The organism is Gluconobacter sp. P5E10, assembly GCF_018812145.1.
GTDB classification, from domain to species: domain Bacteria; phylum Pseudomonadota; class Alphaproteobacteria; order Acetobacterales; family Acetobacteraceae; genus Gluconobacter; species Gluconobacter cerinus.
On record NZ_JACRVZ010000005.1, the window covers coordinates 55710 to 286395 of the forward strand.

Below are 230686 nucleotides of genomic sequence, written 5' to 3' on the forward strand. Positions count from 1 at the left end.
ACCGCTTCCGGATAAACACCTGGATTAGGAATTCGCTCACGCAGGACAAGATCGCCCTGACGATTAAGAACTGCGATCTCGATCTTGGTTCCACCGAGATCAATACCAAGGCGATAGTCAGCCATCTCATGCCCTGTGTTGTTTGGCGGCCGTCTGAAAAGAGAGCCTGAAAACAGATTAACGCACTGTATGCGCTCGTCTGATTGAACGTGAAAGCCTCTGTCGGCAAGTCATCCGATCACAAAAAATCAATGTTTCTGTTTTTGTAGGATCGAGTGCTGGTCAAACTCCGCCATTCATCTCTCAGCGAGACGCTGAAGACCCACAAGAATGTCCTGGGGAGACGGCGGACATCCTGGAATAGCCCGACGGACCGGCGTGAGCGCCTTCAAGCCTCCCAAAGTGGCATAATTCGGCCCGAACATCCCGCCATCAACAGCGCAGGCGCCTACAGCCACCAGACTTTTTCCAGCCGGCATCGCGTTCCAGACCCGCTCAAGCATCTGAACACAAGCCCTGCCCATCGGCCCCGTAACCAACAGCCAGTCTGCATCTGCCGGATCGGTAACGCGTGCGAAGCCATATTGCTCAAGAGCGAAAGTACTGCCGCATAAACTCTCCACTTCCATGGCGCAGCCTTCACATCCCCCGGTCTCCAATACGTACAAATTGATCGTATCGGGACGGACAGACGTGCCTTTGTCAGCAGATACTCTCCACCGCGAGACATTCAGGAAAGCGTGCAACACACTGAGTGGGCCCATAGTCTGAAACGCTGTCACATCGCCACTCCAGACGGGGCCAGAGCCAGAGACTTCAGCCCGGCGCTCAGACGCTCTGGAGCCTCTCCCTGCAAAACGCGATGCAGAACGGGTAGCAAAGAGACAGCCGGGTCTCGGGCATGGACAGACTCAATCTTCCCATTCTTCAGACGGACCCAGTACCAGACGTCACCTCTCGCCCCTTCAGCCGCGCCGATGCCTTCCTGCGTGGCTTCAGGTGCGGGCTCGTCATCATCCATGCCGATGCTCCCCAAAATCCGCTTGATTAAAGCCAGAGAATCCCGGATTTCCGTCAAACGCAGCGCATCGCGAGCTGCCGCATCGCCATCGCTAGAGCCTGTTGCCCGCAAAGCATCCAGCCGCATACCAACTTCCCTGCGACGCACATCCAGGCTTCGACCTGAAGCCCGACCGACCAGACCACCCACGGCAAACTCACGTGCCTGCGCGGGCGCCAAAACAGCCAGTCCCTTCAAACGGGGTGCAAATACGGATTGCAGTTCGCGCAGTTGCGCCATGCGGGAATACATGACCTCCAGAACAGCTTGAGCCAGCGGAACGATTTCCAAACCAGACCGCACACCCTCACACGTAATTACGTCTGTTAGTCGGCGCGGTACGCCCTGCTCTGCACAAGCGGCGGCAATAGCCTCCCGCGCATGCTCACAGTGTGTTGCCAGCAGCCCCGCATCCACGGCACGTGCTGTTCTCGCCATATCGAAGAGGTGGACGGAAATTCGCTCGATTTCCAGAAGGATCATCCAGGCATCCCGCGTCCCTGGACCCGGCTGCAACCCGCGCGCTTGGGCAACAGCCCGGGAAAACGCCATTGGGTGAGCGACAAAACCCCCAGCCGTCATGCGGGCAACCAGCGGGAGAGCCTCTTCAGGCGACAATCCAACCATGCGTTGCAACACACCGCGATGAGCCAGTCCGGCATCGACGGACAGCCCTTGCACTGCGCCGCGCACAACATCGAAAGAGAGTTCGAGCGGACCGCTCAATCCTGTTGTTTCCGCGCGCAGACGGCTACGGCCCGCAGGCAAGGGCATAGCCTGCCCTCCAGGCCCCGGCCTTGAGGACAGCGGCCATGTCGTTTCCCAGAAACCATCATCAAGGGCAGGACGACCATCTCCGCAGGCACTCATGGCCTCAACGCCCCAGAGATCATAGGCCACACGCTCCCCCCACTCCGCCGCAGGGAAACGTGAAGATGGCGCCAGATAGCGACGATCTTCCACCGGCGTACTGGCCATCAGCGGGCAATCGCCGTCCAGCAACAGCACGTAAACACGCTGCTCATCCGCCCAGCAGGACAACAGTGACAAAGCTCTGCCAGGTGCAGTCAGCATCACTTCCCATTGCTCGGGATCAAGATGGTAATGCGCCAGTGCAATTCGCTCACCACTCCGGATGATGCGTTCCATGCTTATCATGGCCGCCACCCGGGTGCTGGATGCCATGCCAGAAGCATTGGCCCACAAAGACCGACAAGCAAAAGAACAGCTTCAACGGCCGGAACAATGCCACCCTTGAGACTAAGACCGGACGGCATCAGCCCGGCCAGACGAACCTGCCTCAACCCGGGCAGAAGACAAACGATCATCAGCACCAGGAGCAGTGGCTCGAGAGAGCGACCAATCGCCAACAAAGCGCAAAAGACCGGCCATGGCGCTACACCAGCAGCAACCATTTCGTATCGACGTCCGTCATTCTGACGTTCCAGAACAGCCAATCCGACAGACGCCACCAAAAGAAGGACAATTGCACTTCCTTCACCAACCGCCGCGGCAATCGCACCCAGCGAGGACAGAATGGGCAAGAAGACACCGCGACCTCGGGACTGGCCTGCCATACGCATGATCAGTGTCCCAAACCCTGCGACCAGCACCAGAATATGAACGAGCGGGTGCCCGTCCAGGCGCAACATCAGCAGAATGGCCGCAAACCTCAGACCCGTATCAAGCAATACGGCATCAGGTTCCGGGACGGGAGACGGCCCCAGACCGGCCATCATGCACAACCCGACTGTCAGCAGAACCGGCCCCAGAGGAGACTGATCCATCGACAGCAGGGATGCCCCCAGCACTCCCAGAATAACTCCACCGAGACGTGACCTCGCCATATCCCAGACAATGGCAGCCTTCTGCGCTCCCCGGCCCTCGCGCCAGGCCCAGAGAACCGTTCCTGCGCCGCACAGCACCGTGACGGCAAAAGCTGAATGAACATTCAGGGCCATCAAAGCGCATCCAGTCACCAGAAAGGGCAGAATGCGTCCAACCCGGTCTCCCGCAGGCGGTAAAAGAAGCGGCATGACTGCAACCACGCAGGAGCACGCGGCGGCGAGCGCATCCGCACCCGGCATCAGCCAAACTGCAACAGGGGTCATGAGAGCACCAGCAATCGCAAACGTACGACTGCTGACAGCCTGTCGACCGGGAGGTGTCATGAGTAGCAGAAAAGCAGCCAGAAGCGGCCAGACTGTCACGGCGAACAGAGTTCCAACGGGAGCAAGTGGATGCATCAGTTTTCCTCCACCCGCCGCCAGGCAAGGCGTGGCAACAGCGTCATACCCAGTGCGCCCAGAACACCCCATAGCGCTACAGCCGCAGCAAAGAACGGCCACGACTGAAGAACACACGCCATGACAATCAGTCCGTCAGCAGCCATCAGCAGCCCTGTAAACTGCACAAGGGCTGGGCCGAAAGCAGCGCCACACAGGCCCACCAGAACCGCTCCCGCTCCCAACACAGGCGCCAACCCAAGACTCGCACCTGAGAGACCTAGTGCCAGCAGCAGAAGCAACGCCCCGACCACAGGCAGCACGGCACCGCGATCTGGCACATGACCAGCGAACCGCCTGAGCCATATCCAGGCACCAATATTCAGACCGATTAACGCGATTGAGGTGAGCAGCGCCAGAAGCCCTCCACAGACTGTCGCCCCTGCAAAAGCACATACCAGACCGTAAAGGGGCAGGCCTCGTCCATCTCGCCCCAGCCCGGCAAGCGCCAGCAACAGGAGCATGCCAAATCCGACAATCATGTCGCAAACCTCCCGGCGAGCGCGAGCAGAAGCGCCACTCCGGCAAATAGCGCCGTCAGTCGTTCACTGCGTTCCTGTGCGGTGAGCCTCAGTCCAATAAGCACGACCACCACAAGAGCAAGTCGACCCAACAGCCCGCCCAATCCAACAAACCAGCCCGTCACATCGCTTCCACCCAGACCAACCGTGATGGGCAGAGCGAGATCAGCCAGCAGCAGAAGCCAGGCCGCATTCAAAACTTCCGCAACATTCCGCGACATCTCACGAGCCTGACGGCGTTTTTCGCCGTCCAGACGCTGGATCATATCGTCTTCACGCAGGGGCGGGCAGGAAATTGCCAACGCCAATGCGCATGCGCCCAGCGCGCCTTCCAGCCCTGGTGCTGGCTCAATGTGCAACATGGCACATAAGCCCCCCAGACCATCCGCGCCCGGTGCCGCAAGCGCAATCAAGGCTTCCGTCAGGCAGAGCACCAGAACGGCAGGGAGAACCCGCCGCCATTCTTCCCTTTGCTGTGGAACACCTAACATGAGGCGACCGGCCAGCAGCAAAAGGCCGATCAGCAGAGGATTGGCGAGAGAAACAAATGCCCCGCCCGTCGTCACGGCAGGCAGAACAACAAAGATCAACAATGCAATGGCCAAGACAAGCGCCAGTCTCGGTGCGACAGGCTGCCTTAAGACAACGCCCCAGAAACCGATTGCCCTGCGCATCTGACGCTGAGGCCCGCAAATTGCTTCGCCATTTATCCAGCGAGGCAACTCTGCCAGCGCCCACCCCATGACAGGCGCCAGAGCCAGAAGAATAAAAAGCTGAAACAATGTCTGGGCGACAGCCCACAGACCGGTCATCATCATGCTGTCAGACCCAGAACCACCAGAACAAGCGCAAGCAGCACAAGCCAGAGCCCCACCGCCATCTGCCGCATATCTGGCATTTGACCGCTCTTAAGCGCCGCCAGTGCCTGAAGACGAATACGACCACCGACAATCAAACGACGCATGATCCAGGGCAGAGCCGGAGGTTCTTCGAAGAGTCCGGTCTCGGAACGTCCGGTCTGCGTCCCCGGAAGCAGTAAGTTCGCGATAGCCTTTTCAAGACCGCGCTCCGTGCGCCACGATTTTACAAAGAACAGCCACATCACACTGAGAATTAACATCAAAGCTGGCACCTTGAGGTGCGCGCCGTCTCCCCCACCCAAAGACCAGAACGGCCAGACCCACTCTCCCTCGACGTGATGAAGCACGGGACTGAACACACCAAACACTGCCATCGGCAGCAGCAGCGCGCCTAAAATAACCCCGCAGACCGCACCAGCTGGACCGATAGGCAAAACGCCCGTGTCGGGCCGACGCCCCACAGTCAAAACATCAAACAGTGAAATCAGGCCAATCAGAAGCGCCACAAGCACTCCAATCACGCTCCAGCCCTGCACACCGGCAGCCAGCCCCAGCGCAGCGTGAATTCCCAGCCACAACACAAGAAACCCCGGCAGGGGTGGAAACGGCAGACGCAACGTCACGAGGACTGGCATCAGTCTCAGCACCGGAACGGACAGCGCTATCAGGGTCAGATCCAGCAACAGACTTTCAAGCGCAATCCGCGCGCCTGTCCCCATGCCCTCATCCTGCGCTGCAATCAGAAGCGTTGCCAGAATGGCAGGCCGGACCAGTCCCAGATCGCCAGGGGAAATTCCCCAGAACACGCTGCGCCCTAAAACGAGCAAAACAAGAGCAGCCAGTCCCGCTGCACAGCCGATAGGGACCACGGCCCCCGCATGCCAGACAAGCGCAACGGCAAGAACAGACGACAACGCCGGAAACAGCGCACCCTCACGCGTAAAGAGCGCCGACCAGAACAGCACCGGAAAGAGAGAAAGAAGCGCCAACGTACTGTCTGGCATCAACGTCGAGCATATGAGAGCTGGCAGCGCCCACCATACCGGGCACGCTTTGCGCTCCTGCGTCATCAGCACGCCAATCGCTACAGCAACAGCCGGGGCAAACGTCAACAATACAGCCGCAAGAGCTGCCGGAAGCGCAAAGCGCCCCCGGCCAACACGGCTTTCCCGGTCTGTCTTAAGAGCAGCAGGAAAGGTCAATGCCGCAAGGCAAAGAGAGACCGGATCAGTATGAAACAGGGCAGAAAAAGTGAGCAGGGTACGGTCCGGTCCAGAGTGGGAACGGGCCGTATCAGATCATGCCCGTCAGATCATGGCGAGAGATACCTTGCGTTGCGGCGGAGGGAAAGCATGATCCAGAACTTTCAGGTCCTCTTCAGTGAGGCTGATTTCCAAACTGGCAACATTGGAGATGAGATGCTTTGGAGAGCCAGCCTTGGGAATAGCCATGACATTTTCCCGACGCATCACCCAGGCCAGTGCAATCTGAGCAGGATCAGCCGGGCCAGCAGACGTCTCATGTCTCCCTGCGATCTCGGCAAGAGCGGGGTGCTGGAGAAGTTCACCGCCCTGCCCCAAGGGAGAATAAGCCATCGTCACAGTGCCGGTCGAAAGATCATGATCCAGCAGATCAAACTCTGTTCCGCGATGCTCCAGACTGTAAAGAACCTGATTGACCTGACAGGACCCTGAAAGCGCCTCGATTTCTTCCATGTCATCAACATCGAAGTTCGAAACACCCCATCCCCGGATCAGCCCGTCTGTCTGGAGGTCTTCAAACGCCCGAATGGTCTCTTCCAGCGGCGTACCACCACGCCAGTGCAGCAGATACATGTCCAGCCAGTCCGTATCCAGGCGGTCCAGCGAGCGCCGGCAGGCCCGGCGCACGCCGTCATAAGACGCGTTGGACGGGAGAACCTTGCTGACGAGATAAACATCATCCCGCACATCCGCGATAGCTTCACCAACCAGCTTTTCAGACCTGCCGTTTCCATACATTTCCGCTGTGTCGATAACCCGTAAACCGGCTTCGAGGCCCGTGCGCAAACTCTTGATTTCCAAAGGGCGGCGATCTGCACTGTCTCCGACATTCCATGTCCCCATTCCCAATGCAGGAACGGTGGTGCCGTTGCGGAGCGTAACGGTTTTCATAAGGCGTCTCCCGGGAAGAACTCTGTCACACAACGACATACCCCCCGAAGATGTTCCGCCTGAACCTCAGCCGGACTTCTTCCAGCCCCGCTCCTGCTGCTGCCAGTACACAAGAGTATGGCCCGCCGCTTTCAAGGCTACCCATCTTTGACGGGCCTTCTGGACGCTCGCGGGGTCACGCCCATCGAACAGGTCAAAAATTCTTGTGAACGGAGAAAAATCGTCTTCTCCAGCGCCATCAATCCGGAACAGGAACTTTGCGCCATTCGGCACATCAGTCCCTTCTGTCAGCCAGATTGGCTGCCAGGACGCATGACCCATTTTCGCAGTGCCATGCGGAAGCCACACAGGATCGCGGGACGCCCAGAGTGCGGCATCCAGAGCCGTAACGGACGCTGCATCGGGGCAACGGACCAAGGCCCGCTCCCCAACATCCAGCGTCTTACCCAAAAGCGCAGGCAACGCCTCTTCCAGAGGCGTCCGCGTCAGATGATAAAATCCGACATCCACTCTTAGGCACGGGCCTCATGAGACTGTACGAACTGGTTCAGAAGACGAACCCCAAACCCAGTTGCACCCTTCGGAGCCGTCGGGGACGCCGTCGTCTTCCATGTCGTGCCCGCAATATCCAGATGCGCCCAGACAGTCTCACCAACGAAGCGCTTCAGGAACTCAGCCGCCAGAATGGCACTCCCCGGACGGCCACCAATGTTCTTCATATCAGCGATGTCAGAGTCGATCTGGCGGTTGTAGGCCTCGCCCATCGGCATCCGCCACAGACCTTCGCCAACCTGTTTTCCAGCCTCGAACAAACCGGAAGCCAGCGTGTCGTCATTGCTGAACAAACCTGCGTTTTCCGTTCCAAGACTCACCACGATCGCACCAGTCAATGTGGCCAGATCGACCATCAGCTTCGGCTTGAAACGATCCTTTGTGTAGGCAAGAACATCCGCCAGAACCAGACGGCCTTCGGCATCCGTGTTCAGCACTTCAATGGTCTGGCCGCTATAACTCGTCACAATATCGCCCGGACGCTGGGCCCGGTCGGACACCATGTTTTCCACCAGTCCGACAACACCGATCGCATTTACGGGAGCCTTGCGGCGCGCCAGTGCGCTCATGAGGCCGATCACCGTGGCGGCACCGCCCATATCGGTCTTCATTTCGTCCATGCCGGCAGCAGGCTTGATCGAAATTCCGCCGCTATCAAACGTTACGCCCTTACCGATGAAGGCTAAAGGGGCCTCATCACCACCGCCATTATGACGGACGATCACCGTGCGGGGCTTGTTCGCACTTCCCTGTGCCACACCCAGAAGGGCACCAAAGCCCAATTCCTGCATGGCGGCTTCATCGAGAACCTCCACTTCAAGACCCGTCTCACGGAGCGCTTCGATCCGCGCTGTGAACGTTTCCGGAGACAGAATGTTGGCGGGTTCGCTGATAAGGTCACGGGTCAGAAACACACCGCGAGATACGGCATCCAGAGCCGTCCAGCGCGCTTCAGCGGCGGCAACATCCGAAGCCACGACCGTCAAAGCCTTCAGAACCGGCCTCTCGGAAGACTTCTTCGTGCGATACAGAGCAAAGTCGTAACGAGCCAGACGCGCACCCAACGCAGCTTCCGGTGCAAATTCTGCAATATCTGCCGTCAGGGCGAGAGCAGCATCAGCCACGCCATCGAGCGCTTTAGCCGCAGAGCCACCAGCATTTTCAACAGCAACCGATCCGACAGCCGAGCCATCCTTAGCCGCACATCCCACCAGAACAACCTGAGACAGACCAGCAGATGGAGCCGTCAGCACAACTGTCTGCCCAACTTCGCCCTTAAAACCCTTGAAAGACGCAGCACGGCTCAATGCACCAGCCGTCGCGTCATCGAGTGCCTTGAAGGTGCTGTCTTCAAAGGTCGCCTTCCCATGCCCAATCAAGGCAACGGCCTGTGGCTGAGCGTCGTTCAGCGCTGGAAGCGAACCAAAAGAAATATCGAGCATATCGCACCTTTTGCATGGCAGAACCATTTCAGTGCTCCCGTTATCGGGAACAGCGTGCTTCCACACAAGAGGGGAGCAGTTCGATGAGCACAACGGAGACGTCACATGTCACTGCGTTCCGGCTTCATTTCCGCTGCAATCATCGCCTCATTGGCGTGCTCTGTTCCGCATGCAACAGCGCACGAGGCCTCCGGGCAACTCAGCCGGCTCTCACTCCTGCCCCTGCATGACGGACTGAACACTTTCGAAAGCCCACTCGGACCGTTCTCCATTTTCCAGGCATGGCGGGACAACGGAAATGCGTGGGGCTATCACATGTATGTTCTGACGACCGTCATCGACAAAAGAACCAGCGTTATTGGTATCGAAGGATCCACAGAGACACCCGATCACTCATTCGAAGACCATCTGAGAGATTCACCTCATACGGGCGAGGACGCGTTGACCACCGTTCAATTTGCTCATGGCATACTGGATGGAAGACCCGCGACTCTCTTGCTCGAAGCCATTCGAAACCCACAAGATGGCCCTGTAACCTCTCGTGGCCCAACCATCATTTACATTTACAGCCTTGTCGCATCAGATGGCGTTCCCGGATGGACACCGCTCTATTTTCATTTTGTCAAAAAGATCGCAGTCCCGGGCACATTCTGTAGCTCCGATATCGCATTGAAAGTCGCCACAGGCCTGCCCCTGTCCGCCGATGCGGGGCCGCCCTCCTCTCCAGATGGATGCTTCCCGTAATCACGACGTGACATCCCTCGCATCAGCACATGACGAAACGCCTTTCATGAAGTAGCCTTGCAGGCATGACCTCAGCCCCCCTCCATACGGTCTCCCCAGACGATGACCGCGCCCTGCTGTCCCTCGCATTCCGTCTGGCCTCGGAAGCAGCGGACATCATCAACGAAATCCGTGCCCGAGGCTTCCTCACGGAAGTCAAGAAAGACGCCTCTCCGGTTACGGAGGCAGATCGCGCCTCTGAAGACCACATCCTGCGTGGCCTGCGCACCGCGTGCCCGTCGCTCGCTGCGATCGGAGAAGAGGAAATGTCCGCAGGGATTGAGGTTACAGCCGGGGACGCCTACTGGCTGGTGGACCCATTGGACGGAACCCGCGGCTTCTCGTCCGGCGGCAAGGACTTCACCGTCAATATAGGCCTGATCCGTGGCGACAGACCCGCTCTGGGCGTCGTCGCACTTCCAGGATACGGACTGATCTACAGCGGGGGCATAGGGCTCGGCGCGCATCGTTTCGATGGCACGACCAGTACCCCTATCCACACGGCCAAGCCTTCCGCTGAAGGGCTGCGCGTTCTTGCGTCCAGCCATCATGGGAATACCGAGCTTCTTGAGCGGTGGCTCGCCGGACGGAAAGTCGCATCCATCGACAAGCTGGCCTCCTCCGTAAAATTCATGCGCGTCGCAGAAGGCGCTGCGGATTTCTATCCCCGTTTCGGCCCGACAATGGAGTGGGACACCGCCGCCCCGCAGGCCATTCTCGAAGCCGCAGGGGGGAGCCTGCTGGATGAAAACGGCCAGCCCTTGCGTTACGGTAAGCCCGACCGCCTGAACTCTTCATTTTACTGCACCGGAGGCGCTTCGTGAGCGAGACCCTTAACACGGAATGCCTGACTGCTGACACAAACGGAATCCGCCGCGCTGCAGAGCTTCTGAAGGCCGGTAAGCTCGTCGCCTTCGGAACCGAGACCGTTTATGGCCTGGGGGCGCTCGCGTCGTCCGACACTGCAGTCGCGCGTATTTTTGCAGCCAAGGGACGTCCCCGCTTCAATCCCCTCATCAGCCATCTGGCAGATGCAGAAAGCGCCTTTGCACAGGCAGATCTGCATGGGCGGATCAAAGACATGGCGTATGCGCTGGCCGACAAGTTCTGGCCGGGGCCCCTGACGATGGTCCTGCCCCGCGGACCACACTCCACTGTTTCGGACCTGGCGGCCGCTGGCCTGAACACGCTGGCCCTTCGCGTCCCCCGAGGCAAAACGGCTCTTGCCCTCCTCCGTGAGGTTGGCGCCCCCATCGCAGCGCCATCTGCGAATATTTCCGGGACTGTCAGCCCGTCAGACGCCTCGCATGTTCTGCGGTCTCTGGATGGACGGATTGATGCCATTCTGGATTCTGGTCCGTGCTCCGTCGGAGTAGAAAGCACCGTTTTGGATCTCACACGCGATACACCTGTCCTGCTCAGGCCGGGTGGCGTGACACTGGAAGAACTGACGGCTCTCTGTGGCCCAATCCAGCATCCGGACGATTTTGCCGAAGCGCTTCCCTCTTCCCCTGGCAGGCTGGCGTCTCATTATGCGCCCTCCCTGCCAGTCCGCCTTGACGCCTATGACGTCCGCCCCAACGAAGCACTGCTGGCCTTTGGCCCGGCGCTTTCCAATGCTGGCTTGACCTGGAATCTGAGTGAAACCGGGAGTCTGGAAGAAGCTGCAGCGCGCCTGTTTGCAGGATTGCGCTTTCTGGACGCAGAAGGCACCAAACGCGGACTGACATGCATCGCGGCACAGCCCATTCCCCGTCAGGGTCTTGGGCTTGCAATTCGGGATCGGCTACGGCGTGCGGCTGAACCACGCCCACTTTCTCAAGCTCTTGGCTGACACATGGCTGAGAACCGCTTCGACCCCAAAGATATCAAAATTCTTTCCGATATTCTCGCGCTGGTTCTCGCAGAGCCGTCTGGTTCTGCCCAAAATGCGCTCGAAGCACTCCGTCTCCGTGCCAAACGCAATAATCTGTCAGGCGGCGCACTCAAAAACCTGTTCGCAAGCCTTGCTGCTGACACCGGACGCCAAAACGCAGCCGACCGGGAAAAACAGTTCCGCCAAAGAATTTCCGATCTTGAGCGCGAACTACGACAAGCCCAGGGTCACCTCCGGTCCGCTCAGGGCGCCCTCAGTCATACGCAGATGGAGAGCCGAGCTCTCATGACGGAGATCGCGACGCAGCGTGCCCAGCGCCCATGGCGTTACATTACAATTGCCTTTGGGATCAGCGCGGGGCTATTGCTTGGGATCGCGACAAGCCAGTTCTACCATAGCCTGACAGACCGGCCTCCGATTGACCGATCAGTCTACTTCCGCTGATACCGTTTTGTTTTTTTGCCTTTCTCCCGTCACAGGCTAAGGATAGATGAAGGGCCATGGCCTCTTCCCCCGGCGCTGCAAAGCGACATCTGCTGCCCCTTCTTGACCGATACGTTCTCCGCCAGCTTGTCATCGCCCTTCTGGCGCTGACAGGAGGAGCCGTAGCGCTCATCTGGCTGACACAATCGCTGCATTTTGTCTCGATGATTGTTCAGCATGGGCTGTCGCTGCGCGTCTTCCTGCAGCTTACCTCTCTGATGTTGCCGTCCTTTGTGGCGGTCATTCTGCCGATCACAACTTTCCTCGTGATCCTCTTCACCTATCAGCGAATGTCCGGCGACCGGGAAATGACCGTCATGCGCGCCGCTGGCCGTTCCCCCCTGGAACTGGCACGCCCTGGCCTGATCTGCGCAGGAGCCTGCGTCGGCCTGTGCTACGTTTTGACGCTCTGGCTGGCACCGGTGTCCTATCACGCGTTCCATCGATACGAATTCCAGATCCGCAATCAGATGGCCGCCTTCCTGCTTCAGGATGGTGTTTTCACAAAGGTCTCGGGGGACATGACCGTGTATGTCCGCTCCCGGGATTCCAACGGGCTGCTGCACGGTGTTCTGGTGGAAGATGATCGTGATCCAGATGCCCATACGACCGTTCTGGCCGAACGGGGCACGATCGTAACCGTCAACGACAAGCCTCGCGTCGTCCTTTACAATGGCTCTCGTGAAGAAATTGACCGGCATACAGGGCGACTGAACGTCCTGACATTTGGCCGCAACACGATTGATCTAACGTCGTCCCGCCAGAACAACCATGAAGAGCGGGACGCATCGGAAATGCCATTGCACGATCTATTCCACCCGGATCCAAACGAGGTGTCCGAGCGTGACAGGGGCAAATTTGCGGTCGAAGGGTGGCATCGCCTGACTGCGCCACTGACTGTGCTATCCTTCGCCATGATCGGGCTTGTGGCTGTTCTTCGGGGGACGTTCTCCCGCCATGGAAATATCACCCGTCCTCTGATCGCCATTCTGACAGTCGTGGGGCTTCTCGCACTTTCACTCATGCTCCAGAATTTTGCTGGCAGAAATCTTGCTCTTGTTCCCCTGCTCTGGGTTGCAGCCCTTCTTCCAAGCATCATCTGTGCAGCTCTTCTGTTCGCCGAGCAGTGGACCGGAACCACGCGCCAGACTGGACGCCCCTCATGAAATCCACCACTGACGGGTATCGCAGCTGGTTTTCCACGCTCATCCACACCCTGAGACCACAGGAAGCGGAAGTCGGGTTTTCTACGACCCTGGCGATCTACATCGCACGTCATTTCACGTTAAATACGCTGTCGATGGTTCTGGCTCTGACAGGGCTTGTGTCCCTGTTCGACTTCATTGATCTGCTCAGACGCGCCGCAACCCGCCCCAATGTGCCCACCAGCCTCATTCTTGAAATCGCAGGGCTGCACATTCCGTATTACGTCATTTACGTGCTGCCGTTTGGTATTCTGCTTGGCGGAATTGTCTGCTTTTCCCGCCTGACACGGTCGTCCGAACTCATCGTTGCCAGAGCCGCAGGGATCTCTGCCTGGCAGTTTCTTGCCAGCCCTCTCTCCTGCGCCCTCCTGATCGGTCTGTTCACAACCACCGGCATCTCAGCGCTTTCCTCGTCGATGTATCGGCAGGCGGAGCTTCTGGATCAGTCTTATCTTCGAACGGGTGGTGGCGTTCTCACACTCAAGGGTGGCGAACTCTGGCTCAGGCAGGCCGACGATGGACTGACCCCACACGGCGTTGCCATTCTCCACGCCCAGAACGTCAAACTTGCGCAGGATACGCTCGATGTCTCTGGCGTGACCATTTTCCGCTTGGATGACCGGGACCGTCTGATCGTCCGCGTCGAAGCGCCAACCGGAACACTCGCCCATCAGCAGTGGAGCCTGAATGATTCGTCCCTGCTGCATCCGGATCATCTGCCGGAAAAAATCGGAACCCTGAGCCTTCCGTCCGATCTTACGGTCAGTCGCATTCAGGAAAGTTTTGCATCGCCCGATACGCTGTCGGTCTTTGCTCTACCCAGCTTTATCTCCCTTCTGGAGCGATCCGGCTTCCCTTCAATTCGACACAGGTTACATTTCCAATCGCTTCTGGCTCTTCCCATCCTTGCTGGTACAATGGCATTGGTGTCCGCAGGGTTTTCGATGCGTCCCGCACGACGCGGCGGAGTGGCCCGGATGCTGGGATCGGGAATTGCTGCAGGCTTTGCGCTTTTCACGATCTCGAAAGTGGCTGAACAGTTTGGTGAATCTGGCGCTTTGCCGCCGGTTCTTGCCGCATGGGCGCCCACGGGCGCAGGGCTCTGCCTTGCGGTCGCGCTTTTGCTGCATATGGAGGATGGTTGATGTCGGTGCCCCGGTGGCTCCCAAAACGCGCCCGCAGATGCGTCTCTCTTGCAGGCGTCGCCCTGACGGGAACTGCGCTCGTGGCGCCGCAGGACATGTTTGCCAATACGATGCAGCGCGACAATTCGCATATCATCGTCATTGGCAAGCCGACGTCCGAGCACGACCCTCTCACCTATCTGGCTGACAGCGAAAGCTACGCAAAGAACGGTCTCGTCACATGGGAAGGCAATGTCCGCATCTGGCAGGGCGACCACGCTCTCCGTGCCGACAAGATCACCTATGACCGGAACACAGGCGTTCTGGCAGCGCGCGGCCATGTCGCCATCATGGAACCAGATGGCAGCACCACCTATGCCGTCTATATGGAATTCAGCCATGGCATGCATGACGGCATCGGCACGTCCATCTACATGCAGATGCAGGACAATGCGAAGCTGGCCGGCAACGGCATGCGTCGCACCAATGGTCTGATCAATGATCTCTCACATGCCGTTTATACGGCGTGCAAGATCTGCGAAACAAATCCTGACGCTCCCCCATTCTGGCAGTTCCAGGCCTATGGCGCCACACAGGATGCCCAGCACAAGCGTATCGAGTTCAACCATGCCTGGTTGAAAATGCTCGGCCTTCCAGTGTTCTATTTTCCGTTCTTCTCAATGTCCGACCCTTCGGTCAAACGACAGAGCGGCTTCCTGATGGCCGGTATCAGCCCGCATGACCGCTATCTTGGAACGTATTTCACCCTTCCATATTTCTGGGCCATTGACGACAGTCAGGACCTCACCGTTCGTGGACTGGTCTCCACAAAGACCGGCCCGGAAATCACCAGCGAATATCGCCGCCGTTTCAACTTTGGCACGCTGGATATCACGGCCGGTGGAGCATACGACACCAACCGAGAGAGCCGCTACGTCAATACGTTCGGAAACAACGTCAACTCTTCAGGCGAATACGGCCTTCAGGGTTACGTGTTCGGTCAGGGTAATTTCGCAATCAACAAGCATTGGCAGGCGGGCATCAACGTCAATCTGGCGACGTCTGCCAACTACATGCGAGATTACCGCGTCCCTGGTTACGGTCAGGAATCGCTCAACTCGAACGTCTATCTTGAAGGCTACGGCGTAGGTGCCTACGCCCGCCTCGACGCACAGGCCTATCAGGGCCTGAACCAGGGCGTCATTCAGAACTCCGAGCTGCCATGGGCACTGCCCCGCTTCACCTACGCCTATCAGGGCCAGCCTGATGCACTGGGTGGGCGTTTCAGCATGAACACCACAGACTTTGACGTGTACCGTACAAAGGGCGTGTCTGATCAGCGTGGCCAGCTTCAGATGCAGTGGGACCGACCGTTCCACAACAGTCTGGGCCAGCAGTGGCTTGTAACGGCACGCTTGGACTCAAACGTCTATCGGGCCACTCGTCTTGCACAGCAGCCGACCTATTACGCCGTTGGCGGCACAAAAATTACAGGGCAGGTTCTGCCAACCATTGCCGTCAAAATGAACTGGCCGTTCCTCCGGTCTTTCGCCCGCGGTCGTGGCACGCAGGTTCTTGAGCCTATTGTTCAGCTGATTGCCGCACCTAACACCGGCAACTCCGCCAACAGCAATATGCCGAATGAAGACAGCCTGACGTACGAATTCACCGATACAACCATGTTCTCCCTAAACCGCTATGCCGGTACAGATCGCCTCGATGGCGGATTGCGCGGCAATATCGGCGTTCATCAGAGCTGGACGTGGAACGGCCATTCCATCGACATGCTGGTGGGTGAAAGCATCCAGGAGCACATCACAAAGAACCGCATTCCGTATTCCGGCCTGGATCATCACCTTTCGGACCCGGTTGGCCGTGTGCGCTTCACACCCAACAAGTACCTCGATGTAACGGCCCGCGGTCGTTATAATCCATGGACTCATCAGGTGGACTACGGCGAAGGCCTGTTCAGCGCCGGCATCCCGGCTTTGCGCTTCAGTGCCGGCTACCTCTATGCCCCGGTGACACCGTATTATTATTACGCCACCAATTATCGTGAGAGCGGCGTAAACTCGCCCTATCTGGTCAAGACGAACGAAATTACGGGCAGTGTCTCTACCCACTGGCGCCAGTATCATGCGTCAGGCTTCTTCCGTCGCAGCCTGTCCCGGAAACAGTTCGTCGCAAATGGCGGGGATATTGGGTATTCCAACGACTGCTTCGGGCTGGATATCATGTATATCAAACAGTACACACGGATCGGCGGCGAGCAGCGGAACACCACTGTGATGTTCAACTTCACGTTCAAAACGATCGGCACTTTCGGAATTAACGGCTGAGCATGTCCAAGACCCATCGCATCGCATCTACTGCCCTGGTTGCCCTGCTGGCCTTCTCTGCGGCGGCTCCAACCGCTGTGGCGCATGCTGCACCCGCACACAAAAGTGCTCCCAAAAAGGAGCAGGCACCCGCAGCGAAACCGCCTGAAGACCAGATCCTGGCTGTTATCAACGGTCAGGTGCTGACCCAGCGTGATGTGGATAACCGCGCCAAGCTGTTCGTGCTTTCCACCGGCCTGCCCGTCAGCCCGGATGTCATGAACCGCATGCGCGGCCAGATCATTCACCAGTTGATCGAAGAACGCCTGAAGACTCAGGAAATGCTCAAGCGACACATCAATGTCGAGCCTGAGCAGATTGCCGGAGCCATCAGCAACATCGAACAGCGCAACGGCATGCCCAAAAATGCCCTGCGTGACCGTCTGGCATCCGATGGCGTTTCCCTGACAACGCTGATCGATCAGATCCGTGTGCAGATTGGCTGGATGCAGGTCCTTCGTGAACAGTTGGGCGAAGGGGGCCGCATTACAGCCACCCAGATCGCACAACGTGAGCAGGCCCTTCAGGCTGAGCAGGGTCGCGCGCAGTACATGATGAGCGAAATTTTCGTTCCTGTTGCTGACCCGCGCCACGATGAAAACGAACTCACATTCACACGCACCATCATCTCCCAGCTTCGCGAAGGCGCGCCCTTCCCGATTGTTGCCGCGCAGTTCTCGCAAGCACAGTCTGCTCTCGATGGCGGCTCCATGGGCTGGGTGCAGGAAGACAACCTTGACCCACAGGTCGTGAATGTCGTGCGACAGATGCCAATTGGCGCCATTTCCAACCCGATCCAGGTTGCTGGCGGCTTTGTCATCGCAACAGTTCAGGCCAAACGTGTCGTCGGCAAACAGATGGGCACGCTCGTTGCCCTGCGTCAGGCCTTCTTCCCGTTTGATGCGCCGCTGAACCCACAGAACCCTACACCTCAGCAGCAGGCAGCTCTTCAGAAAGCGACGCACGCTGTCGAAACGATCCATAGCTGCGATGCTCTGGAAGCGCTTAACAAAGCCCAGGGTGAGAAGCGCCCCAGCAATCCCGGAACTCAGGTTCTGGAACGCCTGGCGCCCCAGATGCGCTCCATTATCGAGCCTCTGCCCATAAACAAGGTGAGCCACCCGCTGGTGTCCATGGATGGTATTGCCCTGTTGATGGTCTGTGACCGCCAGCAGAAAAATCTGGCACAGCAGACACCGGGGGAAATTGCCGATCAGCTCATGAACGAGCGCGTTGAGCAGGCGTCCCGTCAGCTCCAGCGGGATCTACAGCGCCGGTCCATCATCGATATCCGCCCCGCAGCGAAGCCGGCTCTCAACTGACGTGAGCCTTCCTTCTCTGAAAGAGTCCATCCAGGCTTACGGTCTGGATGCAAAAAAATCCCTCGGTCAGCACTTTCTTCTGGATCCCGGAATTTGTGCCCGGATCGTCACCTTGGGTGGCGATCTGACGGGGCGAAGCGTTGTTGAAATCGGACCTGGTCCTGGTGGCCTGACACGCGCTCTGCTCGATAGTCCGGCAAGCCGCGTCGATGCTGTGGAAATTGATGAACGCGCGTGGCCGCTGCTCGAAGAACTGACCGGGCACTATCCGGATCGTCTGCATATTATCCGGCAGGATGCTCTGAAACTGGATGCAGCGAGCCTTGCCCCTGCTCCCAGACAGATCATCGCTAACCTGCCTTATAATGTTGCCACGCCCCTTCTTGTTGGCTGGTTGAGACAGGCCCATTCTTGGGAACGCCTGTCGTTGATGTTCCAGCTTGAAGTTGCTGAACGCATCTGTGCTGAGCCAGATACGTCTGCTTACGGGCGGCTTGCTGTCCTGGCTCAATGGTGCGCGTCCTGCTCCGTGGCTCTGCGCATTCCACCCGGGGCATTTTCCCCACCGCCCAAGGTCCACTCAGCCGTTGCGGTTCTCATTCCGCATGTAGAGCAGCCCGCACCAGAGCTTTTCCGTGCGATGGAGCGCGTTACAGCCGCCGCGTTCGGACAGCGCCGCAAGATGCTACGCTCATCTCTTAAATCGATTGGTGGGGAAGCACTTCTGGACGCTGCGGGTATCGAGCCCACACGCCGGGCTGAAACCCTGAGCGTTGCAGAATTTGGCCGCCTTGCAGAGCTGCATCTTGCCCGCTCCCGCGCCTGAGAACCTTCCTCGCTGTCGTTGGGCCGTAACAGACCCCCTTCTTCGTCAGTACCATGACGAAGAGTGGGGTGTTCCGATCCGTGATAGTCGTGAACTGTGGGAGACCCTCGTTCTGGAAAGCTTTCAGGCTGGCTTGTCCTGGGCAATTGTTCTGAAACGGCGCGAAGGATTTCGAAAAGCCTTCGCTAACTTTGACCCTGAAAAAGTAGCACTCTTTACGGAACAGGATATCGACCGCCTCATGCAGGATCCCGGCATTATCCGAGCCCGTGCCAAGATCAAAGCCACCATAGGCAATGCACAAGCCTACCTCGCCATGAAGGAACAAGGCGAAGATTTCGCAGATTTCATTGCCTCCCTGGTCCCGGATGCTCCGATTTATAATTCAACCGGAGCGGTCCTGGCGCAGTCGCCTCTTTCAGTAGCTGTGTCTAAAGCTTTAAAAGTCCGGGGCTTTCGCTTCGTGGGACCTGTCATCGTGTATGCCTGGATGCAGGCCGTGGGTCTGATCCACGATCATGACCCATGCTGCTTTCGCTACAAACCCCAGGTTTAAAAACTCAGACCGCGCTTTTCGCACGCTCACTTTCAAACATGTAATCACGGGTCAAAGGCACGGCATCCACGGACCGTGTCAGCTGAAGCTGAAAATTCATGTGCCCTTGCACGCGGAACGCCAGCTCGCTCCCCACGAGATATAACTCGAACATCCGCACAAACCGTTCGTCATACAGATCAATAATTTTCTGTCTGTTGGCCTCAAAGCGCTTACGCCATTCTGCAATTGTCTTGGCATAGTGCAAACGTAGAACTTCGCAGTCCGTCATCCAAAGGCCAGTGCGCTCAACAGCAGCCAGCGTCTCGCTTAGAGACGGGGAATATCCGCCGGGAAAGATGTATTTCTGGAGCCAGGCGTTAGTCGTTCCAGGCCCGTCCGTTCGGCCGATCGAGTGGATTAAGGCCACACCATCCGGCTTCAGACATTCCTTGATTCCGCGAAAATAGCGCTCAAATTGCGGCTGCCCAACATGCTCGAACATTCCGACTGACACGACACGATCGAACTCGTGGTGAACGTTGCGGTAGTCCATGAGCTCGAAACGGACCTGCCCTTCCAGCCCCTCGGCGCGCACCCGAGCCCGCGCTTCCTCCAACTGCTCCTTGGAAAGCGTAATACCGACAACCGTTGCGCCATATTCTTTTGCCAGCGTCAGCGCCAGACCGCCCCAACCACAGCCAATATCCAGAACTTCCAGTCCCGGACGATTGAGATTCAATTTGGAGGCAATGTGTCGCTTCTTCGCGATCTGAGCCTCCTCAAGCGTCATGTCTTCACGCTGGAAATAGGCGCAGGAGTATTGACGGTCCTTATCCAGGAACAAGTCATAAAGGCGACCATTCAGATCATAATGATGCGCAACATTCCGGCATGACCGTTTCAGGGAATTCAGCCCCTTGAAAGGTCGGAGAAGATAACGGAGTCGATCCTCGATCTCTTCAAAAACATGACCGCCTTGGGTGATGTTCGCCATGAGGACGATCATCAGTGTCTCAAGAGTGCATCCTTCCGGCGCAAGTTCGCCAGCCATGTATTCTTCGCCAAACGCCAACCCGGAATTAATAACCAGAGAACGCTCAGCCTGTTTTGTTTTGAGATGTAAGCCCGCTTCAACGCCGGGTAAGGCCCCACGATAGGTTTGTATCGTGCCGTCACTGAACGTGACTCGCAGTGTTCCGACCTGAATAAATTTCTTCAGAACGAAATCGAGAATGGGTTTCACGCCTGTCTCCCTCCTGTTCACGCGTCATGACAAGACATGACACAGTCTTCAGTTGCCGGACCGGGAGAGCAGACATCAAAAAACCCGGCGCGGGAATACCCGGCCGGGTTTTCTGTTGGCTATGCCAGCGAAATCAGCCTTCGGCTTCTTCCGTGACTGCAGCTTCGGCAGCAGCTTCTTCAGCTGCGTTCTCTGCCTGCAGTTCGCCGAGGATGTTGTCATCCTCTTCTTCCACGCCAACGGCTTCACCGCGGGCCTGGCGCTCAGCTTCTTCAGCAGAACGTGCAACGTTGACTGTCAGCGGAATGGAAACTTCCGGGTGCAGTACGATGCGGGCTTCCGTCAGGCCAAGAGACTTGATCGGGTGAGCCAGAACAACCTGCTGACGAGCAACCGTAAGGCCAGCATCCGTAGCAGCAACAGCGATATCACGCGTGCTGACGGAGCCGTACAGGTTGCCGCTGTCACTTGCCTGACGGATGATGACGACAGACAGGCTGTCCATACGTTCGGCAAGACGCTCAGCTTCTTCGCGCTTCTTGATGTTCAGCGCTTCAAGCTGGGCGCGCTCCGTGTCAAAGCGCTTGCGGTTTGCGGCCGTAGCACGCATCGCCTTGCCTTGCGGAAGCAGGAAGTTACGGGCGTAACCCGGCTTCACGGAAACAAGATCGCCCATCTGGCCGAGATGCTCGACCCGCTGGAGCAGGATCAGTGCGGTCTGGGACATGGTGCTCTCCTCAGCTTACGACGTAGGGGAGCAGGGCAAGGAAGCGGGCACGCTTGATAGCCTGCGCCAGCTCACGCTGCTTCTTGGCCGAAACAGCCGTGATACGGCTCGGCACGATCTTGCCACGCTCAGAGAGGAAGCGGCTCAGAAGACGCACGTCCTTGTAGTCGATCTTCGGCGCATTCGGGCCGGAGAACGGGCAGGACTTACGACGACGATAGAAAGGACGGCGTGCGCCGACAGCCGTGCGACGGGCTGCTGGGTTGACGTCGTTCACGTCGGTGGTGGTTGTATCGGACATGTTTCTTACTCCGCTCCAGCCGCCTCACGAGCATCGTCCTGCTCGCCGCGTGCACGGTATTCTTCACGGTCTTCGCTGCCACGACGCGGGCCGCCACGGCCGCTCTCGAAGCGACCAGCCGGCTTGGAGCCGCCACGGAAGCTACCACGGTCGCCGCGGTCATCATTCTTGCGAGCAAGAACCGGGGACGGAGTTTCGTCGATTTCGTCAACGCGAAGCGTCAGAACGCGAAGCACGTCTTCGTTCAGGCCAAGCTGACGCTCAACTTCACGAAGCGTATCCGGCGTGCAGTCGATACCGAGCAGGACGTAATGGCCCTTACGGTTCTTCTTGATGCGGTATGCGAGCGAACGGAGACCCCAGAATTCGCGCTTCTGGATGGAACCACCATTCTCGGTCAGCAGGGCTTCAATGGTCTCAACCAGGCTCTCGACCTGTGCCTGAGACACATCGTTACGTGCGATGAGCACGCTTTCGTACAGTGGCATGAAAACTCCCTTCGGATAAGGTCAACCCAACTGGTCCAGCCCGTGCCGGAGACAGTGCAATCTTTGGGGAAAGCGCGGGTATAGCCGGCGCGACGCCACATCGCCCGGCAGGGAAAGGCTGCATTAATCATGCAGCCTAACGGAAATCAAGGATAAACTCAGAGTCGACGCAGCTCTGCCGGGACATATTCGTCAGGAACGTTCCAGATTTCCTGAACAACATACTGAATTACAAACCCACATTTCTGATAATTGGTCAGAGCTCTGGGATGATCCAGTGTGCAGGTATTGACCCGCAATCGCCAGCACCCTGCCGCAAACGCCTGAGAAATCGCGGAATCCAGCAATGCCCGACCTAAGCCATGACCAATCGCTGCTGGCAGAAGTCCGAAATACGCCAGATTAGCGTCTCCCCCCTCTCTCAGATCCAGTTCGTAAAACCCGAGAGGCGTACCATCTGCCTGCCAGAGCACCATGAAGTAAACGTCAAGATCATGGACAATTTCAGCAAGTTTTTCGTCCGGCATCGGACGACGCATCCACCAGCAATATGCCTCACCGACTTCCCGATAAAGCTTGCGGTATAGCGGCAATGCCGGAGGGAGAACTCTCTCAAGAGAGACCCCCTCTGGCAAAACCGGAGCTGGGCGGCTTGCCCTCGTCTCCAGAAAAGTCACACCCACTTCAAAACGGGTGGATGATCCCTGCGGATGAAGCCAGGCCGGCAGCATGACCCAGACGATCAGTTATCGTCGAGGAAGGAACGCAGCTTGCGGCTGCGGCTCGGGTGCTTGAGCTTGCGAAGAGCCTTTGCCTCAATCTGACGAATACGCTCACGCGTCACGTTGAACTGCTGGCCCACTTCCTCAAGGGTGTGGTCCGTGTTCATGCCAATACCGAAGCGCATCCGCAGAACGCGCTCTTCACGTGGCGTCAATGATGCCAGAACACGCGTGGTTGCTTCACGCAGGTTGGTCTGGATCGCGGCATCCAACGGAATAACAGCCGTCTTGTCCTCAATGAAGTCACCGAGATGGCTGTCTTCCTCGTCGCCAATCGGCGTTTCAAGGGAGATCGGCTCCTTGGCGATCTTCAGGACCTTCCGGACCTTCTCCAACGGCATGCCGAGCTTCTCAGCCAGCTCTTCTGGAGCAGGCTCGCGCCCGATCTCATGCAGCATCTGACGGGACGTCCGCACCAGCTTGTTGATCGTTTCGATCATGTGCACCGGAATACGGATCGTCTTGGCCTGATCGGCGATAGAACGCGTGATCGCCTGACGGATCCACCAGGTGGCATAGGTCGAGAACTTGTAACCACGACGGTACTCGAACTTGTCCACAGCCTTCATCAGACCGATGTTGCCTTCCTGAATCAGATCCAGGAACTGCAGACCACGGTTCGTGTACTTCTTGGCAATCGAGATCACGAGACGAAGGTTAGCCTCGATCATTTCCTTCTTGGCACGCGTGGAGTCACGCTCACCACGGGAAATGGTCGCATACACACGACGGAATTCCCCAACCGGCAGGCCAGTCTCGTGAGAAAGCGCCGCAAGATCAGCACGCATGGACCGGATCTGGTCCAGGTGCTTGGTTGTCAGCGTCTTCCAACCCTTACCGGGCAGAGTGCAAATAAAATCAACCCAGGTTGGGTCCATCTCGCGATTACGATACTTCAGCAGGAAGTCGTCACGCGAAATCTTGCAGCCCTCAGCCAGACGCAGCAAGCGGCCTTCGAGGTTATTCAGACGCTGAACATGCATCTTGATCTGGGCAACAAGCTCTTCAATCCGGTTGTTATGCAGGTGAACCTGCTCCACCAGACTGACCAGTTCATGGCGCAGCTCTTCGTAGATGTTCTCAGACTTGTCCGAGCTTTCCTCACCGGCCGTTAGAGCCTCCAGACGCTTGACCTGAAGCTGACGCAGCTTGTGATACAGCGGCTCAATGGCCTCGAAACGAGCCAGGATTTCTGGCTTCAGCTTCTCTTCCAGAGCAGACAGGGACAGGCCACTGCCTTCCTGCTGGTCACCGTCGCCTTCTTCGGCATCGTCGTCCGTGGCGTCTTCGTCAGCCGCAGCTTCCTCGCCTTCCTCGCCCTCTTCGCCTTCAGGACCCGGACCGACAGCCTGACTGGCTTCCAGATCGACGATGTCACGGAGCAGCATTTCGCCGTCCTTGAGGCGTTCATGCCAGGAAATGATCGCGCGGATCGTCAGCGGGCTTTCGCAAAGCCCGCCAATCATCTCGTCACGACCCGCTTCAATGCGCTTGGCGATCGCGATTTCGCCTTCGCGGGACAGGAGCTCTACAGACCCCATCTCACGCAGATACATCCGAACCGGATCATCCGTGCGGCTGGCAGCCTCGGCATCAATATTGCCGCCCTGAGGCTCGTCTGATTCCTCAGCTTCTTCCTTGGCTTCTTCCTGAGCCGGCTCAGCTTCGTCCTGTTCTTCGTTTTCCAGAACCTGAATGCCCATCTCTGACAGAGCTGCCATCACGTCTTCGATCTGCTCAGAGGACATCTGGTCCTGCGGCAGAACGGCGTTCAGCTCGTCAAAGGTAATATGGCCACGCTCACGCCCTTTGGCGATCAGCCGCTTCACGGCAGCGGATTGCGTATCAAGAAGAGTGGCATCCCCCTCCTGTTCCTGCGCGTTCCGATCCGTACCAGAGGCTGTTTTCGTCGCCATGCGTCTCTCCCTCAACTCCACCGAAAGCAAGCAATTCGGCAGCGTGCAGGTGGTCGATCCTGAGCCGTAAGTCAAGGTTTAGACGAAAAAGAAAGCAACTTCAGGGCAATAAAAAACGTTAGCCCCGGCCTTTTCACCCTTCTTCTTCAACATCCTCACCTCGCCGCAGCGCTTCCAGAACCCTCATCCGCGCCAGCAGGCTTTCCGGAAAAGATGAGTCTCCGCCCCCTCCACCAGAATAGACCTGCATGATGGTTGCCTGAATGTCATTGGCCACTTCGCGCTCGAAATTGCGAAAATTTACAAGCCCGTAAAAGTGCCACCAGCTCTCCACGACATCGATCTTGAGAACTTCATCCCTGTCTTTTCCGAGCCCCACTTCCCGAGGCATCGGACTTTCTGTCACGGCCGCCACGATATCCGTCAGCCCATGAGCCTCGATCCAGCGATGGCAGTTCTCTTCCGTCAGATCCTCGTCCTGACAACTCCAGTCCAAAAGGGCGGAGCGAATCCGATCCAGATCCACCGGGAGAGCCAGACTGCTATAGGCCTGCTCTACCTCCGGAAGAATATCCGGATAGCGCAGCAGCATCGCAGTCAGAATGTTGAGACGCTCCACACTCCCCTGCTCGATATGCCGCATCTCGCCAGGGGCCTGCGTTGAAAGAGGCAGCGGCGCTCCTTTCTTCTGGAACGGCTTTTTGCTTCCACCACCGCGCCTGAATCGCGCGAAAAACATATCCAGAAACGTACTGCGATACTCAGACGCAAGTGCCCGATCCGGGATCAGCTTTGACAGAGCAACAAGCTTCTCACGCAACGCCGCCCGCTGATCGGGACCGGGATCAACCATTCCCCCTGTCATCAACCCGAACAATTCAGTCGCTAAAGACGTCGCCCCAGACAGGGCTTCCTTCATGGCCGCAACGCCGCGTGTACGGATCAGACTGTCCGGGTCATCTTTAGGGTCCAGGCGGCAGAACCTGAGCGTTCGTTCGGGAGACAGCAGCGGAAGCGCGACTTCACAGACCCGCAAAGCGGCGCGGGCTCCTGCCGCATCACCATCCAAACACAGGATCGGAGAGGGCGTCATGCGCCACAACAGATCAAGCTGCTCTTCGCCCAGCGCAGTCCCCAACGGCGCCACAGCACCGCCAAAGCCTGCCTGGTCCAGAGCAATGACATCCATATACCCTTCAACCACAACAAGCTCAGCGCCCTTGTGGACAGCCTCACGCGCCAGATCGAGGTTGTAGAGTGTGCGCCGCTTGGAGAAGAGCGCCGTTTCCGGACCATTGAGATATTTTGGTTGCCCGTCCCCCAGGGTGCGCGCGCCAAAAGAAATCAGCTTGCCGCGGCGATCCCGGATCGGAAACGTCACGCGATTGAAAAACAGTTCCCCTTTGGGCTGTCCCCGGTCATCCACGCGCAAAATACCCGCCTGAACTAGCATTTCAGGCGTCACATCATGGGCGCGCAATTCTTCAACCAGATGCCGCCCATCGCCAGACCACCCCAAACCAAACCGTTCGATAGTCGCGTCACTCAGTCCACGCCCACGCAGATAAGCAAGCCCTTCCCGTCCTTCCGGAAGGAAGAGCCGACGCCGGTAACTGGCCTGAACAAGGGACAGAACATCGCCAAGAGATTTGACCTCCCGCGCACGCGCCTCACTCCGTGGATCCTGCTTCGGAACTTCAAGGCCTGCTTCAGCGGCTAGTTGCTCAACAGCCTCAGGGAAACTCCGGCCGTCGCTCTGCATGACAAAGGAGATCGCATCGCCATGCGCGCCACAGCCAAAGCAATGAAAATGATCATCATAAACGTAGAAAGACGGCGTCTTTTCCCCGTGGAAAGGACAGCATGTCTTCCAGTTACGACCGGAGCGAACCAGCTTGTTGCGACGCCCGATCAGGGAGGCCAGCGGCGTTCGATTGCGGAGTTCGTCCAGAAAGGCGGCGTCGAATGCCATCGGGCAGCAGGAGCCTTTCAATCAGTTCCGTCGGAAGAGATGGCTCTTACAAGCCTGAGACAGGAAAATCCACTCTGGCTCGAACAGCGAGCATTCAAAGAAAAACAGAAAGGTTACTGGCCGTTTCCAAAACAATCGTAGCCGTTTTCCTGATCTGGAAACGATTACAATATGACAACTAAAAGAAATTTTTTTCTTTTGACACCCATCAATGGAAGAGGCGCAAATATAGCGTCAATATGGCAGTCGAACGAGGTGCAGGCCCCTGCATCCCTTTAGTGGGGTGGATGAGTCGCGCCTTCACAAAAGATTAAAGACGCAGGATCTCAACCTATGACCGTAAAAATCACGGTACTAAAAGAACAGGACGAAGGCGGTGAACGTCGCGTCGCCCTGATCCCGCAGGTTGTCGAGCGCCTTAGCAGCCTCGGCGTCTCTTTCGCGATGGAAAACGGGGCCGGTGTCGCCTCTTCCTATCCGGATGAAACCTATAAAGACGTAACCCTTTCAACAGACCGGAAGGCTCTCCTCGGCGATGCGGATATTGTCCTCGCCGTTCAGCCTCCCACCATTGAAACCGTTCAGGCCATGAAGCCCGGCGCCGTTCTGGTGTCTTTCATTTACGGCCGAAACCACCCTGATCTGGTCAAAGCCCTGCGGGACCAGAAAGTCACCTGCTTCGCCATGGAGCTGGTTCCCCGCATTTCCCGCGCACAGGCCATGGACGCCCTGTCCAGTCAGGCCACCCTTGCCGGCTATTACGCCGTTCTGCTCGGGTCCGTGCACATGACCAAGATCCTTCCCATGATGACCACGGCCGTCGGCTCCCTGCGGGCTGCACAGGTTCTTGTCATGGGCCTTGGTGTCGCTGGCCTACAGGCCCTCGCCACGGCCAAGCGCCTTGGTGCGGTCACGGAAGGTTATGACGTCCGCCCCGAAACACGCGAAGAGGCACAGTCTCTGGGTGCCAAATTCGTCGATACCGGCGTGGATGGCACCGGCAAAGGCGGTTATGCCCGCGAACTGACAGACGAAGAAAAACAGACGGTCCGCAAGGTCATCAGCGACCACATCGCACGGGCTGACCTGATCGTCACGACAGCAGCCGTCCCCGGCAAAAAGGCTCCTCGCCTGATTGATGCCGAGCAGATCAAGGCCATGAAGCCCGGCTCCGTCATCATCGACCTCGGTGCAGAAGGTGGTGGCAACTGTGAAGGCACACAGGCTGGCCAGACGGTGCAGGTCGGCCCGACCACAATCGTTGGTCCGATCAATGTTCCGTCCATGCTCGCCCTCCAGGCCAGCGAACTTTATTCCAAGAACATCATGCATCTGCTCCAGCAGATCCTGACCAAGGATGGTCAGATCCAGCTGGATTTCACGGATGAAGTCATTTCCGGCACAGCCCTGACTCATGATGGCTACATCACGAACGAAGGCATCCGCACGGCGGTCGATCCGAATTCCCCGGCGCCGCCCGCACCGCAACCCCCTGCCCCGGCTGCCGCCCCCGCCGCACCGGCACAGGCTTCAGGACAGGAGGCCGCACGATGATCACCGCAATGACCTTCATCATCGCGCTCTACATCTTCATGCTCGCGGCTTTCACGGGCTACGAGGTCATCAGCCGCGTGCCCTCCATTCTGCACACACCGCTGATGTCCGGCTCGAACTTCGTGCACGGCATCGTGGTCGTGGGTGCGCTGACAGCCCTTTTCAACGCTTCTTCTGTGCTCGAACAGGTTGTTGGCTTTCTCGGCGTCATGATGGGTGCTGGTAACGTTGTCGGCGGTTACGTCGTGACAGACCGTATGCTGGCCATGTTCAAGCCCAGTGACAAAGCTGCTCCGCAGAAGGGAGCACAGAAATGATCCTCCTCGAATATATCGTCGCTATCAGCGCCCTTATCGCCTCCGGCCTGCTGGTCTACGGCCTCAAGCGCATGTCCTCTCCCGTCACGGCCGTTTCCGGCATTGTGACGGCGGGTTGGGGTATGCTGTTCGTCACGGCAGCCAGCTTCCTCGGCATCTTCAGTGTTTCTGAAGCCGCAAAACCACATCTGGTCGTCAACGTCATTCTGGCCATCCTCGCCCTTGTCATCGGCGGCGGTTGGGCTGGCTGGAAAGGCCGCAGCGTTGCCATGACGGCCATGCCGCAAATGGTCGCCCTCTTCAACGGCATGGGTGGCGGTGCGGCCGCGGCTGTGTCCGTCATTGCCCTGACCGGCCCGAAAGAGACAGGCATCGTTCCGCTTCTCGTCACTGTCGCTGGTGGCCTGATCGGCAGCATGTCCCTGTCGGGCTCCATCATCGCCTGGGCCAAGCTCGATGGCCGCATGAACAAGCCGATCCGCTTCGGCGGCCAGCGTATCGTCAATGCGGCCGTCTTTATGCTGACCGTCCTGCTCGGCATCATGGCAGCCTTCCTGTATCATCAGGATGGTGGCGGTATTGCCACGCTGCTGTTCTTCATCGGCGCCCTGCTGGCTGGCATCTGCATGACGATCCCCATCGGCGGCGCAGATATGCCGGTCGTGATCTCGCTGTATAACGCCTTCACGGGTTTGGCTGTGGGCCTCGAAGGCTATGTCATGGCCGATCCGGCTCTGATGATCGCCGGTATGGTCGTGGGTTCTGCTGGTACACTGCTGACGGTCATGATGGCCAAGGGCATGAACCGTTCGATTGCCAACGTGCTGTTCAGCAACTTCGGTGAAGCTTCTGCCTCCACAGCAACTGGTCCCGAGAAAGAAGCCAAGTCCGTCGCTCCAAGCGATGCTGCCACGACGATGCGCTATGCGTCGTCTGTCATCATCGTGCCGGGTTACGGCCTGGCTGTCGCTCAGGCTCAGGGTAAGCTGTACGACTTCGTCAAGCAGCTTCAGGCCGCAGGCGTGGACGTCAAGTTCGCCATCCACCCGGTCGCCGGTCGTATGCCGGGCCACATGAACGTGCTGCTCGCCGAAGCCGGCGTCCCGTACGACATGATCTATGACATGGAAGACATCAACGACAGCTTCGCTGACACGGATGTCGCCCTCATCATCGGCGCCAACGACGTGGTGAACCCATCCGCCCGGACGGACAAATCCTCCCCAATCTACGGCATGCCGATCCTGAATGCGGATCAGGCCCGTCAGGTCTTCGTCATCAAGCGTGGCATGGGCATGGGTTACTCCGCCGTTCAGAACCCGCTCTTCTTCCAGGACAACTGCGCCATGGTCTTCGGCGATGCGCAGGCCGTCCTCAGCAAGATGGTCGAAGCCGTCAAGGCTCTCGGCGCATCATAAACCCCTTCTCAAGGAGACACTCTCATGGCTGATACAATGCTAGCCGCCGTCGTCCGCGAGTTCGGGAAGCCTCTCTCGGTAGAGAGGCTTCCCATCCCCGAGATCCGGCCCAACCAGATCCTCGTGAAAGTCGATACCTGCGGCGTCTGCCACACCGACCTGCATGCCGCGGAGGGTGACTGGCCCGCAAAGCCGAATCCACCGTTCATTCCGGGCCATGAAGGCATCGGCCATATCGTGGCCGTTGGCAGTCAGGTCAGCCACGCCAAGATCGGCGACGTAGTAGGCGTGCCGTGGCTCTACTCGGCCTGCGGACACTGCGAACACTGCCTCGGCGGTTGGGAAACGCTGTGTAAGGATCAGGACGACACCGGCTACACCGTCAATGGCTGCTTCGCCGAATATGTCGTCGCAGATCCAAACTACGTCGCTCACCTGCCCAGCAACATCGATGCCCTACAGGCCGCACCCGTGCTTTGCGCAGGTCTGACCGTCTATAAGGGCCTGAAAATGACCGAGGCACGCCCCGGTCAGTGGATGGCTATTTCGGGCGTCGGCGGCCTTGGTCAGATGGCCGTTCAATATGCGGTCGCCATGGGCATGAATGTCGTGGCCGTCGATATTGACGACGATAAGCTCGCCACAGCCACAAAGCTTGGCGCAGCTCTGACCGTCAATGCCAAGGACAAGGACCCGGCAGCCTTTATCCAGCAGGAAGTCGGCGGCGCTCATGGCGCTCTCGTTACGGCTGTGGGTCGCACCGCGTTCTCGCAGGCCATGGGTTATGCCCGCCGTGGCGGCACAATCGTTCTGAACGGCCTGCCACCCGGAGACTTCCCGGTGTCGATCTTCGATATGGTCATGAATGGCACGACCATTCGTGGCTCCATCGTCGGCACACGGCTGGACATGATCGAAGCCATGGATTTCTTCGCCCGTGGCAAAGTGAAATCCGTCGTCACCGCAGACAAGATCGAGAACATCAACACGATCTTCGACAACCTCAAGAACGGCCGCCTTCAGGGCCGTACGGTTCTGGATTTCCGGTCCTGAAACAGGACGCCTGAGACTTTAGAAAGCACACGCCATGTTTGCCATGCAGCTCCGCCAACACCACCAGCCTCTGGAATGGGTGGAGCTGCCAGACCCCGAACCCGGACCGGACGAAATCCGCATCCTCATCGGGGCCTGCGGCGTCTGCCGCACAGACCTGCATGTCGTAGACGGCGAACTCGCCAACCCCACCCTTCCCATCATTCCCGGGCATGAAATTGTTGGCCGGATCGACAAGCTCGGAAGCAACGTTAAAAGCCTTAGCGTCGGGGAACGGGTCGGCATTCCCTGGCTCGGCCATACCTGTGGGCATTGCTATTACTGCACGCACGGGATGGAAAATCTCTGCGATCACCCCCTTTTCACAGGCTTCACCCGCAATGGCGGCTACGCAACCATGACGGTTGCTGATGCAAAATACGCTTTTCCCATGGGTGACAAAGGGGAGGACAAGGATCTTGCTCCCCTGATCTGCGCTGGCCTGATCGGCTGGCGCTGTCTCAGCAAAGCTGGAGACGGCAAAAAGATCGGCCTGTATGGCTTCGGAGCCGCCGCTCACATCATCATTCAGGTGCTCCGCTGGCAGGGACGCGAGGTTTATGCCTTCACTTCCCCCGGAGACACAGAGAAGCAGACATTTGCCCGCTCCCTTGGCGCCGTTTGGGCAGGCGGTTCAGACGAACTCCCCCCCGAACCACTTGACGCCGTAATCCTGTTTGCGCCTGTCGGTGCTTTGGTTCCTGCCGGACTGAAAGCCGTCCGCAAGGGTGGAAAGGTCGTGTGTGGCGGCATCCACATGAGCCCGATCCCGTCCTTCTCATACGATACACTCTGGGAAGAACGTGAAATCGTCTCCGTTGCCAACCTGACCCGGCAGGACGGACTGGATTTTCTGAAACTGGCTCCTGAGATCGGCATCAAGGTAACGAATACGCCTTATGCCCTCAAAGATGCCAATCAGGCTCTGGATGACCTGCGCCATGGTCGCTTTGAGGGAGCCGCTGTTCTCATTCCATGAGCGGACATCACTGCTCTACCCTCGCTCTTAATAGCCCCATCGCCTAAGAAAGACATACTGTGTCACAATAAGGCGACAGGCACTTCATGCGTAAGACAGCTCTTCTCCTGATCGTCTTTCAATTCTGCGGGCGTGCTGAAGCTGCGCCCTGGCAGAATTGCCTTCACGGCGCGGTCTCCGTTCCACTAGAGCACTATAATGCGCCACCCTCCATGCTGGGCAGTATAGACGGATTACCTGCCCGCTTTTTCCTTGCCCCACAGGCAAGCGATACTTTTGTTTTTGCCAATCACACTGTCACGTTTTCGGGCTCAGCTCCTGAAGATGCCGGATCAGAGACAGGCGAAGCGACGGTATTCGTAAAAACGCTTTCAACCGTAAATATTGGTCCCCTCATACTCAAAAATTATACTGCTTATGTGGTGGATTATTCAGTACCCAACACTATTATTCCACCACTCCAGGTCGAATTGGGAGAGCACTTTCTCTCCCATATTTCCACCCTGATTGACCGCTCCTCTCGCAACGTCACGTTCTTTCGATACGACGATGAGAAATGTCCATCGATCGGAGATTTGCTCCCCGCGCCGACAACCAAACTGCACCTCTATCAAGACGGTTATCCACTCTCGAACACGGTTCTTGTTGAACTCAACGGCCATCCAGTTCGGATGAAAATCAACCTAAGCTCCAACCGAACTCTGATCCAGCAAGATACAGCTAGAGCAATAGGTATTGCGCCTGAGCCAAACACAGATGATCCGGTCCGTATCAATGCCAGCAATACAGTTGGTGGCTATCTCCATACGTTCGACACACTGAAAATCGGCCCGTTTCTGCTGTCTCACCCGAAGATCGTCATCGCTTCCACGATTGCCTATGACGAGTTAGGCACTGATGCTCTGAACCATTTCCATATCCTTCTGGATCCACCTCGTGCGGCCATCTGGTTCTCTCCCGCGTCAGACCCTTCTCTCACCAAAGAACCTCCGCTGCCGTGGACGCCCCTCCATATCCGGAAGTATCAGGCAACTGCTCATGATCAGGGCATCGCACCGAAAGATCCCGTTCATTCCGGGAATGATATGTTGAAGACAGCCGGGCCAGATCGATAATACTATTCCGAACAAGAAACATATCACCTGACCATAAAGGCTCGGCCGCCATGAGACGACTGTCCAAAACACTTCGAACCGCCGTACTCGCATCCACGCTTGGCGCAGCATGCATCCCCAGCCCCGGCCAGGCGCAAACTCTCCCGCCCCTGCAAACTGTCTCCGTTTACGGTCAGCAGATCCGTTTCCTGGAAGCTGGTACGGGTCCGGACCTTGTGCTGGTTCATGGACTAGGAAGCAGCGCCACAATGGACTGGGGCAAAGTCATTCCTGAACTGTCCCGGCATTATCATGTCATCGCCATGGATCAGCTCGGCTTTGGCGCTTCGGAAAAGCCGCTGATCGCCTACGGAATTCAGACATGGGTGGACATGCTGGATGGCTTCCTGAAAGCACGCCACATCACGCACTTCATGCTTGCCGGAGAATCCCTCGGCGGCTGGATTGCGGGACTTTACACAATTGAGGCGGCACAGAATTCCTCCATGGCCATGCCCGTGCGCCTCATCCTGAGCGATGCCGCTGGCCACAAGTCCCTCGTCGAACATGGTCTTCCCCTGTTCGGGCCGGTCTCATTTTCTGGCATTCGCACGGGGCTAAGATGGCTGTTTTACAACAAAGCCCTCATTACAGATGAACTGGTTCTGGCAACATTCCAAACCCGACTGGCCGAAGGTGCGCAATACACGCAGGAGAGCTTTGCCAGAAATGCCAATGCGCCAGACACCTTTCTCGATGACAGCATGAAGGCCATTCATGTTCCCACACTCGTGATCTGGGGACAGAATGACCAGGTCATTTCACTGGCCGACGGCCACGATTTTGCCGCAAAAATTCCCGGAGCACATCTGACGGTCATTCCGCAATCAGGGCATGCCCCCAGCATTGAGCGACCCGAGGCTTTTCTTAAAGCCGTCGAGCCGTTCCTAGCAGCGAAGTAGTACCCGCCATCAGACCAGAGGGGCTGGAATCCCGTCCCTCTGGTCCTGCGCCTCAACATACATCCGCAATACAGCGGGGTATCGCGTGCGGGTTATTTTCTCCAGCATCGAAACTCCCCGCTCCACGTCTCCGGCTGAGATCGCGTCATCCCAGTCCAGAGATAGCAGAACGACAATGCTCTCGGGGCCTCGGGTCTCCGTCACAACCTCATTGATCCCGACAACACCGGGCAATTTCCGCGCTTCAGCGCGCACAAAGGCATCAATTTCTGGATTGCTCTCACCCACAAGAAGAGAGCGCGTCTCGTTGGTCAGCAATGCTGCGACCACAACCAGCACGACACCAATCAGCAGCGATGCAATTCCATCCAGAACGTGCAGACCCGTCACTACGGAAAGCACTGTAAACACCAGCGCAATCACCAGACTGACCAGCGCGGCCCCATCCTCAAACAGCACGACAAACAGGCCGGGATCGGCACTCCGACGAATCATTCTCCACAATGAAACCCCCTCACTACGTGGCAGGGATTTCACCGCAGCAACGAACCCATACCCTTCCATGCTGCCAGAAATCGCGAGAATGGCCACGTTCATCCACCATCCCGGAAAGACATGACCCAGGAGATTCACCGGCTGCATTTCCGCCGGATGCATGACCTTCTCCCAACCTTCATAAAGAGACGCGACGCCGCCACCCACAAACAGCGCGCCAGCCACAACCATCGTCCAGAAATACAGCTCGCGATGGTAGCCCAGCGGATGCTCCTTCGTTGCCGGAGCCGCTGACCGCTTCATGCCCACCAACAACAGGATCTGGTTTCCGCAGTCCACAAAGGAATGAACCGTCTCAGCCAACATCGCAGCAGAGCCAGTTAGAAGGGCGGCCATCCCTTTCACGCAGGCAATGCCGAAATTGACACCCAGCGCGATGAAAACGACTTTTGTTGAACCACCAGCAGACATGAAGCCCTCATTTCCGTAAGCAAAGGCCAGATTGGGGACCTCGGATAACCTAAGTCAAACTTCGCGAGCTTTCAGGGGTTCATGACCCCAACATAAAAAAGGCCGCCCACAAGGGACGACCTTCTTCAAGCGACGATGTCTAGCCCGCTTCAGGCAGACAGACGCGCCTTCACAAGTGCACTGGCCTTGGCCGGGTCCAGATCGGCACCAAAACGCTCTTTCAGCGCTGCCATAACCTTGCCCATGTCCTTCATGCTTTCCGCACCTACAGCAGTCGCGGCTTCATCGATGGCAGACTTCAGAGTTGCCTCATCGAGTTCTGGCGGCAGGTAAGCCTTGATCGTCGCGATCTCACCTTCTTCCTTTTCCGCCAGTTCCGGCCGACCACCTTCACGATACATCGTTGCGGATTCAGTACGGGACTTGATCATGGAGCGCAGAGCAGAAATAATCTCTGCTTCCGTCACTTCCCCTGTCTTGGCGCGAGCAGCAACTTCAAGATCTTTCAGCTTCGCCGTGATGCCACGGATCTGCGCCACCTTCTCAGACTGACCAGCCTTCATTGCTGTTTTGAGGTCATCCATGATCTGCGTGCGAAGCGACATGCGTCTTCTCCTGTTTGCGCGGGGCCTGAAAAGCCCCTGTTCAGTCAATGGCGGCAAAATCGCATAAAAGCCTCCCCCCAACAATGGAAAGCACAGCTCTTTCCAGCATCGTCACAAGGTGTAGGGAAGTTTTTTCCCATACCACTCCACAGACACAAAAACTCATTGGGAAAAAACTTCCCATTCCCGGTTCGATAGCCTATCAGACGGGAAAGTGAACGCGGAGCCAGGAACGGGCGACCATGGACATCGACAGAATCATTGAAAAAGCTGGTGGCGCGGAAGAAATCGCTGCGTTGGCTGGTGTCGGCCTTGAAGCCGTACGAAAGTGGCGTCAGTCGCGAACCGTGCCGACCAAGCACTGGCCCGCCCTACTGCGCGTTCCCGGAATCGAACTCCAGGACCTAACTTCCGCTGAAACCCCGCAAGAAAGAGAGACGGACGTGTCCAATTCCTGCCCTGCCGGCGCCAATGCCGCCCTTGTCCTTGCAGATGGCACGGTCCTGTGGGGCCGAGGCTTCGGTGCCCATACCGATGGCGCCGTCGGTGAGCTCTGCTTCTCCACCGGCATGACCGGCTATCAGGAAACCCTGACAGACCCGTCTTTCGCCGGGCAGATCGTCACCTTCACCTTCCCGCATATTGGCAATGTCGGCACGAACACGGACGACAACGAAGCGCCAAAAATGGCTGCTCTTGGCGCCGTCGTGAAGGAAGACATCACCGCCCCGGCAAGCTGGCGCTCCACAGAGTCTCTCGACGGATGGCTGAAGCAACACGGCCGCGCTGGCGTCAGCGGCGTCGACACCCGTGCAGTTACCCGTTCCCTGCGTGACAATGGCCCACAGACCGCCATCCTTGCCTTCCCGGCGAATGGTCGGATCGACACGGACAGCCTATTGAACCGCGCGCGTCAGTGGCCTGGGCTCGAAGGCATGGATCTTGCCAAAGAGGTCACGCAGCCAAAGCGCGTCTGGACCGACGGCGTGTGGGAGAGCACCCGCCCGGCCCGTACCGAGAACCGCCGCCGCGTGGTCGCCATGGACTACGGCGCCAAAGACAACATCCTGCGCTGCCTCGTGACCGCCGGTTGTGACGTCACGGTTCTGCCTGCGACGGCAACGGCCGAGGAAATCTTGGAACTGAAGCCCGAAGGCGTGTTCCTCTCCAATGGCCCGGGCGATCCGGCAGCGACCGGCATCTATGCCGTCCCGGCTATCAAGAGCGTTCTGGATGCCAACGTGCCAGTTTTCGGCATCTGCCTTGGGCACCAGCTTCTTGCACAGGCTCTCGGCGGCAAGACCTACAAGCTGGATCGTGGCCATCGCGGCGCCAACCAGCCGGTCAAGGACATCGAAAGTGGCCGCGTGGAAATCACCAGCCAGAACCATGGCTTCGCCGTGGATGAGAAGTCGCTGCCCGCTGATGTGAAGGTGACGCATGTGAGCCTGTTTGACGGCTCCAACGAAGGCATCGCCTCCACCACGAAGGACGCCTTCTCCGTCCAGTACCACCCCGAGGCCAGCCCTGGCCCGTCTGACAGTTTCTATCTTTTCGAGCGTTTCGTCGCGGTCATGGACCGTCGCGCTAAAGCAGGAGCCTGAGCCATGCCAAAACGGACAGACATCAAGTCCATCCTGATCATCGGCGCAGGCCCGATCGTTATCGGACAGGCCTGCGAGTTCGATTACTCCGGCGCACAGGCCTGTAAAGCCCTGCGTGAGGAAGGCTATCGCGTCATCCTCATCAACTCCAACCCGGCCACGATCATGACTGATCCGGGCCTGGCGGACGCGACCTATATCGAGCCGATCACGCCGGAATTCGTCGAGCGTATCATCCTCAAGGAAAAGCCCGACGCCGTCCTGCCGACCATGGGTGGCCAGACAGCCCTGAACGCCGCCATGGCGCTCGACAAGTCCGGCTTCCTCAAGACGCACAACGTGGAACTGATCGGCGCAGACGCAGAGGTCATCGACCGCGCGGAGGATCGCCAGAAGTTCCGCGAGGCCATGGACGAGATCGGGATCGAAAGCCCGCGCAGCACCATCGCCCATACGCTGGAAGAAGCCCGCGCAGCTCTGGGTGACGTCGGCCTGCCCGCCATCATCCGCCCGTCCTTCACCATGGGCGGCGCGGGTGGCGGCATCGCCTATAACCGGGAAGAGTTCGACCAGATCGTCACGGGCGGCCTCGATGCCTCGCCGACAACCGAAGTGCTGATCGAAGAGTCCGTCCTCGGCTGGAAAGAGTACGAGATGGAAGTCGTCCGCGACACCGCGGATAACTGCATCATCATCTGCTCCATCGAAAACATCGACCCGATGGGCGTGCACACCGGTGACTCCATCACCGTCGCCCCGGCCCTGACGCTGACCGATAAAGAATATCAGCGCATGCGGGACGCCTCGATCGCGTGCCTGCGCAAGATAGGCGTCGAGACCGGTGGCTCCAACGTGCAGTTCGGCGTTAATCCTGCCGATGGCCGTCTGGTCGTCATCGAGATGAACCCGCGCGTCTCCCGTTCTTCCGCGCTTGCCTCAAAGGCCACCGGCTTCCCGATCGCCAAGATCGCCGCCAAGCTGGCCGTTGGTTACACGCTGGACGAACTCAAGAACGACATCACCAAGACGACCCCGGCCTCTTTCGAGCCGACGATCGACTACGTTGTCGCTAAGATCCCCCGCTTCACGTTCGAGAAGTTCCCAGGCTCCCCAGCCCTGCTTTCGACGTCCATGAAGTCGGTCGGCGAAGCCATGTCCGTAGGCCGCTCCTTTGCAGAAGCGATCCAGAAGGGCTTCCGCTCCATGGAGACGGGCCTGATGGGTCTGGACCCGGTTGAAGCACCCGGCGATGGTTCGAAAGACGCCTATCTGGCTGCTCTCGCAGAACCACGCCCAGAACGCATCCTGATGGCCACGCAGGCCTTGCGCGCGGGCCTGACGGTCGAAGAGATCCAACAAGCCTGCAAGTTCGAGTCCTGGTTCCTGCGCCAACTTGAAGACATCGTGTCTTCTGAGCGGGACGTGGAAAAGAACGGCCTGCCAAAAGACGCCTACGGCATGCGCCGCCTGAAGGCCCAGGGCTTCTCTGACGCCCAGCTTGCCCGCCTGTCAGGCCAAAGCATTACGGACGTCGCAGCACAGCGCGAAGCTCTTGAAGTCGTACCCGTCTATCGCCGCATCGATACCTGTGCCGCAGAGTTCGCTTCTGACACTCCGTATCTCTATTCCACCTATGAAGGCGGATATGGCACGCCGGAATGCGAAAGCCGCCCGACCACCCGCGACAAGATCATTATTCTGGGTGGTGGCCCGAACCGGATTGGTCAGGGCATCGAGTTCGATTACTGCTGCGTTCATGCCGCTTACGCCCTGCGTGAAGCTGGTTTCGAAACGGTCATGGTCAACTGCAACCCGGAAACGGTTTCCACCGATTACGACACGTCCGATCGGCTGTACTTCGAACCTCTGACTGCGGAAGACGTCATTGCTCTGATCCGCACGGAAGCGAAGGGTGGCAAGGTTCTGGGCTGCATCGTTCAGTACGGTGGCCAGACCCCTCTCAAGCTGTCCCGTGCTCTTGAAGAGGCAGGCATTCCGCTGCTCGGCACCCCGGCTGACGCTATTGATCGCGCGGAAGACCGTGAACGCTTCCAGACCATGCTGCGCAAGCTGGGCCTTCGCCAACCACGTAACGGCATTGCCCGCAATCCGGCAGAAGCCGAGAAAGTGGCCGAAGAGGTCGGATATCCGGTCGTTGCCCGTCCGTCCTACGTTCTGGGCGGCCGCGCCATGGAAATCGTCTATGATAACGCAGGTCTGAAGCACTACCTGAATACGGTTCTGCGCGCTGCCGGCCCCGAAGTCTCTACCGGTCCGGTCCTGCTCGATCACTACCTGAACGATGCCATCGAAGCCGATGTGGACTGCATTTCGGACGGCGAAAACGTCTATGTCGCCGGCGTCATGGAACACATTGAGGAAGCTGGTATCCATTCCGGTGACTCTGCCTGCTCCCTACCGCCCTACACGCTGTCTCCGGCACTGGTGACAGAACTTCGAGCGCAGACAGAAGCCATGGCTCGTGAGCTTGGCATCCGCGGCCTGATGAACGTGCAGTACGCCATCAAGGACCAGGAAGTTTTCGTGCTGGAAGTGAACCCCCGCGCGTCTCGCACGGTGCCGTTTGTTGCCAAGGCAACAGGCGTTCCGGTTGCCAAGATCGGCGCTCGTGTGATGGCTGGCGCGCGTCTGTCCGAGTTCCGTCTGGATGGCGGGGCGGTCTCCCCGCACGTTGCGGTCAAGGAAGCCGTCTTCCCATTCCATCGCTTTGCAAACGCAGACACGATCCTCGGTCCGGAAATGCGCTCCACGGGTGAAGTCATGGGGCTGGATTCCAGCTTCGAGCGTGCTTTTGCGAAGTCTCAGCTTGCTGCTGGCGTAAAACTACCACTGGCTGGAACGGTCTTCCTGTCCGTTCGTGACAGCGACAAGGGACATGTTCAGCCGCTAGCCCGCAAACTGGTTGAAATGGGGTTCACCGTTCTTGCAACCAGCGGAACAGCTTCACGCCTGGAAGCGGCTAACATTCCGGTCAAGCGCGTGAACAAGGTCATGCAGGGCCGTCCGAACTGCGTGGATGCTATCCGCTCGGGTGACGTTCAGATGGTCATCAACACCTCACAGGGCGGCCAAGCCGCACGTGACAGCTACGATATCCGTCGCGGCGCTCTGACCATGGGCATCCCGCACTACACCACGATTGCCGGTGCCCGCGCGGCAACCTACGCCATCGCGGTTCTTAAGGAAGGCGACCTCGGCGTCGCTCCGCTTCAGTCCTACTTCAAGGGCGAGTTCTAAGCCCTTCCAGCAAAGAAGCCCGTCAGAGCAATCTGGCGGGCTTCTTTGTATTCAATCGTTGGAATAGCGCAGAAGATCTCCCGGCTGACACTCCAGCACATGGCAGAGCGCCTCAAGCGTGGAAAACCGGATTGCCTTTGCCTTACCAGTCTTGAGAATTGAAAGATTGGCGAGAGTCAGGCCAACCTTCTCTGACAGCTCCGTAAGAGACATACCGCGCTCTTTCAGCAGTGCATCCAGACTGACCTGAACCGGCATTAAATGACCTCATCCATTTCGGACTGAAGCTGGGTTCCTAAATCGAAAAGCCACACAACAGCAAACAGGATGATCGCTTCAGGCACGTCTGACAGGAACTCAAAAAAGTATCCAAACCAATTTGCAAAACTCAACCCTGGCAAATTCCAAACGTCATGGATGTAATTCGTTAAAGGAATAAGAAAATCATAAACAAACCCGAGAAATAAAATTTTATATGCTCTTTTCACATTCTCTTTTGTAAAAATTTTTCCCTGCATCAAGCTCACTAAAATTTCGGACAAAATTCTGAATATTACTTCCAAACAGGAGTAAACTATTACCACTTCGGCAATAAGTATAAAACTCCAGCATATATCTTCTTTCGTGTACCCAAGAGAGTTTTCCAAAGGGAAATGATCAAAAATTACAATAAAAATGATACCAAACGTAATCAGCCCGAAAAAGCCAATGGGAAGCCAAAGGAGCAGACGGAACAGCTTGAGCAGGGTCAATGCATATTCGATTTTTCTCTCTGTCCTGCCCTTACGCGCACCTGCAATCATTCTTACTCACCCTGACAATGAATTTATCGTTTTTCAATAATATGTTTCATTTCGTTTCGCTAGAGAATTTATTGCTTTTCGATAAACAAAAACGCGCCACCTTGCATAAATCCCCCTAAAATCCTATGTTGTCAGGCTGTTCATTCAATTTCAGTCACGCTTTTCCGAGGATTTCAGAGTGCAGAAGATCCCCATGACCGCAAAGGGACTGCAGCGTCTTGAAGACGAACTGCGTACCCTCAAGAGCGTTGACCGCCCTGCAGTCATTCGTGCCATCGCAGAAGCCCGCGAACATGGCGACCTTTCCGAAAACGCCGAATATCACGCCGCCCGAGACCGTCAGTCTTTCATCGAAGGTCGCGTACTTGAGCTGGAAAGCATTGTTTCCTCGGCAGAAGTTATTGATCCTTCGACCCTGACCGGCACGAAAGTACGTTTCGGCGCGCATATCGAAGTCGTTGACGAAGAGACGGACAAGGAAAACGCCTATCAGATCGTTGGCGTTCATGAAGCCGACATCAAGCAGGGCCTGATTTCAATCTCGTCTCCTCTGGCGAAGGCGCTGATTGGCAAAGATGTAGGCGACACCATCTCCGTTCCCGCTCCCGGCGGTGACCGCAGCTACGAGATCCTGAAAGTCACATACCGCTAATGTCTGACGTCCTGACGTCCGTCGCCCCTGTTGTGACCCTCCTGGACATTGAAAACGCTCAGAAGCGTATTGCGTCCACGGTCGTTCGCACGCCGACGATTGCCTGCCCGGCCCTTTCCCGCCTGACAGGTGCCGAAATTACGCTCAAGCTTGAAAATCTTCAGGCTATTGGCTCGTTCAAGGAACGGGGAGCAGCCAACAAAATGGCGCTTCTGACGCCCGAGGAACGCGCCCGCGGCGTTATTACAGTCTCGGCAGGCAATCACGCACAGGGTGTGGCGCGTCAGGCCAGCCTCCTTGGCATTGATGCCACGATCGTCATGCCCCGCTTTACGCCAGCAACCAAAGTTGCAGCGACGCAGGCATGGGGAGCAAATGTTGTCCTCGCAGGCGACGATTTTGCTTCTGCATGCGTAACGGCGGAAGAAATTCAGAATAAAGAAGGCCGGGTCCTCGTCCATCCGTTCAATGACCCTGCCGTCATTGCGGGTCAGGGGACTGCCGCACTCGAGCTTCTCGAAGATGCACCCGACATTGATACGGTTGTCGTCCCTGTGGGCGGTGGCGGCCTGATCGGTGGTTTTGCAACCGTCATGGCTGCACTTCGCCCCGATGTGGAAATCATTGGCGTGCAGGTCGAGGCTTATGCCTCTCTAGCTGCATTTCCGACGGAAGGTGGCGCCACTCTCGGTGGCTCGACAATTGCTGAAGGCATTGCCGTGACGCAGTTGGGCGATCATTGCCTCAGGGCATTTCGTCACCGGATTTCCAAAATTCTCGTCGTTAACGAGCTTCAGGTCGAAAGCGCCATCACGACGCTGGCGGAAAAAGCCAAGCAGGTCTGCGAAGGCGCTGGCGCGACGGGTCTGGCTGCTGTTCTGGCCAACCCTGAGCTGTTCAAAGGCCGCAAGGTTGCCCTTCCCTTGTCGGGTGGCAACATCAATGCCCGTATTCTGGCCAATACAATCCTTCGCTCCCTTCTCCGAGACGGAAGAATTCTTCGCCTGATCTTCCAAATTCCCGACCGCCCCGGAATGCTGGCTGACATTTCTGCGCGCATTGGCAACTACGGCGGAAACATCATTGAGGTGTCCCATCATCGCCTTTTTGCCTCGCCGTCAGTCCAGACAGCCGAGCTGGTTGTGATGATCGAAGCCCGTGACACTCAGCACGCCACGCAGATCGAAACCGATCTTGCCCGTCATTACATCGTTCGACGGGACTGAAACTGCACGCATTGTGTTCGACCTGGTCTTCCAGCGTCGAACACAATGCAACTGCAACCTAATTTCCGAAATTCAGACGCCTTCTACAATCACCACGTTGTAAGAAGCGGCCTTCCAGCGATGCTTCGCGACCGTTTGATAGGCTGGGCTGTCATACCAGGCCCGGGCAGCAGCAATATCCGGAAATTCGACAATAACGACACCATCCGGCTCGATACCTTCAAGCTTTTCCTGCTTTCCGTAGGCAGCAAGAATTTTGGCCGGATGCCCCTTAAAGGTCTCACCAACACCATTTGAATAGGCTTCAAACTCGGCTGGGTCGGTCAATTTGTCACGAATGAAAATAGCGTAAGCGGTCATGGTACTTCATCTCCTGAACGGGGGGATGCATAACCGGCCACAAAACGGCGGGATGTTCAGCACACAAGCGCGTGTGCTGAACATTTGAGCTGTTTTAGCGCGTCCCGAAAAGACGATCGCCAGCATCGCCCAGACCGGGGACGATATATCCGTGTTCATCAAGCTTCTGATCAACACAACACGTTACGATCTGCACATCGGGATGCAGCTTCGTCATGTAATCAATGCCTTCCGGTGCCGCGAGCAGGCAGGCGAAAACTGGTGAAATCGCACCCGCTTCCTTGACGCGCGCAACAGCCGCCGCGGCGGAATGTCCCGTGGCGAGCATCGGGTCCAGAACAATACATGTCCGCCCCGGAACGTCGCTTGGCATATTGAAATAATATTCGCTGACTTCCAGCGTTTCATGGTCGCGGCGCAGACCAATATGTCCCACGCGCGCAGACGGAACCAGATCCAGCATTCCGTCCAGAAGGCCGTTTCCTGCGCGCAGAATGGAGACGAAGCAGAGCTTCTTGCCGTCCAGTTCCTCACCTTCCATTGGCCCGCTCGGGGCTTCAATATGGCGAGATGCCAGAGAAAGCCCGCGCGTCGCTTCATAGGCCAGAAGCAGACTGAGCTCACGGGTCAGCCGACGAAAGCCTGCTGTAGATGTATTCTTATCACGCAGACGGGTCAGCTTGTGGCGCACCAGCGGGTGGTCGAGAACGATAGGCGGCAGCGCCTGACTCATGCTTTTTCTCCTTCGGCCGGGCGAAAATCGAGTGCCAGACCGTTCATGCAATACCGTAACCCTGTGGGCGCTGGCCCATCAGGAAAAACATGCCCCAGATGCCCATGACAACCCGCACAGTGCACCTCTGTCCGAACCATTCCGTGGCTGGCGTCCTGCGTCGTCCCGACACCCTTTTCCAAAGGCGCGAAAAAAGACGGCCAGCCACTTCCGCTCTCGTATTTCGTGGCGGATGAAAAAAGTTTACGCCCGCATCCTGCGCAGGCATAAATTCCCGCGCGCTTTTCATCATTCAGCGGGCTGGAACCGGGATATTCGGTGCCATGCTCGAGCAGGATACGGCGCTGTTCCGGCGTAAGGCCGACGCCACACCCCCCGCCATTGGTTCCCGAAACGGGACCGCAGCTTTGGGTCATGGTCAATCTCCAGAAAATCTGAGGTTTTCAGTCTTGGATATATGGAAGCCGCACGCCGCTTTGTCACGCATATCTGAACGCAAGATATGAAACTTCCTGCCTCACCAGCCGTTTATGTTCGGCAACCCTGTTTCAGGAGGTAATGTCATGAGCTCCATTGAAGACAAGATCAAAGGCGCCACCAACAAGGTCGTCGGCAAGATCAAGGAAGAAGTTGGTCGCGTCACCGACGATGAAAAGCTTGAAGGTGAAGGCGTTGTCCAAAATCTAAAGGGACAGGCCCAGACCGCCAAGGGTGACGTCAAGGATGCCGTCAAAGGCGGCATCGACAAGATCTGACGCTCACGCGACTGTCATGTCACCTGCAACGCCCGCCATCTGGCGGGCGTTCGCATTTTGGAGGAGAGGTGGCATAATGCCCAACAGTCTTTTCCTCCTTAATGCGAGACAGGAAGTCCAATCATGTCCCATACCGCTTCTTCTCCACGCCGCCCCGTTATGCTTGTCATTCTGGACGGGTTCGGCTGGCGTGAAGAAAACTCCGATAACGCGGTAAGACTGGCAAACACCCCAACGTTTGACGGACTTTGGGCGAATAACCCACATGCTTTTCTTAAAACATGCGGAGAAGATGTCGGACTTCCTGAAGGCCAGATGGGAAACTCCGAAGTCGGCCACCTGAATATTGGTGCAGGTCGCGTCGTGATGCAGGAACTGCCTCGCATTTCCCGCAGTGCCCGTGACGGCTCACTTGCCGAAAATACAGCCCTCAAAGAATATATTCATGCACTGAAGGTTTCAGGTGGAACCTGCCACCTGATGGGTCTCGTCTCGCCCGGCGGCGTTCATGCACACCAGGACCATATTCTGGCTCTCGCGAAAATCGTCAGCGCAGCAGGAGTGCCTGTCGCTCTACACATCTTCAGTGACGGCCGTGACACTCCCCCACGCTCCGGCGAGGAATTCATTTCAGCCCTCCTTCGAGATCTGCCAGAGACCGTACAGATTGCCACGATCAGTGGCCGCTACTATGCCATGGACCGCGATCGTCGTTGGGAGCGCGTCAAGCTGGCCGTGGATGCTATCCGTGATGGTCAAGGCCCTCATGCAGATAGCGCCCTCTCTGTACTCAAAGCCAGTTACGCGGAGGACAAGGGAGACGAGTTCGTTCTTCCAACCGTACTCGGCCAGTATGGAGGTATGAAAGACGGCGACGGCATTCTCTCCTGTAATTTCCGTGCCGATCGTATCCGTCAGTTGCTGGACGTTCTCGTGGCTCCGGACTTTGATGGATACGACAGCGGTCGCCGCATCAAGTTTGCGGCCATTACCGGCATGACGCGCTACTCGGATCACCTGTCCCCTTACATGACAGTCCTGTTCCCAAAAATTCCTTTGGAAGATCTTCTGGGTGAGGTCGTGGCCAAGGCTAACAAGACTCAGCTTCGTATGGCAGAAACTGAGAAATTCCCTCACGTCACGTACTTCCTGAATGGTGGTCGTGAAGTTCAGCTTCCGGGCGAAGAACGCATTCTCGTGCCGTCTCCCAAGGTCGCTACCTACGACCTGCAACCAGAAATGTCCGCTCCTGAGCTGACAGATCGTGCCGTAGGAGCCATTGATTCCGGCCGCTTCGACATGATCATTCTGAACTTCGCAAACCCGGATATGGTCGGCCACACAGGCTCCCTGCCCGCTGCCATCAAGGCCTGCGAAACCGTTGATCAGGGGTTGGGCCGCATCAATGACGCACTTGTCCGCGCGGGGGGCACACTGATCGTCACCGCCGATCATGGAAACTGCGAAACCATGCGCGACCCTGAGACGGGCGGCGTTCATACAGCCCACACACTCAACGTCGTTCCGGTCATTCTGGCCCATGCTGATGGCAAAACGATTCACGACGGACGCCTGGCAGACCTGGCCCCGACGCTTCTGGCACTTCTGGGTCTTGCTCAGCCCCCAGCGATGACAGGCGTCTCCCTGCTTGAAAACGCCTGACCCAGCCGTCGTTCTGCCACTGGTTCTGGCGTTCTCGCCATTGCTGGTGGCCGCGACTGCGTCCACGCCTCATGGGCATCATACCACTGCCCACGCCCACCCGATGCATGCCCTGAGCGCGGGACAACAAGCACTTGCCCGAGCTCAGGCTGCCCGGAAAGCGCTTGAGACACAGCAGGCTCAGGAAGCCGCCACACTCCGTGCCAGACAGGCTGCTGCCGTTGCCGCACAGCAAAAGGCCTTGCAGGACAGCGCGCGAAAAGATGCACTGGCCGCTCAGACCCACACGGCCCAGACCGTTGTACAGACGACACGTTCCCGTATCGCGGCTTTGAATACCGAAATCGCAGATCTCACCAGTCGGCAAGCAACCGTGCGGCAGGATATCGCCCACGAAAACCAAGCGCTCCAACCGCTCCTGCCCGTTGCAGCGAGACTCTCGATAGCGCCCGATGCTGCTCTGCTAGCCTCCCCGACGACTGCAACTGAGAGCATTACCGCACTTTCCATTTTAGGAGGTTTCTCCCGCCTGACCCAGCAGCGGGCTGCAAACTTGCAAACGAAGGAAGATGAGCTTCAGGAAATAGGGGCCACTCTGGAAGCCCGCCAGAAAGAGCTCGATGGCCTCCTTCAGTCACAGACGCATCAACGTGATATCGCGGCCGCCAGAACCCGGATTGCAGCCAAGCAGGAAAACGTCTCGGACCAGGCCGCACGCCGTGCGAAATCCGCAGTTGCCGAAGCGATGAAGGCGTCTGCGGACCTTTCCGCGGAAATCGACGCAATCGCCCGACAGGAAGCTCAGGCCAAAGCAACCCTAGAAGCCGAAGCCCGCGCGCTCGCAAAGAGCCATCAGATGGAACAGGCGCGCAAAGCCCGTGCTCAGGTCAAAGCTCTTTCCGCCGGCAATGGTGTTTCTTCCGGGAGCGGCCACGCACCTGTCACCGGGCGTATTGCGGTCCGGTGGGGACAGGATACGGAAGCAGGTCCGTCAACAGGCATCACCTATGCCGCTGCACCTTCTGCCTCCGTTCAAGCTCCGTGCAGTGGCCGAATCGTCTTTTCCGGTCCGTTCCGCTCTTTTGGACAGATGTTGATTCTGGATTGCGGACAGAATTACCGCTTTGTTCTCTCTGGCTTAGGTTCACTGGGTGTTTCCAGCGGGCAAAGTGTCAGGAAAGCTGCCGCACTTGGGCAAATGCCGTCTGCTGAGGGGCTGCTCTTTGTCCAGTTGCGCCACGGCGCCCAGATTGTCAGCCCTGCTCCGTTTCTGTGACCCTGTTTTCTGACAGGGCAGGACACTGTAAGATCACGTCTTAACATTTCGGCAACCCGTTTCGCGCTAGTTCACACACTGCAAGAGACGCCGGAAGCACGCCCGTTCCCGAGGATGGAGATCACATGAAGTTCCGTACTGGCCTGTTGCTGGGCACCGCCTTTCTGGCCGGACTGGCTGTCGGACCGGGCGCACTGCGTCTCGTCGGGTCCGCTGGCAGTTTCCCCACCGCCGCCATCGCTCGCGACGTCTCTCACGACAACAGCGCTGAAACCGTTCGCCTCCTGACCCTGCTCGGCACGGTCATGGATGTTGTGAAAGCTGAATACGTCCATCCCGTGACGGATAAAGATCTCATCAACAATGCCCTGGACGGCATGGTTGGCGAACTCGATCCCCACTCGTCTTACATGACCGCCGCCCAGTTCAAGGACATGCAGACCGAGATTTCCGGCAAATTCGGTGGTCTGGGCCTTCAGGTTCAGGCTGAATCCGGCCATGTGCGCGTTGTGTCTCCAATTGATGGCACGCCCGCCGCACGGGCTGGTATCCAGACTGGTGATTTCATCACGATGGTGGATCACAAAAGCATTGATGGCCTGACGCTCGATCAAGCTGTTCGCAAGATGCGCGGCGATCCGGGAACATCCATCAGCCTGACCGTGGTTCGCCCGAAAACGGGCAAGACACTCACGTTCGACATGAAGCGCGAAATCGTTCACGTCCAGATCGTACGGTCCGCTCTGTACGGCAGCACTGCGTATATTCGCCTGACAGAGTTCGACGATGATCTCGAAGGCGCAATGCATGCCGCTTTTGACAAGCTGAAGGCTGAAGCTGCCAAGACTCCAGCCCACAAGCTGACAGGTATCATCCTTGATCTGCGGTCTAATCCGGGCGGCAAGCTCGATCAGGCTATTGCCGTCTCTGATGACTTCATCAAGGAGGGAGAAATCGTCTCCATCCGCGGGCGGCATGCTGAAAACAACCAGCGCTGGGATGCGCGCGGCACGGACATCACAAATGGCCTCCCGATTGTCGTTCTGACCAATGGTGGCTCTGCGTCTGCCAGTGAAATCGTGGCCGGAGCGCTGAAAGACCATCGTCGGGCTGTCATTCTGGGTGAAAAGACGTTCGGCAAGGGGTCTGTCCAAACGCTGATTCCTATTGGGGATCAGGGTGCCGTTCGCCTTACAACGGCGCGTTACTACACGCCATCTGGCCGTTCCATCCAGGGACTGGGCATCACGCCTGACATCCCCGTTGCGGAAACCAAGGACGATGACGCCTATGGTTATCGGGAAGCAGACCTGTCCCACATTCTGACCAATGTCGGTGGAAACCGGACAGCAGAAACGCCTCGGACCGATCTGCCCCCGATCTCCAAGTCTATTCCGAAAGCTCCGCCGGCAGACTGGCCGAAATTTGATCTGACCAAACCTGCGACGGACTTCCAGCTGCAGCAGGCCATCAAGGTCGTGAACGCCATGGCTGGAATTTCCAATCCTGCACCGGCTGTAGAGCAGGCTACGGAAGTCAAAGCGCCTCCAGCAGACAAAAAGGCCGCCCCTGCACCGGCGCCGACGCACTAACCCGTAGAACGATACAGGACAGCCCAGACCGTGCAGAACCGTCCCGCTTCATCCCGCTCTGGGCTCTGGAGCCGCCTCCCCGTTATCGGGCGTCTTCTGATCGTGTTCTGGGGTGTCGTCCTGGTTGGCAGCACGGCAGCAGCCCTGATGCTTCGGCATCAGACACCTGCTGACATGCCACCACAAAAAACTAAAATGGCTTTGGCGATACCATCACACCCGCCAGAAAATGCTGCTTCCGGTGAGAATACCTCCCCCCAGGCTACGCCGGTAATTCAGAATTCCAAAGCCGCTCTCAATGCAAATTCATCGGTCTCACCAGTGCAACCTGCGTCAGCTATAAAAACGCCGGAAATGCCGCCCCCGATTGCGCAGACAACCCATACCGATCTGGCAACAATTACCGCTTCAGGCAAAAGCGTTGTGGCCATCGTGCTCGAAGGTTTCGGGTATTCAGACGCCATGACATATGACGTCCTTTCCCGCATCCCTGAGCCTGTTGCGGTCGGTGTCTCGCCCTATCTTGGCAATCTGACAGATGTCCTGTCCCGAGCGCACGCGGCCCATCGCGAAACTTACGTCACACTCCCCATGCAAAGTGCTCATCCGGAGCAGGTTGACGAAGGCCCTCATGCGTTAGGCTATGGCAATTCGGAAGCGGAAGACCGACAGGAACTGGACTGGTGCCTCTCGCAGGCTAAAGGAGCCACAGGTCTAACCGATGCCTCCGAAGCCGGAGACAGCCAACCGGCAGATGGCTACGCAACTACGCCTGCATTTCAATCTCTGGCAGATACGATTTCCAGCCGTGGCTTTCTGTATATCAGCAGATCTTCGCAGGAAGACCGCCGTATCCGGGGTATGACAGCGTCCACGTGGATCAATGGTGACACAGATGCCAAAACGCTTGACGCAAAGTTTGCAGCCCTAGTCCCGGAAGGGGCCAAGCCCACCCATGTTCTGTTGATGATGGGGCCGCTGACACCCGTTGCAATCGACCGCCTTGAAGCATGGTTGAAAAGCCCGGCGGCAGAGCGTTTCATTCTGGTCCCGCCCTCCGCACTTGCCGATAACGGCACGACGGATCATCAGGCATCCATTCAGTCAACAAACATCCATACGGCACCCCTATGACCGATTTTTCAGACCTGCCCTACCGGCCCAATGTTGGCGTGGCGTTGTTCAATCGTCATGGAGAGCTCTTCGTCGCCCGTCGCGCCGATCTTCCTGGAGACATCTGGCAATGTCCCCAGGGCGGTATTGATGACGGAGAAGACCCGCGAACTGCGGCCTTCCGTGAACTTGAAGAAGAAACTGGCTGCACGAAGGCGACACTGCTCGCAGAACGGCCGGACTGGCTGTCCTATGATCTTCCTGCTCCCCTGATTGGTCGCGCGCTAGGCGGAAAATTCAGAGGCCAGACACAGAAATGGTTCGTTCTCGGATTTGATGGGGAGGACGGGGATATCCGTCTGGATCTTCATCTCCCGCCCGAGTTCGATACATGGGAATGGATTGCCCCTGAGGATCTTCTTCAGCGCAATCTGGGGTTCAAGCGAGAGCTTTATGAAACGCTCCTGCCTGAACTCAAAAACCTCTATCAGGCCGCTTCAAGAGACTGGCTTCGGACCAAGCGGGCGTAGAGACCGTTCTTTTTGAGCAACTCCGCATGAGACCCAGATTCAACGGCCTTGCCTCCATCCATCACAACGATAACGTCGGCAGCCTGCACGGTTGAAAGTCGGTGCGCCACAATAACAGTGGTGCGACCGGTGCGAAGCGTACCGAGAGCTTCCTGAACACGAGATTCACTCTCGGAATCCAGCGCACTTGTTGCTTCGTCCAGCAACAGTACGCGCGGGTTACGCAGAAGAGCCCGCGCGAGAGCAACACGCTGTCGCTGTCCCCCTGAAAGGCGCCGTCCCCCCGGCCCAACACGCGTTTCCAGTCCATGTGGGAGATTACCGAGAAAATCGACAGCCGCCATCCGACAGGCGTTCTCGACTTCTTCCCTGCTCGCATCCGGGCGGCCAATCCAGATATTCTCCATGAGCGACATATCGAAAAGCGTCGTGTCCTGACTGACATACGCAATCGCATCACGCAGGGACGATACGCGCACATCCCGGATATCTACGCCCTCCAGCAGAATACGCCCTGCCGTCACGTCATGCAGGCGTGGGATCAGGGAGAGTGCAGTCGATTTTCCCGCACCACTAGGGCCCACCAGCGCGACTGTTTGCCCCGGCTGAACATCCAGGGTTAGACCGGCCAGTCCGACACGCCCATCTTCGTATTCGTAAGACGCCTCTTCAAAAACCAGATGCCCTGTCCCACTTGGAACAACCAGAGCGTCCGTCTGTTCGACAACCGCAGGAGGCTCATCAATCACTGCAAAGACACGAGACAGCCCGGCCAATCCTTCCTGCATCGCCGTATTAAGAGAGCCCAGAGCCCGGATTGGGCGCGCCGCCGTCAAGAGCGCTGTGATGAAAGCTGTGAAATCACCAAGCGTGGCGCCCCCCATGGCGGCACGCCACCCAGCGAAGCCCAGCACAACGGCAACAGCTGTACCACCCAGAACTTCCAGAACCGGATCGACGCGTGCACGTCCCTTCGCAATCCGCAGAAAAGCAGTGTGCAACAGATCCAGAGAATGATCGACGCGCTCGCTTTCCCGACTTTCCATCCGGTAAATGCGCACCTGACGCGCCAGGGCAAAGCTCTCATTGAGGAGCGCAGAGGTCTCGCCAATCTGCTCCTGCATTCCCCCCGAAGCCCGACGAACCTTTTTACCAAGCTTCTGAATCGGCACTGCTGCGACGGGATAAAGCACTAGAGCAATCAGGCTAAGTTCCCAGTCAGCCCAGATCATGGCTGCTACAAGCCCGACCACAGTAACAGCGTCGCCCAACGCATTCACGACCCGGACCATGGCTTCACGGATCGAAACAGCGTCCGTTGTGAAACGTGCGGCCCACTGAGCAGGCGCTTCGCGCTCAATGCGCGAAATGTCTGTTTGCAGGGCATGTGCGAACATCCGCGACTGAAGCCCGCGGATAACAGTCAGTACCAGCCCCTGAACGGCAATTGTCTGCCCATACTGCGACGCAGCTTTGAGGGTCGTTACAATCACAACGAGTGCCGGCACCTGGTAGAGAATGCGCGGGTCCTGAGCCGCAAACATGTCTACAGCGCGTTTGATCACCACTGGATAGAGCGCAGTCAGTCCTGCCATCAGAACCGTCAGCACAACCACGCTCACAATCTGGCGCACGTGATGACGCATTTCATCACGCCAGATCCGTCGAATCAGAATCTGGCTGTCTGTATCAAGGGCTGTCTTTCTGCTCATTCGAGGGGGTTTAGCAGGCCTCTGCAAAAGCACGAAACCGCGACGACGCCATGAGCCTACTCTGACGCGTCGCCCATCTCATCCAGAAGATACGCCATGCATGCGTCTCGACCCGGAAGGCACCCGTGGTTCATCCACCACAAACGCCCCTTAGCCAACCACTGCCCCATACCTGGGCCCGGCATAATCCCGGCGTCTCTGGCCTCTTTGCCTCCAAGCGGGAACACAGGTTGCGGTTCCTGCTCCAGACGATCTCGCAGCCTGTTCCATTCAATACTTGGGACACCAATCAGCGCAGCCTGCAACAGCCAGCTTCTGTCCAGCAAAACGGGAAGGTTTTGTTCCACACGTGCTCGCCGGACATCGTCAGCAGACATTGCGGGTGCCAGATCTGGCCGATCAGAATCAAACAAACGTAGCCGGTCACGATCCGCATTGGAGAGCCTTAGACGCTCTGCCAAAAATTCACCTTGCCCATGACCGAGAGCCGATAGCCGCAACACTGGATTTTCTGGCGCTTCACACATCAGAAGCCGCTGTAACAGGACCAGATTGGGTGCAGGGACAATCCGAGCCAAAAGGCCAACGTCCTGCATAGCCTGCAGCGTTTCCTGTATTCTTGGTCCCGTCAGAATCCGCAGGAGTTCTGAGGCAATCCGTTCGGCAGACAAGCCATCAATCAGATCAAGCCGTTCCGCAATCGCCGTGCAGGCCTCATGATCCGGTGTTCCCCTGCCATAGCGGGCATCGAAGCGAAAAAATCTGAGCGCCCGCAGAGCATCTTCCTCAATGCGGCGCCCGGCGTTTCCAACAAATCGAACGTGATGGGCTTCAAGATCCTGGCTGCCCTGGAAATAGTCATGCAGCCGATCATGCCGATCCAGAGACATCGCGTTGATGGTAAAGTCGCGGCGTGCAGCGTCCTCTTCCCAGCTTTCTGTCCAGGCAACAACAGCATGCCGACCATCTGTCTGCTCGTCACGCCGGAGGGTTGTAATTTCGTACGGCACACCACGAATCACAGCCGTCACAGTGCCATGAGACAATCCGGTCGGAATAACCCGGACTCCGTTGGCTTTGAGAATGTCCTGTACGATGTCGGGGGGCTCAGGTGTTGCCATATCCAGATCGTGCACGGAGACGCCCCGCAGCAGATCTCTGACGGACCCGCCAACCAAACGTGCGTCTGGCAGGAGCCTCCACAACACATCCAGACCACTCCGGTCGTCCAGACGGGCCAGAAGTCCGGATGTATCCGTCATGGTTGGTGGGATAACGGGAAGAAACAGTCCTGACTCCAGACGCCCAGACACGGCTTGCCCTCAACATGACCCTGAACGGCAAGAGCCGCGAGCTCAAAATGGACGGATCGGCTGATTCGCGCCTGGATTGGGAAGTCACCTTCCCCGTTTCTCAAATGAACGTAAGGAATGGCGCCACACTCATCGAGCGGACGGTCCCAGTCACACGCGATAGGGTGTTCCGGCCCCACGCAAACGAGTTCGTCCATATTGGTGCGGAAACAGAGCGTCTGATGGCGCCCACAACTTCCCCGAAAGTCCATTTCAACAGCGATGTAGGGAACGTCCTCGACCTGAATAACCCCGCTTTCCATGGGTGTTTTCAGCCAGTACGTGCCTTCGCTATCGCGTGTCAGCATGGACGAAAACATGCAAAGCATCGCCTTGCGCGTCACGGGAGACCCCCGATACAGCCAGGTGCCATCCCGGCGAATCAGAAATGGAATTTTCCGGACACCGGTAGCCGGTGCTGGAGCCGCATCAGCAGATCCCGTCGCTGGGAAAACGTCAGATGGGGAGACATCCCGACAATCATGAGCGCTCAATTTTCCCTCCGGTTAAAATGAAAACTTCTCTTCTCACACCAAGTTGGGTGCAATCGAGCCTTGATGAAACCCCCACACCTGTCAGACTGGTGATATGAGCGAGCAGCATTATTCTACCGGCGCCTCCGCCGGAACCCTCCGGGGCGAAGCAGATGTGGCCGAGGCCGATCGTCTGGCCCCTGTTCTCCGCGATGTCCACACAGCTATCGGCAGTATCGTGCTGGGACAAGACCGGGTGATCGAGCAGGTTCTCGTCACGATCCTGTCTGGCGGTCACGCACTTCTGATGGGTGCGCCGGGCCTTGGCAAAACCCTTCTCGTCAACACGGCCTCCCGCGTGCTGGGACTGGATGCCACGCGTATCCAGTTTACGCCTGATCTGATGCCGTCAGACATCACGGGTGCTGAAATCCTGGATCAGGACGTTAACGGACAGCGGGCGTTCCGTTTCCTTCCTGGCCCGATCTTCGGACAGCTTGTACTGGCGGATGAAATCAACCGCGCGAGCCCCCGCACGCAGTCCGCCCTGTTGCAGGCCATGGCAGAACACCGCGTGACGCAGGGTGGCAAGGATTACATTCTTCCAAGCCCCTTCCACGTTCTCGCAACACAGAACCCGATCGAGCAGGAGGGCACCTACCCGCTGCCAGAAGCACAGCTCGATCGATTCATGCTTCGCATTCCGCTGGATTTCCCAAATCGGGACGCAGAGCGCCAGATGCTCCTGCAAACCACGGGCGCCACAACGGCACAGGCGCCGATGCTTCTGAACGCCGAATCCCTTCTGGCAGCGCAGGCCCTCGTTCGTCGGCTTCCTGTTGGCGATAAAATCGTTGACGCGATCCTGAGCCTGACGCGCGCCCTTCGTCCAGAAGACCCGTCTGCTTCTTCCGAAGTACGGGATGCCGTTTCTTTCGGCCCAGGTCCTCGCGCCGCGCAGGCCCTGATGATTGCGACCCGTGCCCGCGCCCTGCTGAACGGCCGTCTTGCCCCCAGCCTGGACGATGTTATCGCGCTGGCAGAACCCGTCCTCTCACACCGTATCGGTCTTGGTTTCGGTGCGCGGGCCTCCGGCGTAACAGTCGAAGCCCTGATCCGCGCGCAGGCTCAAACGATTCTCTGACCCCTGTGAAAAGTCCGATTGAAACGCTCCGGGGCCTGTTCTCCTCCCAGAACAGGCACTCTCCCGCCTCTCTCACGGCACCAGCCGAGCGGCTCGCCCTGCCGGCTCTGCTGCTTCAGGCCGAAAAGATTGCAGCCAGCCTTCAGGCTGGCACACATGGCCGCCGACGCTCCGGGAGTGGAGAAGACTTCTGGCAGTTCCGCCCCTATCACTCTGGGGAACCGGCAACGGCCATTGACTGGCGGCAGTCCGCACGCTCTCCCATCGAAAACACGTTCTGGGTGCGGGAACGGGAGCGGGAAAACGCCCAGTCTCTGCTCGTGTGGTGCGACCCTTCTGCATCCATGGACTGGCGGTCTTCCAACCAGGTCCCCACCAAACGGGAGCGCGCTCAAGTCTGTACACTGGCACTGGCCGGTGCGGCTCTCCGCGGTGGTGAACGGGCTGGCCTTCTGACAGGGCCAGAAGCCGGACGCGTTTTTGGTGGAGCTCAGGTGCTCAGCCGGCTTGGCGAAGCTCTCCTTCACTCTTCGACGGATGAACCAGAACTTCCTCCACTAAATGCGCTGTCACCTCAGACAGATCTGGTTCTCATCAGTGACTTTCTTTGGGAAGAAGACCGGATCGAAGCCGTTCTCAAGCATTGTGCCAGTCGGCCTGTCCGCGTCCATCTGCTCTGCATTCTGGATCCCGGCGAGCGTTCCCTTAACCAGACAGGACGAATCCGCTTTTCCGGTCTGGAGGGCGGTGTTCTGACCCTTCCCGCCGTGGAAAGTCTTAATTCAGCTTATGAACACGCGGTCTCAGCGCATCTGGATGCGTTGAAAGCAAGTGCAGCAAACCTGCATGCCGACTGCATTGTGCATGAAACATCGCAGGACCCACTCCCTGCGCTGCTGGCACTCCACCTTGCCATGGGAAGCGGACGATGATTTTTCTTTCGCCTCTTCTTCTGCTTGGTTTGCTGGCACTTCCAGCGCTGTGGTGGCTTGTCCGCGCGACACCTCCTGCCCCGCAGGAAAAGTCCTTTCCATCGCTGCTGCTGCTCCGCCGCCTGACGGCGCAGCGGGAGGATGCAGCTCGTTCGCCTCTTTGGCTCCTGATTCTGCGGATTGCCGCAGTTGCACTGGTTATTTTCGGCCTTTCCCGTCCCGTCCTCATTCCACACAGTTCTGGGAAGACTAACGGTCCTGTCCTCATTGTTATGGATGACGGATGGGCCGCAATCCCGCACTGGAATGAACGCGTTGCAGCGGCTCTTTCCCTTGGACAATCAGCTCTCCGCAGCGGAAACCCCGTAACACTTGTTCGTGCAGCCCGCTCCCCCGATGGCGCGATGCCGGAGCCTTTCGTCACGAGAGACAGCCACGCTCTTTCGGAACGTTTTGAGCACATGCGCCCTCAGCCCTGGCCGGTTGATCGTGCGGGGCTGGCTGACGAGCTTGGCCATATGGATTTGTCGAACCAACATATTACTCTGCTGTCTGACGGGGTTGCCGCCCCTCATGACGAAGCTCTGCAAAAAGCCCTGAGCAAAGCAGAAGCCTTGCAGGATATGCGCTGGAACCCCTGCGATGTTCTACGCCTGAGTGCCAATCAGGAGGCAAACGGCACTCTTCACGCGAAGGTCGAAGGGTTTTCCTGCCCCAGCCGGACAGTGACGGTTCGTGCCGTTGCAGGGAATGGCGGGACCTTGGCGGCATATCCGGTTCAGGTTGGCGAGGACAAAATACTTCCGCTACCTGCGCTGCTTCGCAATCAGCTGGATCATTTCGCTGTAGAAGGCCTGGCAGGCCCAGCGACAACAGTGCTGAGAGGAGACGCCGGACATCGTCGCCCTGTTGGTCTCCTTCAGACGCCCGGTGACAACACACCGCTCATTGGTTCAGCATTCTTCCTTAACCATGCGCTCGATACACTCTCGGAACGCCGAACCGGTGACGCGAGCGCTCTGCTCGGTTCGTCACTTTCCGTCTTGGTGGCTACCGATGGTTCCCTCTCTGGCGACCAGACCCGCAACCGCGTTCTGGAGTGGGTCCGCCATGGTGGAATGCTTATCCGCTTTGCTGGCCCGGGCCTTGCAGCCGCTCAGTCTTCGCAACAGGATAATGCGACCGACGACGCCCCGGATGCTCTGCTGCCCGTTCCCCTGATGAGCGGTATGCGCCAGCTTGGGGGGCCGATGTCCTGGGGCAAGCCTCAGGCTCTGGAAACTTTCCCTGCCACGTCGCCTTTTGCTGACCTCGCCATTCCACCAGACGTGACAGTCTCACGACAGGTTCTTGCGAAGCCGGAAACGGGTTTGCAAGATCACGTCTGGGCCGCATTGGCAGACGGGACGCCGCTGGTAACGGCACGGTCGGAAGGCAATGGAGAAATTGTCCTGTTCCACATTACAGCCTCTCCGGACTGGTCCAATCTTCCCATTTCCGGCCTGTTTCCACAGATGCTGGAGCGTCTGATCGAGCGCTCCGCAGGCGTGACTGGCACGAGCCCCACCGATCTTACCCCTTGGCGCACACTGGACAGCACCGGTGGCCTCACGATGCCTCCCGCAGCAGCCAGGGCCGTCAAAGCCAATGCTCTTGCCACCACAGAAGTTAGCGTCACACACCCAGCAGGGCTCTATGGTCCCGCCCACGGAACACGCCCACTGAACCTGTCCGATCACGCCCCCCCTCTTCGGGAAGAGGCGCTCATGGGAACGCAGCTTACGCCCGAAGGCGCGTCACCAGACCGGGCGCTTGGTCCATGGCTTCTGGCCACCGGGCTGCTGGTCCTGCTTGTGGATTTTGCATTGTCACTGCGACGGCGTGGCCTGCTTGGCCCTCTGTGTGGTGCACTTGTGGTACTGTCGTTCCAACAGGCCCAGGCTCAGCAACCAGACCCCTCAGTACTCCCGACAACGGTGCCGCAGGCCGCATTGGAGACCCGGCTGGCTTATGTCGTCACTGGCAATGACGATGTGGATACAGCCTCGCGGGAGGGACTTCAGGGATTGTCTGACTATACAAGTGCCCGAAGCTCTGCCCTGCTTGGGCACCCTGACGGTGTTGTTCCCGGGAAAGATGATCTGGCGTTTTATCCGCTCATCTACTGGCCAATTACAGCAGATGCACAACCGGATGCCGCTCGCACCAAAGCCCTGAACGCCTTCATAGATCACGGCGGGATTCTGCTGATTGATCAGCAGGGCGCCGGCACGGATATGGATGCAGGATCAGGAGGCGCTGTGAGAGCCGCTCTGAAGCGCGTCACGGACGGACTGACCATTCCTCCTCTTGCCAAACTCACGGACAAGCACGTTCTGGGGCACACGTTCTATCTACTCCACAGCGGCTTCCCGGGGCGCGTCAATGGGCAGCCCGTTTATGTGGCTCGTAACGGAGATGAAGCGAACGATGATGTCAGCCCCGTCATCATCGGCAACGGAGACTGGGCCCACGCATGGGCTGTCGATGCGTCCGGCAACCACCCTTACGCCGTTCTTCCCGGCGGGGATGATCAGCGCACACAAGCCTATCGTTTTGGTGTCAACATGGTGCTCTACGCCCTGACCGGAAACTACAAGAGCGATCAGGCCCATTACCCGGAAATGCTCCATCGTCTGGGGCAGGACAATCCTGACACGCAAAGCCCCTCCGTCGGCACGGACGAAGACGAGGAGGACGCACCATGACGTTCGACCTTGCCCCCATGCTTCCACTTTGGCTTCTGGCTACTGTGGGCGCACTAATTATTCTAGGCGCCCTTTACGGTTGGGTGCGTGGTGCACGCGGGATGGTCTGGCGTGCGTTGGCCGTACTGATGCTTCTGGGCTGGATGGCTGGACCGCGCTCCCTGCACCCGGTTCTTCGACCTGTTCCACAGGATGCCCTCCTGATCGTGGATCATTCTCCGTCCATGCAGGTTGGGCAGCGTACGTCTCTCGCAGATCAGACAGCCAATCAGATCACGCAGGATGCAACGCACCTGCCGGGCCTGACACTTCATCGCATTGATGTGCCGGGAGGCTCCGGCCACGGAACGCGCCTGTTTGACGCAATGGATCACGCGGATCTGCCGCAAGGTCGTTTTGCCGGAGCCATCGTTGTCACGGATGGCATGGATCATGACATCCCATCACGGCTTCCAACTCGCTTTCAGGGCCCGAACGGACAGAGACTACCGCTCCATCTGGTTCTGGCGGCGAAGGGAGAAGAAACGGATCGTCGTCTGCGAATTTTAAGCACTCCGCCGTATGCTATTGTCGGCCAGAACGCGACCATTCGCCTTCAAGTCGACGATCTGGGAACGCCCACCCCGGCGACAGCAACCCTGACTGTCCGTGCGGGAGACGCTCCTGCAACAACTCGCACGATCCAAACAGGCCAGCCGCAGGATATTACCGTTCCTGTCCAGCACCCCGGTGAAACACTGGTTGGCCTCTCCGTCTCAGCCCTCCCGGGCGAGGCCTCTACGCTGAACAACAACGACGTTATTCGCATTCGCGGCGTTCGGGACCGGCTGCGCGTTCTGCTGGTTTCTGGCGTCCCGAACCAGAGTGAGCGCGTTTGGCGCCGCCTGCTGAAAGCGGACCCGTCGGTCGATCTGGTCCACTTCACCATTCTTCGCTCCCCGAGCACAGATGATGGCACACCGCTTTCGGATCTGGCGCTGATACCTTTCCCCATCAGGGAACTGTTCCAGGAAAAAATCCGCAGCTTTGATCTCATCATTCTGGATGGATTTCGTAACAGCAACATCCTGCCGGAAGAGTATCTGACGAACATCGCGGATTATGTTCGCCGTGGGGGTGGTCTGCTTGTCACGGCGGGGCCGGAATTCGTGCAGGATGGCTCCTTGCAGGACACAACACTGGCTCAGGTTTTTCCAGCACATGTCCCAACCGATGGTCTCGTAACGCAGGCTTTTCGTCCGGCCCTGACAGACCTTGGCAAAGCTCATCCGGTCACTGCGGGACTGGGAAACAGCGCTGACTGGGGCCCTTGGTACCGCTCAGCGAAGGTGGATCAGTCCCACGGCCAGAATCTAATGAGCGGCCCCAATGGCTCACCTCTCCTTCTGCTTGACCGAGTGGATCAGGGCCGCGTGGCAATGCTCCTGTCTGATCAGCTCTGGCTCTGGTCCCGCAATGAGGGCGGAGGCGGTCCACAGGCTGAATTGCTGCGCCGTCTTTCGCACTGGCTCATGAAGGAGCCGGATCTTGAAGAAAACCGGCTGAGTGCCCGCATTGAAAATGGTCAACTTGCGGTGGACCGTCACGCATTGGGTCAGACAACCATAACACTGCAAGCCATGATCACCTTTCCGGACGGACACACCCAGCCCCTCTCCATGACGGGCGGGAAAGGCCTTTGGCATGGCACAATGCCTGTAACAGGCAGCGGGATCTGGACCATCCGGCAAGATGGCCTCGTGGCCTTCGCCAGCCCTGCCGCACAGGATATTCTTGAACGGCAGGACCTCCGCGCGACCGCAACAGTCATGGGGGCAACGGCCCAGGCATCGGGCGGAAGCCAGAACTGGGCAGGAATCGGTATTCCTCATCTGCGCCAGGTCACAGCTGGCCGAGATCTCTCCGGCTCCGGGTGGATCGGCCTGCCTGTGAGTCAGGCTGCGGTCGCAGGAGAGACGCGTACACAGGACCTTGTTCCGGCATGGCTGGCGCTGGTTCTGGCGCTGATATTCCTTGGCGTGGGCTGGTGGCGGGAAGGACGTTGATATTGCAGCATGTGACAAGTTGCGGACGACGATTCTGGAGACTCGCACAGGACTTCAGATCGCAGTATATTGACCCTATGCGACTGCCCCTCACCCTGCCCCGCCTTCTGCTGATTGCCGCTTTGGCAGCCACACCGACAATCTTCGTGCCCTGGCACTCTGCCCATGCGCAGGATGCCGATGATGCGGAAGCTGAACAGGATGCGGAAGAATCTGCCAAAAAGGCAGAAGCCCGCAAGGCTGCCAAACGTGCAGCCCCTCCTTCAGCCCTGCCCGGTGCAGAAGCCGCAGATGACGACGCAGGTCATGCGCGTGTGGACACGAACCCGACGACAGCTCTCTTCGACGCCATCAATCGCGGCTCGCTGAATGCGTCCAAGGAAGCCTTGAATCGCGGTGCTGACATGAATGGCCACAACATTCTTGATCAAACCCCGCTGGACATGGCGATTGACCTGAACCGCAAGGACATCATGTTCCTGCTGCTTTCCATGCGGACCTACAATCCGGACGGGCGTCTGGAAACGAGCGTTAAGGATAGCGGCGTGCAGATGAAAGGTGGCAGCGGTCACCTGACAATCGGCGGCAAAGCCTCGACAGCAACCCGTGCGGCGCCTTCTCCTCATTTCGATGAAAAGGGCGGTACCGCTGATCCGGCATCCGGCTTCCTTGGATTTGCAGGACGCTGATTTCCTAACGTTTTAAAAACAGAAAAGGCCGGAAGGAGAGTTCTCCTTCCGGCCTTTTTTATAATCTGTTTTTCAGAGCGGAAGAGTGCTTAGCCGACGTTACGCAGGGCAACGCTTTCCTGGCGCAGAATATCAATCGGCACCATTTCTCCGTCCCGCTCAAAGAACCAGAATGTCCATCCATTGCAGGAAGGCGCATTGGTCAGCATTGCGCCCAACTTGTGAATGGAACCACGCTGATTGCCCGATACCAGCGTGCCATCTGGCGTGACCGTTGCCTTCAGACGCTTCTGACGATCATACAGTGCCGTTCCCGCAGGCAAGACACCCGTTTCCACGAAACTCCCGAACGGGATCCGTGGAATGTCACGTTTGGCAGGCGTAACAGCGACATGCTCGGACGTCAGACGTTCCTCGCGGGCAACCCGCTCACGCGCAGCCTTGACATAATCGGGGTGACGTTCAATTCCGACGTAGTGACGCCCCAGTCGCTTGGCCACCGCAGGTGTCGTGCCACTGCCACAGAATGGGTCAAGCACGACATCCTCAACATTCGTGGAAGCCACCAGCACACGATGCAGAAGGCTTTCCGGCTTCTGCGTCGGATGCAGCTTCAAACCGTGTTCGTTCTTGAGGCGCTCGTTCCCCGTGCACAACGGCAAGTACCAGTCCGATCGCATCTGAAGGTCGTCGTTCAGCGCTTTCATGGCCTGATAATTGAAGCGATAACGGCTCTGCGGGCTCTTGGCAGCCCAGATCATCGTTTCATGAGCATTCGTAAACCGGCGCCCACGAAAATTCGGCATCGGGTTGGATTTGCGCCAGATAATGTCGTTCAGGATCCAGAACCCAAGATCCTGAAGAATGGCACCGAGACGAAACACGTTATGATAGGAGCCGATCACCCAGATCGTGCCGTCCTTGTCCAGAATACGATGTGCTTCTGACAGCCACTCACGCGTGAATTTGTCGTACGCCGAGTAATCGTCGAACTTGTCCCAGGCATCATCGACGCCATCAACAACAGTTTCGTCCGGGCGACGCAGTTCGCCACGAAGCTGAAGATTATATGGCGGATCGGCAAAGATGCAGTCCACGCTGCCATCCGGCAGGGTCTTCATCGTCTCCACGCATTCACCACGCAGGATCTGGTCCACTGGGAGTTCGCCGGTCATGCTGCGTGTGCCTCTGCTTCAATCATGTTTCGAATAGGCGCAAATCCGCGCCTGTGATGGGGCGTCACACCCTGTGTTTTCAGGCCGCTCATATGAACAGCGGTGCCATATCCGGCATTGCGCTCCCATCCATAGGCATCATGCCGAACGGCAAGACGGGCCATCAGGCGGTCTCGTGTAATTTTTGCGATAATAGAGGCTGCCGCGATGGAGAGGCTGATGCCATCTCCACCAATCACCATCTGAATGGGACAGGGCAGCTTGGGCGCGTGCTTGCCATCAACCAGCGCGAGATCCGGCATGCGATCCAACCGGTCCAACGCTCGTCTCATGGCCAGGTGGCAGGCCTGCGCAATGTTGATCTGTTCAATTTCCGTGACGGATGCTGCGCCCACCCCAATCAGGATGTTCGGCGCCTGCATCAGCAGGTCATAGGCGACCATACGACGCTTCGCTGTCAGTTTCTTGGAATCATCAAGAAGGCGCGAAAGCGTTTCATCAGGGGGAGAGGTGAACGCAACGGCTGCTGCGACTACAGGTCCAGCCAGAGGACCACGCCCGACTTCGTCGATCCCGACGACCAGCCCGCCATGGGCCGCTTCAAGGGCGTAATCTGGCATTCCTGAACTTCTCCCCGACCAATCCGGTCAATCAACTGACTACCGAATCGGTTTTGAATCATGGCGACTCGAAAGGGAAGCCCAAAAATGGGTTATTTTTCAGAATAAGTTGTCAAGTGTGCCTCGAAAGACTCTTTCTCGTGCCTTTCAGAGGTTTTCCTGCTCGCCGTCGCCTTCCGCGGGGTCTTGGGGAGCACTAGTCACATGGTGACCGTGCTTCACCTGTTGCTGTATTTCCGGCCAACGGCTGAGGGTGTCACCGATGTTGAACACGAGCAGCACAAGGCTCACGACAAGAAGCGATCGGCCTCGTCCGGTGATCTGACGGCGGCGCCAGAAATATCCAGGCAGGAAAAGCCACCACCAGAACCCCGGCGGTGTCGCGCCTGTTTCCCGGATCGAGTTCCGATCCATGAAAAACGCCGTAAAGAACAGACCCAACACCAGAAGGCTGACCACGGACATCGTGTTCATACGGTCGGCTTCTGCCACGTGCCGCCAGTCCATGATGTAGAGCGTTACACGTCCCATGATCCATGGACCAACAAGTAGCGCCCAGGCCCAGTGCTCTGAAATTTCTGCGGAAGGACGCACAAGTCCGGTCAATGGCGATACCAGCCCGGCGGACGACGCCGGACGCCAGGAATCCCCAAAGGTTGACGTCCAGACCAGCGTCTCCGGACGAATCCGCTGCTGCATGATCAGACGCAGAATTTCTTCACGGGATACGGGCCCTGTCTGCTGCCCGTTATTCTCGTAAAACCATTCCATAGAAAAAGCCTCCCGGATTACTCCGGGAGGCTTCTAGCACACGAAGTAATGCGTGTGTGAAATCAGCTGCTCTTGCGACCGAACAGCAGGCCGCCAACAATCATGCCAACGACGGTGGCAATGACGATGGAGATAAGCGGACGGTCCTGAACGAACGCCGTAGCAGCTTCAAGCTTCGTTTCACCTTCGTCATAAAGATCGGCGAATTCCTGCTGAGCCATACCCGAAAGCTGGTCAAACTTGCCCTCTGCCTGCGTGGCAGTGTCACCCGTCAGACCACCAACGCCGTCCTTGACCTTGCCCTTGACTTCATCAAGAAGGCCCTCGGCCTTTGTACCTGTCGTATCAGCCATGTCTGTATCTCCTTATCCGGATATGATCCGTTCCTGCCTTAAACGGCCCACGGACCATCGGGTTTCCATAAGGATATGGTGCGAGCGTGAAATGAAGCAAGAGAGAGATTGCCTTGAAAAGCAATCCCTTAGCCTTCCATGTTTCAAATTCGTTGCTGAACCTGAACAGGATTTAAGGTCCCGTCATGGCAGCATTGCATTCGCTGCACTATAAGAGAACAACTGACGGAAGGATGCCGTTTCTCAGGCGCATCCATGCCAAAAAGCTGTACGGGAAAGACAGGACCACTATGGACGAGCAGACGGCCGGACCCAGCGACCGCCACCAGAGCATCAACGCCCAGTCCCCCACACCAGCCCGACGCCCCCGCCGTCGCTGGCTGCTATGGGGCACAATTGTTCTGGTGATTCTGCTGATCCTTTTTGCAGTCCTGCGGACGCATGGATCTCATTCCGGAAAATCGCGCAAAAACGGCGCAGCGGGCGATACGCAGCCTGTTGCTGTTGCCACGGTGCATACAGGCGACATGCCTGTGATCCTGCAACTGATTGGCACCGTCGTTCCCGTAACGAACGTAACAATTACCCCCCGCGTGGATGGTCATATTCTTGATGTTTATTATCAGGAAGGCCAGCACGTTAAAAAGGGCGATGAACTGGAGCTGATTGATCCACGTCCGTACGAAGCAATTCTTGCCCAGTACAAAGGAACACTTGCAGCTGACCGCGCCCAGCTTGAAAAGGCCCGCGTGGATAATGCCCGTTACCAGAAGCTGATCCGTCAGAATTCAACATCCGCGATGACGGCCCGGGATCAGGAATTCACGGTTCAGCAACTTGAAGGCACTGTGAAGTTCGACGAAGCCAACGTCCATAATGCTGAATTGAACGTGATGTACTGTCACATCATTGCCCCGGTTGATGGCCGCGTCGGTATCCGTGTGCTCGATAAGGGCAACTATGTCTCCGCTGGCCAGTCCGGCGGCCTGACAATCCTGACACAGATGGAGCCAATCTCCGTTATCTTTACTGTGCCGCAAAACCAGATTGGCCCGGTTGCTGACCGTCTGCGTGAAGTTCAGGAACTTCCGGTCGAAGCCTGGAACAGTGATAACACCCAGAAAATCGCTACCGGCACCGTGAAGGCGCTGGACAGCCAAATCGACACGTCCACCGGCACGGTCCGTATGCGTGGCATTTTCGCCAATGAAGACGAACGGCTGTTCCCGAATGAATTCGTGAATGCCCGCCTGCTCGTCAATACACTGCACAACGTTCTTATCGTGCCGGGTAATGCGCTTCAGACCGGCCCGGACGGACAGTTCCTTTATGTTGTGCAGCCGGACATGACTGTGAAGGATCTTCCGGTCAAAGTTGGCGAGACGGACGACAGCAACGCCGTCATTCTGTCCGGTGTGAAAGCTGGTGATCGTGTCGTGACTGATGGCGTGAGCCATTTGCGCCCGGGTCAGAAAATCTCGATCCCTGACACTTCCGCTCCCACGACACAGAATGCTGCAGCTGAAGCCAAAACGGCCGAGACCCATCATCGCCATAGCAATGGTCAGCAAAGCACTGATGCCGCCAAGCGTGGCAATGATCCGTCCGCAGCCGATGTCACCGGCAATCACTGACCGCTCACAGGGAACAGCAAGACCGTGAATCCGTCCCGCCTGTTCATCGAGCGTCCGGTTGCCACCAGCCTCCTGATGTTCGCCATCCTGCTGAGCGGACTGCTCGGCTACCACTTCCTGGCAGTCTCAGCACTGCCACAGGTTGAATATCCAACCATTACGGTCTCGACCTATTACCCGGGCGCCGGACCAGACGTGATGAGCACGTCCATCACCGCTCCGCTTGAAACGCAGCTTGGGCAGATGCCGGGCCTTGACCAGATGACGTCTCAGTCTTCTGGCGGGGCGTCGGTCATCACTCTGCGCTTTGGCCTCGACATGTCCATGGACGTGGCCGAGCAGGAAGTTCAGGCCGCCATCAACAACGCGACATCGTTGCTGCCAACAGATCTGCCAGCACCTCCGATTTATGCGAAGGTCAATCCGGCGGATACTCCGGTCCTGACACTGGGTATCACGTCGAAAACCCTGCCGCTCCCGGAAGTAGAAGATTACGTCAACACGCGCCTTGAGCAGAAGATCAGCCAGATCTCCGGCGTGGGGCTCGTCACGCTGTCTGGTGGTAATCGCAAAGCGTATCGTATTCAGGTCAACATCCCGAAGCTGACATCATACGGCATCGCGATCGATACGCTGCGGACCATCATCACAACGGTGAACGTCAACTCCCCGACGGGCACATTTGACGGCCCCAAGCGCTCTACGTCCCTGCGCATTGATGGGCAGATCAAGTCCGTCGATCAGTTGATGGACCAAATCATTGCCTATCAGAACAGCGGCCCGATCCGCGTTCGCGATGTGGCTACTGTCGTCGAAGGCGCAGAGAACACTCAGTTGGCGGCATGGTCGAACAAAACCCCTGCCCTGATTCTGAATGTTCAGCGTCAGCCCGGCGCCAACGTGATTGGCGTGGTGGACAATGTTCTTCGCATCCTGCCCCAGCTTAAGCAGGACCTACCCCCTGGCATCGAAATCACACCGCTGACAGACCGGACAACAACCATCCGCGCCTCTGTTGACGATGTTGAATACGAGCTGGGTCTGTCCATGCTGCTCGTGGTCGGCGTCATTTTCGTCTTCCTGCGCAATGTCCCTGCCACCATCATTCCCAGCCTGTCGGTCCCGCTTTCGCTGGTGGGCACCATGGCGGCGATGTACCTACTCGGGTTCTCGCTCGATAACCTGTCGCTGATGTCCCTCACCATTGCCACGGGCTTTGTGGTGGATGACGCCATCGTGGTGATCGAGAACATTGCCCGCTACGTGGAAGCTGGCGAAGACCGTTACACCGCTGCCCTGAAGGGTGCCGGCGAAATTGGCTTTACCATCATCTCGCTAACGGTTTCGCTGATCGCAGTGCTCATCCCACTGCTGTTCATGAAGGATGTCGTGGGACGCCTGTTCCACGAATTCGCCATGACGCTCTCCATCACGATCGTCATCTCGGCCATCGTATCCATTACGCTGGTTCCAATGATGTGCGCGCGGATGCTGACGGATACGCACGCTCCGTCCAAGAGCCGTGGAATCTGGGGCCGCCTCTCCGATGGCACCGAGCGTGGCATTAATGGCATGATTGCCTTGTATGGCCGCTGGCTGGACGTGGTTCTGCGGTTCCGTGGCCTGACGCTTCTGGTCACGCTCGGAACAATTATCCTGACGGGCGCACTGGCCTACACAATCCCAAAAGGCTTCTTCCCAACGCAGGATACTGGCGTTGTGCAGGGCATTTCCGTCATGTCGCAGGCCATTTCCTTCAATGGCATGAAAGAACGTCAGGCCGCTTTGGGCGCCGAGATCCTCAAGGATCCGGATGTAGCCAGCATCTCCTCCTTTGTGGGAATTGACGGTCAGAACATGACGCTGAACGTCGGTCGTTTCCTGATCAATCTCAAGGCGCGGGACGAGCGCACCTCCGACCTGTCGACCATCCTTCAGCGTCTGGGCCAGGTCGGCCAGAATGTCATCGGAACGCAGCTGTTTGTTCAGCCGATTCAGGATCTGTCTCTGGATTCCTCGATTTCGGCCACACAATACCAGTTCATGCTTGAGAACCCGGATTACGACACCTTCAAAACCTGGGTTCCAAAAATTGTCGACGCGCTGAAACAGGAGCCTTCCCTGTCGGATGTCACGTCCGATTTGCAGGCTGAAGGTCTGGTTGCCCAGCTCTCGCTCGATCGTGCAACGGGTGCGCGTTATTCCATCACACCGCAGACGGTCGATAACCTTCTGTATGACAGTTATGGCCAGCGTCAGATTTCAACGATCTACACGCAGGCCAACCAGTACCGCGTTATTCTGGAAGCGCTTCCAGACCTTCAAAACGACCTGACGTCCCTCAACCAGTTGTACCTGCCGGGGATTTCATCCGAAGCAGGCAGCAGCACCTCCGGGCCGACACGTCAGCCGACGTCCGGGTTGGTCCCGCTGAAGCAGGTTACGACAATCAGTCATAGCCTTGCCCCCCTCCTCATCAGTCATTACGGCCAGTTCCCAGCCACGACGATCTCTTTCAACGTCTCGAAAGGGTATTCGCTTGGTGCGGCAACAAGTGCCATTGAACGGGTTGAAAAGCAGCTTGGCCTTCCTCCCGCATTTGAAACTGCGTTCCAGGGCACAGCCGCAGCTTTTCGCTCGTCTCTGACGAACGAAGTCTGGCTTGTTATGGCTGCGGTCATCGCGGTCTATATTGTGCTGGGTATTCTCTATGAGAGCTTCATCCACCCCATCACCATCCTGTCCACGCTGCCATCCGCTGCTATCGGCGCGCTGATTGGCCTGTACCTGTTCGGTATGGACCTCGACATCATGGGGATCATCGGCATCGTGCTGCTGATCGGCATTGTGAAAAAGAATGCCATCATGATGATCGACTTCGCCCTCGAGGCTGAGCGACTGGAAGGGCACACACCGCTCGAAGCCATTCGTCAGGCAGCCCTCCTGCGTTTTCGTCCAATCCTCATGACGACACTGGCCGCCCTGTTCGGTGCCCTGCCTCTCATGCTGAGCCATGGCGTCGGCTCCGAACTGCGCCGCCCCCTCGGCGTGGCGATTGTGTGTGGCCTGATGCTGTCACAGATGCTGACCCTGTTCACCACTCCGGTCATCTATCTGTTCATGGACGGCATCGGTCGTAAGACAAGGACGCTCATGCAGCGCTATCACGCAGGCCGGGCGCAAACTCCAAGCACCCACAGCAACCCGTGAAGCTGATCCGCCTTTTCGTCATGCGGCCAGTTGGAACGATCCTTCTGGCCGTCGCGCTCCTGATCGGCGGCATCCTGGGCTATTTCAGCCTACCCGTCGCCGATCTGCCGAACGTGGACTTCCCGGTCATCATGGTGATGGCGAACCAGCCTGGCGGTTCTCCCTCCGAGATCGCCAGTACAGTCGCAGCACCGCTGGAGCGACATCTGGGCGCGATTTCAGGCGTGACGGAGATGACATCTGAATCAACGGTCAATCAGACGCGCATTACTCTTCAGTTTGACCTCTCCCGCGACATTAATGGTGCCGCACGAGACGTCGAAGCTGCACTCCAGGGCGCACGCCAGGATCTTCCCTCCACTCTGCGCACAAACCCGACTTACGACAAAGCCAACTCCAACGGCCCCCCGGTTGTTGCACTGACGCTGACGTCCAGCACACGGACGCCACAGGAGCTTTATGAGTTTGCCAGCAACGTTCTGATTCAGCAGCTCAGTCAGGTTGAGGGCGTCGGCGAAGTCGAAATCCGCGGCAGTTCCCTCCCTGCGGTTCGCGTAGAACTAAATCCCCTCCGCCTGTTCCGCTATGGCATTGGTTTCGAAGATGTTCGCGCGGCACTTGCATCGGCCAACGCTCACACACCGAAGGGTTTTATTGACTCCCACGGCACGCGTCTCATGCTGTCCACCAACGATCAGGCCAGCAAGGCCGTCGATTATCGTGGGCTTGTCGTCGCCTATCGTGACAGCCAACCCGTCCGCCTGACAGATGTCGCGGAAGTCAATGACAGCGTTGAAGATCTACGCCAGACAGGCTTCCTCAATGGTCAGCGCGCCATCATCTGTACGGTGTTCACACAGGGCGGCGCCAACGTCATCAAGACGGTTGATGGTATTCGCAAGCGCCTTCCCATTCTCCAGTCGGCAATGCCGGGCAACACCCATATCAACGTCCTGATTGACCGATCCAAGACAATCCGCGCGTCCCTGAATGATACGAAACAGACCCTCATCATAGCCGTGGTGCTGGTCGTCGTCGTTGTGCTGCTGTTCCTGCGCAGCGTGTCCGCCATTCTCATTCCAGCGATTGTCGTCCCCATTTCGATCATCGGAACGTTTGGGGTGATGTCACTGCTGGGTTATCAGCTCGACAATATGTCTCTGATGGCCCTGACAATCTCCACCGGTTTCGTTGTGGACGATGCCATCGTCGTTCTTGAGAACATCACCCGCTACATGGAAATGGGTCATGAGCGGATGGAAGCCGCCATCCTTGGGGCCAGCGAAGTTGCCTTCACGGTTCTATCCATCACCGTGTCCCTGATTGTGGTTTTCGCTCCCATCATGTTCATGGGGGGCATTGCGGGTCGGCTATTCCATGAATTCGCGATGGTAATGGTCATTACCCTGACCATTTCCATGGTTCTATCCCTTTCCCTCACCCCGATGCTCAGCGCACTGATCCTCACCTCTGCGCCAGCCTCCTCAAAGGGTTTCTGGGGCAGAATTGGCTCCCTGCTCGAACGCATGATCGACCGGGTCGCGAAAGGCTACGAGCAGTCGCTAGGATGGAGCCTCCGGCATCCGTTCCTGATCGTCATGTCTCTGCCGGCCACCCTGATTTTGGCTGGTGTTCTCTTTGTGAAAATGCCCAAGGGCTTCTTTCCCTCTGAAGACACCGGTCAGTTGATGGGGCGTCTGGTCGCCGACCAGTCCGTGTCCTTTCAGTCTCTGAAAGACATCACGGCTCACGCCATGAAGGTTGTAGCGGCAGACAGGGATGTCGCGGGCGTTATGGGCGGTGCCGGCGGGCGTTCAGCCAATTCTGCCAATCTTTTCGTTGCTCTGAAATCCAAGGAAGAACGTAAGGACGATCTGGCCGCCACGGTGCAACGCATCAACCGGGCCTTTTCCAACGTTCCAGGCGCGCAGCTCCGTCTGATGGCCCCCGGTGCCGTCCGTATAGGTGCGCGCTCAGGTGACGCAGCCTATCAGTATTCGCTGGAAGGTCCGTCGGCCGAAGATCTCTATGAATGGACGCCGAAGATTGTCTCGGCACTCTCAAAAATTCCTCTGCTGATGGATGTTTCATCCAATGTGGAAGAAGGCGGTCAGGCCATTGCCATTGCGATCAACCGCGATATGTCCTCTCGGTATTCCATCACGCCCCAGCTCATTGCCAACACACTTTACGATGCGTTCGGACAGCGCTCAGCTTCTGTTATTTACGGAAATCTGAACCAGTATCATGTGGTGATGGAGGTCGCTCCGCGATACTGGGAAAGCCCCGAAACGCTAAAACAGATGTGGGTGAGTGCCTCTGGCGGAACAGCCGCAGGTGGCACGTCTTCGAACAACCTGCGTGTTCGAGCCGACACCACAACCAGCACGCTCTCGCAAAGCGAGCAGTCCTACATTAACTCCGTGGCCAATGCTCTGGCTGGTGGAAAATCTGCGTCCAGTGGTGCCGCCGTCGCAACAAGCGTTTCCAACATGGTGCCGCTATCGGTGCTTGGATACCAGCGCGCAACAAACACGGCCCTGACGGTCAACCATGATGGCCTCTCGGTTGCAACGACCGTGTCTTTCAACCTTGCCCCAGGAGCGTCCCTCGGGCCTGCCGTGCAGGCCGTTGAAGCCGCTATGGTCAAACTGCATGTTCCACCGACCATTCACGGTGGGTTTGCTGGCAACGCCGCTGCCTTCCAGAAGTCTGTCAGTGATGAGCCTCTGCTGATCCTTGCGGCTCTTGCTGCGGTCTACATCGTTCTGGGTATGCTTTATGAGAGCCTCATTCATCCCCTGACGATCCTGTCCACGCTCCCTTCCGCTGGCGTCGGCGCCCTTCTCGCCCTTCAGTTATTTGGGCAGGAGTTCTCACTCATGGCGATGATTGGTGTCATTCTTCTGATTGGCATCGTCAAAAAGAACGCCATCATGCTGATCGATTTTGCGCTCGTGGCGCAACGTGAAGGCGCGACAGCTTTTGAGGCTATCCAACAGGCGAGCGTTCTGCGGTTCCGCCCAATCCTCATGACGTCTCTGGCCGCAGCCTTTGGTGCCGTGCCCCTCGTCTTCGGGAATGGATATGGCTGCGAACTCCGCCGCCCGCTTGGCATCGCCATTCTGGGTGGCCTGATGGTCAGCCAGCTTCTTACGCTCTACAGCACGCCCGTCGTGTTTTTATACCTCGATCGTTTCGGAAAAATGCTCGGCCGCGCCCGACATCACTTTGCCATTCTGCTTCACATCTCGCCCCGGGAAACGGAAATCTGATGACCGTCCTTCGTATGCCTTCCCTGCGTACTCTTCTGCTGGGAGCCGCAGCCCTGCCTTTCCTGAGTGGGTGCATGGTCGGACCGAATTACCATCGTCCTTCGGCAGTCATTTCTCCGCATTTCAAGGAAGTGCCTCCCCCAGCCGGCTGGAACAAGGCACGCCCGGATCTGGTGCAGATGCCCAAAGGCGACTGGTGGACCATTTTCAATGATCCGCTTCTCAATGATCTGGAAGAACGGATCGCAACGTCCAATCAGAGCCTGAAGGAATACGAAGCGCAGTATCGCAAAGCAGCTGCGACAATCGATTCCATCAAGGCAAGCCTGTACCCCACACTGAGCGGGAATTTCAGCTTCAACAGAAATTCACAGGGCAGCAGTGCCTCCAGCACGAGTGGCGGCTTCACATACACCTCGTCGCAGTCCTACACGAGCAACACCTGGGCAACTGGCCCATCTGCCAGCTGGACAGTTGACGTTTGGGGCAAGGTACGTCGGCAAGTGCAGCAACAGGTCGCCGCGACGCAGGGCGACGCCGCACTGGTTGCCAGTATGCGCTTGTCCTACCAGCTGACACTGGCGCAGGACTATTTCAGCATGCGCTATCAGGACAGCCTGATCGATCTCTACACGCGCAACGTGGGTCTATACCGGGATAATCTCAAAATCCTTGAGAACCAGCTTGAGGCCGGTGTTGCAGATCCAACAAGCGTTCTTCAGGCCCGGTATCTGCTGCAATCCACCGAAGCCAGCCTTGCCAATGCTCATATCGCTCGCGCACAGTATGAGCATGCCATTGCAGTGCTGACCGGTCGAGCACCGGCAGATGTCACTATCGCTGCGGCACTGCTGCCCAAGGAGATTCCAGCAGCCCCGGTAGCCGTTCCGTCCATGATTCTCGAACGCCGGCCAGACGTCGCTCAGGCTGAACGGAACATGGAAGCCTATAACGCAGAGATCGGATATGCGATTGGTGCCTTCTTCCCGGAAATCACGCTTTCTGCGTCTTATGGATACAGCGGCAACCCGCTCCAGCAGCTGATCCAGACGGCTACGCGCACCTGGGGCCTGGGTGCTGCAGCCACGGAAACGATCTTCCAGGGCGGAGCTAGAACAGCGGCTGTCCGTGAAGCTGAGGCAGATTACGATAATGCGGTTGCCACATATCGACAGACCGTTCTGGCCGCCATGCAGGACACGGAAGACCAGATGTCCAACCTGCACTATCTCGATCAGCAGCTAGGACTTCAGAATCAGGCTGTTGCGAGTGCCGAGGCCGCCGTACGAGTATCCATGAACGAATATCTCGCCGGGACCCAGATTTATACGACCGTCATCACGGCACAGCAGACTGCCCTTCAATATGAAGAAAGTCAGCTGAGCATCCGTCAGCAGCAATTCAATGCGGAAGTTGCTCTGCTGACAGATCTTGGCGGCGGCTGGAATTCCAAAGACCTGCCGACAAAAGCCTCTCTTCAGACAGACAATCCGTTGCTCCCGTCCTTTATCCAAAAAGACAAGAACGGGCGCTAAAAAAAAGGGCGGGATCTTGAAGATCCCGCCCTTTTTTATGGCCTCTTCAGGCAAAAGATGCAGCTCTTAGAGAGCGTGCAGTCCGGCAACACCAGCCAGGATCGCCAGAACGGCCAGCACCAGGAAGATAATGAAAAACAGCTTGGCGATACCTGCGGTCGCGGCAGAAATGCCCGAGAAGCCGAACACGCCAGCAATGATGGAAATGATAAAGAAAACGATAGCATAGTGCAGCATGGGACATGATCCTTGAATTATAGGTCGTGGTCATGTCGTAACGTCATGCGCCTCAGGAAGGTTTCTTTCCTGAAAAAAGAGTACGTGCGAACAACAGACCGCTGAGAAATGCCGAAAACAGCAAGAACAACGGCTGATCCACCATCAGATCAGCCACAACTGCCCGACTTTCTTTTAAGAACGAGCAAATATTTTTCTTTGCACGGGTGCAGTCGACGACCCGCCCAGCCCCATCCTGCAAGGACGGCACGCTCTCATCCAGATATGACGCCAGATCCGCATCCATAGTTTTCAACTCCAAAACCATTTCATCCACGACATAAGAAAACAGGGGCAGCTCGATAACGAACCACCCCTGCTCTTTTACTGCTTAACAACGAAGATGTGACAGATCGCTCTTAGTGACCGACAGTCGTACTCACTTCGCCCCGGGCCGTAGCTTCTTCTGTGTAACGACGAGCCTCAGGAGAAATCTTGAGGGCAAGCGTCATACCAGCAGACGCAAGGTAGATCACAGCAAATGTCCAGATCACATAGCTCATGCCCGGACCGAAAACCGCTCCACAGAACGAGACGATTGCCGGACCAACCCATGTCGAGGCACCTGCGCCGAGACCCAGAATGGACAGAGCTGCAGCTTTTTCACGTGGGCAAATCTGCGGCATCAGGCCTGAAAGCGGCACGAAGGCAGCGACCGTTGCACCATAGAAAATGCCCGCTGCGGCAACCGCCCAGAAATTTCCCGGGTACCAGATTGGCACATAGTAAAACAACGGAATGGCAATGAAGCCGCCGATACCACCGAAGACCGACACTACGAAACGATGCCCCAAAGTGTCAGCAATCATGCCGGAGACAAGGTTAAACAGGATGTTGCTAAGGAAAATCAGCGACAGCAGGTTGAGCCATTGTTCGAGGCTGAAGTGAAGCTGGTCCACAAAGAACGCTGGCATGATGGCAAGGAAAGCGTATTCCGAAGACGTATCGATAATACGGACAATGCCAGCAATCGTCGTCTTGGGTTCACGCCACATGATGCTGAGTGAGCCAAAGAAAATATCTTTGGTGGGCACGTGATCAGGCAGAAGACGCTTCTTGCCCGTAGGCTCGTGCGTAAACAGCAATGCGACGAGGCCACCGATAATCACCAGACCCAGTGAGCACCAGAACGTTTTGAGTTCACCAAGATATGGGATCGTGTAGCGTGCAAACTGGGAGCCAAGTGTCGGCAGCCCCGCAGAGAAAGAGAACCAGAACCATCCAGCAGCCGATCCAAGCATGGCAGCCGGGGTGGCGGCAGCAATCCACACGAGGAAACCGTATGCGAACAGCGGATAGGCAAATCCACGCAGCGCATAAAAGAGAAGGATCATAGGCCCGCTATTCGGACCAAGCCCGAATGTCAGGAAGCAGACTTCCAGAAGAGCCCAAAGGATCAGGCCGATCCACATGACCTTTTTGGGGCCCATCAGATCAGACAGAGGCCCGGAAAACCAGGCGGCAATCATGACCGTGATGCCGTAAAGAGTGAAGAGTTCGTTGACGAACCCTTGGGAGTGGCCGTGGTGCAGCATGTAGGTGTCGAGATATCCGGCTTCGACACCGTCTCCCACCATGAATAAAAGCTGACCAACAAAAGCCCAGAAAAGGGCGCGTGGGATGCCAAGAATTTCCGCTAGTCCGCGTTTAGGTGCGGCTGTTTCGGACATTTTCATGCTCTCCAGGCATAGGCGCGTCACGAACCTGCTTCGACCTCATTGCCGAAACAGATATGGGAGGCGTCGTTGCGGGCCCTACGAGAGTGCTCGGACCCGTTTCTCAAAATTATGCAGGACAGCGAGGCCAACAGATTGTCGACCTTCAGAAAAAGAGACACCCTCCCCGCCCTGACGGGCGGGAGAAAAACAGCCGGTTAAAAAACCAGACGGGAATCGTCCTGCAAGAGATGTGGCAAAACTACACACTCTGCACAGCAATGTGAACCGCAGAATAAAAAAAAGGCCGGTGCATTGCTGCACCGGCCTTTTTTTCGTCTCAAAACGAGAAGCCTCAGGCGGCTTCTTGCTCTTCTGCAACTGGCTTCGGACCGCTGTCCTGGCCCTTGGCATCAACATCGCGCTCTACGAGTTCGATGACTGCCATGTCGGCATTGTCGCCGTAGCGTACGCCAGCCTTCAGAACGCGGGAGTAGCCACCGGCACGAGCCTTGTAGCGCTCTGCAACCGTGCTGAAGAGCTTGCTGACAACCGTGTCATCACGCAGCTGAGCGAATGCCTGACGACGAGCGTGCAGGTCACCGCGCTTACCGAGAGTGATCAGCTTCTCAACAACCGGGCGAAGTTCTTTCGCCTTCGGCAGAGTCGTCGTGATCTGCTCGTGCTTGATGAGTGCGACGGCCATGTTGCGGAACATGGCAGCGCGGTGAGAAGAGGTGACATTGAGCTTACGCCCGCTCACACCATGACGCATTGCTAGTTTTCCTTACCCTAAGAAGTTCTCAAAACGTCTCGTCGAGACGCTTGGCCAGATCCTCGATGTTCTCGGGCGGCCAGGCCGGGACGCTCATGCCGAGCGACAGCCCCATACCGGTGAGAACTTCCTTGATCTCGTTGAGCGATTTACGCCCGAAGTTTGGCGTACGGAGCATTTCCTGTTCGGACTTCTGCACCAGATCGCCAATGTAAACAATGTTGTCGTTCTTGAGGCAGTTGGCGCTACGCACCGAAAGCTCGAGCTCGTCAACCTTGCGAAGAAGATTGCGGTTGAACGGCAGGTCATCCTGCGGCTCTTCATGCTGGACCGGACGCGGCTCATCAAAGTTGATGAACAGCTGAAGCTGATCCTGAAGAATACGCGCAGCAAGAGCCAGACTGTCTTCCGGCGTCACAGCACCGTTCGTCTCAACCGTCAGCAGCAGCTTGTCGTAGTCAGTAACCTGACCAACGCGGGTCTGCTCGACCTTGTAAGACACGCGACGAACCGGTGAGTAGATTGCATCGATCGGAATCATACCAATCGGAGCATCTTCCGGACGGTTTGCAACAGCAGCAACGTAACCTTTGCCCATGTTGACGGTGAACTCCATTCCGAGCTTCACACCATCATCAAGAGTGCAGATCACGAGATCAGGGTTCATGATTTCAATATCATGCCCAGCCTGAATCTGTCCTGCCGTCACTTCTCCCGGACCAGTCGCCGTGAGAATCATGCGCTTCGGCCCCTCACTGTGCATACGCAGAGCGAGCTGCTTAACGTTCAGGACGATGTCCGTAACGTCTTCGCGCACACCTGGAACAGCCGAGAACTCATGCAGAACGCCATCAATCTGAATGGCTGTTACTGCAGCGCCCTGTAGTGAGGACAGAAGAATACGACGCAGCGCATTACCGAGCGTCATACCGAAACCGCGCTCCAGCGGCTCCGCCACGACTGTGGCGATGCGCGAGGCAACCGGGCCGGGCTCGACTTCAAGCTTCTCCGGCTTGATGAGGGACTGCCAGTTTTTCTGGAGAACCAAGGTCGTGGCCTTTCAAACAACGAAGCCCGCCAACAAAAATTGGCGGCACCTGGCCCGCACAAATCGTGCGGAGGGAGATGCAATCACTACACATGCCGCGCATTCTCACGAACGCGCGGCATGGCATCACTCAAACGCGACGACGCTTGCGCGGACGGCAGCCGTTATGGGGCACCGGCGTCATGTCACGAATGGACGTAATCGTGAAGCCAACAGCCTGCAGCGCGCGAAGAGCGCTTTCACGCCCCGAACCCGGGCCGGACACTTCGATCTCAAGCGTTTCCATGCCGTGCTCGCGTGCCTTGCGGCCTGCGTCTTCTGCAGCAACCTGTGCAGCGTACGGTGTGGACTTACGCGAGCCCTTGAAGCCCTGTGCGCCCGAGGAGGACCATGCAATTGCATTACCCTGCGCATCGGAGATCGTGATCATGGTGTTGTTGAACGTGGAAAGCACGTGAGCAACGCCAGAGATGATATTCTTGCGCTCTTTCTTGCGAATGCGCGGTGCTGCGGCCTTAGCCATAATAGAGGTCGTCCTAAAAGTTAGCGAGAAGCGTCAGAGTGAAGCAGTCAGGCGCAAATTAGCGCGTGACCTTCTTCTTGCCAGCAATCGCCACTGCCTTACCCTTACGGGTACGTGCATTCGTGTGCGTACGCTGACCGCGGACCGGAAGGCCGCGACGATGACGCAGACCGCGGTAGCAGCCCAGATCCATCAGACGCTTGATGTTCATAGCGGTTTCGCGACGCAGGTCGCCTTCAACGCGGTGCTCACCGTCGATCAGTTCACGGATCTTTACGATCTCGTCATCAGACAGTTCGTTGACGCGCTTTGCATCGGGGATACCGAGCTTGCTGCAGATTGCCTGCGCGGTCGACGGGCCAATGCCGTAGACATAGCGCAGGCTGATGACCACCCGCTTGTTGGTCGGAATGTTTACGCCGGCAATACGTGCCACGCCAATTCTCCCATCGACGCGATCAATTGACCGCGTCAGCCTGTTTCATGTCCGGTCGAAACCGGATCGTTTGCATCGCAGGCATGTCAGCTCCCAGTCCGATTCCGGAACCCAGGGCCACCTTCACGCCACAGATATGTCGAGGGCGCGCAATATACCGGGCACCCCCCTTGAGTCAAATGAGAATGATCACTTCTGCGTGATCATTCTCATTTCTTCAATTTTTTGCGGTCTTTCCGATGAGTGCATCAATCTCTGCACCCACTTCGTCAACACCCAGCATTCCATCAACATGCTTCAAACGACCAGCCTTCTCATAATAAGGAAGGATTGGTGCAGTCTGACGGCGATAGATATCAAGACGAGATCTCACCACCTCAGGATTGTCATCTGGCCGGCGTGTACCATCTTCCGCAGTACGACTGGCAATACGCTCGACAAGCTGATCTTCGGCAACGTCCAGAAGAATGACGGCATCAATCTTCAACCCATCGGTGCCCAACATGGCATCAAGTGCTTCCGCCTGGCTTTCCGTTCTTGGAAAACCGTCCAGAATAAACCCCTGAGCACAGTCCGGCTGCGCTATACGCCCCTGGATCATCTTTACCATAATAGGATCAGGAAGGAATTCTCCCCTTTCCATAATGGCCTTAGCCTCTTGTCCGATAGGCGTACCAGCAGCAACTTCAGCGCGCAGCATATCTCCAGTGGAGATTTGCTTAAGGCCATAAAGCTGCTCAAGACGCTTTGCCTGCGTGCCCTTACCTGCCCCAGGAGGACCAAGAAGAATAATATTCATCGACGCTTGTTTCCTCCCGAAACGCCATTCCTGGAACCACGGCTACGCTGCTTGCGGATCAGCCCTTGATACTGATGTGCGACAAGATGGGACTGAACCTGCGTCACGGTATCGATCGTTACGGAAACGATAATGATGAGGCTCGTACCGCCAAAATAAAATGGCACGTTGTACTTGCTGATCAAAATCTGCGGCAGAAGACAAACAACAACCAGATACAGAGCACCGATTGTGGTCAGTCTCGACAGGATACGATCAAAATACGACGCCGTGCTTGCCCCGGGACGGATACCCGGAATAAAGCCCCCCTGCTTCCGCAGGTTCTCAGCCGTTTCTTCAGGATTGAATGTCACAGCCGCGTAGAAGTATGAGAAAAACAGGATCATTGCGGCATAGAACAGCATGTAAAGGGGCTGTCCCTGACCAAGCTGCTGCCCGAGAACGGAAAGCCAACCCGGCATATTATGCCCGTTCATGAACCCTGAAATCGTCACAGGAATCAGCAACACGGAAGAAGCAAAAATGGGAGGGATTACACCTGCCGTATTCACCTTCAGCGGCATGTGAGTGGAGTCACCACCAAACATGCGATTGCCAATCTGACGCTTCGGATACTGAATCACAACACGACGCTGCGCCTGCTCCATGAAGACGATAAAGGCAATGACGGCAATCGCCATAACCAGAAAGATCATCACGAAGATTGGGGACAAAGCTCCGGTGCGACCCAGTTCAAACAAACTAGCCAGCGCATGGGGAAGATTGGCGACAATACCCGCAAAAATAATCAGCGAAATACCGTTACCAACACCCCGTGATGTGATCTGCTCGCCAAGCCACATCAGGAACATCGTGCCACCGACCAGCGTCACGACACACGACGCGAGGAAGAAGACACCCGGCATCACCACAGCGCTCGCGCCATGAGACGTCATGTTCTCCAGCCCAACAGCGATGCCGTACGCTTGGAAGAGTGCGATGAAAACAGTGAGGTAACGGGTATACTGGTTAAGCTTTTTGCGCCCCGCCTCACCCTCTTTCTTCATTGCCTCCATAGACGGAAGAGCAGTTGAAAGAAGCTGAATGATAATCGATGCACTGATGTACGGCATGATGTTCAGGGCGAACACAGTCATGCGTCCGAGAGCACCACCCGTGAACATGTCGAACATGCCCAGAATGCCACCCTGATGCTGTGCCAGCAGCTGACCCATAACTGTCGCATCAACACCAGGAACAGGGATATATGTTCCGAGGCGGTAAACGATAAGGGCCAAAAGCGTAAACCAGATACGCTTCTTGAGTTCAGTCGCCTTGGCAAAGGAACTCATATTGAGATTGGCGGCGAGCTGCTCTGCTGCGGAAGCCATCCACCTGTCCTTTCATGAAAACAGCGTCGCCGCACATCTGCACGGGACGCTGTTCACTATCTAACCATACCCCAGATAAATCTGGGAGAGGAGAACTCAGGCTTCAGCCTGAACTTCCTTCTTCGGTGCAAGCACCTTAACGGAGCCACCAGCCTTCTCAACAGCAGCAAGAGCTGCTGCGGAAGCACCGTCGACTTCGATGGTTACGCCATGCGAAAGTTCACCCTTCGCAAGAAGACGAACACCATGGGTCTTGCCATTGACAAGCCCAGCAGCGCGAAGTGTTGCTTCCGTGACAGGAGCTGACTTATCCAGCTTACCTGCTTCGATAGCCTTGGAAATCGCGCCAAGGTTTACCGGAGCATATTCCTTGCGGAAGATGTTCACGAAGCCACGCTTAGGCATACGGCGATACAGCGGAAGCTGACCACCTTCAAAGCCATTCAGCGAGACGCCTTCACGAGCCTTCTGACCCTTAACACCGCGTCCGGAGGTCTTACCCTTACCGGAACCAATGCCACGTCCTAGGCGCTTCTTGCGATAACGAGAGCCCTCATTATCGCGCAATTCGTTGAGGTTCATTTCAACCCTCCACCTGGATGAGGTGGGCAACCTTGCGGATCATCCCACGCACAGCCGGAGTATCTTCCAGCGTACGGGTGGAACCGATACCGCGCAGACCAAGACCAACAAGGGTCTCAGCCTGGCCCGGTTTACGACCAATGACAGAAGCGATCTGCTTTACCTGAACGGTCTTACCGTTTTCAGACATTTGCAGTCTCCTCGGTCTGAGCCTGCTCGCGCTTACCGAAAAGTTCAGCGGCCTTCTTGCCACGACGCGAAGCGACGTTGCGAGGGCTGCTTGCCTTTTCAAGGGCAGCGAACGTAGCCTTGATCATGTTGTGCGGGTTACGCGTTCCGAGGCTCTTAGCGACAACGTCGTTAACACCCAGGCTCTCGAAAACCGCACGCATCGGACCACCGGCGATGATACCCGTACCGGCCTCAGCCGCACGAACAACAACCTTACCAGCGCCGTAGTGACCTGACGTATCATGATGAAGGGTACGACCCTCCTTCATTGGTACGCGGATCATCGTACGCTTGGCGCGCTCGGTAGCCTTACGGATAGCTTCGGGCACTTCACGAGCTTTACCCGCACCGTAACCAACGCGTCCCTTCTGATCGCCAACGACAACCAGCGCTGCGAAAGCAAAGCGACGGCCACCCTTAACAACCTTGGCAACACGATTGATGGTTACGAGCTTGTCGACCAGATCGTCGCCCTGCTCGCGCTCACGACCACCACGGCCGCCTTCTCTTGGCTCACGTGCCATGTGTGATCCTCCTTAGAACGAGAGTCCGCCCTCACGGGCAGCCTCTGCCAGGGCCTTGACCCGGCCATGATAGACATAAGCGCCGCGATCAAACACGACGGCCGTCACGCCAGCTGCCAAGCCACGTTCCGCGATCAGCTTGCCGATCGCCGAAGCTGCGTCCACGTTAGCACCGGTGTTGCCATTGTCGCGGAGCTCTTTTTCCAGCGTAGATGCGCTGGCAAGAGTACGACCCTGTGCATCGTCGATGATCTGGGCGTGAATGTGCTTGCTGGAACGGAAGACCGACAAACGCGGCCGGCCGCCGCTCTTGCGACGAAGCTGGAAACGCAGCCGCTGACGGCGACGTTCCTGCAATCCTTGCTGCGATGCCATTACTTCTTCTTACCTTCCTTGCGACGCAGAACTTCCGTGTCATAACGAACGCCCTTGCCCTTGTATGGCTCAGGCTTGCGGAAGCTGCGAATATCGAGAGCGACCTGACCAACGCGCTGCTTGTCGTTGCCTTCAACAACAATAGCGGTCGGACGCGGCGTGGTGATCTTGATACCGGCCGGAATCGGATAAACGACATCGTGCGAGAAGCCGAGGTTCATCACCAGATTGGATCCCTGAACAGCTGCACGGAAACCCGTACCCTGAATTTCAAGACCCTTGGTGAAACCAACAGACACACCCTTGACCATATTTGCGATCAGAGCGCGCGTCGTTCCCCACATCGTCCAGTTTTCACGGGAGCGACGACCAATCGGAGCAACTGCAACTGAGTTGTCTTCGATTTTCACGTCCACGTGACGAGAAACCGGGAAGCTCAGTTCACCAAGCTTGCCTTTGGCCGTGAAGACACCGTTGGCAACTGCGACCTGCACACCTGCCGGAACTTCTACGGGATATTTACCTACGCGAGACATGCGACCCTCCTCAGAAGACGCGGCAGAGAACCTCGCCGCCAACATTGGCAGCGCGGGCCTCGACGTCCGAAAGGACGCCACGCGGGGTGGACAGGATCGACACACCAAGGCCGGCATAAACGCGCGGAAGTTCCTTGATCTTCGAATAGACACGACGGCCAGGCTTGGAGACCCTATGGATTTCCTTAATGACCGGCTGCCCTTCAACGTACTTCAGCTCAATACGGAGCTGCGATACGCCCTTACGGACTTCTTCCGTGGAAAAACCACGGATGTAACCTTCACGCTTCAGAGCCTCAAGCACGTTCGTGCGAAGCTTGGAAGCGGGCGCAACGCAGGCAGCATGACGAGCACGCTGAGCATTACGGATCCGGGTAAGCATATCACCCAGTGGATCAGACAACGACATTCGATCTATCCCTTACCAGCTCGACTTGACCATGCCAGGAATCTGGCCGGCGGACGCAAGATCACGCAGAGCGATACGGCAAAGCTCGAACTTACGGTAGTTAGCACGGGGACGACCGGTCAGCTTGCAACGAAGACGGACGCGCGTTGCGGATCCGTTACGTGGCATCTGTGCCAGCTTAAGAGTCGCTTCAAATCGGTCTTCAACCGAAAGGGAACGATCCTTGATGATGTTTTTAAGAGCGGTCCGCTTTTCCTTATCGCGCTTTGCAAGAGCTGCGCGATGGTTATTACGGTTAACCGCTGAGATCTTCGCCATCTCGAATTTTCTCCCGGAACCTGTCAGGCCTATCCCGACGGTTTTCCAATCTGCGTGTCTATAAAGGAAAGCGGCCTTCCAATGGAAGGCCGAATCCTTATTTTTAGTCGCGATCGGTCTGAAAAATTACCTGATCAACCTGCAAACGGCAGATCGAAGGCCTTCAGCAGAGCCTTTGCTTCGGCATCGGTCTTTGCAGTGGTCACGAAGATGATGTCCATACCGCGAACGGCATCGATCTTGTCATATTCGATTTCCGGGAAAACAATCTGTTCCTTGATGCCCATGGCGAAGTTGCCACGACCATCAAAACCCTTGTTTGCCGGAAGACCACGGAAATCACGAATGCGAGGCATTGCGATCGTCACGAGACGGTCGAGGAACTCATACATACGCTGACGACGCAGAGTAACCTTACAACCGATCGGAAGACCTTCACGGATCTTGAAGCCAGCAATAGCCTTGCGTGCCAGCGTCTTGACCGGCTTTTGACCGGAAATCGCTGCCATTTCAGCAACTGCTGCATCCAGCTTCTTCTGGTCGCCAGCTGCTTCGCCAACGCCCATGTTCAGCACGATCTTCTCGAGCTTAGGAACCTGCATCGGGTTTGCGTAGCCGAACTGCTCAAGAAGCTGCTTACGAAGAATTTCTTCGTAGCGCTGCTGCATACGCGGCAAAGCGGTGTTGTTATCGCTCATTTTTGCGTTCCTCAGCCTTCGATCACTTCGCCGGTTGCCTTAGCAACACGAACTTTGCGACCGTCTTCAAGAACCCGAAAGCCAACGCGTGTCGGCTTACCGCTCTTGGGATCAACCAGCTTCAGGTTTGACAGATGGATCGGCATTTCCTGCTCGATGATACCACCTTCTCCACCTGCGCGGTTGGGCTTCGTGTGACGCTTAGCGATAGCTACGCCGCGGACGACAGCTTTCTCAGCTTTTGGCATCACTGAAAGGACTTCACCACGAACGCCCCGGGACTTGCCGGAAAGAACGAGGACCTGATCGCCTTTTTTAATACGTGCAGCCATTACAGCACCTCCGGCGCCAGGGAGATAATCTTCATGAACTTGCGTGCACGCAGTTCACGAACGACCGGGCCAAAGATACGCGTGCCAATCGGCTCCTGCTGCTTGTTAATCAGCACAGCAGCATTCTTGTCAAAACGGATCGCAGATCCGTCTGCACGACGTACCGGATAAGACGTACGAACGATAACGGCCTGATGGACGTCACCCTTCTTCACCTTACCGCGGGGAATGGCTTCCTTAACGGATACGACAATGATGTCGCCGACCGAGGCAGTCTTCCGCTTGGAGCCGCCCAGCACCTTGATGCACTGCACCCGACGCGCACCGGAATTATCGGCGACGTCAAGGTTGGTCTCGGGATGAATCATGTGCCTACCCCCTTATGCGCTGACGGAAGAGGAAGCCGAAGCCATGTCCTCTCCGTTGCGTGCGACGACAGACCAAGTCTTGCGCTTGGAAATCGGTGCGCATTCTTCAATACGAACCAGATCGCCAATTTGGCAGACGTTGGCTTCATCATGAGCCGCATACTTTTTGGAGCGGCGGATGAATTTCTTATAGAGCGGGTGCATGATACGACGATCAACAAGAACGGTAACCGTCTTGTCCATCTTGTCGCTCGTTACTCGCCCTGTCAGGACGCGCCTTGGCATCGTCCGTCTCCTCTCAGGACTTTGCGGCGGACGTTTGGGCGCCCGCACGGTTCTTCGATTGATGAGCCAGTGTCTTGATGCGCGCGACAGCACGACGCACGACCTTAACACGGCTTGTGTTTTCCGACTGCCCGGTGGCAGCCGCAAAACGGTGATTAATCTGTTCGCGCTTCAGATCGATGAGCAGAGCGTTCAGCTCGTCCTCGCTCTTCGCGCGCAGATCTGCAGGCTTGTACGTGTCGGCCATCTTACGCGTCTCCGATACGCTGAACGAACTTGGTCTTGATCGGAAGCTTTGCAGCTCCCAGGCTCAATGCCAAGCGAGCGACTTCCGGCGGAACGCCTTCGATCTCAAACAGGATGCGACCTGGCTTGACACGAGCTGCCCAGTACTCTGGGGAACCCTTGCCCGAGCCCATACGCACTTCTGCAGGCTTTGTCGAGACCGGAAGGTCAGGAAAAATACGAATCCAGACGCGACCGGCACGCTTCATCGCACGAGTAATAGCACGACGGGACGCTTCGATCTGACGGGCCGTGATCCGCTCTGGCTCAAGAGCCTTCAGACCATATGCACCGAAGTTCAGCTGCGTTCCGCTTTTCGCAAGACCGTGGATACGGCCTTTGTGAGCTTTACGAAACTTTGTCCGCTTTGGGGAAAGCATGTTGTTAAATCCTCAATCAGCACCAGCAATGGAACTGTAGGCTTTCGCCTACAATTCAACGTTGCGGAGCCTGCTCCGCGGCACGACGGTCTTGTGCCAGGGGGTCATGAGCCAGGATCTCACCCTTGAAGATCCAGACCTTCACACCGCAGGTTCCATAAGTCGTCTTGGCCGTCGCCGTGCCATAGTCGATATCAGCGCGGAGCGTATGCAACGGCACACGTCCCTCACGATACTTCTCGTCACGTGCGATTTCGGCACCACCCAGACGTCCGCTGCAAGTAATACGGATGCCCTGGGCGCCCAGACGCATTGCAGACTGGATTGCGCGCTTCATGGCGCGGCGGAAAGCAACGCGACGCTCAAGCTGCTGAGCAATGTTTTCAGCAACCAGAGTTGCGTCGATTTCCGGCTTACGGATCTCAACGATGTTCAGCGCCACGTCGGTCTTCGCCATACGGCTCAGTTCCTTACGCAGTGCATCGATGTCCTGACCCTTCTTACCGATCACGACACCCGGACGGGCAGCGTAGATCGTTACGCGGGGCTTCTTTGCCGGACGCTCGATAACAACACGAGAGACACCAGCACCAGACAGCTTACGACGCAGGAATGCACGCAGCTTAAGGTCTTCATGAAGAAGACGTGCATAGTCTGCACCTGCGTACCAGCGGCTATCCCAGGTACGGTTAACACCGAGCCGAAGCCCGATTGGATTGACCTTATGTCCCATGGATCAAGCTGCCTTCTGCTCTTCGCTGGTTTCCGACGCTTCTGCAGCTTCGGCCACAACAATCTTCAGGTGGCTGAAGAACTTTTCAACGCGAGCCGAGCGACCACGGCCACGAGCGTGAAAACGCTTCATGACAATGGACTTGCCGACTTCAGCCGTCTTCACAACCAGACGATCAACGTCCAGCTGATGATTGTTCTCAGCGTTGGCCACGGCGCTCTCAAGAGTCTTCTTGACCTGCTGCGCGATACGGCGACGCGAGAAGGTCAGAGCGGCAATAGCCTTGTCAGCTGGCTGGTTACGGATCATTGCCGCAACCAGGTTCAGCTTACGCGGGCTAACACGGATGTTACGCGTAATTGCTTGCGCTTCCGTATCAGCAAGCGTGCGGATGTGCTTCGGCTTGCTCATTTTCAGCCCCGCTTCGACTTCTTGTCAGAGCCATGACCGGTGTAGGTCCGTGTCGGTGAGAATTCACCGAACTTGTGACCGACCATGTTCTCCGTGACCTGCACAGGCAGGAACTTGTGACCATTATAGACGCCGAACGTAAGCCCGACGAACTGCGGCAGAATCGTGGAACGACGTGACCAGATCTTGATCACTTCGTTACGACCAGAAGCACGTGCTGCTTCTGCTTTGCCGAACAGATACCCGTCAACGAACGGGCCCTTCCAGACGGAACGTGCCATCTCTGTTTGCCCCCTCTTACTTGCCGGACTTACGGCGACGGATGATCAAGCTATCCGTCTTTTTGTTAACACGCGTCTTGTAACCCTTCGTCGGAACGCCCCACGGCGTAACCGGATGACGGCCACCAGATGTACGACCTTCACCACCACCATGTGGGTGATCGACCGGGTTCATGACAACGCCACGGTTGTGCGGACGACGTCCGAGCCAACGGGAACGTCCAGCTTTACCCATGTGCTGGTTCATGTTGTCTGGGTTAGAGACAGCACCAACCGTTGCCATGCATTCGCCGCGAACAAGACGTAGTTCACCAGACTGAAGCTTGATCTGCGCGTAGCCCGCGTCTTTACCGACGAGCTGAGCATACGTTCCAGCGGAACGTGCCATCTTGCCGCCAGCACCTGGCTTCAGTTCAATGTTGTGAACAATCGTACCAACCGGCATAGCGCCAAGAGACATCGCATTGCCCGGCTTCACGTCCGTATGGGCGCCAGAGATGACGCGATCGCCAACCTTGATGCGCTGCGGAGCCAGAATGTAAGCAAGCTCGCCGTCATCGTACTTGATGAGTGCGATAAACGCCGTACGATTTGGATCGTACTCAAGGCGTTCAATCGTTGCACCCACATCGAACTTACGACGCTTGAAATCGACGTAACGATAGGACTGCTTGTGCCCGCCGCCACGGAACCGAACTGTCGTACGGCCGTGGTTATTACGACCGCCAGACTTGTTCTTACCTTCCGTCAGCTGCTTGACCGGCTTGCCCTTCCAGAGCTCGCTACGATCAATCAGCACGGTGCCGCGTGTGCTCGGCGTCGTGGGATTAAAGTGCTTTAGTGCCATGGTTATTACCCCGCGTCAGCCCAGCTTCGCTGTAAGGTCAATGGATTGACCTTCTGCAAGCTGTACATACGCCTTCTTGATGTCAGAGCGGCGACCAGGACGACCCTTGACGCGCTTCGTCTTACCCTTCTGGACCAGCGTGTTCACGCCAGAAACCTTAACGTTGAAGAGCTTCTCGACAGCGGCCTTGATCTGCGGCTTGGTTGCAGTCGTGGAGACCTTGAAAACAACCTGATTACGCTCCGAAAGAAGCGTAGCCTTTTCCGTGATCAGCGGCGAACGGACCACATCGTAAAGAGCTTCCTGAGACATGTTCTCAGCTGTCTTACGTGCGTTCATGACGATAGAGATGGTCATGCCAGACGCTCCTTAAGACCCTCAAGACCCGCACGGGTAATAACCAGTACATCGTGGTTGAGGATGTCATAGACGTTCGCGCCGATGGTCGGCAGGACGTCAATCTTCGGCAGGTTCGCAACCGCACGAGCAAACTGCTCATCAACCGCACCATCCACAATCAACGCGGAGGACCAGCCGAGAACCTTGAGCTTAGCAGCAGCTTCACGGGTCTTGCTCACGCCATTAGCGGTATCGAGCACAACCAGCTTGCCAGCAGCAGCCTTCTGCGACAGCGCAGAAATCAGGCCGAGACGACGAACCTTCTTTGGCAGATCGTATCCGTGGTCACGGACAACCGGACCATGAACAACGCCACCCGTACGGAACTGCGGCGCACGCAGCGAGCCCTGACGTGCAGAACCGGTGCCCTTCTGGCGGAACGGCTTCTTCGTCGTACCAGAAACTTCACCCATGCCTTTGGTGCGATGCGTGCCAGCGCGGCGCTTAGCCAGCTGCCAGTGAACAACTCGCGCCATGATGTCGGCACGCGGAGAAACCGCGAAAATCTCTTCTGGAAGCGCGACTGAGCCAGCGCTGCCATTATCGAGGGTCTTGATATCGTATTCCATGCCCCTCGTCCTCAACCGGCGGCCGCTACGACTGCAGCCGGGTACGGCGCATCGGCGTGGCGAGCCTTCTTGATTGCATCGCGAATCAGCACAAGGCTATTCTTCGCACCAGGAATCGCACCCCTGACCATAATCAGGTTACGCTCTTCATCCACGGCTGCCACTTCCAGGTTCAGCGTTGTAACACGCTCGTCACCCATATGGCCTGCCATCTTCTTGCCCTTGAAGACCTTGCCAGGATCCTGGCGCTGTCCCGTAGAACCATGAGAACGGTGGCTAATGGAAACGCCGTGAGAGGCTTCAAGGCCAGCGAAGTTATGACGCTTCATAACACCCGCAAAACCTTTACCCTTACTCTGGCCCGTGACATCAACTTTCTGCCCAACCACGAAATGGTTAGCGGAGAGCTTTGCGCCGGCCTCAAGCAGAGCATCTTCCGCAACGCGGAACTCTACGAGGTGCTTCTTCGGCTCAACCTTGGTACGGGCAAAGTGGCCACGATTTGCCTTGGTGACATTCTTCACCTTGGCATTACCAAGACCGAGCTGAACGGCTGTATAGCCATCACGCTCATTCGTGCGGGTATCCACAACCTGAACTTCGTCAAGGTGCAGGACCGTCACAGGCACATGAGTGCCGTCTTCTTTAAACAGCCGGGTCATCCCCAGCTTTTTTGCAATCAATCCGGTACGCATCGTCTGGACCTTAGAGTTTGATCTCGACATCAACGCCAGCGGCGAGGTCGAGCTTCATGAGGGCGTCCACGGTCTGCGGTGTCGGCTCGACAATGTCGAGCAGCCGGCGGTGAGTCCGAATTTCGAACTGCTCGCGGCTTTTCTTATCCACGTGTGGCGAACGGTTCACCGTGAAACGTTCGATATGCGTCGGCAGCGGGATCGGACCCCGAACCCGCGCACCCGTACGCTTCGCCGTGTTTACGATCTCTTTGGTGCTGTTGTCCAGCACTCGATGATCGTACGCCTTAAGGCGAATGCGGATGTTCTGGTTGTCCATAGTCTTAATTCGTCCAACTCAAAAATTCGGGTCTCGTCCTACTGCCATTGCATCTGAAAGGGAACCCCGGCCAGAAATAAATCTGGCCGGGGCTTCCATATCAACGGCGAAACGCAGGACTTAGGCGCTGATTGAAGAAACCACGCCTGCACCCACGGTGCGGCCACCTTCGCGAATTGCGAAGCGGAGGCCTTCGTCCATGGCGATCGGAGCAATCAGCTCGACATCCATGGCTACGTTATCACCCGGCATGACCATTTCCGTGCCTTCTGGCAGCGTCACGACGCCAGTGACGTCGGTCGTACGGAAATAGAACTGCGGGCGGTAGTTCGTGAAGAACGGCGTATGACGGCCACCTTCTTCCTTCGTGAGGATGTAAGCCTCAGCCTTGAACGTCTTGTGCGGCGTAATGGAACCTGGCTTTGCAAGAACCTGACCACGCTCAACGTCTTCACGCTTCGTGCCACGAACCAGTGCACCGATGTTGTCACCAGCTTCACCGCGATCGAGCAGCTTGCGGAACATCTCAACACCCGTAACGGTTGTCTTGATGGTGTCCTTCAGGCCGATGATTTCAACTTCATCGCCAACGTTCACAACGCCACGCTCGACACGGCCAGTAACAACCGTACCACGACCAGAGATCGAGAACACGTCTTCGATCGGCATCAGGAACGGACGATCGACCGGACGCTCAGGCTGCGGAATGTAGGTGTCTACAGCTTCCATCAGCTCAAGAACGCGATCTTCACCGATGGTGGCATCACCATCTTCAAGAGTCACAAGAGCAGAACCCTTGACGATGGGGATATCGTCGCCTGGGAACTGGTAGGAAGACAGAAGCTCGCGAACTTCCATTTCCACCAGCTCAAGCAGCTCTTCGTCATCAACCTGATCGACCTTGTTCAGGAACACGACCAGAGCAGGAACACCGACCTGACGGGCAAGCAGGATGTGCTCACGCGTCTGTGGCATCGGGCCGTCAGCAGCGGACACAACCAGAATTGCGCCATCCATCTGAGCGGCACCAGTGATCATGTTCTTGACGTAGTCAGCATGGCCAGGGCAGTCGACGTGAGCGTAGTGACGGTTCTTCGTCTCATACTCAACGTGAGCCGTGGAGATGGTGATACCACGAGCGCGCTCTTCAGGAGCCTTGTCGATCTGGTCATATGCGCTGAACGTTGCGCCACCGGTCTTTGCCAGCACCTTGGTGATTGCAGCAGTCAGCGAGGTCTTGCCGTGATCGACGTGACCGATCGTACCAATGTTGCAGTGCGGCTTGTTCCGCTCGAATTTAGCCTTTGCCATCGTCTTTCTCCAAAACCCTGCCTTCCACGAGGCAGAGATAAGACTGAAAGTTCATCCAGTCAGTACCTGTTAGATTCCCAGATACTGCCGGAAGCCCTTTAGCGGGTTCTGATTACCAGCGATAGTGACTGAATGCCTTGTTGGCTTCAGCCATACGGTGGGTGTCTTCGCGCTTCTTTACAGCAGCGCCACGATTGTTAACCGCGTCCATCAGTTCGTTGGACAAGCGCTCCTGCATCGTGTTCTCACCGCGCTTGCGGGAGGCATCGATCAACCACCGGATCGCCAGAGCCTGACGGCGCTCAGTGCGCACTTCGACAGGCACCTGATAGGTAGCACCACCGACACGACGTGAACGGACTTCAACAGCCGGCTTCACGTTGTCCAGAGCCGAGTGGAACATAGCCACCGGGTCAGCAGTTGCACCACCACGGTGACGCAGAACCTCGAGAGCACCGTAAACGATGCCTTCGGCGGTGGATTTCTTTCCATCGTACATCAGCGCATTCATGAAGCGCGTAATGACGATGTCTCCGAATTTTGGATCGGGAAGGATCTCACGCTTTACAGCGCGGTGACGGCGACTCATTCCAAATACCTCTTACTTCGGACGCTTCGCGCCATACAGCGAACGACGCTGACGACGCTTAGCGATGCCCTGCGTGTCAAGCACGCCTCGCAGGATGTGATAACGCACACCAGGAAGATCCTTCACTCGCCCACCACGGATAAGAACAACACTGTGTTCCTGAAGGTTATGACCTTCACCCGGAATGTAGCTTACGACCTCGTACCCGTTGGTCAGACGCACCTTGGCGACCTTACGCAGAGCGGAGTTCGGCTTCTTTGGCGTTACCGTGTACACGCGCGTGCATACGCCACGCTTCTGGGGGCATCCCTGTAGTGCAGGGACCTTATTCCGCTTTGCGGCCGGCTCACGGCCGTTCGCGATCAACTGGTTGATGGTCGGCATGCGCCCTTCCCAATCCTTGTCCTATTCCGGACAGAAAGCACCAGACTTTCTGCCATGACATTTTATTCAAATCGACATGCGGCTGAACCGCCTGCCTATCCCACATTTGGAAAGAGAAACAGCAAAAGCCATTTCCCTCCTTTTGTAGCGTGCGGCCTTGGCATCCCCCGAATCCGAGGTAGCGGCACCACATGCGATTCTTTGTCTTCGACGGCTTTTTTTCGCCTAATTAGACGGGAGTAGCCGAGGGCGCGGAACCTACGAAGGGTTCCGCGTTGAGTCAAGTGTTTCGGCTAAAATTGCGGCGATTCTAAAGAGAGAGTTTTTAGAATCGCCGCAATTTCCCCCCTGCTCTTCTTCTAAAAGAGGAACAGAGGAGTTTCTCATTATTCTGCCGCGTCTTTCACTTCAGCCGCTGAACGGCCAACGCGATGACGATCCTGGCTGGCAGCAATGCCGCGCAGACGGTTCATAACGCTACCAGTACCGGCCGGGATCAGACGACCCACAATCACGTTCTCCTTGAGACCGTTCAGTGTGTCGACCTTACCAGACGTCGCAGCGTCCGTAAGTACGCGCGTCGTCTCCTGGAAGGATGCTGCCGAGATAAAGGACTGCGTCTGCAGGGAAGCCTTGGTAATGCCCTGTAGCACCGGCATAGCCACTGCTGGGGTATCACCGTTTTCCTGAAGACGCTGGTTCTCGATCTCGTACTCAATCCGATCCACGGTCTCGCCGATCAGATAGGTAGAATCCCCTGGCTCCAGAATTTCAACCTTCTGCAGCATCTGACGAACAATGACCTCGATGTGCTTGTCATTGATCTTCACGCCCTGCAGTCGATAGACGTCCTGAATTTCGTTAACCAGATAATCCGAAAGCGCCTCGACACCCATAACTTTCAGAATGTCATGCGGCACACGCGGACCATCGACCAGCGGATCACCCTTCTGAACAAAGTCACCTTCCTGAACGGAAACGTGCTTGCCCTTCGGGATGAGATACTGCGTCTCTTCGCTGGTCTCGTCGTTTTTCACGATAACGCAACGCTTCGACTTGTAATCCTTCCCGAACTCAATACGCCCATCGCCTTCGGCAATGATCGCATGATCCTTCGGTCGGCGGGCTTCGAACAGTTCGGCAACACGCGGCAGACCACCGGTAATGTCACGGGTCTTGGAACCTTCACGCGGAATACGCGCCAGCACGTCACCAGCATGAACTTCGGCACCATTCTCAATCGACAAAATACTGTCTGGTGAGAGGAAGTAGCGAGCATCATTGCCATTGGCGAGCTTGACCACATTACCCGCAGCATCCTTGAGCTGCAGACGTGGACGAAGATCAACACCCTTAGAAGCCTGCTTGTAGTCAACCACAACCTTGGAGCTAAGGCCTGTGACCTCATCCATACGTTCGACAAGCGTGATGCTGTCGATCAGGTCAAGGTATTCAACCGTACCAGCCTGCTCGGTGATGATTGGAAGGGTGTACGGGTCCCACTCAGCCATCTTCTGACCACGTGCGACTGCCTCACCCTCGCCCACCATCAGACGTGCACCATAAGGCACACGATAACGGGCACGCTCGACACCGTTCTCATCGGTCAGCAGGATTTCGCAGTTACGCGACATCACCACCAGAACCTTCTGAGAGTTCTCAACCACGTTGCGGTTCTTGATCGTCACACGCCCATCACGGGAGGCTTCGACCATCGACTGCTCGGCGCCACGCGTTGCTGCACCACCAATATGGAAGGTACGCATCGTCAGCTGGGTACCAGGCTCACCGATTGACTGAGCGGCAATAACGCCGACAGCTTCACCAATGTTTACCGGCGTACCGCGAGCCAGATCACGACCATAGCAATGCGCACAGATACCAACGCGGCTATCGCATGTCAGAACCGAGCGGATCTCCATGCTCTCGACGCCGGCCTTCTCGATGAGCTCGGCTTCAGGCTCCTCGATCAGGGTGTTGCGCGGAAGCAGAACTTCATGCGTCACCGGGTGCAGCACATCCTTGGACGTCGTACGTCCCAGAATACGCTCAGACAGCGAAGCGACGACTTCGCCACTATCCATAACTGCACGAACCGTCAGGCCGCGTTCGGTACCGCAATCCGGCTCAACGATGATGCAATCCTGGGCAACGTCAACGAGACGACGCGTCAGATAACCCGAGTTTGCAGTCTTCAGAGCCGTATCCGCGAGGCCCTTACGAGCACCATGGCTGGACGTGAAGTAATCGAGAACCGACAGACCTTCTTTGAAGTTCGCGATAATCGGCTGTTCGATAATTTCGCCCGAAGGCTTCACCATCAGACCGCGCATACCAGCGAGCTGCTTCATCTGGGCCGGCGACCCACGAGCACCGGAGTGGCTCATCATCCAGACAGAGTTGGTCGGCTTACCGATAACCTGCTTGGAAATTTCCTTCAGCATGGCTGCCTGGACTTCGTCCGTGCAACGTGACCATGCGTCAACCACCTTGTTATAGCGCTCGCCGGCGGTGATCAGACCATCCTGATACTGCTGTTCGAATTCCTTGACCTCTTCCGACGTCTTGGCAACCAGCGGCGCCTTTTCTGCCGGAATGATCATGTCATCCTTGCCGAAGGAGATGCCGGCACGGGCAGCATGACGGAAGCCAAGACCCATCAGACGGTCACAGAAGATCACTGCTTCCTTCTGACCACAGTGACGGTAGACCGTGTCAATTACGTCAGACACGTTCTTCTTCGTCAGCTGCTTATTGATCAGGCTGAACGGAATCGCTGGGTGCTTCGGCAGGATCTGCGCAATAAGCGCGCGTCCCGGCGTCGTCACGATCATCTGGCGGATCGGCTTACCGTTTTCATCAACGGTCGGCAGGCGCAGACGAATCTTATCGTGCAGTTGCAGAGTGCCCGACAGCATTGCGCTCTCGATTTCTGCAACATCCGAGTATGCTGGCGGCGCAGCCTTAACGACCTTGTCGCCTTCGATAACAGCTTCGTCTGGTGTTGCCCGATACTCAGGAACTTCAAGGCTCAGATAATAGAGACCCAGAACAATATCCTGAGACGGCACGATAATCGGCTTACCGTTAGCCGGGCTAAGGATGTTGTTTGTGGACATCATCAGCACGCGAGCTTCCAGCTGCGCTTCGAGCGACAACGGAACGTGCACGGCCATCTGATCGCCGTCAAAGTCAGCATTGAACGCGGTGCAGACCAGCGGGTGAAGCTGGATAGCCTTCCCTTCGATCAGCGTTGGCTCAAATGCCTGAATACCAAGACGGTGAAGCGTCGGCGCACGGTTCAGCATCACAGGATGCTCGCGGATAACCTCTTCGAGGATATCCCAAACTTCCGGACGCTCTTTCTCCACCATGCGCTTTGCAGCTTTAATGGTGGTAGCGTGACCATACTTCTCAAGCTTCGAGTAGATGAACGGCTTGAAAAGCTCTAGCGCCATCTTCTTTGGAAGACCGCACTGGTGCAGCTTCAGCTCCGGGCCAACCACGATGACCGAACGGCCAGAGTAGTCAACGCGCTTACCAAGAAGGTTTTGACGGAAACGGCCCTGCTTGCCCTTGAGCATGTCGGACAGAGACTTCAGCGGACGCTTGTTGGCACCCGTGATGGCACGTCCACGACGACCGTTATCGAACAGCGCATCGACAGATTCCTGAAGCATACGCTTTTCGTTGCGAACAATAATGTCCGGCGCACGAAGCTCGATCAGACGCTTCAGACGGTTATTACGGTTGATAACGCGACGATACAGATCATTCAGATCGGACGTGGCAAAACGACCGCCATCCAGCGGGACCAGCGGACGCAGTTCCGGTGGGATCACCGGAATAATGTCCATGATCATCCAATCCGGACGAGAACCACTCTCAACGAATGCCTCAACAAGCTTCAGACGCTTAACCAGCTTCTTACGAGCAGCCTCAGACGTTGCCTTGCGCAGCTTCTTGCGCATCATCGTCTTTTCGGAATCGCCTTCCATGACTTCAGCATCATAGTCAAACGGATCCGCCAAGCCCTTTGCCTTAGCGGCAAGGCTCAGTTCGCGCTCCTGAGCGTTGGGAATACCCCAATCATACGTGGAAAGTGCACGCTTGATGGCTTCAGCGCCGATACCAACGTCGATGCCTGCATCCGGATATTCATCCAGAAGATCTTCACAACGTACTTCGTCCAGAAGGTACTGGTCGCGCTTCTTGCCGTTCTTGTATGACTCGATCTGATCGGAGTCACAGACTCCCTTGTCGAGCACAAGGAACTTTTCGAAGTACAGAACTGGCTCAACATCCTTGAGAGCCATATCCATCATCGTAGCAATACGGCTAGGAAGCGACTTCAGGAACCAGATATGTGCAACGGGTGAAGCGAGCTCGATATGGCCCATACGCTCACGGCGAACCTTCGCCAGCGTAACTTCAACACCGCACTTTTCACAGACAATGCCGCGGAACTTCATCCGCTTGTATTTTCCGCACAGGCATTCGTAGTCCTTGATCGGACCAAAAATACGGGCACAGAAAAGGCCGTCACGCTCAGGCTTGAACGTCCGGTAATTAATGGTCTCCGGCTTTTTGATTTCACCGTAAGACCAGGAACGGATCTGCTCGCTGGAAGCGAGCTGGATCTTGATCTGATCGAAGGCTACCGACTGGCCAGCCTGACCCAGGATCTTCATGAGTTCGTTCATGCGCCGAAACCCCAATGCGCGCCGCAGCGTCCTGCGGGCGCGTCAAAATTGAACCGTAAAGCGAGCAGCAGAGACGCCAATTAAGCGGCGCCCTGCTCAAGTTCGACATTCAGACCGAGCGACTTCAGTTCCTTGATCAGAACGTTGAAGCTCTCAGGAATACCGGCCTCGAAGTCATCCTGCTCACGCACGATCGCCTCATAAACCTTGGTACGGCCGGACACGTCATCCGACTTCACCGTCAGCATTTCCTGCAGCGTATATGCTGCGCCATACGCCTCAAGTGCCCACACTTCCATCTCACCGAAGCGCTGACCACCGAACTGCGCCTTACCACCCAGCGGCTGCTGCGTAACAAGCGAGTAAGGACCGATCGAACGTGCATGGATCTTGTCGTCGACAAGGTGATGCAGCTTCAGCATGTAGATGTAGCCAACTGTCGTCTTACGCTCGAACAGCTCGCCTGTACGACCATCGATCAGCTGGGACTGGCCAGACTTATCAACGCCAGCCTTCTCCAGCATGTTTTCGATATCGGGGATGGAAGCCCCATCGAAAACAGGCGTAGCAATTGGCAGGCCCTTGCGGAGGTTATTGGCCAGCTCAACAAGCTGCTCGTTAGGAAGCGTTGCCACATCCGTCTCGAACACTTCGTCGCCATAGACATCACGCAGGCGATCAAGCAGTTCCTGCTTACGCTCGCCAGACCGCTGATACTCGTCGACCATTTCCCCGATGCTTGCGCCAATATTGGCACATGCCCAACCCAGATGGGTTTCAAGGATCTGACCGATGTTCATACGAGACGGCACACCAAGCGGATTGAGAACGATATCAACCGCCTGACCGTTCTCCAGGAACGGCATGTCCTCGACTGGCACAACACGGGAAACAACACCCTTGTTACCATGGCGACCGGCCATCTTATCGCCAGGCTGAAGCTTACGCTTCACAGCGACGAAGACCTTAACCATCTTCATCACCCCAGGCGGCAGTTCATCACCACGCTGAAGCTTCTCGACCTTGTTCTCAAAGCGAGAGTTAATGAGGCGAACAGCTTCGTCGAACTCTGAACGCAGGGTCTCAAGCTCGGCGGTGACTTCGTCAGAAGCAACCGTGACGTTCCGCCATGCAGCGCGAGGATGCTCATCAAGCACCTCTACTGTGATCGGCGTTCCTGCACGGATCCCCTTGAAGCCTGCTCCTGCCACTTCACCAACCAGACGCTCACGCAGACGGTTGTGGAAGCTACGCTCCTGAATGGAACGCTCATCATCACGGTCCTTCGTCAGACGCTCGATTTCAGCGCGTTCGATGGCCATGGCACGTTCGTCCTTGTCCACACCGCGGCGCGAGAAGACACGAACATCAACGATCGTTCCAGTCGTTCCAGGTGGAAGCTTCAGAGACGTATCACGAACGTCAGAAGCCTTTTCACCAAAAATGGCACGCAGAAGCTTCTCTTCCGGCGTCATCGGGCTTTCGCCCTTTGGTGTCACCTTACCAACAAGAATGTCGCCCGGATTAACCTCTGCACCGACATAAACAATGCCAGCCTCGTCAAGGTTACGAAGAGCTTCTTCGCCGACATTAGGAATGTCGCGCGTAATTTCTTCCTGACCCAGCTTCGTATCACGAGCCATGACTTCGAATTCCTCGATATGAATCGAGGTGAACACGTCATCACGAGCAATACGCTCAGAAATCAGGATGGAGTCTTCGAAGTTGTAACCGTTCCAAGGCATGAACGCGACGAGCACGTTACGACCCAGAGCCAGTTCACCCAGCTCCGTGGACGGACCGTCAGCGATGATGTCGCCAGCATGAACCGTATCACCAACCTTTACCAGCGGGCGCTGGTTGATGCAGGTCGACTGGTTCGAACGCATGTACTTGCGAAGGCGATAGATATCGACGCCTTGAGTTGCACCGGCATCGTCGGTCGCGCGGACAACGATACGGGCACCATCAATCTGGTCGATAATACCGTCACGCTTGGCGACGATTGTCGCGCCAGAGTCACGCGCAACGGCTGCTTCCATGCCCGTACCAACCAGTGGGGCATCAGCCTTCACCAGCGGAACGGCCTGACGCTGCATGTTCGCACCCATCAGGGCGCGGTTCGCGTCATCGTTCTCAAGGAACGGAATGAGAGCTGCAGCAACAGACACAAGCTGCTTCGGTGATACGTCGCAAGCCGTAACCTGCTCAGGCGGAACAACGCGGAAGTCACCAGACTTACGAACCGAGACCAGTTCGTCCGTCAGATGGCCGTCGGCGCTTTGCTTCGCATCGGCCTGTGCAACAACAAGCTTCTCTTCTTCCATGGCGGAAAGATATTTCCAACCATCCTGAAGAATGCCGTCCTTCACAAGACGATACGGTGTCTCAATGAAGCCGTACTTGTTAACCTTGGCATAGGTCGAAAGCGAATTGATCAGACCAATATTCGGGCCTTCAGGCGTCTCAATTGGGCAGATACGACCGTAATGCGTCGGATGGACGTCACGAACTTCGAAGCCTGCGCGCTCACGGGTCAGACCACCCGGACCAAGCGCCGAGAGACGACGCTTGTGCGTCACTTCGGAAAGCGGGTTTGTCTGATCCATGAACTGGCTCAACTGCGAAGAGCCGAAGAACTCACGTACGGCAGCAGCCGCAGGCTTGGCGTTAATCAGATCATGCGGCATGACCGTGTCGATGTCGACGGAGCCCATGCGCTCGCGAATGGCACGCTCCATACGAAGCAAGCCAACGCGATACTGGTTTTCCATCAGTTCGCCCACAGAACGAACACGACGGTTACCAAGGTTATCGATGTCGTCGATCTGGCCACGACCATCCTTGAGATCGCACATGATCTTGATGGTACGCAGGATATCTTCCTTGCGCAGAACGCGCAGGGTATCCGGAGCGTCTACATCAAGACGCATGTTCATCTTGACACGACCAACAGACGAAAGGTCGTAGCGATCCTGGTCAAAGAACAGACCGCGGAACATCGCTTCAGCGGTTTCCTTGGTCGGCGGCTCGCCTGGACGCATGATACGATAGATATCGATCAGTGCTTCGTCACGGCTCGTGTTCTTGTCAACTGAGAGCGTGTTACGGATCCAAGGACCGTGCGAACCATCGATGGAAAGCGTTGGAAGCTCTGTAATTCCCAGCTCTTCAAGTGCTGCCAGACGGTCTTCCGTCAGCTCTTCACCAGCTTCACCGTAGATCTCGCCAGTGTTCTCATTGATGAGATCATGGGCAAGATAGCAGCCAAGAACGTCAAGGCGACCGACCTGAACTACACGGGTCTTTTCAGCAATCTTGCGAACCATGCGCGCTGTCAGCTTGGCATCGGCTTCAGCAACGACTTCACCGGTATCAGCGTCAACCAACGGGCTCAGCAGCTTCTGGCCGCGGAACGCATCAGGCTCGAACGGACGTGCCCAGCCATCACCCATGCGGGTAAAGGTGACCATGTCGTAGAAGTAGGACAGGATTTCATCCTGATCCATACCCCGAATGTCTAGACCTTCGACATCGCCGCCTTCTGCAATCTTCTCTTCGCGCTGGGCGATATAGTTCGCGCCCTCAAGAGCATAAAGCAGCGTCGTAACCGGAAGCTTACGCTTACGATCGATGCGGACGTAAATCAGGTCCTTTGCATCGAATTCGAAGTCCAGCCACGAACCACGATACGGAATCACACGGGCAGCAAAAAGATACTTGCCCGAAGAATGCGTCTTGCCCTTATCATGATCGAAGAAGACGCCCGGGCTACGATGCATCTGAGAAACGATGACACGCTCGGTACCATTGATAATGAAGGTGCCGTTATTGGTCATGAGCGGCATGTCGCCCATGTAAACCGGCTGTTCCTTCAGATCATGAATGGAGCGTGAACCTGTGTCTTCATCGATATCCCAAGTCGTAAGACGGAGGATAACCTTCAGCGGAGCTGCAAATGTCAGACCGCGCTGAATGCATTCTTCAACGTCATACTTCGGCTCTTCGAACTCGTAAGACACGAAGTCCAGACGACCGCGACCAGCAAAGTCATTGATTGGAAAAACCGAACGGAAGACTTCCTGCAGACCGGAGTTCTGACGGCTGTCAGGACTCACGTTCATTTGCAGGAACGCTTCGTAGGACGCGCGCTGCACATCGATCAGATTGGGCATCGGCGCAATTTCGGGAATGCGCCCGAAGCTTTTGCGGATCCTCTTGCGTCCCGTGAACGATTTGGTGATCGCGTTCATCTATCTTGCCCTCTGCACCAGACCTTCGAGTCGCCCGGGATTTCATTGTCAGACGAACGCCTGACACGACACGGACGACCGGAACGACCGGCTTTCAGTAATTTCAATACGTAGCGAGCCGCGTATTATACTCTTATTTCCACCAACGGCAAATCGGGCGGGAACCGCATGCGATCCCCGCCCTATCCGTCTGCTTTCGCAGAGGCCGCCTCCTCAGAGAGGAAACGACCCGATCAAGTTGATTACTTGATTTCGACCTTGGCGCCGTTGTCTTCCAGGGTCTTCTTGATCTTCTCGGCTTCGTCCTTGGACACGCCTTCCTTGACGGTCTTCGGTGCGCCTTCAACCAGGTCCTTAGCTTCCTTCAGACCCAGGCCCGTGATGCCACGGATTTCCTTAATCACGTTGATCTTCTTGTCGCCAGCAGCGGCCAGAACAACGGTGAACTCGGTCTGCTCTTCAGCAGGAGCTGCAGCAGCAGCCGGGCCAGCAGCAACAGCTACTGGAGCAGCAGCGGAAACGCCCCACTTCTCTTCGAGAAGCTTGGAAAGCTCAGCAGCTTCGAGAACGGTAAGAGCGGATAGCTCTTCAACAATCTTTGCCAGATCGGCCATGGTCTTATCCTACGTGATGCACTGTTTGATTGGGTTCAAATCTACGCCGCAGCGTTGATTTTACTCTTAGGCGGCTTCGCCGGTCTTGGCATAGGCGCCGAAGACGCGAGCAAGCTGGCCTGCCGGAGCCTGAACAACACCTGCGATACGCGTAGCGGGGGTCTGAATCATACCCACCAGCTTCGCACGCAGTTCGTCCAGAGACGGCAGCTCGGCAAGTGTCTTGATTCCAGCGACGTCAAGCGTCTGGGAACCAAGGGAGCCACCGAGCACTACAAGCTTGTCATTCGTCTTGGCGAACTCGACGATCACCTTTGCAACTGCAACCGGGTCTTCAGACCAAGCCAGGGCCGTTGGCCCCTTGAGCAGTGGCGCGATGCCGTCGAATTGGGTCCCACCCAGAGCGCGGCTGGCCAGCCGGTTCTTCGCAACCTTATATGTCGCACCTGCCGCACGAATGCGTCGACGCAGCTCCGTCACATCAGCAACCGTCAGACCCTTGTTCTGGGTGACGACAACCATGGACGTGCTGTTGAACACATCGGCGAGGAACTCGACAAAGGCCCGCTTTTCCGTACGGTCCAAAACCTGTCTCCTCGTCAGTCCGGAACGATCCGGACCAAGTTACCCATGGGATACCCCCGTTTCCGGAAAATATCCCGCTCGCCTGTCCACAGAAGTGAGCGAACCCAGTGCATCTTGGCAAAGCCACTGAAACACTGGCGCCCCGCCTGACGCTCGCCGCTCCATGAGAGGAGCATTTAAAGCACCAGAGGCGCTACGTGCGGTCTTGGACAGGTTTGGAAGCAATTCGCGAGCGAATTACCCCTACGCCACCATGCCGAAACATGGCGTCATTCCTTGTTGAGGGCTTTCTACAGAAAGCCCTCAATTCAATCAAGCCTCGAAGGAGGATACGTCAACGCGGACGCCCGGACCCATCGTGGAAGACAGCGCTGCCTTCTTCATGTAGGTACCCTTGGCGCCAGACGGACGAGCCTTCTGAACGGCATCGACCAGAGCCTTGATGTTCTCGACCAGCTTGGCTTCATCGAAAGAAGCCTTACCAACGCCAGCGTGGATGATACCGGCTTTTTCAGCACGATACTCAACCTGACCGGACTTGGCAGCCGTGATCGCACCCTTGACGTCCATCGTTACCGTGCCGAGACGCGGGTTCGGCATCAGGCCACGCGGACCAAGAACCTTACCGAGACGACCAACGAGAGCCATCATGTCAGGCGTTGCAATGCAGCGGTCGAAAGCGATTTCGCCAGCCTGGATCTTTTCAGCCAGGTCTTCTGCACCAACAACTTCTGCACCAGCTGCCAGAGCTTCTTCAGCCTTGGCGCCACGTGCGAACACGCCAACGCGAAGTGTCTTGCCCGTGCCGTTCGGCAGGGAGATCAGACCACGAACCATCTGATCAGCATGACGCGGGTCAATGCCAAGGTTCAGAGAGATTTCGATGGTCTCATCGAACTTTGCCTTGGCGTTGCTCTTCACCAGAGCAACAGCTTCGGAAAGGGCATATGGCTTGTTGCGCTCGACAGTAGCCTGCGCAGCATTCAGACGCTTGTTCTTGGCCATGATATCAGCCCTCCACCACGTTCAGGCCCATCGACTTCGCGGAGCCTGCGAGCATACGCACGGCGCCATCGAGATCGTTGGCGTTCATGTCCTTGAACTTCGTTTCAGCAATCTCGCGAAGCTGAGACGTCGTCACGGAACCAACAGCCGCAGCCTTACCAACCGTCTGGCTGCCCTTGGAAATCTTGGCAGCCTTCAGAAGGAAGTACGTGTTCGGCGGGGTCTTCGTGATGAAGGAGAACGTACGGTCTGCATACGCGGTGATGACCACCGGGATCGGCATACCTGGCTCAAGCTGCTGCGTCTTCGCGTTGAACTCTTTGCAGAACTGCATGATGTTCAGGCCGCGCTGACCCAGTGCCGGACCTACCGGCGGAGACGGGTTGGCTTTACCAGCCGGGATCTGAAGCTTGATGTAGCCAACAACTTTTTTGGCCATATCCGGGACTCCCCTGTTTATCGTTCCCGAACCGCGGTGACAACGGAGTCGGACACAGCCGCCCCCTCCCGCGTTCGAAGTGAGGCGGTCCCCTAGACTGGTTTAGCCTAGTGCGTCAACCCTCCGCGGGCATTTTTCGTCCCTTTGTCGCCGCTCAGATCGTTGTCAGCTGCAGACTCATGGGCATCAATTCCCGCCACAGGTGCCGGTTTGTGCAATCCTTCATACTGGAACGCACCAAACGGATCGATCTGCTTCACGCCTGGAAGCTCACTGACATCCCATCCCCCGCCCAGAGAGCGCACAAGACGGACTGTCGCCTGTATCTGTGAAGTCTGCGTCTGAACCAGCCCCAGCCGCGCCTGAAGCGCATCCTGCTGCGCCACGAGAGCATCCAGGTAGTTCGACAATCCACCTGTGTAGAGCGCCATGGTCATGCTCTGCGTCCGCAGGGCGGCCTCAACAGCTTTCTGCTGCTGGTCCTGAGCAATCTTGTATTGCCCGCTCTGGGTCAGACCGTTTTCCACGTCCTGAAACGCCGACAGGACAACGCCGCGATAATCATCAACCGAAGCCCGATATTGAGACCAGGCCCGTTGCAAGGCCGCACGCCTTAATCCACCCGTAAATGCTGGCTCCACAGCTTGAACTGCAATTTTCCAGAATGCCCGGGAGACACTGGCAAGATCAAACCCGCCATCCTCAAAGCCACCATCCGCGCTCAACGTAATATGCGGATAGAACGCTGCTCGTGATATGCCTATTGCCCGGGAGGCTGCGGCCATGTGTCGTTCAGCTGATGCAATATCCGGACGCCGCTCCAGCAGGGACGACGGGAAGCCCGGATTTACCTTCACGACACCAAACCGCATTTTCACATCGCGAACTGGCGCAATATGGAAACCCGCAGGCGCTGTATTCAGTAGCACGGCGATCGCATTTTCCATCACTCGCCGGTCTGCAACCAGAGTGCTCTGAGCGGCCATGGCTGAAAACAGCTGATTCTGGGCACGCGAAACGTCAAGGCCGGCACCAATGGCACCAGCCTGACGCAGCTCCGTAATTTCTACTGCGGCCTTAAAGTAATGGATTGAGTCTTCATAAACCGCATTCTGGGCATCAAGCCCTCGCAACGCGATATAATCGCTGGCGAGCTCCGCCTCCAGGCTCAGCTTGGCGGACGCATATTCTGCGGCCGTCGCCTGAGCGAGATTTTTCTCCATCCGCGTTGAGTTACGGATGGAGTCCCAGAAATCAGGCTCCCAGGTTGCAGCACCGCTATAAGCCTGATTTGACTCATACACGAGCGACGAACTGGTTCTCGGGTTGTTATACAACCGCCCGACCGAGCCCTTGTTATAGCTCATATGAGCTGCACCGGTGAGCTGCGGATAGAGCTTGCTCTCCGCCTCGCGCGCAACGTCCCGGGCTTGGGTAAAGGCTTCCGCTGCGGCCTGCAGGTCCGGATTGACCTGCAGCATCCGCGTTTCCATCTCGTTCAGGATAGGGTCCTTGAACATCGTCCACCAGTCACTGCGGAGTGCATCATCCGCAGGACGGGCGTTGCCCATGACCCCCTTCCCTTCCCAGCCTTCCGGATAGAGGAATTTTTGGGGATGGTACTCTGGCGCCAGATTGCAGGACGCCAGACCGATGGACAGGACACCAGCCAAAGCCGTCGCCACATGACGGCGAGGCCTGGAGAAATATCCGCGCTTGCGATCAGTCAATCTCATCAACGGGATCCAGCCTCATCCGGATTGGCATCATGCGAACGCACAGATTTCTGGTCCTCTTCCTGCTGAGCCTTGGTCGGAATGTTATAGCCCGGTGTCGTTGGCACAACACGAACCTCATCCCCTTCCAGCAGATCAGCGGTCGGGTTGGCAATAAGCTGGTCATCCTTCGTCACACCACTCAGGATCTGCACAGTCGTCCCAAAGTTGATACCAACCGTGACGCTGACCAAATGGACATGTCCGTTGATAACTTTGGCAACCTGCATTCCCTGGGCCCGGAAAATGATAGCGCCCTCGGGAAGAATCAAAATGTCCGGATTGCCGGGAGCAGCGATATGAGCTGTTGCGTAGGAATTCGGCCAGAGAAGATTGTCCTCATTCCCGATCGTTAGCTCTGTCGTCACAGTTCGCGTAGACGCATTGAACGCGTTTGCCGTTGCCAGGAACGTGGCGCGGAAGCGGCGCCCTGGATACTGCGGAACAGACAGATCAGCCGTAATTTTAGGCGAAATAACGCTCGCAAAATCCTGCGGAACAGAGACAAAAACGCGCATCCGATGAACATCTGCCACCGAAAACAGCTCTGAGGCTGTTCCGCGCGAATTCACGTTTCCACCCCCTGCATTCACATAGTCACCAACGTTCACCAGACGTGACGTCACGATTCCATCGAATGGAGCGACAATTTTTTTGAAGTCTTCCAGCGCCTGAAAACGCTCGACTTCATGCTCGGCAGCTTCCAGTTCAGCTTTCTGTGCCGCTGCATTTGCCGCCTGCACGTCCACTTCCTGCCGGGAAACAGCCTGCGTCCCCTTCAGAGCAGTCCAGCGCTGAGTCGTGATAACGGCCAGATTATAGCGCGCCAGTTTGACGTTATATTGCGCCTTGGCCGCCTGGAACTGGGCATCAATGCTTGGCGTATTGATTTCAGCCAGAACATCGCCACGCTTCACATGCGCGCCGTAGTCCTTGTACCACATCTTCACATAGCCGGAGACCTGAGCGTAAATCGGCGCTTCATACCAGGCCGCCAGATTGGCTGGCAGATCCACCTGACGCGTTTTCGGCCCAGGCTGCGGAGAAATCAGCGTTACCGGCGGAATGGCCGCTTCTTCAGTCACACCGCTGAGCGAATGATAGTGCACGCCTCTTTCAACGATACCCCAGGCAGCCAGCACAATGGCAACCACCACGACACCAAGAAGAATCAGTCTGTTCCGCACGGGTGATCCACTTTCCTGTCGGTTTCCCTGAGGCGTCTGCCCCTGTTGTGTCGGGTGGGTCACGCGCGGTCTCCTTCAGGCCCAGCAGGCCGCTTGTAATGCATTAGGGCAAAGACACAGGGAACGAACAGCAACGTTGCCACTGTTGCGATGAGCAGGCCACCAATCACGGCCTTACCCAGCGGAGCGTTCGAGGAATTACTGATCGACATCGGAATCATGCCGATCATCATGGCAAGCGCTGTCATCAGAACCGGGCGGATACGCTCATATCCCGCCTCCAGAGACGCCAGCAGAACATCACCGTGGTGATCCAGCCGCTCTCGTGCAAACGAGACGACAAGAATGGCATTCGCGGTAGCCGTTCCCATACACATGATCGCACCGGTCAATGCAGGCACAGACAATGGCGTGTGGGTCAGGAACAGGCTCCAGGAAATACCACCAAGCGCACCCGGCAACGCTGTGATGATCACGAACGGATCAAGCCAGGACTGAAAATTCACTACGATGATCAGGTAAACAAGAACAATGGACAGGGCGAGACCGCCAATCAGCTGCACATAGGCATCATTCATGGTCACGGCCTGACCGCGCACCACAAGGGTTGATCCGTGCGGCAGGTCTTTACGCTCTCCGTCAACCACGCGGTTCACTGCGCGCGACAGGGTGCCAAGGTCCGTCCCCTCTGGAGCTGCGTAAATATCGAAGACCGGCATGATGTTGTAATGTGAGATTTCCGCAGGCGTACCGGTCTGAACCAGTTCGCTCAGGGCACCCAGCATCTGCGGGTTCTGATTGGTCGGGTTGCCGTCGCCCTTGTCGATTGGAACGATTTCCAGATCATTCATGGTCTGAAGATAGTTCGCAGGTGTCTGCACATCGATAAGCTGAGACGTCCCCTGAGCATTCAGGTAGTAGGTCTGCCCCACCTGCGCACTACCAGACAGCGTTACGAGAGCATTCAACGCAACGTCCCGCTGTGTGATGCCTGTTCCCAGTGCAAAGCTTCGACGATTGTTGATCAGCAACGTTGGCTGGGTCATTGGCTGCTGAACGGATACGTCTGTGATACCCGGAATATGACGCAGCTTCTTGGCCAAATGCGTTGCAAAGGCAAAGTTGTTCTGCAGATCACGGCCCGAAATCTGAACGTCAATCGGCGCTGGCAGACCGAAGTTCAGGATTTTGGCAGTCATGTCACCCGGCTGGAACGTGAAGATTGTTCCAGGAAACGCATCTGTCAGCCCCTTACGGACTTTCTGACGGTATTCTGGGATAGGGCTCTCATCATTCTTGAGCTGGATCGTGATGTCGCAATCCTGCGCACCCGTTGTCGGTGACGGCACCATGGCCTGGTTCAACTGACTGAACGGCAAGCCGCAGTTATTCACGACATTCTCGACCTGACCCGGCAGGATCTCCCGCAGGCGCTTTTCTGCAAGCCCAGCGATCTTGCCTGTCTCTTCAATACGCGTGCCAACCGGTGCGCGCATATGCATCTGAAGCGTACCGGATTTGATTTCGGGGAAGAAATCCTGCCCAACGAACAACAGCAGGGCCATGGATGCCACAGCCGCCAGAAGGAACATGGCAACAAATCGGCCGCGAATAGCAATCAGGCCCGACAGGATACCTTTGTAATGCTCGCGGAAGCTCGTAAACCGGGCTTCAAAGCCTCTCTGGAACCGTCCAAAAAAGCCTGGCTTACGATGATGCCACTCCGGATCACGGTGCATCTTCACCTGCGCCGGAAGCAGCCAGTTCGCCATTGTCGGGACGAGGGTTCGAGAGAGAATGAAGGACGCAATCATCGCGAAGATGATGGCCTCGGCCATTGGCATGAAGAGCCAGCCGGAAACACCCGTCAGCTCGAAAAGCGGTAGCCAGACGATACAGATACAGGTTGTTGACACGAATGTCGGAATGACGATCTGATTAGCTGCATCAATGATGGCGTCTTCAAGCTCTTTCCCCATCTCAAGATGGGCATCGATATTCTCAATCATGACGGTCGCGTCATCCACGAGAATACCGACAGCCAGAGCGAGACCACCCAGTGTCATGACGTTAATCGACTGCCCCGCAATACTGAGGCCGATCAACGAACAGAGCATGGCCAGCGGAATGGACGTCGCAACGATGACGGTAGAGCGCCAGGAACCGAGGAAGAGCAGAACTGTCAAACTGGTCAGGATCGCAGCGGTGATCATCTCACGCACCACGTCAAAAACCGACTCTTTCACGAAGCCTGACGCGTCCGTCAGTACGTTCAGAGTGGTGCCAGCCGGCAACGTAGCCTTGATCTGAGGCAGAAGCGCCTTCACGCCCGCGACGACAGACAGGGTCGAGGCATCACCACTTTTCAGGATAACGATCAGAACGGCCTGCTGTCCCTTCACCAGAACAGCGTTGATCTGTGGAGGCCCCCCTCGATGCACCCACGCGACATCTCGCAGGTAGATAACGGAGTTTCCCACCTGCTTGATGGGCATTTTGTTGAAGACCGAAAGATCAAGCGGGGTCGAGTTGGTCTTCACCATCCAGTCAATGGACCCGACCTTCTGATCACCAGCCGGCAGAACAATGTTCTGGCGGTTCAGAGCATTTGCAACGTCTTCGGGTGAAAGACGGTGAGCCTGAAGTTTGATCGGGTCGATATCGACCATGATGTCCGGCGCAAGACCACCATATGGATTCGGAATGGCTGCACCCGCGACCGGCACAAGCGCCGGGCGAATCAGGTTGGACGCCATGTTGTAGATTTCCGACCCGGACATGGTCGAATTGTTGACCTGCAACGTCAGAACCGGAACGGAAGACGCATCCAGCGCGATGATCAACGGCGGCGTCGCCCCGGTCGGCATCTGCTTGATGACTGTCTGGGAAACAGACGTAATCTGCGTTTGCGCAACCGCAGTATTCGTTCCGGGCTGGAAGAAAACCTTGACAATGCCACGGCCGTAGTAAGACGAGCTCTCAATATGCTCGATATTACTGACAGTCGCTGTTAGCGATCTTTCGTAATAATAAACAATACGACCCGACATATCGTCTGGCATGAGCCCAGTATAGGACCAGACAATCGCAACAATAGGGATCTTGATTGAAGGAAAAACGTCCGTCGGCGTCGAAACAATCGCCCTGACCCCAAAAATAAGGATCATGATCGAAAGAACAACGAACGTATAAGGCCGTTTGAGGGCCGTTACGACGATGGCATTCATGCGTCTGCGATGCTCCCGTTCCTAGATGATCGGAGCTGCGCGATTACGTCAGTCTTTTTCAGTCTCAACGGGCGTCCCCTTTAAATTGAGACAAGTCATACCGGACACAGGAAGTGCGACAAGCAAAATTGAATTTAAGAAAGACCGGATTCAGGCATGAAACAGAAATGTCATGTAATACTGGCACTACGATCGGAGCCACTGCGCCCTGAAAAATGAATCGTAAATATTGATCCTGCCAGTTCCTGATTGGGCCGGAACGCACTGATTTTCAGCGTTGCCCCATGCAAATGCAGAATTGCAGATACAAGACTCAAACCAAGACCACTTCCCGGAATGTGACGACTTTTGTCTGAACGGTAGAATCGCCCCAGTACGGCGCCCCGCTCTTCCTCCGCAATCCCGATGCCCGTGTCATGAACCTGAAGCCAGGCACAGCCCTGCTCGTCCTGCCCGACCATCAACCCAACATCCCCGCCTGGAGGCGTGAACTTGATGGCGTTGTCCACGAGGTTTGCCAGCACCTCGTTCAGAAGATCCATATCTCCATAGAGGGGGATTGCGCGATCTGCGCCTTCCACACTCAGAGCCAACCCACCAGCCTCGGCAATCGGCTCATAGAGATCTGCGATACCCGCAACCAGCTCCGACAGATCCATCGTCGTGAAACCAGCCTGCCGACGTCCGTTCTCAATTTCACCGATACGTAGCAGCGCCGTAATCACCGAAAAGCACTGATCCAGATCCTGCGTGGCCCGCAGAATAATGGACTTGAGGTGAACAGGATCATCTGACGAGGAGAGCGCTCGCTCCAACCGCGCCCGCACACGTGCCAGTGGGGTCCTAAGATCGTGCGCAATATCGTTGCCAACATCCCGAATTTCATCAAGCAGATGTTCAAGCCGATCCAGCATCCGGTTCACGGCGCCTGCAAGACGCTCGATATCATCCCATTCGCGCCCGGCGGGCAAACGCTCATGCAGATCGCCCGCCATGATCCGTTCAATGGCCTGTCGCATCTCCTTGACCCGCGCCAAGGCCCGATGACTGAGAAACAATCCCGCCAGCAGCGCAAACAGCACCATTGGCACCAGTGAGATCAGCGCAGCCCGCTTGATGATGTACCGGAGCTCATCCGCCATATGCATGGAGCGGGCAAGGACCAGAATCCGATCGCCTGCTCCGCCACCCGGCCCCGGAACTTCTATCGCCAGATATCGCATCTCATAGGGTGTGTCCCCCGGCGGCGCAACTTTGAGCCGACGTGTCCGGTTAGACACCTCCAGCCCTTCAGGCCAACGCCGAATGTCACCAACAATACGGTTGTGATTCAGATCGAAAAGGCCAGCGCCATTCAAAATGACGCGCAGGTCCGTCTTGCTTCGTTCCCGGACGACGTCTTCCAGACGCTCAGGCGTTTCCTGAACGAGAAGTGCTGCCTCACGCCGGAGCAGATCGCTGGAACGAGCACTTTCGTAACCGTTCATCTGGGCATAGACGAGCAGGAACTGCATCGTGATGCCGCCGATCATCGCCACCACGAATGCCAGTGTCAGCCGGAACGTGGCCGTCCGGAAAATGTCAGTCCGATACACGCAGACTGAACCCCGCGCCCCGGATGCTATGGATCAGCGGCGTTTCGCCCTGAAGATCAATCTTCCTGCGCAACTTGCCGATATGCACGTCCACCAGATTGGTCTGTGGCACAAAGCGGTAGTTCCAGACGTCCTCAAGCAGCATCGTTCGGGTCAGAACGGTGCCCGGGCGGCGCATCATGTATTCCAGAAGACGGAACTCACGCGGGAGAAGCTCAACGTCCCGGCCACTGCGAGACACCTTGCGCTCAATCAGGTCCATTTCAAGCGGGCCAACCCGCAGAACCGTTACCCGGCTATCCGTGGGACGCCGCAGCAGGGCCTCCAATCGGGCAGCAAGCTCTTCCATGGCGAACGGCTTTGTAAGGTAGTCGTCACCACCAGCCTTCAGGCCATTCACACGGTCATCAACTGCGGACAATGCCGAAAGAACCAGAACGGGAAGTGTGATCTTCTGGCGGCGCAGGGCCTCGATAACACTCAGGCCGTCCATCTCAGGCAACATACGATCAACGACCATCAGGTCATATTGACCGGACTGCGCAGCTTCGAGGCCCAGAATACCATTATCGACCCACGTCACATCATAACCGCGCGTCTTAAGCTCCTCGGAGACTTCCGACGCAATACTTTCATCATCCTCAATCAGCAGGAGACGAATGACAGGCTCAATCGGGCGGGAGACCGCCTCGTGCTCAGGTACGGGCATCATGCTCATAACTGTCACATGCGGGAATATATCCTGTCATCCAATTAAAATCAGTCTTAAGCTTCCAGACTATCAATCTCGTCCTGCCCCTCATCCGTTTTATCAATACCATCTAGCGATCTCAGGCGACGCCCAAGAACACGGGTCCGGCGGCGCGCCTCTTCGATCGTGTTTCCCATCGTACCGGCATTACGCTGCAATCGTTCAAGAACCTGATCCATTCGAAGCATTTCCTGCCGTGTTGCGCCTAGCAGGCTTGCAATGGTTTCTGTCCGCTCTTCCAACGCAAGCGTCACATAACCGAGATGAACCGTACGCAGCATGGCGGGTAGCAATGACGGTCCCATGACAATCACCCGATACAGCCGCCCGATTTCATCAATAACGCCGGGCATCCGGGCAATTTCGGTATAAAGACCGTCCGTCGGCAGATAAAGGACGGCGAATTCAACCGTGACAGGTGGCCGGATATATTTGGAGGCGATCTTGCGCGCCTCGAACTTGATCGCCGTCTCAAGCTCGCGCCTTGCAGCCTTTTCAGCCGATGCATCAGAAAGCTCTGATGCATTCAAAAGCCGCTCGTAAGCCTCGGTGGGAAATTTGCTGTCAATCGCCAGGCGGGGAGCAACATGCCCTTTCACAGGCATTCGAATGGCAAACTCTACCGACTCTCCGCTGTCTCCCAGTCGGAAGTTAGTGTCATAGCTCCCCTCCGGAAGAATATCGTCCAGAATAGCCCGGCACTGCGCCTCGCCCCAGCCGCCGCGCGTCTTGACGTTCGAGAACAGACGTTTGAGGTCTCCGATCTGGGCTGTAACGCTTGTGACCTCACCGAGAGCTTTCTGCATCGCACTGAACTGCTCAACCACGCGCTGAAAGCTGGTTTGCATCTGTTTTTCGACAGCACCGTGCAACTGTTCATTTACGGCCAGACGGATCCGCTCGATCTGCTCGTTCTGACTTTGTGCCATGTCACGCAGCGCATCAGAGAGCAGAACACGCCCTTCAGCCTGATCCTGCCCAACGCGGCGCGCGAGATCGCCCAGTTTTTCACTGGTTTCAAGCCGAAGAGCATCCATCCGACCAGATAGGACACGCTCAACCTCGGCCAAGTGCGCCCGCTGATAGTCCGCATCCCGCGCACGCTCATCGGCTTCACGGTCCAGAAGGCGGGCGACGTCCCTGCTATTACCACGCAACAACGCCAAGGCAGCCACCACGAGCGCCGCTGCTGCAATAATCCATGGAACGAACTGCACCATACCGGAACTCCCATCCTGCATGGCGCGGTTCTAGCCCCTTAGGAGCCCATGTCCAATCCTGGCAGCCTCAGGGCTGATGAATGTTGCCGTAGCTTGCGGCGCCCAGTCCCGGGCAGGAACAGGAGGTGCCCAAAGGAACCTGAGTTGGCATCTTGCAGGTGTAGATTCCGGCCTTGCAGGTATAGCCATACCCGGCGACCGGCGCTGACGGGTTAACAGGGCCAGGCGCAGCAGTTCCGACGCATGCACCCAACCCAAGGAATGAAAGGCCTGCAACAGCACGCAGGGCTGAACGGCGAATAGAACCAGACATCAACATGACCCTCTCAAAACAATTCATGTGAGCGCAAAACGGATCTTCCGCTCATCAGTTGCGGGCATCCTATGCCGATATGGCAATCCTGTGGCGCCCCAGCCTATACACGAGCAGCAGCAGCCTGCCCTGCAGCAACACCGCTGGACCAGGCCCACTGGAAATTGTGGCCACCGAGCCATCCCGTGACATCCACTGCTTCACCAATCGCATACAGCCCCGGAACGTCCCGCACTTCCATTGTCTGGGACGAAAGACCGCTCGTATCGATCCCTCCGCGCATAACTTCGGCCTTCGCGTACCCTTCCGTTCCAGAAGGACGGACTTCCCATCGGGACAGACGTTCTGCAAGCGCTTTGATATTCTTGTCCGGCTGATTGGCCAGCATGACGTCTCCAAGCCCGGCAGCCAGCTCTTTCGCCAGACGCGCGGGGAGCGCTTCAAGCAGGCTGGGAGGAAGCGCGCGCGGACGTGCCTTCTTGATCGCTAACAAAACCTCTAACGCATTTCGCCCCGGCATCAGGTCAATATGAGCCGTGCCGCCTGCCTCAAGATAAGAGGAAATCTGGAGTATGGCCGGGCCTGACAGCCCACGATGGGTAAAAACCATCCCGTCGGCGAAGCGAGGTCCTTTTTTCCCGCAGGTTGTCACGACATCCAGCGACACCCCTGCCAGAGAAGGGTCCGCATCATCCAGGACCAACGGCACCAAAGCAGGAGCAGTCGGGACAATTTTCAAACCGAAGGATCGTGCGATCCGAAGGGAAAGGTCAGTAGCGCCCAGTTTGGGAATGGACAGACCTCCGGTTGCCAGAATGACAGAACGGCTTCGAACATCCCCGGCATCTGTGCGAACGACAAAGCCATCCGCATCGGCCTCGACATCCGTAATCCGGGTCTCCATCCGTGCTTCACAACCAGCATCCTGACATTCAGACACCAGCATATCCACGATCTGACGGGCAGACCCATCGCAGAACAACTGCCCCTTGGCCTTTTCATGCCAGGCAATCTGATAGCGATCCACCAACTTCACGAAATCACGCGGGGTGTACCGTGCCAGCGCTGAGCGCGCAAAATGCTTGTTCTGGGACAGGAAACAGTTTGGCCCTGTCTCCAGATGCGTAAAGTTACAGCGCCCACCGCCCGAGATCAGGATCTTGCGTCCGGGTTCGGACCCATGATCCAGAACCAGTACGCGCGCAGCACCACGTCCCGCTGTTGCAGCAGCCATGAGGCCAGCCGCACCAGCCCCAAGGACCACCACATCAAATGTCACGGACAGCTCCCGCTTAAAAATCCAGATTCGCATAATGACCGGGCGGCGTGATGCCACTCATCCGGTCAGTCAGAAGGCCGCGGAAACACGGGCGGGACTTCACCCGAGCATACCAGTCCTTGGCGGCCGGCGCTTTTGCCCAGTTCACATCCCCAATGAAGTCCAGCGCCGAGAGATGCGCAGCAGCAGCGAAATCGGCCATCGAAATGGACGGCCCCGCAAGCCAGGACCGCGTTTCTGCCAGCCAGCCGATATAGTCCAGATGGAAGCGCATGTTGCCGTAACCGGCCCGCAGGACGTTTCCGTCTGGGTGACCACGGCCATACAACCGCTTGTCAACTTTTTCGCCCAGCAGGTTGCGCGTCACTTCCTGCCCGAAACGGGTCTCAAACCAGTCCATCAGTCGACGGACTTCGACACGTTCGGCAAGCGTACGGCCAAGCAGGGGTGTATCCGGATAGGCTTCATCCAGATATTCGCAGATGACGCGGGCGCCGGGTACGGCCAGCCCGTTCTCTTCAACAAGAACCGGAACCTCACCAGCAGGGTTCAGAGCAAGGAATTCCTCGCGCTGTTCCCACACCCGTTCGATCACGAGTTCACAGGGTAGTCTCTTCTCGCCAAGCACAAGCCGGACAAGACGGCATTGCGGGGAGAGTGGAAGGTGATGCAGGATACGCATTCTTCATGTTCTAAGTCAGCCATTACGCGCTCACAAGAGCCTCCGTCATTGCTTCCATACAGGGCCAACGAATTTTCCGATGTCAGACACCGCATCCGCTTCTCACGCCTCCTCCCCGATGCGCATCCGTGCCCGCGGCCGCTCTTTTCTGGCGCTGGTCCTGTCACCGGAGGCTCCCCTGAACCTCTGGCTGGCCGGCCTGGATCAGCAGGTCGTCCGTTCGGGCGGCCTTTTCAGCGGAAAGCCGGTGATTCTCGACCTCGGACTTCTCTCGGAAGAAACACCGGGCCTACCAACCCTTCTGGAAGATATCCGCAGTCGTGGCGTGCGGATCATCAGCATTGAAGGTGGTGATCGTTCATGGCCGGCTGTCGCGGGGTGGGACTGGCCTGCCTCCTTCGAAGGCGGCCGCCCTTCCGGCGAAGTAGAGCTTCCCGACCAAGGGGCCGCAGTAGATGCAACAGCCGTCGCGGCGCCCGCAGGCGGGCAAACGCTGATCCTCGACGGCGCCATCCGCTCAGGACAGTGCATCCAGCACATGCAGGGCGACGTAATCATTATCGGCTCCGTTTCATCAGGAGCCGAGATCGTTGCAGCAGGTTCTATCCACGTTTACGGTTCGTTACGTGGTCGCGCGATTGCCGGTGTCGGCGGCAAGTCTGAAGCGCGGATTTTTGCGTCCAGAATGGAGGCCGAACTCCTTGCCCTGGATGGCTTTTACGCCGTTACGGAAGACATTGACGCTGCGATTTTCGGCCAGCCCGCACAGGTCCTTCTGGATGAGGACCGGGTCCGCGTTTTGCCTCTTCCGCGCTGATCCGGAGGCGGGAACTGCAAGAAAGTGACCTCATGCCACGAAACAGCCCTTATTCCCGTGTTGCCGTAAGGCTTTACTATCCCATAGGATAAGGCATCAGGCGCGGGTTCCGCACAACGGGCGGCATTACGTCACAGAAGCAGTTTTTGGAGTATTCATGGCCAAGGTTCTGGTTGTCACCTCAGGCAAGGGTGGCGTCGGCAAGACGACATCGACCGCCGCTCTCGGCGCCGCACTCGCGCAGAGCGGCCAGAACGTCGTTGTGGTGGATTTTGACGTTGGCCTGCGTAACCTTGATCTGGTGATGGGTGCAGAACGTCGCGTTGTGTTTGACCTCATCAACGTGGTGCAGGGCGACGCAAGACTGTCCCAGGCCCTGATCCGCGATAAGCGCTGCGAAACCCTGTCCATTCTTCCGGCCTCCCAGACGCGTGACAAAGACGCGCTGACGTCAGAAGGCGTAGCTCGCGTCATGGAAGAACTTCGTGAGAAGTTTGACTGGGTTATCTGTGACAGCCCGGCTGGCATTGAACGCGGTGCGCAACTCGCCATGTACCATGCTGACGCTGCGGTCATCGTGACGAATCCTGAAGTCAGCTCCGTACGTGACTCAGACCGCATTATCGGCTTGCTGGATAGCAAAACTGAAAAGGCCGAACGCGGCGAGAAGATTGAAAAGCACCTTCTCATCACGCGCTATGACCCGGTCCGCGCTGCCCGCAAGGAAATGCTGAGCGTTGAAGACGTTCTGGAAATCCTGTCCATCCCGCTGGTTGGTATTGTGCCGGAAAGCGATGATGTTCTGAAGGCGTCCAACGTTGGCGCTCCTGTCACCCTGTCCTCTCCGGAAAGCCTCCCGGCGCGCGCCTATTTCGAAGCCGCACGCCGTCTGGCTGGTGAGAAGATTGAAGTTTCAGTCCCGGTCGAGAAGCGTGGCTTCTTTGACTGGCTCCTTGGCAAGAAGGGTGCGGCATGAGCTTCCTCGCAAACCTCTTCGCAAAACGTCAGCAGACGTCCAGTAGCGCTGTCGCACGGGATCGCCTCCAGATTCTTCTCGCTCACGAACGTGGCGCGGGTGAAGAAGGTGAGTCAGACCTGATCAAACAGCTTCACAAAGAAATCATGGAAGTCATCGCACGCCACGTCGCCGTCGATCAGGACAAGGTCAAGATCAAGGTCGACCGTGGCAGTGGCTGTTCAATGCTCGAAATTGACGTCGAAGTTCCTCAGGAACTGAACAAAAAACGGGCGTCCTGATTTAAAGCCGGGCCGATCATTTTGGCTCGGCCCTTTTTTCTCCTAGCGGCGTTCAGGCCGCACCAAAAACGGAACATGCGCCATGAGCGGCTTTTTCGGTAACATCGTAAATCAGGCCATGGGCGCCCTTGGCGGCCAACTCGGCGACAAGCTGGGCGGTAGCTTTGGGGATATGCTCAAGGGCGAAGGCCTGAACATGCTCATTGCACAGGCGAAGAGCGCAGGCCTTGATGAAAAGATCCATTCCTGGATTGGCAATGGCGAAAACCTGCCCATCACCACGGATGAACTCCGCAACCTACTGACGAACGAGCAGATTCAGATGATTGTCGCAAAGACAGGTCTTCCGGCAGCAACCATTCTTCCGGCTATTGCACAGCTGCTTCCTGCGGCAGTGGACAAGCACACGACAGAAGACCAGCTGCCTCCGCAGCAGACAGCCTGAAGGCTCCAAGCCCGAAAAAGCCCTCGACCCAGTCCTCTGGTCGAGGGCTTTTTCTATTTTAATCCCCCGGTGTCCCGGCTTTGGATGGTGCCCCCTCGGGTAGGGCATTGTAGGCTTCCGGCTCTTCAATCGGGAACCTGACCAGCAGATAGGGCGGAACGCGCCGGTCTTTGCCTTCATTGAAAGACGCCAGCCGGTTCCACTGACCAAACGTGCAGTACACATAATTGTCGGATGCAAAAATGCCATCCGGTGAGAGCGCGCGCGGGTCCCGCAGCATCATCTTGAAACTGCCATCCGGATCACGCCGCAAGATACAGTCGTGTTCGTAGTTGGTCGTGTAAAGGCGATCATGCCGGTCGAAATCGAGGCCATCTGCCACCCCTTTCTCACCTTCATCCCTGATCGCGGGCTCAAGCGTTGCGTCATCCGATGAGACATCTGCGAGCAGAGCAACGGGCAGGCTGTAAAGACGGCGACTTGTCAGAGGCGAGAAGTACAGACGCTGCTCGTCCTTTGTGATGGCGATACCATCCACACCGCCTGAAACAAGCTGAGGCTTGCCGGGAATGTATCGGCGGGGCTCGCCCTCCACGATTGCCAGAAAGCCCTGTTCCGCCAGAATGGCCTTGCTTTGCGTCAGGACACGACGCGCCTGCCCCGTCGCGACATCCACCACCACAAGTCCCGGCTTCGTCCCGAATGAAGAATCCGTCACGAACACTGTGCCTTGCGCTCCATGAGACAAGGACACACGCAGATCATTCATATGACTGTCCGGCAGAAGCGCCGGCGCTTTCAGGATAATCCTGTGAACAATGGTGTTGGTCTGCGGATCGACACAAATGATCTTGGCAGCCCCTGGCGCCAGCGGGTGACCGGCTCTTTTGCCATCATCAATCGCCCAGATCCTGCCTTTTGCGTCCAACGTCATGCCATGAATGGATACAAGGCAATCCGCGGCCGCGCGGCTGCCGGGCATACTTTCCTCGGCCGAAGGATAAGGAACCACCCTTCCCTTCACGAGTTCACCGAGGGTCGCACCCTTATGGTCAACTGCATGACGCGGAAAACCAACGAAAATGCGACCATCTGGCAGAACCACAACACCCGAAGGCCCTGGTCCATCAAACCGGGCCACCACTTCGAATACACCGGAAGGGCCTGTTCCCCGGTCTTCGTTTCCATCCGCCCAGGCAGATTGGGATACCAGAGAGGATGCAGCGAGAGAGGCGGGCGCAACCGATGCTGCGCGCAGAAAATGACGACGCTTCACTGTTCAAGCTCCAAGTGGTCAGTCAAAGAGCAACGCCTCAACTGAGGGAATGAAGCAACACCAGGACACAATTTTCGGGAATGTTATCAAACTGCAAGAAATTGCGTTGACCAAAACGATACACGACATCAGATTGTCGAATTATCAATACACTCTCGTGAGATCGTTAAATCGTGGCTGTACGCTTTTCTTCCCGACATCTGGGACTCCTTGGTACCACACTTCTTGGCTCCTCCCTCATGATGCCGGTTGCAGGACTATGCGCAGCCGTCCCGACAACGGACACCCATCACAAGAAAGCCAAGAGCCAGGCAGTCCGCAATGCCGCTCCCGCGCACGCCAAGGACGTCTCTGGCGGCACTGAGGCGGTGATTGTCACGGGAACGCGTGAATTCGGCAAGAAAGCACGGGATTCCATTTCCCCGATCGATGTTGTTTCAAGCCGCCAGATCACGTCAACGGGTCAGCCAACCCTTCGCGATGCCCTCTCCCTCCTGCTGCCGTCGCTGACGGTCCCGACAGCAGGCTTCGACGCTGGCGCCCTTACGGACACCATCGCCCTGCGTGGCCTGAACCCGAACGAAACCCTTGTGCTCGTGGATGGCAAGCGTCGTCATACGACGGCCAATATTTATGCCGATCCGGGGCCGTCTCAGGGCGCAACCCCGGTTGATATCGACATGCTGCCAATGTCGATGATCGACCACATCGAAGTTCTGCGTGACGGCGCATCAGCCCAGTACGGCTCCGACGCGATCGCTGGCGTGGTGAACATCATCACCAAGAAGCAGGACCACGGACTGAGCATGCGCTCCAACACCGGCATCACCAGCGAGGGGGATGGTTTCCAGCAGGGTGTGTATCTGGATGGCGGATTCAATCTGAATAACCGTGGCTATGTGCATATCGGTGGCGATTTTGTGCATCAGGACCACGCGTTCCGGTCCGGTAAAGACAATCGTACCAACCAGTACACCAACCAGGTGCTGAGCCAGCCCGAACAGACACGTGAGAGCGTCGCCATCACTGCAGGTTACGACATCACCGAGACTGTTCAGGCCTATGCCAGTGCCACCTATGCCCATCGGCATGCGGAATCCTACCAGAACTATCGCCTGCCCTCGAGCCTGAGCGCCTATCCCGGATACGCCGCAAAATACCCTTATGGCTATTCGCCAATCCTGGGACTGGAAGAAAACGATTACGAACTGACGGCTGGTTTCAAGGGTATGCTGGCTGGCTGGCACTGGGATCTTTCCACAGTCTATGGCCGTGACTTTGATCGGTTTGATGCCCTCAGCACGATTAACAGCGCCGTTTACAAAGCAGACGGACGCACGCCTACGAACTTTTACAATGCGCAGGGGTATAACAACTCCCAGTGGACGAGCAGTTTCGATCTGTCCCGGAAGTTCAACTTCTCTTTCTGGCCTCACAGCATCAACGTCGCCGGTGGCGCAGCGTATCGTTATGAATCGTATTCCATGGGCACCGGCTCCGCAGACAGCATTGCGGGCACAGGCGCTGACGGCATTCCCGGTACGACAACTTACAATGCCGGCAACTGGTCCCGTGATGTCGCGTCTGGATACGTCGATATTTCTACACACTTGATGAAGAACTGGCAGGTCGATCTGGCAGGCCGCGTCGAGCACTATACAGATGTTGGAAATGCCAAAACCGGCAAGGTCTCCACACGCTACGATTTCAGCCCGCGGTTTGCTGTTCGCGGAACATTCAGCAGTGGCTTCCATGCCCCAACACTGGCCCAGCAGCATTACTCCGCGCTTGCCGTTTCCCCAACAGCAGCGCGCGGCCTGATTGCAGCCAACTCCACCGGTGCGTTGGCTAACGGCGCTTCACAGATGAAGCCGGAACAGGCCACAAGCGTCGAAGGCGGCATCATCGTTGAACCGATCCGTAAGCTTCACGTTACGGTCGACGCCTATCAAATTGATCTGCGTGATCGTATCCAGCCAGGCGGAACGATCTACGGTTCACAGGCATATAAGGCTCTCTACGCAAACGGCTTCCCGCTGCCGTCAGGTTCCGAAAACTGGGGTGCTGGCCAGCTATCAGCTTACTGGTTCGCGAACGTCGCCACGACCCGCACACAGGGCCTGGACATCAATGCAACTTACCCAAGCGAGTTCGGCCGCTTCGGTCATGTGGACTGGGACGTTGCCATCAACCTGAACCGGACGCGCCTGCGCCATCAGGGTACGACCACCAGCGGTGCAAACCTGCTGACCATCCCTACTCTCGCCTATCTGACGACAGCCTACCCCCGCTCCAAGATCATCTTTGGCGGTCGCTGGCACTCGCCCAACAACACATGGGCCGTCGCCATTCATGAAATCCGCTACGGCCAGACGACATCAAACCTGACCTACTATACTGGCCCGAACGCGTTCTCGACAACGAACTATCGCGAGTTCCAGAACGCACCTAAATGGACCACCAATGCGTCTGTGACCTACAACATCAACACGCGCTGGAGTGCGACGATTGGCGGCAACAACATCTTCGCTGCTTACCCCTCCGTCGTGCCAAAGGAAAACCGCTATCTTGGTGCCCCCAAGTACTACATGAGCACCAACCAGCTTGGTATTGCTGGCGGATATTATTATCTGGATGTGTCTGCGCGCTTCTAAGCCAGAACGCAAAACGGCGGAGCTTAACTCCGCCGTTTTCCATAACCACAACACTGACAACCCATCCACTTGATGCGGACGCTGGAAACTCAGACTTTCCAGATGCCACACAGCGCCGAGATATGACGTCGGCAAAGTGCCAGATCAGGTGCACCACTCTGCTTGCAGGCCAGTTCAAAAGCCTGCGTTTCGCGCGCAGCCCGGCTCAGTGCCGCGACAGACCAACGGTCCAGAGCCTGATTAAAAGCAGCTGTTCGTTTAAAGAAGATTGGCGGCTTGAGCGCTTTCATGGCTTCTGCGCGGCCTTGGCCAGCCTTCACTGCAAGTGCCACTTTCTGAAGCCGCGTCAGCACGCTTAATACTGCACGCGCAACCGCTACGGGATTAGCCCCATCGGCCAAAGCGCGCTCCAAGGCCTGATCTGCTTCTGCCCGATGGCCAGACAATGCGGCGAAGACCGCATCTTCGAGAGAACTCCCTCCCGCATCACCTACGCAGTCCTGAACAGCGTCAAGATCAAGCCGACCGTTTGGCCCTGCATAGAGAACAAGCTTCTCGATCTCTCCACGAACGCCGCTTCGATCTGCCCCCAGCCGTCCCATAAGCCAGGTCAAAGCATCCCGATCAATGGAAACTGCGGCCTGGGACAAAGCATCCGTCACCGTCTGGGATAACGCCCGGCCCTCCTCAGGATAACAGGCAATCGATGCCATTTCTTTGTGCCGCTCGGCGAAAGCACGCAGCGTGGATCGTGACGTAAGGCCGGGTGCCTCAATCACAATCAACGTGTCTGTCGAGACTTCCAGAGCACGCGTCAGCATGGGCGTCAGGGCATCCGTACCGCTCCGAACCCACACGACACGCCGACCACCGATCAATGACAGGGCAGTGCCCTCTTCCTCAAGACGATCATGCGTCTCGCGATCGAGTTGGGAGACGCGGAATGGATCGTCCAGCGTCTCTGCAACGAGCCGCACGGCCTGAGCCGCTCTTTCCCGTATTAGCCCCGTGTCTTCGCCATGAAGAAGAATGGCGCGCCATGTTCCGGCATCGGACAGGGCACGGCCAATATTACGGGCCTCAATTTTCATTAATTGCTTGTGGTGCCCTGAGAGAGACGTCCCGTCGCAGAGGCCGGGAAGCCATCCACGCCAACGCGATCCGTCGCAGACCCGTTATCGGACGGCATTCTGTCCGTGTTGATATATCTCGGCATATCAACAGGTGCCGCATTGGACGGCATGTTATGGGAGCGGAACCAGACAGCGAGCTGCTGTGTGAGACTTTGAGCCAAGGTATCCGCAACACGTCCCTTGGTCGTTTCGTCATTCAGCGTCTGAGCAAAATACTGCTCGAAGCTGCCGCTATAACCGTCAAGCGTTGTCGCATCTCCCTGCGTGATTAACTGGGGAGACTGCTCTACCGTAAACAACTGCCAGTGCGCTGAACCAGAAACACGGATACGCCCCGCTGTATTGTCCTGGTGAATATCAATGGCTTCACTGTTGGCACCGGAATTGACCCGCAGCATATAATGCTGAGGATTTTCAGGACCGGCACCTGCAAGATTTTTTTGCAAGGCCAGTCGCAGTTCTTGACCATATCTTCCCGGAATATTCGCGACGTAAACCTGTGCGAGTTCAGCCGAAATATCGGTTTTCGTATCCATCTTGCCGTAGAGCGGGGTGAAACCACACCCTCCCAGCAGAAGGAACGCAGAAAGGGTCAGGGAACTGCGACGTTTCACGATCAGCCTGCTACCACAAAATTGACGATCCGGTTGGGAACGTGGATTTCCTTCACCAGACGTTTGCCCTCAAGGGCCCGGGCAACATTAGGCTCAGCCTTCGCCGCAGCGAGAACGTCATCCTTCGGCGCATCTGGTGGCACCTGGATTGTTCCACGAAGCTTTCCAAGCACCTGCACACCAATCGTGACGCTCTGAACTGCAAGCCACTCATCCTGCGCCTCGGGCCATGCCCGATCCACAACGAGTTCACCACCAGGTTCGAGAACCGCCATCATGTCTTCAGCAAGATGCGGCATCATTGGCGCAGACAGCAGGCACAGCGCGGAGGCAGCTTCCCGTCGTGCAGCAGAGAAACCAGCTTCCTCTTTGCCCTGCGCCTCTGCCAGAGCGGAGGTCAACTCATGCAGTCGAGCCACTGCCACGTTCGGCGTGAACGCTTCCAAAGCTTCTGTGACGGCGGCAATGGCACGATGCGTAGCACGGCGCAGATCATCTCCAGCCGAGCCATGCACACTGTCAACCGGATCAGCCGTTGCCACAGCGGAAACCAGACGATGCAAGCGCTGCCCAAACCGGGCCGCAGCAGCCACGCCAGACGCTGTCCACTCCATGTCACGCTCTGGCGGACTGTCAGACAGCACAAACCACCGCGCCGTATCAGCACCAAAACGCTCAATAATCTCTACCGGAGAGACCGTATTGCGCTTGGACTTGGACATCTTTTCAGAGCGTCCGACCTGAATGGGCGTTCCCGTGTCGCGTCGGACAACCACATCACCGCGACGCTCGACTTCTTCCGGATAGAGCCAGTTTGCCCCGTCCTTGTAGCTTTCGTGCGTGACCATGCCCTGAGTGAAGAGGCCGTCAAACGGCTCATCCAGACCCAGATGACCCGTCTCATGCATGGCGCGGGTAAAGAAGCGCGCATAGAGCAGATGGAGGATCGCATGTTCAATGCCGCCAATATACTGATCGACGGGCAGCCAGCCATCAGCCGCAGCCGGCACGGTCGGCGTCAGCGCATGCGGGCTAGTAAAGCGGGCAAAGTACCAGGAACTGTCCACAAACGTGTCGAACGTGTCTGTCTCACGCGTTGCGGCAGACCCGCAGCTTGGGCAGGAAACGTGCTTCCAGGTCGGATGATGATCCAGCGGGTTGCCCGGCCGATCAAATGTCACATCTTCTGGCAGGACAACTGGCAGTTGATCATCCGGAACCGGAACTGCACCACACTTCTCACAGTGAATAATGGGGATCGGGCAGCCCCAGTAACGCTGACGGGAAATTCCCCAGTCCCGCAGACGCCAGTTTACGACGCCATGCCCAACGCCCATGCCTTCGAGACGCTCGATGACAGTCTTTTTGGCGACTGCAACAGCCAGACCGTCCAGAAATCCCGAATTGTAGAGCGTAGCTTCGCCCGAGACTGCCTTCCGGCCAACGCGGAATGTCTCAGCATCTTCACCAGCGGGCAGCAGAACCTGCGGCACGGCGAGATCATACTTGTGAGCAAAATCAAGATCACGCTGGTCGCCGCACGGGCACCCAAACACTGCCCCCGTGCCATAATCCATCAACACGAAATTGGCGATCCAGACAGGCGCCGTCTGATCTGGATTCAAAGGATTGCTGACGCGAAGACCCGTATCGAAGCCACGCTTTTCAGCGGCCTCAATCACCTCTTCGGATGTTCCAAGACGACGGCATTCTTCAATAAATTCAGCCGCAGCAGGATTAGTCCGCGCGACCTTGGCTGCCAGCGGATGATCCGCGGCAATACCAACGAAGCTCAATCCGAACAGCGTATCCGGCCGGGTCGTGAAGACTTCGATACCATCAAGATCAATGTCGAAGCCCGACGGCGGGCTATGAAGAGCGAAACGGACACGCGCGCCCTCTGAACGCCCAATCCAGCGTTCCTGCATCGTCCGCACGCGTTCCGGCCAGCGATCCAGCTGCCCCAGCGTATCAAGCAGCGGCTGAGCAAATTTGGTGATTTTCAGGAACCACTGAGAAAGAACTTTCTTCTCAATCAGCGCTCCGGACCGCCATCCGCGTCCCTCGACAACCTGCTCATTGGCCAGAACCGTCTCATCGACCGGGTCCCAGTTTACAGACGAATCCCGGCGCTCAACCAGACCACCGGCGAGCATGTCCAGAAACAGTTTCTGCTGCTTGCCGTAATATTCTGGAAGGCAGGTCGCGATTTCGCGGTCCCAGTCCAAGGAAAAGCCGAGACGTTGCAGCGTGCCGCGCATTGTGGCGATGTTTTCCATCGTCCACTTGCCAGGATGCACATTACGTTCCCGCGCTGCATTCTCAGCGGGCAGTCCAAAAGCATCCCATCCCATGGGATGAAGCACCGAAAACCCTCGTGCGCGCTTATAACGCGCTACGACGTCTCCAAGCGTATAATTCCGCACATGGCCCACATGCAGTTGGCCGGAGGGGTACGGAAACATCTCCAGAACGTAATATTTTGGCCGATCAGCCGGAGGCACATCTGGAACAGCAAATACATTCCGCTGTTTCCACTCTGCCTGCCAGAACGGCTCCCGGGACTGAAAATCGAAAGCCGTATGTGTCGTGTCGCTCATGTCTAACTCAGTTACCCTGTTCGCCGTTTTCTGCACGCAACTGGCGGGCGCGGGTCAGGATACGGGTCGTAATGTCAGACGTGGTCGTGGCTGAAACCGGAGTATCCTGCCATTCGCCGTCCTGAAACACCTGCCGGAATACCGACACGCGAAGCGCGTCAGAACGCATACGGCGGTCAAGCACATACGCAGCAATCTTGAAGCGCTCGCCCTTGCTGGACGGCGGCTGATACCAGTCCGTCAGAATGACACCACCGACTGCGTCGGCGGAAGCCAGCGGCATAAACGAAAGCGTATCGATCGCGCCACGCCACAGATAGGCATTAACGCCGCCCTTAAGCTGGTCAGCGCCACCTTCTGCCCCGCGATCAACGCCGAGCAGATGATTGCGGGGCGCAGTAAGGCTGCTGGGATCGCGAGCGCCGCCACAGGCAGCAACTGTACCGAGGGCAAGAATGCCAACGGCCGTCCGAAGCGCTGAACGGCGGGAAGAGCTGGAAACAATCATCTGCATACGAGACATCATGGTGGTCCTGCGGGCCGGGCCAGGGCCGTCACGGGCATGGAGACAGACTGGCGAAACCTGAATCCGGGCAACATCAATTCCGTGTTCATATCGCGCTCATCCGGTAAGGCCAAGCGCCCTACCCGCACATGAGCGCTTTATAAAAGACCTGTTGAGCTGAAAGCCTGCCGCAGCTCCGCTTTTTTGGCCGCACTCAAATACGGAAAACGACTCAAAATCTTCTCAATTGTCAGATCCGGAACCAGACGGTGCAAATGCTGTCGCACCTGCTGGATTTCCTCGGTACTTTCGCCCTCAAGCACCAGAGCTGCCAGATAATAGACCAGCGTGCTCGAGTAATTGGGGTGCAGCCCAGCCATCAGACGCCCCATTTCAATGACGTCCTGACGTTCTCCGCCCAACATCATGACCATCATGAAAAACGGTCTGATCAGTGTTGAAAGTGGAGAATGATACGGATTGTGACGCAGCCTTCCTGCTACCGCTGCCGCCTCAGCCAAGTTCCCATCCAGAACATGCAACAGGACGCGGCATAGCAGCACATCGTGCATGTTATGCATGCTTGAAGCCCCAGCCATAGACTTCTCACACATCCGCATGATGGAACGTGCCAGAGGCACAGATGCCGGATCGTGCATCAGCAGCGTGGACAAAAGAATGGCCATCCCAGGCGCATCCGGCTTGAGATTCACCAACAGGCGCGCAAACTCGATACCACGCCCGAGCAATGCTGTTCCCGCCGCACTCCAGTCATTTTCGTAGCGGATCAGGCAGTAGAGCACCTGCATCACTGCCACGGTACCTTCCCGCGGATCTTCGATACCAGCAGCGTCCAGAAGCTGATTAATCCTCGGGAACAGGGCATTGTCCCGCTTCAGCAGCAACATGAAAACCCTGGTCGCTTTACCCAGAGCAGAGAGCTCACTGTCTGCGCGGTTCGCCGTACGGCGTGCCTCCGCAAGGAGAAGGCCCCACTGCATTGCCGTTGCAGGCCCCATCAGTCCGTTGCTGACTGACATCGGGTCCAGATCAGGCAGATCGTAGTAAGTGCCCCAGACGATAAATCCACCGGCCCGAACATCCAGAACCTTCAGGATAAGCCGGAAAGCATTATCCGAGGCACCGGCCCGAACCGCGCCAGTCACCACATAATCGGCACCGAGGCCGCGATACGATGCAAGAGGGTTCGCCGGGTCTGGAACGAAACCTTCAGGCTTCGCCACAATATCAAAAGTGTCGACATGAACGAACAGAAGTTCAAACTGATCGCTCAAGCTGGTCGCGCACTTTAACTCGGCATCTTTCAAACCGTCCGCCGCAAACGGCGACAGTACAAGCAGGGAGATCTTTCGGGATTGCCCCGCTGCCATCTGCGAAAGATGAAGCGGTAATGCCAGCATCGGATCTGTACGCTGTGCGCCTGTAGGAACAGCAAGAGTATCGTCGTTGCCTGAAAATAGCACCGAAGCGCCGTCCAGCTCAGCAATACCTGCGGCCCCAATGCTCGGCTCGAGCCCTGCTGCCTTCAGAACACTGGAAATTAACGCTTGGGTAACAGGGCCTGCCACATGCCCCTCTTCCTGCCCAAAGGCCCGCACGGCCTGCTCCGCCAGGAGAACCGCCCTTGCCTGCTCACCGCGACGCAAAGCACTTTGAATCTTGGCCCGCCATGCGGCTTCATTCAGGGCATCAACCTTGAGAAGACGATCCGTAACGTCATCAACCTGCTCTGGATCAGTCAACTCGCGCAGACAGCCTTCGTAGAGCCCGAGAAGATGATGTGAGAGCCGTGCACGCTGCTGACTGAGCCACTCATCCAGCGCAACATCGATTCCACTAAGCTCCCCAAGCAGCACTTCCTCTGGCGCAGGGATACTGTCGATGGTCCTAACACTGGCTGTGAGAATACGCTCAGCATCCACAGACGTCAGAGCTGGCTTCAGCATAAGAGAATGCCGCTGCACATCTATGATCTCGACGCCCAAGGGGCTCAGAGCGTCCAAAAGACGGTGAATTTCCTGCCGCAATGAAGCGCGCGCCATATCTTCTGGCCGACGACTCCATAGCAGCTCAGCCAGTCGGGAACGAAGAACGGGCTTCCTGTCAGACAGAGCCAGAATAGCCAGAAGCGCGCGTGTTTTACCTCCAACAGGAAGAACACTCTCTCCCGTCAGGGTGCGCGCTTCCATTTGCCCAATAAGCTTGAGACGGAGAAGTGTAGGGTCTGCTTCACGGGCCTGGCGCACTGAACTTGAAAGCATCTTAGTCATACCCATCAATACCCGTAGTCAGACCGAAACGCATGAAAAGGACGCAGACTATCTCGATCAGATATTCGATGCGAAACCATGGCTAGCAACCCTCAACCCTAACAGCCCTGAAACAGGCGTTTCAAAACGCTCGCTGTAGGAACAGGCTGTGGCATTACCATCCTCCCTACCCAGGCGCTGATAATGTTCAGCAACCACACCCCATCAGAAGATTTCTTGAAATCTTTATGGAGGGGTCTATTTCGAGGATAGCAATTCTTCGCACTCATACATTGAGGCAAAGATATACCACCCAGCTACGTACTACTTTCTCAACCTACCCACAGGATAAGCCAAGACTATGGCACTTCATCAGAGACAGCTTTTGACACAGGCACTTCTGAAAGTTTGATATCAAAAAACTATGTAGACAGGGATGACTGGAACCACAGACAACACGAAAGTGCAAGAATGTTCTTACATTTTTGCCTCCAAATTTAGACATATAAATACGCCAAAAACCCGATAATTGGAAATATGATTTACGTTTTTATGTTAATTTGATAATTAAATTACGGAATGAATAACGTTTCCGCTTCACTGATATCATATTTGGTTTGTAAAATAATAACATTTTTTTCAGTATTCACACTATCCAGAGCGATGCTTGCAGGTGAAAGCATCTTAGGATAACTAGCTCCTCGTGTGTCCGCGTAGCTCAGCAGGATAGAGCACAGGATTCCTAAGGTCTGAATTGGGCGCCATGACAGGAAACTTCATGGTGGATTCACTCAAATTCGGGGAACGCTCTGGTTCACTTGAGCCGTGCCAATCCCGAGCCAAGCTTTCCGCATCGGTCGGAAAGAAGGTGTAGAGACTGTACGGGTGACACCTTGGCCGCTTAGGGGGCTGTGGTGAAGAGACAGTCCAGACCACGAACATGCTCAAGGGCATGGCGGCGAAAGTCGAAGTGGTATGAATCCTGGGGCCGGAGGTTCGAATCCTCTCGCGGACACCATATCTTCACAAAGTAATTGACTTCTCCTGCGCGCTGTTCCTGACAGGGATATTGTGCGGAACACCCAGTAGAGAGTGCAATAAATAAACAACAAAAGCAGCGGTCAGAAGCACCGCCAATAAGCGTCCAAAAATACGAAATGCCACAACAATTAGAGCGCATAATAGACAAAGCAAGAGAACCGTCTGAAACTGCCCATGTATCCCGATACTATTCAATACGGCACGCGCAGCGACTTCCACAAAAGCTACGGCCGCGACAATAAAGCCCAGCAGCATCAGGATGAAACTGAGCAAGGTGTCAAAAATGGATTGCATGGTTCGCCCAGAGCAAGAATTGAAGCAAAAGCATTCTACAAAGACATCACCCGCTCTTTTTGGTCAATCGCTTCCAGCGGCAGGGATGGACGGATGATAACGATGTCATTACGAAAGAGAATAGCGACACCTGGAACATCAGCCTTTCTATGAGCATCTCATGACCTCTTCGCCTAACCTGCTGCTCACGATCATCCAGGCTATTTTGCCCATTCTGGTCACACTGGGTTTCGGCTATTTCGCCGCATACCGTAAAGATTTTGATGCCCAGCAGGCAGGCGTTCTGACGCGACTGGTCATGCTCTATGCCCTTCCGCTCGAACTCTTCGTCTCCATTCTGAGCACGCCAAAAGCTCAGGTGCTATCTGCTGGCCCGGTAGCGGCGCTCATACTTTTGGCAATGGTGGGCGGATATGCTGCCGTTTTCAGTGTATTCCGTTTTGCACTGAAGCGCCGACTGAGCGAAGCCGCCATCATTGCCATGACAATCACCGGTCCCTCGGTCCCGTTTATTGGTATCCCAGTTTTAGGGCAAATTTTCGGGGCTGCCAGCGGTGTGCCGATTTCAATCGCCGCGCTAGCGATGAACCTGATCCAGTTACCCATTACCCTTATTCTCATGGGGCACGATCACGGAAACCGACAGGCCCGCGATACCACAACGGAAAGACGCAACGAACTTCGTGAACTGGTAGGGCATCTTCTTCATTCGTGCCGTGAGCCCGTGGTCTGGGTGCCCCTGTTAGCTCTTGTGCTCGTCAGTGCTGGCGCTTTCCTGCCCGTATTCCTGAAGGGATCTTTTCTTCTGCTCGGCCATACGACCGGAGGAGCAGCTTTGTTCGCATCAGGCGTCGTCCTTTTTACGCGGCAGGTTCGTTTTAGTCCTCTGGTGGGCACGATTGTGGGGATCCGCAACATTGTCATTCCGGGAATAATCTATGCTCTGGCTCGAGCGTGGCACCTTCCCCCGCAGGCCCTTCAGGAAAGTGTGTTGACGATGGCAATCCCAAGTGCCTCCATCAACGTTATTCTGGCAATGCGGTATCACGTTCTGGAACGCGAAATCGCTTCCGTCCTGTTTTTCGGAACACTGACTTCCATTGCAACAATGGCATTTTTCATATGGTTAACCGGCGCTTAAATAGCTTCCTCTTTGTCTGCACTGGCAATATCTGCCGCTCTCCACTCGCTGAACTTGCCATGCGTCGAGAGGCTGAAAGGCGAGAACTTGAACTCGATATTGATTCAGCTGCTATTGGACATTGGCACCTCGGGTATCCACCAGATCCGAGAGCCTGCAAGGTAGCAAGCCAACACGGCCTGGACGCTTCGGCACTTAGATCACGCCTCATCTGCAAAGATGATTTTTACCGTTTTGACCACATCATTGCGCTCGATCACTCACATCTGACCCACCTGCAAAATATGCAGCCCTCGGACAGTAGAGCGCGCCTCTCCCTTATGCTCGACCATATTCCTGGCCGAGAGGGTGAAGACGTCGATGACCCTTATTATGGCCCAGAAAGCGGCTTTACGATCACCTGGAACGACGTTGAACACGCCTGCCGTGCCCTTGCGGACAAAGAGCTCGACACTCTTCCCTCCCGTCACTGATCAACAGGAGAACCGACTTGTCTATTAAACCTGACCTGCTCATGATCGACCCTTTCCCAGCCGGGATCGTAGCGCGACTTGCAGAGCATTTTAACCTGCACACATACAGTGACCTCGATCAGCTCAAGCCAATCGCAGATAAAGTCCGGGGGGTGGCCACTGGCGGCGGTTCAGGACTTCCGCGCCCCCTCATGGACGCGCTTCCTGCGTTAGAAGTCATCGCCGTCAACGGCGTTGGGACAGATCAGATCGACCTTGACGAAGCACGCCACCGCAAAATTGGTGTTGCAACAACGCTCGGCACCCTCACCGATGATGTCGCAGACATGGCCATTGTCCTGACGCTATCAGTCATGCGTGACACGGTTTTGAATGACCGTCTTGTTCGTTCCGGTGAATGGTCCAGAAATTCGCTGCCGCTGTCCCGCAGCGTGACTGGAAAGCGGATGGGCATCGCAGGTTTTGGTCAGATCGGGCAAGCCATTGCCCGTCGTGCAGCAGCGTTCGGCCTGGAACTGGCCTATTTCAATTCCAAGCCACGTCCTGAAAGCGCAGTACGCTTCGAAAGTGATCTGAAAAAACTGGCTGAATGGAGCGATATTCTCGTTCTGGCAGTCTCGGGAGGCCCTCGCTCAGCCAATATGGTTGATGCGGAAATTCTTGAAGCTCTAGGGGCAGACGGCGTCCTCATCAACATTGCTCGCGGATCGGTTGTCGATGAGGCAGCTTTGCTTTCAGCTTTGCAAGAAAAGCGGATTGCAGGCGCGGGACTGGATGTGTTCCAGAATGAACCAAACATCAATCCTGAATTCTTCAAGCTCGATAATACGGTCCTGCAAGCTCATCAGGCATCGGCAACCGTAGAAACGCGGACCATTATGGGCAACCTGATGGTCGACAATCTCATCGCGCACTTTGACGGTAAGCCGTTACTGACACCCATCCTGTAAAACAACTACTCCAGAAACTGTTCAGCGATAATACGCTCGGACAAGCCGTGATCTGGATCGAAGAGGACCGTGGCATGCAGCTTGCGGTCCTCTTTAACAATCACCTCAGCCACATCACGAATTTCCTTGAAATCTGCAACTGCAGCGGTGGGTCGCTTGTCTGTGTCCATCAACGTCAGTCTGACCACGGCCGTCGATGGCAGGAGAGCGCCCCGCCAGCGTCTGGGGCGGAAAGCAGAAATTGGCGTTAATGGTAAGATGTTCGCACTCAGAGGCACGATGGGGCCATGCGCGGAAAGATTGTACGCCGTCGATCCCGCAGGGGTCGCAACAATGACCCCGTCACAAATCAACTCTTCCAGCCTTGTCCGGCCATCAACCTCAATACGAATACGGGATGTCTGGCGTGTCTGGCGAAAGAGGAACACGTCATTAAAGGCCCGCGCTTCCGACACTTCTCCATTAACTGTCCTCGCCGTCATATGCAGCGGATGCAGCAAGGAAGGCTGCGCATTTAACAAACGTTCCGGTAGATCATCTTCATTGGGCGTATTCATAAGGAACCCGATGGTTCCGTAATTCATACCGTACACGGCCAACTCAAGCCCAAGAACACGATGAAGCGTTTCGAGCATGAAGCCATCGCCCCCCAGACTGACAGCCACATCAGCGCTTTCGAGCGGAACGTTCCCATAGCGAGCGACCAGAACTGCGAGTGCATCCTGGGCGGCGTCTGTTGACGCCGCTACAAAAGCAATTTTCATACCGGTCAGATCAGCTGCCTGTTTGCCTGAATTGGCATACGTTCACGCACCTGACGCACCTGATCAAAATCGAGATCGGCAGTTCCCCAGGCAGCTTCGCCCCCCAGCTTCAGAACAACCTCGCCCCACGGATTTACAATCATGGAGTGACCATATGTCTGACGCTCGTTGCCAGCGGCATCCGTATGCCAACCGGCTGTCCCACATGCAATGACCCAAGCCTGCGTTTCTATCGCACGTGCCCGGATCAGGACTTCCCAATGAGCCTCCCCTGTCTGCTGTGTAAACGCAGCAGGTAAGATGATCATCGCCACATCTGCGGCCCGCAATGCAAGAAACAGCTCAGCAAAACGCAAATCGTAGCAAATGGCGAGACCCGTCGGGACGCCTGAAATATCTACAACCTCTACGCTGTCGCCTGGCACATAGTTATCACTCTCCCGATAACCATCCCCATTCGGCGTGACCACATCAAAAAGGTGAATTTTCCTGTAGCGTCCGCATTCATTGCCGTGAGGGTCAAAGATCAGCGATGTATTCGCCAACTTGTCTTTCCCCTCACCCGAGACGGTTTCTCCGATTGAGCCACCATGCACCCAAATGCCATGCTCTTTCGCCATTGCGCGCAAAGCCTCATACAGCGGGCCGCCAGACTCTCCTGGAGCGGGGAGTTGCTCAGCGCTGGCATGCTTGGTCTCAGCCGTCCCGCCCAGGCAACTCCACACCTCTGGCAAAACCACCAAGACAGGATTTTCGGCTTTTACTGCATCCGCCACGAGCTTCTGAGCCTGAGCAATATTTGCATCCCGGTCAGCCGAAGGAGCCATCTGGATCAGTGCAACACGCATGGTCGGTACATTCCCTTTAGCAATGACCAGAGACCATAAGCGATCACAAAGTCCGAGGTAAGCCCGAACACCTTAGACTCAGATGGCAGCTTGCAATACACGAAAGCCATGCACTCTTGGGCTCTTACTGAATGACCCCAACGGTCCGTATCTTTGCGCGAGTAGAAATTTCTGTTTGCGATAGAACCATGGTCGCTGGGCGAATGCGTTCCACAATCATTCGCATGGGACGACGCATCCCCCCGGCGACAAGAATAACCGGGTTTTCACCCTGCCCCAAAGCTACATCCAGAGCCTGCCTCAGCTGGCCTACCAGTTCGTTCAGGCGAGATGGCGGGAGCGCCAACTGGCGATCATCTGCAGGACCAATCATGTTTTCTGACAACACGACTTCCCAATCGGGGCTTAGTGTCAAAACAGGAATATAGCCCTTTGGTCCGGTAACAGCGAAGCTGATCTGACGCGCCAAACGGGTCCGAACATGTGAGGTCAACGCCAGTACAGATTTGAGACCTTGCCCACAGCCTTCCTGCAGCGCCTCTAAAATACCCGACAAATCACGAATTGAAATCTGCTCCGCAAGAAGACTTTGTAGAACTCTCTGAACAACACTCACTGACACTTGAGACGGAATAAGATCGACAATCAGTTTCTGCTGATCTCTTGGCATGTCATCCAGAAGTTTCTGTGTCTCGGAGTAAGACAGGAGGTCGGCCATGTTTTCCCGAACCAACTCCGTTAAGTGCGTAATAATGACGCTTGCTGGATCAACGACCGTGTATCCCTTGATGATCGCATTCTCTCGTTCACTTTGATCGATCCACAATGCTGGGAGATTAAATGCCGGCTCTCGCGTTTCCTCACCCTGCAAGTCTGGCAAACCTCCCTTCGGATTCATCGCCAACATTCGACTAATCCGTACTTCTCCATGTCCAATTTCGATTTCTTTAATTTTTACAGCATACGCGTCAGATGAAAGCTGAAGATTGTCCTGAATACGGACAGGTGGCAGAATAAATCCCATTTCTCCAGCAATTGTTCTTCTGAGAACCTTGATTTGTTCAGTCAACCGCGCACCATCACCGCTCGCAATTGAGAGCAAATTGAAGCCCAACTCTAAACGTAGCAAGTCAACGCGGAGGCTTTCAGTAATGGGGGGCTCACCAGACTGCGTGTTTTCAGGAAGGCTGACAGCATCCTCTTCAGCATCTTGATTCTTAACAGGTGAGCGATGTCGAAACCATGCTCCTCCTCCTGCAAGAGCTGCCAAACCAAGAAAGGGAAGCGTCGGCAAACCAGGCATTAGTGACAGAACAGCCGCTGAGCCCGCTGCCAGAGCAAGCGGTTTGGGGTTGCCGCCAAGTTGCCGTACCAAAGCTACGTCCGCCGCACCTTCAGTACCTCCCTTGGTCACCACAATACCCGAGGCCGTAGAGACAAGCAGAGCAGGAATTTGCGAAACCAGGCCATCGCCGATCGTCAAAGTCGTGAAAGCAGATGCGGCATCCGCCACAGTCATCCCATGACGCCCAATGCCAATGGCTAACCCTCCGACGATATTGATTGCCGTAATGATCAAACTCGCGATTGCATCTCCACGGACGAACTTGGCCGCACCATCCATCGCTCCATAGAACCCACTTTCTTCCTGGAGTTCTTTACGGCGCTGCCGTGCAATTTTGTCACTGATGGCGCCAGAAGACAGTTCAGCATCAATCGCCATCTGCTTTCCAGGCATGGCATCCAGCGAAAAGCGTGCTGCCACTTCAGCAATACGCCCTGACCCCTTAGTGATCACCATGAAATTCACAACCAGAAGGATTGCAAACAGGATCGCGCCGATTACGACGTCACCTCCCATCAGAAAACCTCCGAAGGCAGCTACGACATGGCCAGCTGCATACATCCCCTCATAACCGTGACTAAGAATAAGTCTGGTTGTCGCAACCTCCAGCGACAGACGGAGCAATGTTGTGAGGAGCAGCAATGTTGGGAAAGAGGTGAAATCAAGTGGTCGCGTTAAAAACAAAGCGACCATCAGGACAAGTACGGACGCCGTGACTGAGAGGGCCAGCCCGACATCCAGAATGAATGTCGGCAGCGGCAAGACGAGAACTGAGAGCAATCCGGCAACTGCCAGTGCCAATCCAACATCTGTTCCCGGCAGCCAGCGCTGCCCTCCTTGCAACCAGGCGGGCAAGGGCATTTTCTGAAAATAACCAGAGAGAGAGGTCTTTTTCACAAAGGAAGAAAGAACCCCTTCTGATGTGTTCATAATAATAGTCTTACCTGATTAAATTTTTATCTTGAGATAAAATATAACCACAAGGTTAAATATTAGGAAATTTTTCAATTTTTAACTTTTCCAGATTTGATAATTTCCGTCATGGTTACACCAAGTCTATTCTCATCAACCATCACGACTTCACCACGAGCTATCAGACGATTATTTACGAGAATGTCGATCGAATCACCGACTTTTCGATCAAGCTCCACAACAGCCCCACGCCCCAAGCGTAATAGCTGGCTCACCTGCATATTTGCACGTCCCAGAACGGCACTGACCGTTACAGGAATATCGTAGATCGCTTCGAGATCATGAGCGAAGCGAGGCGGCTCTACAGACTGCGCCGATACTGCTTCGACGTCATCAAGATCGAAATTATTCTGTGTATCAGTCATTTCAATTATTCCGCGCTCACTGCAGGTAAAACTTTATCCAGAGAAAATATTTTCAAAATTTCCTGCACTAAGGTTCCTGCCTCTCGGCAAGCCTTTCCCGTCGCCCAAAAAATTCGAAAATCTCCCGAAGCCAAAGTGTCATCTGCACGACAATCAATCACTTCCACTCCTTCTCGCTCACACAACGTTAATAAATGCTGAATTTCCTGAGATTTAGCTTCTATTCTGATGCGCGCAGCCTCTCTGAGGGTTGGCATGATTTTATCAATCAATACTTCCCGTTCTCTGGGGCCATAATTTTCCAAAAGGGATGGAAAAATTTTTGCTAGATGAGAAAAAATGGCGATTGAGAAATTTTCAGCTTCTTGCTGTGCACATTGATTCATCTGATCAGAAATTTTTTTTATAATATTTAAAGAATTATTCTCGATAGAGTTCTTCCACTCAGATTTTTCTTTTTCATAGGAAATTTTCTCAAGTGCAGACACTCGTTCTTTTTCTTGCCTGCACGCAAAATCCAAATCTTCGGCGGTATAGAGTTCAGGTGTAGTTATTTCCACAGAAGACAGATCTGAGCCACGCTCTGGTTCGACTGGAGACAAAACCGGGGTGCCAAAATCTTCAGCGTAAAGAACTTTGGACACCTGATCGCGGCGGTCGAAATCAGGAATCCTCATACGAGCATCTCATTCGCGGCCTGTTCTTGATCCAGAAGTTCAATTTCCCCACGATCAAGAAGAACTTTGGCGACAAGCAGAATATCACTCTGTGCCGCATCGACGTCCTTAACGCGCACAGGGCCTAATGCTTCAACTTCATCTATAAGAATACGCCCTGCACGCTCAGACATTGCCGCAAGAAATGCACTTCGCAGTTTCTCGCTTGCACCCTTGAGAGCGATCGGCAAACTTTCGCGTGCAATCTGATTAAGCAACACCATAAGGCCCTCTACAGGAACCTGAGCCAATTCCTCGAAAGTAAACATGAGGCTTTTAATTCGCTCCGCATCATCATGACTGCGCTCATCCAGGGCCGTCATAAAGCGTGCTTCAAGTCTTCGATCGAAATTATTGAAGATGTCTGCGAGAACTTCGTGGCTGTCTCTATGCGAACCACGAGGAAGGTTAGAGACAAATTCGGATCTTAATGTCTGCTCCACACTGTGCAAAACACCCTTTTGCACATTTTCCATTTTCAGCATCCGCGTCATAACATCGAGCGAAAATTCTTGAGGAAGCAGGGCGAGAACTTTCGCCGAATGCGCTGCCTTGATCCTGCTAAGAATAACTGCGACCGTTTGCGGGTATTCATTTTTTAAATAGTTAGCGAGCACTGCCTCTGAGACGTTTCCAAGTTTATCCCACATAGTTCGCCCGGCAGGACCACGAATTTCTTCCATGATGGCTGCTGCTCGCCCGGCGGGGAGCGTATTTTTGAGCAATCGTTCTGTTGTTTCGATGTCGCCAATCAAAACTTCTGAAGACCCGAGGCTCCGGCTGAATTCGTGACAGACGCTTTCGACAGTTTCTGCAGAGACCATTCCAAGCTGAGACATCGCGGCAGAAATTTCTCGAATTTCTTCTTCATGCATCTGCTCAAAGAGGCGCGCGCAATTATCTTCTCCTAATGCCATCATCAGAATGGCGGACTTCTGCGCACCCGTGACAGATTTTTCCAGTCCAATCATTGTTAGTGCCCCTCCTGTCTCGGCATCAGCCAACTGCGCATCAGTGCAATACTTTCCGCAGGATGCGTTTCCACGAGGTCTACCACCCGCTGAACAGAGGACGCTCGAATACGGCCGGAAACGCCACTCACGGCCACCGTCTCTTCGTCACTCTCTGTTAGAGGCACTGTGGCATCATATGGAGCAGCCAAAAGAGCTGTCGGGTTCCCCGCCTCAGTCGCCAGTGTGCCCCCCAACTCAGGCAGAGGAGTTCCGCCACTTCTTGCTTCAGATAGAAGCTGCCCGGCCGAAAGCCCGCCCCCAGGGGGACGCAACAAGGGGCGCACGACAAAGAAAAGCACCATCAATAGGCACAAAGCAAAAATACCGAAACGCGCAGCTTCCATTTCATTTGAGCGGCTCAAAATTCCCTTCAGAAACGTCTGTTGGGTCGCGGGCATTGCCGCTTCGATATCCGAAAACTGCATCGACATTACGGTAACAACATCGCCACGAGCCTGATCGAACCCAATGGCAGTCTTGGTCAGAGCCGTTAGCCTTTCCAGCTCCTGAGTATTGCGTGGCTGCCAGACATGTTGACCTTTCACGTCCGTCTGCACGGCTCCATCAACCATGACAGCGACACTGATACGAGAAATGCGCGGCTGATCCTGCACAAGGGTCCGAACCTTTTTACCAATCTCGTAATTATCCGTTTGCTCCTGCCTGCTGCTTTGACTTCCGTTCTGCGGCTGACCGGCGTTAGCATTCGGCAGATTGTTTCCGACCGTCGTATTCGCTGTTCCTTGTGTGTTTATACTTTTGTCATTTTTGGTTTGCTGAGAACGGAGAACCTGCTGGTCAGGGTCGTAACTTTCCTGAGTTTCCCGCACATGATCATTATTCATCGCCACGGTCGCTTCCACTCGCACACGGCCTATGCCGACAGAAGCTCCCAACATGTCCTCAACTTCACGGGAAATGCGTTGTTCCAACGCCTGCCGTTGCATTTCTGCCGTTTGATTGCCATCGACGCTTCCCGCGCCCTGACGCAGCAGGACATGCCCGCGATTGTCTACGAGTGAGATATTCTGCGCCTCCAACCCCGGTACCGCCGCAGAAACCAGGTTAACGACCGCCGCAATACTTTCCTCATCCAAACGGCGTGCGCCTTCCATCGAAAGAAGCACACTTGCCTGGGCGCCCTGCTCGTTCGTAGAGAAAAGCTCTCTGTGCCGCAGAACAAGATGAACACGAGCATTGCGAACACCGTGGATCAAGCGGATTGATCGCTCCAATTCACCTTCCAGCGCACGCGTCTCGTTGATCGTTTGCTCAAACTGCGTGGCTGTAAAACTGTTTCCCTTATCGAAAATCTCGTATCCGACCGAACCGCCGGACGGCAGGCCACTTTTCGCAAGAAGAAGGCGTGCTTTTGCCACCTCGTCATCAGGGACCATGATCGTCGCCCCCTGATCCTGCAGGCGATACGCAATATGGGCCTTAGCAAGCTGATCTACGATTTCACCGGCCTCTCTGGGGTCCAGATCTCGATAGAGCAGTCCAGTAGTGGAATTTGCCCCGTGCATAACCAGAACTCCGAGCAGCACAAGCAGCGCCGCCCCCACCCCCCCCAGAGCAGCCAGCCGTGGGAGACCGAGCTGCTTCAGATTTGCGAGAAGAGCCTTCACTTAATCGCCCACCATACGGTCATCTGCGTACAAGCTTTTTCAGGAGATGCCTCAAGCCCTGCCCACATGCGCGTTCACCCTGTCCTGCTGCAATCACTGACAGACATTGTGGACAGAAAAGGTTAACGGGCGCTTAAAACGATAGAATTTTCCGCCCTGACTGTTCAGGCTCCTGAAAATCCGTCCAGATCACTCAGCGGAACAGTCGCACTTCCCATCTGCACGTTAACGCCGCTCGATGTCCGTGTCAGACCTGTAACGGTACCGGAAACTGTTGTCGGGAAAGATGCCGTTTCTCCACTCGCTCCGGTCCCTTCAACAGCTACGAAATACTGACCATCAGACATTTGTTGTCCGCTGTTATCATTGCCGTCCCAAGACCAGGAATTTGTCCCCGTAGTGGCCGTCATCGTGTCGGTTTTGACAACCTGACCGCTTGCATCGGTCACGGCAATGGCTACAGGCCCAGCCTGCTCCGCTGTAAATGTCATACTGGCCTTACCGCTTTGTAAGGGCAGCGAAGCGGTCGTGGCTGTCGTTGTTTTACCGACTAGCGCAATACCAGACGTGATCTGAGTGTCCTGCGTGGCAGAAATCAGGCTGGTAAGATTAGTATTGGTCTCAACCTGTTGCTGCACACCCGCAAACTGCGCCAACTCACTGGTGAAGCTGTCCGTACTGGTTGGATTACTGGGGTCTTGATGCTGAAGCTGAGTGGTCAGAAGTGTTAAAAACTGATTGAAATTTCCTGCCATGGAAGACAGTGCAGCGCTGCCCACACTACTTGCTGTGGATGTTGATGCACTCGATGTCTGAGTTGACGCACTCGACTTGGCCGCCGAAACAGCCTGGTTCAGAAGCGATGATGACGTGACAGAAGAGACCATTAAAAAACGTCCTTTAAGCGGTCAGATCAACAACACCGCGCAAAAATTTTCGAGGAGACACAGAGGCGTTCTCACTGAGATCTTCAGACGAAGTCTCAGAGGAACCACAAGCCGTGAAGGGCCGTTGCTGACTTTCTTCCCGGCCAGAATTTGTCGGATAGTCTTGCGAGAAAGATCCCAGCAAACCAAAACTGACCTCTGTGGATATCACAGGCTGATCTGCGGAGAGCGACACGAGGTTCTGGCTCAGCGACGACAATAAGCTTTCTTTATTTGTAGAAAGACTACGCAGCGCCTCCGAATTTTCAGCCAGAATATGGATGTGGCGTTCACCCCCTTTGTCCTCAGCAACAGACATCCGGATCTTGCCGTCATGTTCCAGGAAAATGTCGATCTGGGTATTGAGGCGCTGATCCGTTGCCTGATGAGTAATGACGGGGCCATTCAGGGATGACGAGCTGCCTTCGTCCCGTGTGGCGCTTGAAACGCTCGTATGTTCGGAACCGGAATTCTGTAATTCGGAGGACGGAAGCTCCAAGAGTGATTCCGAGGCCTCAACATTCGGCACCTGCAAGACATGAATATTTTCTGCCGACGTGGGAGCCCCCACACTCACACTCTCTGTTTCAGAAACCGCCGGGTCTTTCTTGACCTCACGTTGGTCTACTGCGGATTTCGACGCGCCATCAAAGGAGGCGACACCAAGAGACAAATCAGACATCGAACTCTGGCCGTTGTCGCCTTCTAGATCCGACGCACATTGTGCGAATTGTTCTGCGTGTTGGCCCAGATCAGGTTCTTCTGTCGTCACAGGCTCGTCTACGACGTCGTTTTGCAGCACCGATGAAGACACTTCGGGAGCTTCCATGAAGGATGCATCCGTCGAAACTTTACGAGCGGATAGCTCTGATCCGCGTCGAGCAATGTTAACCGGGTTCGGTATTTTCGAAGATTTTTCTGGAAGTGAATTCGAACGGACAGGCTGTGCAGAGACCTTCGTCGCTGAGCTCAAAGGTTTTAAACTTCGAGAGACCTCACGGTTCTCTGTTGAAACAGGCTGATCCTTGCCGACCTCAGACCCTCTGTTTGTCTGAACGTTCTTTTCACTCTGCACCCGCGGCGTATTTTTACGAGAGAGAACGGCACAGTCAGAAGACGGAGACTTCTCATGAACGTAGCTTTTCAGAAAATCCTGAAACCGTTCTTTTGAAGCGAGTGGCGTACCAACAGGAAACGTGCTGCCACCAGTTGTTATTCCCGGCTTTGCTGCGGGCAAAATCTGCGACAATGACAAGCCCTCCAGTTCCCGGGGAAACAACCGGTAAGGAGAGTGGCACGGCAGACGTAAATAAAAGGTTTATACGCGGCCCTTTCAAAGAAGCCGCGCACAAAACTCAGTTCTGAATGTGATCGTATCCAGGAGAACCCGGAAATGGCCCTCGCGTAACTGCTGCTGGCGCCGGGCAAACTGGCGGAACGCCATCAAGTGCAAAAGCCTGCACTGTGTGGGTCGATGCTGCCACGAGCCCCCTCACCGCAAGAGGCTGTGCCAGACGTACACCTGCCAGAAGCTCCTCTGGAAGAATGACAGTCGTACCATCACGCAGCATCACACCTGTAGGCGTAATACGGGAAACAATCCCTTTCGTGACGGGCAGCGGTGACATGTCATACAGACATGGCGCGGCCTCGGCGACCATCGGGGCGGAGAAAGCCAGAAGCAGGCTTGCGAGAGCGAAAGGTTTCAATGCCGGAAATGCCTCATGCCAGTGAAGACCATGGCGATTCCAGCTGCATCGGCAGCGTCGATCACCTCCTGATCGCGAATTGAGCCACCGGGCTGGATCACAGCCACAGCACCAGCAGCAACAACACTCTCAAGACCATCTGCGAACGGGAAGAACGCATCCGATGCGGCCACAGACCCCTTGGTCAACGGGGCAGTCTCACCCGCAACATTTGCAGCGTCTTCGCTCTTGCGAGCAGCAATGCGCGCGCTATCAACACGGGACATCTGCCCCGCCCCAATCCCGACAGTCGCATTGTTACGAACATAAATGACCGCGTTGGATTTCACGTGCTTGGCCACTCGGAACGCGAACAGGAGATCTTTCATCTCCTTTTCCGTGGGAGCGCGTTTGGTGACGACCTTTAGATCGCTCTCAAGGACGCGGCCTGCATCCCGGCTTTGCGCCAGAAAACCACCGGCGACAGAGCGAAAAGCCAGCCCTTCAGCTTCCGGGTCCGGCATTCCGCCAGTGAGCAGCAGACGCAGGTTCTTCTTGCGAGAAAGAATTTCAATAGCCTGTGCGTTCGCATCCGGGGCAACAATCACTTCCGTGAAAATCGCACTGATGCGTTGAGCCGTTTCTGCATCCAGCGTTCTGTTCACAGCTACGATGCCACCAAATGCCGAAACCGGATCACAACGCAGCGCCGCAATCCATGCCTGCTCCAGCGTTTCAGCAGACGCCACACCGCATGGATTAGCGTGCTTGACGATCACGACAGTCGGCGCATCAAACTCAGCAACAGCCTCGAACCCTGCATCTGTGTCATTCAGATTGTTGTAGCTCAGCGCCTTGCCCTGCACCTGGCGAGCCGTCGCAATACCTGCCCGTGTGCTGCCATCCCTATAGAAAGCAGCTTTCTGATGCGGATTTTCACCATACCGCAGAAGCTCGTCGCGGGACCCACTGAGCGTCAGAACAGGAGGCAACAATTCGCCCGCACGCTCTGCGAACCAACGGGAGATCATACCGTCATAAGACGCCGTATGGGCATACGCAGCACCGGCATAATCACGACGCTCGCTCAAATACGTTCCACCCGCGTCCAGGGACTGAACGAAATCACCGTATTGCTGAGGAGACGTCAGGATCGTGACATGATCGAAGTTCTTGGCCGCAGCACGGATCATGGCCGGGCCGCCAATATCGATATTCTCGATACAGTCTTCATCGCCCGCGCCGGATGCAACCGTAGCGGCGAAAGGATACAGGTTAACGCAGACCAGATCGATTGGCACGATGCCGTGCTCTTCCATCTGGCTCAGATGAGCCGGAAGGTCACGACGTGCAAGAATGCCGCCATGAACCTGCGGAACCAGCGTCTTGACACGACCGTCAAGAATTTCGGGGAAGCCCGTATGCTCTGAAACATCTTTGACAGTCAGACCCGCCTCACGCAGCGCCCTTGCCGAGCCCCCCGTCGAAAGCAGTTCTGTACCGTGGGCGGCAAGCGCGCGCCCCAGTTCAATCAGTCCCGTCTTGTCAGAAACGGAGAGAAGGGCGCGACGGACGGGGAGTCGGGTCTCAGTCATGATGGAAATGCAATATCCTTCAAAACATGTCCGTGCAACCGCTGGTGATGCACGACGTAAGGAGCGTGACCACCAAAAGGGTCACGTCCCGCGAACCCTGCCCACCCTAATAGAAAAAGAGTAGGCAGAAGAAGCATGATCTCGCCCAGGCCGCCTGTGCGGACATAGGGCCAGAAAGACAGTCTGGACCGGCTAAGGGGCGCCAGAAGCTGGCAGCCACCGGTTGGCAGGTCAGCCGCGATGTGGGTGGCAACACCCAGTAGAAGAGCGCCAATCGAGCCTCGCAGCGCACCTTCCCCCATAAAAACCCCAACCACAGCGGCGATCAAAAGCAACACAACGCCGGAATGCGTCATCCCACGATGACCAAACGTCCGCGCCAGAAAACGGGACAGAAATTTGACCCGGGCCCCAAGCATGGAGCGCTCCGTATCAATGTCCGGAAGCAGGCTACCCAGCAACCCTGTGCAGACCGAAAAAGGCTCGGGTGACAGGACATGCCAGCGCATCGCACACAAAACAGCAAATCCGCCAATCAGGAGATGAGAACGTCCAGTCACGGGTTCTTATGATCCGATTCGGACGTTATCGGAAAGGGCCGTAACCCCTTTTCCTGCAAAGATATTCATAAATTTCATCCCCTCTTCTTCTGGGGATGTTCTTTATCCGTTCTCAAGCAGAGAAACAGGCCCTCAATGAAAAAAAGAAAGGCGATCCGGATAACTTCCAGACCGCCTTCCTGTTTTCAATGGAGCGAATAATTTACAAGGGATCTTAGCTCTGGCGCAAAAGAGCTGCAGCCGTTGCGCGCTGCGTCACCGTCTTTGCGTCGAACTCACCTGCCGTAATCCACGATCCGCCGACACAGGATACGGAAGGAAGTGCCAGCCAGTCCGGAGCGCTCCCTTCAGTGATGCCGCCCGTCGGGCAGAAGCGGACATTGCCAAATACACTGGCCAAGCTCTTCAGCGCCGGAATGCCACCATTGGTCACAGCCGGGAAGAACTTGAAGCGTGTCAGCCCCAGATCCAGACCGCGCATGATGTCACCAGCATTCGCAACGCCCGGAAGGAAAGGCATGTCATGATCGCGGGCAGCGTCAGCCAGCGGTGCGGTTAAGCCAGGGCTCACGATAAAGCGGGAGCCAGCCTTCACTGCACGCTCCAGATCCGTCGGGTTCAACACAGTGCCTGCCCCGACAAAAGCGCCCTCAACCTTGGACATTTCCTCGATCACTTCGAGCGCACAAGGCGTCCGCAGCGTCACTTCCAGAGTGGTCAGGCCACCAGCGACCAGCGCTTCAGCCAAGGGACGAGCCTGTGCAACATCATTGACCACCAGCACCGGAATAACCGGGCAGCGGGTCATGACAGCATCAAGTTTGGCAGTATCAGTCATGAAATTTGGTCCTTAGTGAATGGCGTCGCCAACGGCTTCGATTACCTGATCCATTTGGGCCAGCATGGCGGATGCGCCGGTTTCGGCCGGATCATGCACCGAACGCATGAGGGCAAACAACTCACGTCCGGTTCCGAGAGCAGGCGGCGGCGGCGCAACAGGTTCGCGTGCCTCCCATTCTGTCGGATCGACGAGAACCTCAATCTGCCCCGTTACGGCACACACCCGGATCATGTCACCATCCCGAACGCGGGCAATCGGGCCGCCGACCTGAGCTTCCGGGCCGACGTGAATGGCAGCGGGCACCTTACCACTCGCACCTGACATCCGTCCGTCTGTCAGAAGAGCCACTTTGTAGCCCCGATCCTGCAACACGCCGAGCGTTGGCGTCAGCTTGTGCAGTTCCGGCATACCGTTGGCTTCCGGCCCCTGGAACCGCACAACAACGACGACATCCCGCTCAAGTTCACCATTCTGGAACGCAGTGGCGACATCATGCTGATCATGGAAAACCCGCGCCGGGGCTTCAATGGTCAGGAATTCTTCAGCAATGGCACTACTTTTATAGATGCCACGACCGACATTGCCCTGCATGAGCTTGATACCACCATCAGCCTTGAACGGCTCCTTGACGTCACGGAGAATGTCACGGTCCAGCGATGGCTTGGCATGCGTGTAAACGACTTCGTCATCCTGCAGGCTGGCACGGCAGGCATAATCGGCAAATCCGCCGCGCGAGACCGTCATGATGTCTGTATGCAGAAGGCCAGCACGGGAAAGCTCGGCAATCAGTGTGGGCATACCACCCACATGATTGAAAGCGTTCACGTCCTCAGAGCCGCTGGGGTAAACGCGCGTCATCAGCGGAACTGCGGCTGAGAGGCGGCTCAGATCTTCCCAGTCAATGATGATACCAGCAGCTCGTGCAATGGCAGGCAGGTGGATCGTGTGATTGGTCGAACCGCCGGTTGCCAGCAAGCCGACTGCCGCATTCACAATGGCCTTCTCATCAACACACTGCGCCAGTGGGCGGACATCTTCGCCATTCAGGCTGATTTCCGCCAGACGATGCACGCTTGCACGCGTCATGGCCTGCCGAAGCGGCGTGTTCGGATTGATGAAGGCAGAATCCGGCAACATGAGACCCATGATCTCAACCATCATCTGGTTCGTATTGGCCGTGCCGTAGAAAGTGCATGTGCCAGCGCTATGATAGGAGGCGTTTTCCGCTTCCATCAGACGGTCCTGCCCGACCTTGCCCTGCACATAGAGCTGACGGATCCGCTGCTTTTCCTTGTTAGGAAGGCCTGACGGCATAGGGCCGGCCGGGATCAGCATTGTCGGCAGATGTCCGAAGCGCAGCGCGCCCATCAGCAGGCCCGGGACAATCTTGTCACAGATCCCCAGAAGCGCGACACCTTCGAACATGCCGTGGCTCAGACCGACAGCCGTAGACATGGCAATAACGTCACGGGAGAACAGGGAAAGCTCCATTCCCTCCTGTCCCTGCGTCACGCCATCACACATTGCTGGCGCACCACCGGCGATCTGAGCAGTTGCCCCAACTTCGCGGGCGAACAGCTTCATCTGGTCCGGGTAGCGTCCATACGGCTGATGCGCCGACAGCATGTCGTTGTAGGTCGTCACAATCCCGAGGTTCGTGCTGGCCGGACGCATAAGCTCCGGCTTGTCAGACGCAGCCGCAGCAATGGCGTGAGCGAGGTTTCCGCAGGCCAGGCGGGGGCGGGAGACGCCTTTGGCCCGGTTTCGCTCCATCAGAGCAAGATAACGGCGACGGGAGACTTTCGAACGCTCGATGATCCGGGCGGTCACGCTCTCGACGACGGAATTCAAAGACATTGGAACACTCGCTGCTCGACTGACACACGCGCTGCCAGACGGAAAAAAAGCTCTTTCCGCTGAAAGACACAGCCTCGTGAAGGGGCTACTTTCATACGGAACCGAACCTGGAACAGCAACACCTCACAATGCCTTTCCGAGAAAATTTATTATTTTTATTTCTCAGAATGGCTTTTTATCTTTTCATTTAAACCGTTTTTTTTCGAAAAAATGAAAATAAAGTACAAACTCAGATTTACCCGGTATTTTCAATATTATGTATTTTCATATACGCAGATGCGATGATGAGCAAATACTCAAAATGAATTCCCGCCGCAGGAAATCAGAACGAAATTGATCCGGATTAATGATGAAATATAAATCAACTTTCATTTGATAGATTCTGAATTATGTTTTTATGTTTCTCGATATTGATTTTATATTCATTAGGATCTCATCATGCGAATTCTACTTCCCATCCTTGCATCAGCAGCTTTGACACTCTTCGCCATGCCAGCGCATGCCGGATCTCTTCACAAGGACTGGGAATCTTTCAAAGCCCATCGGGCATTTCATCACCTGTCTGCTGACGGGCAACGCGCCGTTACGGACATTCTCAAAGCACGTCAGATCCTGAGTGCCGGTCAGACAGATGCTGCCATTCCGGCTCTCTATGATGCCCAGAAGCGACTGACCGCCGCAACAACAGCCAGTCAAAAGTTCCAGGCCGCAGAAAACGATCTGCACGCAGCTCCACAGCACCCACTTCCCTCAACGCATCATGCGGTCTCCGGCCAGGTTGACTGGCTACCCGTGGGTGGTGAGTTCATTGCCAGCGAGACGCTTGCCCCAGAGCAGAAAGCAGCTGTCGCATCCGCCAATGCTCAGCTGAAGAACGGTGATACGGACTCAGCTGCCCAGACAATGAAAGTCGTGGGCCAGAATGCGGACTTCATTCTCGCCCTAGCCCCGATTGCCCCATTCCAAGGCGCAATCAATCGGGCAACTGTCTTCACGGAAGGTCGCCATCCGCAGCAAGCTGTAGAGGCTCTGGATGAAGCTCTGGATTCCATTGTGTTTGTGTCCGAAGACTTCGTTACGACACTAGCCCCCGCAAACGCGACCAAGAAGTAAGCTCTCGCGCCCATCTAACGCGCGGAACCAGAAACAAAAAAAGGCGGCCTGCATATTCTGCAGGCCGCCTTTTTTTGAATACGGACACTAAAGACCGAACACTTCAGTTCCAGAGAGAGATTGCCAATGGCAGCAGAATCTCGCTTTCCATCCGCGTCAGAAACGGCGCGACTTTTGGCGGCCAGCTTCCGGTAGCCACAGCAGCGGCCCTCTTTTCCGACCGTGCATTCAGGTCTGCATAAGGCCACAGATGCGCAATGCGCGGCGTGCCCTCAAGAGAGACGAGTGTGCACGTCAGCGGGGACACCGTTTCTCTCTCCGGCACAGCAGCAAGGAAACGCTCCTCAACGTCAGGCATGCCATCCGCCTTGGCCTCATAGCAGCGCCATTCATAGACACTTCCATAAGAGTCGGGATTGGCGACAGGCGTGATGGCGCGCCAGGATGTCACTTCCACCCGAACCAGGTTCTCATGAGGCAGGCTAGACAAGACGTCTGGACGGCCACTCAAAAGCGCCTCGTAGGTCTGCGCTGTCCTGAGAAGGGTAATGCGGTTCAGGCGACCTATTTCGGTCACCCATGCCCCTACCCCCTCAAGACCTGAGAGAGCAGAGACCACCTGCGGGATATGCCCAGGCTGAACGTCCAGAAAGATGGTCTCTACATAACTCATCACATCATCTCCGCTTCAGGACTTGGTCTGGGCGGCGACAAAGTTTTCCAGCCAGTGAATTGTGTAGTCACCTTTCTGGAAAGTCGGATCCGCCAGAATTTTCCGATGCAGCGGAATAACCGTTTCCACTCCATCCACCACACATTCATCCAAAGCACGCTGCATGCGGGCAATGGCTTCCTGGCGCGTCGGCGCATGAACGATAAGCTTGGCAATCATGCTGTCGTAGTAAGGCGGGATGCGATAGCCAGCGTAAATGGCGCTGTCCATTCGCACACCAAGGCCACCTGGGGCATGGAAAACATTGACCGTGCCCGGGCTCGGCGCAAAAGTTTCCGGGTTTTCGGCGTTGATGCGGCACTCGATCGCATGGCCGGACATCTTGATGTCCTTTTGCGTATAACCGAGTTGCTCACCAGCAGCGATCCGGATCTGCTCACGCACCAGATCGACACTGCACACCATTTCCGTCACCGGATGTTCCACCTGAAGGCGGGTATTCATCTCGATGAAGCAGAACTGGCCATCCTGATACAGGAACTCAAGCGTGCCAGCATTCCGGTAGCCCATGCGAGCCAGAGCCTCGGTCGAGGTCCGACCGATTTCTTCACGTTCGGCATCCGTCAGAGCCGGGGAACCGGCTTCTTCAAGCAGCTTCTGGTGACGACGCTGGAGAGAGCAGTCACGCTCGCCAAAATGCACCACGTTGCCATGGGCATCACCAAGGATCTGAAGCTCGATATGACGCGGGCGATCGAGATACTTCTCGAGATAGACCTCGTCATTACCGAAGGCGGCACGGGCTTCTGCACGAGCTACCGACCAGGCTTCCTCGATATCATCTGCGGTCTGCGCAACCTTCATGCCGCGACCACCCCCGCCGGCAGCGGCCTTGATCAGGACCGGATAACCGACCTTTTCGGCGACTTCACGGGCGGCCTGAATATCGACCAGTGCTCCATCGGAACCCGGCACCAGCGGCACGCCAAGCGCACGCATGGTCGTCTTGGCCGTGATCTTGTCGCCCATCGTGCGGATATGCTCCGCCGTCGGGCCAATGAACGCCAGACCATGCTCTTCAACAGTCTCGGCGAACTCGGCATTTTCTGACAGAAAGCCATAACCCGGATGAATGGCATCCGCGCCCGTAATCATGGCGGCTGACAGAATGGCAGCGACGTTCAGATAAGAATCGCGTGCACTCGGCGGACCGATGCAGACGGCTTCATCAGCAAGACGCACATGCATTGCATCGGCGTCAGCCGTCGAATGCACGGCCACGGTTTTGATGCCCATCTCACGGCAGGCGCGCTGGATACGCAGCGCGATCTCGCCTCGATTGGCAATAAGGACTTTAGAAATCATTACTCGATGATCGCCAGAGCTTCGCCAAATTCAACAGGCTGCCCGGACTCGACAAAGAACTTTGTCAGGGTACCAGAGCGAGGAGCCTTGATCTGGTTAAAGGTTTTCATGGCCTCGATCAGCATGATCGTCTGACCGGCAGAAACCGTCTGACCTTCCTGAGCGAATGCCGGGGAAGCCGGATCCGGCGCCAGATAGGCGACACCCACCATCGGGCTTGGAACCGCACCAGGATGCTTGGCAGGATCAGCCGGAGGTGCCGCAACAGGAGCAGCGGCTGGTGCTGCGGCGGGAGCAGCAGCAACGGCTGGTGCAGCAGCCTGAACCACGTTGACGTTGCGCGCCACGCGAATGCGGCTATCAGCTTCGGAGATCTCGATTTCGGTCAGGCCGGTCTGCGTCAGAATATCGGCCAATGCCCGAATGGCATCCTTGTCCACGAGCATGCGGCTCATCCTTCGTCTTCGATCATGTCGGTTATTGCCTGAAGCGCATGCGCGTATCCCCTGACGCCGAGGCCGCAGATCACACCGATGGCGGCCTGCGAGACGTAGGTATGATGGCGGAATGGCTCCCGGCGATGAATGTTGGAAATATGAACCTCAACTATCGGCAACTCAACCGCAAGAAGCGCGTCGAGCAGGGCAATCGAGGTATGCCCATAAGCAGCAGGATTGATCACGATTCCATCAGCGCGGCCGCGACACTCCTGCACCCAGGACACAAGTTCTCCCTCACCGTTGGTCTGGCGGAAATCGATCGCGACATCGAGGCGTTCAGCAGCCTGAATACACACCTGCTCGACATCGTCGAGCGTAGCGTGACCGTAGATTCCAGGCTGGCGCAGACCCAGCATATTGAGATTCGGACCGTTCAGAACGGCAATGAGAGGACGTTTCATCTGGCCGCGCGATAGCACTTTCGGAGCCGTCATGAAAGCGTCATCGCCCTAATCCTGCCGTCTTCGCAGGCTTCAAAAGGGGGACAGGCCCATGGTTTTGTGCTAGGAAGCACGGCTCAAGCCCGTTTTCGTCCACTGGAGAAGATACCAGTCTAGTGAAATTTGCCCCGCCTGCCATTCGCTCATCCCGTCGACTGCCTCCCCTGCGCAGCATGACATTTGCACTCGCGCTTGCCGGAATTGCAGGTGGAACGACTGCTCATGCAGCAGACGATTCTTCTGGTGATGCAGCGGGGACGGTCCGGACCAGCTGGGCAGCCTCTGTTCGATCCGCGCTGGCTAACCGGGCCCACAAGGCCGCGTCCTGGACCCAGCATGGCATGGCGAGCTGGTATGGACGTCATTTCCACGGACGTCGCACCAGTAGCGGGACGATCTTCAACACAAATGATCTGACAGCCGCACACCCTTCCCTGCCGATTGGCACAAAACTGCTGGTGACGTCTGAAGATACGGGTCGTTCTGTTGTTGTCACAGTGAACGATCGCGGGCCGTTTAATAGCCGCATCATCGATCTTTCACATGCGGCAGCGGCTAAGATCGGGATGCTGAATAGCGGAACTGCCCACGTCACCATTGCCCGTATGGCTGACAAGCCTGCGTCAGATGCCGCGAGCGAAGTCGCGGAAGCCGAGTCCAAGGATACGAGCGAACAAGCCATCAAGGCTGCGGGCACCCAATCTGACAGCACAAAGCAGCCCACCCAACGTTAAAACGACGGACGGGCTGAGTTACCCCGGTGTTTACCGGGGTGCACTTTCGGCCGTAACGGCTTCAGCAATCAAAGGGTCTGTCTGTGGCAGACCAGCAATCCGGGGCTGCGCACCTTTAATGCGCTCTTCCAGCCCCGCATTCAGCTCTGCTCCGAAGAGCACAACATACGCACTGACAAAGAACCACATCATAATCGCCGCAACTGCGCCCAAGGGTCCATAGGTTGCGCCGTAACTTGCAAAGTGCGCGACGTACCACGAAAACCCGAGCGACATGAGAACCCACAGGACGGTCGCCAGCGCTGATCCGGGAAATATCCACCGCCACTTTGCTGGCTCCCGACTGGGGGCAAAGCGATAAAGCATCGTTACTGCCACGAAAACGAACAGCAGCATCAGGATCGGTGCAAGCGTGTGCACGACAAGCGGCGCACCGTAAGACACTAGAAGATCAAACGGCGGCGGCGGCTTTCTGAAGCCCAGATAGCGCGGAAGGTAATCAACCAGCGCAGGCGCAGCCACCATCAGCGCCAATGTCAGCGCAGCACCAACAACAGCCATCAGAGTGGTAGCCAGAGCAGTTGCCTGGAACCTCAGGAAGCCGCGCGTTTCGGTGGCATTATATGCCATGTTTAACGCGGACAGGATCGACTTCGTACTGGCTGAAGCGGACCACAAGGCGACGGAAACAGAAAAAATCAGCCCTATGGTCAGAGACGTATGCGGCTGGGAAACCAGCTCGTGAATACGATTGCCAATCAGCGAATAAGCTGTTGGGGGCAGCAGATGACGCAGCACTTCAAGCTGCGGCTCAACGGTCTGCAAATCAAACGCCAGACCATAAAGCGAGATCAGGCTCGATATGGCCGGGAAGAGAGAGAGCGTGGCGTAAAACGCGCAACCCGCAGCAGAAAGGGACGTCTGGGACGATCCTACTTCCGAGAAGACCTGGCGCAGGACAATCTTCCATCCTGCTCTGGGCATACTCAGAGGGGAGTTCGCTCCTGTACCCGGGGCATCAGGACCAAGTTCACGCGCCTTGCGAATATCTTCTTCGCTAGGTTCAGGCGCCAGTTCATGGACACGCTGGATGTCCTGGTGAATTTTTTTCCGGCCAGGCTCCGAAGGTGCGTCTGGCGCTGGACCGGAAGCTGACGCAGAATCGGGAAATAAGCTCACTCAGGGGGTCCTCGGCAGTTCCTGTTATGGGCAACAGGCGAGATTAAGTCGTTCCGTTCTCAGGATCGACAGAACCTAGCATACGCAGAAATCGCCTTCTGCGTTCCGAATTTGCCCCGATTTCAATCCCCTCAATATTTCCAAAACACAAATAATGCAAAATTAGCTCTTGCAACGGCGGGGCTTTGGTTTCATACGCCCCGTCACGCAGCAACGCACGTGCCACTGGCCCTCTCGAGGTTACGCAACGACGTCAAGCGTTCTGGCCTTCCGGGTCCCGCTTCTTTTGGGTCCCCGCTATTCGCTGGTCCGTTCGACCGTTTCGCAACACACTCGCAGGGTGTAACTGTTCCCTGACGAGTCCGGTTCTGGGAAAGAGTGTCATGACTCCCAAAATCACCCGTTTTCTTGCCGAGCAGCAGCCGGCAACCCCTTGCCTCGTCGTTGATCTCGATGTTGTGGAAAGCAACTATCGTGCCCTTCACGACGCCCTACCAGCTGGCAAGATCTATTACGCCATCAAGGCCAATCCGGCACCGTCCATCCTGAAGCGCCTTGTCGCTCTGGGATCGTCTTTCGATGCAGCATCGCTCGAAGAAATCCGGATGTGCCTGAAGGCTGGCGCCACACCCGATCGCATCTCCTATGGCAATACGCTCAAGAAGGTTGGTGCCATCCGTGAAGCCCGGGACATGGGCATTGATCTCTTTGTGCTCGACAGCATGGAAGAGCTCGAAAAGATTGCAGAGAACGCACCGGGAGCGCGCGTCTTCTGCCGCCTGGCTGTTGAGAACGAAGGCGCTGACTGGCCGCTGTCGCGCAAGTTCGGCACAACAATTGCCCACGCCCGCGACCTGATGATCCGTGCGCGCGATCTTGGCCTGCATCCCTATGGCCTCTCGTTCCATGTCGGAAGCCAGCAGACGGGTATCGCCGCTTACCAGCACGCCATTGCAACGGCCGCACGCCTCTATCATGAGCTGCGCGCGGAAGGCCTTGACCTTCAGATGATCAATCTGGGCGGCGGCTTCCCAACCCATTATCGGGAAGACATTCCGTCTGTGCAGGAATTTGGCGCTGCCATTCAGGCCGCTCTCCGTGAGCACTTTCCTGATGGGCAGCCAGAGGTTCTGCTGGAGCCGGGCCGATATATGGTCGGTCAGGCCGGTGTAGTGTCGAGCGAGGTCATTCTTGTGAGCCGTCGTGGCGGTGCAGAAACAGACCCACGCTGGGTCTATCTGGACATCGGACGCTTCGGCGGCCTCGCGGAAACGGAAGGTGAAGCCATTCGCTACACATTCCGCACGTCTCGCGACGACACAGACAGCTCACGTTCACCCTGCGTCGTGGCAGGACCAAGCTGCGATGGTGTCGATATTCTCTATGAGAAGAACCGCATCCCGCTGCCGAACAGCCTGAAGTCTGGAGATCGTATCGAAATCCTGGCGACTGGCGCTTATGTCTCGACCTACTGCTCCGTCGGGTTCAATGGTTTTCCGCCTCTGACCGAGCACTATATCTAAGACGCTTCTGATTGGGGGTGGCACAGGCCATCCCCGAAAAAAGCCTTGTCTGCTTCCTCAGGCCTTGTGTCCTAATGTGTCACCCCCATCTCCAAGGGGGTAGCAAAAGGACAGCACCATGAAACTCAGCGCACGTAATCAGCTCAAAGGTCAGATTACACAGATCGTAAAAGGCGCAACGACGTCTCACATCACGATCGACGTCAACGGCACGATTATTACAAGTGCCATCACCAATGAAGCTGTTGAGGAACTGTCACTGACAGTGGGCAAGGAAGCCTATGCCGTTATCAAGGCTTCCAGCGTCATGGTTGGCGTGGACTGAGTCCACACACCCATTCGGTCCAGACTTCACTCATGATTGCAGGGCAGTCTGGTGAGGTCTGACCGCTTTTAAATCCAAGCCCAGCAGGCTGTGGTGTTTCGTCTCTTGCAAATTTCAGCGGAATTCAGTGCAGAGTTCGTCCCGCCCAGGCCTGGGGGATATCCCGTGGCCAAAGCACCCGCATTTCAGCCGGATGAGTCTTTTTCCATCGTGCCAGAGATGACAAAGCTCCGGCCCCTGCCGTCTTGCGCTCATGCCGCGGAAGCCAGTGACCAATCCCAGCCATACAGTCTGAAATCAGGGCGAGAGCCGTGACAATGTAACCCTGCATCAGTCGCTCGGGAAAAAGGTCGGCAAGAAGGTGGAAGACTTCCTTCTGGCCATCATTCTGCACCGTCTGGATCCCCTGGAGAAAGCGCTCCTCCATCGCACTTAGCCCCTGAGAGCCTGGCGGATTGATATCCAGCACAGGCTGCCCGGCTTCTCTAAGATGCTGGGCTGCATCCTCGAACGCGCGCTCCGCGGCATCAAGAACAGGACGGAAAGATGCCGGAAACATGCCATCCGTCGTGCGGGTTTCATGGCAGTACGGCAGGCGGTATCGGCTGACCAGACACCGGATACTCCAGAGTGCCAGTCTTTCGCAGCAGCACAGGTCAGACAGGAAAAGCGGTGTCCGTGTCATGATCAATCTCCGAATCAGCAGAACCAGAGACACTCTAATTGAGAATGATTTGCAATATCAAACTAAAAATGCGTGACCGCACGCTTGTTGCACGAAAAAAATGCTCGCTGCCCTCTCCTGGAAAGAGGACAGCAACACTCTGATTTTTCAGAAAGAAGAGAATGCCCGGCCATAGTCAGACGCACTCGCCGGGCAATAGATCAGTGCTTGTGACCGCAAGACCCATGATCGTGGTGGTGATGATGGTCGTGCCCGTGATCGTCATCGCTTATCCGGGGAGCGACCTGACAGTGATGGCAGGCCACCCATTCGGCGTCACCATCCAGATAATGCTCTTTCTTCCAGACGGGCACCCGGTGCTTGATCTCGTCGATGATATAACGACAGGCTCGGAACGCCGCATCGCGATGAGGCGCGGAGACGCCGATCCACACGGCAACATCCCCAACCCGAAGTGTTCCCGTCCGGTGCATGGCCACAGCATGGCTGATTTCAAATCTAGCCAATGCTTCTTCAATAATCCGCGCACCCTCTTTTTCAGCGAGAGCAGCGTAGGATTCATATTCCAGACCATCCACTGGACGGCCCTCGTTGCTATTGCGAACCCAGCCTTCAAAAGTGCAGAAGCCACCAGCTTCAGCCAGATGTAAGCCCTCTCGCAGCATGTTCAGATCAACTGGCGCATCAGCCATCAGAAAATGGGTCATCCGCCGGTCACCGGCGGAATGAACACAACGTGGTCCCCGCTCTTCAGAGGCTGCGTCCAAGGTGCGAAATCTCCATTCAAAGCAACCCGCAGGCGATCAGCCTCAAACGGAAAGCCATATTTCTCTTTCAGCTGCTCATAAAGCGGACCGACCGTTCCGAAATGCGTTTCCACAGTTTCCATTTTCTGCCCTGCGAGTTCACGCATCTGAGCAAAATATTCCACATCGAGGCGGATCATCTGTCCTCCCAATCGCCGTGAGACGCTTGCACGTTCTTCCGGAGTATTGATGTTATCCAGAGCACCGACTGTCCGCGGGGAAAGCAGTAACGTCTGGCTATTGATAAGAAGCTTACGAGGACACTTCCGCCCTCCTTCGACCTGACGCGCCAGAGCGTCCAGCGCTCTCGGCTCCCAGATCGCACAAAGCGGTTCTGGCAGTCCGTCATGTTCGCTGCGATAAGCCACCGCCACATGCTGATCATCACGGGCGGCAATCAGAGTTTCAAGCGTAACCTGATCCAGGAGTGGCAGATCGCACGCCAGAACCAGCCAGGCAGCCTCCGGGAATGCCTGATGTGCAGACAGAAGGCCAGCGGCTGGACCGTCTACAGTGACAGCGTCAACAATCTGAGGAAACCGTGCCCGTAGCGGGTCCTCTTTCTGTGCCGAACGCACAGAGACAAAACAGCGTTCCACAAGCGGAGAAAGCGCTTCATACGCCACCTGTAACTGGGGCGCTCCATGATAGGACAACTCAGCTTTGTCCTGCCCCATCCGCGCACTGACGCCACCCGCCAGAACCAGACCGTAAAGGGGCCTCATGCTTCAATCCGCTGGAAGTCACGCTTTCCACCGGCCTTACCCATAAGCTTCACTTCGCGAATGACCATGTCATGAGACAGAGCCTTACACATGTCATAGATCGTCAGAGCAGCGACTGAGGCACCCGTCAGGGCTTCCATTTCCACACCTGTTTTGCCCAGGCAGGACACGCGGCAGTCGATGACGGCTTCATCACCCTCCATGGTGATTTCCACACGACATCCGTTCAGGGATAGAGGATGACACAGCGGAATTAACTGGGACGTCGCTTTCACACCCATGACGCCCGCAATCTGCGCGACAGTCAGAACCGCACCCTTCTTGGTCATGAACCCGGCATCACTCAGCGTCTGCGCAATGTCCCGGGGAAAGAGAACACGGGCCTGAGCATGAGCCGTACGGTCTGTCACGGTCTTGCCGCTGACATCCACCATGCGCGGATCTTCACCACGTTCATCAACATGAGTGAGCGTTTTCATCCGTCCTGATCTCCCGATCTAACCACCGATATAATTCATTTCTATCCGACGTTTCGTCGAAGATGCCTCACCGGCGGTTCGTTCTTCACTGTACCTGTCGGTACGCATCCGCCACACCGAAGCCAGACGCTCGCGTAAAGCCTCGTCATCTGCCCCACTGCGAAGAAGTGACCGCAGGTCTGTCCCTTCCGAAGCAAAAAGGCACGTATAAATCTGTCCTTCCGACGACAGTCGCGCCCGTGAACAATCCCCACAGAACGGCGCTGTCACGGAAGAAATGAACCCAATCTCACCCGCACCATCCTGATACCGATACCGACGCGCAACCTCACCCTGATACTGCGCGCCCAGTGGCTCAAGCGGCCAGTGAGCGTTCAATCGCTCGACTAGTTCACGAGATGGAACAACTTCACCCAGCTCCCAGTGATTCCGCGTGCCGACATCCATGTATTCAATGAAACGGACGATAACACCCGTATGACGGAAGCGGGCAGCCAAAGCTTCGACCCCGTCATCATTAACGCCACGCTGGACGACGGTGTTCAGCTTGACCCCACCGGGGAACGCTAATGCCTCCGCGTGCTCGATAGCCTCCAGAACTGGTTCGAGTTGCGCCCGGCCCCCACTCATTCGTGCAAAAATAGCGGGATCAAGACTGTCCAGGCTTACCGTAATGCGCCCTAGACCAGCGTCCTTCAAAGACTGCGCATGTCGGCCTAGCAGAACACCATTGGTCGTCAGTGCCACATCTTCGACGCCTGGAATTGCGACCAGCCTGCGTACCAAAGAGACGAGATCAGGCCTTAGAAGAGGTTCACCCCCTGTGAGACGCAATTTGGTGACGCCCAGCAATACCGCCGCCCCTGCAACCCGGACAATTTCATCAAAGCTCAGACGTTCCTTGGGCTCCAGAAAGCGAAAATGTTCATGATACGTCGCTTCCGGCATGCAGTAAGGGCATCGGAAGTTGCACCGGTCCATCACCGAAATCCGCAAATCATGCAGCGGGCGATTGAAGCGGTCCCGGACAGGATCGTGACGCGTGCTACCAGCCATGGAACACAGCATGGGACCCGGCTGGGGCAGCGACATCGCCAGGCGCCAACTCCACGAACCCATCTGTTGCCGCAAGAAAGCTGAAATCGCCAGATGTGGGCATCGGATAAGGGGTTGCCCATGCCTGCCCCGAGGCATCGTGCCGGACACGAACGGGCAGATAGCGGGTCAATGTCGACACACGTGCAGCATCAGCATCGAGCTTAACGGAGTAGGTTTCTGGCCGATTGACGCCCTGCCCCGCCAGAAGCATGGGAATAACGTAACGTGTGGCACAACAGGTGGCCGACACGGGATTTCCCGGCAGACCAAAAACGCGCTGCCCCTCAGGACCAACCCCAAACCAGAGCGGCTTGCCGGGACGTTGCGCAACCTTATGAAAAACCCGCTCCACACCAAGTTTCGTCAACGCCTTGGGAACGTGATCGAACTGCCCCATTGAGACCCCGCCGCTCAGGATCAGCACTTCATGCCGGGCAAGCTGCTTTTCCAGTGCCAGCATGGTCTCGGCCAGATCATCGGGGACCACCGAGCGTTCAAGGCGGGTAAAGCCTCTCGAAGCCAAAGCTCCCGTCAGGGCGTATTCATTTGAACGCCTGATTTCCCAGCTCTGAACAGCCGTCCCGACATCAACCAGTTCATCACCTGTGGCCACAATGCCGATTGAAGGCACTTTAGAGACTTCAACGGTGGGATATCCATTACCAGCCAGCACCGCCAAAGCAGGCCCATTCAGACGCAGACCAGGCTTCAGGAGTTCATGCCTCGCCTCGCAATCTGATCCTTTCAGATGAACGAACTGGCCTTTTTGAGGCTCATATCCGGCTTCAAAATGCACATGCTTGCCATCACGGATCAATCGCTCAACGGGAACAACGGTGTCAGCCCCTTCCGGCAAAACGGCTCCCGTCATGACATCAAGGCAGGTCGCTCCATCTGGCAAAGGCCGCGCGGGTATCCCTGCGCGCTGGACACCATGGCAGCCCAGAACTGCGCCAGCGCCATAACGGTAAGCTACGCCGTCCATCATGACCCGGTCATAAGGAGGCTGATCACGTTCGGCATGGACACTCTGTTGCAGGATGCGGCCAGAAGCCTCGGCCAGCGGAACATGTTCCGTTCCAAAATGACCTGCATATCCGAGGACAAGGTCCACGGCCTGCGCGACGCTCAGGAGTTCAACCAATTTCCGCTCCACTGATGATCCGTGTCCGGAGTTCATCTTTGCCGATATAGACCTGATGCCGCCCCGATCAACTCCCCGGCATGACAGGCTATGTCACAAACGCATTTGGGATTAGTCTCATGGCCCCATAAAGGAAAGGATATTTCATGATTGGGCCGGACGGGCTTGTTCCTCTTCCCCAGTGGCCAGACTATGGCCTGACAGACGATCTCCTCCCGTACCTGGAGATCTGGCTGGCACAGGGGAAAGAGGTAGCCCTTGCTACGCTGGTGTCAATCACCGGATCGTCTCCCCGCCCCCTTGGCAGTGAAATGGCCATTTCCAGCGCGGGAGACGTACAGGGCTATGTGTCTGGCGGATGCGTGGAAGCAGCAGTTGCAGCAGAAGCCCTGCAATGCCTGAAAGACCGCCAGCCCAGATCTCTGGATTATGGCGCAGGCAGTCCGGTTCTGGATATTCAATTAACCTGTGGTGGCAGGATCGGCATTTTCGTTCGGCCCATCGCAAACCTTGCCGCTTATGTCGCTGCGCTCCGTCAGGCGAGAGAAGCCCGTCAGGCCATCATCGTACAAACGGATCTCGAAACCGGCGAGATGCATGTTTCGCCGTCAGTTGTGCAAACGCGGGGTAATTTGTTTGTACGACGACATACGCCACCGATTCGACTGATTGTCGCGGGAGGAGATCCGGTGACACTGGCTCTTCTGAAGCTGGCCCCCCAGTTCGGGGTTGAGCCTTTTTTGCTGCGCCCACTGGGTCCTGCGCTTCCGCCGGAAGGGTTGGCGCCAGATTGCTACGATCGTCGCTATCTGGACGAGGCTCTGCATGATTTGCGCCTGGATGCCTGGAGCGCAGTTTACGCTCTGACGCACGATGCTCACACGGATCTGGCCATCGCCTCGAAAGCTCTGAAATCCGACGCCTTCTGCGTTGGAATTCTGGGCAGCCGGCGCAAAATCTCCAATCGGCTTGCTGCGTTACATGCTGCCGGCATCACCGCAGAAGATCTGGAGAAACTTCACCTGCCCGCAGGGATGGACATCAACGCACGTAATCCGATGCAGATTGCTCTGTCGATTTTATCCCAGATCACAGCGAACCGCCCAGCATAATGCCTCATGACGCAGTTCTTCTTGCCGCAGGCGGCAGCACGAGACTGAAGCGTCCCAAGCAGTTGCTCACCCGTCAGGGCACACCGCTTGTCCGGTACGTTGCAGAACTTCTCCTGAGCACATCTCCGGACCGATTGGTCATCATTACCGGAGGCTCCGCCGAAGCCGTCGCCCTAGCCCTTCAAGGGCTCCCTGTGGACATATGCTACAACCCGCTTTGGAGCACAGGCCTAGCGAGTTCCATTCAATGCGCAGCACGAGCTTTGTGTGGACGGGACAGGTCAATTCTCATCGCGGGAACAGACCAGCCGAGGCTATCTCTGCCACACCTGCTTCTGCTCAGGGACACCTTCCCTACCAATGCGAATGTCGTCACACAGTACAAGAAAGGCGCGATGGGGATTCCGGTTCGCGTCTCTGCCGCCACATTAGCCAAGGCCCCCAAACTCAGTGGGGACAAGGGGTTTCGGGACCTGTGGGCAGACCTGCCACCAAAAAAAATCGAGGCCCCCGAATTGCTCGAAGACCTCGATACTCCTGATCAAATGACCGAAGCCGTCAAGGCAGGGTGGATTGATCCGCCTGCCTGACGTCTCAGATCAGCTTCGTGCGTATACGTCTTCGATACGAACGATATCATCTTCCCCAAGATAAGGACCGGACTGAACTTCAATCAGGGTCAAGGGGATCTTGCCCGGATTTTCCAGACGGTGAACACAGCCCAACGGCAGATAGATGCTTTCGTTTTCACGAACCATCACCAGGTCTTCGTCACGTGTCACCATGGCAGTTCCACCAACAACGACCCAGTGCTCCGCACGATGGAAATGCTTCTGCAAGGAGAGCTTCGCCCCTGGCTCGACTACGATACGCTTGACCTGGAAACGATCGGCCTGAATGAGGCTTTCGTAGAAGCCCCACGGACGATAGCACCGGTTGTGCGCGACAGCTTCCTTACGGCCTGCCTGCGCCAGCCGGTTTACCATGTGCTTCACATCCTGAGCACGATCGCGATGCGAGACCATTACCGCATCCGGTGTCACCACCACGATCAGATCATCCACACCGGCAACTGTGGCGATGATACCATCTGAACGGACGTAACAGTTCCGCGCATCATCAAGAAAAACATCGCCGAAGGTCGCATTCCCCTCTGCATCCTTGGGCGTCAGATCCCACAGAGCGTCCCAGCTGCCAATATCCGACCACCCGAAATTACCCGGTACAACGGCTGCAAGCTTGGTGCGCTCGGCAATAGCGTAATCAACGGAAATATCTGGCGCAGCAGAGAAGCTTTCTTCTTCCAGCCGCTCGAAATCCATATCGGTATGGCGATTGCGTACCGACTGCCCAACGGTTTCGTAAATCCGGGGCTCGAACTGTTCCGTCTCTTTCAGGAATACGCCAGCCTTGGCAAAGAACATTCCCGAATTCCAGAGACACTTCTCGGACTGGAAAAGTTCTTCGGCTTTTGCAGCCTGCGGCTTTTCAATGAAACGGGAGACTTCATAGACGCCCTGTACACCGGCCAGTTCAGAACCGGCCTCAATGTATCCGTAACCCGTTTCCGGTCGCGTCGGCTTCATTCCAAACGTAACGATCCGGCCAGCCTCTGCAGCCTTCAGAGCATCTTTCAGGGAGTGCTGAAGAGCAGTCTCATCGGTAATGGCAGCGTCAGCTGCCATAATCCAGAGGATGGCGTCCGGGTCTTGCTCTGCGACCATGAAAGCCGCAGCAGCGATAGCAGGAGCAGAGTTTCGGCCAACCGGCTCAAGAACGATCTTGGCCTTGTGAATCCCCGCGTCACGCAGTTGCTCAGCAACGATGAAACGATGCTCTGAATTGCAGATGACAACCGGATCGGCAAAGCCCGCAGCTCGCCCTCGAAGAGCAGTTTCCTGAATGAGCGTCTTATCACTCAGAAGAGGCCAGAACTGCTTTGGATAGCTTTTGCGTGAAACGGGCCACAGGCGGCTTCCGGACCCACCAGAGAGGATGACTGGGACGACGTTCTGAACCATGGAGCAGATATTCTTCCACCAGTTAATAAAGTAGCCACGCACGTCCGCAGCCATAGTTGCGAACGATTTTACAGGGGCTAACGAGCATTGCCAATCGCGTCACGCATAAAGAACCTTTGAGACGCCCAAAAGTACATACGGACACATCGCGACAAAAATGAGATGCTCAGGTCAAAAATTGAGACAATTGCAGATACTCACAAGACCACCGCAAAAACGAAACCACATCTTATTCTGACGATCACTAATCTTTTATAAGAGAAACATACGTTTCTGCAGAAACGTCTCGCTACTCAACGCTTCTGAATGTCTCAGAAAATACTCAGCCAGCCCCTCATAAAGGCACTAGCCCGCTACCCGCCACTCAAGCCACTTCAGCAGGCGGACGAGAAGACGGATGATGTTTTTGCCAGTGCCCTTCCAGGGCCAGCCGTTCGTAATGAAGCTTCTGGCGCACCCAGTGCAGCATGCCGGAAAGTGTTACGATAACGATGCCCACGAACGTCCAGTTATCCAACGGCTGATGAAAAAGCAGATAACTGAATGCGACTGCCCAGAGCATCTGACTGTACTGGGGCAGTGCAACCCGGTTAGCTGGCGCCAGAGCCGTTGCCATCATCATGAAGAGCTGACCAAGAGCGGCCAGAAAACCGTATCCGAACAAAAGCGCCCAGTTCACAGCACCATGTGGCCATGTGGCGTGTGCCAGCATCAAAAGACCATCGCCGATCAGCGGGCCAAACAGGCTTGAGCCAAACAAGGACAGTCGGGCGCTCTGGTTGCCTGCCAGTCTGTAGGCAATCACACTGGCAGCATTCGCCATGGCCGCGATCACCGCACAGAGGTGCCCCAGATGAAACGCCCGCACGCCCGGTCGTAGAACGATCAGGACCCCGAGAAATCCAACACCAACTGAAAGCCAGGTCCACCCGGAGACCTTTTCTTTCAGAATTCCGACGGAAATCAGGGTCACGAAAAATGGCATCAGGAACATGAGTGACAATGCTTCTGGCATCGGCAGCAGCATAAAAGCCATGACACTGGAAGCCGTGGACACAAATGTCGCAAACGCACGCAACAGCCACATGGACGGGCGATCCGTCGCGAAAATATCGGAATAGGATTCCTGTGGCTTTCGGATGAACGGCAGAATCAGAAAACCGAAAATACCGCCCGAAAAAGCAACTTCAAACGGATCCAGCTGCCCAGCAAGGCCTTTGGAACAGGCATCGCTAATGGAAAAAAGGGCAAAAGCTGCGAAAGACAACATCATGCCTGATGAGAGGAACTTCAGATTCACCCGATGAGTCTCCACGCATTCCGGGCCGTCATAATGGCCCGGAGACTATGGAGACCTCATCTGCCGCACAGTCAATGTGACAAAAAATTAAAACTAAACTGTATGATCCTGATGAGCGGGCGGCACTGCCAAAAGATTCTGCAGCCCTATCTCCAACGGCATCGGGTTCACGCCTAGGCGCTCCCTCATCGGAGCAATATCGAAGTTCTTGTCTTCCAAAAGGCGTCGGATTTCTTCCGGCGCAATTGTGGGCAGCTTAGGAACGTGCGGCATGATGTGAGCAGCAGCGATCAGAAACCACGTAGGAAGCGAGATGATCGGCCGACCACCGAGCCCTGAAAAGTAGAGAATCATCCGAACAAACGCTCGGTAGGGAACAGCATTGGGGCCAGCGACGACAAAAACCTCTGGCCCGCTGACTTTCCCACCCAGAATAAGATCAATGGCCGCAACAACGCAGCGCGTGACGTCCTGCTGATGAATGGGCTGAACTAGCGAGCGCCCGCCACCAGGAAGTGGAATAATCGGCAGGCGCTCCAGAAGGCGCGCAAGCCGCTGCACGTTATCCTCCCCCTGAGCACCATAAATCATTGTCGGGTGAAGAAGAATGGAAGGACGACCGTCTGCCTTGAGGGCAGCTTCACCTGCCAGCACTCCACGACCATGATCATCCAGCCAACGCGTAAACTTGCGAGTACTCCCAAGAGCAACAACAGGCGCACGGGTTGCAAGCAGAATGGCTGGAAGATGACGGGCATGAGCTGTATTCACGACAACGTCCGCCTGCTCCAACGCAATTGGAAGAGCAACCGGATCTGTCAGATCGGCCTGCCTTACGGCTGTGCACATCTCTGCAAGATCAGGAGCCAGTTTTCCTCGGCTCCGCACAATAGCGATGACACTGCGCCCTTGAGCAATCAGCTGACGACAGAGCGCCGAGCCTGAACGACCACTGGCGCCAATAACGCAGATCGTAGACGTGCTGGCGCTTTGGCTCACTGGACAGTCACCTTGAGATTATCCGGCGACATCAACGTCATGGCTGCCGTAGGCGACGACGCTATTGCTGCTAATGCCGTGAGCGTCAAAGGCGGCTTTGGCGTCAGAGTGATCGATAACGTGCGGTCATTGGGGTTCGCGAAGTAATCCGGCAGAGCCGCCAGGGCAGGATATGGCGACAGCCCCATTTCCATTCCCTGCGCGAGAACCGTTCTTGCCTGGTCCTGAGCGGCACCATCCAGAGGGTGTCCTGCATTCAGGGACGGAAGAGACTGGACCAGACGATCGCCATGCAACGTAAGCGTCACTTGCGCCAGCTGAATGGCATCATGCGGATTTTTGACTGTTCCAACCTTGAGCTGCTGATCCGAAGGACCGAGCAGATTCATGCCGAAATGAGCTTCGGTGAAGTTTGGAATGTTCAAGACACCTTGCACATGCAGTTCGCCCGTCTGCGCAATCCGCTCCTGCGTATATTTCAAGGTTGAAGAATGCCCATCAATATGGACCGGCACCTTGCCGCTTGAAGAGTGTGTGTGAAAACCCTCTCCTTCGAAAACCGTCGTGTCTTTGCCGCTTTTACGTGTTCCAGTGCCAATCAGCGTATCCATGCTGAACGTTCTGTCTGCCGAAATAATCTGCGTGCCGCTTAGCTTCATGCTTTCAAGAGGTGGCAGAGCATAGGCAGCGGCTTCATTCCCGGCCTGTTCGTAAGCAATCCGGGTGGCAAGTTCAGGCTGGCGAAGCTGGAAGTTTTTCAGAGACATCTGCACTGACATGGCGCGAGGCGTTCCGTCAGGCTGCAGCGTCGTACGGGACGCAATGGCAAGGCCGTTCTGGATCGCGATCGTTGTCGTGCGTCCCGGGCCGTAACCGTCAATCTGGATCGAATCTGACGTCAGACTGTTGAAGTGCATGCTGTTCGGCTGAAGAACCTGCGAAAGATTCTGCACCGACAGATGATCTATATATCCATGCTCCAGATTCAGATGCCCCAGATCAAGCGACTCCAAACCGCTTTTCCCTGCGGGAGGCGGGGGCGTCACCAGATGGCTCAGGGTGACGGAATGAGCCCGGATGACCGCAGTAGGCGTCTGGAGGGACGGATCCACCATATCCATGTGGGACAGCGTCAGGCCACCATCAGGTGTCGGGATTGGATGACCCAGACGTAAAGTATGTGCCCGGAACGTCATGTTGCCATTCTGAAGAATGACATCCGTCAGCAACGCTCCACGGGCCAGGATGGCCGGGCGCGCGGCGGAATAGCTCAGGGTTGCTCCCACAGGGAGGGAGGCACGGAACCGGGAAATCCCCCGATCAAGCGCAACAGAGGCTGCGTGATGGATACCAATCGCGCTCATTCCAGCGATGACTGCGAGCAGGCTCGTTGTGAGCCAAGGGCGTTTCACGTTGTTTTTCCTGTTTTTCATCGACACTGGGGACAGGAAGATGCGGTCCCTGAATTAAGGGCAGGATACCATTCCGGACGCTTGGGGCAAATCAGACGCTAAAAAATTACGGTATTATAATACCTCATAGCTCAAAACGGCTGGAAACCGGGCCGAATCAGCCATCATGATTCCAAAAGATGACTTGACGAGAGGCCGCGAGCCCGCAATAAGGCCGCACCTGATCCGCTTTCCAGGCAGCAGCATTCTCATCAGAGGATGTTTCTGTTTATGAGAGCGCCATCCACGGCGCGGCCCTGTCGCGCCCCAAGCTGGAATGTCACTAATGAAGACCACACGTTCGCTGAAGCCGGCGGAGGTGACGAAGAACTGGGTGCTGATCGACGCCGAAGGGCTCGTTCTCGGCCGTCTCGCCACCATCATCGCTACTCGTCTCCGCGGCAAGCACAAGCCGCAGTTTACCCCGCACGTCGACTGCGGTGACAACATTGTTGTCATCAACGCAGAAAAGATCGCTCTGACGGGTAACAAGTTCGGCCAGAAGCTCTTCCATTACCACACGGGTCATCCGGGTGGCATCAAGGAGCGCACCATCACGCAGCGTCTCACGGGCAAGAACCCGGGTCACGTTGTCGAGAAGGCTGTTGAGCGCATGATCACGCGCGGTCCTCTGCAGCGTGCTCAGATGAAGCACCTTTATGTTTACGCTGGTTCCGAGCACCCGCATGACGGCCAGAAGCCTGTCAAGCTGGACGTGGCTGCCCTGAACCGCAAGAACACAATCTCACACGAGTCGTAAGGCCTGACCATGTCCGAGACCCAAGAGCGCACCGGCACGCTGCAGGACCTTGCGAGCGTTGCTCCTGCAGTAGCCACCAACGCCGCCCCGGTTCACGAAGTAAAGCGTGACGCCCAGGGCCGTTCCTATGCTACCGGCCGTCGTAAGGACGCCGTAGCCCGTGTGTGGATCAAGCCTGGCAAGGGTGACATCATCGTCAATGGCCGTCCGGTCACGACGTATTTTGCCCGTCCGGTTCTGCGCATGCTTCTGACGCAGCCGTTCCTGATCGCTGACCGTTACAACCAGTTCGACGTGTATTGCACAGTCGCTGGTGGTGGTCTGTCCGGCCAGGCTGGTGCAGTTCGTCACGGTATCTCCCGTGCACTGACGCACTACGAGCCGAGCCTGCGTGGCATCCTGAAGGCTGCTGGCTTCCTGACGCGTGACAGCCGTATTGTCGAGCGTAAGAAGTACGGCCGTGCGAAGGCACGTCGTTCCTTCCAGTTCTCGAAGCGCTGATCCGTCAGCTTTTCGAAGCTTTGGAGAAACCCCGGTCACGATGTGGCCGGGGTTTTTTCATGCTTGGCGCGCAAACTTTAATTTCTATCAGAAAGTGAATTTGGAAATAATATTTCCCTATCGCCTCTCCCCACCTCCTGTGGCAGAGTGCCCCGCACGTTTATCAGAGTAGCTTGCGGAAGTTCTTTTCATGACGACCTTCACTATTGAAAAAACCGAAACCCCGATGGACCCGGCTCATCGCGCGCAGCTTCTTGTCAGCCCGGCTTTCGGTCGTGTTTTCACTGATCATATGGCGACCATCCGCTATACGAGCGAAAAAGGCTGGCACGACGCCAAAATTACAGCGCGCCGCCCCCTGAGCATCGATCCGGCGTCCACAGTCCTGCACTACGGACAGGAAATTTTCGAGGGCATGAAAGCCTATCGGGAAGCCGATGGTCATATCGCGACGTTCCGTCCGCAAGCCAACGCAGCCCGTTTCGCGGCCTCAGCCCGGCGGATGGGCATGGCTGAACTGCCCGAAGACCTCTTCATTCAAGCCGTGGATGAACTTGTCCGCATCGACCAGGACTGGGTTCCGGCTGGTGAAGGACAAAGCCTCTATCTTCGTCCCTTCATGATCTCCAATGAGGTGTTCCTCGGCGTAAAGCCTGCAAGCGAATACCTGTTCATTGTCATCGCCTGCCCGGTAGGCGCCTATTTCAGCGCAGGCTGCGTCTCTGTCTGGGTTTCCGAGTTCTACACCCGAGCAGCCATTGGTGGCACAGGCGAAGCCAAGTGCGGCGGCAACTATGCCGGCAGCCTTGTCGCTCAGGCCGAAGCCAAGGAGAAAGGCTGCGATCAGGTTCTGTTCCTCGATGCCCGTGAACGCCGCTATGTTGAAGAAATGGGCGGCATGAACGTGATGTTCGTGCGCAACGACGGCAAGATCGTCACGCCTCCCCTCGGAGGCACCATTCTACGCGGCATCACCCGTGACAGCCTGATCAGACTGGCTGCTGACAACGGCATCGAAGTCATCGAAGAACCCGTTGAAATCGACGAGATCTTCACAGGAGCCGCATCCGGGAAATACACCGAAGCCTTCGCCTGCGGCACGGCTGCGGTACTTTCACCCGTCGGCAAGCTGGTCCGCCCTTCCGGGGAAGCCGTATTTGGTGACGGCGAAACGCCGGGTCCGGTGGCAACCAAACTGAAGAAAATTTTGACCGATCTTCAGGGGGGCCGCACCAATGACGCCCATGGCTGGGTGCATCGCATCGTCTGACGACAAAAAACTCCTGTCAGTTCAATACTGGCAGGAGTTTTTTACAGCTTTGATAACCACAGATCAGGCTTTTCGCTTCTGATCGGTATCAGATACGGATTGCGCAGTTACACATCCGAAAGAACGCACCCAAACCCGTAATGGGCTTTAGTCAGGTAATATTTTCAAGAGAGATTGCTGGGGCGAATGACGGGGATCGAACCCGCGACAACCGGTACCACAAACCGGCGCTCTACCGACTGAGCTACATCCGCCACACAGCGATGCGTTCTTTAGAGAAAGGTTCAGCTGGCGTCTAGCCCTTTCTCAAAGTTTTCTTCAATTTTCTGCTTAGATAACAGGGACACCACCAGTTACAGCAATATTGGCACCCGAAACGTAACTTGCCTCATCACTGGCCAGAAAGACATAGGCCCCGGCGAGTTCCGCAGGTTGCCCCGGTCTTTTCATCGGACCATCTGCTCCAAAGTTGCGTACGTGCTCTCCGCCCATGGTTGCGGGAATCAGCGGCGTCCAGATTGGCCCTGGAGCAACCGTATTTGAACGTATTCCCTGTTCCGCCAGCAACTCTGCCAGACCACCACTGAAGTTCAATATGGCGCTTTTGGTTGCAGAATAAGCCAACAGCTTTGGCTTTGGCCGATCTGCATTGACTGAGACGGTGTGAATCAGGGAGCCGCCTTCAGGCATATGAGGAACAACCAGCCGCGATAGGCGGAACACCGCGCCTGAATTCGTATCAAACGTCAGATCCCATTCGTCTTCGCTGACATCTTCTAGAGATTCGCGTTCGATCTGAAAGGCAGCATTATTGACGAGCACATCCACCTTCCCGAACTCGGCCACCGTCTTGTCGACGATTTCCTTGCAGACGAAGCGTTCTTTAATGTCTCCCGGCAAGAGCAGCGCTTTTTTGCCAGCCTTCTCGACCCACGCAGCAGTCTCGCGTGCGTCGTCCATTTCTTCGGGCAGGAACGACAACGCCACGTCTGCGCCTTCCCGCGCAAAGGCGATCGCGACAGCACGGCCGATCCCGGAATCCCCTCCGGTAATGATTGCCGTTTTCCCCCTCAGGCGCCCATTCCCCACATAGGTCTGCTCGCCATGATCAGGCTTGGGTGTCATTTCCGATGTCTGGCCAGGAATATGCTTCTGCAATGGCGTGTCAAACGGGGGCTTCGGATATCGGCTCATGTCGAACTCCTTAAGTTGTCGCCATGCCAACGCCGTTAATGCAGTGAATGTTCAATCATCTTTCGACGTGAACATCTTCAATCCCGCTCCAAGGCACGTTACACTGGCCGCATCATTGCCGCGCCGGGCCCGAATACGTCGCACCCTGTAGCTCTTCACTCTCAAGGATTGTCATGACACCCGCTCTCTACCACCGCCAGTGGGGACAAAACCCGCTGCGTGAGGTTCTGGCTGGCATGGTTGGCACGTTTGCCCTCATTCCCGAAGTCATTGCCTTCTCTTACATCGCCGGTGTTTCACCTGCGGTCTCGCTGTTCGCGTCTTTTGTCATTTCGGTCTCAATCGCAATTTTTGGTGGCCGACCCGGAATGATCTCAGGAGCCGCAGGATCTGTTGCTCTCGTTGCCGCGCCACTCGTACATGCCCACGGCGTGCAGGCCATGCTGCTCGCCACCCTGATTGCCGGCGCTCTACAGATCGTCTTCGGCCTTCTGCGCCTTCAGGCCGTTATGCGGTTTGTTTCTGCGGAAGTGCGCACAGGCTTCGTCAATGCGCTGGCCATCATGATCTTTTCCGCACAGGTGCCACAGTTGCTGGGCGTTGGCTGGGAAACTTACGCCCTGATCGCTCTGGGCCTCGTCATCATCTACCTGCTTCCCAAGATTTCTGACGCCATCCCATCCCCATTGATCTGCATTGTCCTGCTGACGGCCATCACAATGGTCCATCCAATGCCTGTTCACACGGTGTCAGATCTGGGGGAACTCCCAACCGGTCTCCCTCACCTCACTCTTCCCCACATCAACCTGGATTGGGCGACCCTGTCCGCCGTTATTCCCTATGCCGTCGCCATGGCTGCCGTGGGTTTGCTGGAATCCATGATGACAGCATCAGTTGTCGATGACCTGACGGACACGCACGGCAATCAACGTATGGAATGCACTGGTCTTGGCATCTCCAACATCCTCGTTGGAGCATTCGGCGGCATTGCCGGGTGTGGCATGATCGGTCAGACAGTCGGCAATCTGCGTTACGGCGGCCGCGGACGTCTCTCCACCTTCACGGCAGGCGCTTTTCTGCTCGCCCTGATGGTCCTTCTTCATCGCTGGGTCGGACAGGTTCCAATGGCCGCTTTGGTCGCCATCATGATCATGGTCTCGATCAGCACATTTTCCTGGGGCAGCCTGCGAGACGTCACACGTCAGCCCAAGCTTTCAAGCCTGACAATGCTTGTGACCGTTATTGTGGTCGTGCTGACGCATGATCTGGCTGCCGGCGTTCTGGCCGGGGTGCTGCTGTCAGGTGTGTTTTTTGCCTGGCGCGCTGCTGGCCTCCTGACCGTAACCAGCCACCGCGAGGGATCAACAGAGACCTACACGATTTCCGGACAGGTCTTTTTTGCATCCGCAGACGGCCTTTCGGCTGAAATTGACTATCTGACGAACGCTGACCTCGTCGTACTCGATTTAACGCATGCAAGGTTCTGGGATGTCACGTCCGTGCAGGCACTGGAAAAGGTTCTGGACAAGCTTCGAAGTCATGGACGTACAGTTGAAGTCACAGGCCTGAAGCATGAGCAGCATGACATAATTGCATCCCAGTCAGACAATACGCTTCTGGCGATGTGAGACGCCTCTAAGGAAATATCGCGTCCGGGCAGGAAGCAGGATACAAAGGCCTCCTCATGATCGTGAGAAGGAAAGCTGCCCGGATGCGCAGATTTATTATTGCCAGCCTCATATGCTCCATCGTGGCATCTGGGGCTTCAGCTTCCGCGCCTCCCGAGCCTCAGAACAGCGACGCTGCGGCCCAGATCCCTGCCGCGGCACAAGCTCTGATCAATCGCTACAAGATGCACCCAGTGCCTGTAGAAGGCGGCTGGTTTTCCCAGCTTCAGCGCACCACAGAAACTATTGCTGGCTCGGCTTTGCCTGCCCGTTATGATGGCGTCACGCACCCTTTGTCCACGGCAATCCTCTTTGTAGAAACACGGCGTGACTTCTCCGCACTTCATAGCCTGAAGACAGCCGAGATCTGGCATTTCTATGCTGGAGACCCCGTTCATCTTTTACTGCTTCACCCTAATGGACAGGGCGAGAGCATTACGCTGGATAAAGATCATCCCGCGTATGTCGTGCCGGAAGGTGTTTGGCAGGGTTCAGCCCCTGCTGGGCCATCAGGCTGGTCATATGTCGGCACGACCATGGCGCCAGGCTTTATTCCAGAAGATTTTCAGTTAGGTGAACGCAACGCCCTTAGCGAGCGTTACCCTGCCTTCCGCAAGCAGATCTCTGCCCTCACCCGTGTGAAAGACAAGGTCCAATGAAGATCAGCCTTGGTATTCTGTCGCTTCTGTTTGCGCCTGGCTTCGCTGCCGCACAGGTTGTTCACCCCGACCATGTTCCAGCCATTTATCCCGCACCGGGAAGCACGCTACAGGAATTCATCGGTATCGGCGCTGCGCTTCCCTCCCATCACCAGAGCATCGCACTCTTCACCCTGACTGCCGGAACGGCCTATCCTGAGAGCTACAATCGACACTCGGAAGAAATCTTCCTGATTCAGGAGGGAGAGGGCACGGTTTGGCTCGGAGATCAGGCTAATCCCGTCAAAGCCGGGGACGTCATTCGCGTCAGCCCACATCTGAAGCATAAAATCGCGGCTGCCCCCCACTCATCTCTGAGTTTTTACGCAATTTCGGCTCCGCCTTTCTCCGCAGACGATTACGTTCAGACGCCTCCTCGCTAGCGGATTTCATCTCAGAAGCAATTTCCTTCAGGAAATTTAATATCTCTGAAATTTTATCAATATTAAAAGAATTACATCACCGTTCTTGTGAAGCAGAAGACACAGTCTGCTTTCCCCCTGCGGTTCTGTTTTCCATACAATCTTTAATGTTGCGGTAATCGAGTCTTCATACTCCGGTTTGATGAAAACTGTATTAAGGCCCTATGCAGCTGCCAGCCTCTTCGTCCGATGCACAGCCTTTACCGCGCAAGCATACCCGCGATCATCGTGTCGATGCACTGCGAGGCGCAGCTCTGCTGATGATGCTGGCTGACCATGTGCCTGATAACCTCATCAACCGAATTACCATTCGCAATTTCGGCTTTGCTGACGCAGCTGAAATCTTCGTCATGCTGGCAGGATATGCGTCCTATCTGGCATATGGTCGGTTGATCGACCGCGACGGCTGGACCAGTGGTATCCGCCGCATCCTGTCACGCTGCGCCAAGCTGTATATTTATCAGACAGCCATGACACTGGTGTTCGTCTGGACCGTTCGGCACTGGCGCCATTATGAGCCCGTACCTGAATATATTCTTGAGCCGCAACTGGCCCACGGATACGGCTGGCTATGGCGCATCCTGACGTTCGATGCGCTGCCGAGCTACCTGAACATCCTGCCGCTTTATATCGTTCTTCTGGCTCTTTTCCCGCTGATCTATGCTGCTCTCAAGAAAAGCGTCTGGCTGCTGCTTGGCGTCAGTGCAGCCATCTGGGCGATTGCCAATATCGATCCGCGCATCACGGTTCCAAATTGGCTGGACCCGAATGGCTGGTACATGAATCCGTTCGGTTGGCAGTTTCTATATATTCTGGGTGTGCTCGGTGCCGTTTGGGCATCCAAGCATAATGGCGACCTGCCAGTCCGAACATGGGCCAAGGTGCTGTGTGGAAGCTACCTGATTGGCGCCTTTATCCTCTGCTTTCCGTATGAATACTGGCACCTGAGCGGGCTGCGCCTATTTCCGGCCCCACCCAACAATGGGAAATCGACCCTCGCCGTCTGGCGATTGTTCGACATCATGTCGATCTTTTATCTCGTGCAGTCTTCACGTGTTCTACGTCGTTTTTCAGCCGATCGTCTGGGCCAGATTCTGGCTTTGCTTGGCAGAAATTCACTGGAAGTGTTCTCGTTCGGCACAGTGCTGGATTTGCTGGGACGCCTGATCCTTGGAAGTTTTGGAACAGGCTTGGGCCTTCAGATCATTATTAATGTTCTGGGGCTTATTTTAACCTTCGCGCTGGCAATCCCGCTGGACCGCTCCCGCCAGAAGGCGAAAGCGGCCCGTGCACGCATGGCCCCTCAGGCCGTAGCAGCACGTCCGGGATAGCTGATTTCAAAGCGCTCACAGTCCATGGGGAAGAGACGGACCTGCACATCCATCCCGCCCTCATGATCAAACCGCTCGACCACTTCGCCATGCTGGTAAAGCCAGGCCAGTGCTGCACCATCCTGCAGGGACAGACTGACTTTCACATCCTGCATGGATTGCGTCAGATACTGGTCCAGTGTTTCGAACAGATCCGGGATGCCATCGCCTGTGATGGCCGAAATCACCACAGCGTTATCACGCTTCGGCACGGCTTCAACACCGCCGATCAGGTCTGCTTTGTTGAGAACCTCGATGGTTCGTTCCGGCCATTGGGCATCCAGCATGCCGTCCCGCACCATACCGTCCAGAACATTCAGCACGTCAGCACGCTGAGCGGCACTATCCGGATGAGCCACATCACGAACATGCAGAATAACATCTGCCTGCGAGACTTCTTCCAACGTTGCACGGAAGGCAGCAATCAGTTCTGTCGGCAGATCGCTGATGAACCCCACTGTATCAGACAGGATAACGTTCCGTCCTGACGGCAAACGCAGCGCGCGCATCGTGGGATCCAGCGTCGCGAAGAGCTGGTTTTCAGCATGGACTGCCGCGCCTGTCAGCGCGTTGAAGAGCGTGGACTTACCCGCATTGGTATATCCCACAAGGGCAACAATCGGGAATGGAACCCGCTTGCGGGCATCCCGATGCAGACCACGTGTGCGCCGAACCTGCTCCAGCTCTTTTTTGATCCGGCCGATCCGGTCCGCGAGCATTCGCTTATCTGCTTCGATCTGCGTTTCACCCGGTCCACCAAGGAAGCCGAAGCCACCGCGCTGACGCTCAAGATGGGTCCACAGACGTACAAGACGAGAGCGCTGATATTCGAGATGGGCCAGTTCGACCTGCAACACACCCTCTCGGGTGGCGGCACGGGCGCCGAAAATATCAAGGATCAGACCCGTCCGATCCATCACCTTGCACCCCAGCGCCTTTTCCAGATTGCGCTGCTGCCCCGGAGACAAGCGGGCATCGATAATGACGACATCGACCTGATCCAACTTCACGGCTTCGGCAAGCTGTTCGACCTGCCCGCTACCCAGCAGCGTTGCAGGGCGACGCGCCCGAAGCAGAATTGCCGCCTGCCGAACGATCACCAGTCCGATGGAGGCTGCAAGACCGACCGCTTCTTCCAGACGGGCATCTGCAGCCCGGATATCTTCCTGCTGTCCCGATTTCTCCCACGGGAGAATGACAGCAGCACGCGTGGCAGGCTTCTTGGTATCAAATCCGCTCAAAGTTCATTGTCCGCAAACCGCGGGAGGGCTCCCACGGGCATGATTGTACTGATGGCATGCTTGTAAATGAGTTGAACATGCCCATCCCGGCGCAGCAGCAGCGTGTGGCTGTCAAACTGAGCTACGACCCCCTGAAGCTTCACGCCATTGACGAGAAACACCGTGACCGGTGCCTCGATCTGATGGAGATGCTGGAGGAAAACTTCCTGCACAGCGTCTCTTCCGGCGGAAGTGGATGAAGTTTCTGACGTCACGATAATTTTGACTCGCCGGCCCTGAGGAAAAAAGGAATTGGGATCACTGCCCGTTTATCCCCCGACTGCCGGTGACGTCGAGCGATCTTCCTGTGTGGTAACACCAAGCTGCTTCAGCTTGCGATGCAATGCACTGCGTTCCATGCAGACGAAATTGGCCGTACGGCTGATATTGCCGCCAAACCGCATGAGCTGAACCTGTAGATACTGCGTTTCAAACAGGTCGCGGGCCTCTCGAAGCGGCAGACTCATAACGTCTGCCCCGGAGTTCAGGCGCGTCATGGACGGCGCACCCTGGCTGATACTGGATGGCAGCATATCAGCCCGGATCGGGTCACTCCCCGAGCCCGGCATCATGATGAGCAGACGCTCCATCAGGTTCCGCAGTTCACGCACATTGCCGGGCCACTCATAAGCCTGCAACGCCGCAAGCGCATCCACGGAAAGTTCGCGGATCGGCAATCCCGAAGACTGCGCGCAACGCTCCAGAAAGTGTTTGGCCAGTCCCGGAATATCTTCACGGCGCTCCCGGAGTGAAGGGATGCGCAGAGGGACGACGGCCAACCGGTAATACAGATCTTCCCGGAAGCGATGCGCCATGATTTCGGACTGAAGATCACGGTTTGTCGTGGCAATGACGCGCACATCAACCTTAAGGCGCGTGTTGCCTCCAATCCGCTCAAAAGTCTGGTCCTGCAAGGCACGAACGATCTTGCCCTGCGTCTCCAGCGGCATATCTGCCACCTCATCGAGCAGCAACGTTCCGCGATGGGCACGTTCCAGAACCCCACGGCGCGCAGGCTGGCCGTCCGTACCATCCAGACCAAACAGCTCTTCTTCAAAACGGTTCGGCGCGAGCGTGGCGCAGTTCAACGCGATGAACGGACCTTCCGCACGACGGGAGCGCGCATGAATCATCCGCGCGGCCACTTCCTTGCCTGAACCGGCTGGGCCGGTAATCAGCACCCGGGAGTTGGTCGGAGCCACGCGTTCGATCTGGGCCCGAACAGCCGAAACGGCAGCTCCTTCCCCCGATAGTGTCGTCTCAGGCCCGGCCCGCAGTCGCAGCTCTGCATTTTCGCGCTGCAAGCGGGCAGCTTCCAAAGCACGCTGAACCACCAGAAGCAGACGATCTGACTGGAACGGCTTCTCAATGAAGTCGTAGGCGCCATGCTTAAGACTGGCGACAGCCGTCTCAATGGTGCCGTGACCCGAAATCATCAGCGTAGGCAGACCAGGCTCTTCAGCCTGCATGACCTTGAGCAGTTCAATCCCGTCCAGCTTGGAACCCTGCAACCAGATGTCCAAAATAGCCAGGGACGGCCTGTGTGCCCTGAAAAGCTCCAAAGCCTGATCGGAGTTCGCGGCCGTGCGGGTCGCATATCCTTCGTCGTTCAGGATACCTTCGATCAGGAACCGGATATCCGGCTCGTCATCGACGATCAGAATCTCATGTTCCATCTGTCACCCTCATGATCCGGTCTTCCTTCTCTCCTGCACCACCCAGCTCCGCCAGAGGCAGAGACAGTGTGACGAGTGTCCCGCGCCGTCCGGATGACGGATCGGGGTCCCGATCGGTGAGCTGAAGCATCCCGGCATGGTCCTCCATGATCTTTTTGACAATCGCAAGGCCAAGACCTGTGCCCTTCGCCTTGTGTGTCACATAAGGCTCGGTCAACCGGTGGCGTTCCCCAGTCGGCAGACCAATCCCGTCATCTTCTATCCCTAGCAGGACATGCCCGTCCCGAATGTGCAAGCCCACCACAATGTGTCCAATTGGCTGCATCAGGGCATCAGACGCATTTTCCCGCAATTTTCCGCGGTCTGTCATGGTTATGGCATCTGCCGCATTCTGCAGAAGGTTTGTCAGTGCCTGCCCTATGAGTCGCCGATCACACCGAACGATAGGCCCTGAGGGCGGCAGATCCCGTGTTTCGAACACAATGTCGGGATGAGCGTTTCTTTGCAGCACCAGCGCTTCCCGGCAGATCCGGGAAAAGTCCTCGTTCTGCATCACGGGTTGTGGCATCCGTGCAAAAGCAGAAAACTCATCTACCATTCGGCCGATATCCCCAACCTGCCGGACAATTGTATCTACAAGCTGCGTATATGTGTCTGGATCGCTCTGAATTTCTTTCAGGAAGCGCCTTTTCAGCCGCTCTGCTGCAAGCTGGATTGGCGTCAGGGGGTTCTTGATTTCATGCGCTACACGTCGGGCCACGTCGGCCCAGGCCGCTTTACGCTGCGCTGACTGAAGCGCCGTGATGTCATCGAAGGTTACGACATAGCCGGCAACATCCGTGCCACGGAGTTCGGCCACGATCCGCACCAGGAGTGTTCGTCCGGCACCGGCACCGCCACCGTCACCTGGCCCTCCCGGGCGCTGCGCGCCATCCGTATCCACCTGGATTTCATCAGTATGGACGCGTTCGGGCGCCTGCCTTGCCTTGTCCAGCAGAGCTGAAAATTCCGGTACACTGACAGAGAGCCTCATACCGATCGCGGGTTGCAAATCCCGCTGGAGCACGACGGAAGCAGCCCTATTCGGCAGTTCGATTACCTGCCCCCGGTCCAGACCGATAACACCAGCCGAGACGCCTGCCAGAACAGTTTCCGTAAATCGCCGACGCTCATTGATCTGATCGTAAGCCTGCATCAGTTCTGACCGCTGACTTTCAAGCTGGTCGGTCATACGATTGAAGGCGCGGGAGAGCCCCACAACCTCATCGTCCTTTTCGCGGCTCGTCTTTGCTGGCACCGGAACACGAACACCCAGATCACCTTGGGAAATGCGCGTTGCGGCAAGAATGAGAAGGCCTAGCGGGTTCGCAATACGGTTGGCCAGCGCAAGCCCCGTCAACATGCCAACAGCCAAAACCAGCAATCCCATCAGGCCGAAGATCACCACGACAGTGACCTGCGTTTTGCCCCGATTGGCAATCATGTGCTGGTAATCCTGCACGAGCTCGTTGGTACGCCGCATATGCTCGAGGACATCAGGATCGACGGGTCGGGTAATGACCAGCATGAGCCCCGAATTTCCGCCCAGTGAGACAATGGCCCGCACCATGCGCTGATCAGGGCGGTTGAGAATGGCGACATCTCCCCCGCGTGCCATCTCCACCACAGACTTGGGCGGTAAAGGCGGCAGGGTATTCATGTCCGTCTTGCCAAGAAGGCCACCGACACCCAGAACTTTGTCTGTGAGCGGATCAAAGACCTCAGCATCGGTCAAACCACGCTCGTAAACCTCATCGTCCAGCAATTCCTGCAAACGGGATGGATTGTGGAACAGGTCTGTCCCGTGCGTGAACAGTTCATCGTTCTGAATAAGGATCAGCGTATTTGCGAGGGCAAATGCTTCTGTACGGATATTGTCGTTATGCTCCCGCAGATACCCCGCTGCTACAGAGCGGGCCTCCGTCAGAGCATTACTGACACGATTGGAAAACCAGATCTCCACGCCGTAATGGAAGAATAGCGCTGCAACAGCTCCCACGACGATGGTCGGTGCAACAGCGACAATTCCAAACAGGGTAATGAGGCGCGCATGAAGCCTTGCACCGGCTAACCCAAGCCGCCGTTCTGCCATCATGCGCCCGATCTGCACCACCCCTGCTGCCGTAATCAGCATGAGCATGATGAAGTCGAGCAGGAAGATGATAGCCTGCACCTGCGGACGATGCGCCAGTGACATACCGCCCGCGAGAACGACAAAAGTCGCGAACGCCAGAATCAATGCCATGACGGTTAGAAGAACCACCCCGTTGGCGCTTGTCAGTCGTCTCAGCACACGCCCCGGAGAAAAAGAACTCACTCGTCACTTCCCTTTGGAACCGTAATATCCAGTTCCCTGATTTTCTTGCGCAACGTGTTGCGGTTCAACCCAAGCATGGCAGCCGCGCGAAGCTGGTTCCCGCCTGTTCTCCGCAGGACCATGGTGATAAGCGGCCGCTCAACTTCGCCCACCACACTGGCGTGCAAATCACCCGCGTCGTTTTCCAGCCCGGTCTCGAAATACTCAGTTAACGGCCGCTCAAGCGCTCGCGCCAGCCCCCGTGGACGCTCGTTTCCTGTCCCCGGCAGGCGGCACACCGCACTGATGCGCTCAGGTCCGAGGCGCTGCGACGGCTCGAATGCTGCCAACCAGCGATGCAGACCGCTCTGAAAATTGCCCTGCCGCAGCAGAAGGGTCAGGTCGTGCCTGCTGGCGGCAATCACACGCAGATCCGTCTCGGGACGCTCAATCTCCGAGACAAACCGGACCTGTAACGCCGGACACAGGCAGTCGATCTCATCGACAAGCAGAGTCCCGCCCTGCGCCTGCTCGAACCAGCCGCTTTCACGCCCTCCGAACAGAGCGTCTTCGCGCAGCGCACAGGGGGTAGCTGTCAGGGCAGCGACCACAAAAGGCTGCTGCGCCCGCGCACTATGCGTGTGCAGTCGACGCGCCACGTCCTGACGATCGAGCCGGGATGCCCCATACAGAAACATCGGACGGCATGCTTCATCCGCCAGCAAGGGCTCAGCCTGCATCACCATCCCTGACTAAACCTTTGCCGGTCAGGCTGCTTCACTGCATCCATCACGCGGCATGCTGCCGGCTGGTCCGTTCTCACGGTCCCGGACAACGCCCGCTTCGATGTTCCGGTCATAGAACTCTTCCAGCATGGAGATTGCTTCCGGCGCGTTATCCACACGATTAATGGCGGAGCGGAATGTTGCAGAGCCGGGCAGACCGCCGGAGTACCAGGACACATGCTTGCGCGCCAGACGCAGACCGGGGCGCTCCCCGAAATGATCCAGCATCATCCTGTAGTGACGCAGGGCAATGGACTTTTCCGTTGCCAGATCCGGGTCCGAAACGTCCTGCCCGGTTTTCAGAGATTGAGCCACCTGCGCCGTGAACCATGGACGGCCATAACAGCCTCGTCCGATCATCACGCCATCCGCGCCAGACTGATGGAGCGCCTCACGGGCATCACGGATCGTATTGATGTCGCCATTCACGATCACCGGCAGACCCACAGCATCCTTCACGGTCTTTACGAAACGCCAGTCTGCAGTTCCGTTATAGAACATCTGACGGGTGCGACCATGAACCGTCACAAGCCGGATTCCGCTTTCTTCCGCAATTTTCGCAAGCCGTGGTGCGTTGAGGGAGTCGTGATCCCAACCCATGCGCATCTTGAGCGTCACGGGAACATTGACGGCCCGTGCCGTAGCCTCAAGAATCTTTCCAGCCTGCACTTCGTCCCGCATCAGGGCGGAACCCGCCATCTGGCCAATCGCGACCTTCTTCACAGGGCAACCGAAATTGATGTCGATGAGATTTGCGCCGCCATCGACCGCAATCTTTGCAGCCTGCGCCATCGCATCCGGATCGCAGCCGGCAAGCTGAACCGCATTCGGACCATTCCCGGCCGAACGCGCCATGCGCATGGTGTTCTCGTTCTCCCGGATCATTGCCCAGGATGCGATCATTTCAGACACGACCAGCCCCGCGCCAAGGTCGCGCGCAAGCTGGCGGAACGGCAGATCCGTAACCCCTGAAAGCGGAGCAAGGATCACCGGATCTTCGATCACTACGCCCTGGCCAAGATCAATGGGCGCGAGAACGCGGTTCGGGGGAGCGGAAGAGGAGGAAGCTGTCATGACACTGTTAATTTACCGATGCACTCTCTCAAGCGCAAACGCTCCTTTGCCACGAAACCGTTAACGCCCCTGAAACGCTATCGCCTTGCATCCCTTCCATACTCTGCACAGCGACGCAGGAGGTTCTCATGCCCCATATCACCGCGAGCGACGGAACACGCATTCATTACGAAGAACAGGGGCATGGACGCCCCCTCGTCCTGATCCATGGATGGACGTTTTCCGGGCGGTTTTTCCACCGCAACGTCGAAGCCCTGTCCGAGCATGTACGTGTCATCACCATGGATCTGCGCGGACACGGACGCTCAGACAAACCCAAACACGGTTACCGCATCGCAAGATTAGCCGCAGACCTGCGAGACCTGATTGGTGCATTGAACCTCAAGGATGCGACCGTTCTGGGCTGGTCCATCGGGTGCCCCGTGATCTGGTCCTACCTGGAACTGTTCGGACAGGATCGGCTCAGAAGCGCCATTTTCGTTCAACAGACGCCGAAACAGTATTATTCTCCGGACTGGAAGCTGGGTCACGCAACCTGCTACGATCAGGCCGGCCTGGCTTACCTTCAGCAGCAGGTTTTTCTGGATGCTGAAAACTTTGACCGCGGCAATCTGGCAGACTGCCTGAGCCAGGACATTCCAGAAGACGAGAAAGCTTTCCTGCTTCGGGAAATGGCCGCCAGCCCGGACTATGCCCGCGCCGCCATGATGGCCGATCACACCACACAGGACTGGCGGGACGTTTTGCCGCACCTCAACCTGCGATCCCTTATGATGGTCGCGGAGAAGGACAAAATCCTGCCCGCAGGGGGGCCAGCCTGGGTGGCCGATCATATGCCGAACTGTGAAGCCGTTTTCTTCAAGGATAGCGCGCACATGGTTTTCATCGACGAAACCGAAAAATTCAATCGGACCGTTATCGAGTTCCTGAAAGGCTGATTCCGATGTCCCTGCCCTTTCTGTTCGGCATGAACGAATTTACTACCCAGCCCTGGTCCTTCGAAGAAGATGTCGCACGCTACAAAGCAGCAGGCGTCCAGGCCATCGAGATCTGCGAAGCGAAGCTGGACCCTGCACGTATCCATGAACAGATGACTCTTGCTGCCAACAGCGGCATGACCATCAGCGCCATTCAGCCTTCTGTCCGTACCTTCTTCGACAGCAAGATGGCCCCCGAACCAGCAGATCCGGCCCGGCGCGCAGCACGCCTCAGGAAAAGCCTTGAGACTCTTGCGCCCTATGCGCCGGGCACCGTTTTCGTCACCAATACAGGTGCTCCACCCAATGGGAACATGCATCGCGTCATGGATGAGACTGCACGTTATCTGCGAGATTTGTGCCCGCTGGCGGCTGATCTTGGCGTTTCCCTATCGCTGGAGCCGCTAAATCCCACATCCGTCAATGTTGAGAGCGCAATCTGGACGATAGAGCAGGCCCTGGACATTATTGATGGTGTTGGCCACCCAGCAATGGGCCTTTGTCTGGATTACTGGAACATCTGGCAGCAAGACGACGTCTGTGGTGCCATTCGAAAAGCTGGCAAGAAAATTAACGTTCTTCAGGTGAGCGACTGGCGGACGCCATATTCTGCCACGGATCGGCTCATTCCCGGCGATGGCATCATCCCCCTGCACGACATGCTTCACGCCACCTGGGAGGCGGGCTTTCGTGGAGCCTGCACCGTAGAAATTTTCTCGTCAGATGTTCCGGACAGTCTCTATGACGGAGACCTCGAAGCTCTTATCAGTCAATCACGCAAGGGGCTGGAGAATGCCTGGAACAAGGCCTGACATCAGCCAGTCGGACCAATTTCCAGCCGATGCCGGGTCATACCGGCATCCGTGATCACAAAACGATCGTCTTCGCGCAGGCGAACGAACCCCATGCGCTCCAGGCGCTCAAGGCAGGGCTGATCGCGCAGACCTGTCGGCCGCCCTGCATCGCCGCAAAGCAGAAGTCGGTGCAGGGTCGAGCGGCAACATGTTTCTAGATAGGGTTCTTCCCACATTGTTTCGCGTCTATCGCGTCCCCATGCTCCCGCCAACCCCTCTCCCCTCACGTTCTGCCCCACCACGTGCACGTTGCTCAGGTTTGCGCTAAGGGAAAGACTCATGATTGATCTTGGAAAACTGGCCACGCCCCTCCTGCATCGCTTCGATCCGGAGACGGCGCACGAGCTTGCCATAAACTCCATGGCCCTTGGGCTGGGAGGGTCTGCTCCGAAAGACGTACCAGCACTTGCCACCCGCGCTTTCGGACTCCGCTTTCCGAACCCAATTGGTCTGGCTGCGGGTTTCGACAAAAATGCGCGCGCCGTTCGCCCCTTGGCCAAACTCGGATTCGGCCATGTGGAAGCGGGCACCGTGACACCACGACCGCAGCCAGGGAATCCCCAACCGCGCCTGTTCCGCCTGCCGGAAGACGGCGCGATCATCAATCGCATGGGGTTCAATGGCTGCGGAATTGACCGGTTCTGCCGCAACCTCGCACGTTTGCATCGCCCAATGCCTAATGGCCGCACACGCGGTGCGACAGTGCCTCTGGGCGCGAACATCGGCATTAACAAGATCGGCGCAGAGCCTCTGCGGGATTATCCGGAACTCGTCTCCCGTGTCAGTCCCTATGTGGACTACGTGACGATGAACCTGTCCTCACCCAACACGCCCGGCCTGCGGGATCTTCAGTCCGCCCAGATGCTGACGGACCTACTGAGCGCCATCAACACGCGCAACCCGGATCGTCTGCCTCTGCTGGTCAAGCTGGCCCCGGACATGGACGACAGCTCCTACGAGCCCATTCTTGAGGCTGCCATTGCGGGCGGAGCACAAGGACTAATCCTGACCAACACGACAATTGCCCGCCCAGCAAGTTTAACGAGCCCCTTGGCAGCCGAGACCGGTGGGTTGTCTGGTAGACCTCTGGCATCCCGGTCGCGTGAAGTTCTCAAGGTTGTCTCAAACCTGAACAAGGGCCGCATCGCGCTCATTTCCTGCGGTGGTATCGAAACAGGAGAAGACGTGCTCGACCGTATCCGCATGGGGGCGGACATGGTCCAGATCTACACATCTTTCGTGCTCCAGGGGCCCGCTCTTCTCAGCCGCCTTAAGACGGAACTTCTGGATGCCATGCGTCGGGAGGGGTTCGAAACCATTGCAGACGCACACGGGACCGCTCTTTCCGTCTGAAGCCTGCGTCTCGTTTCAAAATTAGAGCCATCAATACCAGCGCCTTTGCCCGATCCGGCAGAGGCGCTTTCTTTTGCTCGCCAGCCGAAAAAGACACCGATCGTCGCCTTTCCAAGGCTTTCCTGAACCTTGTGGCTCTTCGGATCGTTAAAACCCAACATCAAAACCAGGAGTGAAAGCCCCACATGCAAGAGCCCCACCTCACAGGGCCGGAAACCCGCCGGCGAACCCGCTTTACGTGCAGAAGCGCTTTCCTTGCCCTGACGCTCTTGTGTGGCGTACCGATCACAGGCCATGCCGCCCCCGCTGCGGCCCCGCAGGCAGCAGCACCAGCAACAACCCAGAAAGCCGTTGTGGACAAGAACGGCGGTCTGGGCTGGACGGCCGTATCGGATACGATCAACCGCCAGCTTGAAGACAGTTCAGCAACGCTGAAACAGATCCTCAATGTTCTTAACCGGACAGATGCCAATCTTGGCAGTACCGAGTTGGACAATCTTTCTGCGCGTGCTCAGCGTGTTCAGCAGAATACGCAGGACGCACTGACGCAGATCCAGAACTACGACGACATCACGGACTCCTATCTTCAAATTCTTGGGCCCAAAGCCGCAGAAAACGAAGACCCGTCCGTCACGGAACAGCGCGCGCGACTGCAGCAGAACTCTCAGGGTGTGAAGTCCGCCCTGATGCGGTCCAAGCTTTACAATCTTCAGGCCAAGCAGCTCAATTCCGCCATCGCCACGCGTCGCACACGTCTGCAAAACGCCGCACTATCTGAACGGACAGTCTCTCCGCTGGCGCCCAAATTCTGGCATGCCCTCCTGACAGAACGCCCGGAAAATAAGTCTTCGCTCCATGAAGACGGCGTACTGTCAGCATGGATGATGCTCCTGATCGGCACGGCGGGAACATTGTTCCTGATCGGGATTGCGTCTCCTGTTATTCTGCGCCTGTTAAAGCGTGCGGGGGCGAAATTCCGCTCATCCGCAGAAACCGGTGTGAAGGATGCACTGGCAAGCAGCATCATCGCCATCACGCTTAATGGTATTCTGTGTGCCCTTCTGGGAGGAATTACCTGGCTGATCTGGAGCGCCGCCGTACTCGACGCAGATGGCGGCCCCATCGCCGCTGTTCTGGGCGAGAGCCTTCCAATCTGTGGCTTTATCATCGGGGCCGGACTTCCGGTTTTTGGACGAAAAGGTGTTCTGGAGGGTAACCCCAACGAACGCCGTGCCCTCCGTGGTGTGGACTGGATGCTGGCACTCAGCATTCTTGTCCTGAACCTTCTTCGCTCTTTCCGCGCTCAGGATGTCTTCGGCCCCACGCTTCAGACCGTCCTGGAAATGGCGTTCTCTCTGGCGATTGGCATCTGTGCAATCGACACCTTCCGCCGGTTGGGCAAGCAGGACGATACACGCCAGTTCGCACCCACCGCGCTGGGACTGTCTTCCCTGATTTTTGGCATCTCGCTCATCGCTGTGCTGCTGGGATATGTCTCCTTTGCATTCTCCCTGAACGGCTGGCTCCTGTCATTGGGAACGGGTCTGGCCGTCGTTGTGCTTCTGGGTCTGTGCTGGCGTAGCATTCTGGATCATCTTTTTGATCCAGAGGGCCGCTTTAGTGCACGTCTGCACCCGCTCGGCCTGTCTTCGCGTCGCCTCACGCAGATCGGTGTTCTGCTTTCCGGCATCGGGAACATCCTGCTGCTGCTGCTGCTCTTCTCGATCGCCCAGACCGACGGAAGCTTCAGCATGGGCGATATTGGCAGCCGCCTGCGCCTGCTGTTCGTCGGCAATACCATCCATGGCGTAAAGATCTCGCTGGATACGGTCGTTCTCTGCGTCGTTCTGGTAAGCGTCGCTTACTACATCATTCGCCAGACAAAACACTGGATCAGAGATCGTTTCCTCCCCACCACGCAGCTTGATATCGGTGCCCGGACATCCATTCTAAGCATTTTCACATACTGCTCGTGGATTCTGGTTGGCCTTGGCATTCTGTCCATTGCTGGACTGTCTGTTCAGAACCTCACCTGGGTGGTGAGTGCGCTGTCGGTAGGTATCGGTTTCGGCCTTCAGTCCATTGTACAGAACTTCGTCTCCGGCATGATCCTGATGGCAGAACGACCAGTCCGGGTCGGGGATATGGTGGAAATTGCGGGCGCCAAGGGTGACGTTAAGCGCATCAGCATCCGGGCTACGGACATTGGCCTTGGCGACGGTTCAACGCTGATTGTTCCGAACTCGCAGTTCATCACGTCCAGCGTCAAGAACTGTACCCTGTCCGGCTCAACAAGCGCTCTGACACTGAACTTCAAGGTGCCAACCACGACCGATCTGGAAAAAGCCAAATCCCTGCTCATTGAGGTGGCTGCCCAGCGCTCTGAAATTCTGTCCAATCCCGCGCCTGTGGTGCGGATCAGTGCGCTCGCAAGCTTTAGCCTTACCATGAGCCTGACCGTCCGGATCCTGTCCGCCCGGGACGCATCCGCCATACAAGATGCAATCCTGTTCGATGTTTTCCGCCGCTTCAATGCGGAAAACGTGACGCTCACAACTGCCTGATATTTCCGAGCGCCCCGTGGAAAACCTCGCTTTTCCACGGAGCGTCTTTTAAGGTGATGAGTGTCTGAACCGCAGGGACACAGACCATGCCGCCATCACATATTTCCGAACAGAACAGCTCTGGGCAGCTTTTCCATCTGCCCATTCGGGCACGTATGCTCGCCGTCACCGAAGCTGCAGCTTATCTGGGATTGTCACTGCGCCGTTTGAGACTGCTTTCCATGCTCGGAACAGGCCCAGAGCGCGGTCATATGCCGAATGGGAAGCCCGCGTACCGACGGGAAGACCTCGAGAACTATCTTGTTCACCTTTACGGTAAAGCTGATATTTCCAGCACCGAAATGGCGCGCCGCAGAGCAGAATACGCCAACCAGCGTAATTCCAGCCTTGAGCGCTTGCAGACAGATCCAAAGGCTACTCTTCCCCCACCGGACCCCTTCATGATGATGGCCACGAATGGGGAAGTATGCCAGCATATGGTGTTCTTCATCCTGAAGGTCATGGCCATTTTTGGCTTTATCCTTCTGTGCATTTCACCCACACCGCTCCTACGTACCCACTTCAACTGAGTCGAAATTAGCCCCGTATGAAAGTTGCCGTTATTGCCATCGTCCGCGATGAGGTCTCTGATATCCTCTGGTGGCTCGGCTGGTATGTCAGTCTTGGCGTAGATACCATCATCGTCTTTGATGACGGCTCAAAAGACGGTACGGATCGCATTGTTGCCGATGCGGCCTGTGTGCACGACATCCGGCTTTATCGCATCGAGAGTGCTGGCGGATCTCATATAGAACGACAGAAACAGGTCTACCTGGAAGCCCTGGAACACCTCAAAAACGAGTTTGACTGGGTTGGCTTTCTGGATGCTGATGAATATGTATTTTTCCCAAACCACAATACCATCCATCAGTTCCTAAGCGAGATGAACAATGATGTTGGGGCGGTGGGCATCAACTGGTGTAATTACGGTAGCTCAGGCCATGTTACGAAGCCCCTCGCTCCTGCCTTTCATGCCTTTACGCATCATTACAAGCCTGAGAACAATATAAACCGTCACATTAAGTCGTTCGTCCGGCCAGATTACTGGAACGGAAGATGGTTCAATGTCCACTATTTTGATGTTAGCCCGTATCGTTACGTAGACGACTCAGGGCGTGATATCGAGTGGTCTGACACGCCAGGCATCACGAAAAATAGCCCATGCTGGAAGAACTCAAAAATAATGCATTACCAGCTGAGAAGTATGGAGCATTACGTAGAACGTACAAAACGTCGAAAAGACCTTAACCTTAGTTTACGCAACTTTACTGAGGCAGATCATAACGAAATTTATGATCCTACCCCGCATGATAGCACGAACAAGATACGTGAATGGGTACGCCGCGTCATACGACAAGGATATGCGCGTGTTCTTGATGCTCTACCCAGTTCAGACCAACTGACACCTCTTCCGCCGTCGGTACCGACACTGCATGTATTTTCAGTCTGGTCCCATGAAGGAAATTGTATCTGCGTCAGAGACACGAAACTGGAAATAGCGGACAAATCGCCAATAGTCCGGCCACTTCTTGCAATCAGGATCGGCGAAGCTACTTCCAGAGTTTTTCTCACTACTATCGGAGCAGATGGCAACCCGACATCAATCAACCCTGATGGTAATCCACACCTGCTCGATTTTTTATCTTACGATACGGTTTCCACAACCGAGCACCAATCTGTGGCGTTACGCCAGACAGCCAACAATTTTTTCCTGAGCGTAACTTCTGAGAGTCTAGACGGGAGTGTTCCGTCAGACAGTCAAATTTTCAAAGACATCGAGATCTTTCAGCTTCGGCCGTTTGAAAATACAGCTGCATCAGACGATATTCTGAACGGACCGACGCTGAGCTTCGCACGCGCCGCATTGTCTCAGCCTGTCTCTCTCGCAACCATCAGCGCTCTGGCCAAGAAAGATTTGAGCCTGACCGTTTCCGTCCTCCCCCTCCTGATGGACTTTCTAGAGGATGCAGAGCGCGAGATGCTGGAAGCCGAACTTCCAGCCTGACAGCAAATTTTAGTCCGGGAAACCTGACAGCACGACTTTCCCAATTCCTTTGCCACTCTCTAGAATTTCATGCGCAAGGCGTAGATTTTCCAGCGTGATAGGGCTCAGGGTCTGATGCAGAGTTGTCCGGAGCAGACCAGCATCCACCAGCGATGCAATCTGCCCGAGAATACGCCCTTGCACAGCCATGTCCGGCGTATTGAACGCTGGGCGCGCAAACATGTATTCCCAATGGACGGACAGTGATTTTCGCTTGAAAGGCATAATGTCAAATTCGCCCGGATCATCGATCATCGCCAGCGCACCCTGCGGGGCCAACGCGCGAACAATCGCATCCTTGTGCTGCCCGGTTGCCGTCAAACCAGCCACATATTGCACATGCGGCAGGCCGATCCGGGCAAGTTCCTGATCAAGCGGCCGACGGTGATCGATGACATGATGTGCACCCATGGATTTGCACCATTCCACGGTCTCAGGCCGGGATGCAGTTGCAATGACCTTCAGGCCAGTCAGGCGACGCGCGATCTGCGTGAGAATGGACCCGACGCCTCCCGCCCCGCCGACAATCAAAAGCGCATCCGGGCTTTCCATTTGCCCGGCCGTGAGACCCAGACGGTCAAATAGCAGCTCCCAGGCCGTTAAAGCAGTCAGAGGCAGAGCCGCAGCTTCAACATCCGTCAGGCTTTGCGGGGCACATGCAACAAGGCGCTCATCAACCGCCTGAAAGCGGGCATTACTGCCCTGCCTCAGATTGCTGCCAGCGTAGAAGACACGGTCGCCCGCACGAAACCCGCGAACCTGACCACCCGTTGCCACAACCCGACCCACGGCATCGTAACCCAGAACGCGCGTCTCTCCTTCTGGAGGAGCGACAGACCGGAGCTTTGTATCAACCGGGTTCACGGAAACAGCCGAAACTTCGACAACAACATCCCGCGGGCCCGGCTCGGGGGTCGGGATGTTCAATTCCACGAGCGCATCTGTTTCTTCGATGCGGGTCGCACGGGTGTGTCCGAAGGCTTTCATCACGGGCTCCGCAGGGTACTCAGGAATTACGATCCATCAGCATGCTTGTCACAGCTGACTTGAAGGGAAGAAGGCGGTTGGCAACGGCCAGACCCAACTTTCTGGCGGCCAGAAATGGCGTCTCGTCACGCGTATAAACTGTCGCGATTGCGTTGGTTGCAGCAAACAGTGGCGCCGTCGCCATACGATGCGTCCGGGCGAACTTTGAGAGCACGATGGGTGCTCCCGCATCTCCTGGGCCATCAGCGATGGCACGCGCGAGCGTTTCCTGTCCTTTAAGACCCAGATTGAAGCCATGCGCTGTAATAGGATGCATCCCCACGGCAGCATCCCCAATCAACGCAAAACGCGGCGCATGAAAGCGATGAGCATAGACCGCTTTCAAGGGATAGGAGCACCGCGGACTCTCCAGCTCCATGGGACCCATACGGCCCTGCGTCCGCTCGGTGATCTCGGCGTTGAATGCGTCAGCTTCGAGCGTCTTCAGTCGCGCAATCTCATCGTTTTCCAAGGTTAGAACGAGCGAGGACGAAGCCCCTTCACGCCCGTCAGGAGCGATTGGCAAAAGGGCAATTGTCTGTCCCTCGTCAAACCACTGAAGCGCAGTATGAGCGTGACTTTCTGGATGATGCATCCGACAGACCAGAATGCTCCGGCCAAAATCATGAACGATTGCACCGATGCCCGCATTGTCGCGCAATCGCGAGAAGCGTCCATCTGCTCCGACTAGAAGATCAGCAATCAGTTCCGTACCATCTGTCAGTGTTACAGCGGCGGACTGCGCGTTATGTCGTGCCGTCTCAATCCCTTCCCCGGCACGGATTTCGAGGCCCGGTGTCTGCTCTGCCACACGATACAGAGCCCGGCGAATCAGATGATTGGCAACAAGATATCCCAGTGCATCAGGGCCATCGGCTGGCGCATCAAACAAAAGCGGCGGACTGCCAGCCGTGCCGGTTTCAATACGTGCCGTGTGCATGGGGCAGATGGACGTTGCCGGGATCTCAGCCCAGGCTCCTGCATCTTTCAGCCAGTTCGCGGCATGATGCGTCAGAGCAATTTCTCGCCCGTCAAAAGGCGGATCAGCCAGCACAGATACTGGCGAGCGCTCAATGACACAGACCCTGCGGCCATCCCGGGCAAGAGAAATGCCACAAGCCAGACCAACCGGGCCGCCACCCGCAACAATCACATCATACCGCATTCTGTTCAGCCTGCGTCTGCATCGAATGTAATGGGCTCGCCTTTCCAGACTGCCATATAATTTTCGATGTCCGGGCGCTTACGACCCTCGACCGGCTTTTCCGGCGTTCCGACGAAGAGGAAGCCCGCAAGACGATGCGGATCTTTCAACCCAAGCGATTCGAGAAGCGCACGGTCTTCGCAGAAAGGTCCCGTAACCCAAACCCCGCCAAAGCCTTCGGCATGCAACGCGTTAAGAACATTCATCGCACCGGCAGCCACGGACATTTCCTGCTCGATGACCGGGATCTTGCCGTCAGGGACAATATGCATCCCCAGCGCGATAATCATGGGCATGTTGGAGAAGCGATCCCGTCGCTTTTCCTTCTTGGCAGATGGGGCGTCAGGCTCCTGCCGTTCCATGGCTTCCAGCACCACCTGGGCAAAGGCCTCCCGATGCTTTCCTTTGATGACCGTGTAGCGCCACGGTCGCATCCGGCCATGATCCGGCGCTCGCAAACCTGCAGACAGGATATTGCGAAGCTGCTCGCCCTTGGGGGTCGGCTCAACGAGGTTATCGGTCGAGGCGCGGGAGAGAAGGAAGTCGAGGGAGGAGTGATGATGTGCCATGGTTCAGATATGGCGCGATCAGCCTCATCCGCCAAGGGGGCGACAGAGTCTCGCCCAAACTCTTGAAGACAGGTGACAGTCTTCCCGTTCTGCGGCACTCTAGGACCCTTCTTTTTCATCCTTTATCTCAGGGACAGCGTGGAAATAACCCTCCCGCTGGTGTAGCAGAACCACCATGACCGAACCCCGTCACGCCCGTCTGCACCGCGCGACAAGCGAAACCGATATCACCCTTGCCCTGTCTCTTGATGGGCAGGGACGCTCAACCGTGGACAGTGGCATCGGCTTTTTCGACCATATGCTGACGGCACTCGCCAAACATGGCGGCTTCGATCTGGAATTGCTCGCCAAGGGTGATCTGCACATTGACGGGCACCATACGGTCGAAGATGTTGGCATCGTGTTTGGGCAGGCTTTCCGTCAGGCGATCGGGGACAAGCGCGGCATCGAGCGCTTCGGTCATGCACTGGTGCCGCTGGACGAAGCCCTGTGCGAAGCCGTGGTGGATATTTCCGGCCGCCCCTATCTGGCGTGGAACGTGGTTTTCCCACGCGAGAAGATCGGCACGATGGATACCGAACTTTTTGAAGAATTCTTCCGTGCTTTTGCAATGTCGGCGCACATCGCGCTGCACCTGACCTGCAAGGCAGGAACAAACGCCCACCATATTGCAGAAAGCGGCTTCAAAGCGGTGGCCCGGGCCCTACGCGTTGCCGTCTCGATGGACCCCCGTGCGGCGGGCGCCATTCCCTCTACCAAAGGCGTCCTGTGAAGCTTTTCACGCCCTGTACGGACCCCGCCTCATCGCGGCCGCTGGGTTTGCCTGTCATGGTGCAGAACGGCTTTTCCTGGCGCGTCATGTTTTTTGGATGGCTGGGCCTTCTCACTTATGGCGCCTGGATCTCCGGACTTCTTGCCGCAGCCGTGTCCATCCTGCTGCATGTCTTTATTGCTTCACGGTGGGACATTGCGATCATCGTCGGCATTCATGCGGTCCTTGCCACGTTCACGGCAGAAATCCGTCTGTGGGAAATGCGCCTTAATGGCCGCCAGATGGGCCTGCCAATCCCTGCTCCCAGCAAGGACATTGCGCTGATCCGCTGGGCGGACCGTCACACATCACCTGTTAGCCCCCCGGAGTTCCCATGCGCGTCGTCGTAATTGACTATAATGGTGGCAATCTTGCATCGGCCGCTCAGGCCGCCAAAAAGGCTGCAGCATTGCGGGGACTTGACGCAGACGTCACCATTACGCGCGATGCGGAAGCCATCCTGAATGCCGATCGCCTGATCCTGCCAGGTCAGGGTGCGTTTGCAGATTGTGCCGCAGGCCTCGGGCCGGATCTTCGCAATACTCTTGAGACTGCAACGGCTAAAGGCACGCCTTTCCTTGGCATCTGTGTGGGCATGCAGCTCATGAGCGAATATGGCCTGGAGCATGGCCGTACCGAGGGACTGGGCTGGATTTCAGGCAATATCCGTCGCATGGATGAAGCCGCCAATGCAGGTCTGCGCCTGCCCCACATGGGCTGGAACACGCTTGATTTCAAACCGGGCGCACATTTGCTAACGCAGGGCCTGGAGCCCGGAATGCACGGCTATTTTGTTCATTCCTATGCCTTGCATGACGGGCATGAGGACGAGCTGGTGGCGACCGCACAGTACGGAAATTCGGTCCCCGCCATTGTTGCGCGCGGCAACCGGTGCGGAACACAGTTTCACGTTGAAAAAAGCCAGACTGTTGGCCTGACCATCATGGGCAACTTTCTGAGGTGGACGTCATGACCGTTGTTTGCGAACGGGTCGTTTCATCCCTCTCGCCCGATGACATGGAAGCGCTCTGCGAAGCAGTAACGGCGGGCATTCTGGATGGCGGCGGTTTCGGCTGGCTTCAGCCGCCCGGAAATCAGGCTCTGGAGCGTTATTTTGAAGGCCTGCTTCTGGTGCAGGAGCGCAGCCTGTATGTGCTGCGCGAAGACGGCATCATTTGCGGTGCGGGACAGCTTGTGCGTCCGCCTTCAAGCTATGAAGCCCATGCCGCCACAGTCAATCTGACAGGTTTCTTTGTCGCACCCTACGCCCGAGGGCGAGGGCTGGGGCGCGCTTTGATTCAGGCCATGATCCAGGGCGCAAAAGCCATGGGTAGCAAAGTTATCAACTGCGACGTGCGTGAAACGCATGCTGCTGCCATCGGGCTGTTCCGGTCGCTCGGTTTTGAGCACTGGGGCACCCATCCCTATTATGCACGGATCGGAGGCCAGACGGTGCGCGGACTTTTCTTCTCCAAACTACTCGCCGGTGAACATGAAGCGGCCCGCTGGCAATCCAGCATTGCTGCACCGGATGCCGGCGGCGCGCCTGTTTCCTCCGAGACCACCAAAAGCCATCAGGGCCTGATGCTCTACCCCGCCATCGACCTGAAAGACGGCGCCTGCGTCCGGCTTCGCCGTGGCGAGATGGAAGATGCCACTCACTATTCCGACGACCCTGCGGCACAGGCCAAGCTGTTTGAAGAAGCAGGCTGCCGCCATCTGCACGTCGTTGACCTCAATGGTGCTTTCGCTGGCAAATCGACAAATGTGCCAGCTATTGAATCCATCGTGAAAGCTACTGGCCTGCCGGTGCAGCTTGGTGGCGGCATCCGCGATATGGCCGCCATTGAGCGCTGGCTGGAAGCAGGCGTTTCTCGCATCATCCTCGGTTCCGTGGCGGTAAAAGACCCGGAACTGGTTCGACAGGCTGCACGCGCCTTCCCGGGCCAGATTGTTGCTGGGATCGACGCCCGCCAAGGCCGCGTTGCAACAGAAGGCTGGGCAGAAGTTTCGGAACTTGAAGCCAACGATCTGGCACTCCGTATGGAAGATGCAGGCGTTGCCGCCATCATCTTCACCGAAATCACCCGCGATGGGATGCTGGCCGGGCTTGATCTCGAACAGACGGCGGACATGGCACGCCGCCTCTCCATTCCTGTCATTGCGAGCGGTGGCGTCGGCACCCTCGACCATCTTCGGGACCTGCGCACTATTGCCCGCGATGTACCGGGCATTTCCGGCGCCATCGTCGGCCGGGCGCTGTATGATGGGCGTATCTCTCTCAAGGACGCCCTGGACGTACTCGGTTCATGCTGAAACTCCGCGTCATTCCCTGCCTTGACGTCAAGGACGGCCGCGTCGTCAAAGGTGTGAATTTCGTCTCCCTGCGTGATGCAGGTGACCCGGTAGAGCAAGCCAAGCTTTACGATGCTGCCGGTGCTGATGAGCTGACTTTTTTGGACATCACGGCCAGCGTCGAAAACCGCGATACCATTCTGGATGTCGTCCGCCGCACGGCTGAAGCCATCTGCCTTCCCCTGACGGTCGGCGGTGGTGTTCGTACCTGTGAGGATATGCGGCGCCTGCTTCTGGCTGGCGCTGACAAATGCGCCGTGAATTCGGCGGCGATCACACGCCCGGAACTGATCCGCGAAGCCTCTCAACGCTTTGGCAGCCAGTGCGTGGTCGTGGCGATTGATGCGCGATCGAATGGACGCGGTGGCTGGGAAGTCTATGCCAAGGGCGGCCGCGAACCTACTGGGCTGGACGCGGTGGAATGGGCCAAAAAGATGCAGGATCTGGGCGCAGGAGAAATCCTGCTCACCAGCATGGACCGTGATGGCACGAAGTCCGGTTTCGATCTGGATCTGCTCAGAGCGGTCTGTGGTACAGTGACCATCCCTGTTGTTGCATCCGGCGGCGTTGGCGAATTGCATCACTTTGTTGAAGGCGCGCAGGTTGGCGCGAGTGGTCTTTTAGCCGCCAGCGTCTTCCATTTCGGACAGTTCCACGTTGGGGACGTCAAACAGGCACTGAATGAGGCCGGCCTTCCGGTCAGACTTGGAGAATAAGGCAATGGCAAAAGCAGCAAAGCCGGAAGAGCGCAAAACGACACCGGCCAGAGAGCATGTGCTGGAGCGCCTGTTCGAGACCGTTCAGTCCCGTCGCGGCACAGACCCGACGCTGAGCCATTCAGCCCGTCTGATGGCCCGTGGTCGCAACAAGATCGCCCAGAAATTTGGCGAAGAAGCTGTTGAGTGTCTGATCGAAGCCGTCAATGGCAATCGCAAGGAACTCGTCGGTGAAAGTGCCGACGTTCTGTACCACCTGATCGTCATGTGGGTAGACGCAGGCGTTTCCCCGGAAGACGTCTGGGCAGAGCTGAAGCGTCGCGAAGGCACGAGCGGGATTGCCGAAAAAGCATCGCGCCCCAAGGAAAAGCTTGGTTAAGGGACAAAGCCATGACGTACGACCACAGTAATATCTTTGCGCGCATCCTCCGTAAGGAGATCCCGTCCCGCACGGTTTACGAAGACGACTACGCGCTGGCCTTTCACGACATCGCCCCGCAGGCACCTATCCATGTGCTGGTCATCCCCAAAGGGCCATATGTCTCCATTGCGGACTTCAGTGCGACAGCGTCAGCCGATGAAATTACTGGCTTCTGGAGAGCGGTCGCAAAAGTGGCTGAAGCGGAGGGTCTGACGAAAGACGGTTTTCGCCTTATCAGCAACTCCGGCGCCAATTCAGGCCAAGAAGTTCCTCACTTCCACGTCCACCTTTTTGGCGGCGCGGCACTAGGCCCTTTGCTTTCGCAAAAACTGTAAAATAGTACTTGCAAACCCAGAGGGCCTCTTCTATTAACGCCCTCGCTCTGGTCCCATTCGTCTAGAGGCCTAGGACACTGCCCTCTCACGGCGGCAACAGGGGTTCGAATCCCCTATGGGACACCAAGCGATCTGCCAAAAACTGGCTTGCCTACAAGTGACGTAATGGGCCACTTGGGCCACTATAGAGAAAAGTTATCTGCTATTCTACGCAGATATGACGGGCCAAATTTCCTGCAAACACTCCTCAATGTACTTGGATAAGTGACCAGGCAATCCGCCACCTGATCGATTGGGACCTTGTCCATAGCAAGCCATGATGTGAAGCTATACTTCAAATGAAGCGGTGTCGGTCGCCCTATCAGACCTGCCCGTTCACAAGCCTTATCGAATGACCACCTTAAACGGCTGAGAATTGTTCTACCGTACCAACGGACCACATAATCCCCATTGCTCACCCTGAACCCTTCTTCCATCTCCTTCCAAAAAGCCTTGGTCATCAGCATGGTGGAACGCCTCTTTCCGGTCAATGGTCTCCGTGGTCCTTAAAGTCGATTAGGCCCGTTTCCCAATCAATTCGATCCCAAGTCAAAGCCAAGATCGATCCCTTGCGGGCGCATGCATGAATGGCGATCGCCATGACCGTGCGGACGTGTGGCGTCTCGCAGGCATCTAAAAGCTTCTTGCCTTCCGCTGTCGATAGGCTCAGGACTCATAGCCAGAACATAGACGGTTGCAGCGACGCAGATGGCGGTCGGACATCTGTCATGGCGTGTGGCGATCCGTCGCAAATCCTTGAACCGACCGAACATGATTTCGATGCGGTTGCGACGTTTGTATTTTCGCTTGTCATATTTTACTTGTTTTCCGTGGGATCTCCGTCCCGGGCTGCAAAGCCTGATCCCTCTTTCCTCTAAGACATCCCTAAGCAGTCAGTGGTCCACCAGCATCCATTGTGCCATGGGCAGACTGTTCAGCAGAGCAGAAGCTCCGGTGTTATCAACCACCTATACTGCTATCATGAAAAGCTCAGCGGTCGTCCGTTCTGAGCGGTGACCGGCATGCAGCTTGATATTCATACCGCCTTTGGTGCGACCGATCAGGCGGCCTAGATCCCCTTTTTTAACCGTAGGCTGGAAGCCGTGCAATCTGCTTTGAGATAGGTCGCATCAATCATGATGGTCCGGGGCTTGGCTTTCGCAGCAGACAAGCCATCCATCATTCACATGAAGATGCCCATGTCGCCCCAACGCTTCCAGCGGTTGTAGAGCGTCTTGTGTGAACCGTATTCCCGAGGCGCATCACACCATCGCCGGCCATTGCGGTTCATGAAAATGATCTCGCTCAGTACGCGGCGGTCATCAATTTAAGGTTTGCCGTGGCTTTTTGGGAAAAAGAGCCGCAGACGCTCCATCTGTTGCCAAAATAGGTCGCTCATCTTCAGTCTCCTCGCAGAGCCTGAATCAGACTTCCACAATCAAACCACGGAACTAAACACCTAAACACTATGTTCGACGGAAAAGGAGGTTAATCGATCTTCCTATTCTTCCGCATGGCCGAAGTCAGATGTCTGGCGACCGTTTCCACTGCGTGATCCATGACTAAGAGCCGCCTGGATGCGGTCTATCAGTTCAGATCGCTGATACGGCTTGCCCAGAACTTCAAAACTATTGTTCTCGGGCGCGTTCAACGACATTTCATCATTATAACCCGTCGTGAGAATAACAGGTGTCTGAGGACGCAGCAGACTGATTTTTTCTGCCAGAACCAAACCATTTGGCCCACCCGGCATAATGACGTCCGAGAAAACCGCGCTAAAGGGTTTCTGTTCAGATAAAGCCTGCTGGAATACGTCCAAGGCTTCAGTGGCGTTTTGGGAAACTGTTACCTGATAGCCAATTTCCATAAGAGAGTCTGCAGCGTACTGCGCAATATCAGCATTATCTTCCACAACTAATATATGCGGTGAGCTAGGACTTTCATCAACCGGATGCGCCTTGTAGCCGGTATCCTTCTTGATTGTTTCAGTCTGTTCCTTCGAAGCATGGACCGGGAAAATCATATGAATGCTTGTGCCGCGTTGATGTTCACTTTCAACTTCCAGACGTCCGCCAGATTGCTGGACGAACCCCTGAACCATCGCCAGACCTAGTCCAGTCCCTTGTCCAGATGGCTTGGTTGTGAAAAACGGTTCTGTCGCGCGCCGAATGATATGAGGGAGCATCCCCTGCCCTTCGTCTTCCACCGTGACAATGACGTACTCTCCCGGTTTGAGGCGGCGCGCCTCTGCATCTCCATTCAAGTGTACGAGCTTGGTCTTGATCGTAATGGACCCGCCCACCGAAGACGCATCCCGGGCATTGGCAACAACGTTTAGGAGCGCCATTTCGAAATAATTTGCATCTAGTTTTACGTCCGGAAGGCGTAGTCTCAGATTGAGATACAACTCAATCTGACTGCCTACAGACATCTCTATTAATTCCTTGAAGGAATTAATGAGCGAACTCAAATTGACTTCGGTTGGATCAAGCCGTGTTCGACGAGCGAAAGATAGCAACTGACGCGTGAGCCTGGCCCCACGATCTGCTGCCTGCTGTGCGATCATATGCTGTCGGTCGAACGCCTGATGATCAAGGCGCTTTTCCTTCATACGGTCCAAGCTATTGTTCAGTATCTGCAGTAAATTGTTGAAATCGTGTGCAAGACCGGCCGTCAGCTGTCCGATTGCTTCCATTTTTTGACCCTGCCGCAGAGCCATCTCGCTTTCGCGGCGTTTGGAAACATCCAATTGACTAGCGAAAAAATAAATTAGCTCCCCCTGCGCATCGAACACAGGTCCCATGAAAATTGCATTCCAGAAAGGCGTTCCGTTGCGGCGATAGTTTAGGATCTCCAACGCGATTGGCTTGCAATCCGCAATAGCTTCTCTCAGTTGCCGAACATCATTAGGGTCGGTACCGGCCCCCTGCAGGAAACGACAGTTTCTTCCAACAATCTCACCGGCCTCATATCCTGTGAGGTCCAGAAATGCGTTATTGGCGAATGCAATCGGACAGTCGGGTAAGCGCGGATCAGCCAGAATCATTGGCATCCTGGTCATTTCTACGGCCGCGAAGAAAACGTTGCTTCTATTCTCCAACGTTGGGTCACTGATTGTTGTCTGTGCCCAATGTCGAGGTTCACGATCGCTCAATGTGGCCAAATCCATTGGGGATGGCTGATTTGAAGCATTTTGGCTGAGCACATGTTCTTGCGGATTAATTTCGTCGTGATTCATGAACTCTGCCGATAACGTTGGTCGCGATTGCATAGCTCTCCATCTCACGCAGAAGAACAGATCGGCAACACAAATTTTGCGCTTGGATACCAACCGACAGTTTGGGACTACCTTTTAGGCAACGCGATTGATTTGATTAGTGCCCCAGACATAAGCGGCATATCCTTGAGGAAATAGTCCTTCATAAGCCTGATGGGAGACGTCCAGTCCGCCGGTATATGCCCCTAGGGCTGGAAGAATAAGGCGATTTTCTCCCGTTATGAAGCACGCGCGGCTCATGACATGCCCCCTGATCCGTATTCTGATCTTGGGGTGAAGGTGACCTGCCAGCTCAGCTCGGCCAGAAGGGATTATCGCAGAGGGGATATGCCGCAGAATGAGATTTCCCAACTGATAATCTTCAAGCCACTCGCCCCCGAGCCCAGAAATCGGGATCGCATCGTGATTACCTGTGATCCACAAAGTATCTGCTTTTCGGGTTATAATCTCAATGAGTGCTCGTTCCTCATCAAGAAGACGCTCACCAACCTTACAATCATGAAAGCTGTCCCCAAGCGCGACTAGAACCTGAGGGGAATAAGCCTCGACAAGTTGTAAGATCTTTTGAAGCGTTGAAATCGTATCTCCTGGCGGAAGCAGTAATCCGCGCGAACGGGCAGACGTTCCTTTTCCAAGATGGAGGTCCGCCACGACGAGCGTCTGCGTTGCGGGCAGGAAAACAGCCCCTCCAGAGAGGAGGTATATCTGTTCACCTGCCAGAAAAATCTCCCGAAAGTTCAAGGTGTTCCTGTCAGTTCATAGAGCTTGTCGGCCTCAGCCAGAAGATAGTCTTCTCCTTCCCCGCCCCGGATTGTTTCGCGTCCCTGCTCAAGAAGCACGGGGACTGAAAGCGGCGAGACATGGGAGAGACTGACATGCTCTATATGTCCATGAAGACGATCCAGCATCTGTGACAGGCGCCCTAGGTCCGTAAGGCCCTCCTCTGCCTGAATGCGGGTTGCACGCAGGAGAATATGGTCAGGGTCGTATTTTCGAAGCACGTCATAAAGGAGGTCGCTGCTGACTGTCATTTGACGTCGATTTTTCTCGCGCCCCGGATAATTGCGCTCTATCAGCCCGGCGATAATGGCCACATCCCGGAAGGTGCGGCGGAGCATGGCGCTCTCTGCCAGCCAGTCCGATAGATTGCCTCCAAGCAGATCTCGGGTGAATAGGTCCGTCATAGAGCCCGTTGGGTGAACGCACCAGCACGCGACCATATAGTCGTTGGCCACAAAGCCTAGAGGACCTTTTCCGGTTTCCTCCAGCTTTTTCGTTAAGAGAAGCCCCAAAGTCTGATGCGCATTTCGTCCTTCAAAAGGATACGCCACAAGGTAATGCCACCCTCTGTGGGGAAAGGTCTCGATCAGAAAGTTTTCCGGTCCGGGCAGACTTGAGCGTTTGGCTTGAAGGGCGAGCCAGTCCTGCACCGACTTTGGAAGCACGCCCCAGGACGCTGGAGTATGCAGCATCTCACGAACATGTCTGGCCAGACCGGGGGAAATGGAGAGCTGATTGCCCCCATAAACGGGCACTCGCGGGTCCTTCCCTCGGCCACGGGCTGCCTGAACGGTCGTATCGTGCAGTCCCAGAAACTCCAGCAGCTCCCCGCCCAGCAAAAAGGTATCGCCCGGAACGAGCGTCGAAGCGAAATACTCGTCGATCTCTCCATAGGCTTTTCCCCGTCGGGATTTGACGCGTAACATCGGAGTATCAACGATGGTTCCGATATTCATCCGAAACTGCCGGACGATCTGCTCATTTCTAACCCACAGTTGCCCGAGTGAGTCCCGGAAAAGGCGCTGATGGCGTTCATAGGCCTGCAAGGCATAGCCACCATCTTCAACAAATCGAACGACCTCATCAAAATCTGTACGTGAAATCTGGCTGTAGGGCGCAGTCTGACGAATTTCTTCATACAGAACGTCTGGGAAAAACGGTCCTGCACAGGCTGTGACCAGCACATGCTGGGCGAGAACATCGAGGGCCCCGGCGCGCGGTGGAGCGCCATCGAGTTCATGCTGAAGAACCGCCTCTCTGGCTGCTTCACATTCCAGAACTTCAAACCGGTTGGCCGGAGCAAGCAGCGCACGCGATGGCTCGTCCATCCGGTGATTGGCCCGGCCGATCCGCTGTGTCAGGCGGGAGATCTGCTTCGGCGCGCCCACCTGAATGATCTGATCCACTGCCCCCCAGTCCAGTCCCAGATCCAGCGAAGAGGTGGCCACGACAGCCCGCAAATCGCCTTGAGCCATGGCGTCTTCCACTTTTGCCCGACGCACCGCGTCCAGACTGCCATGATGAAGCCCGATGGGCAGATTGTCCGTATTGTCTTTCCACAGAGCCTGGAACAGCAGTTCCGCCTGCGCCCGGCTGTTGACGAATACGATGGTCAGACGTGCACGGGCAATTTCCGTCAGGATCGCAGTGGCGCTTCCCAACCCCATGCGCCCTGCCCAGGGAAGATACCCCCGCTCGTCAGGCAAAAGCACATGAACGTCCGGCCGCACCCCGTCTTCCGCTTTGACAAGACGGACGCCAGAAGCTTTGCCCGTCGGGGAAACCCAGGCCGCTATGGCGGAAGGGTGCGCTACGGTTGCGGATAAGCCATTCATCCGGAGCGAGGGCGAAAACACCTTCAGACGGCTGGCGCAAAGAGCGAGCTGGTCTCCCCTTTTCGTACCAGCAAGCGCATGGACCTCGTCGATGATCAGAACTCTAAGTGTGGAAAAATATGCTGCAGCGTCCGGGTATGACAGCAGCAGAGCCAGACTTTCAGGCGTTGTCAGGAGGATATGCGGCGGCTTCTTCTGTTGCCGCTTCCGACGTGCTCCGGATGTATCTCCACTGCGCACCTCGACCCGAACTGGAAGATCCATGTCCACGATGGGGCGAGACAGACTTTCTGCAATATTGGTCGAAAGAGCGTTCAGGGGACTGACATAGAGGGTGTGCAATCCCGCATATGAACCCTCTGCCAATTCGATGAGGCTGGGCAAAAAGCCTGACAATGTCTTCCCGCCGCCCGTCGGCGCGATGAGAAGCGCGGACACCCCATCCTCCGCAGCCTGAAGCATCGCGAGCTGATGAGATCGGGGGGACCAACCCTGTCGGGAAAACCATGCCTGAAAAGGTTCGGGAAGATGTTTGCTCATTAGTTCTAAGGAACGCACACGCGTTTCGCGGGTTCTTTCCCTGTTCTTGCACGACTGGCGGAGAAGACTGGGTGGACTGGCTTGAGTTGAAACCGGAAGGGCTCTTCTGTGTACCTGGCGCATTCTATATCGACCCCCTCCAGCCAGTGGCCCACGCCGTTATTACCCATGGTCACTCCGATCATGCCCGACCTGGCCACGAGCTTGTCACGGGGACGCCCGAAACTCTGGCGATCATGCGCCTGAGAATGGGTGAAGGCCGCGCCGGTCACACCCAGCAGGCGCTCGGTTATGGAGAAGTCATTTCCATTGGGGACGTGCAGGTCTGGCTCGCGCCTGCCGGGCACGTTCTGGGAAGTGCACAGGTTGTCATGGAGTATCGAGGGCAGCGCGCCGTGGTCAGTGGCGATTACAAACGTGCCCCAGATCCCACATGCGTTCCGTTTGAGGTTGTGCCCTGTGATCTTTTCGTAACTGAAGCCACGTTTGGGCTGCCAGTCTTTCGCTTACCCGATCCCGCTCATGAGATTGCCAAACTGCTGCATGACGTACGCCTGTTTCCAGAGCGCACGCATGTTGTTGGCTGTTACGCCCTTGGTAAATGCCAGCGTCTGATCGCTCTGCTTCGTGAGGGTGGCTACCATGCTCCTCTCTGGCTCCACGGTGCTCTTTTGCCGATGTGTAAGCTGTACGAAGGTTTTGGTGTTCCGTTGGGGGAACTGCGTTCTGCAACGGCTGCAAAGAAGGGTGAGATGCGCGGAGGCATTGTTCTTGCGCCTCCATCGGCCATTGCAGACCGCTGGGCGCGTCGGCTGCCAGACCCTGTTGTCTGTCTGGCATCAGGGTGGATGCATGTCCGCCAGAGAGCGAAAGCGCGTGGGGTCGAACTCCCTGTCGTGATCAGCGACCATGCCGACTGGGATGCTCTGCTGGAAACGTGTCAGGCAACCGGAGCAAAGGAAATCTGGGTCACGCATGGGCGCGAGGATGCTCTGATTTATGCGTTGGGCAAGATGCAGATCCGCGGCCGCGCGCTGCGGCTTCTGGGCTACGAGGAAGAGGATGAACAGGCGGAACAGGAAGTGTCGGCATGATCGAATTTGCGACGCTGCTGGAGCGCCTGGCCTTCACCCCCTCACGAAATATGAAGCTTGCACTTCTCAAAGAGTATTTTTCGATGGCGCCCGATCCTGACCGGGGATACGCGCTGGCTGCGATGGCAGGAAGCCTGTCCTTCGCAGCGGCTAAACCTGCCATGCTCCGGGCTCTGGCCATGGAACGCATCGATCCAGAACTCTTTACCTGGTCCTATGATTATGTCGGAGATCTTGCGGAAACAGTCGCACTGATCTGGCGGCCGGAAACCGGTGATTACGACACGCCAGAGGCACCCAGTCTGGCAGAGGTTGTTCACACGCTGGAGCGCCTTCCAAAAACAGATGTCCCGGATGTTGTAAGGGAATGGCTGGACGTATGTGATGCCTCCTCCCGGTATGCCCTCCTCAAGCTCATTACTGGCTCGCTGCGCGTTGGTGCGTCAGCCCGGCTGGCGAAAACAGCTCTTGCAGAGTTAGCGTCTGTGGCTCCGGATGACATTGAGGAAGTTTGGCATGGACTTGAAGCGCCTTATGGGCCCCTCTTCGCATGGGTGGAAGGAAAAGGGCCGAAGCCCGATGCGAAGGATGCTCCGGTTTTCCGGCCGCCTATGCTGGCCCAGCCCTTGGAAAACGTTGACCTGACAGCATTCGACCCGGCGGAATGGCGCGCTGAATGGAAATGGGACGGTATCCGGGTTCAGCTTGTTTCCACACCTCAAGGGGAACGTGTCTACACGCGGACGGCAGAAGATATTGGAAAGGCCTTTCCAGACGTGCTGGCCACGATGCAGGATCTGGGCAGCAGGGTGGTCCTGGATGGTGAGCTTCTTGTCGTCCAGGAGGGTATTGTCGCCCCATTTGCTGATCTTCAGCAGAGACTGAACCGTAAGTCGCCAACAGCCTCCATGCTCCGGGACATGCCAGCAGGGATCCGGCTTTATGATATCCTGTTTGAAGACGGAGAAGACTTGCGCTCCCTGCCCTTTGACATCAGAAGGCAGCGGCTGGAAAGCTGGTTCGCACGGCTGAACCCACCCAAAATGGTCCTGTCAGAACTTATTGCGTTCCAGAACTTCGAAGACCTGGCCAAGCTTCGCGAGAATGCTCGGAGCGAAGGCATTGAAGGATTGATGCTAAAAAAGGCTGACAGTCCGTATGTTCCAGGTCGTCCCCGAGGCCCATGGTGGAAATGGAAACGTGAGCCACTCACGGTCGATGCCGTTGTCATGTATGCACAACGCGGGCATGGCAAACGCAGCAGCTTCTATTCCGACTACACGTTCGGCTTATGGCGCACCGTGGACGGAGAACGCGAACTTGTTCCGATTGGTAAAGCTTATTCAGGCTTTACGGATGAAGAACTGAAGTTTCTGGACAAGTGGATCCGAGATCACACGACCAAGCGGTTTGGCCCGGTTCGGGAGGTGGCTCATGGTCTCGTTCTCGAGATTGCCTTCGATGCCGCTCAGTATTCCAAACGTCATAAGAGCGGCGTAGCGCTTCGTTTCCCGCGTGTTGCGCGTATTCGCCGTGATAAGCCAGCTGAGGAAGCCGATAACCTGGAAAATTTTATCCGGGCTTTCCTATAAAAATCAGCTTCAGGGTTTTTAAAATTTCGAAGTATTTGATAAACCGATTTCTATACCGATGAGACATCGGTTCTTTGCTACTCTTTTTCTCTCCTGCACCCGTGATATTCCACTATTTCAGCGGGATGCCAAAAACTATCCTTCGCAGCAGCGGAACCTATAGCGGAACTCGGATGTTTAACGCTCAGGTTATTAAACCCGGTGCGCATTTGGGTGCATTGTTTTTAGGGAAAGCAGTCGAAAGATTGCCGCAAGAGGGATGACGAAACGCAGTGAGGCAGACAGGCTGATCACGAAGATCGTGGTAGTTGTCACGATGGGAGCACTGGCCTTTGGGTATGACACGGGTGTCATTGCCGGAGCGCTGCCATTCATGCAGCTTCCAATCGCGAAGGGTGGTCTGGGTCTTACGCCCCTGACGGAAGGATTAGTAACGTCCGCGCTAGTCTTGGGCGCGGCTTTTGGCTCGCTGATCTGTGGAATGCTGGCGGATCGGTTCGGACGACGAGACAGCCTGATGGCTCTGTCTGCGGTATTCGTCGTTGGGGCGATCGGTACGGCGCAGGCACCGTCTGTTGCGGTGATGATTGCCATGCGGGCTGTTCTTGGCTTCGCAGTCGGGGGGGCCTCTGCGCTCGTCCCGATGTTCATTTCGGAAATGGCACCTTCGGGGCGTCGGGGGCGACTTGTCAGTCAGAATGAGATGATGATTGTGACGGGACAGCTCGTCGCCTACACGCTGAATGCAGGGCTGGCGCATTTTTCTAACTCTCCGTCGATCTGGCGCACCATGCTGATGATTGCCGCGGTGCCTGCCGTGCTTCTCGGCGTAGGACTGTTTTTCGTTCCACGTTCTCCTCGCTGGCTGGCCAGCCAGGGGCGCACGGAGGAAGCACGGCGTGTGCTGGAACTCATCCGCTCCACCAATCGTCAGGTCCAGCACGAGATGCGGGCGATCTATACGGCCGTTGACGATGACGCCGAACAGATCGGTTGGCGTCAGGCATTCCGGGACGTCTGGATCCGGCGCCTGCTGATGCTAGGCGTTGGCCTCGGGTTTGCGGCTCAGTTTACGGGGGTGAACGCGTTCATGTACTTCACACCGATCATCCTCCGTCAGACGGGACTTGGAACTGAGGCGGCTCTGATTGCAACAATCGGAGATGGTCTTGTCGCAGTCGGAGCGACATTTGCCGGAATTTGGATGATCGGACGGTTTCCGAGACGGGTCACGCTGCTAGGCGGTCTGTGTGGCGTGGTGCTGGCTCATCTGGGGCTTGGAGCGACCTTACTGTTCCTTAAAGGATCGGCGATTGAAAGCTACGCGGCCCTCGGCTTTATCCTTCTGGCCCTGCTGTTCATTCAGATGATGGTCTCTCCCTTATATTGGCTGCTCATGTCCGAACTGTTCCCTATGCGGGCTCGGGGTGTCCTGACGGGCCTTTCGGTCTCATGTCAGTGGATCTTTAACGCTACAGTTGCCTTTCTCTTCCCTATTATCCTGCACGCGATCGGACCCGGCACGTTTTTAGTCTTCGCCACGATCAACGTATTATCCTTCTGCTTCGTGGCGCGTTTCCTGCCCGAAACAAAAGGGCTGTCACTTGAGAAGCTTGAAGCACATCTTCAGGATCATTTTTCTGCGGAGGATCAGGAAAAATCGGGCGATTCCGTGGCACTTGCCAAGTAGTACCGGAGGATAGAACGACATAGAGCCTCAGAGCTCATTTTTGAGAAGATGAAGCTCTTGCTACGACGGGATTGCAGACATGAACATATGAGCACAGCGGTCGTATCTAGCGTCTAGCGTCGCCAAAGAAAAAAGGCGGACCAGTCCGCCCCATCTTGGTGCTCAGACAGCAAAAACGCGTAACTCGCAGCTTCAGCTCAATCGGTAAGCCTGTGAATCACGACGTCTTTCTCGGTCAATAAATTGATAGGCACTGAGCCTATTTTGAATTTTTACTTGCATTGACAAACGTCTGACGTGATGGGGAGGCAACCGCCTCCCCATCATCATTTAATAGCGTGCTATCCGACCTGACGCAGATCAGAGCGCACAGGGTGATCTTCCACAAGGTACGGTCCACCGGACACAACCTGAATGGAGAGAATACTTGGCTCTCTGCTAACGATATCTCCGCTTTGCAGCGACAGCGCAGCATCCCCATCTGTCCAGCGGTATCTGGAAGATTCCAGCCCATGCCATCCTGACAGGTGAGACAGGGAAAGATGCGCTGTCAGACTGATTGTCTGACGGGAAGCAAAAAGTGAAACGTCCCCGACAAGAACACCCAGGTCACGACGATCATCCACGAACGGTCCGATCGTGTCACTCGGACGGCTTGTCCGCGAAACCAGACGAACAGTTGCGACATGCGCAGGGATCATGAATGTAACCCGATCGTTCGCCTGGCGCAGCGGACGGATAATCTGACCAAAGTTTGTCACCAGGTGCAGATCTGGATCCGTCGTCAGCTCGGGCTGAGGCGCAGCACTTGCAGCGCGCGCAGCAATCGCGGCATGGATCGGCTCGACGAACGCCCGAGACGTCTCCAACGGCAGTGTTTCCGAACCGCCAGCCTTTGAGCCGCCAAAGATTGCGGTCACGGTATGGTTGTCGAACTGGCTGCGGTTGCCCGTATCGAGATAGCTCTCGGTCAGTGCGTTTTCAGCCCAGACCGCTTCATGGCTCTCCAGCTCCACATGGTAATAGGTGTAGCTGTTGATCGTGCGATCAATCAGGATCGAGGCACCGTTGACCAGCATACGAGCGGGAACAAGCTTGCCCTGGAAGACCATGCAGTGTTCCTGCGTGACCAGGAGATCACGGGATGGAACGCCATCGGCCAGAGCGCCCTCGCGGATGCGGACGAGCCAGTTTTCTTCTGGCACACGCTGGTCGGCAACCGTGATGGAGCGATGACCCAGCCATTTGACGGGCATGGCGCCTTTTGGCGTCATGACCAGCGTGCCGGGTACGAGGGTCTCGACAGTTGCTTCGCCGTCCGGCGTCGTGAGCGATGTGCCTTCTGCAAAGCACGTCGTGTAAATCAGGCCGCCATTACTGTCAGACGACAGGGTGTAACCGTAGCTGCTGGCGCCCGGTACATTGAGCGAGTATGTGCCGCCGGTCGTGTAAAACGTGATGCCACTTGCAGTCGTGCTGACACTGGTAACACTGGCCTGCGGAATGGAGGCAAGATCGATCGTGTCCTTGGGAGACCAGCCAGAAATTGTATTGGTTGGCATGGAGGTGCCGCTGACAACCAAACGCGCACCATCACCAGAGAGCAGGATGCTATTGCTGCCAACAGTGCCGTTGACAACCAGAGTACCGCCCGAAGAGACAACTGCCTGCCCTGCAATCGTACCGCCGGAGGCAACAGCTACAGTACCGCCATTCTGAACTGTGGGAGTGGAGATCGCGGCACCACTCAGAACATTGAAGGTAACGTTATTGGAAACAGTCCAAGTTCTGGTATCTTTAAATCCAGATTCCAGATTAACAACACCACCATTCGACGTGAAGGTTGTATTGTTTGTTCCGCCGGTAGGTGTGTAAACATTCAGCGTTCCACCATCCACTACAGTGCTGGATACAACGCCACCCTGAACATTTATCGTACCACCGGAAGAAATACGCGAGCCAGACAGAACAGCGCCCGAATTAACGGTAATTGTATTTCCGCTGGTAGCGTAATTTCCGCTGGTAGCCGTAAATGTTACACCAGACTCCAGAATGAAGTTACCGCCAGTACCAACAATAGTCGTGCTAGTCGTATTGTTGGTGTACAGATCCAGTGTACCACCACTTATAACAAGATTGGTTCCGGCGCTTGCATACGCTTGAAGAGTAGCCGAGGCACCACTTCCAATCGTTTGGCTAGCAAGAGTTGCACCGGAAGAGACTACTAATGTAGTGCCAGCCCCCGAGAGCACACCTCCCGAAATGCTTCCTGAGTTCGTGATCGTACCCGTTAGAATAGTACCTGAAGCCGCCGTAATAGCAGCACCTGCTGCGACAGTGCCTCCGCTGATGACAGCACCGTCAGCAGCGCTCAGAACGCCGCCGCTGAAAGCGCTAACAGCAAGAACAGTTGCCCCGCTAGCGGCACTGACAGTACCGCCGCTACGAATATAGGGATTATTGGCCGTCCCACCGCCAGAAACGTAACGAATACCTCCACCCAAAATGACACCTTGGTAGGAAGAGCCGCCACTGGAAATGTAATCCTTACCACCACCACTGACCACACCGTTCCGCACGATGGCGCCCGACGAAACAAATCGCTGACCGTAGTTGTATTGGTCCTGCGTTGCACCGCCACTCGAGACGATTTCAATATCGCCAGCGGAGATAACATTCGAGGCGACTTGCCCCGAGGAAACATTATAAGTCGCCATTGCGTGTGCATCCTCAATCATCAGTCACTGAGCGGAATGTGAAAGGGTTCACGCCCTGGCCAAGTGAACTGTCCTCACTGCAATTACCCGTCAGTTTTATGGGAGCAGCGGCGGTGAGAGGAAAATGTAAACACTGCGGAAACATGAGCTCAAGCTTTTTCCAGCGGAGATAATAGGCGGAATTTTAATGTTTTATTTACGAATGAGCGACGGAACCAATCCGCAAAAAAGAAGAATTAAAAAACCTTTGGAATAATCACGATTTTTTATGTCCGCCCACTTCAGGGTCAAAAATACGCCTAATGTCCACCCAAGAAATATTGAACCAAAAATACGAAGATTTTTCTCTTATCTTCATCTCTATTCTCTGGATTCGAATTCGTTTTGTACGATTCTTGATTTAACTCATTTGAGAAACAAGGTCCGAAATGGCAATTTCCTCTTCTCTCGGAATTCCAGTTCTTTAATTCCTCGTCCTCTCTATCGATGACGTTAAAGACATACTGGACGTGCATGAATGGATCGCAAATCCATATTTGAAGTTTGTCTGCTTGCCAGTTGGGGAGCCGCGAGCGACAAGTGATGACTTTGCAGAAACGTCCCGCTCTGGATTTTGAACTAGAGCAAAGGTTGCACTCTTTGAACAGCTACTCTGCAACACTACCGATTTCAACCAATAGAAATCAGCACATTTTATAGACAATATTTCCGAACCGGTCCGGGAATTTAATCAATCAATTACAAAAATGCACATGAATATTTTTTCCTCTGAATGCTAATATTCAGACACATACCAGTCGGATTTTTAAGGGCTGCCCTTTACGTGTAGGGTAATAGAAGGTGGAACCGTTTGATGGGAAAGTCACCAAAGCTTATTCAGTCCATCGAGCGGTCTGCCGCTTTGCTCGAAATCATTGCGCAACAGGGCGGAGGCGCAAGACTAAAAGACCTCGCAACAATTTCTGGTCTTGGGAAAACGACCGCCCATAATATTCTGCAAACCCTTGAATATCTGGGCTATGTCCACCGCCGTCCGGGAGACATGCGTTACCATTTAGGTGGCCGCATTCTGAATTTGGCCCGGATTGTAGGAGATGATCACCTTCTGCGAGATAGAATACGTCCCGTGCTTGAGATCATTGCGCAAGAAAGCCACGCAACTGTTTACCTCGGTGTCCCAAGTGGCGATGAAACGGCTTATCTCGACATTGTGGACCTGGAAGAGCCAAATATCGCCGCCTCTCGCCTGATGAGCAGGGAAAAACTCGAAGGATCAGCTGTGGGTCTCGTGTTCCTCGCATTTGTTCCGGGTCTAGGGCAACGCGTCCTGACCACGCGATCCAATGCGCTCAATGATGCGACACTGGCAGAGATCGAGAATGTCCGGATCAAAGGGTATGCGCTTGATCTGGAAGCCTATCATCCAGGCATAAACGCAGTTGCCATTCCCTTGAGAGAAAGCGGCGAAGTCCGGGCCAGTATAGCTGTTGCCGGCCCGGCGCAGAACTTCCCACGTCACCGCTTAATCCGCTTGGCATGGATCATGATGAAGCATGTGGAACGCGCAAATATCCAATAATGCTGAACTCGCGCCGTTTGAAGAAAGACCGCGTTCCCTTATTCATCGGGAACCGACGCAGTAACTTTTTCTTCAGAAAGACAGGTTCTCTCCTCATGAAAATGTCCTTTGCACAGACCATGCTTCAGGCTGCGGTCCAGGAAGCCGAAAGGCTCAACCTAAAAGTCTGCATCTCCATCGTGGATATGGCAGCGTGGCCCATGGCTTTCTTACGCATGGACGGGACGCCACTTGGCCCGATTGATGTCAGTCAGAAAAAGGCAAGAACTGCCGTCCTGTTTCAGATGGACAGCGCCGACTTCGCCAAAATCGCGCATCCAGACGGACAGGCATATTCACTTGAAAATACGAATGGCGGCCTGACAAGCTTTGGCGGCGGGATCGTTCTGAAGTCTGCTGACGGTACGGTGATTGGAGGCATCGGCGTATCTGGTGCCAGCTCTGAAGACGATATTGCTATTGCTCGTGTTGCGGCAAACGCCCTGACATCCTGAAGACCATCAACACTGGATCACCCCATGCCCTCAGAGACACTGCATCCTGAAGGAAGCGCGCCTCTGGTTGCGCCTCCTCATGGTAGAACTGCTGCACTCCTCCTCCTGACTTTCGGGACGTTCGTAGTCGGGACAGGCGAATTCGCTATTATGGGAATGCTGCCCGAGTTTGCAGCATCTCTCGGCCTCACACCCGCAGATGCTGGTCATGCGATTACGGCCTATGCGCTCGGCGTCGTCGTTGGCGCCCCGCTCATCACCATCCTTGGAGCACGCCTCTCGCGCCGGGAACTGATGCTCGTTCTCCTGCTGCTGTTCTGTTTTGGAAACGCCCTGAGCGTCGCCATGCCCACCCCTGGTCTGATTGAAGTGGCGCGCTTCATCACAGGGCTCCCCCATGGCGCATTATTCGGCATATCCGCACTCGTCGCGGCCTCTATGGTCGAGCGCTCATATCGTGGCTGGGCTGTCGGCCGTGTGCTGTCCGGCATTGCGATATCAACCCTGATTGGCGCACCATTTTCCACATTTGCCGCCAATCATTTCGGCTGGCGCATTGCCTATCTCATTATTGGAAGTCTGGGCTTCGTCACATTCCTGGGTGTTTTGCGCTATATTCCAGCCGACGTACCGAACCGGAAAAACTCCCCTCTACGAGAAGTAAAAGCGCTCGGAAATACGCAGGTTCTGCTGACGCTTCTGACCGCGGCGATTGGCTTTGGGGGAATGTTTGCAATCTACACGTATCTGACGAGCGTCGTGCAAAACGTCACGCATGTGCCCGAATGGGAGGTCATGCTTTACATGGTCATCTGGGGATGCGGCATGCTGGCCGGAACCAACGTTGGCGCATGGATTGTTGATCGAAACATCAATCTTGCCGTTATCCTGGCCCTGTCAGGCAGCATTTTCGTGATGCTTCTGTTCCCTTACGTCATGCACAATCCACTTGGCCTGATGGCAGATGTTTTCTTTATCCCAGCCTTTGTGAATGCTCTTGGTCCAGCCCTGCAGACGCGCCTTATGGACTTTGCAGAAGACGCGCAGACACTCGCTGCGTCCCTTAACCATTCGGCTTTCAATATTGCCAACGCTCTGGGCGCCTCTCTTGGGAGTGTGCTTCTGGGGCGGCAGCTTGGTTATGGCTCACTTGGTATCGGAAGCGCACTGCTCTCGGCAGGCGGTCTGGCAGTGTATTTCATCGCGCTTGCAGCTTTGAAACGCAGCGGTCTCAGGGAGGTCCGTGGTTCCATAGATTAAGCCAGCGGATTTTTCAGCACTCTCTCAAATCAAACAAAACAATAGATGCGAGGTCACCATGGATCTGAACCTTAAAGGTAAAACCGCTCTGATTACTGGCTCAACGTCCGGGATCGGACTGGCCATTGCCAAGCGTTTCGTGGCGGAGGGCGTCAATGTCGTCATTTGCGGTCGAAGCCAGTCAAGGCTGGATGCAGCCACGGCAGAATTGAATGCGCCAACGCAGGTCCGTGCCGTGCAGGCTGATGCCGGGACACAGGCCGGAGTTGCAGCTTTGGTCGAAGCCGTCCCCTCCGTTGATATCCTGATCAACAACCTTGGGATTTTTGAACCTAAAGCTTTTGCCGATATCGCGGACGAAGAATGGAGCCATATCTTCGAAGTCAATATCATGAGTGGCGTCCGGCTTTCCCGGCACTATTTCCCAAACATGATTGCGCAGAACTGGGGACGCATCATCTTTGTCTCCAGCGAATGCGGCGTCGTGACACCGGGAGACACCATTCACTATGCCATGACCAAGACAGCGCAGCTTGCTGTGTCACGTGGTCTGGCTGAAGAAACCAAGGGAACCGGCGTTACCGTCAATTGCGTTCTTCCGGGCCCAACAAAATCCGAAGGCAGTACGGCCTTCATCAAGGCGGCCGTTACGAACAAGGACGCATCAGAAGAAGAGCGGGAAGTAGAATTCTTCAAAACAATGCGCCCCCTTTCCCTTCTCCAGCGCCTTATTCATCCGGAAGAAATTGCAGCTCAGGTCGCGTTGCTTTCCAGCCCATTCGGCGCCGTGACCAATGGTGCTGCGGTCAGGTGCGAAGGCGGCATTGTCCCGACGATCTTGTAATCTTCAAAACGGCAACTGATTACTTCAGCGCCAATGTTTGCCGTTGATGGAGTTCCTGCATGCTTCGGCCGCAGGAACTCCATCTGGCCAAGATTATAGATCGCTAAAAAAGCCATATTTCCATACGACAAGCAGCCCCATGCTCATCGTAACCTTAGCGACAGAATGATGAACAGATTTGACGCTCTAGGTGAACTCGCTCCAATGGCAGCGTCAGAGCAATGATCACATGCGGGATGTATCGAGAAATCACGTCTTGCGACCTGAAATTTGAAAAAAACCTTCGTAAATTTCTGACGTTTTACGAAATCTGAAGATGTGTTCGTTCAAACAAACCACCTCTTCAGAAATGTTTGGAACCAAATTGAGTGGTCTGACTAGTTTGAAAGCCTTCGTTAACCTGCTGAGCTGGTGCAAGAAGGACACATCCTTCAGTTGGAAGCTCAAACATTACTATGCGTGTCTTGAGAACATCGATATGATCGCATGGATCAACGCGTTCTGTTTTCCGAAAAAAGAGGGAATTCAGCACAGACAACAAAGGTTTCAGGGGAATTCTGCCGAGTGTCATTGAGGCTTTTCAGAAATGACTGGCTGGAACGGCTTACATATATGCCGTTGTCAGTTTTCATCCCGGTTTGGGTCGTCATATTTTCCCTTGTCTGTCTGGACTGTATGCCGATGGCGGTGGCTCCATTTGTAGCCCTGTTCCTTATGGGCCTTATCTTCTGGTCTTTTTTTGAATACCTTGGTCATCGTTTCCTTTTCCACCTCGATCTCTCGCATGAGATTGGCAAACGATTTATCTTCCTGATCCACGGCAATCATCATGACGAGCCCGGAGAGAAGCTCCGCAACATGATGCCCCTGTCCGTCAGCCTTCCCCTTGCAGGCTTGCTCTGGGCTTTGGCGCATTTTTTAGGGGGCCATAACGGCACCACATTTTTCCTCGGCTTTCTCGCGGGCTATATTGTCTACGATCTTGTTCACTACGCCTGTCATCAGTATCGACCAAAGCGGGGCATTCTTCGCAAACTGCGTCGTCACCACCTCATTCATCATTACGCTGCGCCAGAAAAAAATTTCGCGGTAAGCAACGATGTCTGGGATCGGATTTTCCACACCAAGACCGGACGCTCTCCCTGATACCAATGCGGATTGGACTTGATACCCGCAATACGGGCCGTGCTGGTGGCACGGGCGTTGCAACATACGCAGCGACTTTGGGAGAAGCCTACAACGAGGCAGGCATTCGCCCTGCGTGGCTACATGATGACATGGCCACGCACGCAAATGTTCATAACTTTCCCCAGAAAATCAAACGCCTCGTCCGTAGCACTTGGCCCAACAGTTGCGTCCAGCAGACAGGTGACGGCTATATTGGTCACGACCTTTATCGAACAGCCGAAATAAGGGACCGGACGCTTCATAGGCCGATTTCCATAAAAGCTGACGTGCCACCGGATCTGATGCACTGGACCTATCCGGTTCCCCTGCAGTGGCCAGGCATTCCCAATGTGGTGACGATCCACGACATTATTCCACTGCTCCACCCTGAGTTCAGCGACACTCCGGTCAAGCGCCTTCATAGACGTCTGAAATTCTGGTGTGACAATGCCGATGCCATTGTCACGGTTTCAGAAGCGGTCCGGCAGGATCTGATCCGTTTTTTCGGGCTACCTCCGGAAAAAATCAGCATGCTGTCTCAATCGGTTTCTTTTCCAACAGACCTCATGGCAGAAGCGCTGACTGTCGAGGCTCCTTGTCCAAAAGACGGTTTTCTTTACTTCGGCACGATTGAACGTCGCAAAAATGTTGGACGACTGATCGAAGCCCATGGTCGTTCTGGACCAACTCGCCCTTTGACCCTGATCGGCGCTTTAGGATTTGGGGGAGCAGAAGAGCTTCATGCCCTCAAGCATCATCCAGTCCCTGAGCGCGTGCGGATCCTGCCCTGGTGCAGCCGCCCGGCCTTAGTTCGCGCAATCAGAGAAGCACGATGTGTCGCTTTTCCGTCTCTGGCTGAAGGCTTTGGTCTGCCTATTCTGGAAGCCATGCTTCTAGGTACCCCCGTTTTGACGAGCCTGGGGCATGCAACAGAGGAAATTTCAGGAACGTCAGCGCTTCTTGTAGACAGCACAAACGTAGAAGCATTGGCTGGAGGCATTAAAACGCTCGACCAAGACGATGCATTATGGGCGGCTCTTTCATCTTCGGGCCGGAAACGCGCACAGGACTTTGCTATTGAGCCCTATGCACGACGCATGAAGAAATTCTACCAAACCCTACTGGATAGGTGATCATCCGCGATAGAAAACCAATCATTCAGCAGTTATTTTTAAATGGAATTTCTATAAATATCTTCCGATTACTGTATCAGTGAAAGTGCTTTCGCCACGCTCTCTTCCCAGGAAAGGGTGCAGAAGCTTCCTGTCTGTAACGTATGGTCTGTCCTGTCACACCCCGAAGTAGAGTAACGCATAATCGCGTCCAACCACGCCGGCCCGTCCAGAGGATCGAGATAGCTTGCCGCACATCCTCCAACCTCTCGTAAAACTGGAATATCGGAACAGAGAGCTGGCACGCCCAGCGACAAAGCTTCCGCAAGTGGAAGCCCGAAACCTTCGACAAAGGACGGGAAAAGGAGCCCGGAGCTGCCTTTCAGAAGGGTTTGAACCATCGTGTCAGGCAATGACTGGCACTCAATGACGTGTCCCTTGAGTGCTGGTGCGCGATCTAGAAGATCAAGAATATTCTCGTTCTCCCAGCCACGCTTTCCTACGATTACCAGTACAGGCGCCGAGGATGGTGCCTGTTCAACAAGACGACGCCAAACATTGAGCAAGAGAAGATGGTTCTTACGGGGCTCAATGGTACCCAGACATACAAAATAGGGGCGCCCTTTGAGCTGATCGCAAAGTGATGCATCCAGTTCCATCCTGCGTGTATGGAGGTGAGGAGCATCGACCCCGTGAAGAACTGCGTGGACTGGAATATCGACTGAGAGTTCCGCCAGATGTCGACAGACTGTTTCCTTTACGTAGTGCGACGGTACAATAATGGAATCAGCATAATGTGCGACTGTCTTGAGACGGATTTCATGCCGCGCAGGCTCTCTCGGGCGAGAATATTCCGGAAAGTCTATCGGAATAAGATCATGAATCATCACCACGCACCGAGCACCTGTCTGCCGGAGAAAGGCACCTACCACTTTAGGGCGTGTCAGATGATGATGTGAAACATTAAGGTATATTGTGCCAGAGGCCATTGTCGCAGGTCGATGCCAGAACAGGCCACGATTAATCGCACCGCATAGGCGCGCGGCCGGCCGGCCAGAACCGGATTGTCCCCACTGAAGTTCCAGGGCCTGTATGAACCGCCGCGCCGTGGCCTGGTCAATCATTCCCATCACACCAATTGGGTGCATGGCACAAAAGCGCGTTTGTTCTGATACATGAGCCAACAGGTATCGCGCATAGGCCAGCTCGACCCGGTCAATGCCCGTTGGTACACTTGCTCCCGAACGGGAAAGAAGGCGCGAAATATCCAGAAGAAACGGAGGTATTGCCTGACTTTCCTTCACTCAGGAGCCCCTACGGCGTCCGCAACCTTTTCTGAAAGACGTAAGAGCGGACGGCTCATTCCATGCCAGAATTCATGCCCTTCCTCAGTCGCCCGTGTCTGAAACAGTTGAGGCGAATGTCGTTCAAGTTTTGCCACGACACCCCGCACCAGCTTGGACATCGCTTCGTCTGAGAAAAAGCCACCGGCGACAAGACAGTATTCGACCAGAACGCGCCTGAATGCCGCGAAAAGCTCCATATCCGGCTTTTCCGGGGTCTTCCAGAATGCGTCGAGTGTTCCCTCGTATGTAATGCCGGGAATATTGTAGATGGCCTGCCCCAGCGTAATAACCGGAATACCTTCTGCCAGAGCCAATGTACCAGTCGTACTATTGATTGTGATGACGCCTTCAGCCTGCTTGACCAGCAAGGCAATGTCACCCCCTTCGATAAAGCCTATCCGCCCGAGCACTCCATGACGGCGCCCGGAGCACGCAATAATATGCCGCCAATCGCGCAGACCATTATCCAGAGGATGCTGCTTGATAATCAGCCGCATATTTGCCGGTGCGTGAGCCGCAAAGGAAGAAATGACGTATTCAATCGCCTCCTGCATGCCACTAAAGCCCGAATGGAGACGGACCTGAGCATCCGCATCCAACTGAAGAGGAAAGAGCATATAAGGCGCTTTACAGGCCTCAAGCCTGCTCAGAACTTTCTTCGTACGTTCGGTAACAGCCTTACGACGCGAAAACCGCTTCAGCCAGCCCATTCCCTCAACAAGGGGATGCCAAGGACGATGATTTGTCCAATGCGGGAAATACCATCTCAAAAGAAGGTCAGCAGTATTATAGGCAATACCTTCCGCTGCACGCCTTTGAAAAGAAGATGGCACGGACCTGTGAGGCAGTTGGGGAGGAAGCAATTGCGCCTCTACGCGGTAATAGTCGGGATCGCGCGGTAAACGCGAGTGGCCGTTCACGCCCCCAAGTTCAAGCGTCACCCAGTCCGGCCTGAGATACCCTTCTTCAAAGACGTGCATCGGAATTTGGAGCTCTTCACAGACCTTCGCCGCGGCCATGTGATGCAGGCGACAGTCTCCGAAAATAACGACATCCGTAATTTCGCGTTGCACAATGAAATTACGCAGAAAATCAGGCCAGTCTTCAAGGCTTCCCCGATAGTCCACACCACCTGGGAGGCGCCAGAAAAGCTTGTCTCCGCCATTGAAGTTAATTTTGGAGACCTTGTAGCCATCCGCCAGCAGGGCTTCTCCGACGCGCTCAAAAAACGGCCCCATTAACCCCTGTAGAAACAGGAAATTCCGCCTTTTCAGAGGTTTGAGATGTTTCTTGCCGAAGTGGCTATCGCCGGGTGCCTTCATTTCGGCCAGATCCTCATGCGTGTATGCTGTATTCGCCTACGTAGACGGCCTTGCAATCTTCGTAAACGCACAGTGAAAGATGTTGTCCATATTGTTGGGTCTGAAAGTCTCTCAACAAGAACTTCAGGCCCACAGGGTGTTCGGGTGACCGGATCCAAATAAAGCGGATAGAGAATGAGCGCCCCTGCTACAAGCTCTTCCAGTTGTAGATTTCGTCCCCTACGGCCGGTGCTCGGAGCCAGATCGCACGTCAGCCCCCATCCTGCGTAGAATGGATTTCCATAAGTCGTCACCGCACGCTCCCGTAACAACGCTTCGAAGCCTGCAAGCGACGTCATGGTGTGAACTTCGTCTACCTGAGCAATCAAAGAGACCATTGGGCCTCCTCGTGCGATCTCATCTGCATACTGCAGGGCGATATCATCTCTGACTGCACCGGGGCGATGACCGGCATCCACATCCGGGTGAGGACGAAAAACAATGTGCGCATCGGGCATCCGATCACGAACATTACGAAGCAAGGAGAGGTTGTCGCTGACGTCCCCACAGCCCAACCGAATGGATAGATCGTTACTGACCTGCCCCGGCACCAGAATAACCGTCTTCCCGGCAGGACGTGAAAGCAAGGAACCAACGTCAGCCGTACTCCCGTATTTGGAGACATTCCGCACTACGAGTGTGTCAATCAAATGGCGAGCGCGAGCCCGCAGGCTGTCATCAAAAGAAGTCTCCATCAGGATCTTTTCAAGATCACTGGGGCGAGAAGGATCAAAATAGATGCCCGACCGATCGAGCACGATAGAACAGGGGGGAAGAAGATCACTTCCGAGCCCGACGGACCGCAAAAAGCCATCTTCAACTTGGCAAATGCCTACACCCTGAGCCTTTGCCTTATTTTTCAGTCCAGACGGGATACGGCTGGACCAGGCAGCAATTATTCCTTTGCGACGTTGCGCTTCGCTTAAAGCGCCATACATGGAATGCCGAAAAAAGACCCTCTTCCGGCTCACATTGAAAAACTCGCGAATACGCTCGCGTTTCCACCATGCCATGCCAACGCAGACCGCCACATCCCGCGTCCGCTCCCAGGCACGACGGTCGTCAGAAACGATCCTTACCGCTTCGGTTAGATCGATTGACCTGCCATCGAACGGGCTACGCCAGGAAATGGCCCGTGTCAGCCATTCGAGAGCCATGGTTTCGGAAAATACGCCCTCGCCTCCTTCGGGCGACCATATTCTCACTAAGCAACCATAAGCTGCACCAAGAAGCGCTACGTCGTCCCGACCCGTTGTCCAGACTTCATCAACCTGTTCAAGCATGCTGTGCGGGTCCACCTGAGACACAACATGCCCGCCTGCGGCTCTGATCGCATCGGCATGATGCAAATGCTGGGAAAGAACGACGACTTTCCGTGCATCTACCTGAGCCGTAACATGCTTCCACAAACTCCAGGCAAGAGCCGCGTCTGCTGGCAGCGACAGGAGAGTATTGCGCTCAGCGGAAAGCACTACTGACGGTAACCAGAAAGCTCCCCCAATCTTTGCACGTCGAATGTCATGCAAGATCGATGCAGCAGAATGACATAGATTTTCGCCAGAGAATGAGGAGATACATCCCAGTTCAACATCCTTGCTCTCAGCCCTTGGCGGTCGCCTGAGCAAGACCGAGTCAATTGTAGAGCCTGTGCTTGATGGATGAAATCTCATAGACATGCTTTCTAACTGAAAGCCTGCTGCATCCGAAAGCCGATTTCGAATTCATGATTTATCTTTTTTCTGCGTCGTTTCTGTGAAGAACTGCCTGTTCTCCCTTTGCTGCACGGTCGTATTTTCGATCTTATTTGACAGATTCATTCGGCCAGACCGCAGTGGCTGGCGCGGATACACACTTCATACCCTATCTATCCTGACTTTTTACGGCGCAACACTTGCGTTGACAGGGGGCTTTTGGGTTGCCTGCGTTCTCACGGACGCATTGTTTCTAGCCCTTGTCATTGCTTCCAACATCAAGTTTCGAGTGTTGGGCGAACCCTTAGTTTTCTCTGACCTGGCGGTCGCTGCCTCATTCCTGCGTTATCCACGCTTTTATCTTGCTGCGATCCCGACTTTTCTGAAGATTATCTTAATACCTGCTGCATTGCTCGTCTTCGGATGCGTCATCGCGTTTTCTTCTACTGCACTTACAGCTCATTTCGCCGGGTTGCTGATACTGCTGATCTCTCTCCTGGGCCTCAGTGCTGGCTGGAAATTTCACTGGCGTTCCAATGTTATGTTGCGGCCTGATCTTGAAGCAGACATCGTGCGATGCGGATTACTTCCGGTATTGCTCATTTACACGCTCAGATGGCGAGCAACACCATCACCGCCCCCTGCCCAGCCACTGCCCGCACGGGAACCAGATACAGACCCGGCACCCTTTCTGGTCATCGTACAGTGTGAGTCCTTTGCAGATCCCAAAGATCTAGTTCCCAACCATCCACTTGCTCCCCTCAATAACTTTGAGCGACTGAAGAAAAATTCCGACCACTATGGCGCGCTATCCGTCAGCGGTTTCGGCGCATACACAATGCGCACGGAATATGCTGTGCTTTGTGGGCGCAGTGAGGAGGAGCTTGGCTTTCGAGCCTTTGACCCCTTTCTGACAGCTCAGGATGAGCATACGTTTGGGTTACCAAATCGGCTTGCAGCCCTTTATGAAAAACGGCTTTTCGTCCATCCTCACGATCTCAGGTTCTACGGTCGAGATTGCCTGATGCCTGCGTTAGGCTTCACCAAACTTGTCGGCCCAGATGATTTTACAGACGCTGAAACAGCCGGTCCCTACATCAGTGACAAGGCAATCGGTGACTATCTTCACGACCGCATCGTGTCGGCTGAAAAGCCAGAACTGATTTATGTCGTAACCATGGAAAATCATGGCCCTTGGGACGCAGGCCGCCTGGATGCCGCAGATGCTCTAACGGCCTGGGAACGCCACGCTCAGAATGGTGACGCTTTATTGGGGAATCTGGACCGTACATTGCGTGACTGTGGGCGCCCCGCACATCTCATATTCTTCGGCGACCACCGCCCGTCAATTCCGGGATACGTTACGCCTTCAAAAATACGGTCAACGCCTTTTATTTCTCTTTCCTATAATACTTATGAAAATGAGGAATTTTTCAAGAATCTCACAATACACCCATCAGAATTACAAGATATTATTTTAAAAATTCTTGCAAAATAAAATTAATTATAAATATAGAATATACAACTTCCTAATACATTTAATTTTCATATCCATCTAGGTGTTTTTTCCGCCATTGCATGGCCGTATCAACAATACTGTCGAGATCACTAAACCTCGGCGTCCAGCCGGTTTCTTTTCGGAACGTATTAGAATTCGCTATAAGCATTGCAGGATCTCCTCCACGACGAGGAGCAGCCTCCCATAGGACTTTCTTCCCACTGACCCGCTCTACGCTCTGGATAATTTCCAAATTTGAATACCCACGCCCAGTGCCGATATTATAAGCCACGCTCCGGCTATCGAGCTGACACAACGCACGGATATGTGCGTCAGCAAGGTCGGTAACGTGAATATAATCGCGAATACAGGAACCGTCCCGAGTAGGGTAATCTATGCCAAAAATCTTAAGCGCAGGACGCCGCCCCAATGCTACATCGATAGTCAATGGAATAAGATGTGTTTCGGGATTATGGTCTTCGCCGGCACGCCCCGCCGGATCAGCCCCAGCAGCATTGAAATATCGAAGTGTCGCACTTCTTAAGCCGTAAATAGCATCTGCCCAAAGCAAAACGCGCTCAATGAAAAACTTGCTCTCACCGTAAGGCGATCCAGGCTGCACCCCAGCATTCTCTGGAATAGGCTCCAAACGCTCAGGTCCACCAAAGAGTGAAGCGGTCGAAGAAAAAATAAATTTCTTAACTTTATTGTCGATACAGGCCTGTATGAGATTTAACGATGTCAGATAATTCTGACGTAAATAATGCAAGGGTTCACGCATGCTGTCTGCGACTACTGAAAGTGCCGCAAAATGCATCACGCCATCCCAAGGTCCTTGCTCAACGATTTTAGCTGTTGCGGAAAAATCCAGAAGATCGACCTGGTGAAAGCCGACGCTGTCCGGCAGAGCCGCACGATGGCCAGTACTCAAGGTTATCAAGAACGACAACATCGTGACCGCCATCGAGCAGAGCAAGAACGACGTGACTACCGACAAAACCGGCTCCGCCAACAATCAGGAAACGCATCCAGGCTACCCAGAAATTATGTAAATTACACGATACAAAAATATTCCCAGCTCACAAATACCAGAAATATTTTTTCGAGCACATAAAAACAAACTGCCACCACGCTCAAATAAAAAATAACTAAAAATACTATAAACCAGAAAATTTCTAATATAAATGGAAATAAGAAAACATATTACAAACAATAATAATTACGAACAAATAACATAGTTCATCGTCAAAATTTTTAACCTGAACCTACTCACCCACAATGCTCACCCGAAAACAATAATTTTTTCAAAAAATTCTTATTGCGAATAATTATCATTTGAATGATAGTCCCGCTTCCTTCATCAAGCCACCGCGTGAGTCCCGTGCCCAGCAATTCCCGAATTACCCCTGCTATTGCCGGTTTGTGCCTTGTTTTCAGCCACGCTCACGCTGCTGACCAGACAACGACAACCCCATCAGACAACCATACGAACAGGAAATCGACATCCACTCCTGCCAAGATGGAGCATATCTCCGTACGGGCACGCAGAATGGCGACCGTGGCGACGTCTGCAACGAAATCAGATACGCCACTGATCGAGACGGCTCAGTCTGTCACGGTCATTACACGTAATGAGATGGACGTCCGGGGCGTTCTCAACCTCAATCAGGCAGTCCGCTACACAGCAGGCGTCACTGCGGACCAGCGCGGCGGTGCGGTTGGCACGCGTTACGATCTGTTTGCCCTCCGCGGCTTCTCCGTCCCAACGTTTCTGGATGGATTGAAACTTCAGGACAGCCCCACAGGGTACGCGGTGGCGCAGACCGATACATCACGTCTGGATCGGGTTGAAGTCCTTAAAGGTCCCGCCTCTGCACTGTATGGCCAATCCAGTCCCGGCGGCCTGACGGCCCTCTCCAGCAAACTACCAACCGACCAGCGCTTCTACGGCGGGATCAATACAACGGGAGGCATGTTTGACCTTTATCGCGTCGACGCCGATGTCGGCGGGTATGCAACAGACAATGGGTTTGTTCGGTACCGGCTCTACGGCACCGTCAATGGGCAACATACACAGTTAACCCGTACGGGAAGCCGCCGCTTCTCCATCAGCCCTGCGGTGACCTTCGGCGGGAATGGGCCGACAACGCTCACGTTGCTTGGAAATTACCAGTACGACCCTGAGAACGGGACTTATGGTGGCGTCCCATTGGTAGGCTCGCTCAAGCGGGCGCCATACGGCTATCTGCCCAGAAACTTCTATGACGGTGATTCATCCTTCGAAAAATACAATCGTCGCCAAGGCGCCATCACCTACATCTTCAATCATACATTCAATAATGACTGGAGCTTCACGTCTCGCGGCCGTTATGACGATGTGAAGACCCAATACCGCAGCGTCTATGACATGGGATATTATGTCAGCGACGATACGCTGGCCCGCTCAGCAATCGAGACATACGAACGCACCCATAACCTGGCGTTTGACAGCCAGTTCAAAGGCAAAGTCCGGACAGGCCCGCTGCAGCACACGCTGATGTTCGGTTTTGATTACATGCAGCAGAGCGCGACAGAAGTCGGGTTTTACGGCGCAGCACCTGACCTGAACGTCTTTCATCCGAACTACAAAATGGCCATTGATCCGATGTCTCCATGGGTCAACTATCGGACGGACTCCCATCAGGTGGGCGCTTATGGGCAGGATGAGATCCGCTGGGACCGCCTGATCCTGACGGGCAGCATCCGCAACGACTGGTATCGCTCCCATCAGGTTGAATCCAACTACAATTCAGACAGCCGTCAGAGCCCCAGCCAGATTACCTGGCGCGCCTCCGGCCTCTATCATTTTGATTTCGGCCTTGCGCCGTACATCAGCTATTCGACATCTTTCCAACCACAGTCTGGCGCAGTGTCCAGCGATGGCGGAAAGACGATGCATCAGGCTGCCCCGTCTCTCGGAAAGCAGCTTGAGGGCGGCGTGAAATATCAGGTTCCAGGAACCAGCATCCTGCTGACAGCAACCGGTTTTCACATCGAGCAAACCAACGTTCTGGTTGCTGTCGGAAACACGGGTTACAGCACCGCCAGTGGTCTGGTTCATTCAGATGGTTTCGAGTTCGAAGCACATGCTGAGCCATATAAGAACCTGATGGTCACAGCATCCGTCAGCTTCCAGAAAGTCCATGACGATTCAACCGGCAAGCCCCTTATGCAGTCGGGCAAAGGGAATTCCTCGCTGTTTGTTTTCTACACGATGCCATCCGGCCCTCTGAAGGGCTTCGGCTTTGGCGGCGGTATGCGATATTCTGCCAAGACCTATGGTGGCGAAGCATCCTATGGCAGCGTCTGGATTCCGCAGTATGCGCTCTTTGATGGTTCCATCCGCTACGATCTCAACAACCTGTCCCACAGACTGCATGGCTGGACAGTTGCTGCCAGTGTCCGAAACCTGTTTGATAAGAACTATGTGGCGAACTGCCTTGCTTACGCCTCTTACAATCAGGAATTCTGCTATTATGGCGAACGCCGCAACGCACAGGCGAGCGTTGGCTACACTTGGTAAGTCCGGTCCGGCGCGCCAGCATCTGACCTTGCGTTTACTGGCGGCATTGCCCGGCGGATACGCATTGTCAGCGCTTGGAGGGATCTGCCTGAGCCTCTGGCTCCCCCTCTCCCGCGCAGATTGCGCTATGGCCGGCATCCTTGTCGGCCTGCTGGTCTGGCCGGTTACGTTCATGGCCTGCTTTAGCGTTGCCGATGGTCGCAAAGCTTTTGGCGTCACGCTGCTTGCGACACTCCTCACGGGAGGACTGGCTCTTTTAGAGGGCTGGAGACCGTGAAAAGCAATTTTCGCGTCTCCATGGCCTGGCTGCACACGGGCCTTGGGCTGATAACTGGATGGGTTCTCTTCGCAATTGCCCTGTCTGGAACGCTGAGTGTGTTCCGGCAGGAAATCAGCGTCTGGATGCGGCCAGAACTGAGCGCCACCAGTATCTCCCCCATTGAAGCAAGCGCTCACGCCGTAGAGTGGCTCACACAAAATGCCCCGACATCTCCGGCCTGGTATCTGAATGCACCGACACAGCAGGAGCCATTCACGCTAGGGGTCTGGTCTGACCCCAAAGGCGTGTATTTGCAGAAGGCACTCAGCCCACAAACCGGCAGCCCTGATGGCATTCGACAAACCTTTGGCGGCGAGTTTTTCTACCGCTTCCATTTCGAGCTTCAACTCCCCTACCCGTTTGGTCGCCTGATCGCGGCCATCGCCGCGCTGGCCCTTGTCGTTGGCCTGATTTCCGGCGTCATTATTCACCGCAGGATCTTCGCGGATTTCTTCACATTCCGCCCTGGGAAGGGACAAAGAAGCTGGCTGGACGCACATAATCTTCTCGGCGTTCTAGCGCTCCCATTTCATCTTATGATCTCCTTCACAGGCGCCGTTACGCTCGGAACCCTGCTTCTTCCGTGGAGCACGCAGGCCATTTACAAGCATGACCTGATGGCCACGTACACAGACCTGAATCCAGCCCTCGATGCCCGTCCGCCCAGCGGCCATCCGGGCCATCTTGCGCCCATCCTTCCCATTCTTCAGGATGCGGAAAAACGCATCGGTGAAGCCGGCATCGCACAGATCTATATCTTCAACCCGACCGATCAGGCGTCAGTCATCACCATCACATCAGGCAACACGAATACCGTCAGCACGACATCCCACACCCTGAATTTTGATGGCACGAACGGCCATCTTCTCAGCGAACATGTCGAAAAGCGGCCGCTCATTGGTG

The 230686-nt window shown here is 56.1% G+C and carries 216 protein-coding genes, 2 tRNA genes and 3 pseudogenes (2 of these 221 only partly in view); 86 read left to right on the top strand and 135 right to left on the bottom strand.

Translation table 11 applies throughout. The features are described from left to right. From KP707_RS11630 to KP707_RS11675, 10 genes are all read right to left on the bottom strand, one after another. Positions 1–125: the beginning of an ROK family protein gene (locus KP707_RS11630; RefSeq protein WP_046901260.1), read on the bottom strand. 811 nt of this gene lie to the left of the window's left edge; 125 of the gene's 936 nt are visible here — the first part of the coding sequence; its start codon is at positions 123–125; its stop codon lies beyond the left edge, outside the window. Positions 126–296: 171 nt separating this feature from the next. Beyond that, positions 297–764 (bottom strand): NADH-quinone oxidoreductase subunit B family protein, encoded by a 468-nt coding sequence (locus KP707_RS11635; protein ID WP_211503366.1) that lies wholly within the window; start codon positions 762–764, stop codon positions 297–299. Between the two features lie 14 nt (positions 765–778). Further along, positions 779–2245: a hypothetical protein gene (locus KP707_RS11640; RefSeq protein ID WP_249202966.1), complete on the bottom strand. Its 1467-nt coding sequence runs from the start codon at positions 2243–2245 to the stop codon at positions 779–781. Then, positions 2215–3306, bottom strand: coding sequence for a hypothetical protein (locus KP707_RS11645; RefSeq protein ID WP_211503326.1), 1092 nt, complete (start codon positions 3304–3306; stop codon positions 2215–2217). Before KP707_RS11645 ends, KP707_RS11640 begins: the two co-directional genes overlap by 31 nt. Continuing rightward, entirely contained in the window at positions 3306–3827 is a 522-nt protein-coding gene (locus tag KP707_RS11650; protein ID WP_211503325.1) for a hypothetical protein, read from the bottom strand. Before KP707_RS11650 ends, KP707_RS11645 begins: the two co-directional genes overlap by 1 nt. Next, the gene (locus KP707_RS11655; RefSeq protein ID WP_211503324.1) at positions 3824–4684 is read right to left on the bottom strand and encodes a hypothetical protein; all 861 of its coding nucleotides are present in this window, start codon (positions 4682–4684) and stop codon (positions 3824–3826) included. Before KP707_RS11655 ends, KP707_RS11650 begins: the two co-directional genes overlap by 4 nt. Then, positions 4681–5928, bottom strand: coding sequence for a hypothetical protein (locus tag KP707_RS11660; RefSeq protein WP_211503323.1), 1248 nt, complete (start codon positions 5926–5928; stop codon positions 4681–4683). The genes KP707_RS11655 and KP707_RS11660 overlap by 4 nt, the downstream gene beginning before the upstream one ends. A gap of 105 nt (positions 5929–6033) precedes the next feature. Beyond that, positions 6034–6879: an aldo/keto reductase gene (locus KP707_RS11665; protein WP_211503322.1), complete on the bottom strand. Its 846-nt coding sequence runs from the start codon at positions 6877–6879 to the stop codon at positions 6034–6036. A 66-nt stretch (positions 6880–6945) separates the two neighbouring features. After that, the gene (locus KP707_RS11670; RefSeq protein WP_211503321.1) at positions 6946–7389 is read right to left on the bottom strand and encodes a DNA polymerase III subunit chi; all 444 of its coding nucleotides are present in this window, start codon (positions 7387–7389) and stop codon (positions 6946–6948) included. 2 nt (positions 7390–7391) lie between these two features. Then, positions 7392–8873 (bottom strand): leucyl aminopeptidase, encoded by a 1482-nt coding sequence (locus KP707_RS11675; protein ID WP_211503320.1) that lies wholly within the window; start codon positions 8871–8873, stop codon positions 7392–7394. A 105-nt stretch (positions 8874–8978) separates the two neighbouring features. On the opposite strand from KP707_RS11675, the gene KP707_RS11680 reads away from it, so the two are divergent. From KP707_RS11680 to KP707_RS11725, 10 genes are all read left to right on the top strand, one after another. Continuing rightward, complete coding sequence (locus tag KP707_RS11680; protein ID WP_211503319.1) at positions 8979–9617, top strand: hypothetical protein; 639 nt, start codon at positions 8979–8981, stop codon at positions 9615–9617. Positions 9618–9682: 65 nt separating this feature from the next. Then, the gene (locus KP707_RS11685) at positions 9683–10480 is read left to right on the top strand and encodes a 3'(2'),5'-bisphosphate nucleotidase CysQ (protein WP_086632994.1); all 798 of its coding nucleotides are present in this window, start codon (positions 9683–9685) and stop codon (positions 10478–10480) included. After that, complete coding sequence (locus tag KP707_RS11690) at positions 10477–11490, top strand: L-threonylcarbamoyladenylate synthase (RefSeq protein ID WP_211503318.1); 1014 nt, start codon at positions 10477–10479, stop codon at positions 11488–11490. The genes KP707_RS11685 and KP707_RS11690 overlap by 4 nt, the downstream gene beginning before the upstream one ends. A gap of 3 nt (positions 11491–11493) precedes the next feature. Then, on the top strand, positions 11494–11976 hold the full coding sequence (locus KP707_RS11695; RefSeq protein WP_086632992.1) for a hypothetical protein: 483 nt from the start codon (positions 11494–11496) through the stop codon (positions 11974–11976). Between the two features lie 56 nt (positions 11977–12032). Further along, positions 12033–13181, top strand: a complete 1149-nt coding sequence (gene lptF, locus KP707_RS11700; RefSeq protein ID WP_046901247.1) for an LPS export ABC transporter permease LptF — start codon at positions 12033–12035, stop codon at positions 13179–13181. Then, positions 13178–14365 carry an LPS export ABC transporter permease LptG gene (gene lptG / locus KP707_RS11705; protein WP_244591220.1) on the top strand — a complete coding sequence of 396 codons (1188 nt, stop codon included), beginning with the start codon at positions 13178–13180 and terminating at the stop codon, positions 14363–14365. Before lptF ends, lptG begins: the two co-directional genes overlap by 4 nt. Next, the gene (locus KP707_RS11710) at positions 14365–16683 is read left to right on the top strand and encodes an LPS assembly protein LptD (protein ID WP_211503317.1); all 2319 of its coding nucleotides are present in this window, start codon (positions 14365–14367) and stop codon (positions 16681–16683) included. Before lptG ends, KP707_RS11710 begins: the two co-directional genes overlap by 1 nt. 2 nt (positions 16684–16685) lie before the next feature. Continuing rightward, positions 16686–18044 (top strand): peptidylprolyl isomerase, encoded by a 1359-nt coding sequence (locus KP707_RS11715; protein ID WP_099213214.1) that lies wholly within the window; start codon positions 16686–16688, stop codon positions 18042–18044. 1 nt (position 18045) lies between these two features. After that, positions 18046–18870: a 16S rRNA (adenine(1518)-N(6)/adenine(1519)-N(6))-dimethyltransferase RsmA gene (gene rsmA, locus KP707_RS11720; protein WP_211503316.1), complete on the top strand. Its 825-nt coding sequence runs from the start codon at positions 18046–18048 to the stop codon at positions 18868–18870. Then, complete coding sequence (locus KP707_RS11725; protein WP_211503315.1) at positions 18851–19426, top strand: DNA-3-methyladenine glycosylase I; 576 nt, start codon at positions 18851–18853, stop codon at positions 19424–19426. The genes rsmA and KP707_RS11725 overlap by 20 nt, the downstream gene beginning before the upstream one ends. 4 nt (positions 19427–19430) lie before the next feature. On the opposite strand, the gene KP707_RS11730 is transcribed toward KP707_RS11725, so the two are convergent. The 7 genes from KP707_RS11730 to dnaG form a co-directional block, all read right to left on the bottom strand. Next, a complete protein-coding gene (locus tag KP707_RS11730) occupies positions 19431–20651 on the bottom strand; it encodes a cyclopropane-fatty-acyl-phospholipid synthase family protein (protein ID WP_211503314.1) in 1221 nt (406 codons plus the stop codon). Between the two features lie 133 nt (positions 20652–20784). Beyond that, the gene (gene rplI / locus KP707_RS11735) at positions 20785–21378 is read right to left on the bottom strand and encodes a 50S ribosomal protein L9 (RefSeq protein WP_064275005.1); all 594 of its coding nucleotides are present in this window, start codon (positions 21376–21378) and stop codon (positions 20785–20787) included. 10 nt (positions 21379–21388) lie between these two features. Next, the gene (rpsR, locus tag KP707_RS11740; protein ID WP_046901240.1) at positions 21389–21679 is read right to left on the bottom strand and encodes a 30S ribosomal protein S18; all 291 of its coding nucleotides are present in this window, start codon (positions 21677–21679) and stop codon (positions 21389–21391) included. 5 nt (positions 21680–21684) lie between these two features. Further along, on the bottom strand, positions 21685–22167 hold the full coding sequence (gene rpsF, locus KP707_RS11745; RefSeq protein ID WP_046901239.1) for a 30S ribosomal protein S6: 483 nt from the start codon (positions 22165–22167) through the stop codon (positions 21685–21687). Between the two features lie 158 nt (positions 22168–22325). Then, on the bottom strand, positions 22326–22898 hold the full coding sequence (locus KP707_RS11750; RefSeq protein ID WP_211503313.1) for a GNAT family N-acetyltransferase: 573 nt from the start codon (positions 22896–22898) through the stop codon (positions 22326–22328). Between the two features lie 11 nt (positions 22899–22909). Then, a complete protein-coding gene (rpoD, locus tag KP707_RS11755) occupies positions 22910–24865 on the bottom strand; it encodes an RNA polymerase sigma factor RpoD (RefSeq protein WP_064275007.1) in 1956 nt (651 codons plus the stop codon). Positions 24866–24998: 133 nt separating this feature from the next. Next, positions 24999–26837 (bottom strand): DNA primase, encoded by a 1839-nt coding sequence (dnaG, locus tag KP707_RS11760; RefSeq protein WP_203547625.1) that lies wholly within the window; start codon positions 26835–26837, stop codon positions 24999–25001. A 333-nt stretch (positions 26838–27170) separates the two neighbouring features. On the opposite strand from dnaG, the gene KP707_RS11765 reads away from it, so the two are divergent. The 7 genes from KP707_RS11765 (at position 27171) to KP707_RS11795 (ending at position 34253) form a co-directional block, all read left to right on the top strand. Next, a complete protein-coding gene (locus tag KP707_RS11765) occupies positions 27171–28391 on the top strand; it encodes an NAD(P) transhydrogenase subunit alpha (protein WP_211503312.1) in 1221 nt (406 codons plus the stop codon). After that, on the top strand, positions 28388–28708 hold the full coding sequence (locus KP707_RS11770) for an NAD(P) transhydrogenase subunit alpha (protein ID WP_007282792.1): 321 nt from the start codon (positions 28388–28390) through the stop codon (positions 28706–28708). The genes KP707_RS11765 and KP707_RS11770 overlap by 4 nt, the downstream gene beginning before the upstream one ends. Further along, positions 28705–30126 (top strand): NAD(P)(+) transhydrogenase (Re/Si-specific) subunit beta, encoded by a 1422-nt coding sequence (locus KP707_RS11775; protein WP_046901232.1) that lies wholly within the window; start codon positions 28705–28707, stop codon positions 30124–30126. Before KP707_RS11770 ends, KP707_RS11775 begins: the two co-directional genes overlap by 4 nt. Before the next feature lie 24 nt (positions 30127–30150). Further along, positions 30151–31179, top strand: a complete 1029-nt coding sequence (gene adhP / locus KP707_RS11780) for an alcohol dehydrogenase AdhP (protein ID WP_046901231.1) — start codon at positions 30151–30153, stop codon at positions 31177–31179. Positions 31180–31213: 34 nt separating this feature from the next. Next, positions 31214–32197 carry a zinc-dependent alcohol dehydrogenase family protein gene (locus tag KP707_RS11785; protein WP_211503311.1) on the top strand — a complete coding sequence of 328 codons (984 nt, stop codon included), beginning with the start codon at positions 31214–31216 and terminating at the stop codon, positions 32195–32197. 86 nt (positions 32198–32283) lie between these two features. Then, complete coding sequence (locus KP707_RS11790; RefSeq protein WP_211503310.1) at positions 32284–33312, top strand: retropepsin-like aspartic protease; 1029 nt, start codon at positions 32284–32286, stop codon at positions 33310–33312. Positions 33313–33362: 50 nt separating this feature from the next. Further along, complete coding sequence (locus tag KP707_RS11795) at positions 33363–34253, top strand: alpha/beta fold hydrolase (protein ID WP_211506852.1); 891 nt, start codon at positions 33363–33365, stop codon at positions 34251–34253. A gap of 9 nt (positions 34254–34262) precedes the next feature. On the opposite strand, the gene KP707_RS11800 is transcribed toward KP707_RS11795, so the two are convergent. Both KP707_RS11800 and KP707_RS11805 read right to left on the bottom strand, forming a co-directional pair. After that, positions 34263–35219 (bottom strand): cation diffusion facilitator family transporter, encoded by a 957-nt coding sequence (locus tag KP707_RS11800; RefSeq protein ID WP_211503308.1) that lies wholly within the window; start codon positions 35217–35219, stop codon positions 34263–34265. A 149-nt stretch (positions 35220–35368) separates the two neighbouring features. Then, positions 35369–35824 (bottom strand): GatB/YqeY domain-containing protein, encoded by a 456-nt coding sequence (locus KP707_RS11805; protein ID WP_046901226.1) that lies wholly within the window; start codon positions 35822–35824, stop codon positions 35369–35371. Positions 35825–36066: 242 nt separating this feature from the next. Here KP707_RS11805 and carA point away from each other — a divergent pair, with 242 nt between their 5' ends. Beyond that, positions 36067–37428 carry a glutamine-hydrolyzing carbamoyl-phosphate synthase small subunit gene (gene carA, locus KP707_RS11810; protein WP_211503307.1) on the top strand — a complete coding sequence of 454 codons (1362 nt, stop codon included), beginning with the start codon at positions 36067–36069 and terminating at the stop codon, positions 37426–37428. 3 nt (positions 37429–37431) lie between these two features. Continuing rightward, the gene (carB, locus tag KP707_RS11815; protein WP_211503306.1) at positions 37432–40686 is read left to right on the top strand and encodes a carbamoyl-phosphate synthase large subunit; all 3255 of its coding nucleotides are present in this window, start codon (positions 37432–37434) and stop codon (positions 40684–40686) included. Between the two features lie 51 nt (positions 40687–40737). Here the strand turns inward: carB and KP707_RS11820 are convergent, their stop codons facing one another. Both KP707_RS11820 and KP707_RS11825 read right to left on the bottom strand, forming a co-directional pair. After that, complete coding sequence (locus tag KP707_RS11820) at positions 40738–40944, bottom strand: helix-turn-helix transcriptional regulator (protein WP_046901223.1); 207 nt, start codon at positions 40942–40944, stop codon at positions 40738–40740. Beyond that, the gene (locus KP707_RS11825) at positions 40944–41489 is read right to left on the bottom strand and encodes a hypothetical protein (RefSeq protein WP_211503305.1); all 546 of its coding nucleotides are present in this window, start codon (positions 41487–41489) and stop codon (positions 40944–40946) included. Before KP707_RS11825 ends, KP707_RS11820 begins: the two co-directional genes overlap by 1 nt. A gap of 178 nt (positions 41490–41667) precedes the next feature. Between KP707_RS11825 and greA the strand changes: the two genes are divergently transcribed. Both greA and KP707_RS11835 read left to right on the top strand, forming a co-directional pair. After that, on the top strand, positions 41668–42141 hold the full coding sequence (greA, locus tag KP707_RS11830; RefSeq protein ID WP_086632975.1) for a transcription elongation factor GreA: 474 nt from the start codon (positions 41668–41670) through the stop codon (positions 42139–42141). Next, positions 42141–43367: a threonine ammonia-lyase gene (locus KP707_RS11835; RefSeq protein WP_211503304.1), complete on the top strand. Its 1227-nt coding sequence runs from the start codon at positions 42141–42143 to the stop codon at positions 43365–43367. Before greA ends, KP707_RS11835 begins: the two co-directional genes overlap by 1 nt. Positions 43368–43439: 72 nt before the next feature. Here KP707_RS11835 and KP707_RS11840 read toward each other — a convergent pair whose 3' ends face one another. From KP707_RS11840 to msrB, 3 genes are all read right to left on the bottom strand, one after another. After that, positions 43440–43727 (bottom strand): DUF1330 domain-containing protein, encoded by a 288-nt coding sequence (locus KP707_RS11840; protein WP_099213198.1) that lies wholly within the window; start codon positions 43725–43727, stop codon positions 43440–43442. Between the two features lie 94 nt (positions 43728–43821). Further along, positions 43822–44460, bottom strand: a complete 639-nt coding sequence (upp, locus tag KP707_RS11845) for a uracil phosphoribosyltransferase (RefSeq protein ID WP_064275018.1) — start codon at positions 44458–44460, stop codon at positions 43822–43824. Beyond that, positions 44457–44876 carry a peptide-methionine (R)-S-oxide reductase MsrB gene (gene msrB, locus KP707_RS11850; protein WP_211503303.1) on the bottom strand — a complete coding sequence of 140 codons (420 nt, stop codon included), beginning with the start codon at positions 44874–44876 and terminating at the stop codon, positions 44457–44459. Before msrB ends, upp begins: the two co-directional genes overlap by 4 nt. A gap of 147 nt (positions 44877–45023) precedes the next feature. On the opposite strand from msrB, the gene KP707_RS11855 reads away from it, so the two are divergent. The 6 genes from KP707_RS11855 (at position 45024) to KP707_RS11880 (ending at position 51388) form a co-directional block, all read left to right on the top strand. Next, the gene (locus KP707_RS11855) at positions 45024–45215 is read left to right on the top strand and encodes a CsbD family protein (protein ID WP_046901216.1); all 192 of its coding nucleotides are present in this window, start codon (positions 45024–45026) and stop codon (positions 45213–45215) included. A 123-nt stretch (positions 45216–45338) separates the two neighbouring features. Further along, positions 45339–46877, top strand: coding sequence for a 2,3-bisphosphoglycerate-independent phosphoglycerate mutase (gene gpmI / locus KP707_RS11860; RefSeq protein WP_211503302.1), 1539 nt, complete (start codon positions 45339–45341; stop codon positions 46875–46877). Then, positions 46864–48153 carry a murein hydrolase activator EnvC gene (locus tag KP707_RS11865; RefSeq protein ID WP_211503301.1) on the top strand — a complete coding sequence of 430 codons (1290 nt, stop codon included), beginning with the start codon at positions 46864–46866 and terminating at the stop codon, positions 48151–48153. The genes gpmI and KP707_RS11865 overlap by 14 nt, the downstream gene beginning before the upstream one ends. Before the next feature lie 125 nt (positions 48154–48278). Next, positions 48279–49745 (top strand): S41 family peptidase, encoded by a 1467-nt coding sequence (locus tag KP707_RS11870; protein ID WP_211498483.1) that lies wholly within the window; start codon positions 48279–48281, stop codon positions 49743–49745. A 30-nt stretch (positions 49746–49775) separates the two neighbouring features. After that, the gene (locus KP707_RS16855) at positions 49776–50879 is read left to right on the top strand and encodes a divergent polysaccharide deacetylase family protein (RefSeq protein WP_211503300.1); all 1104 of its coding nucleotides are present in this window, start codon (positions 49776–49778) and stop codon (positions 50877–50879) included. After that, a complete protein-coding gene (locus KP707_RS11880) occupies positions 50876–51388 on the top strand; it encodes an RNA pyrophosphohydrolase (protein WP_211503299.1) in 513 nt (170 codons plus the stop codon). The genes KP707_RS16855 and KP707_RS11880 overlap by 4 nt, the downstream gene beginning before the upstream one ends. Here the strand turns inward: KP707_RS11880 and KP707_RS11885 are convergent. From KP707_RS11885 to KP707_RS11895, 3 genes are read right to left on the bottom strand one after another with little or no spacing between them, the layout of a single operon-like run. Beyond that, positions 51346–53100 carry an ABC transporter ATP-binding protein gene (locus KP707_RS11885; protein ID WP_211503298.1) on the bottom strand — a complete coding sequence of 585 codons (1755 nt, stop codon included), beginning with the start codon at positions 53098–53100 and terminating at the stop codon, positions 51346–51348. The genes KP707_RS11880 and KP707_RS11885 overlap by 43 nt on opposite strands. A 56-nt stretch (positions 53101–53156) precedes the next feature. Continuing rightward, positions 53157–54362 carry a CCA tRNA nucleotidyltransferase gene (locus KP707_RS11890; protein WP_211503364.1) on the bottom strand — a complete coding sequence of 402 codons (1206 nt, stop codon included), beginning with the start codon at positions 54360–54362 and terminating at the stop codon, positions 53157–53159. After that, on the bottom strand, positions 54359–54946 hold the full coding sequence (locus KP707_RS11895; RefSeq protein ID WP_211503297.1) for a DUF1285 domain-containing protein: 588 nt from the start codon (positions 54944–54946) through the stop codon (positions 54359–54361). Before KP707_RS11895 ends, KP707_RS11890 begins: the two co-directional genes overlap by 4 nt. A 94-nt stretch (positions 54947–55040) precedes the next feature. Between KP707_RS11895 and KP707_RS11900 the strand changes: the two genes are divergently transcribed. From KP707_RS11900 to KP707_RS11920, 5 genes are all read left to right on the top strand, one after another. After that, positions 55041–56069, top strand: a complete 1029-nt coding sequence (locus KP707_RS11900; protein WP_211503296.1) for a MoxR family ATPase — start codon at positions 55041–55043, stop codon at positions 56067–56069. A gap of 5 nt (positions 56070–56074) precedes the next feature. Next, positions 56075–57001: a DUF58 domain-containing protein gene (locus KP707_RS11905; RefSeq protein ID WP_211503295.1), complete on the top strand. Its 927-nt coding sequence runs from the start codon at positions 56075–56077 to the stop codon at positions 56999–57001. Then, a complete protein-coding gene (locus tag KP707_RS11910) occupies positions 56998–59748 on the top strand; it encodes a DUF4159 domain-containing protein (protein ID WP_211506854.1) in 2751 nt (916 codons plus the stop codon). The genes KP707_RS11905 and KP707_RS11910 overlap by 4 nt, the downstream gene beginning before the upstream one ends. After that, positions 59745–61793: a VWA domain-containing protein gene (locus KP707_RS11915; RefSeq protein ID WP_211503293.1), complete on the top strand. Its 2049-nt coding sequence runs from the start codon at positions 59745–59747 to the stop codon at positions 61791–61793. The genes KP707_RS11910 and KP707_RS11915 overlap by 4 nt, the downstream gene beginning before the upstream one ends. A gap of 77 nt (positions 61794–61870) precedes the next feature. After that, positions 61871–62482 carry an ankyrin repeat domain-containing protein gene (locus tag KP707_RS11920; RefSeq protein WP_099213186.1) on the top strand — a complete coding sequence of 204 codons (612 nt, stop codon included), beginning with the start codon at positions 61871–61873 and terminating at the stop codon, positions 62480–62482. An 89-nt stretch (positions 62483–62571) separates the two neighbouring features. Here KP707_RS11920 and KP707_RS11925 read toward each other — a convergent pair whose 3' ends face one another. The 4 genes from KP707_RS11925 to KP707_RS11940 all read right to left on the bottom strand — a co-directional run bounded on the left by KP707_RS11925 (position 62572) and on the right by KP707_RS11940 (position 65401). Beyond that, positions 62572–63657: a DNA methyltransferase gene (locus KP707_RS11925; RefSeq protein WP_046901202.1), complete on the bottom strand. Its 1086-nt coding sequence runs from the start codon at positions 63655–63657 to the stop codon at positions 62572–62574. Further along, on the bottom strand, positions 63654–64277 hold the full coding sequence (locus KP707_RS11930; RefSeq protein ID WP_211503292.1) for a ribonuclease HII: 624 nt from the start codon (positions 64275–64277) through the stop codon (positions 63654–63656). The genes KP707_RS11925 and KP707_RS11930 overlap by 4 nt, the downstream gene beginning before the upstream one ends. 147 nt (positions 64278–64424) lie before the next feature. Next, complete coding sequence (locus tag KP707_RS11935; protein ID WP_086632958.1) at positions 64425–65048, bottom strand: DUF4339 domain-containing protein; 624 nt, start codon at positions 65046–65048, stop codon at positions 64425–64427. Positions 65049–65110: 62 nt separating this feature from the next. After that, complete coding sequence (locus KP707_RS11940) at positions 65111–65401, bottom strand: CsbD family protein (RefSeq protein ID WP_046901199.1); 291 nt, start codon at positions 65399–65401, stop codon at positions 65111–65113. Between the two features lie 290 nt (positions 65402–65691). On the opposite strand from KP707_RS11940, the gene KP707_RS11945 reads away from it, so the two are divergent. From KP707_RS11945 to KP707_RS11960, 4 genes are read left to right on the top strand one after another with little or no spacing between them, the layout of a single operon-like run. Beyond that, positions 65692–67035, top strand: coding sequence for an efflux RND transporter periplasmic adaptor subunit (locus KP707_RS11945; RefSeq protein ID WP_099213183.1), 1344 nt, complete (start codon positions 65692–65694; stop codon positions 67033–67035). 24 nt (positions 67036–67059) lie between these two features. Continuing rightward, positions 67060–70245, top strand: coding sequence for an efflux RND transporter permease subunit (locus tag KP707_RS11950; RefSeq protein ID WP_064275032.1), 3186 nt, complete (start codon positions 67060–67062; stop codon positions 70243–70245). Next, positions 70242–73520: an efflux RND transporter permease subunit gene (locus KP707_RS11955; protein ID WP_211503290.1), complete on the top strand. Its 3279-nt coding sequence runs from the start codon at positions 70242–70244 to the stop codon at positions 73518–73520. Before KP707_RS11950 ends, KP707_RS11955 begins: the two co-directional genes overlap by 4 nt. Continuing rightward, positions 73520–75055 (top strand): efflux transporter outer membrane subunit, encoded by a 1536-nt coding sequence (locus tag KP707_RS11960; RefSeq protein WP_211503289.1) that lies wholly within the window; start codon positions 73520–73522, stop codon positions 75053–75055. The genes KP707_RS11955 and KP707_RS11960 overlap by 1 nt, the downstream gene beginning before the upstream one ends. A gap of 66 nt (positions 75056–75121) precedes the next feature. Here the strand turns inward: KP707_RS11960 and KP707_RS11965 are convergent, their stop codons facing one another. From KP707_RS11965 to KP707_RS12200, 48 genes are all read right to left on the bottom strand, one after another. Further along, entirely contained in the window at positions 75122–75292 is a 171-nt protein-coding gene (locus tag KP707_RS11965; protein ID WP_007282750.1) for a DUF1328 domain-containing protein, read from the bottom strand. 52 nt (positions 75293–75344) lie between these two features. Beyond that, positions 75345–75578 carry a hypothetical protein gene (locus tag KP707_RS11970; protein WP_099213180.1) on the bottom strand — a complete coding sequence of 78 codons (234 nt, stop codon included), beginning with the start codon at positions 75576–75578 and terminating at the stop codon, positions 75345–75347. Positions 75579–75690: 112 nt separating this feature from the next. Continuing rightward, positions 75691–77007 carry an MFS transporter gene (locus KP707_RS11975; protein WP_174694847.1) on the bottom strand — a complete coding sequence of 439 codons (1317 nt, stop codon included), beginning with the start codon at positions 77005–77007 and terminating at the stop codon, positions 75691–75693. Between the two features lie 334 nt (positions 77008–77341). Next, entirely contained in the window at positions 77342–77761 is a 420-nt protein-coding gene (gene rplQ / locus KP707_RS11980; RefSeq protein WP_046901194.1) for a 50S ribosomal protein L17, read from the bottom strand. Between the two features lie 28 nt (positions 77762–77789). Next, positions 77790–78809, bottom strand: coding sequence for a DNA-directed RNA polymerase subunit alpha (locus KP707_RS11985; RefSeq protein ID WP_046901193.1), 1020 nt, complete (start codon positions 78807–78809; stop codon positions 77790–77792). A 130-nt stretch (positions 78810–78939) separates the two neighbouring features. Beyond that, positions 78940–79332 (bottom strand): 30S ribosomal protein S11, encoded by a 393-nt coding sequence (gene rpsK, locus KP707_RS11990; RefSeq protein ID WP_007282744.1) that lies wholly within the window; start codon positions 79330–79332, stop codon positions 78940–78942. A gap of 58 nt (positions 79333–79390) precedes the next feature. Further along, the gene (rpsM, locus tag KP707_RS11995) at positions 79391–79768 is read right to left on the bottom strand and encodes a 30S ribosomal protein S13 (protein WP_046901192.1); all 378 of its coding nucleotides are present in this window, start codon (positions 79766–79768) and stop codon (positions 79391–79393) included. Between the two features lie 217 nt (positions 79769–79985). Beyond that, positions 79986–80567, bottom strand: a complete 582-nt coding sequence (locus KP707_RS12000) for an adenylate kinase (RefSeq protein WP_099213179.1) — start codon at positions 80565–80567, stop codon at positions 79986–79988. Further along, positions 80564–81937, bottom strand: coding sequence for a preprotein translocase subunit SecY (gene secY, locus KP707_RS12005; RefSeq protein WP_046901190.1), 1374 nt, complete (start codon positions 81935–81937; stop codon positions 80564–80566). The genes KP707_RS12000 and secY overlap by 4 nt, the downstream gene beginning before the upstream one ends. 96 nt (positions 81938–82033) lie before the next feature. Continuing rightward, positions 82034–82519 (bottom strand): 50S ribosomal protein L15, encoded by a 486-nt coding sequence (gene rplO / locus KP707_RS12010; protein ID WP_046901189.1) that lies wholly within the window; start codon positions 82517–82519, stop codon positions 82034–82036. A 1-nt stretch (position 82520) separates the two neighbouring features. Next, positions 82521–82709 (bottom strand): 50S ribosomal protein L30, encoded by a 189-nt coding sequence (gene rpmD / locus KP707_RS12015; protein ID WP_046901188.1) that lies wholly within the window; start codon positions 82707–82709, stop codon positions 82521–82523. Further along, complete coding sequence (gene rpsE / locus KP707_RS12020) at positions 82702–83274, bottom strand: 30S ribosomal protein S5 (protein ID WP_046901187.1); 573 nt, start codon at positions 83272–83274, stop codon at positions 82702–82704. Before rpsE ends, rpmD begins: the two co-directional genes overlap by 8 nt. Positions 83275–83286: 12 nt before the next feature. Further along, positions 83287–83649 carry a 50S ribosomal protein L18 gene (gene rplR, locus KP707_RS12025; RefSeq protein WP_046901186.1) on the bottom strand — a complete coding sequence of 121 codons (363 nt, stop codon included), beginning with the start codon at positions 83647–83649 and terminating at the stop codon, positions 83287–83289. Next, complete coding sequence (gene rplF / locus KP707_RS12030) at positions 83649–84185, bottom strand: 50S ribosomal protein L6 (protein ID WP_046901185.1); 537 nt, start codon at positions 84183–84185, stop codon at positions 83649–83651. Before rplF ends, rplR begins: the two co-directional genes overlap by 1 nt. Positions 84186–84195: 10 nt before the next feature. After that, positions 84196–84594 carry a 30S ribosomal protein S8 gene (gene rpsH / locus KP707_RS12035; protein ID WP_010502111.1) on the bottom strand — a complete coding sequence of 133 codons (399 nt, stop codon included), beginning with the start codon at positions 84592–84594 and terminating at the stop codon, positions 84196–84198. 12 nt (positions 84595–84606) lie between these two features. Then, positions 84607–84912 carry a 30S ribosomal protein S14 gene (gene rpsN, locus KP707_RS12040; protein ID WP_007282734.1) on the bottom strand — a complete coding sequence of 102 codons (306 nt, stop codon included), beginning with the start codon at positions 84910–84912 and terminating at the stop codon, positions 84607–84609. A gap of 134 nt (positions 84913–85046) precedes the next feature. Next, positions 85047–85610, bottom strand: coding sequence for a 50S ribosomal protein L5 (rplE, locus tag KP707_RS12045; protein ID WP_046901184.1), 564 nt, complete (start codon positions 85608–85610; stop codon positions 85047–85049). Between the two features lie 11 nt (positions 85611–85621). Further along, on the bottom strand, positions 85622–85942 hold the full coding sequence (gene rplX / locus KP707_RS12050; protein ID WP_046901183.1) for a 50S ribosomal protein L24: 321 nt from the start codon (positions 85940–85942) through the stop codon (positions 85622–85624). Continuing rightward, entirely contained in the window at positions 85942–86310 is a 369-nt protein-coding gene (gene rplN / locus KP707_RS12055; RefSeq protein WP_007282731.1) for a 50S ribosomal protein L14, read from the bottom strand. The genes rplX and rplN overlap by 1 nt, the downstream gene beginning before the upstream one ends. 12 nt (positions 86311–86322) lie before the next feature. Continuing rightward, positions 86323–86595 carry a 30S ribosomal protein S17 gene (gene rpsQ / locus KP707_RS12060; RefSeq protein ID WP_010502113.1) on the bottom strand — a complete coding sequence of 91 codons (273 nt, stop codon included), beginning with the start codon at positions 86593–86595 and terminating at the stop codon, positions 86323–86325. A gap of 13 nt (positions 86596–86608) precedes the next feature. Further along, positions 86609–86842 carry a 50S ribosomal protein L29 gene (gene rpmC, locus KP707_RS12065; RefSeq protein WP_010502114.1) on the bottom strand — a complete coding sequence of 78 codons (234 nt, stop codon included), beginning with the start codon at positions 86840–86842 and terminating at the stop codon, positions 86609–86611. Position 86843: 1 nt separating this feature from the next. Continuing rightward, complete coding sequence (gene rplP, locus KP707_RS12070; RefSeq protein ID WP_007282728.1) at positions 86844–87260, bottom strand: 50S ribosomal protein L16; 417 nt, start codon at positions 87258–87260, stop codon at positions 86844–86846. 55 nt (positions 87261–87315) lie between these two features. Continuing rightward, entirely contained in the window at positions 87316–87993 is a 678-nt protein-coding gene (gene rpsC / locus KP707_RS12075; protein WP_046901182.1) for a 30S ribosomal protein S3, read from the bottom strand. 3 nt (positions 87994–87996) lie between these two features. Further along, a complete protein-coding gene (gene rplV, locus KP707_RS12080; RefSeq protein WP_046901181.1) occupies positions 87997–88404 on the bottom strand; it encodes a 50S ribosomal protein L22 in 408 nt (135 codons plus the stop codon). A 2-nt stretch (positions 88405–88406) separates the two neighbouring features. After that, the gene (rpsS, locus tag KP707_RS12085; RefSeq protein ID WP_007282725.1) at positions 88407–88685 is read right to left on the bottom strand and encodes a 30S ribosomal protein S19; all 279 of its coding nucleotides are present in this window, start codon (positions 88683–88685) and stop codon (positions 88407–88409) included. A gap of 16 nt (positions 88686–88701) precedes the next feature. Next, complete coding sequence (gene rplB / locus KP707_RS12090; RefSeq protein ID WP_046901180.1) at positions 88702–89532, bottom strand: 50S ribosomal protein L2; 831 nt, start codon at positions 89530–89532, stop codon at positions 88702–88704. 15 nt (positions 89533–89547) lie between these two features. Beyond that, positions 89548–89844 (bottom strand): 50S ribosomal protein L23, encoded by a 297-nt coding sequence (locus KP707_RS12095; RefSeq protein WP_174694852.1) that lies wholly within the window; start codon positions 89842–89844, stop codon positions 89548–89550. 41 nt (positions 89845–89885) lie between these two features. Further along, positions 89886–90500 (bottom strand): 50S ribosomal protein L4, encoded by a 615-nt coding sequence (rplD, locus tag KP707_RS12100; protein WP_046901178.1) that lies wholly within the window; start codon positions 90498–90500, stop codon positions 89886–89888. Positions 90501–90511: 11 nt separating this feature from the next. Further along, on the bottom strand, positions 90512–91195 hold the full coding sequence (rplC, locus tag KP707_RS12105; protein WP_046901177.1) for a 50S ribosomal protein L3: 684 nt from the start codon (positions 91193–91195) through the stop codon (positions 90512–90514). Between the two features lie 10 nt (positions 91196–91205). Beyond that, complete coding sequence (gene rpsJ / locus KP707_RS12110; protein ID WP_007282720.1) at positions 91206–91514, bottom strand: 30S ribosomal protein S10; 309 nt, start codon at positions 91512–91514, stop codon at positions 91206–91208. 120 nt (positions 91515–91634) lie between these two features. Next, the gene (tuf, locus tag KP707_RS12115; RefSeq protein ID WP_086632949.1) at positions 91635–92825 is read right to left on the bottom strand and encodes an elongation factor Tu; all 1191 of its coding nucleotides are present in this window, start codon (positions 92823–92825) and stop codon (positions 91635–91637) included. A gap of 112 nt (positions 92826–92937) precedes the next feature. Continuing rightward, a complete protein-coding gene (rpsG, locus tag KP707_RS12120) occupies positions 92938–93414 on the bottom strand; it encodes a 30S ribosomal protein S7 (RefSeq protein WP_046901175.1) in 477 nt (158 codons plus the stop codon). Positions 93415–93426: 12 nt separating this feature from the next. Beyond that, complete coding sequence (rpsL, locus tag KP707_RS12125) at positions 93427–93798, bottom strand: 30S ribosomal protein S12 (RefSeq protein WP_010502158.1); 372 nt, start codon at positions 93796–93798, stop codon at positions 93427–93429. A 386-nt stretch (positions 93799–94184) separates the two neighbouring features. Further along, positions 94185–98501 (bottom strand): DNA-directed RNA polymerase subunit beta', encoded by a 4317-nt coding sequence (rpoC, locus tag KP707_RS12130; protein ID WP_086632948.1) that lies wholly within the window; start codon positions 98499–98501, stop codon positions 94185–94187. A gap of 80 nt (positions 98502–98581) precedes the next feature. Next, entirely contained in the window at positions 98582–102754 is a 4173-nt protein-coding gene (gene rpoB, locus KP707_RS12135) for a DNA-directed RNA polymerase subunit beta (protein ID WP_099213177.1), read from the bottom strand. Between the two features lie 242 nt (positions 102755–102996). Next, positions 102997–103368: a 50S ribosomal protein L7/L12 gene (rplL, locus tag KP707_RS12140; RefSeq protein WP_064275059.1), complete on the bottom strand. Its 372-nt coding sequence runs from the start codon at positions 103366–103368 to the stop codon at positions 102997–102999. Positions 103369–103434: 66 nt separating this feature from the next. Then, positions 103435–103953 (bottom strand): 50S ribosomal protein L10, encoded by a 519-nt coding sequence (gene rplJ / locus KP707_RS12145; RefSeq protein ID WP_211501357.1) that lies wholly within the window; start codon positions 103951–103953, stop codon positions 103435–103437. A 312-nt stretch (positions 103954–104265) separates the two neighbouring features. Continuing rightward, a complete protein-coding gene (gene rplA / locus KP707_RS12150) occupies positions 104266–104958 on the bottom strand; it encodes a 50S ribosomal protein L1 (protein ID WP_046901170.1) in 693 nt (230 codons plus the stop codon). Positions 104959–104962: 4 nt separating this feature from the next. Continuing rightward, the gene (rplK, locus tag KP707_RS12155; RefSeq protein WP_046901169.1) at positions 104963–105397 is read right to left on the bottom strand and encodes a 50S ribosomal protein L11; all 435 of its coding nucleotides are present in this window, start codon (positions 105395–105397) and stop codon (positions 104963–104965) included. Between the two features lie 107 nt (positions 105398–105504). Further along, positions 105505–107133 carry an efflux transporter outer membrane subunit gene (locus tag KP707_RS12160; protein ID WP_211496670.1) on the bottom strand — a complete coding sequence of 543 codons (1629 nt, stop codon included), beginning with the start codon at positions 107131–107133 and terminating at the stop codon, positions 105505–105507. After that, a complete protein-coding gene (locus KP707_RS12165) occupies positions 107133–108359 on the bottom strand; it encodes an efflux RND transporter periplasmic adaptor subunit (RefSeq protein ID WP_046901168.1) in 1227 nt (408 codons plus the stop codon). The genes KP707_RS12160 and KP707_RS12165 overlap by 1 nt, the downstream gene beginning before the upstream one ends. A gap of 59 nt (positions 108360–108418) precedes the next feature. Further along, complete coding sequence (locus tag KP707_RS12170) at positions 108419–111586, bottom strand: efflux RND transporter permease subunit (RefSeq protein ID WP_086632945.1); 3168 nt, start codon at positions 111584–111586, stop codon at positions 108419–108421. Between the two features lie 170 nt (positions 111587–111756). Then, the gene (locus KP707_RS12175) at positions 111757–113181 is read right to left on the bottom strand and encodes an ATP-binding protein (RefSeq protein WP_211503285.1); all 1425 of its coding nucleotides are present in this window, start codon (positions 113179–113181) and stop codon (positions 111757–111759) included. Then, a complete protein-coding gene (locus KP707_RS12180; protein WP_086632943.1) occupies positions 113168–113899 on the bottom strand; it encodes a response regulator transcription factor in 732 nt (243 codons plus the stop codon). The genes KP707_RS12175 and KP707_RS12180 overlap by 14 nt, the downstream gene beginning before the upstream one ends. A gap of 47 nt (positions 113900–113946) precedes the next feature. Beyond that, positions 113947–115173 (bottom strand): DNA recombination protein RmuC, encoded by a 1227-nt coding sequence (locus KP707_RS12185; RefSeq protein WP_211503284.1) that lies wholly within the window; start codon positions 115171–115173, stop codon positions 113947–113949. A gap of 46 nt (positions 115174–115219) precedes the next feature. Beyond that, positions 115220–115465, bottom strand: a complete 246-nt coding sequence (locus KP707_RS12190; protein ID WP_046902022.1) for a hypothetical protein — start codon at positions 115463–115465, stop codon at positions 115220–115222. 103 nt (positions 115466–115568) lie between these two features. Continuing rightward, positions 115569–116777 carry an aminoacetone oxidase family FAD-binding enzyme gene (locus KP707_RS12195; RefSeq protein WP_211503363.1) on the bottom strand — a complete coding sequence of 403 codons (1209 nt, stop codon included), beginning with the start codon at positions 116775–116777 and terminating at the stop codon, positions 115569–115571. Then, positions 116758–117426 (bottom strand): glutathione S-transferase family protein, encoded by a 669-nt coding sequence (locus tag KP707_RS12200; RefSeq protein WP_046901163.1) that lies wholly within the window; start codon positions 117424–117426, stop codon positions 116758–116760. Before KP707_RS12200 ends, KP707_RS12195 begins: the two co-directional genes overlap by 20 nt. Before the next feature lie 79 nt (positions 117427–117505). Between KP707_RS12200 and minC the strand changes: the two genes are divergently transcribed. The 4 genes and pseudogenes from minC to KP707_RS12220 form a co-directional block, all read left to right on the top strand. After that, on the top strand, positions 117506–118243 hold the full coding sequence (gene minC, locus KP707_RS12205; protein ID WP_211503283.1) for a septum site-determining protein MinC: 738 nt from the start codon (positions 117506–117508) through the stop codon (positions 118241–118243). A 157-nt stretch (positions 118244–118400) separates the two neighbouring features. After that, entirely contained in the window at positions 118401–119219 is an 819-nt protein-coding gene (gene minD / locus KP707_RS12210; protein ID WP_211503282.1) for a septum site-determining protein MinD, read from the top strand. Further along, entirely contained in the window at positions 119216–119500 is a 285-nt protein-coding gene (gene minE, locus KP707_RS12215) for a cell division topological specificity factor MinE (RefSeq protein WP_046901160.1), read from the top strand. The genes minD and minE overlap by 4 nt, the downstream gene beginning before the upstream one ends. Positions 119501–119573: 73 nt before the next feature. Further along, positions 119574–119945: pseudogene (locus KP707_RS12220) on the top strand (YidB family protein); the annotation flags it as partial. 58 nt (positions 119946–120003) lie between these two features. Here the strand turns inward: KP707_RS12220 and KP707_RS12225 are convergent. Further along, positions 120004–121221, bottom strand: a complete 1218-nt coding sequence (locus tag KP707_RS12225) for an L-dopachrome tautomerase-related protein (protein ID WP_211503281.1) — start codon at positions 121219–121221, stop codon at positions 120004–120006. A 173-nt stretch (positions 121222–121394) separates the two neighbouring features. On the opposite strand from KP707_RS12225, the gene KP707_RS12230 reads away from it, so the two are divergent. Beyond that, the gene (locus KP707_RS12230) at positions 121395–123875 is read left to right on the top strand and encodes a TonB-dependent receptor (protein ID WP_211496675.1); all 2481 of its coding nucleotides are present in this window, start codon (positions 121395–121397) and stop codon (positions 123873–123875) included. An 89-nt stretch (positions 123876–123964) separates the two neighbouring features. Here KP707_RS12230 and holA read toward each other — a convergent pair whose 3' ends face one another. From holA to KP707_RS12255, 5 genes are all read right to left on the bottom strand, one after another. Beyond that, a complete protein-coding gene (gene holA / locus KP707_RS12235) occupies positions 123965–124966 on the bottom strand; it encodes a DNA polymerase III subunit delta (protein WP_211503279.1) in 1002 nt (333 codons plus the stop codon). Next, positions 124966–125622 carry a hypothetical protein gene (locus tag KP707_RS12240; RefSeq protein ID WP_099213168.1) on the bottom strand — a complete coding sequence of 219 codons (657 nt, stop codon included), beginning with the start codon at positions 125620–125622 and terminating at the stop codon, positions 124966–124968. Before KP707_RS12240 ends, holA begins: the two co-directional genes overlap by 1 nt. 2 nt (positions 125623–125624) lie before the next feature. Further along, entirely contained in the window at positions 125625–128222 is a 2598-nt protein-coding gene (gene leuS / locus KP707_RS12245; RefSeq protein ID WP_211503278.1) for a leucine--tRNA ligase, read from the bottom strand. Positions 128223–128229: 7 nt separating this feature from the next. After that, entirely contained in the window at positions 128230–128811 is a 582-nt protein-coding gene (locus tag KP707_RS12250) for a DUF3576 domain-containing protein (RefSeq protein ID WP_080951478.1), read from the bottom strand. 74 nt (positions 128812–128885) lie between these two features. Next, positions 128886–131024, bottom strand: a complete 2139-nt coding sequence (locus KP707_RS12255; protein ID WP_211503277.1) for a hypothetical protein — start codon at positions 131022–131024, stop codon at positions 128886–128888. Positions 131025–132212: 1188 nt separating this feature from the next. Here KP707_RS12255 and KP707_RS12260 point away from each other — a divergent pair. The 4 genes from KP707_RS12260 to KP707_RS12275 are packed head-to-tail and all read left to right on the top strand — an operon-like array spanning position 132213 to position 134896. Beyond that, entirely contained in the window at positions 132213–132485 is a 273-nt protein-coding gene (locus tag KP707_RS12260; RefSeq protein WP_211496680.1) for a hypothetical protein, read from the top strand. A 7-nt stretch (positions 132486–132492) separates the two neighbouring features. Then, on the top strand, positions 132493–133473 hold the full coding sequence (locus KP707_RS12265) for an AEC family transporter (protein ID WP_211498509.1): 981 nt from the start codon (positions 132493–132495) through the stop codon (positions 133471–133473). Then, a complete protein-coding gene (locus KP707_RS12270) occupies positions 133455–133946 on the top strand; it encodes a low molecular weight protein-tyrosine-phosphatase (RefSeq protein ID WP_211503276.1) in 492 nt (163 codons plus the stop codon). Before KP707_RS12265 ends, KP707_RS12270 begins: the two co-directional genes overlap by 19 nt. Positions 133947–133963: 17 nt before the next feature. Further along, positions 133964–134896, top strand: coding sequence for a 2-hydroxyacid dehydrogenase (locus tag KP707_RS12275; RefSeq protein ID WP_211503275.1), 933 nt, complete (start codon positions 133964–133966; stop codon positions 134894–134896). Between the two features lie 5 nt (positions 134897–134901). Here the strand turns inward: KP707_RS12275 and KP707_RS12280 are convergent, their stop codons facing one another. The 9 genes from KP707_RS12280 to KP707_RS12320 form a co-directional block, all read right to left on the bottom strand. Beyond that, the gene (locus tag KP707_RS12280; RefSeq protein WP_086632879.1) at positions 134902–135660 is read right to left on the bottom strand and encodes an NAD kinase; all 759 of its coding nucleotides are present in this window, start codon (positions 135658–135660) and stop codon (positions 134902–134904) included. 5 nt (positions 135661–135665) lie between these two features. Further along, positions 135666–136508 carry a carbon-nitrogen hydrolase family protein gene (locus KP707_RS12285; RefSeq protein WP_211503274.1) on the bottom strand — a complete coding sequence of 281 codons (843 nt, stop codon included), beginning with the start codon at positions 136506–136508 and terminating at the stop codon, positions 135666–135668. Between the two features lie 124 nt (positions 136509–136632). Next, complete coding sequence (gene flhA / locus KP707_RS12290; protein ID WP_373687800.1) at positions 136633–138714, bottom strand: flagellar biosynthesis protein FlhA; 2082 nt, start codon at positions 138712–138714, stop codon at positions 136633–136635. 143 nt (positions 138715–138857) lie between these two features. Next, positions 138858–139190 (bottom strand): flagellar motor switch protein FliN, encoded by a 333-nt coding sequence (gene fliN / locus KP707_RS12295; RefSeq protein WP_099213153.1) that lies wholly within the window; start codon positions 139188–139190, stop codon positions 138858–138860. Positions 139191–139195: 5 nt separating this feature from the next. Continuing rightward, positions 139196–139867 (bottom strand): hypothetical protein, encoded by a 672-nt coding sequence (locus KP707_RS12300; RefSeq protein WP_211506857.1) that lies wholly within the window; start codon positions 139865–139867, stop codon positions 139196–139198. Beyond that, positions 139864–140877, bottom strand: coding sequence for a flagellar motor switch protein FliG (locus KP707_RS12305; protein WP_211503271.1), 1014 nt, complete (start codon positions 140875–140877; stop codon positions 139864–139866). The genes KP707_RS12300 and KP707_RS12305 overlap by 4 nt, the downstream gene beginning before the upstream one ends. A gap of 2 nt (positions 140878–140879) precedes the next feature. Next, positions 140880–142547, bottom strand: a complete 1668-nt coding sequence (gene fliF / locus KP707_RS12310) for a flagellar basal-body MS-ring/collar protein FliF (RefSeq protein ID WP_211503270.1) — start codon at positions 142545–142547, stop codon at positions 140880–140882. A gap of 164 nt (positions 142548–142711) precedes the next feature. Beyond that, a complete protein-coding gene (locus KP707_RS12315; RefSeq protein WP_211503269.1) occupies positions 142712–143434 on the bottom strand; it encodes a flagellar hook assembly protein FlgD in 723 nt (240 codons plus the stop codon). Positions 143435–143447: 13 nt separating this feature from the next. After that, positions 143448–144302 carry a hypothetical protein gene (locus KP707_RS12320; RefSeq protein ID WP_211503268.1) on the bottom strand — a complete coding sequence of 285 codons (855 nt, stop codon included), beginning with the start codon at positions 144300–144302 and terminating at the stop codon, positions 143448–143450. Between KP707_RS12320 and KP707_RS12325 the strand changes: the two genes are divergently transcribed. Then, complete coding sequence (locus KP707_RS12325; RefSeq protein WP_211503267.1) at positions 144301–144495, top strand: hypothetical protein; 195 nt, start codon at positions 144301–144303, stop codon at positions 144493–144495. The genes KP707_RS12320 and KP707_RS12325 overlap by 2 nt on opposite strands. 333 nt (positions 144496–144828) lie before the next feature. On the opposite strand, the gene KP707_RS12330 is transcribed toward KP707_RS12325, so the two are convergent. From KP707_RS12330 to edd, 5 genes are all read right to left on the bottom strand, one after another. Beyond that, positions 144829–145182 (bottom strand): hypothetical protein, encoded by a 354-nt coding sequence (locus KP707_RS12330; RefSeq protein WP_046901138.1) that lies wholly within the window; start codon positions 145180–145182, stop codon positions 144829–144831. After that, on the bottom strand, positions 145179–146756 hold the full coding sequence (gene purH / locus KP707_RS12335; protein ID WP_211503266.1) for a bifunctional phosphoribosylaminoimidazolecarboxamide formyltransferase/IMP cyclohydrolase: 1578 nt from the start codon (positions 146754–146756) through the stop codon (positions 145179–145181). Before purH ends, KP707_RS12330 begins: the two co-directional genes overlap by 4 nt. Continuing rightward, a complete protein-coding gene (locus KP707_RS12340) occupies positions 146753–147316 on the bottom strand; it encodes a metal-dependent hydrolase (RefSeq protein WP_211503265.1) in 564 nt (187 codons plus the stop codon). Before KP707_RS12340 ends, purH begins: the two co-directional genes overlap by 4 nt. Before the next feature lie 214 nt (positions 147317–147530). Then, complete coding sequence (gene eda, locus KP707_RS12345) at positions 147531–148154, bottom strand: bifunctional 4-hydroxy-2-oxoglutarate aldolase/2-dehydro-3-deoxy-phosphogluconate aldolase (protein ID WP_099213145.1); 624 nt, start codon at positions 148152–148154, stop codon at positions 147531–147533. A gap of 12 nt (positions 148155–148166) precedes the next feature. After that, positions 148167–150014 carry a phosphogluconate dehydratase gene (gene edd / locus KP707_RS12350; protein WP_211503264.1) on the bottom strand — a complete coding sequence of 616 codons (1848 nt, stop codon included), beginning with the start codon at positions 150012–150014 and terminating at the stop codon, positions 148167–148169. Between the two features lie 438 nt (positions 150015–150452). Here edd and KP707_RS12355 point away from each other — a divergent pair, with 438 nt between their 5' ends. Further along, a complete protein-coding gene (locus KP707_RS12355; RefSeq protein WP_211503263.1) occupies positions 150453–151127 on the top strand; it encodes a YfdX family protein in 675 nt (224 codons plus the stop codon). A gap of 103 nt (positions 151128–151230) precedes the next feature. Here the strand turns inward: KP707_RS12355 and KP707_RS12360 are convergent, their stop codons facing one another. From KP707_RS12360 to aroQ, 4 genes are read right to left on the bottom strand one after another with little or no spacing between them, the layout of a single operon-like run. Next, positions 151231–151800 (bottom strand): NIPSNAP family protein, encoded by a 570-nt coding sequence (locus KP707_RS12360; protein WP_211503262.1) that lies wholly within the window; start codon positions 151798–151800, stop codon positions 151231–151233. 15 nt (positions 151801–151815) lie between these two features. Continuing rightward, positions 151816–153165, bottom strand: a complete 1350-nt coding sequence (gene accC, locus KP707_RS12365; protein WP_046901132.1) for an acetyl-CoA carboxylase biotin carboxylase subunit — start codon at positions 153163–153165, stop codon at positions 151816–151818. Continuing rightward, complete coding sequence (locus KP707_RS12370; protein ID WP_099213141.1) at positions 153165–153620, bottom strand: acetyl-CoA carboxylase biotin carboxyl carrier protein subunit; 456 nt, start codon at positions 153618–153620, stop codon at positions 153165–153167. The genes accC and KP707_RS12370 overlap by 1 nt, the downstream gene beginning before the upstream one ends. Next, positions 153617–154066, bottom strand: coding sequence for a type II 3-dehydroquinate dehydratase (gene aroQ, locus KP707_RS12375; RefSeq protein ID WP_023943307.1), 450 nt, complete (start codon positions 154064–154066; stop codon positions 153617–153619). The genes KP707_RS12370 and aroQ overlap by 4 nt, the downstream gene beginning before the upstream one ends. 212 nt (positions 154067–154278) lie before the next feature. Here aroQ and KP707_RS12380 point away from each other — a divergent pair, with 212 nt between their 5' ends. Then, positions 154279–154839: a septal ring lytic transglycosylase RlpA family protein gene (locus KP707_RS12380; RefSeq protein ID WP_211496771.1), complete on the top strand. Its 561-nt coding sequence runs from the start codon at positions 154279–154281 to the stop codon at positions 154837–154839. A 30-nt stretch (positions 154840–154869) separates the two neighbouring features. Here the strand turns inward: KP707_RS12380 and KP707_RS12385 are convergent, their stop codons facing one another. Then, positions 154870–156018 (bottom strand): YihY/virulence factor BrkB family protein, encoded by a 1149-nt coding sequence (locus KP707_RS12385; protein ID WP_211503261.1) that lies wholly within the window; start codon positions 156016–156018, stop codon positions 154870–154872. 383 nt (positions 156019–156401) lie between these two features. Between KP707_RS12385 and KP707_RS12390 the strand changes: the two genes are divergently transcribed. Together KP707_RS12390 and KP707_RS12395 are read left to right on the top strand one after the other, a co-directional pair. Further along, a complete protein-coding gene (locus tag KP707_RS12390; RefSeq protein WP_211498528.1) occupies positions 156402–157541 on the top strand; it encodes a type III PLP-dependent enzyme in 1140 nt (379 codons plus the stop codon). Positions 157542–157659: 118 nt separating this feature from the next. Then, on the top strand, positions 157660–157866 hold the full coding sequence (locus KP707_RS12395) for a molybdopterin-binding protein (RefSeq protein WP_046901128.1): 207 nt from the start codon (positions 157660–157662) through the stop codon (positions 157864–157866). 124 nt (positions 157867–157990) lie between these two features. Here the strand turns inward: KP707_RS12395 and KP707_RS12400 are convergent, their stop codons facing one another. From KP707_RS12400 to KP707_RS12425, 6 genes are all read right to left on the bottom strand, one after another. Continuing rightward, complete coding sequence (locus KP707_RS12400) at positions 157991–158551, bottom strand: hypothetical protein (protein WP_211503260.1); 561 nt, start codon at positions 158549–158551, stop codon at positions 157991–157993. Positions 158552–158751: 200 nt separating this feature from the next. Continuing rightward, positions 158752–159258: a molybdenum cofactor biosynthesis protein MoaE gene (locus KP707_RS12405; RefSeq protein ID WP_099213138.1), complete on the bottom strand. Its 507-nt coding sequence runs from the start codon at positions 159256–159258 to the stop codon at positions 158752–158754. Continuing rightward, on the bottom strand, positions 159255–160082 hold the full coding sequence (locus KP707_RS12410; protein WP_211503259.1) for a MoaD family protein: 828 nt from the start codon (positions 160080–160082) through the stop codon (positions 159255–159257). Before KP707_RS12410 ends, KP707_RS12405 begins: the two co-directional genes overlap by 4 nt. Next, positions 160079–160561, bottom strand: a complete 483-nt coding sequence (gene moaC / locus KP707_RS12415) for a cyclic pyranopterin monophosphate synthase MoaC (RefSeq protein ID WP_211503258.1) — start codon at positions 160559–160561, stop codon at positions 160079–160081. Before moaC ends, KP707_RS12410 begins: the two co-directional genes overlap by 4 nt. Positions 160562–160579: 18 nt before the next feature. Beyond that, positions 160580–161653: a GTP 3',8-cyclase MoaA gene (gene moaA, locus KP707_RS12420; protein ID WP_373687801.1), complete on the bottom strand. Its 1074-nt coding sequence runs from the start codon at positions 161651–161653 to the stop codon at positions 160580–160582. Then, the gene (locus KP707_RS12425; protein ID WP_249202963.1) at positions 161607–162803 is read right to left on the bottom strand and encodes a molybdopterin molybdotransferase MoeA; all 1197 of its coding nucleotides are present in this window, start codon (positions 162801–162803) and stop codon (positions 161607–161609) included. The genes moaA and KP707_RS12425 overlap by 47 nt, the downstream gene beginning before the upstream one ends. A gap of 146 nt (positions 162804–162949) precedes the next feature. Between KP707_RS12425 and KP707_RS12430 the strand changes: the two genes are divergently transcribed. Continuing rightward, positions 162950–163915: an XdhC family protein gene (locus KP707_RS12430; protein WP_211503255.1), complete on the top strand. Its 966-nt coding sequence runs from the start codon at positions 162950–162952 to the stop codon at positions 163913–163915. Continuing rightward, positions 163915–164505 carry an NTP transferase domain-containing protein gene (locus KP707_RS12435; RefSeq protein ID WP_211503254.1) on the top strand — a complete coding sequence of 197 codons (591 nt, stop codon included), beginning with the start codon at positions 163915–163917 and terminating at the stop codon, positions 164503–164505. Before KP707_RS12430 ends, KP707_RS12435 begins: the two co-directional genes overlap by 1 nt. Before the next feature lie 9 nt (positions 164506–164514). Here KP707_RS12435 and KP707_RS12440 read toward each other — a convergent pair whose 3' ends face one another. The 4 genes from KP707_RS12440 to KP707_RS12455 all read right to left on the bottom strand — a co-directional run bounded on the left by KP707_RS12440 (position 164515) and on the right by KP707_RS12455 (position 169647). Next, positions 164515–165936 (bottom strand): mannose-1-phosphate guanylyltransferase/mannose-6-phosphate isomerase, encoded by a 1422-nt coding sequence (locus KP707_RS12440; RefSeq protein WP_211503362.1) that lies wholly within the window; start codon positions 165934–165936, stop codon positions 164515–164517. 364 nt (positions 165937–166300) lie between these two features. After that, the gene (locus tag KP707_RS12445; RefSeq protein WP_264649226.1) at positions 166301–167236 is read right to left on the bottom strand and encodes a DMT family transporter; all 936 of its coding nucleotides are present in this window, start codon (positions 167234–167236) and stop codon (positions 166301–166303) included. Positions 167237–167329: 93 nt separating this feature from the next. Continuing rightward, positions 167330–168235, bottom strand: a complete 906-nt coding sequence (locus KP707_RS12450; protein WP_211503253.1) for an NAD-dependent epimerase/dehydratase family protein — start codon at positions 168233–168235, stop codon at positions 167330–167332. Continuing rightward, a complete protein-coding gene (locus KP707_RS12455; RefSeq protein WP_338085334.1) occupies positions 168232–169647 on the bottom strand; it encodes a hypothetical protein in 1416 nt (471 codons plus the stop codon). The genes KP707_RS12450 and KP707_RS12455 overlap by 4 nt, the downstream gene beginning before the upstream one ends. Before the next feature lie 325 nt (positions 169648–169972). On the opposite strand from KP707_RS12455, the gene rplM reads away from it, so the two are divergent. The 3 genes from rplM to KP707_RS12470 all read left to right on the top strand — a co-directional run bounded on the left by rplM (position 169973) and on the right by KP707_RS12470 (position 172217). Beyond that, complete coding sequence (rplM, locus tag KP707_RS12460; protein ID WP_046901116.1) at positions 169973–170446, top strand: 50S ribosomal protein L13; 474 nt, start codon at positions 169973–169975, stop codon at positions 170444–170446. Positions 170447–170455: 9 nt separating this feature from the next. Further along, on the top strand, positions 170456–170947 hold the full coding sequence (gene rpsI, locus KP707_RS12465; protein WP_010502298.1) for a 30S ribosomal protein S9: 492 nt from the start codon (positions 170456–170458) through the stop codon (positions 170945–170947). Between the two features lie 190 nt (positions 170948–171137). Further along, positions 171138–172217: a branched-chain amino acid aminotransferase gene (locus tag KP707_RS12470; RefSeq protein ID WP_046901115.1), complete on the top strand. Its 1080-nt coding sequence runs from the start codon at positions 171138–171140 to the stop codon at positions 172215–172217. A gap of 178 nt (positions 172218–172395) precedes the next feature. Here KP707_RS12470 and KP707_RS12475 read toward each other — a convergent pair. Together KP707_RS12475 and KP707_RS12480 are read right to left on the bottom strand one after the other, a co-directional pair. Next, positions 172396–172471 (bottom strand) — tRNA-His (locus KP707_RS12475). A 76-nt stretch (positions 172472–172547) separates the two neighbouring features. Then, a complete protein-coding gene (locus KP707_RS12480) occupies positions 172548–173411 on the bottom strand; it encodes an SDR family oxidoreductase (protein ID WP_064275101.1) in 864 nt (287 codons plus the stop codon). A gap of 173 nt (positions 173412–173584) precedes the next feature. Between KP707_RS12480 and KP707_RS12485 the strand changes: the two genes are divergently transcribed. The 4 genes from KP707_RS12485 to KP707_RS12500 all read left to right on the top strand — a co-directional run bounded on the left by KP707_RS12485 (position 173585) and on the right by KP707_RS12500 (position 177529). Next, positions 173585–175039, top strand: coding sequence for a SulP family inorganic anion transporter (locus KP707_RS12485; protein ID WP_211503251.1), 1455 nt, complete (start codon positions 173585–173587; stop codon positions 175037–175039). A gap of 83 nt (positions 175040–175122) precedes the next feature. Further along, complete coding sequence (locus KP707_RS12490) at positions 175123–175737, top strand: cupin domain-containing protein (RefSeq protein ID WP_211503250.1); 615 nt, start codon at positions 175123–175125, stop codon at positions 175735–175737. After that, the gene (locus KP707_RS12495; protein WP_211503249.1) at positions 175734–176159 is read left to right on the top strand and encodes a cupin domain-containing protein; all 426 of its coding nucleotides are present in this window, start codon (positions 175734–175736) and stop codon (positions 176157–176159) included. Before KP707_RS12490 ends, KP707_RS12495 begins: the two co-directional genes overlap by 4 nt. A 203-nt stretch (positions 176160–176362) precedes the next feature. Beyond that, the gene (locus tag KP707_RS12500; RefSeq protein WP_211503248.1) at positions 176363–177529 is read left to right on the top strand and encodes an OpgC family protein; all 1167 of its coding nucleotides are present in this window, start codon (positions 176363–176365) and stop codon (positions 177527–177529) included. On the opposite strand, the gene hflX is transcribed toward KP707_RS12500, so the two are convergent. The 6 genes from hflX to dusB all read right to left on the bottom strand — a co-directional run bounded on the left by hflX (position 177502) and on the right by dusB (position 184718). Next, positions 177502–178809 (bottom strand): GTPase HflX, encoded by a 1308-nt coding sequence (hflX, locus tag KP707_RS12505; protein WP_046901109.1) that lies wholly within the window; start codon positions 178807–178809, stop codon positions 177502–177504. The two genes, KP707_RS12500 and hflX, sit on opposite strands and share 28 nt — an antisense overlap. Further along, on the bottom strand, positions 178806–179021 hold the full coding sequence (hfq, locus tag KP707_RS12510) for an RNA chaperone Hfq (protein WP_369826498.1): 216 nt from the start codon (positions 179019–179021) through the stop codon (positions 178806–178808). The genes hflX and hfq overlap by 4 nt, the downstream gene beginning before the upstream one ends. Before the next feature lie 96 nt (positions 179022–179117). Then, positions 179118–180524: a sigma-54 dependent transcriptional regulator gene (locus KP707_RS12515; RefSeq protein WP_046901107.1), complete on the bottom strand. Its 1407-nt coding sequence runs from the start codon at positions 180522–180524 to the stop codon at positions 179118–179120. After that, positions 180514–182808: a PAS domain-containing sensor histidine kinase gene (locus KP707_RS12520; RefSeq protein ID WP_244974490.1), complete on the bottom strand. Its 2295-nt coding sequence runs from the start codon at positions 182806–182808 to the stop codon at positions 180514–180516. Before KP707_RS12520 ends, KP707_RS12515 begins: the two co-directional genes overlap by 11 nt. A gap of 68 nt (positions 182809–182876) precedes the next feature. Next, the gene (locus tag KP707_RS12525) at positions 182877–183605 is read right to left on the bottom strand and encodes a helix-turn-helix domain-containing protein (RefSeq protein WP_046901105.1); all 729 of its coding nucleotides are present in this window, start codon (positions 183603–183605) and stop codon (positions 182877–182879) included. Positions 183606–183626: 21 nt separating this feature from the next. Continuing rightward, positions 183627–184718, bottom strand: a complete 1092-nt coding sequence (gene dusB / locus KP707_RS12530; protein ID WP_211503247.1) for a tRNA dihydrouridine synthase DusB — start codon at positions 184716–184718, stop codon at positions 183627–183629. A 128-nt stretch (positions 184719–184846) separates the two neighbouring features. On the opposite strand from dusB, the gene KP707_RS12535 reads away from it, so the two are divergent. After that, a complete protein-coding gene (locus KP707_RS12535; RefSeq protein ID WP_211503246.1) occupies positions 184847–185656 on the top strand; it encodes an alpha/beta fold hydrolase in 810 nt (269 codons plus the stop codon). A 5-nt stretch (positions 185657–185661) separates the two neighbouring features. Then, positions 185662–186507 carry a sugar phosphate isomerase/epimerase gene (locus KP707_RS12540; RefSeq protein ID WP_211503245.1) on the top strand — a complete coding sequence of 282 codons (846 nt, stop codon included), beginning with the start codon at positions 185662–185664 and terminating at the stop codon, positions 186505–186507. A 2-nt stretch (positions 186508–186509) separates the two neighbouring features. On the opposite strand, the gene KP707_RS12545 is transcribed toward KP707_RS12540, so the two are convergent. Continuing rightward, positions 186510–186725, bottom strand: coding sequence for a hypothetical protein (locus KP707_RS12545; RefSeq protein WP_211503360.1), 216 nt, complete (start codon positions 186723–186725; stop codon positions 186510–186512). A 103-nt stretch (positions 186726–186828) separates the two neighbouring features. Here KP707_RS12545 and KP707_RS12550 point away from each other — a divergent pair, with 103 nt between their 5' ends. The 4 genes from KP707_RS12550 (at position 186829) to KP707_RS12565 (ending at position 192510) form a co-directional block, all read left to right on the top strand. Next, entirely contained in the window at positions 186829–187902 is a 1074-nt protein-coding gene (locus KP707_RS12550; RefSeq protein ID WP_211503244.1) for a quinone-dependent dihydroorotate dehydrogenase, read from the top strand. A gap of 185 nt (positions 187903–188087) precedes the next feature. Continuing rightward, positions 188088–190466, top strand: a complete 2379-nt coding sequence (locus KP707_RS12555; protein WP_211503243.1) for a DUF3772 domain-containing protein — start codon at positions 188088–188090, stop codon at positions 190464–190466. Positions 190467–190552: 86 nt separating this feature from the next. Beyond that, a complete protein-coding gene (locus KP707_RS12560) occupies positions 190553–191035 on the top strand; it encodes a hypothetical protein (protein ID WP_211503242.1) in 483 nt (160 codons plus the stop codon). Between the two features lie 17 nt (positions 191036–191052). After that, positions 191053–192510, top strand: a complete 1458-nt coding sequence (locus KP707_RS12565) for a glycosyltransferase family 2 protein (RefSeq protein WP_211503241.1) — start codon at positions 191053–191055, stop codon at positions 192508–192510. A gap of 9 nt (positions 192511–192519) precedes the next feature. Here the strand turns inward: KP707_RS12565 and KP707_RS12570 are convergent, their stop codons facing one another. The 3 genes from KP707_RS12570 to KP707_RS12580 are packed head-to-tail and all read right to left on the bottom strand — an operon-like array spanning position 192520 to position 195348. Continuing rightward, on the bottom strand, positions 192520–193536 hold the full coding sequence (locus KP707_RS12570) for a zinc-binding alcohol dehydrogenase family protein (RefSeq protein WP_211503240.1): 1017 nt from the start codon (positions 193534–193536) through the stop codon (positions 192520–192522). Between the two features lie 19 nt (positions 193537–193555). Next, on the bottom strand, positions 193556–194740 hold the full coding sequence (gene ubiM, locus KP707_RS12575; protein WP_211503239.1) for a 5-demethoxyubiquinol-8 5-hydroxylase UbiM: 1185 nt from the start codon (positions 194738–194740) through the stop codon (positions 193556–193558). A 5-nt stretch (positions 194741–194745) separates the two neighbouring features. After that, complete coding sequence (locus KP707_RS12580; protein ID WP_099213114.1) at positions 194746–195348, bottom strand: nitroreductase; 603 nt, start codon at positions 195346–195348, stop codon at positions 194746–194748. A 175-nt stretch (positions 195349–195523) separates the two neighbouring features. Between KP707_RS12580 and hisB the strand changes: the two genes are divergently transcribed. From hisB to KP707_RS12620, 8 genes are all read left to right on the top strand, one after another. Beyond that, positions 195524–196120, top strand: a complete 597-nt coding sequence (gene hisB / locus KP707_RS12585) for an imidazoleglycerol-phosphate dehydratase HisB (RefSeq protein ID WP_046901095.1) — start codon at positions 195524–195526, stop codon at positions 196118–196120. Beyond that, positions 196117–196509, top strand: a complete 393-nt coding sequence (locus tag KP707_RS12590) for a hypothetical protein (protein WP_064275114.1) — start codon at positions 196117–196119, stop codon at positions 196507–196509. Before hisB ends, KP707_RS12590 begins: the two co-directional genes overlap by 4 nt. Then, on the top strand, positions 196494–197132 hold the full coding sequence (gene hisH, locus KP707_RS12595) for an imidazole glycerol phosphate synthase subunit HisH (RefSeq protein WP_211496722.1): 639 nt from the start codon (positions 196494–196496) through the stop codon (positions 197130–197132). Before KP707_RS12590 ends, hisH begins: the two co-directional genes overlap by 16 nt. Next, positions 197129–198475, top strand: a complete 1347-nt coding sequence (hisA, locus tag KP707_RS12600; protein ID WP_211496723.1) for a 1-(5-phosphoribosyl)-5-[(5-phosphoribosylamino)methylideneamino]imidazole-4-carboxamide isomerase — start codon at positions 197129–197131, stop codon at positions 198473–198475. Before hisH ends, hisA begins: the two co-directional genes overlap by 4 nt. Then, complete coding sequence (gene hisF, locus KP707_RS12605) at positions 198469–199230, top strand: imidazole glycerol phosphate synthase subunit HisF (RefSeq protein ID WP_211503238.1); 762 nt, start codon at positions 198469–198471, stop codon at positions 199228–199230. Before hisA ends, hisF begins: the two co-directional genes overlap by 7 nt. Before the next feature lie 4 nt (positions 199231–199234). After that, positions 199235–199609 (top strand): phosphoribosyl-ATP diphosphatase, encoded by a 375-nt coding sequence (locus tag KP707_RS12610; protein ID WP_211496724.1) that lies wholly within the window; start codon positions 199235–199237, stop codon positions 199607–199609. Between the two features lie 11 nt (positions 199610–199620). Next, positions 199621–199986 (top strand): histidine triad nucleotide-binding protein, encoded by a 366-nt coding sequence (locus KP707_RS12615; protein WP_046901089.1) that lies wholly within the window; start codon positions 199621–199623, stop codon positions 199984–199986. Positions 199987–200036: 50 nt separating this feature from the next. Further along, positions 200037–200112, top strand: a tRNA-Glu gene (locus tag KP707_RS12620). A 586-nt stretch (positions 200113–200698) separates the two neighbouring features. On the opposite strand, the pseudogene KP707_RS12625 reads toward KP707_RS12620, so the two are convergent. The 4 genes and pseudogenes from KP707_RS12625 to KP707_RS12640 form a co-directional block, all read right to left on the bottom strand. Next, positions 200699–201424: pseudogene (locus KP707_RS12625) on the bottom strand (IS5 family transposase). Positions 201425–201526: 102 nt separating this feature from the next. Further along, positions 201527–203263 (bottom strand): PAS domain-containing protein, encoded by a 1737-nt coding sequence (locus KP707_RS12630; RefSeq protein WP_211503237.1) that lies wholly within the window; start codon positions 203261–203263, stop codon positions 201527–201529. 114 nt (positions 203264–203377) lie between these two features. Continuing rightward, entirely contained in the window at positions 203378–204043 is a 666-nt protein-coding gene (gene pdeM, locus KP707_RS12635) for a ligase-associated DNA damage response endonuclease PdeM (RefSeq protein WP_211503236.1), read from the bottom strand. Beyond that, complete coding sequence (locus KP707_RS12640; RefSeq protein ID WP_211503235.1) at positions 204040–206457, bottom strand: ligase-associated DNA damage response DEXH box helicase; 2418 nt, start codon at positions 206455–206457, stop codon at positions 204040–204042. Before KP707_RS12640 ends, pdeM begins: the two co-directional genes overlap by 4 nt. Positions 206458–206528: 71 nt before the next feature. Here KP707_RS12640 and KP707_RS12645 point away from each other — a divergent pair, with 71 nt between their 5' ends. From KP707_RS12645 to KP707_RS12655, 3 genes are all read left to right on the top strand, one after another. Next, the gene (locus KP707_RS12645; protein ID WP_215751679.1) at positions 206529–207551 is read left to right on the top strand and encodes a ligase-associated DNA damage response exonuclease; all 1023 of its coding nucleotides are present in this window, start codon (positions 206529–206531) and stop codon (positions 207549–207551) included. Then, positions 207548–209143, top strand: a complete 1596-nt coding sequence (locus KP707_RS12650) for a cisplatin damage response ATP-dependent DNA ligase (protein WP_211503234.1) — start codon at positions 207548–207550, stop codon at positions 209141–209143. The genes KP707_RS12645 and KP707_RS12650 overlap by 4 nt, the downstream gene beginning before the upstream one ends. Positions 209144–209402: 259 nt before the next feature. Then, the gene (locus KP707_RS12655) at positions 209403–210833 is read left to right on the top strand and encodes a sugar porter family MFS transporter (RefSeq protein WP_211503233.1); all 1431 of its coding nucleotides are present in this window, start codon (positions 209403–209405) and stop codon (positions 210831–210833) included. A gap of 341 nt (positions 210834–211174) precedes the next feature. On the opposite strand, the gene KP707_RS12660 is transcribed toward KP707_RS12655, so the two are convergent. Beyond that, positions 211175–213550, bottom strand: coding sequence for a Hint domain-containing protein (locus KP707_RS12660; protein ID WP_249202961.1), 2376 nt, complete (start codon positions 213548–213550; stop codon positions 211175–211177). An 853-nt stretch (positions 213551–214403) separates the two neighbouring features. On the opposite strand from KP707_RS12660, the gene KP707_RS12665 reads away from it, so the two are divergent. From KP707_RS12665 to KP707_RS12690, 6 genes are all read left to right on the top strand, one after another. Continuing rightward, the gene (locus KP707_RS12665; protein WP_046901088.1) at positions 214404–215129 is read left to right on the top strand and encodes an IclR family transcriptional regulator; all 726 of its coding nucleotides are present in this window, start codon (positions 214404–214406) and stop codon (positions 215127–215129) included. A 95-nt stretch (positions 215130–215224) separates the two neighbouring features. Then, the gene (locus KP707_RS12670; RefSeq protein ID WP_211503231.1) at positions 215225–215623 is read left to right on the top strand and encodes a heme-binding protein; all 399 of its coding nucleotides are present in this window, start codon (positions 215225–215227) and stop codon (positions 215621–215623) included. 24 nt (positions 215624–215647) lie between these two features. After that, on the top strand, positions 215648–216883 hold the full coding sequence (locus KP707_RS12675; RefSeq protein ID WP_211503230.1) for an MFS transporter: 1236 nt from the start codon (positions 215648–215650) through the stop codon (positions 216881–216883). Positions 216884–216941: 58 nt separating this feature from the next. Then, positions 216942–217727 carry an SDR family NAD(P)-dependent oxidoreductase gene (locus tag KP707_RS12680; RefSeq protein ID WP_215751678.1) on the top strand — a complete coding sequence of 262 codons (786 nt, stop codon included), beginning with the start codon at positions 216942–216944 and terminating at the stop codon, positions 217725–217727. Between the two features lie 714 nt (positions 217728–218441). After that, positions 218442–218873: a sterol desaturase family protein gene (locus KP707_RS12685; protein WP_249210260.1), complete on the top strand. Its 432-nt coding sequence runs from the start codon at positions 218442–218444 to the stop codon at positions 218871–218873. Positions 218874–218878: 5 nt separating this feature from the next. Next, a complete protein-coding gene (locus KP707_RS12690; RefSeq protein WP_211503228.1) occupies positions 218879–220027 on the top strand; it encodes a glycosyltransferase family 1 protein in 1149 nt (382 codons plus the stop codon). Between the two features lie 68 nt (positions 220028–220095). On the opposite strand, the gene KP707_RS12695 is transcribed toward KP707_RS12690, so the two are convergent. Genes KP707_RS12695 through KP707_RS17080 form a run of 3 tightly spaced genes read right to left on the bottom strand, consistent with a single transcriptional unit; the run spans position 220096 to position 224185 of the window. Then, entirely contained in the window at positions 220096–221310 is a 1215-nt protein-coding gene (locus tag KP707_RS12695) for a glycosyltransferase family 1 protein (protein ID WP_211503227.1), read from the bottom strand. Then, positions 221307–222674 (bottom strand): capsule biosynthesis protein, encoded by a 1368-nt coding sequence (locus KP707_RS12700; RefSeq protein ID WP_211503226.1) that lies wholly within the window; start codon positions 222672–222674, stop codon positions 221307–221309. The genes KP707_RS12695 and KP707_RS12700 overlap by 4 nt, the downstream gene beginning before the upstream one ends. Further along, positions 222671–224185, bottom strand: a complete 1515-nt coding sequence (locus KP707_RS17080) for a hypothetical protein (protein ID WP_211503225.1) — start codon at positions 224183–224185, stop codon at positions 222671–222673. Before KP707_RS17080 ends, KP707_RS12700 begins: the two co-directional genes overlap by 4 nt. A gap of 466 nt (positions 224186–224651) precedes the next feature. On the opposite strand from KP707_RS17080, the gene KP707_RS12710 reads away from it, so the two are divergent. Then, a complete protein-coding gene (locus KP707_RS12710) occupies positions 224652–225902 on the top strand; it encodes an LTA synthase family protein (protein ID WP_211503224.1) in 1251 nt (416 codons plus the stop codon). A gap of 40 nt (positions 225903–225942) precedes the next feature. Here KP707_RS12710 and galE read toward each other — a convergent pair. After that, positions 225943–226930: pseudogene (gene galE, locus KP707_RS12715) on the bottom strand (UDP-glucose 4-epimerase GalE). A 353-nt stretch (positions 226931–227283) separates the two neighbouring features. On the opposite strand from galE, the gene KP707_RS12720 reads away from it, so the two are divergent. The 3 genes in view from KP707_RS12720 to KP707_RS12730 are tightly spaced (each overlapping or abutting the next) and all read left to right on the top strand, a layout consistent with a single transcriptional unit that may run on beyond the window. Beyond that, on the top strand, positions 227284–229464 hold the full coding sequence (locus tag KP707_RS12720; RefSeq protein ID WP_338085333.1) for a TonB-dependent siderophore receptor: 2181 nt from the start codon (positions 227284–227286) through the stop codon (positions 229462–229464). Next, positions 229418–229741: a hypothetical protein gene (locus KP707_RS12725; RefSeq protein ID WP_249202960.1), complete on the top strand. Its 324-nt coding sequence runs from the start codon at positions 229418–229420 to the stop codon at positions 229739–229741. The genes KP707_RS12720 and KP707_RS12725 overlap by 47 nt, the downstream gene beginning before the upstream one ends. After that, positions 229738–230686, top strand: the 5' portion of a protein-coding gene (locus KP707_RS12730) for a PepSY-associated TM helix domain-containing protein (protein ID WP_211503222.1). The gene runs 515 nt beyond the window's last position; the window shows 949 of its 1464 coding nt (coding positions 1–949); its start codon is at positions 229738–229740; the stop codon falls past the right edge of the window. Before KP707_RS12725 ends, KP707_RS12730 begins: the two co-directional genes overlap by 4 nt.

Bases quoted from the DNA above. Each gene is read 5' to 3' on its own strand.
- KP707_RS11635 (WP_211503366.1), bottom strand. From the start codon at position 764: ATGGGCCCACTCAGTGTGTTGCACGCTTTCCTGAATGTCTCGCGGTGG.
- KP707_RS11640 (WP_249202966.1), bottom strand. From the start codon at position 2,245: ATGGCATCCAGCACCCGGGTGGCGGCCATGATAAGCATGGAACGCATC.
- KP707_RS11645 (WP_211503326.1), bottom strand. From the start codon at position 3,306: ATGCATCCACTTGCTCCCGTTGGAACTCTGTTCGCCGTGACAGTCTGG.
- KP707_RS11650 (WP_211503325.1), bottom strand. From the start codon at position 3,827: ATGATTGTCGGATTTGGCATGCTCCTGTTGCTGGCGCTTGCCGGGCTG.
- KP707_RS11655 (WP_211503324.1), bottom strand. From the start codon at position 4,684: ATGATGATGACCGGTCTGTGGGCTGTCGCCCAGACATTGTTTCAGCTT.
- KP707_RS11665 (WP_211503322.1), bottom strand. From the start codon at position 6,879: ATGAAAACCGTTACGCTCCGCAACGGCACCACCGTTCCTGCATTGGGA.
- KP707_RS11675 (WP_211503320.1), bottom strand. From the start codon at position 8,873: ATGCTCGATATTTCTTTTGGTTCGCTTCCAGCGCTGAACGACGCTCAG.
- KP707_RS11680 (WP_211503319.1), top strand. From the start codon at position 8,979: ATGTCACTGCGTTCCGGCTTCATTTCCGCTGCAATCATCGCCTCATTG.
- KP707_RS11685 (WP_086632994.1), top strand. From the start codon at position 9,683: ATGACCTCAGCCCCCCTCCATACGGTCTCCCCAGACGATGACCGCGCC.
- KP707_RS11695 (WP_086632992.1), top strand. From the start codon at position 11,494: ATGGCTGAGAACCGCTTCGACCCCAAAGATATCAAAATTCTTTCCGAT.
- lptF (WP_046901247.1), top strand. From the start codon at position 12,033: ATGGCCTCTTCCCCCGGCGCTGCAAAGCGACATCTGCTGCCCCTTCTT.
- lptG (WP_244591220.1), top strand. From the start codon at position 13,178: ATGAAATCCACCACTGACGGGTATCGCAGCTGGTTTTCCACGCTCATC.
- KP707_RS11710 (WP_211503317.1), top strand. From the start codon at position 14,365: ATGTCGGTGCCCCGGTGGCTCCCAAAACGCGCCCGCAGATGCGTCTCT.
- KP707_RS11715 (WP_099213214.1), top strand. From the start codon at position 16,686: ATGTCCAAGACCCATCGCATCGCATCTACTGCCCTGGTTGCCCTGCTG.
- rplI (WP_064275005.1), bottom strand. From the start codon at position 21,378: ATGTCCCAGACCGCACTGATCCTGCTCCAGCGGGTCGAGCATCTCGGC.
- rpsR (WP_046901240.1), bottom strand. From the start codon at position 21,679: ATGTCCGATACAACCACCACCGACGTGAACGACGTCAACCCAGCAGCC.
- rpsF (WP_046901239.1), bottom strand. From the start codon at position 22,167: ATGCCACTGTACGAAAGCGTGCTCATCGCACGTAACGATGTGTCTCAG.
- KP707_RS11750 (WP_211503313.1), bottom strand. From the start codon at position 22,898: ATGCTGCCGGCCTGGCTTCATCCGCAGGGATCATCCACCCGTTTTGAA.
- rpoD (WP_064275007.1), bottom strand. From the start codon at position 24,865: ATGGCGACGAAAACAGCCTCTGGTACGGATCGGAACGCGCAGGAACAG.
- dnaG (WP_203547625.1), bottom strand. From the start codon at position 26,837: ATGGCATTCGACGCCGCCTTTCTGGACGAACTCCGCAATCGAACGCCG.
- KP707_RS11765 (WP_211503312.1), top strand. From the start codon at position 27,171: ATGACCGTAAAAATCACGGTACTAAAAGAACAGGACGAAGGCGGTGAA.
- KP707_RS11770 (WP_007282792.1), top strand. From the start codon at position 28,388: ATGATCACCGCAATGACCTTCATCATCGCGCTCTACATCTTCATGCTC.
- KP707_RS11775 (WP_046901232.1), top strand. From the start codon at position 28,705: ATGATCCTCCTCGAATATATCGTCGCTATCAGCGCCCTTATCGCCTCC.
- adhP (WP_046901231.1), top strand. From the start codon at position 30,151: ATGGCTGATACAATGCTAGCCGCCGTCGTCCGCGAGTTCGGGAAGCCT.
- KP707_RS11785 (WP_211503311.1), top strand. From the start codon at position 31,214: ATGTTTGCCATGCAGCTCCGCCAACACCACCAGCCTCTGGAATGGGTG.
- KP707_RS11790 (WP_211503310.1), top strand. From the start codon at position 32,284: ATGCGTAAGACAGCTCTTCTCCTGATCGTCTTTCAATTCTGCGGGCGT.
- KP707_RS11795 (WP_211506852.1), top strand. From the start codon at position 33,363: ATGAGACGACTGTCCAAAACACTTCGAACCGCCGTACTCGCATCCACG.
- KP707_RS11800 (WP_211503308.1), bottom strand. From the start codon at position 35,219: ATGTCTGCTGGTGGTTCAACAAAAGTCGTTTTCATCGCGCTGGGTGTC.
- KP707_RS11805 (WP_046901226.1), bottom strand. From the start codon at position 35,824: ATGTCGCTTCGCACGCAGATCATGGATGACCTCAAAACAGCAATGAAG.
- carA (WP_211503307.1), top strand. From the start codon at position 36,067: ATGGACATCGACAGAATCATTGAAAAAGCTGGTGGCGCGGAAGAAATC.
- carB (WP_211503306.1), top strand. From the start codon at position 37,432: ATGCCAAAACGGACAGACATCAAGTCCATCCTGATCATCGGCGCAGGC.
- KP707_RS11820 (WP_046901223.1), bottom strand. From the start codon at position 40,944: ATGCCGGTTCAGGTCAGTCTGGATGCACTGCTGAAAGAGCGCGGTATG.
- KP707_RS11825 (WP_211503305.1), bottom strand. From the start codon at position 41,489: ATGATTGCAGGTGCGCGTAAGGGCAGGACAGAGAGAAAAATCGAATAT.
- KP707_RS11835 (WP_211503304.1), top strand. From the start codon at position 42,141: ATGTCTGACGTCCTGACGTCCGTCGCCCCTGTTGTGACCCTCCTGGAC.
- KP707_RS11840 (WP_099213198.1), bottom strand. From the start codon at position 43,727: ATGACCGCTTACGCTATTTTCATTCGTGACAAATTGACCGACCCAGCC.
- upp (WP_064275018.1), bottom strand. From the start codon at position 44,460: ATGAGTCAGGCGCTGCCGCCTATCGTTCTCGACCACCCGCTGGTGCGC.
- msrB (WP_211503303.1), bottom strand. From the start codon at position 44,876: ATGACCCAAAGCTGCGGTCCCGTTTCGGGAACCAATGGCGGGGGGTGT.
- KP707_RS11855 (WP_046901216.1), top strand. From the start codon at position 45,024: ATGAGCTCCATTGAAGACAAGATCAAAGGCGCCACCAACAAGGTCGTC.
- gpmI (WP_211503302.1), top strand. From the start codon at position 45,339: ATGTCCCATACCGCTTCTTCTCCACGCCGCCCCGTTATGCTTGTCATT.
- KP707_RS11870 (WP_211498483.1), top strand. From the start codon at position 48,279: ATGAAGTTCCGTACTGGCCTGTTGCTGGGCACCGCCTTTCTGGCCGGA.
- KP707_RS11880 (WP_211503299.1), top strand. From the start codon at position 50,876: ATGACCGATTTTTCAGACCTGCCCTACCGGCCCAATGTTGGCGTGGCG.
- KP707_RS11885 (WP_211503298.1), bottom strand. From the start codon at position 53,100: ATGAGCAGAAAGACAGCCCTTGATACAGACAGCCAGATTCTGATTCGA.
- KP707_RS11890 (WP_211503364.1), bottom strand. From the start codon at position 54,362: ATGACGGATACATCCGGACTTCTGGCCCGTCTGGACGACCGGAGTGGT.
- KP707_RS11900 (WP_211503296.1), top strand. From the start codon at position 55,041: ATGAGCGAGCAGCATTATTCTACCGGCGCCTCCGCCGGAACCCTCCGG.
- KP707_RS11910 (WP_211506854.1), top strand. From the start codon at position 56,998: ATGATTTTTCTTTCGCCTCTTCTTCTGCTTGGTTTGCTGGCACTTCCA.
- KP707_RS11915 (WP_211503293.1), top strand. From the start codon at position 59,745: ATGACGTTCGACCTTGCCCCCATGCTTCCACTTTGGCTTCTGGCTACT.
- KP707_RS11920 (WP_099213186.1), top strand. From the start codon at position 61,871: ATGCGACTGCCCCTCACCCTGCCCCGCCTTCTGCTGATTGCCGCTTTG.
- KP707_RS11925 (WP_046901202.1), bottom strand. From the start codon at position 63,657: ATGACCGGCGAACTCCCAGTGGACCAGATCCTGCGTGGTGAATGCGTG.
- KP707_RS11930 (WP_211503292.1), bottom strand. From the start codon at position 64,277: ATGCCAGATTACGCCCTTGAAGCGGCCCATGGCGGGCTGGTCGTCGGG.
- KP707_RS11935 (WP_086632958.1), bottom strand. From the start codon at position 65,048: ATGGAATGGTTTTACGAGAATAACGGGCAGCAGACAGGGCCCGTATCC.
- KP707_RS11940 (WP_046901199.1), bottom strand. From the start codon at position 65,401: ATGGCTGATACGACAGGTACAAAGGCCGAGGGCCTTCTTGATGAAGTC.
- KP707_RS11945 (WP_099213183.1), top strand. From the start codon at position 65,692: ATGGACGAGCAGACGGCCGGACCCAGCGACCGCCACCAGAGCATCAAC.
- KP707_RS11960 (WP_211503289.1), top strand. From the start codon at position 73,520: ATGACCGTCCTTCGTATGCCTTCCCTGCGTACTCTTCTGCTGGGAGCC.
- KP707_RS11965 (WP_007282750.1), bottom strand. From the start codon at position 75,292: ATGCTGCACTATGCTATCGTTTTCTTTATCATTTCCATCATTGCTGGC.
- KP707_RS11970 (WP_099213180.1), bottom strand. From the start codon at position 75,578: ATGGATGCGGATCTGGCGTCATATCTGGATGAGAGCGTGCCGTCCTTG.
- KP707_RS11975 (WP_174694847.1), bottom strand. From the start codon at position 77,007: ATGAAAATGTCCGAAACAGCCGCACCTAAACGCGGACTAGCGGAAATT.
- rplQ (WP_046901194.1), bottom strand. From the start codon at position 77,761: ATGCGTCATGGTGTGAGCGGGCGTAAGCTCAATGTCACCTCTTCTCAC.
- rpsK (WP_007282744.1), bottom strand. From the start codon at position 79,332: ATGGCTAAGGCCGCAGCACCGCGCATTCGCAAGAAAGAGCGCAAGAAT.
- KP707_RS12000 (WP_099213179.1), bottom strand. From the start codon at position 80,567: ATGAATATTATTCTTCTTGGTCCTCCTGGGGCAGGTAAGGGCACGCAG.
- secY (WP_046901190.1), bottom strand. From the start codon at position 81,937: ATGGCTTCCGCAGCAGAGCAGCTCGCCGCCAATCTCAATATGAGTTCC.
- rplO (WP_046901189.1), bottom strand. From the start codon at position 82,519: ATGAACCTCAACGAATTGCGCGATAATGAGGGCTCTCGTTATCGCAAG.
- rpmD (WP_046901188.1), bottom strand. From the start codon at position 82,709: ATGTCTGAAAACGGTAAGACCGTTCAGGTAAAGCAGATCGCTTCTGTC.
- rpsE (WP_046901187.1), bottom strand. From the start codon at position 83,274: ATGGCACGTGAGCCAAGAGAAGGCGGCCGTGGTGGTCGTGAGCGCGAG.
- rplR (WP_046901186.1), bottom strand. From the start codon at position 83,649: ATGGCATCGCAGCAAGGATTGCAGGAACGTCGCCGTCAGCGGCTGCGT.
- rplF (WP_046901185.1), bottom strand. From the start codon at position 84,185: ATGTCTCGCGTAGGTAAATATCCCGTAGAAGTTCCGGCAGGTGTGCAG.
- rpsH (WP_010502111.1), bottom strand. From the start codon at position 84,594: ATGTCGTTGTCTGATCCACTGGGTGATATGCTTACCCGGATCCGTAAT.
- rpsN (WP_007282734.1), bottom strand. From the start codon at position 84,912: ATGGCGAAGATCTCAGCGGTTAACCGTAATAACCATCGCGCAGCTCTT.
- rplE (WP_046901184.1), bottom strand. From the start codon at position 85,610: ATGAGCGATAACAACACCGCTTTGCCGCGTATGCAGCAGCGCTACGAA.
- rplX (WP_046901183.1), bottom strand. From the start codon at position 85,942: ATGGCTGCACGTATTAAAAAAGGCGATCAGGTCCTCGTTCTTTCCGGC.
- rplN (WP_007282731.1), bottom strand. From the start codon at position 86,310: ATGATTCATCCCGAGACCAACCTTGACGTCGCCGATAATTCCGGTGCG.
- rpsQ (WP_010502113.1), bottom strand. From the start codon at position 86,595: ATGCCAAGGCGCGTCCTGACAGGGCGAGTAACGAGCGACAAGATGGAC.
- rpmC (WP_010502114.1), bottom strand. From the start codon at position 86,842: ATGGCCGACACGTACAAGCCTGCAGATCTGCGCGCGAAGAGCGAGGAC.
- rplP (WP_007282728.1), bottom strand. From the start codon at position 87,260: ATGCTTTCCCCAAAGCGGACAAAGTTTCGTAAAGCTCACAAAGGCCGT.
- rpsC (WP_046901182.1), bottom strand. From the start codon at position 87,993: ATGGGACATAAGGTCAATCCAATCGGGCTTCGGCTCGGTGTTAACCGT.
- rplV (WP_046901181.1), bottom strand. From the start codon at position 88,404: ATGAGCAAGCCGAAGCACATCCGCACGCTTGCTGATACGGAAGCGCAA.
- rpsS (WP_007282725.1), bottom strand. From the start codon at position 88,685: ATGGCACGTTCCGTCTGGAAGGGCCCGTTCGTTGACGGGTATCTGTTC.
- rplB (WP_046901180.1), bottom strand. From the start codon at position 89,532: ATGGCACTAAAGCACTTTAATCCCACGACGCCGAGCACACGCGGCACC.
- KP707_RS12095 (WP_174694852.1), bottom strand. From the start codon at position 89,844: ATGTCTCAGGAAGCTCTTTACGATGTGGTCCGTTCGCCGCTGATCACG.
- rplD (WP_046901178.1), bottom strand. From the start codon at position 90,500: ATGGAATACGATATCAAGACCCTCGATAATGGCAGCGCTGGCTCAGTC.
- rplC (WP_046901177.1), bottom strand. From the start codon at position 91,195: ATGCGTACCGGATTGATTGCAAAAAAGCTGGGGATGACCCGGCTGTTT.
- rpsJ (WP_007282720.1), bottom strand. From the start codon at position 91,514: ATGGACAACCAGAACATCCGCATTCGCCTTAAGGCGTACGATCATCGA.
- tuf (WP_086632949.1), bottom strand. From the start codon at position 92,825: ATGGCAAAGGCTAAATTCGAGCGGAACAAGCCGCACTGCAACATTGGT.
- rpsG (WP_046901175.1), bottom strand. From the start codon at position 93,414: ATGAGTCGCCGTCACCGCGCTGTAAAGCGTGAGATCCTTCCCGATCCA.
- rpsL (WP_010502158.1), bottom strand. From the start codon at position 93,798: ATGCCGACCATCAACCAGTTGATCGCGAACGGCCGTGAGCCGGCCGCA.
- rpoC (WP_086632948.1), bottom strand. From the start codon at position 98,501: ATGAACGAACTCATGAAGATCCTGGGTCAGGCTGGCCAGTCGGTAGCC.
- rpoB (WP_099213177.1), bottom strand. From the start codon at position 102,754: ATGAACGCGATCACCAAATCGTTCACGGGACGCAAGAGGATCCGCAAA.
- rplL (WP_064275059.1), bottom strand. From the start codon at position 103,368: ATGGCCGATCTGGCAAAGATTGTTGAAGAGCTATCCGCTCTTACCGTT.
- rplA (WP_046901170.1), bottom strand. From the start codon at position 104,958: ATGGCCAAGAACAAGCGTCTGAATGCTGCGCAGGCTACTGTCGAGCGC.
- rplK (WP_046901169.1), bottom strand. From the start codon at position 105,397: ATGGCCAAAAAAGTTGTTGGCTACATCAAGCTTCAGATCCCGGCTGGT.
- KP707_RS12160 (WP_211496670.1), bottom strand. From the start codon at position 107,133: ATGAGATTGACTGATCGCAAGCGCGGATATTTCTCCAGGCCTCGCCGT.
- KP707_RS12170 (WP_086632945.1), bottom strand. From the start codon at position 111,586: ATGAATGCCATCGTCGTAACGGCCCTCAAACGGCCTTATACGTTCGTT.
- KP707_RS12180 (WP_086632943.1), bottom strand. From the start codon at position 113,899: ATGAGCATGATGCCCGTACCTGAGCACGAGGCGGTCTCCCGCCCGATT.
- KP707_RS12185 (WP_211503284.1), bottom strand. From the start codon at position 115,173: ATGCAGGATGGGAGTTCCGGTATGGTGCAGTTCGTTCCATGGATTATT.
- KP707_RS12190 (WP_046902022.1), bottom strand. From the start codon at position 115,465: ATGTCTGGTTCTATTCGCCGTTCAGCCCTGCGTGCTGTTGCAGGCCTT.
- KP707_RS12195 (WP_211503363.1), bottom strand. From the start codon at position 116,777: ATGCGAATCTGGATTTTTAAGCGGGAGCTGTCCGTGACATTTGATGTG.
- KP707_RS12200 (WP_046901163.1), bottom strand. From the start codon at position 117,426: ATGCGTATCCTGCATCACCTTCCACTCTCCCCGCAATGCCGTCTTGTC.
- minC (WP_211503283.1), top strand. From the start codon at position 117,506: ATGTCAGACACCGCATCCGCTTCTCACGCCTCCTCCCCGATGCGCATC.
- minD (WP_211503282.1), top strand. From the start codon at position 118,401: ATGGCCAAGGTTCTGGTTGTCACCTCAGGCAAGGGTGGCGTCGGCAAG.
- minE (WP_046901160.1), top strand. From the start codon at position 119,216: ATGAGCTTCCTCGCAAACCTCTTCGCAAAACGTCAGCAGACGTCCAGT.
- holA (WP_211503279.1), bottom strand. From the start codon at position 124,966: ATGAAAATTGAGGCCCGTAATATTGGCCGTGCCCTGTCCGATGCCGGA.
- leuS (WP_211503278.1), bottom strand. From the start codon at position 128,222: ATGAGCGACACGACACATACGGCTTTCGATTTTCAGTCCCGGGAGCCG.
- KP707_RS12255 (WP_211503277.1), bottom strand. From the start codon at position 131,024: ATGGGTATGACTAAGATGCTTTCAAGTTCAGTGCGCCAGGCCCGTGAA.
- KP707_RS12260 (WP_211496680.1), top strand. From the start codon at position 132,213: ATGTATCCCGATACTATTCAATACGGCACGCGCAGCGACTTCCACAAA.
- KP707_RS12265 (WP_211498509.1), top strand. From the start codon at position 132,493: ATGACCTCTTCGCCTAACCTGCTGCTCACGATCATCCAGGCTATTTTG.
- KP707_RS12270 (WP_211503276.1), top strand. From the start codon at position 133,455: ATGGTTAACCGGCGCTTAAATAGCTTCCTCTTTGTCTGCACTGGCAAT.
- KP707_RS12280 (WP_086632879.1), bottom strand. From the start codon at position 135,660: ATGAAAATTGCTTTTGTAGCGGCGTCAACAGACGCCGCCCAGGATGCA.
- KP707_RS12285 (WP_211503274.1), bottom strand. From the start codon at position 136,508: ATGCGTGTTGCACTGATCCAGATGGCTCCTTCGGCTGACCGGGATGCA.
- flhA (WP_373687800.1), bottom strand. From the start codon at position 138,714: ATGCCCTTGCCCGCCTGGTTGCAAGGAGGGCAGCGCTGGCTGCCGGGA.
- fliN (WP_099213153.1), bottom strand. From the start codon at position 139,190: ATGACTGATACACAGAATAATTTCGATCTTGATGACGTCGAAGCAGTA.
- KP707_RS12300 (WP_211506857.1), bottom strand. From the start codon at position 139,867: ATGAGGATTCCTGATTTCGACCGCCGCGATCAGGTGTCCAAAGTTCTT.
- KP707_RS12305 (WP_211503271.1), bottom strand. From the start codon at position 140,877: ATGATTGGACTGGAAAAATCTGTCACGGGTGCGCAGAAGTCCGCCATT.
- KP707_RS12315 (WP_211503269.1), bottom strand. From the start codon at position 143,434: ATGGTCTCTTCTGTCACGTCATCATCGCTTCTGAACCAGGCTGTTTCG.
- KP707_RS12325 (WP_211503267.1), top strand. From the start codon at position 144,301: ATGAAGGATGCATCCGTCGAAACTTTACGAGCGGATAGCTCTGATCCG.
- KP707_RS12320 (WP_211503268.1), bottom strand. From the start codon at position 144,302: ATGGAAGCTCCCGAAGTGTCTTCATCGGTGCTGCAAAACGACGTCGTA.
- purH (WP_211503266.1), bottom strand. From the start codon at position 146,756: ATGACTGAGACCCGACTCCCCGTCCGTCGCGCCCTTCTCTCCGTTTCT.
- eda (WP_099213145.1), bottom strand. From the start codon at position 148,154: ATGACTGATACTGCCAAACTTGATGCTGTCATGACCCGCTGCCCGGTT.
- edd (WP_211503264.1), bottom strand. From the start codon at position 150,014: ATGTCTTTGAATTCCGTCGTCGAGAGCGTGACCGCCCGGATCATCGAG.
- KP707_RS12355 (WP_211503263.1), top strand. From the start codon at position 150,453: ATGCGAATTCTACTTCCCATCCTTGCATCAGCAGCTTTGACACTCTTC.
- KP707_RS12360 (WP_211503262.1), bottom strand. From the start codon at position 151,800: ATGAGTTATGTAGAGACCATCTTTCTGGACGTTCAGCCTGGGCATATC.
- accC (WP_046901132.1), bottom strand. From the start codon at position 153,165: ATGATTTCTAAAGTCCTTATTGCCAATCGAGGCGAGATCGCGCTGCGT.
- KP707_RS12370 (WP_099213141.1), bottom strand. From the start codon at position 153,620: ATGAGCCGCATGCTCGTGGACAAGGATGCCATTCGGGCATTGGCCGAT.
- aroQ (WP_023943307.1), bottom strand. From the start codon at position 154,066: ATGAAACGTCCTCTCATTGCCGTTCTGAACGGTCCGAATCTCAATATG.
- KP707_RS12380 (WP_211496771.1), top strand. From the start codon at position 154,279: ATGACATTTGCACTCGCGCTTGCCGGAATTGCAGGTGGAACGACTGCT.
- KP707_RS12390 (WP_211498528.1), top strand. From the start codon at position 156,402: ATGACTCCCAAAATCACCCGTTTTCTTGCCGAGCAGCAGCCGGCAACC.
- KP707_RS12395 (WP_046901128.1), top strand. From the start codon at position 157,660: ATGAAACTCAGCGCACGTAATCAGCTCAAAGGTCAGATTACACAGATC.
- KP707_RS12400 (WP_211503260.1), bottom strand. From the start codon at position 158,551: ATGACACGGACACCGCTTTTCCTGTCTGACCTGTGCTGCTGCGAAAGA.
- KP707_RS12405 (WP_099213138.1), bottom strand. From the start codon at position 159,258: ATGACCCATTTTCTGATGGCTGATGCGCCAGTTGATCTGAACATGCTG.
- KP707_RS12410 (WP_211503259.1), bottom strand. From the start codon at position 160,082: ATGAGGCCCCTTTACGGTCTGGTTCTGGCGGGTGGCGTCAGTGCGCGG.
- moaC (WP_211503258.1), bottom strand. From the start codon at position 160,561: ATGAAAACGCTCACTCATGTTGATGAACGTGGTGAAGATCCGCGCATG.
- moaA (WP_373687801.1), bottom strand. From the start codon at position 161,653: ATGTCGCTGCCCCAGCCGGGTCCCATGCTGTGTTCCATGGCTGGTAGC.
- KP707_RS12430 (WP_211503255.1), top strand. From the start codon at position 162,950: ATGATTGGGCCGGACGGGCTTGTTCCTCTTCCCCAGTGGCCAGACTAT.
- KP707_RS12435 (WP_211503254.1), top strand. From the start codon at position 163,915: ATGCCTCATGACGCAGTTCTTCTTGCCGCAGGCGGCAGCACGAGACTG.
- KP707_RS12440 (WP_211503362.1), bottom strand. From the start codon at position 165,936: ATGGTTCAGAACGTCGTCCCAGTCATCCTCTCTGGTGGGTCCGGAAGC.
- rplM (WP_046901116.1), top strand. From the start codon at position 169,973: ATGAAGACCACACGTTCGCTGAAGCCGGCGGAGGTGACGAAGAACTGG.
- rpsI (WP_010502298.1), top strand. From the start codon at position 170,456: ATGTCCGAGACCCAAGAGCGCACCGGCACGCTGCAGGACCTTGCGAGC.
- KP707_RS12470 (WP_046901115.1), top strand. From the start codon at position 171,138: ATGACGACCTTCACTATTGAAAAAACCGAAACCCCGATGGACCCGGCT.
- KP707_RS12480 (WP_064275101.1), bottom strand. From the start codon at position 173,411: ATGAGCCGATATCCGAAGCCCCCGTTTGACACGCCATTGCAGAAGCAT.
- KP707_RS12485 (WP_211503251.1), top strand. From the start codon at position 173,585: ATGACACCCGCTCTCTACCACCGCCAGTGGGGACAAAACCCGCTGCGT.
- KP707_RS12490 (WP_211503250.1), top strand. From the start codon at position 175,123: ATGCGCAGATTTATTATTGCCAGCCTCATATGCTCCATCGTGGCATCT.
- KP707_RS12495 (WP_211503249.1), top strand. From the start codon at position 175,734: ATGAAGATCAGCCTTGGTATTCTGTCGCTTCTGTTTGCGCCTGGCTTC.
- KP707_RS12500 (WP_211503248.1), top strand. From the start codon at position 176,363: ATGCAGCTGCCAGCCTCTTCGTCCGATGCACAGCCTTTACCGCGCAAG.
- KP707_RS12515 (WP_046901107.1), bottom strand. From the start codon at position 180,524: ATGGAACATGAGATTCTGATCGTCGATGACGAGCCGGATATCCGGTTC.
- KP707_RS12520 (WP_244974490.1), bottom strand. From the start codon at position 182,808: ATGGCATTGATTCTGGCGTTCGCGACTTTTGTCGTTCTCGCGGGCGGT.
- KP707_RS12525 (WP_046901105.1), bottom strand. From the start codon at position 183,605: ATGGTGATGCAGGCTGAGCCCTTGCTGGCGGATGAAGCATGCCGTCCG.
- dusB (WP_211503247.1), bottom strand. From the start codon at position 184,718: ATGACAGCTTCCTCCTCTTCCGCTCCCCCGAACCGCGTTCTCGCGCCC.
- KP707_RS12535 (WP_211503246.1), top strand. From the start codon at position 184,847: ATGCCCCATATCACCGCGAGCGACGGAACACGCATTCATTACGAAGAA.
- KP707_RS12540 (WP_211503245.1), top strand. From the start codon at position 185,662: ATGTCCCTGCCCTTTCTGTTCGGCATGAACGAATTTACTACCCAGCCC.
- KP707_RS12545 (WP_211503360.1), bottom strand. From the start codon at position 186,725: ATGTGGGAAGAACCCTATCTAGAAACATGTTGCCGCTCGACCCTGCAC.
- KP707_RS12550 (WP_211503244.1), top strand. From the start codon at position 186,829: ATGATTGATCTTGGAAAACTGGCCACGCCCCTCCTGCATCGCTTCGAT.
- KP707_RS12555 (WP_211503243.1), top strand. From the start codon at position 188,088: ATGCAAGAGCCCCACCTCACAGGGCCGGAAACCCGCCGGCGAACCCGC.
- KP707_RS12560 (WP_211503242.1), top strand. From the start codon at position 190,553: ATGCCGCCATCACATATTTCCGAACAGAACAGCTCTGGGCAGCTTTTC.
- KP707_RS12565 (WP_211503241.1), top strand. From the start codon at position 191,053: ATGAAAGTTGCCGTTATTGCCATCGTCCGCGATGAGGTCTCTGATATC.
- KP707_RS12570 (WP_211503240.1), bottom strand. From the start codon at position 193,536: ATGAAAGCCTTCGGACACACCCGTGCGACCCGCATCGAAGAAACAGAT.
- ubiM (WP_211503239.1), bottom strand. From the start codon at position 194,740: ATGCGGTATGATGTGATTGTTGCGGGTGGCGGCCCGGTTGGTCTGGCT.
- KP707_RS12580 (WP_099213114.1), bottom strand. From the start codon at position 195,348: ATGGCACATCATCACTCCTCCCTCGACTTCCTTCTCTCCCGCGCCTCG.
- hisB (WP_046901095.1), top strand. From the start codon at position 195,524: ATGACCGAACCCCGTCACGCCCGTCTGCACCGCGCGACAAGCGAAACC.
- hisH (WP_211496722.1), top strand. From the start codon at position 196,494: ATGCGCGTCGTCGTAATTGACTATAATGGTGGCAATCTTGCATCGGCC.
- hisA (WP_211496723.1), top strand. From the start codon at position 197,129: ATGACCGTTGTTTGCGAACGGGTCGTTTCATCCCTCTCGCCCGATGAC.
- hisF (WP_211503238.1), top strand. From the start codon at position 198,469: ATGCTGAAACTCCGCGTCATTCCCTGCCTTGACGTCAAGGACGGCCGC.
- KP707_RS12610 (WP_211496724.1), top strand. From the start codon at position 199,235: ATGGCAAAAGCAGCAAAGCCGGAAGAGCGCAAAACGACACCGGCCAGA.
- KP707_RS12615 (WP_046901089.1), top strand. From the start codon at position 199,621: ATGACGTACGACCACAGTAATATCTTTGCGCGCATCCTCCGTAAGGAG.
- KP707_RS12630 (WP_211503237.1), bottom strand. From the start codon at position 203,263: ATGAATCACGACGAAATTAATCCGCAAGAACATGTGCTCAGCCAAAAT.
- KP707_RS12640 (WP_211503235.1), bottom strand. From the start codon at position 206,457: ATGAGCAAACATCTTCCCGAACCTTTTCAGGCATGGTTTTCCCGACAG.
- KP707_RS12650 (WP_211503234.1), top strand. From the start codon at position 207,548: ATGATCGAATTTGCGACGCTGCTGGAGCGCCTGGCCTTCACCCCCTCA.
- KP707_RS12655 (WP_211503233.1), top strand. From the start codon at position 209,403: ATGACGAAACGCAGTGAGGCAGACAGGCTGATCACGAAGATCGTGGTA.
- KP707_RS12660 (WP_249202961.1), bottom strand. From the start codon at position 213,550: ATGGCGACTTATAATGTTTCCTCGGGGCAAGTCGCCTCGAATGTTATC.
- KP707_RS12665 (WP_046901088.1), top strand. From the start codon at position 214,404: ATGGGAAAGTCACCAAAGCTTATTCAGTCCATCGAGCGGTCTGCCGCT.
- KP707_RS12670 (WP_211503231.1), top strand. From the start codon at position 215,225: ATGAAAATGTCCTTTGCACAGACCATGCTTCAGGCTGCGGTCCAGGAA.
- KP707_RS12675 (WP_211503230.1), top strand. From the start codon at position 215,648: ATGCCCTCAGAGACACTGCATCCTGAAGGAAGCGCGCCTCTGGTTGCG.
- KP707_RS12680 (WP_215751678.1), top strand. From the start codon at position 216,942: ATGGATCTGAACCTTAAAGGTAAAACCGCTCTGATTACTGGCTCAACG.
- KP707_RS12685 (WP_249210260.1), top strand. From the start codon at position 218,442: ATGGGCCTTATCTTCTGGTCTTTTTTTGAATACCTTGGTCATCGTTTC.
- KP707_RS12690 (WP_211503228.1), top strand. From the start codon at position 218,879: ATGCGGATTGGACTTGATACCCGCAATACGGGCCGTGCTGGTGGCACG.
- KP707_RS12700 (WP_211503226.1), bottom strand. From the start codon at position 222,674: ATGAAGGCACCCGGCGATAGCCACTTCGGCAAGAAACATCTCAAACCT.
- KP707_RS12725 (WP_249202960.1), top strand. From the start codon at position 229,418: ATGGCGAACGCCGCAACGCACAGGCGAGCGTTGGCTACACTTGGTAAG.